General features: G+C 69.5%; 199 protein-coding genes, 3 tRNA genes and 3 pseudogenes (1 of these 205 running past the window's edge). 125 read left to right on the forward strand and 80 right to left on the reverse strand.

The window, feature by feature from the left end; translation table 11 throughout:
- From ACYVHG_RS12040 to rpmH, 5 genes are all read right to left on the reverse strand, one after another.
- Positions 1-184 carry the 5' portion of a Jag family protein gene (locus ACYVHG_RS12040; protein WP_461167703.1) on the reverse strand. 356 nt of this gene lie to the left of the window's left edge, so 184 of the gene's 540 nt are visible here — the first part of the coding sequence; the start codon lies at positions 182-184; the stop codon falls past the left edge of the window.
- Positions 185-225: 41 nt separating this feature from the next.
- Complete coding sequence (gene yidC, locus ACYVHG_RS12045; protein WP_461167892.1) at positions 226-1365, reverse strand: membrane protein insertase YidC; 1140 nt, start codon at positions 1363-1365, stop codon at positions 226-228.
- A gap of 149 nt (positions 1366-1514) precedes the next feature.
- The gene (gene yidD / locus ACYVHG_RS12050; protein WP_461167704.1) at positions 1515-1754 is read right to left on the reverse strand and encodes a membrane protein insertion efficiency factor YidD; all 240 of its coding nucleotides are present in this window, start codon (positions 1752-1754) and stop codon (positions 1515-1517) included.
- Complete coding sequence (gene rnpA, locus ACYVHG_RS12055) at positions 1751-2155, reverse strand: ribonuclease P protein component (RefSeq protein ID WP_461167705.1); 405 nt, start codon at positions 2153-2155, stop codon at positions 1751-1753. Before rnpA ends, yidD begins: the two co-directional genes overlap by 4 nt.
- An 83-nt stretch (positions 2156-2238) precedes the next feature.
- Positions 2239-2382, reverse strand: a complete 144-nt coding sequence (gene rpmH, locus ACYVHG_RS12060) for a 50S ribosomal protein L34 (protein ID WP_126195658.1) — start codon at positions 2380-2382, stop codon at positions 2239-2241.
- A gap of 624 nt (positions 2383-3006) precedes the next feature.
- On the opposite strand from rpmH, the gene dnaA reads away from it, so the two are divergent.
- On the forward strand, positions 3007-4530 hold the full coding sequence (gene dnaA / locus ACYVHG_RS12065) for a chromosomal replication initiator protein DnaA (protein WP_461167706.1): 1524 nt from the start codon (positions 3007-3009) through the stop codon (positions 4528-4530).
- Positions 4531-4538: 8 nt separating this feature from the next.
- Here dnaA and ACYVHG_RS12070 read toward each other — a convergent pair whose 3' ends face one another.
- The gene (locus tag ACYVHG_RS12070; RefSeq protein WP_461167707.1) at positions 4539-5390 is read right to left on the reverse strand and encodes a hypothetical protein; all 852 of its coding nucleotides are present in this window, start codon (positions 5388-5390) and stop codon (positions 4539-4541) included.
- 445 nt (positions 5391-5835) lie between these two features.
- Between ACYVHG_RS12070 and dnaN the strand changes: the two genes are divergently transcribed.
- From dnaN to recF, 3 genes and pseudogenes are all read left to right on the forward strand, one after another.
- Positions 5836-6999, forward strand: coding sequence for a DNA polymerase III subunit beta (gene dnaN, locus ACYVHG_RS12075; protein WP_461167708.1), 1164 nt, complete (start codon positions 5836-5838; stop codon positions 6997-6999).
- Between the two features lie 27 nt (positions 7000-7026).
- Positions 7027-7920, forward strand: a pseudogene (gene gnd, locus ACYVHG_RS12080) (phosphogluconate dehydrogenase (NAD(+)-dependent, decarboxylating)); the annotation flags it as partial.
- 3 nt (positions 7921-7923) lie between these two features.
- The gene (recF, locus tag ACYVHG_RS12085) at positions 7924-9150 is read left to right on the forward strand and encodes a DNA replication/repair protein RecF (protein ID WP_461167709.1); all 1227 of its coding nucleotides are present in this window, start codon (positions 7924-7926) and stop codon (positions 9148-9150) included.
- On the opposite strand, the gene ACYVHG_RS12090 is transcribed toward recF, so the two are convergent.
- Positions 9073-9525 (reverse strand): hypothetical protein, encoded by a 453-nt coding sequence (locus ACYVHG_RS12090; RefSeq protein ID WP_461167710.1) that lies wholly within the window; start codon positions 9523-9525, stop codon positions 9073-9075. The two genes, recF and ACYVHG_RS12090, sit on opposite strands and share 78 nt — an antisense overlap.
- A gap of 59 nt (positions 9526-9584) precedes the next feature.
- On the opposite strand from ACYVHG_RS12090, the gene ACYVHG_RS12095 reads away from it, so the two are divergent.
- The 8 genes from ACYVHG_RS12095 (at position 9585) to ACYVHG_RS12130 (ending at position 17481) form a co-directional block, all read left to right on the forward strand.
- On the forward strand, positions 9585-10442 hold the full coding sequence (locus tag ACYVHG_RS12095) for a hypothetical protein (RefSeq protein WP_461167711.1): 858 nt from the start codon (positions 9585-9587) through the stop codon (positions 10440-10442).
- Positions 10443-10452: 10 nt separating this feature from the next.
- A complete protein-coding gene (locus ACYVHG_RS12100) occupies positions 10453-11001 on the forward strand; it encodes a DUF721 family protein (protein WP_461167712.1) in 549 nt (182 codons plus the stop codon).
- Between the two features lie 274 nt (positions 11002-11275).
- A complete protein-coding gene (gene gyrB, locus ACYVHG_RS12105) occupies positions 11276-13342 on the forward strand; it encodes a DNA topoisomerase (ATP-hydrolyzing) subunit B (RefSeq protein ID WP_461167893.1) in 2067 nt (688 codons plus the stop codon).
- A gap of 54 nt (positions 13343-13396) precedes the next feature.
- Positions 13397-15898, forward strand: a complete 2502-nt coding sequence (gene gyrA / locus ACYVHG_RS12110; protein WP_461167713.1) for a DNA gyrase subunit A — start codon at positions 13397-13399, stop codon at positions 15896-15898.
- Between the two features lie 25 nt (positions 15899-15923).
- Positions 15924-16697, forward strand: coding sequence for a DUF3566 domain-containing protein (locus ACYVHG_RS12115; protein ID WP_461167714.1), 774 nt, complete (start codon positions 15924-15926; stop codon positions 16695-16697).
- Between the two features lie 53 nt (positions 16698-16750).
- Positions 16751-16827 (forward strand) — tRNA-Ile (locus ACYVHG_RS12120).
- A gap of 10 nt (positions 16828-16837) precedes the next feature.
- Positions 16838-16910 (forward strand) — tRNA-Ala (locus ACYVHG_RS12125).
- A gap of 349 nt (positions 16911-17259) precedes the next feature.
- The gene (locus tag ACYVHG_RS12130; protein WP_461167715.1) at positions 17260-17481 is read left to right on the forward strand and encodes a hypothetical protein; all 222 of its coding nucleotides are present in this window, start codon (positions 17260-17262) and stop codon (positions 17479-17481) included.
- 285 nt (positions 17482-17766) lie between these two features.
- Here ACYVHG_RS12130 and ACYVHG_RS12135 read toward each other — a convergent pair whose 3' ends face one another.
- Positions 17767-18090 (reverse strand): hypothetical protein, encoded by a 324-nt coding sequence (locus ACYVHG_RS12135; RefSeq protein ID WP_461167716.1) that lies wholly within the window; start codon positions 18088-18090, stop codon positions 17767-17769.
- A gap of 107 nt (positions 18091-18197) precedes the next feature.
- On the opposite strand from ACYVHG_RS12135, the gene ACYVHG_RS12140 reads away from it, so the two are divergent.
- The 5 genes from ACYVHG_RS12140 to ACYVHG_RS12160 all read left to right on the forward strand — a co-directional run bounded on the left by ACYVHG_RS12140 (position 18198) and on the right by ACYVHG_RS12160 (position 22484).
- Positions 18198-18776: an NADPH-dependent FMN reductase gene (locus ACYVHG_RS12140; protein ID WP_461167717.1), complete on the forward strand. Its 579-nt coding sequence runs from the start codon at positions 18198-18200 to the stop codon at positions 18774-18776.
- Between the two features lie 89 nt (positions 18777-18865).
- Entirely contained in the window at positions 18866-19744 is an 879-nt protein-coding gene (locus ACYVHG_RS12145) for an ABC transporter substrate-binding protein (protein ID WP_461167718.1), read from the forward strand.
- Positions 19745-19920: 176 nt separating this feature from the next.
- Entirely contained in the window at positions 19921-21282 is a 1362-nt protein-coding gene (locus tag ACYVHG_RS12150) for a hemolysin family protein (protein WP_461167719.1), read from the forward strand.
- Positions 21275-22267 (forward strand): CNNM domain-containing protein, encoded by a 993-nt coding sequence (locus ACYVHG_RS12155; protein WP_461167720.1) that lies wholly within the window; start codon positions 21275-21277, stop codon positions 22265-22267. Before ACYVHG_RS12150 ends, ACYVHG_RS12155 begins: the two co-directional genes overlap by 8 nt.
- A 43-nt stretch (positions 22268-22310) precedes the next feature.
- Positions 22311-22484: a hypothetical protein gene (locus ACYVHG_RS12160; protein WP_461167721.1), complete on the forward strand. Its 174-nt coding sequence runs from the start codon at positions 22311-22313 to the stop codon at positions 22482-22484.
- Here the strand turns inward: ACYVHG_RS12160 and ACYVHG_RS12165 are convergent, their stop codons facing one another.
- Complete coding sequence (locus ACYVHG_RS12165; protein WP_461167722.1) at positions 22485-22979, reverse strand: hypothetical protein; 495 nt, start codon at positions 22977-22979, stop codon at positions 22485-22487.
- Positions 22980-23074: 95 nt separating this feature from the next.
- On the opposite strand from ACYVHG_RS12165, the gene ACYVHG_RS12170 reads away from it, so the two are divergent.
- Together ACYVHG_RS12170 and ACYVHG_RS12175 are read left to right on the forward strand one after the other, a co-directional pair.
- Positions 23075-23605: a peptidylprolyl isomerase gene (locus tag ACYVHG_RS12170; RefSeq protein ID WP_461167723.1), complete on the forward strand. Its 531-nt coding sequence runs from the start codon at positions 23075-23077 to the stop codon at positions 23603-23605.
- Positions 23606-23925: 320 nt separating this feature from the next.
- Positions 23926-24408: a C40 family peptidase gene (locus ACYVHG_RS12175; RefSeq protein ID WP_461167724.1), complete on the forward strand. Its 483-nt coding sequence runs from the start codon at positions 23926-23928 to the stop codon at positions 24406-24408.
- 26 nt (positions 24409-24434) lie between these two features.
- On the opposite strand, the gene ACYVHG_RS12180 is transcribed toward ACYVHG_RS12175, so the two are convergent.
- Together ACYVHG_RS12180 and crgA are read right to left on the reverse strand one after the other, a co-directional pair.
- Positions 24435-24842, reverse strand: coding sequence for a PH domain-containing protein (locus ACYVHG_RS12180; protein ID WP_461167725.1), 408 nt, complete (start codon positions 24840-24842; stop codon positions 24435-24437).
- 54 nt (positions 24843-24896) lie between these two features.
- Positions 24897-25190, reverse strand: a complete 294-nt coding sequence (gene crgA / locus ACYVHG_RS12185) for a cell division protein CrgA (protein WP_461167726.1) — start codon at positions 25188-25190, stop codon at positions 24897-24899.
- Between the two features lie 81 nt (positions 25191-25271).
- On the opposite strand from crgA, the gene ACYVHG_RS12190 reads away from it, so the two are divergent.
- Positions 25272-25913 (forward strand): aminodeoxychorismate/anthranilate synthase component II, encoded by a 642-nt coding sequence (locus ACYVHG_RS12190; RefSeq protein ID WP_461167727.1) that lies wholly within the window; start codon positions 25272-25274, stop codon positions 25911-25913.
- 20 nt (positions 25914-25933) lie between these two features.
- Here the strand turns inward: ACYVHG_RS12190 and pknB are convergent, their stop codons facing one another.
- From pknB to ACYVHG_RS12225, 7 genes are all read right to left on the reverse strand, one after another.
- Positions 25934-27928 (reverse strand): Stk1 family PASTA domain-containing Ser/Thr kinase, encoded by a 1995-nt coding sequence (gene pknB, locus ACYVHG_RS12195; RefSeq protein WP_461167728.1) that lies wholly within the window; start codon positions 27926-27928, stop codon positions 25934-25936.
- On the reverse strand, positions 27925-29388 hold the full coding sequence (locus ACYVHG_RS12200; protein WP_461167729.1) for a serine/threonine-protein kinase: 1464 nt from the start codon (positions 29386-29388) through the stop codon (positions 27925-27927). The genes pknB and ACYVHG_RS12200 overlap by 4 nt, the downstream gene beginning before the upstream one ends.
- Positions 29388-30902 (reverse strand): peptidoglycan D,D-transpeptidase FtsI family protein, encoded by a 1515-nt coding sequence (locus ACYVHG_RS12205; RefSeq protein WP_461167730.1) that lies wholly within the window; start codon positions 30900-30902, stop codon positions 29388-29390. The genes ACYVHG_RS12200 and ACYVHG_RS12205 overlap by 1 nt, the downstream gene beginning before the upstream one ends.
- On the reverse strand, positions 30899-32320 hold the full coding sequence (locus ACYVHG_RS12210; protein ID WP_461167731.1) for an FtsW/RodA/SpoVE family cell cycle protein: 1422 nt from the start codon (positions 32318-32320) through the stop codon (positions 30899-30901). Before ACYVHG_RS12210 ends, ACYVHG_RS12205 begins: the two co-directional genes overlap by 4 nt.
- Positions 32317-33765, reverse strand: a complete 1449-nt coding sequence (locus ACYVHG_RS12215) for a PP2C family protein-serine/threonine phosphatase (RefSeq protein ID WP_461167732.1) — start codon at positions 33763-33765, stop codon at positions 32317-32319. The genes ACYVHG_RS12210 and ACYVHG_RS12215 overlap by 4 nt, the downstream gene beginning before the upstream one ends.
- Positions 33762-34226 (reverse strand): FHA domain-containing protein FhaB/FipA, encoded by a 465-nt coding sequence (locus ACYVHG_RS12220; RefSeq protein WP_461167733.1) that lies wholly within the window; start codon positions 34224-34226, stop codon positions 33762-33764. The genes ACYVHG_RS12215 and ACYVHG_RS12220 overlap by 4 nt, the downstream gene beginning before the upstream one ends.
- A 93-nt stretch (positions 34227-34319) precedes the next feature.
- On the reverse strand, positions 34320-35597 hold the full coding sequence (locus ACYVHG_RS12225; RefSeq protein ID WP_461167734.1) for a DUF3662 and FHA domain-containing protein: 1278 nt from the start codon (positions 35595-35597) through the stop codon (positions 34320-34322).
- A 210-nt stretch (positions 35598-35807) separates the two neighbouring features.
- On the opposite strand from ACYVHG_RS12225, the gene ACYVHG_RS12230 reads away from it, so the two are divergent.
- Both ACYVHG_RS12230 and ACYVHG_RS12235 read left to right on the forward strand, forming a co-directional pair.
- Positions 35808-35890, forward strand: a tRNA-Leu gene (locus ACYVHG_RS12230).
- Between the two features lie 350 nt (positions 35891-36240).
- On the forward strand, positions 36241-37422 hold the full coding sequence (locus ACYVHG_RS12235; RefSeq protein WP_461167735.1) for an MFS transporter: 1182 nt from the start codon (positions 36241-36243) through the stop codon (positions 37420-37422).
- A 46-nt stretch (positions 37423-37468) separates the two neighbouring features.
- On the opposite strand, the gene ACYVHG_RS12240 is transcribed toward ACYVHG_RS12235, so the two are convergent.
- Entirely contained in the window at positions 37469-37666 is a 198-nt protein-coding gene (locus tag ACYVHG_RS12240) for a CsbD family protein (RefSeq protein WP_461167894.1), read from the reverse strand.
- A gap of 5 nt (positions 37667-37671) precedes the next feature.
- Positions 37672-37989 carry a GlsB/YeaQ/YmgE family stress response membrane protein gene (locus ACYVHG_RS12245; RefSeq protein WP_461167736.1) on the reverse strand — a complete coding sequence of 106 codons (318 nt, stop codon included), beginning with the start codon at positions 37987-37989 and terminating at the stop codon, positions 37672-37674.
- A 204-nt stretch (positions 37990-38193) separates the two neighbouring features.
- Here ACYVHG_RS12245 and ACYVHG_RS12250 point away from each other — a divergent pair, with 204 nt between their 5' ends.
- A complete protein-coding gene (locus ACYVHG_RS12250) occupies positions 38194-38829 on the forward strand; it encodes a response regulator transcription factor (RefSeq protein WP_461167737.1) in 636 nt (211 codons plus the stop codon).
- 8 nt (positions 38830-38837) lie between these two features.
- Here the strand turns inward: ACYVHG_RS12250 and ACYVHG_RS12255 are convergent, their stop codons facing one another.
- The 3 genes from ACYVHG_RS12255 to ACYVHG_RS12265 are packed head-to-tail and all read right to left on the reverse strand — an operon-like array spanning position 38838 to position 42735.
- Entirely contained in the window at positions 38838-40439 is a 1602-nt protein-coding gene (locus ACYVHG_RS12255) for a hypothetical protein (protein ID WP_461167738.1), read from the reverse strand.
- A complete protein-coding gene (locus ACYVHG_RS12260; protein ID WP_461167739.1) occupies positions 40436-41851 on the reverse strand; it encodes an O-antigen ligase family protein in 1416 nt (471 codons plus the stop codon). Before ACYVHG_RS12260 ends, ACYVHG_RS12255 begins: the two co-directional genes overlap by 4 nt.
- Positions 41848-42735 carry a hypothetical protein gene (locus tag ACYVHG_RS12265; RefSeq protein WP_461167740.1) on the reverse strand — a complete coding sequence of 296 codons (888 nt, stop codon included), beginning with the start codon at positions 42733-42735 and terminating at the stop codon, positions 41848-41850. The genes ACYVHG_RS12260 and ACYVHG_RS12265 overlap by 4 nt, the downstream gene beginning before the upstream one ends.
- Before the next feature lie 210 nt (positions 42736-42945).
- Here ACYVHG_RS12265 and ACYVHG_RS12270 point away from each other — a divergent pair, with 210 nt between their 5' ends.
- Positions 42946-43485: a GNAT family N-acetyltransferase gene (locus tag ACYVHG_RS12270; protein ID WP_461167741.1), complete on the forward strand. Its 540-nt coding sequence runs from the start codon at positions 42946-42948 to the stop codon at positions 43483-43485.
- Positions 43482-44279: a WecB/TagA/CpsF family glycosyltransferase gene (locus ACYVHG_RS12275; RefSeq protein WP_461167742.1), complete on the forward strand. Its 798-nt coding sequence runs from the start codon at positions 43482-43484 to the stop codon at positions 44277-44279. The genes ACYVHG_RS12270 and ACYVHG_RS12275 overlap by 4 nt, the downstream gene beginning before the upstream one ends.
- Here ACYVHG_RS12275 and ACYVHG_RS12280 read toward each other — a convergent pair.
- The gene (locus ACYVHG_RS12280; RefSeq protein WP_461167743.1) at positions 44239-45285 is read right to left on the reverse strand and encodes a glycosyltransferase; all 1047 of its coding nucleotides are present in this window, start codon (positions 45283-45285) and stop codon (positions 44239-44241) included. The genes ACYVHG_RS12275 and ACYVHG_RS12280 overlap by 41 nt on opposite strands.
- A 62-nt stretch (positions 45286-45347) precedes the next feature.
- On the opposite strand from ACYVHG_RS12280, the gene ACYVHG_RS12285 reads away from it, so the two are divergent.
- The 3 genes from ACYVHG_RS12285 to ACYVHG_RS12295 are packed head-to-tail and all read left to right on the forward strand — an operon-like array spanning position 45348 to position 49839.
- Positions 45348-46838, forward strand: coding sequence for a flippase (locus tag ACYVHG_RS12285; protein ID WP_461167744.1), 1491 nt, complete (start codon positions 45348-45350; stop codon positions 46836-46838).
- On the forward strand, positions 46835-48826 hold the full coding sequence (locus ACYVHG_RS12290; protein ID WP_461167745.1) for a glycosyltransferase: 1992 nt from the start codon (positions 46835-46837) through the stop codon (positions 48824-48826). Before ACYVHG_RS12285 ends, ACYVHG_RS12290 begins: the two co-directional genes overlap by 4 nt.
- Before the next feature lie 8 nt (positions 48827-48834).
- Complete coding sequence (locus tag ACYVHG_RS12295; RefSeq protein ID WP_461167895.1) at positions 48835-49839, forward strand: glycosyltransferase; 1005 nt, start codon at positions 48835-48837, stop codon at positions 49837-49839.
- Between the two features lie 62 nt (positions 49840-49901).
- Here ACYVHG_RS12295 and ACYVHG_RS12300 read toward each other — a convergent pair whose 3' ends face one another.
- Entirely contained in the window at positions 49902-50966 is a 1065-nt protein-coding gene (locus ACYVHG_RS12300) for a glycosyltransferase family 4 protein (protein ID WP_461167746.1), read from the reverse strand.
- A 45-nt stretch (positions 50967-51011) separates the two neighbouring features.
- On the opposite strand from ACYVHG_RS12300, the gene ACYVHG_RS12305 reads away from it, so the two are divergent.
- Positions 51012-51536 (forward strand): hypothetical protein, encoded by a 525-nt coding sequence (locus ACYVHG_RS12305; protein WP_461167747.1) that lies wholly within the window; start codon positions 51012-51014, stop codon positions 51534-51536.
- 10 nt (positions 51537-51546) lie between these two features.
- Here the strand turns inward: ACYVHG_RS12305 and ACYVHG_RS12310 are convergent, their stop codons facing one another.
- Positions 51547-52890, reverse strand: a complete 1344-nt coding sequence (locus tag ACYVHG_RS12310; protein WP_461167896.1) for a glutamate-1-semialdehyde 2,1-aminomutase — start codon at positions 52888-52890, stop codon at positions 51547-51549.
- Complete coding sequence (locus tag ACYVHG_RS12315) at positions 52887-53996, reverse strand: class I SAM-dependent methyltransferase (RefSeq protein WP_461167748.1); 1110 nt, start codon at positions 53994-53996, stop codon at positions 52887-52889. Before ACYVHG_RS12315 ends, ACYVHG_RS12310 begins: the two co-directional genes overlap by 4 nt.
- A 14-nt stretch (positions 53997-54010) precedes the next feature.
- Between ACYVHG_RS12315 and ACYVHG_RS12320 the strand changes: the two genes are divergently transcribed.
- The gene (locus tag ACYVHG_RS12320) at positions 54011-54565 is read left to right on the forward strand and encodes a dTDP-4-dehydrorhamnose 3,5-epimerase family protein (RefSeq protein WP_461167749.1); all 555 of its coding nucleotides are present in this window, start codon (positions 54011-54013) and stop codon (positions 54563-54565) included.
- Positions 54566-54573: 8 nt separating this feature from the next.
- On the opposite strand, the gene ACYVHG_RS12325 is transcribed toward ACYVHG_RS12320, so the two are convergent.
- The 4 genes from ACYVHG_RS12325 to ACYVHG_RS12340 are packed head-to-tail and all read right to left on the reverse strand — an operon-like array spanning position 54574 to position 58284.
- Complete coding sequence (locus ACYVHG_RS12325; protein WP_461167750.1) at positions 54574-55590, reverse strand: NAD-dependent epimerase/dehydratase family protein; 1017 nt, start codon at positions 55588-55590, stop codon at positions 54574-54576.
- On the reverse strand, positions 55587-56240 hold the full coding sequence (locus tag ACYVHG_RS12330; protein WP_461167751.1) for a PIG-L deacetylase family protein: 654 nt from the start codon (positions 56238-56240) through the stop codon (positions 55587-55589). The genes ACYVHG_RS12325 and ACYVHG_RS12330 overlap by 4 nt, the downstream gene beginning before the upstream one ends.
- Entirely contained in the window at positions 56240-57019 is a 780-nt protein-coding gene (locus ACYVHG_RS12335) for a glycosyltransferase family protein (RefSeq protein ID WP_461167752.1), read from the reverse strand. The genes ACYVHG_RS12330 and ACYVHG_RS12335 overlap by 1 nt, the downstream gene beginning before the upstream one ends.
- A 17-nt stretch (positions 57020-57036) precedes the next feature.
- Positions 57037-58284, reverse strand: a complete 1248-nt coding sequence (locus ACYVHG_RS12340; RefSeq protein ID WP_461167753.1) for a methyltransferase domain-containing protein — start codon at positions 58282-58284, stop codon at positions 57037-57039.
- A gap of 305 nt (positions 58285-58589) precedes the next feature.
- On the opposite strand from ACYVHG_RS12340, the gene ACYVHG_RS12345 reads away from it, so the two are divergent.
- Genes ACYVHG_RS12345 through ACYVHG_RS12355 form a run of 3 tightly spaced genes read left to right on the forward strand, consistent with a single transcriptional unit; the run spans position 58590 to position 61010 of the window.
- Positions 58590-60212, forward strand: coding sequence for a sugar transferase (locus ACYVHG_RS12345; protein WP_461167754.1), 1623 nt, complete (start codon positions 58590-58592; stop codon positions 60210-60212).
- Between the two features lie 25 nt (positions 60213-60237).
- Positions 60238-60654: a hypothetical protein gene (locus ACYVHG_RS12350; protein WP_461167755.1), complete on the forward strand. Its 417-nt coding sequence runs from the start codon at positions 60238-60240 to the stop codon at positions 60652-60654.
- The gene (locus ACYVHG_RS12355) at positions 60651-61010 is read left to right on the forward strand and encodes a hypothetical protein (RefSeq protein WP_461167756.1); all 360 of its coding nucleotides are present in this window, start codon (positions 60651-60653) and stop codon (positions 61008-61010) included. Before ACYVHG_RS12350 ends, ACYVHG_RS12355 begins: the two co-directional genes overlap by 4 nt.
- Positions 61011-61043: 33 nt before the next feature.
- Here the strand turns inward: ACYVHG_RS12355 and ACYVHG_RS12360 are convergent, their stop codons facing one another.
- Together ACYVHG_RS12360 and ACYVHG_RS12365 are read right to left on the reverse strand one after the other, a co-directional pair.
- Positions 61044-61646, reverse strand: coding sequence for a YdcF family protein (locus tag ACYVHG_RS12360; RefSeq protein WP_461167757.1), 603 nt, complete (start codon positions 61644-61646; stop codon positions 61044-61046).
- Between the two features lie 78 nt (positions 61647-61724).
- Positions 61725-61868 carry a hypothetical protein gene (locus tag ACYVHG_RS12365; protein WP_461167758.1) on the reverse strand — a complete coding sequence of 48 codons (144 nt, stop codon included), beginning with the start codon at positions 61866-61868 and terminating at the stop codon, positions 61725-61727.
- A 173-nt stretch (positions 61869-62041) separates the two neighbouring features.
- Here ACYVHG_RS12365 and ACYVHG_RS12370 point away from each other — a divergent pair, with 173 nt between their 5' ends.
- From ACYVHG_RS12370 to ACYVHG_RS12385, 4 genes are all read left to right on the forward strand, one after another.
- Positions 62042-63373 carry a lipase family protein gene (locus ACYVHG_RS12370; RefSeq protein ID WP_461167759.1) on the forward strand — a complete coding sequence of 444 codons (1332 nt, stop codon included), beginning with the start codon at positions 62042-62044 and terminating at the stop codon, positions 63371-63373.
- 73 nt (positions 63374-63446) lie between these two features.
- Entirely contained in the window at positions 63447-63902 is a 456-nt protein-coding gene (locus ACYVHG_RS12375; RefSeq protein WP_461167760.1) for a hypothetical protein, read from the forward strand.
- A 46-nt stretch (positions 63903-63948) separates the two neighbouring features.
- Positions 63949-64668, forward strand: a complete 720-nt coding sequence (locus tag ACYVHG_RS12380; RefSeq protein ID WP_461167761.1) for a hypothetical protein — start codon at positions 63949-63951, stop codon at positions 64666-64668.
- 5 nt (positions 64669-64673) lie between these two features.
- Entirely contained in the window at positions 64674-66512 is a 1839-nt protein-coding gene (locus ACYVHG_RS12385; RefSeq protein ID WP_461167762.1) for a cytochrome c oxidase assembly protein, read from the forward strand.
- Positions 66513-66551: 39 nt separating this feature from the next.
- Here the strand turns inward: ACYVHG_RS12385 and ACYVHG_RS12390 are convergent, their stop codons facing one another.
- The 3 genes from ACYVHG_RS12390 to ACYVHG_RS12400 form a co-directional block, all read right to left on the reverse strand.
- Entirely contained in the window at positions 66552-68834 is a 2283-nt protein-coding gene (locus tag ACYVHG_RS12390; RefSeq protein ID WP_461167763.1) for a heavy metal translocating P-type ATPase, read from the reverse strand.
- Between the two features lie 316 nt (positions 68835-69150).
- The gene (locus ACYVHG_RS12395; protein WP_461167764.1) at positions 69151-70230 is read right to left on the reverse strand and encodes an alpha/beta hydrolase; all 1080 of its coding nucleotides are present in this window, start codon (positions 70228-70230) and stop codon (positions 69151-69153) included.
- Between the two features lie 84 nt (positions 70231-70314).
- Positions 70315-70707 carry a DUF5313 domain-containing protein gene (locus tag ACYVHG_RS12400; RefSeq protein WP_461167765.1) on the reverse strand — a complete coding sequence of 131 codons (393 nt, stop codon included), beginning with the start codon at positions 70705-70707 and terminating at the stop codon, positions 70315-70317.
- A 116-nt stretch (positions 70708-70823) separates the two neighbouring features.
- On the opposite strand from ACYVHG_RS12400, the gene ACYVHG_RS12405 reads away from it, so the two are divergent.
- The 4 genes from ACYVHG_RS12405 to ACYVHG_RS12420 are packed head-to-tail and all read left to right on the forward strand — an operon-like array spanning position 70824 to position 73951.
- Positions 70824-71435, forward strand: coding sequence for a TetR/AcrR family transcriptional regulator (locus ACYVHG_RS12405; protein WP_461167766.1), 612 nt, complete (start codon positions 70824-70826; stop codon positions 71433-71435).
- On the forward strand, positions 71432-71944 hold the full coding sequence (locus ACYVHG_RS12410; protein ID WP_461167767.1) for a GNAT family N-acetyltransferase: 513 nt from the start codon (positions 71432-71434) through the stop codon (positions 71942-71944). The genes ACYVHG_RS12405 and ACYVHG_RS12410 overlap by 4 nt, the downstream gene beginning before the upstream one ends.
- On the forward strand, positions 71944-72585 hold the full coding sequence (gene bluB / locus ACYVHG_RS12415) for a 5,6-dimethylbenzimidazole synthase (protein ID WP_461167768.1): 642 nt from the start codon (positions 71944-71946) through the stop codon (positions 72583-72585). The genes ACYVHG_RS12410 and bluB overlap by 1 nt, the downstream gene beginning before the upstream one ends.
- Before the next feature lie 37 nt (positions 72586-72622).
- Positions 72623-73951 (forward strand): L,D-transpeptidase, encoded by a 1329-nt coding sequence (locus ACYVHG_RS12420; RefSeq protein WP_461167897.1) that lies wholly within the window; start codon positions 72623-72625, stop codon positions 73949-73951.
- Here the strand turns inward: ACYVHG_RS12420 and ACYVHG_RS12425 are convergent.
- Both ACYVHG_RS12425 and ACYVHG_RS12430 read right to left on the reverse strand, forming a co-directional pair.
- On the reverse strand, positions 73911-74567 hold the full coding sequence (locus ACYVHG_RS12425) for a DUF998 domain-containing protein (RefSeq protein ID WP_461167769.1): 657 nt from the start codon (positions 74565-74567) through the stop codon (positions 73911-73913). The genes ACYVHG_RS12420 and ACYVHG_RS12425 overlap by 41 nt on opposite strands.
- 10 nt (positions 74568-74577) lie before the next feature.
- Positions 74578-75462, reverse strand: a complete 885-nt coding sequence (locus ACYVHG_RS12430) for a cytochrome c oxidase assembly protein (protein ID WP_461167898.1) — start codon at positions 75460-75462, stop codon at positions 74578-74580.
- 201 nt (positions 75463-75663) lie between these two features.
- Here ACYVHG_RS12430 and ACYVHG_RS12435 point away from each other — a divergent pair, with 201 nt between their 5' ends.
- Positions 75664-76461: a glutamate racemase gene (locus tag ACYVHG_RS12435; protein WP_461167770.1), complete on the forward strand. Its 798-nt coding sequence runs from the start codon at positions 75664-75666 to the stop codon at positions 76459-76461.
- A 160-nt stretch (positions 76462-76621) separates the two neighbouring features.
- On the opposite strand, the gene ACYVHG_RS12440 is transcribed toward ACYVHG_RS12435, so the two are convergent.
- From ACYVHG_RS12440 to ACYVHG_RS12450, 3 genes are read right to left on the reverse strand one after another with little or no spacing between them, the layout of a single operon-like run.
- Positions 76622-77134 carry a hypothetical protein gene (locus ACYVHG_RS12440; RefSeq protein ID WP_461167771.1) on the reverse strand — a complete coding sequence of 171 codons (513 nt, stop codon included), beginning with the start codon at positions 77132-77134 and terminating at the stop codon, positions 76622-76624.
- Between the two features lie 55 nt (positions 77135-77189).
- Entirely contained in the window at positions 77190-78770 is a 1581-nt protein-coding gene (locus tag ACYVHG_RS12445; RefSeq protein WP_461167772.1) for an ABC transporter permease, read from the reverse strand.
- Positions 78767-79654 (reverse strand): ABC transporter ATP-binding protein, encoded by an 888-nt coding sequence (locus tag ACYVHG_RS12450; RefSeq protein ID WP_461167773.1) that lies wholly within the window; start codon positions 79652-79654, stop codon positions 78767-78769. The genes ACYVHG_RS12445 and ACYVHG_RS12450 overlap by 4 nt, the downstream gene beginning before the upstream one ends.
- A gap of 64 nt (positions 79655-79718) precedes the next feature.
- On the opposite strand from ACYVHG_RS12450, the gene ACYVHG_RS12455 reads away from it, so the two are divergent.
- From ACYVHG_RS12455 to ACYVHG_RS12465, 3 genes are read left to right on the forward strand one after another with little or no spacing between them, the layout of a single operon-like run.
- A complete protein-coding gene (locus ACYVHG_RS12455) occupies positions 79719-80180 on the forward strand; it encodes a GbsR/MarR family transcriptional regulator (RefSeq protein WP_461167774.1) in 462 nt (153 codons plus the stop codon).
- 1 nt (position 80181) lies between these two features.
- On the forward strand, positions 80182-80820 hold the full coding sequence (locus ACYVHG_RS12460) for a tetratricopeptide repeat protein (protein WP_461167775.1): 639 nt from the start codon (positions 80182-80184) through the stop codon (positions 80818-80820).
- 2 nt (positions 80821-80822) lie between these two features.
- Positions 80823-81698, forward strand: coding sequence for an aldo/keto reductase family oxidoreductase (locus ACYVHG_RS12465; RefSeq protein WP_461167776.1), 876 nt, complete (start codon positions 80823-80825; stop codon positions 81696-81698).
- 17 nt (positions 81699-81715) lie between these two features.
- On the opposite strand, the gene ACYVHG_RS12470 is transcribed toward ACYVHG_RS12465, so the two are convergent.
- The gene (locus ACYVHG_RS12470) at positions 81716-82498 is read right to left on the reverse strand and encodes an ABC transporter permease (RefSeq protein ID WP_461167777.1); all 783 of its coding nucleotides are present in this window, start codon (positions 82496-82498) and stop codon (positions 81716-81718) included.
- Positions 82499-82723: 225 nt separating this feature from the next.
- On the opposite strand from ACYVHG_RS12470, the gene gltB reads away from it, so the two are divergent.
- The 3 genes from gltB (at position 82724) to dctA (ending at position 90313) form a co-directional block, all read left to right on the forward strand.
- Positions 82724-87331: a glutamate synthase large subunit gene (gene gltB, locus ACYVHG_RS12475; protein WP_461167778.1), complete on the forward strand. Its 4608-nt coding sequence runs from the start codon at positions 82724-82726 to the stop codon at positions 87329-87331.
- The gene (locus ACYVHG_RS12480; protein WP_461167779.1) at positions 87324-88790 is read left to right on the forward strand and encodes a glutamate synthase subunit beta; all 1467 of its coding nucleotides are present in this window, start codon (positions 87324-87326) and stop codon (positions 88788-88790) included. The genes gltB and ACYVHG_RS12480 overlap by 8 nt, the downstream gene beginning before the upstream one ends.
- A 113-nt stretch (positions 88791-88903) precedes the next feature.
- Complete coding sequence (dctA, locus tag ACYVHG_RS12485) at positions 88904-90313, forward strand: C4-dicarboxylate transporter DctA (protein ID WP_461167780.1); 1410 nt, start codon at positions 88904-88906, stop codon at positions 90311-90313.
- A gap of 64 nt (positions 90314-90377) precedes the next feature.
- Here the strand turns inward: dctA and ACYVHG_RS12490 are convergent, their stop codons facing one another.
- The gene (locus tag ACYVHG_RS12490) at positions 90378-90911 is read right to left on the reverse strand and encodes a DUF937 domain-containing protein (protein ID WP_461167781.1); all 534 of its coding nucleotides are present in this window, start codon (positions 90909-90911) and stop codon (positions 90378-90380) included.
- A 197-nt stretch (positions 90912-91108) separates the two neighbouring features.
- Between ACYVHG_RS12490 and ACYVHG_RS12495 the strand changes: the two genes are divergently transcribed.
- Positions 91109-91252: a hypothetical protein gene (locus tag ACYVHG_RS12495; RefSeq protein ID WP_461167782.1), complete on the forward strand. Its 144-nt coding sequence runs from the start codon at positions 91109-91111 to the stop codon at positions 91250-91252.
- On the opposite strand, the gene ACYVHG_RS12500 is transcribed toward ACYVHG_RS12495, so the two are convergent.
- Positions 91249-92091 (reverse strand): alpha/beta fold hydrolase, encoded by an 843-nt coding sequence (locus tag ACYVHG_RS12500; protein WP_461167783.1) that lies wholly within the window; start codon positions 92089-92091, stop codon positions 91249-91251. The two genes, ACYVHG_RS12495 and ACYVHG_RS12500, sit on opposite strands and share 4 nt — an antisense overlap.
- 58 nt (positions 92092-92149) lie before the next feature.
- Between ACYVHG_RS12500 and ACYVHG_RS12505 the strand changes: the two genes are divergently transcribed.
- Positions 92150-92368 (forward strand): RNA-binding S4 domain-containing protein, encoded by a 219-nt coding sequence (locus tag ACYVHG_RS12505; RefSeq protein WP_461167784.1) that lies wholly within the window; start codon positions 92150-92152, stop codon positions 92366-92368.
- Positions 92369-92371: 3 nt separating this feature from the next.
- Here ACYVHG_RS12505 and rraA read toward each other — a convergent pair whose 3' ends face one another.
- Positions 92372-92863 carry a ribonuclease E activity regulator RraA gene (gene rraA, locus ACYVHG_RS12510; protein WP_461167785.1) on the reverse strand — a complete coding sequence of 164 codons (492 nt, stop codon included), beginning with the start codon at positions 92861-92863 and terminating at the stop codon, positions 92372-92374.
- Between the two features lie 60 nt (positions 92864-92923).
- Here rraA and ACYVHG_RS12515 point away from each other — a divergent pair, with 60 nt between their 5' ends.
- The gene (locus tag ACYVHG_RS12515) at positions 92924-94474 is read left to right on the forward strand and encodes a succinic semialdehyde dehydrogenase (RefSeq protein ID WP_461167786.1); all 1551 of its coding nucleotides are present in this window, start codon (positions 92924-92926) and stop codon (positions 94472-94474) included.
- Here the strand turns inward: ACYVHG_RS12515 and ACYVHG_RS12520 are convergent.
- Positions 94471-95412 (reverse strand): SGNH/GDSL hydrolase family protein, encoded by a 942-nt coding sequence (locus tag ACYVHG_RS12520; RefSeq protein WP_461167787.1) that lies wholly within the window; start codon positions 95410-95412, stop codon positions 94471-94473. The two genes, ACYVHG_RS12515 and ACYVHG_RS12520, sit on opposite strands and share 4 nt — an antisense overlap.
- Positions 95413-95503: 91 nt before the next feature.
- Between ACYVHG_RS12520 and ACYVHG_RS12525 the strand changes: the two genes are divergently transcribed.
- Both ACYVHG_RS12525 and ACYVHG_RS12530 read left to right on the forward strand, forming a co-directional pair.
- Positions 95504-95995: a hypothetical protein gene (locus ACYVHG_RS12525; protein ID WP_461167899.1), complete on the forward strand. Its 492-nt coding sequence runs from the start codon at positions 95504-95506 to the stop codon at positions 95993-95995.
- An 86-nt stretch (positions 95996-96081) separates the two neighbouring features.
- A complete protein-coding gene (locus tag ACYVHG_RS12530) occupies positions 96082-96681 on the forward strand; it encodes a M15 family metallopeptidase (RefSeq protein WP_461167788.1) in 600 nt (199 codons plus the stop codon).
- Between the two features lie 13 nt (positions 96682-96694).
- On the opposite strand, the gene ACYVHG_RS12535 is transcribed toward ACYVHG_RS12530, so the two are convergent.
- Positions 96695-97390, reverse strand: coding sequence for a DUF6474 family protein (locus ACYVHG_RS12535; RefSeq protein WP_461167789.1), 696 nt, complete (start codon positions 97388-97390; stop codon positions 96695-96697).
- Positions 97391-97479: 89 nt separating this feature from the next.
- Here ACYVHG_RS12535 and ACYVHG_RS12540 point away from each other — a divergent pair, with 89 nt between their 5' ends.
- On the forward strand, positions 97480-99033 hold the full coding sequence (locus tag ACYVHG_RS12540; RefSeq protein ID WP_461167900.1) for a TM0106 family RecB-like putative nuclease: 1554 nt from the start codon (positions 97480-97482) through the stop codon (positions 99031-99033).
- A gap of 4 nt (positions 99034-99037) precedes the next feature.
- Here ACYVHG_RS12540 and ACYVHG_RS12545 read toward each other — a convergent pair whose 3' ends face one another.
- Entirely contained in the window at positions 99038-99976 is a 939-nt protein-coding gene (locus ACYVHG_RS12545) for a hypothetical protein (RefSeq protein ID WP_461167790.1), read from the reverse strand.
- Positions 99977-100284: 308 nt separating this feature from the next.
- Between ACYVHG_RS12545 and ACYVHG_RS12550 the strand changes: the two genes are divergently transcribed.
- Genes ACYVHG_RS12550 through ACYVHG_RS12560 form a run of 3 tightly spaced genes read left to right on the forward strand, consistent with a single transcriptional unit; the run spans position 100285 to position 102431 of the window.
- Entirely contained in the window at positions 100285-100764 is a 480-nt protein-coding gene (locus ACYVHG_RS12550; protein WP_461167791.1) for an XRE family transcriptional regulator, read from the forward strand.
- A 51-nt stretch (positions 100765-100815) separates the two neighbouring features.
- Positions 100816-101328 (forward strand): hypothetical protein, encoded by a 513-nt coding sequence (locus ACYVHG_RS12555; RefSeq protein WP_461167792.1) that lies wholly within the window; start codon positions 100816-100818, stop codon positions 101326-101328.
- The gene (locus tag ACYVHG_RS12560; RefSeq protein ID WP_461167793.1) at positions 101319-102431 is read left to right on the forward strand and encodes an MAB_1171c family putative transporter; all 1113 of its coding nucleotides are present in this window, start codon (positions 101319-101321) and stop codon (positions 102429-102431) included. Before ACYVHG_RS12555 ends, ACYVHG_RS12560 begins: the two co-directional genes overlap by 10 nt.
- On the opposite strand, the gene ACYVHG_RS12565 is transcribed toward ACYVHG_RS12560, so the two are convergent.
- From ACYVHG_RS12565 to ACYVHG_RS12585, 5 genes are all read right to left on the reverse strand, one after another.
- On the reverse strand, positions 102428-103186 hold the full coding sequence (locus ACYVHG_RS12565) for an SDR family oxidoreductase (protein WP_461167794.1): 759 nt from the start codon (positions 103184-103186) through the stop codon (positions 102428-102430). The genes ACYVHG_RS12560 and ACYVHG_RS12565 overlap by 4 nt on opposite strands.
- Before the next feature lie 59 nt (positions 103187-103245).
- Positions 103246-103983, reverse strand: coding sequence for a TMEM165/GDT1 family protein (locus ACYVHG_RS12570; protein WP_461167795.1), 738 nt, complete (start codon positions 103981-103983; stop codon positions 103246-103248).
- 296 nt (positions 103984-104279) lie between these two features.
- Positions 104280-104882, reverse strand: coding sequence for a class I SAM-dependent methyltransferase (locus tag ACYVHG_RS12575; protein ID WP_461167796.1), 603 nt, complete (start codon positions 104880-104882; stop codon positions 104280-104282).
- 85 nt (positions 104883-104967) lie between these two features.
- Positions 104968-105570 (reverse strand): superoxide dismutase, encoded by a 603-nt coding sequence (locus ACYVHG_RS12580; protein WP_461167797.1) that lies wholly within the window; start codon positions 105568-105570, stop codon positions 104968-104970.
- A gap of 137 nt (positions 105571-105707) precedes the next feature.
- The gene (locus tag ACYVHG_RS12585) at positions 105708-105860 is read right to left on the reverse strand and encodes a hypothetical protein (protein ID WP_461167798.1); all 153 of its coding nucleotides are present in this window, start codon (positions 105858-105860) and stop codon (positions 105708-105710) included.
- Between the two features lie 239 nt (positions 105861-106099).
- Between ACYVHG_RS12585 and ACYVHG_RS12590 the strand changes: the two genes are divergently transcribed.
- The 7 genes from ACYVHG_RS12590 (at position 106100) to ACYVHG_RS12620 (ending at position 110909) form a co-directional block, all read left to right on the forward strand.
- On the forward strand, positions 106100-106495 hold the full coding sequence (locus ACYVHG_RS12590) for a hypothetical protein (RefSeq protein WP_461167799.1): 396 nt from the start codon (positions 106100-106102) through the stop codon (positions 106493-106495).
- A gap of 15 nt (positions 106496-106510) precedes the next feature.
- Positions 106511-106927, forward strand: coding sequence for a DUF2752 domain-containing protein (locus ACYVHG_RS12595; protein ID WP_461167800.1), 417 nt, complete (start codon positions 106511-106513; stop codon positions 106925-106927).
- A 47-nt stretch (positions 106928-106974) separates the two neighbouring features.
- The gene (locus ACYVHG_RS12600) at positions 106975-107883 is read left to right on the forward strand and encodes a S49 family peptidase (protein ID WP_461167801.1); all 909 of its coding nucleotides are present in this window, start codon (positions 106975-106977) and stop codon (positions 107881-107883) included.
- Positions 107884-108016: 133 nt separating this feature from the next.
- Positions 108017-108367 (forward strand): rhodanese-like domain-containing protein, encoded by a 351-nt coding sequence (locus tag ACYVHG_RS12605; protein ID WP_461167802.1) that lies wholly within the window; start codon positions 108017-108019, stop codon positions 108365-108367.
- Positions 108367-109197: a DUF4328 domain-containing protein gene (locus ACYVHG_RS12610; RefSeq protein WP_461167803.1), complete on the forward strand. Its 831-nt coding sequence runs from the start codon at positions 108367-108369 to the stop codon at positions 109195-109197. Before ACYVHG_RS12605 ends, ACYVHG_RS12610 begins: the two co-directional genes overlap by 1 nt.
- Positions 109182-109940, forward strand: coding sequence for a glycerophosphodiester phosphodiesterase (locus tag ACYVHG_RS12615; RefSeq protein ID WP_461167804.1), 759 nt, complete (start codon positions 109182-109184; stop codon positions 109938-109940). The genes ACYVHG_RS12610 and ACYVHG_RS12615 overlap by 16 nt, the downstream gene beginning before the upstream one ends.
- A 51-nt stretch (positions 109941-109991) precedes the next feature.
- A complete protein-coding gene (locus ACYVHG_RS12620) occupies positions 109992-110909 on the forward strand; it encodes a DUF5926 family protein (RefSeq protein ID WP_461167805.1) in 918 nt (305 codons plus the stop codon).
- A 37-nt stretch (positions 110910-110946) separates the two neighbouring features.
- Here ACYVHG_RS12620 and ACYVHG_RS12625 read toward each other — a convergent pair whose 3' ends face one another.
- From ACYVHG_RS12625 to ACYVHG_RS12635, 3 genes are all read right to left on the reverse strand, one after another.
- A complete protein-coding gene (locus ACYVHG_RS12625) occupies positions 110947-111606 on the reverse strand; it encodes a TetR/AcrR family transcriptional regulator (RefSeq protein ID WP_461167806.1) in 660 nt (219 codons plus the stop codon).
- 9 nt (positions 111607-111615) lie between these two features.
- Positions 111616-113082: an LCP family protein gene (locus ACYVHG_RS12630; RefSeq protein WP_461167807.1), complete on the reverse strand. Its 1467-nt coding sequence runs from the start codon at positions 113080-113082 to the stop codon at positions 111616-111618.
- Positions 113083-113195: 113 nt separating this feature from the next.
- Complete coding sequence (locus ACYVHG_RS12635) at positions 113196-113975, reverse strand: CPBP family intramembrane glutamic endopeptidase (protein ID WP_461167808.1); 780 nt, start codon at positions 113973-113975, stop codon at positions 113196-113198.
- A gap of 49 nt (positions 113976-114024) precedes the next feature.
- Between ACYVHG_RS12635 and ACYVHG_RS12640 the strand changes: the two genes are divergently transcribed.
- On the forward strand, positions 114025-115506 hold the full coding sequence (locus tag ACYVHG_RS12640; protein ID WP_461167809.1) for an NCS2 family permease: 1482 nt from the start codon (positions 114025-114027) through the stop codon (positions 115504-115506).
- Here ACYVHG_RS12640 and ACYVHG_RS12645 read toward each other — a convergent pair whose 3' ends face one another.
- Together ACYVHG_RS12645 and ACYVHG_RS12650 are read right to left on the reverse strand one after the other, a co-directional pair.
- Positions 115507-116199 (reverse strand): hypothetical protein, encoded by a 693-nt coding sequence (locus ACYVHG_RS12645; protein WP_461167810.1) that lies wholly within the window; start codon positions 116197-116199, stop codon positions 115507-115509.
- A 41-nt stretch (positions 116200-116240) separates the two neighbouring features.
- Entirely contained in the window at positions 116241-116975 is a 735-nt protein-coding gene (locus ACYVHG_RS12650) for a DUF2470 domain-containing protein (protein ID WP_461167811.1), read from the reverse strand.
- Positions 116976-117062: 87 nt separating this feature from the next.
- Between ACYVHG_RS12650 and ACYVHG_RS12655 the strand changes: the two genes are divergently transcribed.
- The 3 genes from ACYVHG_RS12655 (at position 117063) to ACYVHG_RS12665 (ending at position 119105) form a co-directional block, all read left to right on the forward strand.
- The gene (locus ACYVHG_RS12655) at positions 117063-117458 is read left to right on the forward strand and encodes a hypothetical protein (RefSeq protein WP_461167812.1); all 396 of its coding nucleotides are present in this window, start codon (positions 117063-117065) and stop codon (positions 117456-117458) included.
- A 91-nt stretch (positions 117459-117549) separates the two neighbouring features.
- Positions 117550-118482 (forward strand): prephenate dehydratase, encoded by a 933-nt coding sequence (gene pheA / locus ACYVHG_RS12660; RefSeq protein ID WP_461167813.1) that lies wholly within the window; start codon positions 117550-117552, stop codon positions 118480-118482.
- Entirely contained in the window at positions 118479-119105 is a 627-nt protein-coding gene (locus ACYVHG_RS12665; RefSeq protein ID WP_461167814.1) for a histidine phosphatase family protein, read from the forward strand. Before pheA ends, ACYVHG_RS12665 begins: the two co-directional genes overlap by 4 nt.
- Positions 119106-119161: 56 nt before the next feature.
- Here the strand turns inward: ACYVHG_RS12665 and deoD are convergent, their stop codons facing one another.
- Genes deoD through ACYVHG_RS12680 form a run of 3 tightly spaced genes read right to left on the reverse strand, consistent with a single transcriptional unit; the run spans position 119162 to position 121254 of the window.
- Positions 119162-119869, reverse strand: a complete 708-nt coding sequence (deoD, locus tag ACYVHG_RS12670) for a purine-nucleoside phosphorylase (RefSeq protein WP_461167815.1) — start codon at positions 119867-119869, stop codon at positions 119162-119164.
- 11 nt (positions 119870-119880) lie between these two features.
- Entirely contained in the window at positions 119881-120225 is a 345-nt protein-coding gene (locus ACYVHG_RS12675; RefSeq protein WP_461167816.1) for a metallopeptidase family protein, read from the reverse strand.
- A 3-nt stretch (positions 120226-120228) separates the two neighbouring features.
- The gene (locus ACYVHG_RS12680) at positions 120229-121254 is read right to left on the reverse strand and encodes a septum formation family protein (RefSeq protein ID WP_461167817.1); all 1026 of its coding nucleotides are present in this window, start codon (positions 121252-121254) and stop codon (positions 120229-120231) included.
- A 73-nt stretch (positions 121255-121327) separates the two neighbouring features.
- Here ACYVHG_RS12680 and serS point away from each other — a divergent pair, with 73 nt between their 5' ends.
- Positions 121328-122581 carry a serine--tRNA ligase gene (gene serS, locus ACYVHG_RS12685; protein ID WP_461167818.1) on the forward strand — a complete coding sequence of 418 codons (1254 nt, stop codon included), beginning with the start codon at positions 121328-121330 and terminating at the stop codon, positions 122579-122581.
- Positions 122582-122650: 69 nt separating this feature from the next.
- Here serS and ACYVHG_RS12690 read toward each other — a convergent pair whose 3' ends face one another.
- Together ACYVHG_RS12690 and ACYVHG_RS12695 are read right to left on the reverse strand one after the other, a co-directional pair.
- Entirely contained in the window at positions 122651-123718 is a 1068-nt protein-coding gene (locus ACYVHG_RS12690) for a roadblock/LC7 domain-containing protein (RefSeq protein WP_461167819.1), read from the reverse strand.
- Positions 123715-125304, reverse strand: coding sequence for a Rieske 2Fe-2S domain-containing protein (locus ACYVHG_RS12695; protein WP_461167820.1), 1590 nt, complete (start codon positions 125302-125304; stop codon positions 123715-123717). Before ACYVHG_RS12695 ends, ACYVHG_RS12690 begins: the two co-directional genes overlap by 4 nt.
- Before the next feature lie 102 nt (positions 125305-125406).
- Here ACYVHG_RS12695 and ACYVHG_RS12700 point away from each other — a divergent pair, with 102 nt between their 5' ends.
- The 17 genes from ACYVHG_RS12700 to ACYVHG_RS12780 all read left to right on the forward strand — a co-directional run bounded on the left by ACYVHG_RS12700 (position 125407) and on the right by ACYVHG_RS12780 (position 151972).
- Positions 125407-126171 carry a lysophospholipid acyltransferase family protein gene (locus tag ACYVHG_RS12700; RefSeq protein ID WP_461167821.1) on the forward strand — a complete coding sequence of 255 codons (765 nt, stop codon included), beginning with the start codon at positions 125407-125409 and terminating at the stop codon, positions 126169-126171.
- A complete protein-coding gene (locus ACYVHG_RS12705) occupies positions 126164-127036 on the forward strand; it encodes an HAD family hydrolase (protein WP_461167822.1) in 873 nt (290 codons plus the stop codon). The genes ACYVHG_RS12700 and ACYVHG_RS12705 overlap by 8 nt, the downstream gene beginning before the upstream one ends.
- Before the next feature lie 178 nt (positions 127037-127214).
- Positions 127215-129437 (forward strand): SpoIID/LytB domain-containing protein, encoded by a 2223-nt coding sequence (locus ACYVHG_RS12710; RefSeq protein ID WP_461167823.1) that lies wholly within the window; start codon positions 127215-127217, stop codon positions 129435-129437.
- 59 nt (positions 129438-129496) lie between these two features.
- The gene (gene glf / locus ACYVHG_RS12715; protein WP_461167824.1) at positions 129497-130696 is read left to right on the forward strand and encodes a UDP-galactopyranose mutase; all 1200 of its coding nucleotides are present in this window, start codon (positions 129497-129499) and stop codon (positions 130694-130696) included.
- Positions 130697-132625, forward strand: coding sequence for a glycosyltransferase (locus tag ACYVHG_RS12720; protein ID WP_461167825.1), 1929 nt, complete (start codon positions 130697-130699; stop codon positions 132623-132625). It begins immediately after the preceding gene.
- 41 nt (positions 132626-132666) lie between these two features.
- A complete protein-coding gene (locus ACYVHG_RS12725) occupies positions 132667-133221 on the forward strand; it encodes a phosphatase PAP2 family protein (RefSeq protein ID WP_461167901.1) in 555 nt (184 codons plus the stop codon).
- On the forward strand, positions 133221-134141 hold the full coding sequence (locus ACYVHG_RS12730; RefSeq protein WP_461167826.1) for a decaprenyl-phosphate phosphoribosyltransferase: 921 nt from the start codon (positions 133221-133223) through the stop codon (positions 134139-134141). Before ACYVHG_RS12725 ends, ACYVHG_RS12730 begins: the two co-directional genes overlap by 1 nt.
- Positions 134119-136125, forward strand: coding sequence for a flagellar motor control protein ZomB (zomB, locus tag ACYVHG_RS12735; protein ID WP_461167827.1), 2007 nt, complete (start codon positions 134119-134121; stop codon positions 136123-136125). The genes ACYVHG_RS12730 and zomB overlap by 23 nt, the downstream gene beginning before the upstream one ends.
- Positions 136126-136176: 51 nt before the next feature.
- Positions 136177-137805, forward strand: a complete 1629-nt coding sequence (locus ACYVHG_RS12740) for an alpha/beta hydrolase-fold protein (protein ID WP_461167828.1) — start codon at positions 136177-136179, stop codon at positions 137803-137805.
- 76 nt (positions 137806-137881) lie between these two features.
- Complete coding sequence (locus tag ACYVHG_RS12745) at positions 137882-138352, forward strand: DUF732 domain-containing protein (protein WP_461167829.1); 471 nt, start codon at positions 137882-137884, stop codon at positions 138350-138352.
- Positions 138353-138355: 3 nt separating this feature from the next.
- Positions 138356-139360 carry a cutinase family protein gene (locus ACYVHG_RS12750; protein WP_461167830.1) on the forward strand — a complete coding sequence of 335 codons (1005 nt, stop codon included), beginning with the start codon at positions 138356-138358 and terminating at the stop codon, positions 139358-139360.
- A 19-nt stretch (positions 139361-139379) separates the two neighbouring features.
- A complete protein-coding gene (locus ACYVHG_RS12755) occupies positions 139380-140324 on the forward strand; it encodes a cutinase family protein (RefSeq protein WP_461167831.1) in 945 nt (314 codons plus the stop codon).
- Between the two features lie 206 nt (positions 140325-140530).
- Positions 140531-141511 carry a TIGR03621 family F420-dependent LLM class oxidoreductase gene (locus tag ACYVHG_RS12760; RefSeq protein WP_461167832.1) on the forward strand — a complete coding sequence of 327 codons (981 nt, stop codon included), beginning with the start codon at positions 140531-140533 and terminating at the stop codon, positions 141509-141511.
- A gap of 208 nt (positions 141512-141719) precedes the next feature.
- Positions 141720-143627, forward strand: a complete 1908-nt coding sequence (gene fadD32, locus ACYVHG_RS12765) for a long-chain-fatty-acid--AMP ligase FadD32 (RefSeq protein ID WP_461167833.1) — start codon at positions 141720-141722, stop codon at positions 143625-143627.
- 83 nt (positions 143628-143710) lie between these two features.
- On the forward strand, positions 143711-149017 hold the full coding sequence (gene pks13 / locus ACYVHG_RS12770) for a polyketide synthase Pks13 (protein WP_461167834.1): 5307 nt from the start codon (positions 143711-143713) through the stop codon (positions 149015-149017).
- Between the two features lie 17 nt (positions 149018-149034).
- Positions 149035-150609 (forward strand): acyl-CoA carboxylase subunit beta, encoded by a 1575-nt coding sequence (locus ACYVHG_RS12775; protein WP_461167835.1) that lies wholly within the window; start codon positions 149035-149037, stop codon positions 150607-150609.
- Between the two features lie 13 nt (positions 150610-150622).
- Complete coding sequence (locus tag ACYVHG_RS12780) at positions 150623-151972, forward strand: FAD-binding oxidoreductase (RefSeq protein ID WP_461167836.1); 1350 nt, start codon at positions 150623-150625, stop codon at positions 151970-151972.
- Between the two features lie 148 nt (positions 151973-152120).
- On the opposite strand, the gene ACYVHG_RS12785 is transcribed toward ACYVHG_RS12780, so the two are convergent.
- Positions 152121-152648: a GAF domain-containing protein gene (locus ACYVHG_RS12785; protein WP_461167837.1), complete on the reverse strand. Its 528-nt coding sequence runs from the start codon at positions 152646-152648 to the stop codon at positions 152121-152123.
- A 368-nt stretch (positions 152649-153016) separates the two neighbouring features.
- On the opposite strand from ACYVHG_RS12785, the gene ACYVHG_RS12790 reads away from it, so the two are divergent.
- From ACYVHG_RS12790 to ACYVHG_RS12800, 3 genes are all read left to right on the forward strand, one after another.
- Positions 153017-153997, forward strand: a complete 981-nt coding sequence (locus ACYVHG_RS12790; RefSeq protein ID WP_461167838.1) for an alpha/beta hydrolase — start codon at positions 153017-153019, stop codon at positions 153995-153997.
- 295 nt (positions 153998-154292) lie between these two features.
- Complete coding sequence (locus ACYVHG_RS12795; protein ID WP_461167839.1) at positions 154293-155255, forward strand: alpha/beta hydrolase; 963 nt, start codon at positions 154293-154295, stop codon at positions 155253-155255.
- Between the two features lie 121 nt (positions 155256-155376).
- A complete protein-coding gene (locus ACYVHG_RS12800; RefSeq protein ID WP_461167840.1) occupies positions 155377-156306 on the forward strand; it encodes an HpcH/HpaI aldolase/citrate lyase family protein in 930 nt (309 codons plus the stop codon).
- Positions 156307-156355: 49 nt separating this feature from the next.
- On the opposite strand, the gene ACYVHG_RS12805 is transcribed toward ACYVHG_RS12800, so the two are convergent.
- Positions 156356-156724 carry a VOC family protein gene (locus tag ACYVHG_RS12805; RefSeq protein ID WP_461167841.1) on the reverse strand — a complete coding sequence of 123 codons (369 nt, stop codon included), beginning with the start codon at positions 156722-156724 and terminating at the stop codon, positions 156356-156358.
- A gap of 73 nt (positions 156725-156797) precedes the next feature.
- Positions 156798-158480: a phosphoenolpyruvate--protein phosphotransferase gene (locus tag ACYVHG_RS12810; RefSeq protein ID WP_461167842.1), complete on the reverse strand. Its 1683-nt coding sequence runs from the start codon at positions 158478-158480 to the stop codon at positions 156798-156800.
- A 114-nt stretch (positions 158481-158594) separates the two neighbouring features.
- Here ACYVHG_RS12810 and ACYVHG_RS12815 point away from each other — a divergent pair, with 114 nt between their 5' ends.
- The 4 genes from ACYVHG_RS12815 to ACYVHG_RS12830 all read left to right on the forward strand — a co-directional run bounded on the left by ACYVHG_RS12815 (position 158595) and on the right by ACYVHG_RS12830 (position 162793).
- Positions 158595-159365, forward strand: coding sequence for a DeoR/GlpR family DNA-binding transcription regulator (locus tag ACYVHG_RS12815; RefSeq protein WP_461167843.1), 771 nt, complete (start codon positions 158595-158597; stop codon positions 159363-159365).
- The gene (locus ACYVHG_RS12820; RefSeq protein ID WP_461167844.1) at positions 159362-160312 is read left to right on the forward strand and encodes a 1-phosphofructokinase family hexose kinase; all 951 of its coding nucleotides are present in this window, start codon (positions 159362-159364) and stop codon (positions 160310-160312) included. Before ACYVHG_RS12815 ends, ACYVHG_RS12820 begins: the two co-directional genes overlap by 4 nt.
- Before the next feature lie 50 nt (positions 160313-160362).
- Positions 160363-162459, forward strand: a complete 2097-nt coding sequence (locus ACYVHG_RS12825) for a PTS fructose transporter subunit IIABC (RefSeq protein ID WP_461167845.1) — start codon at positions 160363-160365, stop codon at positions 162457-162459.
- A gap of 76 nt (positions 162460-162535) precedes the next feature.
- The gene (locus ACYVHG_RS12830) at positions 162536-162793 is read left to right on the forward strand and encodes an HPr family phosphocarrier protein (protein WP_461167846.1); all 258 of its coding nucleotides are present in this window, start codon (positions 162536-162538) and stop codon (positions 162791-162793) included.
- An 18-nt stretch (positions 162794-162811) separates the two neighbouring features.
- On the opposite strand, the gene ACYVHG_RS12835 is transcribed toward ACYVHG_RS12830, so the two are convergent.
- Positions 162812-163426: a hypothetical protein gene (locus tag ACYVHG_RS12835; protein WP_461167847.1), complete on the reverse strand. Its 615-nt coding sequence runs from the start codon at positions 163424-163426 to the stop codon at positions 162812-162814.
- A 108-nt stretch (positions 163427-163534) separates the two neighbouring features.
- Here ACYVHG_RS12835 and ACYVHG_RS12840 point away from each other — a divergent pair, with 108 nt between their 5' ends.
- The 3 genes from ACYVHG_RS12840 to pntB all read left to right on the forward strand — a co-directional run bounded on the left by ACYVHG_RS12840 (position 163535) and on the right by pntB (position 167799).
- Complete coding sequence (locus ACYVHG_RS12840; protein WP_461167848.1) at positions 163535-164455, forward strand: D-isomer specific 2-hydroxyacid dehydrogenase family protein; 921 nt, start codon at positions 163535-163537, stop codon at positions 164453-164455.
- 346 nt (positions 164456-164801) lie between these two features.
- On the forward strand, positions 164802-166340 hold the full coding sequence (locus tag ACYVHG_RS12845) for a Re/Si-specific NAD(P)(+) transhydrogenase subunit alpha (protein ID WP_461167849.1): 1539 nt from the start codon (positions 164802-164804) through the stop codon (positions 166338-166340).
- 7 nt (positions 166341-166347) lie between these two features.
- Positions 166348-167799: a Re/Si-specific NAD(P)(+) transhydrogenase subunit beta gene (pntB, locus tag ACYVHG_RS12850; protein ID WP_461167850.1), complete on the forward strand. Its 1452-nt coding sequence runs from the start codon at positions 166348-166350 to the stop codon at positions 167797-167799.
- A gap of 63 nt (positions 167800-167862) precedes the next feature.
- Here the strand turns inward: pntB and ACYVHG_RS12855 are convergent, their stop codons facing one another.
- Both ACYVHG_RS12855 and ACYVHG_RS12860 read right to left on the reverse strand, forming a co-directional pair.
- Positions 167863-168513, reverse strand: coding sequence for an NAD(P)H-binding protein (locus ACYVHG_RS12855; protein ID WP_461167851.1), 651 nt, complete (start codon positions 168511-168513; stop codon positions 167863-167865).
- A gap of 46 nt (positions 168514-168559) precedes the next feature.
- Entirely contained in the window at positions 168560-169171 is a 612-nt protein-coding gene (locus ACYVHG_RS12860) for a LysE/ArgO family amino acid transporter (RefSeq protein WP_461167852.1), read from the reverse strand.
- A gap of 71 nt (positions 169172-169242) precedes the next feature.
- On the opposite strand from ACYVHG_RS12860, the gene ACYVHG_RS12865 reads away from it, so the two are divergent.
- Both ACYVHG_RS12865 and ACYVHG_RS12870 read left to right on the forward strand, forming a co-directional pair.
- Positions 169243-170118 (forward strand): LysR family transcriptional regulator ArgP, encoded by an 876-nt coding sequence (locus ACYVHG_RS12865; RefSeq protein ID WP_461167853.1) that lies wholly within the window; start codon positions 169243-169245, stop codon positions 170116-170118.
- A gap of 67 nt (positions 170119-170185) precedes the next feature.
- Entirely contained in the window at positions 170186-171667 is a 1482-nt protein-coding gene (locus tag ACYVHG_RS12870; RefSeq protein WP_461167854.1) for a diacylglycerol kinase family protein, read from the forward strand.
- A gap of 27 nt (positions 171668-171694) precedes the next feature.
- Here the strand turns inward: ACYVHG_RS12870 and ACYVHG_RS12875 are convergent, their stop codons facing one another.
- From ACYVHG_RS12875 to ACYVHG_RS12895, 5 genes are all read right to left on the reverse strand, one after another.
- On the reverse strand, positions 171695-172489 hold the full coding sequence (locus tag ACYVHG_RS12875) for a chymotrypsin family serine protease (protein ID WP_461167855.1): 795 nt from the start codon (positions 172487-172489) through the stop codon (positions 171695-171697).
- A gap of 67 nt (positions 172490-172556) precedes the next feature.
- Positions 172557-173420, reverse strand: a complete 864-nt coding sequence (locus ACYVHG_RS12880) for a P1 family peptidase (protein ID WP_461167856.1) — start codon at positions 173418-173420, stop codon at positions 172557-172559.
- A 22-nt stretch (positions 173421-173442) separates the two neighbouring features.
- Positions 173443-173829 carry a DUF5313 family protein gene (locus tag ACYVHG_RS12885; RefSeq protein WP_461167857.1) on the reverse strand — a complete coding sequence of 129 codons (387 nt, stop codon included), beginning with the start codon at positions 173827-173829 and terminating at the stop codon, positions 173443-173445.
- Entirely contained in the window at positions 173826-174284 is a 459-nt protein-coding gene (locus ACYVHG_RS12890) for a MarR family winged helix-turn-helix transcriptional regulator (protein ID WP_461167858.1), read from the reverse strand. The genes ACYVHG_RS12885 and ACYVHG_RS12890 overlap by 4 nt, the downstream gene beginning before the upstream one ends.
- Positions 174285-174332: 48 nt before the next feature.
- On the reverse strand, positions 174333-176711 hold the full coding sequence (locus tag ACYVHG_RS12895; protein ID WP_461167859.1) for an ATP-dependent DNA ligase: 2379 nt from the start codon (positions 176709-176711) through the stop codon (positions 174333-174335).
- Positions 176712-176829: 118 nt separating this feature from the next.
- Between ACYVHG_RS12895 and ku the strand changes: the two genes are divergently transcribed.
- Positions 176830-177642, forward strand: coding sequence for a non-homologous end joining protein Ku (gene ku, locus ACYVHG_RS12900; RefSeq protein ID WP_461167860.1), 813 nt, complete (start codon positions 176830-176832; stop codon positions 177640-177642).
- An 8-nt stretch (positions 177643-177650) separates the two neighbouring features.
- Here ku and ACYVHG_RS12905 read toward each other — a convergent pair.
- Positions 177651-178952: pseudogene (locus ACYVHG_RS12905) on the reverse strand (peptide synthetase); the annotation flags it as partial.
- 53 nt (positions 178953-179005) lie between these two features.
- Between ACYVHG_RS12905 and ACYVHG_RS12910 the strand changes: the two are divergent.
- The 3 genes from ACYVHG_RS12910 (at position 179006) to ACYVHG_RS12920 (ending at position 181558) form a co-directional block, all read left to right on the forward strand.
- On the forward strand, positions 179006-179791 hold the full coding sequence (locus ACYVHG_RS12910; protein ID WP_461167861.1) for an alpha/beta fold hydrolase: 786 nt from the start codon (positions 179006-179008) through the stop codon (positions 179789-179791).
- 128 nt (positions 179792-179919) lie between these two features.
- A complete protein-coding gene (locus ACYVHG_RS12915; RefSeq protein ID WP_461167862.1) occupies positions 179920-181230 on the forward strand; it encodes an MFS transporter in 1311 nt (436 codons plus the stop codon).
- A 10-nt stretch (positions 181231-181240) separates the two neighbouring features.
- Entirely contained in the window at positions 181241-181558 is a 318-nt protein-coding gene (locus tag ACYVHG_RS12920; protein WP_461167863.1) for a helix-turn-helix domain-containing protein, read from the forward strand.
- A gap of 49 nt (positions 181559-181607) precedes the next feature.
- Here the strand turns inward: ACYVHG_RS12920 and ACYVHG_RS12925 are convergent, their stop codons facing one another.
- Complete coding sequence (locus ACYVHG_RS12925; RefSeq protein ID WP_461167864.1) at positions 181608-182708, reverse strand: adenylate/guanylate cyclase domain-containing protein; 1101 nt, start codon at positions 182706-182708, stop codon at positions 181608-181610.
- A gap of 29 nt (positions 182709-182737) precedes the next feature.
- Here ACYVHG_RS12925 and ACYVHG_RS12930 point away from each other — a divergent pair, with 29 nt between their 5' ends.
- Genes ACYVHG_RS12930 through ACYVHG_RS12940 form a run of 3 tightly spaced genes read left to right on the forward strand, consistent with a single transcriptional unit; the run spans position 182738 to position 185770 of the window.
- Positions 182738-184117, forward strand: coding sequence for an L-serine ammonia-lyase (locus tag ACYVHG_RS12930; RefSeq protein ID WP_461167865.1), 1380 nt, complete (start codon positions 182738-182740; stop codon positions 184115-184117).
- A gap of 34 nt (positions 184118-184151) precedes the next feature.
- A complete protein-coding gene (locus ACYVHG_RS12935) occupies positions 184152-184556 on the forward strand; it encodes an NUDIX hydrolase (protein WP_461167866.1) in 405 nt (134 codons plus the stop codon).
- Positions 184553-185770 carry a winged helix-turn-helix domain-containing protein gene (locus ACYVHG_RS12940; protein WP_461167867.1) on the forward strand — a complete coding sequence of 406 codons (1218 nt, stop codon included), beginning with the start codon at positions 184553-184555 and terminating at the stop codon, positions 185768-185770. The genes ACYVHG_RS12935 and ACYVHG_RS12940 overlap by 4 nt, the downstream gene beginning before the upstream one ends.
- Here the strand turns inward: ACYVHG_RS12940 and ACYVHG_RS12945 are convergent.
- The 3 genes and pseudogenes from ACYVHG_RS12945 to ACYVHG_RS12955 form a co-directional block, all read right to left on the reverse strand.
- The gene (locus ACYVHG_RS12945) at positions 185698-186498 is read right to left on the reverse strand and encodes a Fic family protein (protein ID WP_461167868.1); all 801 of its coding nucleotides are present in this window, start codon (positions 186496-186498) and stop codon (positions 185698-185700) included. The genes ACYVHG_RS12940 and ACYVHG_RS12945 overlap by 73 nt on opposite strands.
- Before the next feature lie 56 nt (positions 186499-186554).
- Positions 186555-187481 (reverse strand): ATP-binding cassette domain-containing protein, encoded by a 927-nt coding sequence (locus ACYVHG_RS12950; RefSeq protein ID WP_461167902.1) that lies wholly within the window; start codon positions 187479-187481, stop codon positions 186555-186557.
- A 159-nt stretch (positions 187482-187640) separates the two neighbouring features.
- Positions 187641-188333: pseudogene (locus ACYVHG_RS12955) on the reverse strand (ATP-binding cassette domain-containing protein); the annotation flags it as partial.
- A gap of 218 nt (positions 188334-188551) precedes the next feature.
- On the opposite strand from ACYVHG_RS12955, the gene ACYVHG_RS12960 reads away from it, so the two are divergent.
- The 18 genes from ACYVHG_RS12960 to ACYVHG_RS13045 all read left to right on the forward strand — a co-directional run bounded on the left by ACYVHG_RS12960 (position 188552) and on the right by ACYVHG_RS13045 (position 214332).
- A complete protein-coding gene (locus tag ACYVHG_RS12960) occupies positions 188552-189844 on the forward strand; it encodes an ROK family transcriptional regulator (protein WP_461167869.1) in 1293 nt (430 codons plus the stop codon).
- Between the two features lie 424 nt (positions 189845-190268).
- Positions 190269-190526, forward strand: a complete 258-nt coding sequence (locus ACYVHG_RS12965) for a hypothetical protein (RefSeq protein ID WP_461167870.1) — start codon at positions 190269-190271, stop codon at positions 190524-190526.
- A 52-nt stretch (positions 190527-190578) separates the two neighbouring features.
- Positions 190579-192957, forward strand: coding sequence for a hypothetical protein (locus ACYVHG_RS12970; protein ID WP_461167871.1), 2379 nt, complete (start codon positions 190579-190581; stop codon positions 192955-192957).
- Complete coding sequence (locus tag ACYVHG_RS12975) at positions 192954-194885, forward strand: AAA family ATPase (protein WP_461167872.1); 1932 nt, start codon at positions 192954-192956, stop codon at positions 194883-194885. The genes ACYVHG_RS12970 and ACYVHG_RS12975 overlap by 4 nt, the downstream gene beginning before the upstream one ends.
- Positions 194878-196476, forward strand: coding sequence for a type VII secretion protein EccB (eccB, locus tag ACYVHG_RS12980; RefSeq protein ID WP_461167873.1), 1599 nt, complete (start codon positions 194878-194880; stop codon positions 196474-196476). Before ACYVHG_RS12975 ends, eccB begins: the two co-directional genes overlap by 8 nt.
- Positions 196473-200693 carry a type VII secretion protein EccCa gene (gene eccCa, locus ACYVHG_RS12985; protein WP_461167874.1) on the forward strand — a complete coding sequence of 1407 codons (4221 nt, stop codon included), beginning with the start codon at positions 196473-196475 and terminating at the stop codon, positions 200691-200693. Before eccB ends, eccCa begins: the two co-directional genes overlap by 4 nt.
- A 112-nt stretch (positions 200694-200805) precedes the next feature.
- The gene (locus ACYVHG_RS12990; protein ID WP_461167875.1) at positions 200806-201078 is read left to right on the forward strand and encodes a PE family protein; all 273 of its coding nucleotides are present in this window, start codon (positions 200806-200808) and stop codon (positions 201076-201078) included.
- A 15-nt stretch (positions 201079-201093) separates the two neighbouring features.
- Positions 201094-202467 carry a PPE family protein gene (locus tag ACYVHG_RS12995; RefSeq protein ID WP_461167876.1) on the forward strand — a complete coding sequence of 458 codons (1374 nt, stop codon included), beginning with the start codon at positions 201094-201096 and terminating at the stop codon, positions 202465-202467.
- Positions 202468-202517: 50 nt separating this feature from the next.
- Positions 202518-202823: a hypothetical protein gene (locus tag ACYVHG_RS13000; RefSeq protein ID WP_461167877.1), complete on the forward strand. Its 306-nt coding sequence runs from the start codon at positions 202518-202520 to the stop codon at positions 202821-202823.
- Positions 202824-202853: 30 nt separating this feature from the next.
- Entirely contained in the window at positions 202854-203156 is a 303-nt protein-coding gene (locus ACYVHG_RS13005; RefSeq protein ID WP_461167878.1) for a hypothetical protein, read from the forward strand.
- 6 nt (positions 203157-203162) lie between these two features.
- A complete protein-coding gene (locus tag ACYVHG_RS13010; protein WP_461167879.1) occupies positions 203163-204026 on the forward strand; it encodes an ESX secretion-associated protein EspG in 864 nt (287 codons plus the stop codon).
- A 108-nt stretch (positions 204027-204134) separates the two neighbouring features.
- Positions 204135-205883 (forward strand): P-loop NTPase family protein, encoded by a 1749-nt coding sequence (locus tag ACYVHG_RS13015; protein ID WP_461167880.1) that lies wholly within the window; start codon positions 204135-204137, stop codon positions 205881-205883.
- Positions 205884-205889: 6 nt separating this feature from the next.
- Positions 205890-207461, forward strand: coding sequence for a type VII secretion integral membrane protein EccD (gene eccD, locus ACYVHG_RS13020; RefSeq protein ID WP_461167881.1), 1572 nt, complete (start codon positions 205890-205892; stop codon positions 207459-207461).
- Between the two features lie 38 nt (positions 207462-207499).
- Entirely contained in the window at positions 207500-208903 is a 1404-nt protein-coding gene (gene mycP / locus ACYVHG_RS13025; RefSeq protein ID WP_461167882.1) for a type VII secretion-associated serine protease mycosin, read from the forward strand.
- Positions 208900-210918 (forward strand): type VII secretion protein EccE, encoded by a 2019-nt coding sequence (gene eccE / locus ACYVHG_RS13030; protein ID WP_461167883.1) that lies wholly within the window; start codon positions 208900-208902, stop codon positions 210916-210918. The genes mycP and eccE overlap by 4 nt, the downstream gene beginning before the upstream one ends.
- A 64-nt stretch (positions 210919-210982) precedes the next feature.
- Positions 210983-213010: a protein kinase domain-containing protein gene (locus ACYVHG_RS13035; protein WP_461167884.1), complete on the forward strand. Its 2028-nt coding sequence runs from the start codon at positions 210983-210985 to the stop codon at positions 213008-213010.
- Between the two features lie 22 nt (positions 213011-213032).
- Positions 213033-213668, forward strand: a complete 636-nt coding sequence (locus ACYVHG_RS13040; RefSeq protein ID WP_461167885.1) for a DUF6319 family protein — start codon at positions 213033-213035, stop codon at positions 213666-213668.
- A 7-nt stretch (positions 213669-213675) separates the two neighbouring features.
- Positions 213676-214332, forward strand: a complete 657-nt coding sequence (locus ACYVHG_RS13045; RefSeq protein ID WP_461167886.1) for a nitroreductase family protein — start codon at positions 213676-213678, stop codon at positions 214330-214332.
- Positions 214333-214496: 164 nt separating this feature from the next.
- Here the strand turns inward: ACYVHG_RS13045 and ACYVHG_RS13050 are convergent, their stop codons facing one another.
- Positions 214497-215672 (reverse strand): TetR/AcrR family transcriptional regulator, encoded by a 1176-nt coding sequence (locus ACYVHG_RS13050; protein ID WP_461167887.1) that lies wholly within the window; start codon positions 215670-215672, stop codon positions 214497-214499.
- 156 nt (positions 215673-215828) lie between these two features.
- On the opposite strand from ACYVHG_RS13050, the gene ACYVHG_RS13055 reads away from it, so the two are divergent.
- On the forward strand, positions 215829-217040 hold the full coding sequence (locus ACYVHG_RS13055) for an acetyl-CoA C-acetyltransferase (protein ID WP_461167888.1): 1212 nt from the start codon (positions 215829-215831) through the stop codon (positions 217038-217040).
- 32 nt (positions 217041-217072) lie between these two features.
- A partial coding sequence (locus ACYVHG_RS13060; protein WP_461167889.1) for an enoyl-CoA hydratase/isomerase family protein occupies positions 217073-217963 on the forward strand: 891 nt, incomplete at its 3' end.

Here is a 217963-nt window from a genome sequence, read left to right on the forward strand (position 1 = left end):
CACGGCCACCGTCGACGTCGAGGTCGATGTCGCCGTCGAAGTCGAGGATGTCGAGCAGCTGCTCGAGGTAGTCGGCGGCGATCTCGCCTTCTTCGACCAGGTCCTCGTCCTCGTCCACCGGCGCCTCGGCAACGGCCTCGGCGGTGATGGTCTGCTCCTCCTCGACGGTCACGTCGTCAGGCATGGGTACTCCTTGGGTCATTCGTGGGGGGTTCGTGGGGGCGATCAGCGCTTGCGCTTGCGCCGCTGCTGGTTGCCCTGCTGCTGCTTGCGCTGCTGCTGACGGGGATTCTGCGTCGGGTGCGGCTTCTTCGCCGGCGCCGGCTTCGCACCGGCAGCGGGCTTGGCGCCGGGGGAGGGCTTCGACGGGGCCTCGGCATCGGAGTCCGCGTCCTCGCCAGGAGTCTCGGTACCGGTCACGTCCGCAGCCACCTGGGCGGCGCCGGACGCAGGCTTGCGTTTGGGCTTGGCACCGGGCTTCGGGGCGTTCTCGGCACGCTTCTCCTGCGCCAACCGCTTCTTCTCCTCGTCCTCCTTGTCCAGACGACCGAAGACGATGTGCTGCTGGAAGTACGTCCAGATGTTCTGCGTGACCCAGTAGATGAGAATCGCCACCGGCAGGAAGAAGCCACCCACCAGCACACCGATCGGGAAGACCCAGAGCATCAGCCGGTTCATGATGGCCGTCTGCGGGTTCTCCAGCGAAGCCACCGGCTGCCGGGAGATGGAAGCACGCGCGTTGAAGTGCGTAGCCAGCGCGGCGACGATCATCAGCGGCAGGGACAGCGCGATGATCCACCACTTCTCGAAGTTCGGCTCGATGTATCCCAGATCCGGTCCGACCGGCATGAACGCCTGGAACTGCGCGACCGGCTCCTGCACGTAGGACGAGAGCGGGACACCGAACAGGCGGGCGTCCAGGAAGCTCTGGACGTCCTGCGCGGAGAAGAAGTAGTTCGCGGTGTGCCGGGTCTGGTACGCGTTGAGGTCCGGTGACCCGAAGAACTGGGTGGTGCCGCCGCTCATCCGGTTGAACGAGCGCAGCACGTGGAACAGGCCGATGAACACGGGCACCTGCAGCAGTGCCGGCAGGCAGCCGAGCAGCGGGTTGAAGCCGTGCTCCTTCTGTAGCTTCTGCATCTCCAGGGCCAGCTTCTGCCGGTCCTTGCCGTACTTCTTCCGCAGCGCCTGCATCTGCGGTTGGAACTCCTGCATCTGCCTGGTCGTCTTGATCTGCCGGACGAAGGGCTTGTACAGGATGGCGCGCAGCGTCAGCACCAGGAAGATGACCGACAGGGCCCACGTGATGCCGCTATCGGCACCGAGGCCGGGGACGACGGAGAACACCTTGTGCCAGACCCACATGATTCCCGATACCGGGTAGTACACGTAGTCCAGCGATACTGGATTGAAAGCCACGGCTTCTAGCTCCTAGCTGTTTCTTGCGGAAGGTTCTCGGGCGCGGTGCTCCGCGCGATGGCACGAGGGGCGCCGGGGCGCCGGGGCGCCAGCGGCTATTCCGGGACGGGGTCCCACCCGCCGCGATGCCACGGCCCACATTTCAGCAGCCGAATGGTACTGAGGTACACACCTTTGACGGCCCCGTGCGCGGTGAGGGCCTCCACCGCGTATTCGCTGCACGTGGGAGTGAAACGACAGGTGGGCGGACGCATCGGGGAGATCCAGGTCCGGTACAGCTGTACCAGTGAGATCAGCGCCCGACGGGGCGCCGACCGGAGCTCCGGCGCGCTCACAGCGCACCCAGTTTCGTCAGGCCCTTGCGCAGTTGCCCGGCCAGCTCGGCGGCATCGTCATCGGCCGCCGGACGCAATGCACGGATCACCACCAGTGAGCCGTCATCGAGTCCGTCGACGACGGTACCCGCCGCTGCCCGCAGCCGGCGCGCCACCGCATGCCGGGTGACCGCGTTACCCACGGCCTTGGAGACCACCAGGCCCACACGCGGCGGCGCGGTGAGCAGTTCTTCGCCGGACACGACGATGCCCGGTTCCCCCCCGCGAGAGGGAACCGGGCTCGTCGCACCGCGTGCGTTCGCCACGTGCACCACGATGGATCGGCGACCGATGCGGCGCCCACCCTTGACGGCCGCCGCGAAATCACGCGACGAACTCATCCGATGGCGGGCGGGTAGCACTGCGATGGTCTGCCTTCTCTATCGCCTCTGCACGAGCGCCACCGCATCCCGGGGGACACGGTGGCGCTACGCGATGAAAGAAATCAGGCCGTCAGCTTCGCGCGGCCCTTGTTGCGACGCGCGGAGACGATGGCACGCCCGGCACGGGTACGCATACGAAGACGGAAGCCGTGAACCCGCGCGCGGCGACGGTTGTTCGGCTGGAACGTCCGCTTGCCCTTGGCCACGGTGACACTCCTTGTTCAGTAGGCGGCTCGTGCCGCCTGGTGTTGGACGGAAAATCTTCGGCGGCACATGAAGGTCGACTTGAGGTCGAACTCGCCCGACGAATCGGTGTGCGCACAGACCGGTCCAGCCTACTTACCGGCGTTGACAAGGTCAAACCGGACTCGGCCCGAACCGGTGGCGCAGCTCACATTCCAGATTCGCGACACGCCGAATGTCCGCGACATCCCACGGTGTCCTGGGCGTATGTGCTTCCTGTTGAGGACTGACTCCCTCTCTGTTAACTTTGCCGAATGCGATTGCTGAGCACGGACACGGCATCCCGTGAAGTCGGAGCACCGCAGCTTCGGGCCGCACCTGGCCGAGCCGGATGTGCAGCAGGTGCAGCGCCGTAGCAGCGAAGCGGCCAGCACCTACGTGCCATCCAGCTGAATCGATTCACGGTCGTCTTTCGCGACCGGATACACCTGTACTCACGGCACTCCACACCTGTGGATGAATCTGTGGAGTACAGTGCTGTCGCAGTTCGGACGGGGTTCCGATGTGCACAGAACGATGTTGGACGTATGTGAACGAGACTGCCGGAGGCACGGGGCGAACAGCCGCGAACCGGCGCGGAGGGCCTGATGATCGTTGATCCGCTGATCGAAACGTGGACGGCCGTCGTCGACGAACTCTGCGGAGACAACACCGAGCGGACCCTCACCAAACAGGAGAAGGCGTGGCTGCGTCTGGTGCAGCCACTGACCCTCACCGAGGGTTTCGCACTCGTCGCCGTGCCCTCCCAGCTGATGAAGGACGCCATCGAGCGGAGCCTGCGCGAGCCGATCGTGGCGGCGCTGTCCGAACGACTGGAGCAGCCGATCGAACTCGGCGTGCGCATCTCACCCGATGCCGCGCCGCCGGCGCCGGTGGTATCCGCGGCCCTGGAGACCACCGCGGCGGTGGACGCCGCAGCCGGACCGGAGACCCCGTCGGGACCGGCGACCGCGGATCTCACCGTTCCGATGACCCAGATCGGTGCCGGGATGACCGGGGCACCGTCGCCGACGGTGCAGTTGCCGCCGCCGATGACCGGACCGCACAGCGGTACCCACGTCGCCGCGCCGGACGGCACCGGGGGCGCGAGCCTGAACCAGAAGTACACCTTCGAGACCTTCGTGATCGGAGCCTCCAACCGGTTCGCTCACGCGGCCGCCTTCGCCGTGGCCGAGGCGCCGGCACGCGCCTACAACCCCTTGTTCATCTGGGGTGAGTCCGGACTCGGGAAGACCCATTTGCTGCACGCCGCAGGGCATTACGCGCGCCGGCTGTTTCCCGGGATGCGGGTGAAGTACGTCTCCACCGAGGAGTTCACCAACGACTTCATCAATTCGCTCAAGGACGACCGCCAGGTGCAGTTCAAGCAGCGGTACCGCGATGTGGACATCCTGCTCGTCGACGACATCCAGTTCCTGGAGGGCAAGCTCGGCATCCAGGAGGAGTTCTTCCACACCTTCAACACGCTGCACAACGCGAACAAGCAGATCGTGGTCTCCTCGGATCGCCCGCCCAAGCAGCTGGCCACCCTGGAGGACCGGCTGCGCACCCGCTTCGAATGGGGGCTGATCACCGATGTGCAGCCGCCCGAACTGGAGATCCGGATGGCGATCCTGCTCAAGAAGGCGCAGATGGAGCGGATCCACGTGCCGCCGGACGTGTTGGAGCTGATCGCGACCCGCATCGACCGCAACATCCGTGAACTCGAAGGCGCCCTGATCCGGGTGACCGCGTTCGCCTCGCTCACCCAGACCGATGTGACCTACGAACTCGCCGAGATGGTGTTGCGGGACCTGGTCCCGGACACCACCACCATCGAGATCAGCTCCAGCACCATCCTGTCGGTGGTGGCGGAGTACTTCGAGATCTCGGTCGCCGATCTCAAGAGCACCGAGCGTGCCCGCGCGGTCACGCACGCCCGGCAGATCGCCATGTACCTCTGTCGAGAGCTCACCGAGCTGTCGTTGCCGAAGATCGGCCAGATCTTCGACCGCGACCACACCACGGTGATGTACGCCGAGCGGAAGATCCGCAAGGAGATGCCCGAACGGCGCCGCGTCTACGACCAGGTGCAGGAGCTCACCACTCGGATCAAGCGGCGCAGCCAGTAGTCTCCGGCTCAGCGTCCGGCGCTGCAGATCAACGGGCCACCGCCGCTGGTCTTCTCCTGCGAGACACTGGCCCCCTCACGGGTGATCTTGCAGCTCACCTCTCCGGTGTAGCCGATCACCGTCACCGATACCAGGACCGCATCGGTGGTGAACTGCTTCGACCACGGAAGTGGTTGTGAGCCGAACAGACTCGCATCCGGTATGCCCACCGTGATCAGCTGCGCCGAGCCGGCGCCGGTGACCTCCACCGTCCACTTCTTGGCGTTGGGCCCGGTGGGCGAACCGCCGAAGATCGGCGGGATGGAGATCGACGACGGGATCCCCGTCGGCAGAGCGATCGCCGGACGAGAGGTGCTCGGTGCCGTCGTGGTGGTGGTGGTGGGAGTCGTGGCCGTCGCGCTCTCGCTCCGGTTCGACGAGCCGCTGGTGGCCACCGCGACCACGATCGCGGCCAGTACGAGCACGAACGCCACAGCGGCCACAGCGATCCACAGCGCCTTCTTGGTGCCACCGGAGCCGTCACCGCCGGAACCACCGCCATGGGACCCGTACGGGCCGCCGGGACCTGGTGGCGGCCCCTGCGGCGGCTGGCCGGGGTAGCCGCCGGCGCCCTGCTCGTAGCCACCCTGCTCGTACCCGTCCTGTCCGTACGCACCGGGGCCGTAGCCGAGTCGGTAGCCGCCCTCGGAGGACTGCGCGGACGGGTCCGCGGAGCCGGGCCGGTACTCCGGATCCGACTCGGGCGCGGTGCCCATGTCCTGACGTTCGTAAGCGCGGGTCGGTCTGGGCTGTCCCGGCGAGGCCGGGTAGTTCTGGCCGCCGGGGTGCTCGCCCGGGCGCTGCGGATCCGGATATCCCATGGTCACACCGTACGCGTTCGGCTATCGGGAGCGGGTTGCGATTCGGCTACCAGTTCCACCCCCAGCCTGTGGATGAACGTCCGAAATCCCAGGACTGACCTGGGGAGAGTTCCTCCACAGGTTTCCACAGGCAACGTTCCTCACCAATTACACGGATGTGCTTCCACATTCCGTGCGGCATTTCGTCAACACCCCGACACGCGGCGGATGCTGCGGCGACGCCCGTAATTCACAACATCCACAGGGCTTATGACGATGACATATTTCTTCTCTGGAGATCTCTTCTGAAAACAGGGATCCGGCCCGTCCAGGGCGCTGCGCACCCCCGGACGGAAAGGGCGGGGAGGCCGCGACGGCGCACGGAGTGCTCCTATAGCATCGGTAGTCTTACGGGCGTGATCGCCACGCCGTACCCGAACGCCCCTCACCGAAAGGCTCCGTCGGCATGAAGTTTCGCGTCCCACACGAGGAGTTCGCCGAATCCGTCGCGTGGGTGGCCCGCAGCCTGCCGTCGCGCCCTCCGGTCCCGGTGCTCGGTGGTGTGCTGCTGACTGCGGGTGACGACGGGCTGACCGTTTCCGGATTCGACTACGAGGTCTCGGCCCGGGTTCGGGTGGCGGCGGAGGTGGCCGACGAGGGTCAGGCACTGGTGTCCGGGCGACTGCTCGCGGACATCACCAAGGCGCTGCCGAACAAGCCGGTGGATGTGGAACTCGACGTGACCCGGGTAGCCATCACCTGCGGTAGCGCCAAGTTCTCGCTGCCGACGATGCCCGTCGAGGACTACCCGCAGCTGCCGGAACTGCCGCAGCAGACCGGTGCGATCGAACGCAATACGTTCGCCGAGGCCATCTCGCAGGTCGCGATCGCCGCGGGCAAGGACGACACCCTGCCGATGCTCACCGGCATCCGGGTGGAGATCGAGGGCCAGAAGGTGGTACTCGCTGCCACCGATCGATTCCGGCTCGCGGTGCGCGAGTTCGAGTGGCAGCCGGCGGCCGCCGATGTGAAGGCGGCGGTGCTGGTACCGGCGAAGACGCTGTCCGAGGCGGCGAAGACGTTCGCGGTGGACCCGGAGGTGGGTATCGCGCTCGGGGCCGGCTCGGCGGTGGGCGCCGACGGCCTGCTGGGTGTGGTCGGCGCCGATCGCCGCACCACCACCCGCTTGCTGGACGCCGATTTCCCGAAGTTCCGGCAGCTGCTGCCGGCCACCCACACCGCGATCGCCACCATGGAGATCGCACCGCTGCTGGAGGCGATCAAACGTGTTGCGCTGGTCGCGGACCGTGGCGCGCAGGTACGGATGGAGTTCGGCGACGGCACGCTGCGGCTGTCGGCCGGTGGTGACGACGCGGGGAAGGCCGAGGAGGAACTGCCCGCGGACTTCCAGGGCGAGCCGCTGACCATCGCGTTCAACCCGGGCTACCTGGTGGACGGTCTGGCGGCCGTGCACACCGATTCGGTGACCTTCGGATTCACCACGCCGAGTCGGCCTGCGGTGCTGCGTCCCGCGGTGGACAATGGGTACCAGCCGGACGACTCGGGCGCGTTCCCCGCGCCGCAGAGCCCGTACACGTACCTGCTGATGCCGGTACGCCTGCCCGGCTGATCGAATCGCTTCTACACGACGGAAGGTGCTGCCGGTATGCAGTTGGGTCTGATCGGTCTGGGCAAGATGGGCGCGAACATGCGTCAGCGCCTGCGCAACGGCGGCCACGAGGTGGTGGGTTACGACCCCCGGCCCGAGGTGACCGATGTGCCCTCGCTGGAGGCTCTGGTGCCGGCGCTGGAGGCGCCTCGTGTGGTGTGGGTGATGGTTCCCGCCGGTGAGCCCACCCGGGACACCGTGCGTAAGCTCGCCGACCTGCTCGAACCGGGCGATCTGGTGATCGACGGCGGCAACTCGCGTTACACCGACGATCGGGTCAATGCCGAGATCCTGGCCGAGAAGCAGATCGGTTACCTGGACTGCGGCGTCTCCGGTGGTGTCTGGGGCCTGGAGAACGGTTACGGACTGATGGTGGGCGGCTCGGCCGAGCACGTCGAGCGGGCCATGCCGATCTTCGACGCGCTGCGCCCGGAGGGCGAGCGTGAGGACGGCTTCGCGCACAGCGGTCCGGTCGGCGCCGGCCACTACGCCAAGATGATCCACAACGGTATCGAGTACGGCCTGATGCAGGCGTACGGCGAGGGATACGACCTGCTCGAGGCCGAGCCGCTGATCGAGAACGTCGCGGGCACCCTGCGGGCCTGGAGCAAGGGCACCGTCGTTCGTTCATGGCTGCTGGACCTGTTGGTCAAGGCTCTGGAGGAGGATCCGGGCCTGACCGAGATCACCGGATACACCGAGGATTCCGGTGAAGGCCGGTGGACCGTGGAGGAGGCGATCCGGCACTCGGTGCCCGCCCCGGTGATCGCGGCGGCGCTGTTCGCGCGGTTCCAGTCCCGCCGGGAGGATTCCGACACGATGAAGGCGGTCTCGGCGTTGCGCAACCAGTTCGGCGGCCACTCCGTACGCCGGGCCGATTAATTCTTGTACATCCGCCGCCTGAGCCTGCACGACTTCCGCTCGTGGGACGAGGTCACCGTCGATCTCGAACCCGGAGTGAGTGTTTTCGTGGGGCGCAACGGATTCGGTAAGACCAACCTGGTCGAGGCGATGAACTACCTGGCCACTCTGGGTTCTCATCGGGTGGCCACGGATCAGCCGCTGATCCGGGTGGGGTGCGAGCGGGCCGCGGTGTCGGCGACGGTGCACAACGCCGGCCGGGAGTTGACCGCGGAGATCGACATCGTGTCCGGGCGGGCCAACAAGGCCCGGATCAACACCTCCCCGTGCCGCCGTCCCCGTGATCTGCTGGGCATCCTGCAGTCGGTTCTGTTCGCACCGGAGGACCTGGCGCTGGTGCGCGGTGAACCGGGCGGGCGGCGGCGGTTCCTCGACGATCTGGCGATACTGCGCACGCCGCGGATCGCCGCGGAGAAGGCGGACTACGAACGAGTCCTCAAGCAGCGCAACGCTCTACTGAAGACCGCATACTCGGCGGCACGTCGCGGTGGATCCGATGCCGAGGCGATGCTTTCCACACTGGACGTATGGGACGAACAGCTCGCTCGATTCGGTGCGGAGCTGCTCGCCGCCCGGTTGGAGGTGACAGCGGCCCTCGCTCCGCACCTGACCGAGGCCTACGCGGCGCTCGCACCGCACTCCCGTTCCGCTGAAATCGGCTATAGCAGTTCGTTGTTCGACGGCGGTGCTGCAATCGCGGCGCAGGCTTCGGTCGGCGAACTGGAGCAGCGCCTGCGGGAGGCACTGCTGGCCGCGCGGCCCCGGGAGATCGACCGAGGGCTGTCGCTGGTCGGTCCGCACCGGGACGATCTGGATCTGCGACTCGGTAACGAGCCCGCCAAGGGATTCGCCTCGCACGGTGAATCCTGGACGTACGCACTGGCGCTACGCCTGGGCTCGGTGGAACTGCTGCGCGCCTCCGGTGCGGAACCGGTGCTCCTGCTCGACGACGTCTTCGCCGAGCTCGACGCCAAGCGGCGCACCGCCCTGGCGGAGGTCGCCGCGGGTACGGAGCAGGTGATCGTCACCGCAGCGGTCCCCGAGGACCTCCCGCCGCAACTGCGGGCAACGATCTTCGAGGTCACCGTCGAAGGCCCTGCGGATGCGCGGATCTCACGACTGACGGCGCAGCAGGATCGCACCGATCACGCCGAAGATCCACGCGAGGACGAATCCGCCGGCCAGTCCTAGCGGGATCACCGGTTGTCCGTACTCCCGCAGCACGACCGGCGCCAGTACCGGTAGCGCTGCCGCGCCGGCGGTCACCTGCGCCCAGCGCCGGGCCGATACCGCTGAGCGGCGGACCAGTGCGATGTTCACCCACCAGCAGAGCAGGCCGACCGCGCCGATCAGGTACAGGTAGCCGTACAACGGCGCGGTCTCGCCGTACTTGCCGACCGGGCGGTACAGCTGGTCGAGGTGTTCTTCCAGGCCGCCGAGCGCGAGCTGATCGAGTACGACGTAGCCTGTCGCGGCCGCGTTTGCGAAGACTCCGAGGCTGTAGGCGGTGAGTGCGGCCGTTCGGGTGGATGACGGGACCGGGCGGAGCTCGGTGCGCTGGGACATGATCCTTCTCCTTCTTGGTACTCGGCGTACCAACTTGGTACACGAAGTACCATAAAGCCGTGAAGAGCAGTTCGGAACCCCGAGTACCAAAATCGGGGACAACCCCGACCCGTCGGCCGCGCCTGGCGCTGGACGAGACCCGCCGGCGGGTCCTCGGCCGTGCCGTGGACCGAGTCCTGACCGAGGGCATCGGCACCGGACTCGAGCATGTGCGACTCGAGGACGCGGTGCGGGACGCGGACGTCTCCCGCACCGCGGCGTACCGCTGCTGGCCGCAGCGTGAGGAGTTCCTCGCCGATGTGCTCGCCGAACTCGCCGAGCACGCATTGCCCATCGCTTCGACCCGCGGAGCACGCGCCACCACGGTGGTGCGCGCCGCCGTCGGGACCGACGCCGCTGCGCTGCGCACCGTGGACGGGCGCCGCAGCGCGCTGTTGCGTGCGGTGCGGGCGAGCGCGGACGACGATCTGCAAGCCGACCTGGACGAGTACCGCAGGTGGCGGCTCTACCTGACGCTCGCGATGGCCGTGCCGTCACTGCCCGAGGGGCCGCAGCGGCAGCGCGTCGTGGACGCCGTCGCACACGCCGAAGAACAGGTGATCCGGCGCCTCGACGGCAACTACCGACGACTACTGGACCTGTTCGGCTTCACCTCCACGATCGGGTACCGGGAGCTGGCCCGGATCGGACTGTCAGTGATGCGCGGCTATGTGATCGGCGGTCACGCCGGCTCCCGCGAGGCCTCGCCCGGGGAGGCCTTCGCACTGCTGGTCGACGGTGCCGCAGCACCGTCGGACACAGCGACCTGGAGCGAGCAGCGGTGCCGGCGGATGCTGGCCGAACTCGCCGCGGACGACGTTTTCGAGGCGGCGCCCGGCGGCCCGGCGGGCCCGGGAGTCGTCAGTGGCGGCGAGTAACGTTGCGGACATGACCGGATCCGAGGACGACGCCGGTGCGAGCCCGCGCGGTTCCGATATAGCGCGCCGCGCACTGGAGGAGGCGCGAGCGGCGGCCAAGGCCGCCGGGAAATCCGTCGGCCAGGGGAACTCCGCGCCGATGACCGGCGGTGTGCGCCGGCTGCGCCGCGGATCGAAGAAGTGGAGCGGACCGTCTCCGGACAGCCGTGATCCACAGCCCTTCGGTGCACTGGTCAGCGGTATCGCCAAAGCCCGCGGCTGGGACCGCAAGGTCGGCGAGGGCACCGTTCTCGGATGCTGGGAGTCCGTGGTCGGCGCGGATGTCGCCGCGCACGCCAAGGCCGTGAGCCTGCGGGAGAAGGTGCTGTACGTCAGTGCCGAGTCCACCGCGTGGGCCACGCAACTGCGGCTGATGCAGTCCCAACTGCTGGCCAAGATCAACGCGGCCGTCGGTCAGGGCGTGGTCACCTCGTTGAACATCACCGGGCCCAGCGCACCGAGTTGGCGCAAGGGTGCTCTCCACGTTCCGGGCAGGGGACCCCGCGACACCTACGGATAGTGACCGCAGAGGGGCAAAACGACAGGTTTCACCGCCCAGAACGGCCGTGCACGGTTCGAGATGCTGTTCGGACTGAACGGACCGAGAACTATTCGATCGCGTCTGCGAGGCGATCAGGGCGTGGCAAACGCTTTCATCGTCGTGGCGAGGAGTAGACTGGCGGGGCAAGAGCGACTCGCCCGGCGGGTCGCTGCCCGATCACCATCGAGGTGGCCTCGGCCGGTGGAGACTCACCGCCACTCACCCGGTGGTTTCGACGAAGGAGCGCCAACACATCGTGGCGGCTGACAACAACGCTGGGAAGTCCGGTTCGGGCTCGTACGGCGCAGATTCCATCAAGCAGCTCGAGGGCCTCGAGGCGGTGCGCAAGCGCCCCGGCATGTACATCGGCAGCACCGGCCCGCGCGGTCTGCACCACATGATCCAAGAGGTCGTCGACAACTCCGTCGATGAGGCCATGGCCGGTTACGCGACCCGGGTGGACGTGCGGCTCATGGAGGACGGCGGCGTCGAGGTGATCGACGACGGCCGCGGCATTCCGGTCGCCATGCACTCCAAGGGCATCCCGACCGTGCAGCTGGTGCTGACCTCCCTGCACGCCGGCGGCAAGTTCGACTCCGACGCCTACGCCGTCTCCGGCGGCCTGCACGGTGTCGGTGTCTCGGTGGTCAACGCGCTCTCCAGCAAGGTCGAGGTCGAGATCGACGTCGACGGCTTCCACTGGCAGCAGAACTTCCACTGGGACGACAAGAAGCGCGACGTCGTGGCCGGTGAGCTGCGCAAGGGCGAGGCGACCGATCGCACCGGCACCACGGTGCGGTTCTGGGCCGACCCGAAGGTCTTCACCGAGACCACCTTCTACGACTTCGACACCGTCTCCCGGCGCCTGCAGGAGATGGCCTTCCTGAACAAGGGCCTGACCATCACGCTCAGCGATGAGCGCGCGGTCGCGGCCGTGGTGCCCGACGAGGACATCACCGAGGAGGCCACGTCCGCCCGCGAGGAGGATGTGATGGCGCAGGAGGAGGACACTCCGAAGAAGCGCGAGCGGATCTTCCACTACCCCGACGGCCTGGCCGATTACGTCAAGCACATCAACGCGCGGACCGCGAAATCCCCGATCCACAGCTCGATCATCGCCTTCGAGGGCAAGGAGAAGGGCCACGAGGTCGAGATCGCGATGCAGTGGAACACCGGTTACTCGGAGTCGGTGCACACCTTCGCGAACACCATCAACACGCACGAGGGCGGTACCCACGAGGAGGGTTTCCGCACCGCGCTGACCTCGGTGGTCAAGGCCTACGCCAAGGACAAGAAGCTGGTCAAGGAGAAGGACGGCGATCTCACCGGTGACGACATCCGCGAGGGTCTCGCCGCAGTGATCTCGGTGAAGGTCTCCGAACCGCAGTTCGAGGGCCAGACCAAGACCAAGCTGGGCAACACCGAGGTGCGCGGCTTCGTGCAGAAGGTCTGCCGCGAGCAGCTGCAGTTCTGGTTCGATTCCAACCCGGCCGACGCCAAGACCATCGTGCAGAAGGCCTCCGCCTCCGCCCAGGCCCGGATGGCCGCGCGGAAGGCGCGAGAGTTGGTGCGCCGCAAGAGCGCCACCGACATCGGAGGCCTGCCCGGTAAGCTCGCCGACTGCCGCAGCAACGACCCGGCCCTGTGCGAGGTGTACATCGTGGAGGGTGACTCGGCCGGCGGCTCGGCCAAGAGCGGCCGCGACTCGATGTACCAGGCGATCCTGCCGATCCGCGGCAAGATCATCAACGTCGAAAAGGCCCGGATCGACAAGGTGCTCAAGAACACCGAGGTCCAGTCGATCATCACCGCCTTCGGTACCGGCATCCACGACGAGTTCGACCTGGCCAAACTGCGCTACAACAAGATCGTGCTGATGGCCGACGCCGATGTCGACGGCCAGCACATCTCCACCCTACTGCTGACCCTGCTGTTCCGGTTCATGCGCCCGCTGGTGGAGCACGGCCACGTCTACCTGGCGCAGCCGCCGCTGTACAAGCTCAAGTGGCAGAAGGGCGCCGAGCCCGAGTTCGCCTACAGCGATCTCGAGCGCGACGTGCTGCTCGCCGACGGCCTCAAGGCCGGCAAGAAGATCAACAAGGACGACGGTATCCAGCGCTACAAGGGCCTCGGCGAGATGAACGCCAAGGAGCTGTGGGAGACCACCATGGACCCCTCGGTGCGCGTGCTCAAGCAGGTGACCCTGGACGACGCCGCCGCAGCCGACGAGTTGTTCTCGATCCTGATGGGTGAGGACGTGGTGGCTCGCCGCTCGTTCATCGCGCGCAACGCCAAGGACGTGCGGTTCCTCGACGTGTGACCGCCTCCCGAGAAGGAAGGTCACCGTCGAACCGCTTGAAGCTGAAGGACTTCCATGACTGACACCACCCCGCCCACCGAGACCGGTGGCAACGACCGGATCGAACCGGTCGATATCCAGCAGGAGATGCAGCGCAGCTACATCGACTACGCCATGAGCGTGATCGTGGGCCGCGCACTGCCGGAGGTGCGCGACGGCCTCAAGCCGGTGCAGCGCCGTATCCTGTTCGCCTCGTACGACAACGGCTACCGCCCGGACCGCAGCTACGTGAAGTCGGCCAAGCCCGTCGCCGACACCATGGGCAACTACCACCCGCACGGCGACTCGGCGATCTACGACGCCCTGGTGCGCCTGGCCCAGCCGTGGTCCATGCGGTACCCGCTGATCGACGGCCAGGGCAACTTCGGCTCGCCGGGTAACGACCCCGCCGCCGCCATGCGCTACACAGAGGCGCGGCTCACGCCGCTCGCGATGGAGATGCTGCGCGACATCGACGAGGAGACAGTCGATTTCGTACCCAACTACGACGGCAAGTCGATGGAGCCCACGGTGCTCCCGGCGCGGGTGCCGAACCTGCTGATGAACGGCTCCGGCGGTATCGCCGTCGGCATGGCCACCAACATCCCGCCGCACAACCTGCGTGAGCTCGCGGACGCGATCTTCTGGTGCCTGGACAACTTCGAGGCCGACTCCGAGGCCACCCTCGAAGCCTGCATGGAACGGATCAAGGGCCCCGACTTCCCGACCTACGGCCTGATCGTGGGCAGCCAGGGGATCAAGGACGCCTACTCCACCGGCCGAGGCTCGATCCGTATGCGCGGCGTGGTCGAGGTGGAGGAGGATTCCAAGGGCGCAACGGAACTCGTCATCACCGAACTGCCCTACCAGGTGAACCCGGACAACCTCGTACTGTCCATCGCCGAGCAGGTGCGGGACGGGAAGATCGCCGGCATCAGCAAGATCGAGGACCAGTCCTCCGATCGCGTGGGTATGCGAATCGTGGTGCGGCTCAAGCGCGATGCCGTGGCCAAGGTGGTGCTCAACAACCTGTACAAGCACAGCCAGCTGCAGACCAGCTTCGGCGCGAACATGCTGTCCATCGTCGACGGGGTGCCGCGCACCCTGCGCCTGGACCAGATGATCCGTCACTACGTGACCCATCAGCTCGATGTGATCGTGCGGCGCACCCAGTTCCGGCTGCGCAAGGCCGAGGAACGCGCCCACATCCTGCGCGGTCTGGTCAAGGCTCTCGACGCCCTCGACGAGGTGATCGCCCTGATCCGGCGGTCCGCCACGACCGAGATCGCCCGGGCCGGCCTGATCGAGCTGCTCGACGTCGACGAGCTGCAGGCCAACGCCATCCTCGACATGCAGCTGCGTCGCCTCGCGGCACTGGAGCGGCAGAAGATCATCGACCAGTTGGCCGAGATCGAGCTGGAGATCGCCGACCTCAAGGACATCCTCGACAAGCCGGAGCGCCAGCGCGCCATCGTCCGCGAGGAGCTCAGCGAGATCGTGGAGAAGTTCGGTGACGAGCGGCGCACCAAGATCATCGCCGCCGACGGCGACGTCACCGACGAGGACCTCATCGCCCGCGAGGACGTGGTGGTCACCATCACCGAGACCGGCTACGCCAAGCGCACCAAGACCGACCTGTACCGCAGCCAGAAGCGCGGCGGCAAGGGCGTCAAGGGAGCCGATCTCAAGCAGGACGACATCGTGGCGCACTTCTTCGTGTGCTCGACCCACGACTGGATCCTGTTCTTCACCACCAAGGGCCGGGTGTACCGGGCCAAGGCCTACGAGCTGCCCGAGGCCAGCCGTACCGCTCGCGGGCAGCACGTGGCGAACCTGCTGGCCTTCCAGCCGGAGGAGCGGATCGCCCAGGTCATCCAGATCAAGGCCTACGACGATGCGCCCTACCTGGTGCTGGCCACCAAGAAGGGCCTGGTGAAGAAGTCCAAACTGGAGGACTTCGACTCCAACCGCAGTGGCGGCATCGTCGCGATCAACCTGCGCGACGAGGACGAGCTGGTGGGCGCCGTGCTCGCCTCCGAATCCGATGATCTGCTGATGGTGAGCAAGAAGGCCCAGTCGATCCGGTTCCACGCCACCAACGACGCACTGCGGCCGATGGGGCGTGCGACCTCGGGCGTGCAGGGCATGCGCTTCAACGACGACGATCAGTTGCTCGCGCTGAACGTGGTCCAGGAGGACACCTACCTGCTGGTGGCCACCTCGGGCGGTTACGCCAAGCGCACCGCGATCGCCGACTACACCCCGCAGGGACGTGGCGGCAAGGGGGTGCTGACCATCCAGTTCGACCCCAAGCGGGGCGAACTGGTCGGCGCGCTGATCGTGGACGACGAGACCGAGTTGTACGCGATCACCTCCGGGGGAGGCGTGATCCGCACCGCCGCGCGCCAGGTCCGCAAGGCGGGCCGGCAGACCAAGGGTGTCCGGCTGATGAACCTGGCCGAAGGCACTACGCTTCTGGCCATTGCACGAAATGCCGATGAGAGCGACGAGCCCGAGCAGACGGAGGGCGACGCATGAGTCGCCGTGACGTGAAGGAGCGCATGTGACTACCCCTGGAACCGGATCCGGCGGTACGCCGGAGACCGGGCCGGACACCGCACGCCAGCCCGTCCGGATTCCACGACGCGATACCGACGTGGGCCGCGCCATCGACGCGCCGACCGAGGGCGTCGAGCGCACCGAGCTGCCCAAGGATCTGCCGGATCTCGACAAGATCCACCAGGTGACGCCCGCGGCGGCTCCCACCACGCAGATCCCGGCCCAGCAGGCCGCCGCGTCGACGGGGACCGAATCCGGCCAGCATGCTCAGGCGACTGCGGCTGCTTCGGCCGCCCCGGCCGCCGCAGCGGCTCCCGCTGCCGGCGGTGCGGGGAAGGACGAGCCGGCACCGTCAAACCTGCACACCGTGGGCGGCGGTACCCCCACCCGGGCGGCGGGTGTGAAGACGGCGCCCTCGGGCGGCCCGGTCCGGGCCGGGATGCAACTGCGCAGCATCGATCCGTGGACCACGTTCAAGCTGGCCGGTGTGGTCTCGGTGGTGCTGTTCTTCGTGTGGATGATCGCCGTCGGCGCGCTGTACATCGTGCTCAACGGTATGGGTGTGTGGGCCAAGATCAACGACAGCTTCCAGACGCTGGTCAACGAGCAGGCCGGTGCGACGCTGCTCAGCGCGGGTGACGTGTTCACCTACGCCGGCATCGTCGGACTGGCGAACGTGATCCTGCTGACCGCGCTCGCCACCGTTGGCGCGTTCATCTACAACCTCTGTGCCGACCTGGTGGGCGGCATCGAGGTGACTCTGTCGGATAGGGACTGACCAGCAATTTTGTAGAATCCGAGGTGCGCTGGTAATCTTTCACCTCGGTTCACGGGCCTATAGCTCAGGCGGTTAGAGCGCTTCGCTGATAACGAAGAGGTCGGAGGTTCAAGTCCTCCTAGGCCCACCATCCCGATCCCGGGGCCTTAGCTCAGTTGGTAGAGCGCCGCCTTTGCAAGGCGGATGTCAGGAGTTCGAATCTCCTAGGCTCCACAGATAGAACAGCAGGTCAGAGCCGGTACTCGATCACTCGGGTACCGGCTCCTTCCGTTACGTGCCCACCCAGTGCTTAGCGAAACCGCTGAATGAACCCTTCAATCATCCGCCGCAGAGACGCCGCCATGTCGCCAGTGTCCGTGTCCGACGGGTACAGGTGGCCGTAGCGGTCCAGCGTCAGGCTCGCATGCTTGTGCACGAGCCTGTTCTGCACACGCGTGTGCTGTTCGCCCCGTTTGCGATAGCCAGCGATCTGAGCCCGGAACAGCCTGAATACTCTCGGTGGGAAGATGGCCGGAGCTTCCGCTTCCGATTGTGGATCGTGGACCGCTGATACGGTTCGTTCATGCCGGACGAAATTCCAGATGACGGTCAGGTCTACATCACGACGGATGCCCAGCAACTGATCAAGGCGATTAGGAGCGCAGCGGCCCTGATCTTCGGCGGCATGATCGTGCTTGGTCTGATGATCTGGCAGCCGTGGGCGTCGCCGATAATCGAAGATGTACAGAGGGGCGGGATCGCGTACACGTGTGTCACGTACAAGACCACGGCTGATTGCGAGTAGTCCGCTCTACGCGGCGGTGACAAGCTCGCGCGCGGACGCCTTGATCCGCAGCACGCCCGACTTGGAAATCCGCACCTGTTGTCGGCGATAGCGCGGGAAGCGGTGCCACGGTCCAGGCGCGCCAGGACCGCAGTGACCCGATCGCGGCTCACAGGCTCGGGGGATTGCACGGACCACAACGGGGGTGGACCGCTGAACTTCGGGAGCGGGGCCTACGTCCTAGTCACCTGGTCCGGGGGAGGGGCCGCCGTCATGTGGTCCTGGGAACGGGCTGGTTCACGACCGTCAGGCGGTGTTGCGCCGGGTGTCGCCAGGGGCGGAGGAGTGGTGGGCCACCGTCGACGGAAGATCCGGGCGTAGGCCGAAGGGCGGGGGAGGCCCGGCCTGATGGGCTGCGTCGACGAACCGGTCGAGATCATCCGGGGAGATCCCGTGCAGTAGCACCCCGAGCAGGCTGAGCAGATTCCCCACCACCAGATCCGGTTCCGAACTGGTCTGCAGTAGGCGCCACGCGCTCTGCTGGCGGCCCTCGCGGACCGCTCCGAACAGGCCGATGGCTTCGAGCCACGCCCCCTCGCTGCCGGTCTGGTGGTCGTTCTGCGATGGCATGCGTGGTCCTTCCGGGTGGACAACGGGTCGTTACCGAGTATAAGTTCGGGAGGCCGAAAAGAAAATAGAGTTAAGCCGAATCCATCCGGAACCGCGAAGGAGAGAGCGTGTCGAAGCAGGTCAGCGTGATCATCGGAAGTCTGCGACGGGAGTCCATCGCCCGCAAGATCGCCCTCAACGTGCTCCCGCTGTTCCCCGCCGGCTATCAGGTCGAGATCGTCGAGATCGGCGATCTACCGCTCTACGACTTCGACTACGACGACCCGTCGGTCACCGACAAGCCGACCCCTGCCGCGTACACCGAGTTCCGTAACCGGATCAAGAACTCCGACGGCGTCCTGTTCATCACCGCCGAGAACAACCGCACCATTCCCGCGTGCCTGAAGAACGCCATCGACATCGGATCCAAGCCGAACGCGGATGTTGCCTGGAAGAACCGCCCGGCCGGCCTGATCAGTCACTCCGTCGGCCGGATGGGCGGCTACTCGTCGCAGAAGAACCTGCGGCTCGCGCTGTCCTACTTCGACATGCCCACGCCCGGGCAGCCCGAGGTCTTCCTGGGACAGTCACCGTCGTTGCTCGATGAGCACGGGGCCATCGCGAACGCGGCCACGGTCGAGTTCCTACAGGACTACGTGACCCGTCTCGCGGCACTGATCGACACCCGCGAGCCGGTCAGAAATTAGGGCAGGCTAAATTCGGATGGTTGCCCGAGACCCGTCTGGAAGGCCACCACCCGATGCCCCGAACGTTTCGCTCCGTCCTCGCCATAGCCGTGACCGCGATCTCCGTGCTGGCAGCAGGGTGCGCGAGCCCGGGCGGTCAGGGGAAGGCAGCCGGTGAGACCCGTCAGGTGGCCCACGCCCGCGGCACCGCCCAGGTCCCCGTCGAACCGCGGCGGATCGTGGCACTCGAACCGTTGGAGATCGACACCCTGGTGGCCCTCGGCATCACCCCGGTCGGTGCCGCCGTCGCCGCCAACGTCACCGAACTCCCGAAGTACCTCGGAGTCACCGGTGTGACCACGGTGGGCACCGTGGTCGATCCGTCGATCGAGGCGATCGCCGCACTCAAGCCGGACCTGATCCTCGGCACCCAGGCGCGGCACGCCCGGATCTTCGACCGACTCGATGCCATCGCTCCGACCGTCTTCATCAAGACACAGGCCGATCCGTGGCAGCAGAACGTCGCCCTGATCAGCGATGCGCTCAACCGTCGGGCCGCCACCGATGCGCTGCTGGCCAGGTACAACGAGCGGTGCGCGCAGATCAAGACCGCGGCCGCAGTCGACGGTAAGACCGCACAGGTCATCCGGCCCCGCGGCGACGGACAGTTCAGTCTCTACGGTCCGGACTCGTTCGCCGGCAGCGCCCTGCGCTGCGTCGGACTGACCATCCCCGAGCAGGCCTGGAAGGACGGCCTGATGGCCGACCTCTCCCTGGAGAACCTGAGCGCGGCGAAAGCGGACTTCGTCCTCGTACCCACCCTCAAGCCCGGCGACCCCGCCTCGGTGCCGGCGTCGATCCGCGACAACCGGGCGAGCTTCCCCAGGGTCGACGCCGTCGACACCGCCTATTGGATCTCCGGAGTCGGTCCCAAGGGCGGCGGTCTGGTGCTCGACGACCTCGAACGGATCCTCCGCGCACCCCGGTGACGGGCGGGGTCACCTGCGGTGATGCCGGATCCGCCGGTTTGACCTAACCTTTACGCAGGTACGGATCCACCCCGCACCGTCCCACCGGAGCAGAGAGACTCGATGAGACGCGCCTCGCGCAAACGCCGAAGACCCGCCCCCGCGCACGCTGAGCACCGCCGGAGGTGGGCGAACCGGTGATCACCGTCCTGACCGTCCTCGCGGGCATCGCCGTGGTCCTGCTGATCACCGCGGTCACCGGCTACTTCGTCGCGCAGGAATTCGCCTACATGGCCGTGGACCGCTCCCGGCTCAAGGCCCGCGCCGCCGACGGTGACGAAGCCGCCGCCCGCGCCCTGAAAGTCACTCAGCGCACCTCGTTCATGCTCTCCGGTGCCCAGCTCGGCATCACCGTGACCGGCCTGCTCGTCGGCTACGTGGCCGAACCCCTCATCGGCCAGGGGATCGGGACCCTGCTCGGCGGCACCGGAGTACCGGCCGCGGCCGGTATCGCCGTCGGCGCCGTGATCGCCGTCGGCTTCTCGACCATCGTGCAGATGGTCTTCGGCGAACTGTTCCCCAAGAACCTCGCCATCGCCCGCCCCGAACCCGTGGCCCGGGCGCTCGCCCTGTCGACCACCGTCTACCTCGGTGTCTTCGGCTGGCTGATCAAGTTCTTCGACCAATCGTCGAACCTGCTGCTGCGGGCGGTACGGATCGAACCGGTGCACGATGTGGAGCATTCGGCCACACCCCGCGACCTCGAACACATCGTGGCCGCCTCCCGCGACGCCGGTGAACTGCCCCGGGAACTGTCCACTCTGCTCGACCGCATCCTGGACTTCCCCACCCACACAGCCGAGCACGCCATGATCCCCCGCTCGCGGGTCGACGTGGTCCCGGCCGGCGAACCCGCCGCGCAGGTACTCGAACGCATGGCGCGGGGCCACACCCGCTACCCGGTGATCGGCGCCACCCCGGACGACCTGATCGGCGTGATCACGCTGCACGACCTGCTCGGCGACACCTGCGGTGACGCCCGCTCGCGCTGCCGGCCAGCGGTGATCGTGCCCGGGTCCATGCCGCTGCCCGCAGTGGTGGCCGCGCTCGCCGAGGGCCGTCAGGAGATGGCGCTGGTGATCGACGAGTACGGCGGATTCGACGGCGTGGTCACCGTCGAGGACATCGCCGAGGAACTCGTCGGCGAGATCGACGACGAGCACGACGGTGCCGGCGCCGAGCCCATCACCGCCGACGGTGACGGCTGGCTCGCGCGCGGTGAGCTGCACATCGACGAGGTGGAACGGCTACTGGAGATCGACCTCGAACCCGGCGACTACGAGACCCTGGGCGGTGCCGTCACCGCCCACCTCGAAGCCCTGCCCGAGCCCGGCGACGTGGCGCAGCTGCTGATCGCCTCCGACCCCGCCGTGTTCGGCGCCTCGCCCCGCCGCCATCTCCGGGTGCAGGTGCGCACCGTCGAACGACGAGTGCCGGCGTCCGTCCGCCTGAGCATCGTCGAATCCGATCCGGAACAGGAAGGGGGAGCAGATGAGTAGCCCGTGGGTGATCGTGGCGATCACGGCGCTGCTGATCGCTGCCAGCGCCTTCTTCGTCGCGGTCGAGTTCTCGCTGATCGCGGCCCGCCGGCACCGGCTCGAGGACGCGGCCGCAGCCAGCGCCTCCGCCCGGGCGGCACTGCGCAGCTCGTCGGAGCTGTCGGTGCTCCTGGCCGGTTCCCAGCTCGGCATCACCGTGTGCACGCTGGCCCTCGGCGCGATCACCAAACCCGCCGTCGACGGCTGGCTGAAGGCTCCGCTGGCCGCCACCGGTATGCCCGGCTGGCTCGCCGAGGTGGGCTCGTTCGTCCTGGCCCTGCTGATCGTGACCTTCCTCCACCTGGTGGTGGGAGAGATGGCGCCGAAGTCCTGGGCGATCGCGCACCCGGAACGATCGGCCATCCTGCTGGCGCTGCCGATGCGCGTGTTCATGGTGCTCACCCGGCCCCTGCTGATCGTGCTCAACGACGCAGCCAACCGGTGCCTGAGGTGGGCCGGCGTGACTCCGGTGAACGAGGTCGAGACCGGCCAGGACCCGGCGGCGCTGCGGGAACTGGTGGAGCACTCGGCCACCGTCGGTGCCCTGGACGAGCAGTACTCCGAGCACCTCAGTAGCGCACTGGAACTGGAGGCACTGACCGTCGGTGACATCGCGCCCTGGGGCGTGCCACCGTCGATGGTCGACGGGGACGCGACCTGCCGGCAGGTCCGCGAGGTCGCGGACCGGACCGGTCACCTGCGGCTGCTGGTCGCGGCCGGCGGTGATCTCGGCGTGGTGCACGTGCGGGACTGTCTCACCGCCGGTGCGTGCACCACCGCCGCGTCGCTCATGCGTCCGGTGCTGATCCTCGGTGCCGACGAACCTGCGTACACCGCACTGGCGACCATGCGAGAGTCCCGCACGCACCTGGCCGTCGTCGAACGCGACGGTGACCGCGCCGTGGTGACCCTCTCGGACGTGGTCGGCCGGTTGATCCCGGTGTGAGTGGCTCCCGCACAAGGGCGCAGCGGCGGCCTACCCTAGGGGTATGAACCGCCGCTGCGCGCTGTGCTGGGCCGCCGCCCTGCTCACCCTGATGATCTCGGCGACCGCGCACTACCGGGGCGGCTGGGCGGGTGTGGACGGGCTCTTCCTGGTGATCGCTCTGGCCTGCTCGCTGCTCGCGATCCAGGCGCACCAGCCGGTGGGCTGGCGGGGCTGACTACTCGCCCTTCTTCCGGGGATCGTCGTCGACGGCGTGGGCGGCCGGGTCGACCACCTCGATCTCGATCTCGTCGGCGGTGAGCGGTGCGCTGTCGCCGGTCGCGCCGCTGGCCGGACGCACCCGCGGCGGCTCCGGAGCGACCGGGGGCGCGGACGGGGTGCGCAGCAGCTTGAAGGCCACGCCGCCGATCGCCAGCACCACCGCCAGGATCACCCCGATCAGCACGGGCTTGCGCCACGCCGGGCGGGAGGGGGCATCGTCGGACAGCGTGATCGCACGGTCCGGGTCGACCTCGGCCGGGGAGATCCAGGACCGGATCAGGCGCTCCAGTGTGCACAGTGTGCGGCCGGCCAGCGCCAGGCCGATGCCGGAGAGTCCGCGGGCGATGTTGATCGGTCCGGTGACGCTCTGATTCAGACCGGAGACGATGCGCTGGGAATCGGTCGGGCGGATACCGGGTGCTGCGTCGTCGTCAAGGGTGGGCGTGGCCATCGGGCGGTTCCTTTCGGCGGACGGGCGATCATGGCGCACCGCCGGTTCCGCGATCTCCTCCGGTTCGGGGCTGGGGAGAATGGCAGAATGGCGGTGTGACCAACTCCAACGCTACCGCCCACGCGACTCTGCACACCTCCGAAGGCGACATCCGCATCGCGCTGTTCGGCAATCACGCTCCGGTGACCGTGGCGAACTTCGTCGGACTCGCCCAGGGGACCAAGGACTACACCACGACCAATGCCTCCGGTGGTACCTCCGGTCCCTTCTACGACGGATCGATCTTCCACCGCGTCATCGACGGGTTCATGATCCAGGGTGGTGATCCGACCGGCACCGGTACCGGCGGCCCCGGCTACGACTTCGTCGACGAGTTCCACCCGGAACTCAAGTTCGACCACCCGTACCTGCTGGCCATGGCGAACATCGGCCGCCCGGCGACCAACGGCTCGCAGTTCTTCATCACCGTCGGCAAGACGCCGCACCTGAACAACCGCCACACGATCTTCGGTGAGGTCGAGGGCGAGGAGAGCAAGAAGGTCGTCGACGCGATCGGCAGTGCGCAGACCGATCGCGCGGACCGTCCGGTCAAGCAGGTGACGATCAACTCGATCACGATCGACTAGATCCGCATACGCCGTAGGCGCCCGGCCGGGTTCGATCCGGCCGGGCGTTCCGCGTTCCCGCGCGGGATCCACCGCCGTACAGGTCACGGAAACACATCGACCGATTCGCAGAACTGCAGTCAATTGCGCCCAGTATTCACGATCGTGGCGAAATGTGTGTGAGGCAGCTCGCAATCAGCGCAGGTCGGTGAGCACCTTCACCGCTGACCAGGCAGTTTCAAGTGGACACCGGCTGTTCAGCTTCCGTAACCTTTCCGTGATCTTGTGGAGATGAAGGCGTGACCAGCACGCCGCTCCACGGAGTCGGGAGTAGAACGAAAGTGTCCAGCGACAGTACGAAGACCATCAAGCACACCGTGCGCGCCGCCCTCGGGGTGACGCTCGCAGTGACCGGACTCGTCGCAGCGCCGGCAGTGGCGCAAGCAGCTCCCGCCCCGCAGGCCCCCGTCGGCGCCCAGCAGGCCGGCCCCGACCGCTCGGCCGTCGCGAAGGCCGCGCTCACCCGCCTCGGCATGCCCTACTCGTACGGCGCCAGCGGCCCCGGCTCCTTCGACTGCTCCGGCCTGGTGTCCTGGGCCATGAATCAGTCCGGCATCAGCGTCCCGCGCTCCAGCTACGCACTGATGAACGCCGGTACCCCGGTCTCGCGGGCCGATCTGCGCCCCGGCGACGTGGTGATCACCAACGGTGGCGGTCACGCCGCCGTGTACGTGGGCAACGGCCAGGTCGTCGAAGCCGTGATGTCCGGTGTCCCGGTGCGCGTCGGCTCGATCCGCGGCTTCGTCACCGCCCGCCGCTTCTAAGGAGCGATCGGTCTGCGCCCGCGGGATCAGCCCCGTGGGCGCAGACCCTCGAGCTGCTGGGCGACCAGCGTGGGGGCCTCACCCAGTTCCCAGCGGCCGAGGAACAGCAGATCGTCGCCGCGGCTGAGTTCGAGCAGGACCGATTCACGGCCCCAGTGCCGGGTGGACGTGCGTTTGATCTCCAGCCCGTCCCAGGGGAGCACCTTCCGGCCGAACAGGCCACGGTAGGTGACCCCGGCGTCGTCGGCAGCCAGGCGCGGCCGCAGGATCAGCACAGAGGCGCCCAGGTACGCCAGCAGGACCGTGCCCGCGCCGACCAGCAGGATCCCGATCGGATCCTTGATCGCTCCGAACCATGCGGTGGCCGCGCCGAGCGCGAGCGCGGCAGCGATCAGAACGATGCCCACCCCACGCGGGGCACTCCAGTTATCCACAGGTTCATCCACAGCTGGGGATTAATGACATCGGTGTGTTTTCGCTGGTGATGGCTACTTCCACCACATCGTCATCAACAGGCCGACGATCATCAGGCCGAAACCGATCGCGAAATTCCAGGCGTCCAGGTTCGCCATCCACTCCAGCGGCTTACCCGGACCACCGAGGCCCTGCGGATCGGCGCCGACGTAGTACACGAGCAGCCAGGCCAGGCCGGCCAGCATGAATCCCAGGAACATGACCACGAACCAACGCCCGGACGGGGCAGCGACCTTGACCGGCGTGCGCGAATCCGTCGACGCGTTGATCGTGTAATCGGTCTTCTTACGGACCTTCGACTTCGGCATGGCTTCCTTCTACCGGGGTGCGTTTCACCAGCAAGGTTATCGGATGTACCTTCGCGGTCCCACCCCGCTACGCTTGTTCGCGTGCGAATCCTCGTCGTCGACAACTATGACAGCTTCGTCTTCAACCTGGTCCAGTACCTGGGCCAGCTCGGAGTGGAGGCCGACGTCTGGCGCAACGACGATGCCCGGCTGGATGATCCGGCCGCCGCTGCCGCCGGATACGACGGTGTGCTCCTGAGCCCCGGCCCCGGTACGCCGCAGCGCGCGGGCCGGACCATGGCCATGGTCGAGGCGGCCCGTGCGGCCGGCTCACCGCTGCTCGGCGTGTGCCTGGGGCACCAGGCCATCGGCGCCGTCTTCGGCGCCACCGTCGACCGTGCGCCCGAGCTGCTGCACGGGAAGACGTCCCTGGTGCACCACACCGGCCGCGGCGTCCTCGCCGGCCTGCCCGACCCGTTCACCGCGACCCGCTACCACTCGCTGACGGTCCTGGAACCGACCATCCCGGACGAGCTGGAGATCACCGGCCGCACCGAGTCCGGGGTGGTGATGGGCTTCGCGCACCGCGAACTGCCCATCCACGGGGTGCAGTTCCACCCGGAGTCGGTGCTCACCGAGGGCGGGCACCGGATGCTGGCGAACTGGCTGGCCGTCTGCGGGCTCGAGGTGCCGCAGGCCCTGGTCGCCGAGCTGGAGGCCGAGGTCGCCGCAGCGCTCGGCTGACCATCGCAGAGGGGTCTGCGCTACGGCTGACGGACGTGCAGTACCACCGTGGTCGAGGAATCGACCTGCGCCCCGGCCTTCGGTTCGGTGTTCCACACCTTGTTCCGGTCCCACGGCAGCCCGGCCGGGGCGTCGGTCACGGTGCGGACGTTGTCCGGGGCGAAGCCGGCCGCGATCATCGCCGCACGGGCGGCGTTGACGTCCTGGTTGATCACGTTCGGCATGGTCAGCGGCTTCGCCTTGGCCACCTGCAGGGTCACCTTGCTGCCCTTGGTCAGGGTCTGCCCGCCGGACGGGTTCTGCCGGATGACGGTGCCCGGCGTCGCCGAGTCCTCGACCTGCTGGACCACCACCTGGAAGCCCAGGCCCTCGAGGTTGGCCGTCGCCTGCGCGACCTGCGTATCGGTCACGTCCGGCACGCGCACCTGCTCCGGACCGGAACTGACGGTGAGCACGATCGGATTGTTCTGCTGGGTGTTGGTGCCGATGCCGGGGTTCGTCGAGATCACGTTCCCGGCGGCCACCGTCGCCGACGGTTCGCGCTTGGAATCCTTCGACACCGCGAAGCCGGCCTTGGCCAGAACATCGCGGGCCTCGGTCTCGGTCCGCCCGGCGACGTCGGGCACCGGCGCGATCTTCGGGCCGGACGAGACCTGCATGATCACCGTCGAACCCTGCTCGACGGTGGCGTTCGGACCGGGGACGGTGGAGATGACCCGCTCCGCCGGCACGTTGTTGTCCGGAACCCGCTGTACCTGCACGTTGAACCCGAGCTTCTGCAGGGCCACCTGCGCCTCGGCCGCGGGCTCACCGATCTGTGAGGTCACCGTCGCGGTCTTGACGCCCTCGCTCTTGCCGCTGCTCAGCAGGTACCAGGTGGTACCGCCGACCAGGACCAGGGCGATCGCCGCCACCGAGAGCAGCATGATCAGCCTGGAGCGCCCCCCGGACTTGGCGGGTGTGGAGTGACGGCGCCGCACCGGCGCCGGCGTGCTCTTGGGCACGGCCTCGGTCTTCGGCTCGTCCGCGCCGGCGGTGCCCGCGGCCGCCCCGAGCGCTGCAGTAGCCGCCGGAGCGGCGGTCTTCGCGGGCTCCCGGCGGCGGGGCTTCGACGGTGCCGTCAGCAGCGCATCGCGCTCCGCGTCGGAGAGCACCATCGGCGCCTCCGGCTTGCGGCCGGCGAGCACCCGGATCAGGTCCTGTCGCATCTCCCCGGCGGTCTGATAGCGGTTCGCCGGGTTCTTCGACAGCGCCTTGAGGGTGATCGAGTCCAGTTCCGGAGGAACCGTGTCGAGGATCGACGACGGGGTCGGCGGATCCTCTCGAACGTGCTGGTAGGCCACCGATACCGGGGTGTCACCGGTGAACGGGGGCTGGCCGGTGAGCAGTTCGAAGAGCACGCAGCCGGCCGCGTAGACATCGGAGCGGGCGTCCACGGAATCACCGCGGGCCTGCTCGGGGGAGAGGTACTGCGCGGTACCGATCACGGCGGCCGTCTGCGTCATACCCGCCGACGGATCGCTCATCGCCCGGGCGATGCCGAAGTCCATCACCTTGATCTCGCCGGAATGGGTGAGCATCACGTTGGCCGGCTTCATATCGCGGTGCACGATGCCGTTGCGGTGGCTGAAGTCGAGGGCCGCGCACACGTCTGCCATCCAGGTCATCGCCGCCTGCGGGGCGATCGTCCCGTCGCGGCGCAGCACGTCCCGCAGGGTCTCGCCGTCGACGTACTCCATCACGATGTACGGCAACGGCCCGGCCGGGGTCTGCGCCTCACCGGTGTCGTAGACCTGCACGATCGTCGGATGGTTCAGCGAGGCGGCGTTCTGCGCCTCCCGGCGGAAACGCTCGTAGAAGCTCGGATCACGGGCGAGGTCGGCACGCAGGATCTTGATCGCGACGTCCCGTGACAGGCGTGTGTCCCGAGCCAGGTGCACCTCGGACATGCCACCGAACCCGAGCGTCTCGCCCAGGTCGTAGCGGTCGTTGATGCGACGCGGCGGGGTCGTCATCGAGCCTGGCCCCCGTCCATGACCGCCCCGGGGATGGGCAGCCCGAAGATGCCGCGCGGCGGCGGGGTGGTCGTCGGCTCACCACCGGTGATGGTGGAATCGGCCGTCGTGGTGGTCGGCGGCGGTGTGGTGGTCGGGGGTGGTGTGGTGGTCGGCGGACGCGTGGTGGTCGGCGGCGGCGGAGGCGGCGACGGAGTGGTGGTGCTCTGGGTTGCCGTCGACGTCTCGGTGACGGTGCGCGTGGGTTGCGTGGCCGGCGGCAGGTTGCGCGCCGAGGTCGCGGCCCCGGTCGGCGGCGGCGCCACGGTGGTCAACGCCGAACTGGACGGCGACACCGGCGTCTCGGTCCCGGAGTCACGGAACAGCAGGTAGCCGCCGACGATGCCCGCGGCCAGCAGCAGGAGCAGTACCGAGACACCGAGGATCGTCTTCTGCGCCCGGGTCCAGCCGCCCTTGTCGGCGTACCCGGTGCTCGCAGCCGCACGTGGGACCGGGTTCGAGTGCCGGACCACCGGCTGCGGGCCGGGACGCGCCGGCGGCGGCACGATCGCGGTGGCGGCGGTCTCCGGTCCGCGCGCAGCGGCCTGGCCGCCGCCGGTGTAACCGCGCGGCATGGGCGGGCGCTGGCCGGCCTTCACCGCGGCGACCGCGTCGGCGAACTCGCCGCCGTTGGCGTAGCGCTGGCGAGGGTCCTTACCGAGGGTCAGCGTGATCAGCTCGCGCACCGCCGCGGGCAGGTCCGTGGGCAGCGGATCGGGCTGGTCCCGGATGTGCTTCATGGCGACGGTGATGGCACCGTCGCCGGTGAACGGACGCTTGCCGGCCAGGCACTCGTAGCCGACCACGCCGAGCGAGTAGACGTCGGAGGACGCGGTCGCGTCCTCACCGGAGGCCTGCTCGGGCGAGATGTACTGGGCGGTGCCCATCACCATGCCGGTCTTGGTGACCGGCGCGGCGTCGACCGCCTTGGCGATGCCGAAGTCGGTGATCTTCACCTGGCCGGTGGGTGTGATCAGGATGTTGCCGGGCTTGACGTCGCGGTGCACCAGGCCGGCGCTGTGCGCGACCTGCAGTGCGCGGCCGGTCTGCTCCAGCAGGTCGAGGGCCTGGGCCTGGCTGAGGTGGCCCAGCCGCGAGAGCACGGCGTTCAGCGGCTCACCGTTGACCAGCTCCATCACCAGGTAGGCCAGCGGTGCGCCACCGGACTGGTCCTCGGTCTCGCCGTAGTCGTAGACGCCGGCGATACCGGGATGGTTCAGCGCTGCGGTGGTGCGCGCCTCGTTGCGGAAGCGGGCCAGGAACTCCTTGTCGTCGGAGAACTCGGCCTTGAGCACCTTGATGGCCACACGGCGGTCGAGGCGCGTGTCCATCGCCTCCCACACCTGGCCCATTCCGCCGGTCGCGATGAGCCGGAGGAGTTCGTACCGGTCGGCGATTACGGAGCCGGTCTGCAGACTCATCAGTTCCCCTGCCCATTCACCGCGGCGTTGATCACCGCACGTCCGATCGGCGCAGCGAGCGACCCGCCGGTCGCCGCCTCGCCCTGGTTTCCACCGTTCTCAATGATGACCGCCACTGCTACCTTCGGATCGTTGACCGGCCCGTACGCGATGTACCAGGCGTGCGGGGCCTCACCGCCGCGCTGGCCCTGGGAGTGTTCGGCGGTGCCCGTCTTGGAGGCGATGCCGACCGGGCCGCCCGCACCCTTGGTGCTGCGTTCGGAGGCCACCATCAGATCACGCATCTGTACTGCGACGGCGGGCGAGATGGCCTGCCCGACGCGCTTGGGCGAGGTGACGCCGAAGGTCGACAGGTCGGGAGCCTGGTAGCTGTTCACCAGGTAGGGCTGCATGCGGGTTCCGCCGTTCGCCAGGGTCGCCGCGATGACGGCGTTCTGCAGCGGCGTCAGCGCGACGTTGAGCTGACCGATCGCCGACTGCCCGACCTCCGCCGGGTAGCGCAGGTCGCCGGTCACCGACTGGGCCACCCGCAGCGGGATGGGGTCGGGCGTCGAGTTCACGCCGAAGTTGTTCGCCATCTGCTTGATCGCCTCTCCTCCGTCCTGCAGTTTCGTCGTGGCCAGATCCACGAAAGCGGTGTTACACGAGTGTTGGAACGCCTGCAACAGGCTGACGGTACCGCCAGATGCGCTCGGACAGGTGGTGCCCGCGTAGTTCTGCAGTGTCGTGCCGCCGCCGCCGGGCAGTGTGATCTGCTTGTCGGCGGTGAGCCGGGTGTTCAGGTCGACGCCCTTGTTCTGGGACAGCGCGGCCGCGGTGGTGATCACCTTGAAGGTCGAACCCGGGGGGTAGGTCCAACCGGTCGCCCGGTTGTCCATCGGCTTGTTCGGGTCGTTGGTCAGCTTCTCCCACGCCGCGCGAACCACCTTCGGATCGTGCGAGGACAGCGGGCTCGGATCGTAACCGGGCGTGGAGACCATCGCCAGGATCTTGCCGGTCTGCGGCTCGATGGCGACCGCGGCGCCGTGGCACGGTCCGGCGGTACCGCACGCCGAACTGAGTTTGTCGTAGGCCACCCGCTGCAGCGTGGGGTTGATGGTGGTGACCACGGTGCCACCGCGCGGATCGCGGCCGGAGAACATGTCGATCACCCGCCGGCCGAAGAGCCGGTCGTCGGAGCCGCCGAGGATCGACTCCTCGGCGTGTTCGAGCCCGCCGGAGCTGTAGATCATCGAGTAGTAGCCGGTGAGCGGTGAGTACGCGGCGGCCATGTCCTTGGGATAGGTACGCAGGTACTTGTACCGGTCGTCGGTGGAGATGGACTGTGCCATCACCTGCCCGCCGGCCAGGATCGAGCCGCGCTGGCGCGAGTACTCGTCGAGCAGCACCCGTTCGTTGCGCGGGTCGGCGCGCAGCTCGTCGGCCTGGAAGACCTGGACGTAGGTCGACCGGGCGAGCAGCGCGATGAGCAGCACCACCACGACGGTGCTGACGCGTCGGAGCGGGCCGTTCATATCTTCTTCACGATCTCGGTCGGGCGGTCCGGGACCGGTGCGCCGGGCTTGCGGGTCACCTTGGGTTCGCGCGCGGCGTTGGAGATGCGCAACAGGATCGCGATCAGGGCGTAGTTGGTGAGCAGCGACGATCCGCCGTAGCTGACGAAGGGCGTGGTCAGGCCGGTGAGCGGGATCAGTTTGGTGACACCGCCCACGACCACGAACAGCTGGATGGCCATCGTCGAGGCCAGACCCGCCGCCAGCAGCTTGCCGAAGCTGTCGCGCACCGTCAGGCCGGCGCGGAAACCGCGGAAGATCAGGATCAGGAACAGCATCAGGACCGCGGCGAGTCCGATCAGTCCCAGCTCCTCACCGATCGCGGCGATGATGAAGTCGGTGGAGGCGAAGGGAACCATGGTGGGCCGTCCCGATCCCATGCCGGTGCCGGCGAGACCGCCCGTGGCCAGGGAGAACAGTGCCTGCGCGGGCTGATTGCCGACACCGTAGAAGTCGGCGAACGGGTCCTTCCACACGGCCACGCGGACCTGCAGGTGCGGGAACAGCTGGTAGGCGATCACGGCGCCGATCAGCGCCAGGCTCAGGCCCACCACGATCCAGCCGACGCGCTCGGTGGCGATGTAGACCATGGCCAGCACGGTGAAGAAGATCAGCAGCGGGGTACCGAGGTCGTTGGCGTAGCCCAGCACGGCGAGCGCGACCACCCAGACCAGCAGCAACGGTGCCAGGTCGCGGGCACGGGGCAGGTCCACGCCGAGGACCCGCTTACCTGCCGAGGTGAACAGGTCACGCTTGGACACCAGGAAGGCCGCGGTGAAGATGATCAGCAGGATCTTGCTGGCCTCGCTCGGCTGGATGTTGAACAGCGGGGTCTTGATCCAGTTCTTGGAGCCGTTGATCTCCGACAGGCTCGACGGCAGTACCGCCGGCAGGGCCAGGAACACCAGACCCGCGAGCCCGATCGTGTACGCGTACTTCGACAGCGTGCGGTGATCGCGCAGCAGTGCCAGCACGCCGATCAGCACGGCGACCCCGATCAGGGTCCACAGGATCTGCTGATTGGCCTCCTGGGTATCGACGATCCGGCCGTTCTCGCCCTTCTGATTCCCCAGGTCCAGGCGGTGGATCAGGACCAGCCCGAGCCCGTTGAGCAGGGCCACGACCGGCAGGATCAGGGGGTCGGCGTACGGGGCGAAGCGCCGCACCGCGACGTGCGCGGCCGCGTACAGCACGATGAACGCCGCGGTGTACTTGAGCAGGTCCAGGGTGAGCCGCTGCTCCTGCGCCCACTCGACGATGGCCAGGGAGGTGCCGGTGACGACGGTGGCGGCGCCGAGCAAGGCCAGCTCGTAGGTCCTCGATCGCCGGTTCGGGTCAAGCGCGATACCCGAACCGGGAGTGATCACGGCCGACGTCACGAGGCGCCCCCACGGCAGGGACGTTCGGGCGTGGAGGTCTGGGTGACCACCTTGGTGACCGGGGCGGGCGGCGGCGCGACGCTCTCACCGGGCGGCGGGACCGGCGGCGCGGTGGTCACCGGGCCGGGTGCCGGTGCCGGGGCGGGTTCCGGAGTCGGTTCGACGACGGTGCTGATCTGGCACCGTTCGATCAGGTTGTCCTTGTCGGTCAGGGCCCGGGCCTGTTCGCGCGCATCGTCGAGCGATCCGGCGTAGGGCAGACCGTCGAGGTTGGCCTTGCCGCGCGGGGTCAGGTCCTTGACGGTGAGCGGGGTGCAGCCCTGTGAGCTGGGCACGCCGTCGGCGGGAGTGTCGGTGATGCACACGACCTCCTGCTTGGAGTTCAGCGCGCGGCCGAAGATGGAGACCTTCACGCCGTGCGATATCGCGATCGTGCCCTCGTCGGTCGGCCCGACGAAGTAGTTGGAGTTGACCACCGAGCGGGTGGCCAGTAGGCCGACGGCGCCGCCGATCAGCAGCACCAGCAGCGCCCCCACGGCGATCCATTTGCTGCGGGGCCTGCGCTCGGGCTCGTCGTCGGTGTCGGTGGAGACCACCCTGCGGGGAGCCTTGCGCGGGGGCCGCAGCGCGGCGGCGCGGCTGGCGGCGGTGTTGCCGGGCGGGATGTAGTCCTCGTCGTCGTCGTTGACCGCGCCGCCCACGATCGGGCGGCTCTGGCCGAAGCTGGTGTCCTCGACCCGGGCCACCACGACGGTGACGTTGTCCGGACCGCCGGACCGCAGCGCCAGTTCGATCAGGCGGTCCGCGGAGGCGTCGACGTCCTCGACGGCCATGCGCAGGGTCTCGCCGATGGTCTCGTCGGTGACCACGTCGGACAGGCCGTCCGAGCAGAGCATGTAGATGTCGCCGACCTTGGCCTCGCGCAGGGTCAGCGTGGGCTCGACCTCGTGGCCGGTGAGCGCCTTCATGATCAATGAGCGCTGCGGATGCGAATGGGCCTGCTCGGCGGTGATGCGGCCCTCGTCGACCAGGGTCTGGACGAAGGTGTCGTCCTTGGTGATGCGGGTGATCTGCCCGTCGCGCAGCAGGTACCCGCGGGAGTCGCCGACGTGGATCAGGCCCAGCTTGGACCCGGCGAACAGGATCGCTGTCAGGGTGGTGCCCATGCCGTCCAGTTCGGGGTCGTCGGCCACCTGATCTGCGATGGTCTCGTTGCCGGCGACCATGGCCTCCTCGAGGGTGCCGAGCAGGTCGCCGCCGGGCTCGTCGTCGTCGAGTGGGGCCAGCGCGGTGATCATCAGCTGCGAGGCGACTTCACCGGCGGCGTGACCACCCATGCCGTCGGCCAGGGCCAGCAGGCGGGCGCCGGCGTAGACGGAGTCCTCGTTGTTGCTGCGGACCAGCCCGCGGTCCGAGCGCGCCGCGTATCGGAGAATCAGGCTCACGGTCGCAACTCGATCACTGTCTTGCCCACGCGCACCGGGGTGCCGACCGGGACTCGGGTGGGCGTGGTGACCTTGTTCCGGGCCAGGTAGGTGCCGTTGGTCGAGCCGAGGTCCTCGACGTACCAGTCGTCACCGTCGCGCGCCAGACGCGCGTGCCTGGTGGAGGCGTAATCGTCGTTGAGCACCAGGGTGGAGTCGTCGGCGCGGCCGATCAGTACGGGTTGCTGCCCGAGCGTGATGCGGGTGTTGGCCAGCGGTCCGTGGGTGACCACGAGGTACTTGGCCACCTTGGAGGGCCGGGAGAACAGGCCGCGACGGGGCGCCTTGGCCTCCTTCTGGCGCGGGCGCAGGCCCGAGGCGAGACGGGCGTCCGAGCGCAGCGCGCTGATCACCATCCACACGCACAACCAGAGCAGCATGAGGAAGCCCGCCCGGGTCAGTTGCAACACGAGTCCCTGCACGGTGCCTCCCTCCTGGTCCGTCGACGCACACTCGGCCGGCGTCCGTGACCGGACGCGTCTTGCGGGTCTGCTCTCGCCAGCCCGAAGTGAAATCTACTGGAAGCGCACCACGATATCTGAATGGCCGACCCGGATGCGGTCACCGTCGGCGAGCTCCCAGTTGGAAACCGGCACGTCGTTGACCGAGGTCCCGTTGGTGGAGCCGAGGTCGTTGAGCACGGCGGCGTAGCCGTCCCAGTGGATCTCGACGTGCCGGCGCGAGACGCCGGTGTCGGGGAGGCGGAACTGTGCGTCCTGGCCGCGACCGATCACATTGGTGCCGTCGCGGAGAGCGAAGGTGCGGTTGGAGCCGTCCTCCAGGTAGAGCGTCACCGACTGCGGCTGGCCGTACCCGCCCTGCTGGCCGTAGCCCTGGTCATAGCCCTGCTGACCGTAGTTCTGGTCGTAGCCGGGCTGTCCGGGCTGCTGGTAGCCCTGGTCGTAGCCGCCCTGGCCGGGCTGCTGGTAGCCCTGCTGGTAGTTCTGGTCCTGGTAGCCCTGGTCGTATGCGGGCTGCTGGTACCCCTGGTCGTAGCTCGGCTGTCCGGGCTGCTGGTAGCCCTGGTCGTACCCGCCCTGGCCGCCCTGGCCGGGCTGCTGGTAGCCCTGCTGGTAGTTCTGGTCCTGGTAGCCCTGGTCGTATGCGGGCTGCTGGTACCCCTGGTCGTAGGACGGCTGTCCGGGCTGCTGGTAGCCCTGGTCGTAGCCGCCCTGCTGACCCGACTGCTGCTGGTAGTTGGGGTCGTAGGTGGGGGGCTGGTAGTTCTGGCCGTAGCCGCCCTGCTGGCCGTAGTTCTGGTCGTAGCCCTGTTGCTGCTGCTGACCGTAGCCCTGCTGCTGGTAGCCGCCCTGTTCGTACTGGCCGCCGTGTCGTCCCTGGTTGTATCCGGGGTTGTTGCTCATCGAATCGGCTCCTGATTCTGCAGGTGGTCGCTGGGGTACTAGGTTCTGGGGAACTGCGTCCGGATCCACGGTGCCGCGGGCCCGGAACTGGCCGGTGTGCAGACCAGGTGACTGTTCGAAGTGAATGACCACGTCACCATAAGTCTGCCAGCCGTTGTCGTGGATGTATTCATCGAGGTGCTTCGAGAAGGCTCGTATAGCCAGCTCACGATCAGCCTCGAATGTCTCCCTGTCGGTCGGCGAGACTGCGATGACGTACTTGTTCGGGACGAGGTAGGCACCGTCGCCGAGAGCCTGTAGTTGGTCCTCGGCCTCCCGTTGAAGCGCGGCCTCGACTTCCTGGGGAACGACCTTGCCGCCGAAGACCCGAGCGAAGCCGTCGCCTACCGCTCCTTCGAGCTTGCGCTCGAACCGCTGCAGGATTCCCATGGAACGACTTCCTCCTTCCTCAGCGTGTCGCAGTGCAGGTCCTGACCAATGATGATAGCCGCGATCACGACATGACGGGGTGAGCGTAACCCCATCCGTCCCAACAGCCCCTTTGGTAGCACGCTCGACGGTGCCGGGCAAGAGTGATCTGCACGCTGACGTCCGATTTCGTCGGATCCGTCGTCTTGTGTTAATCTTCTCCGGTCGCTCGGGCGAGTGGCGGAATGGCAGACGCGCTGGCTTCAGGTGCCAGTGTCCTTCGGGACGTGGGGGTTCAAGTCCCCCTTCGCCCACCGCACGGAGTCCACAAGGACTCCATAACCCCGGGTCGTGAATCCACGGCCCGGGGTTTTTCGTTCGTTTCGGAATGCGGGCATTCGTACTCCCGCGGTGGCAACTCGTCGGTCGGGCGGTCGCGATATTCGTCGTGAACCAGTTCGCTGTCTGGGAGGCTGCGGCTTCCCGGGGTTGAGGGCAGGCCTTTCGGGTCCATACCGGACTCGGTGAGAACGGTCGCCGGGCGGGCACTGTTGCGTGAATCCCGGCTCAGTGATGTGGTGGTGATGCGCCGTGTACGGCGCACTCGTTCCTGTTCCGTCCGGGGATGGGGTTCCTGTTCCCGGCAGGGCGGCCATGAGGCCGCATGTTCCGAGTCTGTGTTCCCGAACGTCCCAGGTTCCCCGTAGCAGCATTGTGGGCGGTGTTCTTCCTCAACGGCGCCGTCTTATCGAGCTGGGCGCCACGCATCCCGGAAGTCGCGTACCGTTTGGACCCCTCTGACGTCGAGCTGGGCGCTGCACTGTTCGGCGTCGCCGCCGGATCGGTCCCAGCGCTGCTCGTAGCCGGGCACTGGCTCCGCACAGACGACAGCACAACGATGTGCTTGGCCTCGGCTTCGGCTTTCGCGTCCGCGCTGGTATTGGTCGGATCCGCGACCACCGCGTTGCAGCTGGGGCTGGTCCTGGCGCTGTTGGGGACGGCTGCGGGCGTTCTGGACGTCTCGATGAACACTGCCGCCATCGCCTTCCAGAATCAGCGGAGATCGGGGCCCGTCATCTCACGCCTGCACGGCGGATACAGCCTGGGTGTGCTCGCCGGAGCAGCCGGAGGGGCTGCGGCGACGATCGCCGGCATCCCCGTCCAGACGCACTTCCTCGCAGTATCGGGAGTCCTCCTCGTTCTGCTCTTCGTCGCAGGTGGGCACCTGCCGCGCATTCCGGCACAGGCACGACGAAGGGCCGCGCCGAGAACGCCGATGGGTCGGGTGATCACCTTCGCCGTCGCAGCGCTCGCGATCGCCGGTCTGCTATTGGAAGGACTGCTGACGGACTGGGCCGCGCTGGTGGTCTCACGTGATCTCGGTGCAGGCACAACGGTGGGCTCGACGGTGGTGGTCGCCTTCAGCCTGGCGATGTTCGTCTCTCGCTCGGTGGGCGACTGGATCGTTCCGCGCCTCGGACGTCTGCGATACCTGGTCGTCGTCGCCATCGGCTCGGCGGTGGGTACGTCCGTCGGAGTGCTCATTCCCGGGTGGGTCGCCGGGTACGTCGGGATCGTCATCGCGGGTCTCGTTCTCGGCCCGGTCTTCCCACTTGCGATCAGCGTCGCGACCGAGCGTGCGACAGGGCCTGCCTCAGCGACCGCGGCGGTGAGCGCGATCGGCTACACGGCCAACCTGGCCGGCCCGCCACTGATCGGATCGGTCTCCGTGGTGATCGGGTTGCCGACGACGATCTCGCTGTTCGGGATCGGCTGCGCAGCAGCGATCGCGGGAGCGGGGATCTCGCTGCGATTGCGCGAGACCGCCCGTTCCCGCGACCGGTGAAGCCGTCTTGTGACCGGCGGCGCGCCACCGGGTTCGCGGCGCCGGGTCAGTCGCCGGTGATCTTGCCGACCACCTCGTTGGCCTTGTCCTTGACGTCCTCGACCTTCTGCTTCACGCCGGAACTGGCCTGATCGGCCTTGCCCTCGTTCTTGAGGCCGTCATCGCCGGTGGCGGACCCTGCGGTCTCCTTGGCGCGGCCCTTGAGCTCCTCGGCCTTGTTCGTGAACTTGTCGCCGATTCCCATGTCGATCATTCCCTTCGGGTTGTGTGTTCGGAGATGGTCTGCGGTTCGCTGCGCGGCCACGGGCCGCCGGCGATACGGGTGACGATGAAAAGCAGAGTGCAAGCGCCGGCGAGACACGTCAGGAAGCTGAACACCCAACGGCCGCTGGTGGTCTCGACACCGAACAGGTGCAGTACGAAGCCGCCGAGAACTCCACCGACCACACCCACGAAGATGTTGAGCACGAGACCCTGCTGCGCATCGGTGTTCGTCAGATTCGACGCGAGCCAACCGGCGATCGCACCGAAGACGATCCACCCGATAATGCTGAGCGACAAGGTCATTCCACACGCCTTTCTCCAGTCAGGCACTCACACAGCGAATTCCAGTCCTCGCTGCGTCAGCGTCTCCCGCTCTGGGCTTCGGTATGCGGCAGGCTGTGAGTAGTGATTCATCGACGCCGAACCTCTGCTTACCCAAGTGGTACACCACCCCGACCGGGTTGTATTCACCCCTAGGGGTGAAGCGGCCGTCGGTACGATGACCTGGTGAGACCAATCCGAGTGGCAGTCGTCGATGACTACGAAGTGGTGGTTCTCGGGGTGGCGGGAATGTTGCGCGCCTACACCGATCAGATCGAGGTCGTCGAAATGGTGGTGAACACCGCAGTGAACGAATCAGTCGACATCGCGCTCTACGATTCGTACGCCAACCCGCAGAGTGATACCGCCGAGGTGCGCCGGCTCTCTCGCAACCCGTCGATCTCGAAAGTCGTTGTCTATTCCTGGGATCTGAACCCCAGTCAGATCGACTCGGTTCTCGACAACGGAGCCAGCGGGTACATCGCCAAGGGTCTCCCCGCGTCCGAGTTGGTGGGTGCCATCGAATCGATCCACCGAGGCGAGCAGGCGGTGCACGTGGGCGTGCGACGGCGCCGTGTGATGGCCGGTGATTGGCCCGGACGCGAGGAGGGCCTGACCCAACGCGAATCCGAGGTGCTCGCACTGATCACCCAGGGGATGAGCAACATCGAAGTCGCCGAGCACGCCGGATTGTCGATCAACTCCGTCAAGACCTACATCAGGTCCTGCTACCGCAGGATCGGCGTGACCACTCGACCGCAGGCCATCCTGTGGGGAGTCGATCACGGCTTCCTCCCGGACCGGGGCCGGATCAGGGACTGACCAGCGGCTCAGCGCACCTCGAACCAGGCCGCGGAGTAGCCCCCGTCGGTACCGCGACCCTGCATCGCGAGTTCCATCGGTCCCATGTCCATCGGATTGACGGCATCGGGCTTGTGCTCGTCCCAGCCGACGATCACCCGCAGCATGTACCGGCCCGGCCGCAACGCCGGCAGCCGCACGGTCTCCGTCGCCAGTGCGGCGGCCGGGGCGACGCCGATGTCGGAGTACGGCAGCGTGGAGAACAGGTCGCGCAGCGGGGGAGCCCCGTCGACCTGCGCCACACGGTCCCCGGATTCGGTGACCACCTCGTACCGCACCTTCCACTGATCGTAGGTGGGTGCCGAACCCTGGTTCGCCCAATGCACCTCGGCCCGCAGGCCCGCTCCATCGTCGATGACGGCGGCACCGGTCACCGAGTACCGATAACCGGAGTAGGTGGTGGCCCGGCGCCACAGTTCGTACTGTTCGTCGGTCATCACCTCGGGCCGGCTCTGTGCCGGGAAGCCGGTGCTGGAGACCATCGATACGTGGGAGTTCACCACGTCGAGCAGGCCGCGCCGGTAGTAGTCGAGTTCCGTTCCCCCGCTCAGCAACTGCGGGGGCCACTCGGTGATGACGGGCGCGGTGCGATAGCGGTCGGCGAGCAGCGCGATCAGCGGATCCCCCGCCTGCACGTACTGCGACCACTCGTTCTCCGCCCAAGCGGGCATCACCGGTAGTGCCCCCAGCGCATCCGATCGGACCCCGACCGGCCGGCGCAATCCGGGCAGCTCGGGACTGTCCCGCAGGAGCATGCCCGCGATCGCGGGGTTGCCCATGGTGGAGACGATCCGGGTGGACCGGAAGGCACGCAGCGTGGCATCGACCAGTGACTGCGCCGAGGCGCGGGTGATGTACTGGTCGCGGTACTGGCTGAAGTACCCGAGCTCCGCGATACTGCGCTCCGGGGACGGACCGGGCATCTGCAGGGTGTCCCGCGCGAAAGCCACGTGGTTCTCGCTGAAGTCTCCGTACCCCGACATCTCGAACACCCCGAGACGTTCGTCCCGGTCGTACCGTTGCCCGAGTGCGGCGATCAGGCCGATGAACTCGGTCAGGTAGACGGGGTTGTTCCAGTCCGGGAGCACGTAGGTCACCCCGTCGACCACCCGGGTGACGGTGGCGCCCGCGACGGTGCGCAACCAGTCCGGCACCGCGATCACCGTCTGACCGGAACGAACCGGTTCGCAACAGGACTCGAATGCGGTCACCCGCAGGCCGAACTGCCGGCCTTGGGCGCCGGCTGCGGCGATCAAGGAGTCGAGCGCGGAGAAGTCGTACCGCTCGCTCGCGGGTGCGTCCGCGGCGACGGTCCGCGGATCCTTGGGCTGCAGCGCACGCCAGGGAAGCCGCACTCCGGTGAATCTGGTTCCCGGCCACGCCGGACGTCCCTTGTTCGGCTCGCTGGCCTGCGGGAACAGGCCGAACCCGAGGTTGTCGTACTGCCCGCGCATCGGATTGACCAGATCGGGCACCTCATAGCCGACGGTGCGCGGCTGCGGTACGAGAGTCCCGCCGCATCCGGCGGCGGCGAGCAGCACGATCACCAGGAGCGCGCCGAATCGCCTCATCGGACACCACCCGCAGCAGCGCCGTCCGCGGCACCGTCGTCCCGCCCGAGCCGATGCGCCACCGCCGCCGAGGCCACCAGCAGCCAGGTGAGGTACCAGATCTGAATGAACCCGGAGGTGTCCAGGATGAGTGAGATCACGATCACCGCCGCGACCGCGCCGGAGATCCCGCTGCCGAGTTCGGCCGTCGACGGGTCCTTCGCGGCCGAAGACCGCACCGCCAGTACGAAGGCGACCACCAACACCACGACGAACGTGACCAGTCCGATCGCACCGGACTCCATCAACCGCGAGAGGTACTGATTGTCGAGTACCGGCTGTTTGAGCGCCGGATAGGCGCCCACGCCCTGTCCGAGCCACGGTTGCTTCCAGAACTGGGAACTCGCGTACTCCAGACCGATCCGGCGGGACTCGATCGACGAGTCCGTTCTCGCGCCGAGGAAGGTCTGCACCATCGCATCGATCAGTTGCACTTTCAGAACCACACCCAGGCCGAGCACCACCCCCACGATCGTCACGATCGCAGCGATCCGCTGAATCGGCCAGCGCCAGCACATCACCAGCACCGCCGCGGCCGTACCGATCACCGCGGAGCGCGAGATCGTCAGCATCGCTCCGAGTCCGAGGACCGTCAGGCACCCGGCCCACAGCCACACCACGGGGCTGCGGCGGCGAGCGGCTTCCAGCATCAGTGCCAGAGCGAGCGGGATGAGAACCGTGAGCACCGCGCTGAGTTCGAGCGGATGACCGGCACTGCCCTGCGGTCGCGAGATGCCCTCGCGCAGGAGGTTCTTCACGAGCAGGTAGTCACTGGTGTTGAGTCCGGGCAGCCGGAACCGGGCCGCCAGATCGACGCCGGTTCCCACCATGACCACGGCGAACGTGGCCGACAGCGCGCCGCCCAGCACCAGTCCGCTGAGCATCGTGCGCAGTCCGTTCGCGGAGCGGACCACGGTGAGGATGAACAGCACCAGGCCCAGCAGGGTCAGGTCCACGATCACGTACCGGTCCGCCGGACCCTGCGCCACCGCGGGCATACCGCGCTGCATCGCTGCCGCGAAGGACAGCACTGAGGCGGTCACGTAGGAGAGCACCGCGATCACGACGGCGCGGTCGGGCACGAGCCGGGTGTGTCCGGTGAGGATCGTCGCCAGCCAGAGGAACGCGGCGCAGGCGAACAACGTCTGAGACAGGCTCAGCCCGTACGTGCCGGGCAGGGTGAAGGTCTGCCGCATCGACAGCAGGAAGAACCCGGTACCGCCGAGGAGGGCCGCGGCAGGACCGCCGAGCGGTTCCGCCCGCCCGGGCAGATCGAATGCCGTCACCCGCGTCCACAGGCCGGTCGACGGTGCGGGCCTCGACGATGCCGCTGAGGCGCTGCTACGCGCAGCCCCGGTGCCCGGGATCGTCATCGCCGGATGCCGGCGGCGCCTTCTGCGGCGTTCTCGGCGTCCGGATCCGGGAGCGGGATCTCCGAATCCTCCGGGACCTCCTCGACGTGTTCGCGCCACCTGGTCAGCGCCCGCTGCGCGGCCCGGCCCGGAGGCTTGGGTCCCGGTTCGACACGGCTCGGCAGTCGGCGTGCAAGACCCGCCAACGGTCCGCTCGGCTCCTCGTCATCGAGCATCGGGCCGGCCGCGCCGGAGGAGCCGGATCGCTCGGCACCCTCGGTCCGGCGGCGGCGGGATTCCAGGACGGCGGTGACCACCAGGCACAGCAGCAGGGCGAGCAGGGCGGCGCCCATCGCCAGGCCCACGGCCGCCCGCAGTGGATTGCCCCCGACCTCGGTACCGGGGCTGGGTTCGGTGGGCACCCGCAGATCGGCCATCGTGCCGTCGACGACGCCGGCGTCCTGCTGCATCGATCGCAGCTGCGCCCGCATGTGATCGATCAACGCGATAGCGCCGGCCTTGGACTTCCACTGATCGGGACCGGAGACCACGAACGTGATCTGAGAGGACAGCTGCGCGACACTGCCCTCGCCGGCCATCGAGGTGATCACGTACTCGGCCGAGGCGCCGGTCTTCGCCACGGCTTCGCGGGCTTGATCGGACTGCGCGCCGGTGGCCAGGATGTTCGCGATCTGCGCTGTGCCCTGCGAGAGGTTGACGAACGGATTCAGGCCCGCGTCGGTGTTGCCGGCACCCGGCGGAATCACCACGACGGCACCGGCGGTCTCGAAGGTGCTGGTCGTCGAGCGGTACCCCTGCACCGCGCCGAGCAGCGCGCAGACCAGCACGATGACGATGATCACCGGCTTGCGGAGAGCCCACCGGAAGAACTCCAGAACATTCATCCGCTTCGTCTCCATTCGCTGCGGCGGCCCGCGTGTGCACCGGCAAGGGCAACACATCACTGTGTGGCATTGCAATAACGAGAATCCAGGGATTGACCATACTATGAACTTGTGAGAACTGATATCGCACGTCCCAGACGCCGTGAAAGCACGCTCCTGGCCGAGCCGCGTATGGTCGGCGGCACCTGGTTCAGCGTGCGCACACCGGTGATGAGTGACTACTCCACCTGGCGCGATGCGCGCCTGGACAACCGTGAGCACCTGGCGCCCGCTTTCGGCTCGTCCGAGCGGGACTGGGCGGCGCAGAGCTCTCCGCAGGCCTGGGTCGAATGGCTCGGCGCGATGCGCGATGGCGCACGCGCGGGTACGGCGCTGCCGTCCGTCGTGGTGGAGCAGCGCGAGGGGGCGGAGCGGGTGGTGGGGTCGATGGGGATCTGTGCGGTGGACCCGGTCACCCGCTCCGGGGAGTTCTTCGCCTGGTGCATCGCGGAGGACCCGTCCGTGGTGCCGTGGGCGGCGTCGAACCTGGTTCTGCGGGCCTTCACCGGTCCGCTGGAACTGGAGCGCGTGGTGGGACCGGTCGCGATGGTCAACCCCGCTCCCGGTCGCGCGCTGCACCGCATGGGCTGGACCCGCCGGGCCGGACGACGCGCGCTGCGCGTCTACGACGGTGCCCCCGCGGATCACGACCTGTGGGTGCTGGAGAACGATCCCGCGGTGCGGGACGCCCTGGCGGCGGTGGCGCGATGAGTAAGCGCACAGCATTGCTCCTGGAGAGCGGGCCGGTGGTCCGGGTGTCACCGTCGGAGGTGATCGGCCGGATCCGGCTGCGGATCGACGAAGGCGGCGACCGGCCGCTGGGCGTGTGCTCGATCAACGTCGACCACCTGCACCACTTCCGAGCCGGACGCAGCCGGCTCGGTACCGATGTCGAGTGGTTGTCGGTGGCCGACGGTGCTCCGGTCGCCCGCCGCGGTGCCGTGCTGGCCCGCGCCGCCTGGCCCCGGGTGACCGGCGCCGATCTGCTCCCCGTGCTGGTTCTCGCCGCAGCGGAACACGGCTGGCGGATCGGCTTCGTCGGCGGCACCGCCGAGATGCACGAGCAGCTGGTCGCGGTGTTGGGAGAGCTGAGCCCGGACCTCGTCATCGCCGGCTTCTGGGCCCCGGACCGTTCCGAGATCGAGGATCCGGCGGCCCGCGCCGCCCTGCTCGAGGAGATCCGTGCCGCGGCGCCGACGGTGCTCGTCGTGGGTCTGGGCAAGCCCCGTCAGGAGCAGTGGATCGACCAACTCGGGCCCGCGACCGGCGCCGAGGTCCTGTTGCCCTTCGGGGCGGCGGCCGACTTCCTGGCGGGCACCGTCGAGCGCGCTCCGGAGAGCTGGCGGCGTGCCGGTGCCGAATGGCTCTTCCGGTTGATCGCCGAGCCGCGCCGGCTGGCCCGTCGCTATCTGGTGCAGGGCCCTCCCGCCCTGCTGCGGCTGCGGCAGGCCACGCTCGCCGAGGTCACATGGCCCGAAGCACCGCTGCCAAGTGAGCGGCCATGAGTTCGGAGGTGAACCGGGACCGCGCTGCCGCCGCTGCCCGGCGTCCCATCTCCACCCGCATGTCCTGGTCGACGAGCAGCGACTCGATCGCGGTGGCCAGGGCATCGACATCACCGGGTGGCACCAGCAGGCCGGTCACGCCGTGCTGAACGTAGTCACTGACGCCGGGATTGTCGGTCACCACCACCGGGCGGCCGCTGGCCATCGCCTCGAGAACCACCGTGAGGCCGGAGCCGGTCACCGTCGGGCGCAGTGCGATCGCCACCACCGCGGCCCGTGCGTACAGTTCCCGGATGCGTCCGTTGAGTCGTTCGGTGTGCACGGTGACCAGGCCGGCAGGCGCCTCGAAGGGCAGGCTGGAGGCCAACTCCAGGCAGGTGCCGGGGATTCGCCGGGCGACCGCCGATACCGCACGCACCAGGGTCGCGTGATCGCGGTAGCGGTCTTCGCCGGCGCTCATCACGGTCAGCGGAGTCTCCGGCAGTGGCTGCTCCGGGTAGAAGTCGGTGTCGATACCGAGGGGGACGAAATGCAGCCGGTGCGCGGCGACGCCCCACTCCTTCGCCATCAGCGGCAGCACCGCCGAGCACTGCGACCACACCGCCGCGGCGCGGGGCAGCGCCCGCCGGGCCAGCAGCTCGTGCAGCCGGCCGGCTGCGCGACGGGTGGTCAGCCAGCCGATCCCGGCCGCGACGGGGGCACGATCCCGCAGCATCGCCGGCACCCCGGTGCGCTCGTCGTACGCCAGCACCGCGTCGGCGACGGAGCGCGCGCCGAGCGTCTCGATCAGCTCGTAGCCGCCGGTCCGGTGCCGGACCGATCGGGCCACGCGTGCCGTCAGGCGCGATCGGTCACACGCCGCCGGTGCGGCGAATCGCAGGTCGATGCCGTGATCGGCGAGACGATGGAGACCGTACGGTGACCGATCAGGAACCTCGCCGGCGCGGTGCCGCACCGCCCAATCCGCAGGGCACAATCCCCCCGCGAGCGGAACCTCCACCCGCATCGGATCCTCCTCACCCGGTTGCGACCGACCCTGTTGCGATCGGCTCTGATGATGAACCTACATTGCGTGGACGTGCCTCCGCCCGCCGGATCGCGCACGCCTTCAGCATGCAGATGGTCGCTCGGGTCCTGGGACTGGTGGCGTCGATCGGAACCGTCGCTCTGACCATCCGGTACCTGGGTCCGCAGCAGTACGGCCTCCTGACCGCCGCGATCATGTTCGTCGGTCTGTGGACGAGTCTCACCGAACTGGGAATCGGCTCGGTGATCGTGCGGCGGGTCACCAGCGGCTCCGCCGAACTCTCCCGGCTGGTCCGGGTGAACGGCGGTCTCTCCCTGGCGTACTGCCTGCCGCTCGGCGCGCTCACGGTGTTCACCGGCTGGCTGCTGCATCGCAGTGAGCCGGTGCTGGTCATGATGATCGCGATCATCAGCGCCGGCCTGGTTCTCACCACGCTGAGCAGCTGCTTCCAGCCGGTGTTCGTGACCGACGTGCGTTTCGCCGCGGTCGCCGCGTCGGACCTGTTGGGCCGGATCGTCTCCTTCGCCGGCACCGTCGCCCTGGTGCACATCGGCGCGCAGGTGTACTGGTTCGCCGCGGTTCAGGTGATCCCTCCGCTGCTGGTGCTGCTGATCCAGGGCGCGGTGGCGCGGCGCGTGGTGGGCCTGCGTCCGATCTTCTCCGCCCGCGAGAGTTGGGACCTGGTGCGCGAGAGCCTGCCGCAGACCGGTGTGCTGATCATCGCCGCCCTGTACTGGCGTTCCGACGGTGTGCTGCTCTCGGTGCTCAGCACACCGGAACAGACCGGTGCCTACGGACTGGCGTACACCGTGGCCTTCAACGTCACGGTGATCTCCACCGTCTTCCTGTCGTCGACCCTGTCGACCATGACGAACCTGTACGCCTCCGCGCCGGCCGTATTCGCCCGGTTCACCGAGCGCAGCATGCAGGCGATGATCTTCGTGGGCGCACCGATGGCCGCGGTGGGAATGCTCCTCGGCCCGGGTCTGGTGGAACTGCTGGGTTCGACGGAGTTCGTCGCCTCCGGAGGAACCACGCTCGGCCTGCTGTTCGTGGCGGTCGCCATCCGCCTCATCACCGGCACGCTGAGCCAGGCCCTGTTCGCCGCGCACGACCAGGTCTTCCTGCTGCGCCTGAACATCGTCAGCCTGCTGGTGAACATCGCCCTGAACCTGGCACTGATCCCGATGTTCGGGGCCGAGGGCGCGGCCGCGGCCCTGGTCGCCAGTGAACTCCTCGGTTTCACCGTCGCCACGTGGCGGCTCACCGCCCGCACGCCGTACCGCACCCCGTGGGGATTCGCCCTGCGGCTGATGCCCTCGGTGGCGGCCGCGGTAGCGCTGTGCGCGCTCGGCGAGAACCTACCGGTGCTGGTGGTGGGCGTCGCAGCGGCCGTCGCGTACGTGCTGGTCAACCAGCTGCTGGGGCCGGTCCGGGCGCGCGATGCCCGGAGGCTACTGCGCCCGAGCGTCTCCCCGACGGTGTCCGCGGACGCGGTCGGAACCACGAACCCCGGACGGAGCGACCGATGATCATCGACCGCGAACAACTCGACGGTGGCCCGCGCACCGCGCCCCCGCCGGCCGAACCGACTCACCGGGACATCGCCGTACTGGTCGTGGCGTACCGGAACCCGGACGACCTGCGCCGGTGCCTGGCTTCGGTGCGCGAGCACCTACCGGCCGCTCCGATCCTGGTGTGGGACAACTCCGGTCCCGACTACCCGGGCATCGACGCCGTCCGGGCAGGTTTCCCCTCCGCCCGCTGGCACGGCAACGGGAAGAACCTCGGCTTCGCCGCCGGAGTCAACCGGCTCGCCGAACAGGTGCCCGATCACGATCTGCTGCTGCTCAATCCAGACGCCGTGCTCCTCGGCGGACTGGAATCCACGCGCGGCGCACTGCGCCGCCCGGGGGTCGCCGCGGCGGCACCGCCGGTCCACGACCGGCAGGACGGGACCGGTGACCGCCGGCCCTGGGACGTGGCGCACCGGCACCGCGGTGTGGTGCGTGCCCTGATCTCGCACGCCGGGTACGCCGAAAAGCTGCGCGGCACACCCTTCTCGGATCTCTACGCCGCCGCACCCGGAGAGGTCGGCGGCTACCTCACCGGCGCGTGCCTGGCGATCAGCCGTGACGCCTGGGAGGCTCTGGGACCCTTCGACGAGGAGTTCTTCCTCTACGGTGAGGAGACCGACTGGCAGGCCCGGGCCCGGAGCAGCGGCTGGACGCTGCGACTAACCGACGATGCGGGCGTGGAGCATTCCGGGCACGGCACCGTCCGCGACGATGCCGTCGCCTGGCAACGGTCGGCGGACCTGCTGCGCGCGAACGTCGCCCTGAACATCGAGCACGACGGAGGTCCGCGCGCTGCTGGCGCCTTCCTCCTGGGGAACTCGCTGCTGGACCGGCTGCAGCGCAGCAAGCGCCGGGACCGGAGCGCCCGGAGGTCCCGAGCGGTCACCGATGCCGAGAACCGCCCGCCGAACGTGGTGATCACCGTGAACCGGCTGGTCTTCGGTGGCGCCGAACGCCACCACCTGGTCCTCGCCGGTGAACTGCACCGCCGCGGCCACGACGTAACCGTGGTCTGTCTGCAACGCTTCGGCCCGCTGATCGCCGAGACACCGCCCGGGGTGCGCGTGGTGCGTCAACCCTGGTGGGGGCCGCTGCTCGACCTCCCGCCCGGTCCGACGGTGCTGATCAGCGGCGACACCAATACCGAGACCGGCTTCGCGAGTCTGTGGCGGTGCGCCGGACGCCGTCGCAGTTGGCTGGTGGCCGCGCACATACCGCCGCAGGTCGACGGCCCGACCTACTCCGCGCCGCTGGCCGCCGCCATGCGCCGTGCGGACGGTTTCGTCGCGCTCTCTCCGGCACACCGGGACCAGGTGCATGCGCACCACGCGACCGCGGCCGCCACGTTCACCGCGCCGAACGGGGTCGCGCGGGCCGGCCGGCCGATCGGTGCGCCGCGGCCACCGGTGGGCACACCACCGCGGCTGGTGATGCTGTCCCGGATCGTCGAACACAAGAACCCGCACCTGCTGGTTCAGGCCCTCGCCGGGCTCACCGAACTGGACTGGGAACTCGACATCTTCGGCGACGGCCCGGACCGGCAGCGGCTCGAAGCGCTCACCCCGCCCGAGCTCGCCGGGCGGGTGCGCTGGCGGGGCTGGTCGCCCGGGCCGGATCAGGCCCTCGCGCAGGCGGATCTGCTGTGCGTGCCCAGCGGATCCGAGGCATTCCCGATGGTGATCCTGGAGGCGATGGCGCGACGGATCCCGGTGATCGCGTCGGCGGTGTGCGCGGTCCCGGACATGCTCGACGACGGCCGCGCCGGCACTCTGGTCACCGACATCACCGTCGACGGCTGGCGGGAGGCGCTGCGGCGGATGCTCAGCCACACGCAGCGGTGGAACGAGCTCGGCGAACGCGGTTTCGAGCGGATGAGCCGCCAGTACACGGTCGAAGCGATGGCCGATGCCTACCAGGTGGCGTTCGAGGCGGTGCGCCGATGACCGGCCGGGTGCTGTGGCTCTCCCCGTGGATGCGCCCGCTCGCCCGGGTGCACTGCGAGCAGTTGCTCGGCGCGGGCTGGCAGGTCCGGCTGATCACCTCGGACCAGCACCCCGAGTCCGACGCCGCGCGCCCCTACGAGCGGGTCCTGCGGCCCGCCCCGAAGACCCTCGCCACCTGGCCGGAGTTCGCCGGAGAACTGCGCCGGGTGCGAGCCTTCCGGCCCGATGTGGTGGTCACCGAGCTGGTGCGGGATCCGCGGTGGACGGCCTTCGCTGGAAGGGTTCCCCGGGTGGACCTGGTGCATGACGACCGCCCGCACGGCGCGGAGGAGGAATTGCCCGGCTGGGAGCGCGCACTGTTCGGTCGGTGGCGGGCATCGTCGACGGTGACGGCCGGCTTCAGTGAGTACGTGGCGCGCGCAGTCGGCGCCGATGCGGTGATACCGCTGACCAGTGACCTCGACGAGGCCCTGGTTCCCGCGCCGGTACCGGCCGTGGGCCGCCGGAACTTCGTGGCGGTGGGCCGGCTCAGCGACTACAAGAACCTCGACGTCACCCTGCGCGCCTGGCGGCGCCACATCGAGGGACCGGGCTGGCGCGGCGACGAACTGGTGCTGATCGGTGACGGCCCGGACCGCGCCCTCGGTGACGCCGTGCAGTGGCGCCGCGGACCGTACTCGTATGCGGACGTGCTCCCGGTGCTGGCGGCGGCGAAGGGCTCGGTGGCCCACTACCGGCGTGCCTCGCAGAGCGGTGTGCAGGTGCTGTCCATGCAGCTCGCGGTGGTGCCGATCGTCTCACCGGAGGGGGCGCTGCCGCAGTTCCAGCCGCCGGGGGAGTCGGCGATCGGCGTCGACGACGTCGCGGGCCTGGCGGCCGCGTTCGATCGGCTCGCCGACCCCGAGCTGGCGGCGCGGCGCGGTGCGGCCGCCCGCGAGCACTACCTCGACCGTCATGCGGCGCCGGTCGCCGGTGCCGCATTGGACCTTGTCCTGTCCGCTGCTCTTTCGTAGAACCCGCCCGCCGGCCCGGCGCGCTGAGCGGCCCGCCGCCCGGTCTGCGGCGCGCTGAGCGCTCACCGCGCGGCGGTGCGCCAGATCTCGCCGAGCCGGGCGTACCAATCGGCGATGTCGAAATCCGCGGCGCGCAGCCGGGCACCGTCGGACAACCGGGCCCGCAACTGCGGCTCGGTGATGATCCGAGCCAGGGCAGCGGTGAGCGCGGGAACGTCACCCGGAGGCACCAGCAGCCCGTCGGCACCGTCGGTGATCGCCTCCGGAATCCCCCCGACCGGGCTGGTGAGCGGCACCAGTCCCGCGGCCATCGCCTCCAACAGGGCCATGGGCAGGCCCTCCTCGTAGCTGGGCAGCGCGAACACCGTGGCGGTGGAGAGGAGTTCGTCGCGCTCGGCCGGGGTGAGCCAGTCGCGGACGGTGACCGCGCCACCGAGAGCGCTCGCCGCGGCCCTGACCCGCTCGACCTCGCCGTCGCCGGCGAGCGTCAGATGCATGCGTGCGCGCAGTGCGGGATCGAGTGCGGCCACGGCGTCGATCAGGTCGTAGCTGCCCTTGCGCCGGCCCAACCTGCCCAGGGCCACCACGTCGATCCGGCCCCCGGTGGGCAGGGCCGGGAGAGCGGGCGGGACCGGGTTGTAGAGCACCTCGATCCGGTCCGGCGCGAGCCGCAGGGCCTGCGCGTACTCGGCGGCGAGCCGGGAGCCGAGCACCAGCCACCGGTCCGCGGGCAGTGCCCACCGCACCACCGGCCGGGCGGCCCGCGGCAGGGAGGCGACCCACCCGGCGAAGTCGTAGCTGTGGCCGTGCACCACCGCGGGCACGCCGCGCAGCCGCGCCGTCCACAGGATCGGGGACTTGCGAACCACACTGCCGCCGTGCGAGAGGTGCACGTGCACCACGTCCACCTCGCGGCGAGCGAGCGCACACATCCCACGGAGCATCCCGCGCAGACCGGTGGTCAGCCGCGTCCACGGTGCGGCATCGACGTAGGTGGTGAGCAGCCGGATCCGGACCGACGGACCGGGATGTGCCGCCATGTGGCCGATCACCGTTGCCATCCCGCCGCGACTGGTGCGGCCCGGTGGTGCCGGACCGACCACAAGCACCCGCGTCTTTGCAGTCACACATATAGACTATCCCCTGTGAGCGTTCGGCCGAGCAGTACCCTGATGCCCCTCGTACTGGCAGCCGCACACATCCGGGTGCGGCGCGTGCGGCGGGAACTGCGCCGACGGCTGCGGCCCGCCACGCACGCGATCGACCCCACTCTGCGGATCGAGGCCGACGGCACCCGCCTGACGGTCCTCGGCCCGGACGCGGCGATCACGGTCGCGACCATGCTCGGTCTGGACCGGGGCGCATCGCGCCGCGACCTGCACGACGGCGCCCTCACCGCTTTCGCGATCGACCAGACCCACGGGCGGGGTGCCGTCGCACTGTGCCGGGTGGACCGCGGAACCGCCACCGCGGAACTGCACCTGACCGGAGATCTGGACCGCCGCGCGGCGTCACCGCTGCACGCCGCGGCGCTGCGACTCGCGCACGCCCAGCCCGACCTGCGCCGCATCGCGATCACCGTCCCCGATGAACACGAACTCGGCGGCGCGCTGGTGGCGGCCGGACTGACCGACGAGGGCTGGGCCCCGCCGGTCCGCGGTGGCGGACCGGCCCGGATGGTCACGCACCTGTGCTGACGGCCCCGCGTCAGCCCGGCAGCCGACGCGGTGCCGCGGTACGGCGCAGCGCAGGCGCCACCGGACGGCCGCGCAGCAGACCGTCGACGGTGCCCGCATCCAGCGCTGCGCGATACACCGTGAGCGCCTGCGCCACCGCCTCGATCGTGTGATCGACATCGGCGTCGGTGTGCGCGGCGGAGATCACGAAGGACTGCCCGAGCACGCCGCGCCGGAGCAGTTCCTGCAGGAACAGGGTGCGGTAGGCCTGCGACGGTGCGCCCTGCGCATCACGAGTGGTGAACACCAGGCAGGACGGGCGTCCGACGGCCTGCACCGCGGGCGCGACCCCGGCGGCCGCAGCGGCCCGATTCACCCCGTCCGCCAGGCGCCTCCCGGCCCGCTCCATCGCCGCGACCGGATCACCCTCGCGGTAGGCCCGAGCCACGGCACGGAACGCGGTGAGCGAGACCGATTCCGGACCGTGGGTGGTGGACAGCAGGAACACCCGGTCCTGGTCGGTGGCCAGCCCGCCGCGTTCGAGGAATTCACGCTTTCCCGCCAGCGCGGAGATCGGGAATCCGTTGCCCATCGCCTTACCCCAGCAGGACAGGTCCGGGGTGACCCCGTAGACCGCCTGAGCACCGTGCGGTGACCAGCGGAAACCGGTGATCATCTCATCGAAGATCAGGAGCGCACCGTGCTCGTCGCACAGCGCCCGGACCTGCTCCAGGAACCCCGGCTCGGGCTCCGCCAGAGCCGTCGCCGCCTCCAGGAAGACCGCGGCGATCCGGCCCGGGTGCTGCATCAGGCGCTCCCGCAGCGAGTCGGCGTCGTTGAAGCCGAACCGCACCGTCAGCCCACGGGTCGCGGCATCGATCCCGGCGTTCATCGCGGTGGCGCCGATGAACCAGTCGTCCACCGAGAAGAAGGGCTGATCGCACACCGCCACCATGTCGCGGCCGGTCACCGCGCGGGCCAACCGCAACGCCGCGGTGGTGACATCGGAGCCGTTCTTACCGAACTTCACCATCTCCGCCGTCGGCACCAACTCCAGGAAGTCCTCCGCGGCGGCCAGTTCGGTCACCGTCGGGCGACTGAAACTCAGGCCCTGATCGAGGCATTCGCGGACCGCTTCGATCACCGGGGGATGGGCGTGACCCAGAGTGACGGCACGCAGGCCCATCCCGTACTCGACGTACTCGTTGCCGTCGGCGTCCCAGACCCGTGCGCCGCGGCCGTGGGTGAGCACCGGCGCCATCGACTCCGGGTACTGATCGCAGCCGCGGGCGTAGGTGTGAGCGCCACCGGGAACCAGCCGGTGCAGCTGCTGTTGCAGCGCGTTCGATCGCTGGAAGTGCGGTTCACCGTTTATAGTTCACGCTCCGTCACCAGGCGGCCGCGGAGCGCGGGCAGCGCCTCGGTCACCTCGTCGGCCAGATCGGGCAGGGTCAGGAAGACGGGACCGGAGCCCCCGGCGATCGACTGCGGCGCCACGATCGGGATGTCGGTGCCGGGCATCCGGCGTCGCTGCTTCGCCGGCGAGGCGTCCGCCACCGCGGCGATCAGGTCGCGGTTCAATCCGGCCAGCGCGAACAGTGCCACTGCCCGCGAGGCCGCCCCGTAGGCATGGGCGGGTCCGCCCCGGCGGCGTACCCGTTCGGCCCATCGTCGCAGCGCACCGGCCTGCTCGTACGGTGCCTGCGCCAGCGGCAGCAGGCCCGCGGGTTCGGTGAGCCGGCGCGCCGCCTCGTTCCGCAGGATCGCCTCGACGGTGCCGTCCGAGTCATCGTCGCCGGCGGGCGGATCAGCGATGTGCCGAGCGGCCACCAGTACCGTCCCGCCGTACAGATCGAACTCGAAGGCACGCACCGGCGTCATCCCCGCGGCGGCCAGCAGCGGCACCAGTGCGGTGAGCGTGTAGTAGCCGAAGTGACCGTGCCGCAGCGCTGTCCACTGCCGCTGCTGCACGATCGAGCCCAGGCTCTGGTACTGCAGCAGCAGGATGCCGCCGGGCGCCGTGGCCGCGGCGCGGGCCGCGAACGCGGCCTGCTGATCCGGCTCGTGCATGATCCCGAAGCTGTCCAGGACCAGATCCGCAGGCGTGGTGGCATCGGCCACGGTGAAACCGCGCTGGGCCAGCAGCGGCAGCCAGGTGCCGCCGTGCGGGCTGGCGAACTCGCGCACCGTCGAACCGGTGAGCAGGCCCGCCGCCCGCACCCGGGCCACCGCGTCAGCGGCCTGCTCGCGCAGCGCCCGCGGCTCCACCCCCCGCGGCTCATCGGTGACGGTGTCGTCGTCGGCGAGTTGCGCGAGCCCGCATCCGGCACACAGGTCCATGGCCAGTGGAAAGCCCGATTCCTCGCCGCTCACCTCCGACGCGGCGGGTGGGAAGCAGTCCGCCGCCGGCATCGCCCCGAGATCGAGCACTCGGTGCAGGTCCGCGGATCCACAGCCGCGGCACGTCCGCCCGCCGTTCATGGCACAGTGCTCTCATGCGGATACAGGAGACCGACCTCGCGGACGTTGTGCTCATGGTGCCCACCGCGCGCCTCGACGATCGCGGCCTGTTCACCCGGACGTTCGACGCCGTGGTCTTCGATGATTACCTCGGAGAGTCCGGCGCCGCAGCACGTTTCGTGCAGGATTCGCAGTCCCGCTCGGTGCGCGCGGTGATCCGCGGAATGCACGGCCGCTCCGGCCGGGGTGAGGCGAAACTGGTGCGATGCGCCCGCGGTGCAGTGCACGACGTACTGGTCGACGCCCGGCCCGCCTCGCCCACGTTCGGTCGCTCGCAGGCCTTCCGGCTCGACGACGAGAGCTTCCACACGCTGTACGTGCCGCCCGGGTTCCTGCACGGATTCCAGGCACTGACCGATGTGGCCGACGTCTGCTACCGGATCGACCGTCCGCACGATCCGGCCGAGGATCTCGCGGTGCACCACCGCGATCCGGAGCTCGCCCTGCGCTGGCCGCTGCAGGCGTCGATCGTGTCCGCGCGTGACGAAGCCGCCGGCAGTTGGGCGCAGTTGCGCGAGCGGCTCGGCTGAGACCGGCATCAGGTGCGCCGCATCGAGGCGTCGATGGACCCGTCCCGCTGCAACTGCTCGAGCCGGGCCAAGCGGGTGAAGTCCCGGGTGAAGGCGTGATCGGTGAGCCCGAGCCCGGTGTAAGCGCGGTGCAGCTCCACCGCACCGTCGGGCACCGTCCACTGCGCTTCGAAGCCGAGTTCATCACGGGCACGGGAGAAGTCGACCCGGTAGGAGCGTGGATCGGCGCCGGCCTCGCCGGTGATGCGCACCGTCGAACCTGGCACCACGTCCACCACGGACTGCGCGATCTGCGCCACCGTCACGTTGTTGCGCTCAGTGCCGATGTTGTACGCCCGCGCGGAGACCGTCTCCTTCGGAGCGGTCAGGCACGCCGCGAAGGCGCCGGCGATGTCCTGAGCGTGCACCAGTGGGCGCCACGGCGTCCCGTCGGAGAGCACCAGCACCTGGCCGGTGAGCACGGCGTGCCCCATCAGGTTGTTGAGCACGATGTCCGCGCGCAACCGCGGAGAGAAGCCGAAGGCGGTGGCGTTGCGCAGGAAGACCGGGGTGAAGTCGGCATCCGCCAGCGCGGCGGCGTCGTCCTCGACCCGGACCTTGCTGATCGCGTACGGAGTGATCGGGTTGAGCGGGGCGTCCTCACCGACCAGGTTTTCGCCCGCGGCGCCGTACACCGAGCAGGTGGAGGCGTAGAGGAACCGGGACACCCCCGCCCGCTTGGCCAGTCGCGCCAGGCGGCTCGACGCGTGGTGGTTGATGTCGTAGGTGATCTGCGGTGCCAGCGAGCCCAGCGGATCGTTCGACAGTGCCGCCAGATGGATCACGGCGTCGAAGCCGTGCAACTGATCGACGGTGACATCGCGCAGGTCGACCTGCAGGGTCGGCGGGTCGGTCACCGGCGGTCCGAGCACCCGGTCGGCGAACAGACCCGAGTCCAGGCCCGTCACCTCGTGGCCCGCGGCCCGCAGGACCGGCGCCATCACCGTTCCGAGGTATCCCTGACTGCCGGTGAGCAGCACCTTCATCGTTGATCCCCCAGTCGCACGATCGCCTTCTCCAGCACGAAACCCTCGGCGTAGGTGGCGCGGCACTGGATGCCGCGCAGCCGGGCCAGTCCGAGGAAGGATTCGTCGTCGAACCAGTCCCGGCCCACCTGTGACGGGTAGTGCTCGCCCAGCAGCCGCGCCTTCGCCATCGCGGCGTACGCCGAGAGCGGGTTGAAGACCGTCGGACGCGGAGTGTCGGTCTCCCACTTGAGGATCTCGTAACCGAGGATCAGGTGGTCGCGGAACTCCGTCGGCACCAGCTCCGCGAGTTGACGGTGGTCCTGGTGCGCATCCCCGCGGTGCGGGGCGAACACCAGATCCGGTGCGCAACTGCGACGGAACTGTGCCAGCTGGTCCTTCGCCCGCTCCCAGTGACCCGGTGCCCGGCCGTCCGGCAGGTCGTACACGGTCACGTGCAACTGTGCTTCCGGAGTGAAGGCCGCGAGCGCGGCCCGCTCCTCCTGCTCCCGCTCAGTGCCGCCGCCGCTGCCCACGAAGGCCCGCACCCGCAGTCCGCGGTTGGCCTGCGACAATTGCAGCAGCGTCCCGCCCATGCCGATGGCGATGTCGTCGCAGTGCGCTCCCAGGACGGCGATCTCGGACAGGGGCCCGGTCTCGAGCGGATGCATCAGGCGGACTCCTTCCACAGCATCCACGGTCGATCACCACGGGCGTAGCCCGCGTCGAGCTCGGCCCGCTCCTTGAAGGTGTCCGCCGGCTTCCAGAAACCGCGGTGCTGGAAGCCGAGGAGCTTCTCCTCCTTGGCCAGTGCGGTGCACGCGTCCGCGACCAGATCGCCGCCCGGGGGCAGGTGGTCGAAGACCTCCTGGGTGAGCACGAAGTAGCCACCGTTCTCCCAGATCGGGAACTCGGAGACCGGGGTGATCGCGGTGACCCGGGAGGCACCGTCGATATCCACGCAGTGGAACGAGGACTGCGGCGGGACCAGCAGCATCGACGCCGCGGACCCGCTCTCACGGACCTGGTCGACGATCGTGTTCATCGGGGCGTCGCTGAGCACGTCGGCGTAGTTCGCGAGGAAGTAGTCGTCGCCGCCGAGGTGGGGGCGCACCCGGCGCAGCCGCTCACCGATCGCCGACTCCAATCCCGTGTCGACGAAGGTGATGGACCAGTCGCTCATGTCCGCCGAGAGCAGTTCCACGTCACCACCACGGATCACGAAGTCGTTGGACTCGGTCTCGCGGTAACTGAGGAAGTAGTTCTTGATGTGTTGCGCCCCGTAGCCCAGGCACAGGATGAAGTCGGTATGACCGAAGTGCGCGTAGTAGCGCATGACGTGCCAGATCAGCGGTCGCGGCCCGACCAGCTGCATCGGCTTGGGAACCACGTCGTCGGCGCTGTCGCGCATACGCATGCCGTACCCACCGCAGAACAGGACCACCTTCATGTGTTGCAGACCCTTCTTCAGACTTCCGTGACCGCGGGCGGTCGCTGTGCGCAGTGCACCTGCGGCATCGGATAGATCACGTCGGTTCCCTGCTCGATCAGCGGGAGCAGTTGTTCGGTGATCTCGGTTTCGAGGTTCCACGGCAGTACCACCACGACGTCCGGCCGGTCGGCTTCCAGGCGCTCGGGCTCGTGGATCGGGATGCGACTGCCGGGGGTGAATCGGCCGTGCTTGTACGGATTCCGGTCGACGGTGTATTCGAGCAGGTCGGGACGGATACCGCAATAGTTGAGCAGGGTGTTGCCCTTGCCGGGGGCGCCGTATCCGACGACCCGCTTCCCGGCGGCCCGGTACTCCAGGAGCAGCCGCAGCAGATCGTGGCGGGCCCGCTCGGCCATCGCCTGCAGCCCGGTGTAGCCGCTGAGCTCGTGCAGACCGGCCGCACGTTCGGCGTGCAGTACCTCGTCCACCCGCTGCGACGGCTCACCGGTCACCGCGTCCGGCCGCGCCCAGACCCGGATCGAGCCACCGTGCGTGCTCAGCCGCTCCACGTCGACCACCGTCAGGCCGGCGGTGGCGAGCGCCCGCTGGGCGGTGAGCACGGTGTAGTACTGGAAGTGCTCGTGGTAGACCGTGTCGAACTGGCCCTCGGCGATCAGCGGCAGCGCGTGGTGCACCTCGATGCTCAGCCAGCCCTCGTCCGCGAGCAGGGTACGTAGACCGCGGGTGAATCCGAGCAGGTCCGGGATGTGCGCGTAGACGTTGTTGGCCACCACCAGATCGGCCGCGCCGTGCTCGTCGCGGATCTCCGCGGCGGTCTCCGGGCCGAGAAAGGCGGTCACCGTCGGTACGCCGCGTTCGCGGGCCGCGGCACCCACGTTGGCCGACGGCTCGACGCCGAGGCACCGGACGCCCGCCGCGACCGCGTGCTGGAGCAGGTAGCCGTCGTTGCTGGCCACCTCGACCACCAGGCTCTGCGGCCCCAGGTTCAGCCGGGCGATGGACTCCTCGACGAACCGCCGGGCGTGCTCGACCCAACTGATCGAGAACGACGAGTAGTAGGCGTACTCGGAGAAGGTCTCGTCCGGGAGGATCAGGGCCGGGATCTGCAGCAGCAGGCACTCCTCGCAGACGCGCAGATGCAGAGGGAACGTCGGCTCCGGCAGGTCCAGTTCGGCTGCTGTGAGGAAGCTCTCACACGGTGGTGTGGCGCCCAGGTCGACGACACTCCGCAGCCGCGAAGAACCGCAAAGACGGCACGTCATGATGGATTCCATAACTTTTGAGAATTCCTTGACTCTCGGAGCATAGCGCTCTCGGCTTTCGGGTTGCAAAGACCTAGAAACGTTGCGATCGCAACATCCTGGCGCTAGCGTAACGCACGACAGCCACACGGGAGGCGGGCCTCCCCGGAACCCGATAACGGTGTTCACAAGGGGTGATCGCGGCGAGACCCGGGGGTGACGACGCCCCGGGCGGAGTGCCGGCAGTCCGTCATATCACGGAATGGCCGAGACACCTGTGCCTGCCGGGAATTCGGGATTGCAATATCAGATCGCTGAGGGGGATCATGTCGACCGACATGTGGACCGGTGCGCGGGTCGAACCGGCGCACGCCACCATTGATGTACCCCTGGACGCGGTCGACCTCGACGCCTACCCGGATCTCGCCGTCTCCCCGGATCCCGGGTTCGCAGCCCGAGCCGGATCGGGCCCACGGCTCGCCCTCACGGACCTCCCGCCGCTGTCGCTCGCCCCGCCGGACCGGACCGTTTCGCGCGAGCGCGCGACCAGCCACCGCGAGCGGCTGACCAGATGGCTGATCGCCACAGACGCCGCGATCGCGGTCGCCACGGCCACCGCCGGAATCCTCGTCGCCCTGAGGAACGGCGCGAACCCGGTGCCGCTGATCCCCCTGGTGTTCGCGGTGCACCTGCTGTGGCTGCACCGGCTGACCCGCTCTCGACCGCTCGCCGCGCCACTGATGCATCCGGGATCGGCAGAGCTGCGCCGGGCCTGCGGCACGGTGCGGGACGTCTTCGGCCCGGTTCTGGTGATCGAGGTCTTCCTCCCCGGCCTGCTGCCCACGGAGCTCGCGGTGATCTGCGCGCCTGTCGCCCTCACCGCGATCGTGGTCAGCCGGGTGTGCCTGCGGTACCGGCTGCGGGTCGCCGGGGCCTCCGTCGCCGCGGCTCCGACGCTGGTGGTCGGCGGATACGCCGCCGCGGTCGCCACCGTCCGGGATCTGCTGCGGGCCGAGTACGCCGGCGCTCGCCCGGTGGCGGTGTGCCTGCCCGCCCCGGACGCCGCGGTGGTCGACGCGATCGAGGTCGACGGGATCCGCCTGCCGGTGGTCGGTACCGACCGCACCGTCGCCGAATCCGCCCGTGAGGCGGATGCCGGACTGGTGGTGCTCTCCGCCACCGATTCCCTGGGCCCGGACGATGTCCGGGAACTGATGTGGGCGCTCGCCGGACAGGAGATCGAGCTGGTGGTCACCGCCGGTGCCACCGATATCGCTCCATCGCGGGTGGCCTACCGGAATCTCGCCCGCACTCCGATGCTGAGCCTGGCCGCCCCGCGACCGGACCGCTCCTTCGGCGTCGGTAAGCGCACCCTCGACCTCGCCGTCGCCGGGCTGGGCGTGGCACTCGCCGCACCGGTCATGGCCGCGATCGCGATCGCGATCAAGCTGGACAGCCGTGGCCCGGTCTTCTACCGCGCGGCCCGGGTGGGTCTCGGCGGCGAATCCTTCCAGATGATCAAGTTCCGCAGCATGTACGTCGACGCCGACGCCCGCCGCGATCACCTCGCAGGCGCGAACATGGGGGCGGGGCCGCTGTTCAAGGTCAAGGACGATCCCCGGGTCACCCGGGTGGGCCGATTCATCCGGCGCTACAGCCTCGACGAACTACCCCAGTTCTTCAACGTGATCCGCGGTGAGATGGCCGTGGTGGGCCCCCGCCCGGCGCTGGCCCACGAAGTCCAGCAGCACCCACCGGTGATGCGCCGCCGAATGCTGGTCAAGCCCGGGGTCACCGGCGCCTGGCAGGTCAGCGGGCGCTCCGATCTGACCTGGGAGGAGTCCATCCGGCTCGACGTCGGTTACGTGGAGAACTGGTCCCTGGCTGCGGATATCGGCATCATCGCGAGGACCGTCCGGACGGTCCTCACCTCCGACGGCGCCTACTGAGTCCACGAGCCGTATGGTCGATTCCGTGCCGGATCCGACGCCCGAGATCACCGCTTCCGACGGTGGACGGTTACCCACCGACCGCGGAACCCTCGCGTGCGTGGCGCTCGGCGGCGCCCTGGCCGCGGTGATCGCCAACCGGATGACCTCGGCACCGGCCTGGCGCAGCCTGGACGCCGACTCCCGGCTGATCGGCCTGGCCGGCGTCGCCGTGCTGGTCGGCGTGTTGTTCGGGTTCCACGACCGGCTCGGACCGAGGTGGATGGGGTTACTGGTCTTCGGCTTCCTGGGCGGATTCGCCTCAGTCGGGGTGTACTCACTGGTCGGCATGCTGGGTATGCCGCCGGAGGCAGGGGTGCGTTTCCTGCTGTGCGCGCCGCCGGTCGCGGCAGCCGGGATCGCGGCCGGACTGTGGCCGGTCCGGCGTTGGCGGCGCCGGTGATCGCCCTGGTGGCGCTGGGCGGGGCGTGCGGAGCGGTCTTCGGCTACCGCCTGATCGCCGCCGGCGGCAGGGGGACGGCGCTGCTGATCACCACGCTGGTGGTGTCGCTTCTGCTCGGCGGGGTGGCGCGGATGGTGCGGATACTGGGCGATCTCGGGGTGGCCGCCCTGCCGATCGCCGTGCTCGGCCCGGCGGTCACCTTCGTCGGTCTGGGCTGGTGGGTGCTGCGAGCGCCGCGCCGGGCACTGCCGCGGGCACTGGTGATGGTCAGCGGAGGTGTGGTCGCCGCGATGCTCGGCTATCTGTCGATCGATCTACTCGGATTGGCGTACATCAAGTTCCCCCGCATCGGCTGAGCGCCCGCGCACCGGGCCGGTGCGTGCGGCTCGTCAGCCGCAGGGGCCCTGCAGCACGGCCTTGAGTGTTCCGGTGAACTGGTACAGGTAGATCAGCGTCCAATCGGCGGGCCCGTACTCGTACTTACGGGGTACCGCCTGCATCACCGTCTGGCCCGAGAAGCAGTTCGAGTAGATGTAGCGGGCCCGGGTCAGGTGGTAGCTCCAGCTGATCACGATCACCGAGCGCCAGCCGAACCTCTCGGACAGCCGCTCGGTGATCATCGCCTCCCCGCGGGTGGTGCTCGGTTCGGGAGTCTCGCAGCGCACCGTGACGCCGTTCTGCGTCCGGTCGCACAGGCCGGACATGACGTGATCGCGTGAACCGTACGGATTGGACAGCACGACGGTGCTCGCGTACCCGGCCTCCGCCAGCGTGATCCCGTACTGCTCGCGCCCGTCGTGCTCGCCGCCGAGAACGATGATCGCGTCCACCTTGCGCAGCGGATCGCTCTGCGTTCCACCGAACAGCAGATAGCCGCCGCCTCCGACGCAGGCCAGGGCCACCACGGCGACGATTACCGCCGACCACAGCAGCCGACGCGGCCAGTGCCGCCCACCCTGTGGGCGGGTGACCGGAGCCGGTGTGACGTTCACTCCTCGATCCTGCCCGGTGCCCCGGTCCTGCGCCCGCCGGGCTCGGTCCGCTGTCCGCTCTGCACCGTTCGGTTGCTCCTACAGCAACAGGAGTGCTTCTCGGGTGACCGAGACCGCGCGACCGTCGTCGAGTTCGACGGAGACCACCTCACCGGTGTCGCGGAGCACCGTCCCGAAGGCGAGCGCCTCATCGCGCAACTGGACGCGGTCGCCAGGGGTCAAGGCGGTTCACCTCACATCTCTCGGGAGAGGTGAACATTAGCGACCCGAACGGCCGTGCGGGGGTGGTTTCGCCGGACTCGTCCCGGATCCAGGACGCACACCTGACACAAGTCCTACGGATTTGTCCCAAAAGCGTGTATGGTCGCTCCGACCGTTCGATCAGGAGGAATCCCATGACGGCCGTGCAGACCGGCACCGGGCCCGGGCTCGGAAACCAGGTGCGCACTTCACGCGCCGAACAGTGGCCCACCCCCGACACCCCCGACCACGTGGGGCGCGATCCGTTCTTCGACGCACCGTCGGGCTTCGAGACCGCACCCGAGGGCACTCTGCTGCGCTACCGGGACGTGCGGATCGGTTTCCTCGGCCGGGTCCGGCAGAAGGTGCGCGCTACCCAGCTGCTGTACCGCACCGTGAACATGCACGGCGAGCCCGAGGTCACCGCGACCACCGTGTTCAGCCCGCTGCGCGGCGCGAAGGCCGGAGCGCCCCTGGTCTCCTACCAATGCGCCATCGATTCGCTGCACCCGAAGACCTTCCCCTCGTACGTGCTGCAGCACGGGGTCAAGACCGAGGACGCCTCGTTCCCGCAGATCGAGTACCTGTTCATCGCGGCCGCGGTGGCCCGCGGGTGGACCGTCTCGGTGCCCGACCACGGTGGCCAGACCGGCCGCTGGGGCATCCCGCGCGAACCCGGCTACATGGTGCTCGACGGTCTCCGGGCGGCGCTGCAGCACCAGCCGCTGGGGCTCGACGAGACCACCCCGATCGGGCTGTGGGGCTACTCCGGTGGCGGCCTGGCCACCTCCTGGGCCGCGGAGACCGCACCGTCGTACGCGCCCGAGCTCAACCTGATCGCCGGTGCCGTCGGCGCACCCGTCTCGGACCCGGGCAATGTCTTCGTGTTCCTGAACAACACGCTGTTCACCGGCCTGCCGACGCTGGTGATCGCGGCGCTGGCCCGCGAATACCCGACGCTGCGCGAGGTCCTCGCCGAGCACGTCAACGACACCGGCCGGAAGGTCTTCTACCAGGACGCGCTGGACTGGTCGCCGGAGCGGGCGATCCGCAAGATGGCGCACAAGGACTTCGGTTACTACTGCGAGGGGCTCAGCTTCGAGGAGGTCGCGAAGCTGCCGAAGCTGCTGGACATCTTCGACGACATCCGCCCGGGTCAGTCCGCACCGACGGTGCCGATGCTGATGGTCCAGTCCACCAAGGACCAGATCTCCCCGGAGTCCGACGCCGTGGCCCACGTGCAGCGCTACGTCGCCGGTGGTGCCCACGTGCAGTATCTCACCGACGACTGGAGCGACCACTTCTCCATGCACTTCCTGTCGTCCCCGCTGCTGCTGGGCTGGCTCGCCGACCGCTTCGACGGTAAGCCGCTCGCCCCGGCCGGGCACCGGCACCGCCGGTCGATCATGGCCTCGCCGCGGCAGATCGCCCTCACCGTGCGGATGATCGGCACGCTGGCCCGGATCGCGGTGGGCCGGCGCGTCTGATCGGCGCGCACTCATGCGCAGCCGGCAATACGTGGTTTCTGGTTCCCGTGTCTTCCCAGGTAGCATGATCGGCGTGAAACACGAGCACGGGGGCAGCGCCGGATCGTCGCGCAGCATCCGGATCTGGGGCTGGGTGGGTGCGGCCGTCGCGCTCGCCACCTCACTGGTGCACGTGCCCCTTCTCGGCGACAAGAGCTGGGTGGTCTCGATCGTCGTCGCGGCGATGCTCATCGGGTGCGCGCACTGCTCGGTCTGTCTGTTCCGCAATCCGACGGTGAGCGCCTGGGTGCGGACCGCGGCGATGGGTGCGATCATGATCGCGTTGCACCCGGTGCTGATGTCGCTGATGGGCCGCGGCTCGTCGGGCATGGACCACTCGATGCCGGGGATGGACATGGGCGGATCCCACGCGATGGGTGGGATGCAACCCTGGATGACCTTGATGATCGTGTTCGCCGCCGCGGAGATCGTGGTGGCGGTACTAGCCCTGGGAATGATCGCGGTGCGCGGCCGGACCCCGGCACGGTAGCGACGGCGCTGTAATGCCGAGGACCTGAGAACGGATAGAGGATTCGATGAACGTGAACACTGACCCCAAGCGCGCCGGCTTTCGCCGCGCAGCCTCTCTGACCGCGGCGACCGCTCTCGCGCTCGGCATGACCGGCGGCATCGCCGCCGCCGAGCCGGACGCCTCCGCCAAGCCCTCCACTCCGGTGAAGGAGCTGCTGCTCAACTCCAGCGACTTCCCCGACGGTTACATCATCGTGCCGGCACCCGAGCAGCGTCTCGCTCAGGAGATCGGCGCCGACCCGCTGACCCTGGTCAACTCGGCCACCGTCACCCCGCCGGAGTGCAAGAACATCCTGGCCTCCGCCAAGAACGAGGGTGACTCGAACACCGTCGCCGGTCTGCACGACAAGGACCGCAAGACGCTCAGCGAGTCGCTCGTGGCCAAGAGCCTCGACGTGGACACCGTCAAGGTCGGACTGCTCAAGCTGTGCTCGGACGTGAGCATCGTCACCAACGATCCGCGGGGCGGCACCATCAAGGCCCGCGCGATCACCAAGGAGGTCTCCTCCGGTGACCAGCGCGCCACCTTCGAGATCGCGATCGACGGCACCCGCACCAAGGGCACCGAGTCGTTCCCGATCCACCAGAAGGTGCTCTTCGGAGTGGCTTCGCTGCGGGGGTACACCGTGGGCGTGCAGGGCACCAAGCTCGGTGGCGACCCCGATCGCGGTGAGTTCGACTCGTTCTTCTCCAAGTCGGTGAAGAAGATCAAGGACGCGAATTAACTTTGGTGACAACGGCGCGGGAGCCCGAGGCTGACTCGGTTCCCGAGCAGCGGCCGACCGCGCCGGTCAGGGGCGGTGTCGCCGCGCTGGTGATCGGCTGCGCCCTCGCTCTGGCGATGGTGCTCTACCTGCTGATCAGCGAGGGGGAGCTGCGTTACCTGATCAACGGTGACAGCTACCCCGGCGCGCTGACGGCCTACGGCGCGGGCGTCGGCCGGCTGATCGGCACCGTCGCGGCGGCCTTGACCTTCGGCTCGCTCTGGTACGCGGTCTTCCGCACCAAGACCCTCGACACCGCCGAGTTGGGACTGCGCGGCTACCTGACCCAGCTCCACGCCCGCCGGTACGCCGCGGTGTGGGCGCTGGTCTCCGGACCGATGGTGCTGCTGGCCGCCTCGGAGAGCGCCGGCCAGGAACTCATCGCCACCTACCGGGTGGGCGGACTGCCCGCGCTGGTCTCCGCGTCGGAGACGGCCAAGGGCTGGATCATCTCCCTGTTCTGCGCGATCGGCGTGTACCTGGCGCTGCGGGCGGCACTGAGCTGGATGGCGCACCTGTGGATCCTGATCCCCGCGGCCCTCGGACTGCTCGCCGTGGTGGTCACGGCCAACGAGGCACAGGGCCCGGACCACGACTACACCAATGCGGCAGTGATGTCGGTGGCCCTGTTCGGCGCGATCTGGCTGGGCGGCCTGTGGACCGCCGTGCGGTTGCCGCAACGGCCCGAACGACGCTGGATCGGCCCGGTCCTCGGGGCCTCGGTACTGGCCAACGGCATCGTCATCGCCCTGGTCATGGCGCCGGGCTCGGACCTGTGGGTCACCTGGTACGGCTGGCTGCTGCTGGCGACGGCGGCGCTGATCGCCGCCGCCGCGCTCGCGCACTGGCTGCGTGCCCTGCCGGTCGCGGTCGGGATGCTGATGGCCTCGGTCGGCACGATGATCGCCGCCTCGGAGATGACCCCGCCACCGTTCCTGCGTAAGCAGTTCACCGTCGGCGAGGTCTTCCTCGGCTACGAACTGCCGGACCCTCCCAGCTTCGTGCGGCTGCTCACGCTCTGGCGGATCGACCTGAACCTGCTGCCGGCGGCGGTGGTGCTCGCCGTCGGCTACCTGCTGCTGGTCCGGCGGGCCGGCGGCTGGCCCCGCTACCGCACCGCCCTGTTCCTGGCGGGATGCCTGTTCCTGGTGATCCTCTCCAGCTCGGGGCTGAAGACCTACGCGAACGCCATGTTCAGCGTGCACATGGTGGTGCACATGCTGATGACCTCCCTGGTCCCGGTGTTCCTGCTGCTCGGCGCCCCGATCACGCTGCTGCGCGAGACCCTCACCGGCGCCCCCGCCCGATGGCTGTCGACGGTGCTGGACTCGCGCTCGTTCGCGGTGCTGATGCGGCCCTCGCTGCAGCTGCTGATCTTCGCCGTGGTGCTCTACGGTCTGTACTTCACCCCGCTGTTCAACGCCATCGGCCGCTATCACTGGGGTCACACCGCCATCTACGTGGTGCTGCTGGTGACCGGCTTCATGTTCTACTGGCGGGTCTTCCAGATCGACCCGGTACCCGGCGAGCTGCCGTTCATCGGCCGGATCGGGATGTTGCTGGCGATGATGCCGATCTCCATGATCTTCGCACTGATCGTGATGACCATGAACGGTCTCGTCGGCTCCCGGGTGTATCTGTACCTGGACTTCCCGTGGATGACGGATCTGCACCGCGACCAGTTCATCGGCGGTGTGGTGGCCTGGGCCACCGACGAGGCCGCGATCGCGCTGGTCACCCTGGGACTGGTGCTGCACTGGGCCTGGCGCAACCGGGACCGCGACACCGAGCCCGAATTGCTCTGACGGCTCCGGCGGCTGCGGGGGCTCCGCCGGCACGCGGGTTCAGTGGGAGCCGTACCGGCGCAGCCGCAGGCTGTTCCACACCACGAAGAACGAGCTGAAACTCATCGCCGCGGCCCCCACCAGCGGGTTCAGCAGGCCGGCCACGGCGATCGGCACCGCGGCCACGTTGTAACCGAAGGCCCACACCAGGTTCGTCTTGATCGTCGAGAGGGTGGCGCGGGCCAGTCCCAGCGCGTCCGGGACGGCCGAGAGCTCCTCGCGCATGAGCACCACGTCGGCGGCACCGCGTGCCACATCGGTGCCGGTGCCCATCGCCAGACCCAGATCCGCTGCGGCCAGTGCCGGACCGTCGTTGACGCCGTCACCGACCATCGCCACCCGCCGGCCCGCGGCCTGCAGCGCGCGCACCGCGTCGACCTTCCCGTCCGGGAGCACATCGGCGCGCACGTCCTCGATCCCCACCGCGGCGGCGACCTTCCCCGCGGCGGCGGCGTTGTCGCCGGTCAGCAGGACCGTGCGGATACCGTTGCGATGCAGCCGGGCGATCGCCTCGGCCGCATCGGGCTTGATCGTGTCGGAGACCTCGAAGACCGCGGCGATGGCCCCGTCGACCTCCACCACGGCCACGGTGCGCCCGGCCTCCCCGGCCGCGCGGACCTCGCCTTCCAGGGCGCCCGGCGGAACGAACCGGGGGCTTCCCACCCGAACCTCGGCGCCGTCGACGACGCCGGTCGCGCCGAGTCCGGGCACCGCCCGGAAGTCGTCCACCGCGGCCACCTCGATCGTCTCGTCGCCGGCCCGCGCGAGTACCGCCCGTGCCACCGCATGCTCCGACGCCGCCTCCACCGCGCCGGCCAGGCGCAGCACCGTCGGCTCGTCGAAACCGGGCGCCACCGTCACCGAGGTCACCTGCAACCGCCCGGTGGTGACGGTGCCGGTCTTGTCGAAGACGACGGTGTCGATGGATTCGGTGGCTTCGAGTGCTTGATGCCCGCGCACGTAGACCCCCAACTGTGCGCCGCGGCCCGAGGCAACCATGAACGCCACCGGCGTGGCCAGGCCCAATGCACACGGGCAGGCGATCACCAGCACTGCGATCGCGGCCTTGACCGCGTTGTCGACCGAACCGCCCAGCAGCATCCACCCAGCGAAGGTCGCCGCGGCGATGGCGAACACGCACGGCACGAAGACCGCCGAGACCCGGTCCGCGAGACGCTGCATCCGCGCCTTCGTGGCCTGTGCGTCCTCGACCAGCCGGAGCATCGCAGCGAACGTGGTGTCCTCGCCGACCGCGGTGGCCCGGACTGTGAGCCGCCCGTCCTGGCAGACGGTGCCGCCCACGACCCGATCGCCGGGACCGGCCGGCACCGGTCGGGACTCGCCGGTCATCGTCGAGTTGTCGACGAAGGCACTGCCGGATTCGACGATGCCGTCGGTGGCGACGGTCTCGCCGGGCCGGACCACGAACAGTTGTTCCTCGCGCAGTTCGCCGATCGGTATCCGCAGTTCGGAGCCGTCGCGCACCAGGACCGTCACCTCGCGGGCGCCGCGGGTCGCGAGCTCACGGAGCGAGGCCGCCGCCTTCGCCCGCGCGGACGCCTCGAAGTAGCGCCCGGCGAGCACGAACACCGTCACTCCCATCGCGACCTCGAGGTAGATCGGGTCGGACGAGAGGATCGCGTTCCAGAAGCCGTGCGGGTCCGGACGTTTCCGGCCGGGGGTGAGCACCGTGACCACCGACCACGCGGTGGAGGCCACGATGCCGACCGAGACCAGCGTGTCCATGGTCGCCGAGCCGTGCCGCGCCCCGAGCAGGGCCCGCTTGTGCAGCGGCCACGCGCCCCAGGTGACCACCGGCAGGCTCAGCGCCAGCAGTACCCACTGCCAGCCTGGGAACCGGGTGGACGGGATGGTGGCGAGCACGATGGAGAAGTCGGCGGCCGGTACGAACAGCACCAGCGAGACGATCAGCCGGCGCAGGACGTCGCGCCGCTCACGCTCCTCGGCCAGTACCACCCGGGCCGGGTTCGGTGATTTCGGGGCGGCGGTGTACCCGGCGGCCTCGACGGTGCCGGTGAGCTGCTCGACGCTCACCTCGGAGGCGTGTTCGACGGTGGCCGTGCGGGTGGCCAGGTTGACCACCGCGCGGACCCCGTCGAGCTTGTTCAGTTTCCGTTCGACCCGGCCCACGCAGGCCGCGCAGGTCATCCCGCCCACTTCGAGGAACGTGCGCTGGGCGGCGTCCGGCTGCGCAGGAGAGGCCGCAGGCGGGGCCTGGTCGGCGGCCTGGTCAGCCTGGTCAGCCTGGTCGAGGTCCGTCACCCTTCCAGTATCCACCCGACGCGCCGGGACCCGAAAACCGCGAAGACGAGGAACCCGCACTACGAAGCAGCGAGAAGGGGTGAGAAGGGGTGAGAAGGGGTGAGAAAGGGGAGTGTGAACCCCTGGAGAAGGAAAAGCCTTGATACCGGCTCCCGGAATGGGGGGAGGAGGGGGAGCCGGTATCAAGGCTCAATCGCGCGGCCGCCGACGTGGGGGGAGACGTCGTGTGGCGGCCGCGGGACCAACGATACGTGGTATACGCGTACGCCCGCTACATTTCTCGTGATGCGACCACCGGGAACTTCCGACGGTGCGCTCAGCTCTGTCGTGCGAGCTCATCGCGCAGCACGTCAAGCGCGGTATCGACCTCCGAACGGGCGTCCGCACTGACCCCGACCATGTTGATGAAGCCGTGCAGCGAACCCGGCGCCAGCTGCGTGGAGACCTGCACTCCGGCCTCCCGCAACCGGCGCGCGTAGGCGATGCCCTCGTCGCGCAGCGGATCGAAACCGGCGGCCACCACGTGGGTGCGGCAGATCCCCTCGAGCCGGTCCGCGTGCAGCACGTCGAACCGCGGATCGGTGTCCTGTCCGGGCTGCGGGGTGTACTGCTCGCGGAACCAGTCGATGTCGAGCCGGGTGAGGAAGTAGCCGGCACCGAAGGTGGTGCGGCTGAGGTTCTCCGGATCGGCGCCGGTCACCGGATAGAACAGGATCGCCAGGGCAGGCTGCGGCCCGTCCCGCAGGGACAGCTCACGAGCGGCCACTGCAGCGAGGTTGCCACCGGCACTGTCGCCGGCGACGGCGATCCGCTGCGGATCGGCGCCGAGCTGCTCGGCGTGCGCGAGGGCCCACGCGGTGGCGGCCACCGCATCCTCAGCGGCGGCCGGGAAGATCGCCTCCGAGGCCAGTCGGTAGTCCACCGACAGCACGCGGACCCGGGCCCGGTCGGCGATGTACCGGCACGGGGCGTCGTGCGAGTCGAGGTCACCGAGTACGAAGCCGCCGCCGTGGAAGTACACCACCAGCGCCGAACCGGCTTCCAGACCCGCGGGGGTGTACAGCCGCGCCCGCAGCGGTCCTTCGGCGCCGTCGATCGTCACCGAGCGGGTGGCCACCGTGGGCGCCGGGTTCCCGCCCACCACGGCGCTGAGTCGGCGCATCGACGCCCGGGAGTGAGTGAGGTCGCGGACCGTGACACCGGCCACGCCCTGCATCTTGAGCAGCAGCAGAGTCAGCTGGGAGTCGGGGTCGAGCCGGTGGCCGTCGATGGTCTGCGCCGAACCCAGTTTCTGCTTGACCCGCGGGGGCAAACCGTAGAGCGCCTTCGCGGCCACGGAGACCAGCGCGGTGGGCACCATCAGGGACAGGCGATGAGCGAGGGAGGTGGGCTGCACGGCTACTGATAGTAGAACCCGTATTACATATCAGTGAGGAGCGGGGCGCGCCGCGAGTCCCGTGCGCGCGCTCGTCACGCGGACTCAGCGATCCCGGGGGCCGTGCTTGGCGATGTACTCGGCGTGCAGATCGGCCTCCCGTTCGCGGGCGATCTGGTCCACCAGGTCCGGGTCTAGGCCGTGATGCCGCAGCCGGGCGCGCCGGTAGATCTTGTTGAGCGCGATCGAGAAGTACACGAACGGGATGAAGATCGGCACCGTCATATTGGCCCGGACCAGGATCGAGGTGTCCACGAACCAGAACGGCAGCAGCATCAGGAGACACGGGATCGCGAACCGGACGACGGTGCGCAGCCCGGCCCGCGGGCCGGCCAGATCCTGGGCGACCCACTCGTTCATCGACGGCGGCAGGACCCTCCGGCCGTACGAGTACAGCACGTACTCCCAGGGCCCGGGTCTGCTTCGTCCGTCAGTCATGGGTCAATCATCGCACCGCACGGCTGCGGCCCGGAAGCCGGTGGGCGCGGGGTTTCCCGGGCCACATCGGACTCATCACCCGGTCCGGTCCGGCGTAAAGCCTAGAATCGGACGATGTGAGTCCCGGCAGAAACGATCAGACCGCGCAGAGCATCCTGTCTGCGGCGGTGGCGAGCATCGGCAGCGTCGGCATCTCGCGTACCACGATGGAGCAGGTCGCGAATCTGGCCGGTATCGGGGTGGCCACGGTGTACCGGCGGTTCAACCGCAAGGACAACCTGATCCAGCAGGCGATCCGGTACGAGGCCGAGCAGTTGCTCACCGCGGTGAGCCAGCAGGTCGCCGGCCTGGCCACGGTGGAGCAGGCACTCACCGAGGGCTTCGTGGCGTTCCTGCGAGAGGCGCACCGCCGGCCGCTGATCCGCGGCATCGGTGACGGCAACGTGGTGGTGGGCCTGCCCATGATCGCGCAGGGCGGGGCGATGGTGATCGAGATCGGCCGGGAGTTCGCGGCGAACATCATCGCCGGTTTCCAGCAGAGCGGTGACCTGCCCGAGTTCGACCCGAAGCCGATCGCAGAGATCTTCGCCAGGCTCGGCCACTCGGTGCTGCTCGCACCCGATGGCCTGATCAGCTTCGACGATCCGTACACCGCGGGCCGGGTGGTCCGCGAGTGCCTGATGCCCGCGATCGAGGCCCGTACCGCGGCGGTCGAGGGTCCGGCGTGATCCGGGCGGCGGCACCGTCGGACGTGCCGGAGATCCTGGTGATGATCGCCGAGCTCGCCGCCTACGAGAAGGAGCCCGAGTCCGCCGTCGCCACCGCTGAGCAGCTGCACACCGCACTGTTCGGCCCGGACCAGGCGGTCTTCGCGCGGATCGCCGTCGAATCCGGCGCCGACGGCGGGGAGCGGATCGTGGGGATGGCGGTGTACTTCCTGACCTTCTCCACCTGGACCGGCACCCACGGGATCTGGCTGGAGGACCTGTACGTGCGTCCCGCCTCGCGGAGTGCGGGCCACGGTAAGGCCCTGTTGGCCGAGCTCGCCGCCCTGTGCCGGGAGCACGGCTACGAGCGGCTGGAGTGGACGGTGCTCGATTGGAACGCGCCGGCCATCGGTTTCTACCGCTCCCTGGACGCGGTCCCGATGGACGAGTGGACCACTCAGCGGCTCACCGGGCCCGCGCTGGCCGCATTGGCGGCACGGGCCGGGCGCTCCGGCACCGGTGGTGCGTGATGGACGTCTTCGAGGCGATCCTGCGGCGCCGCGACGTGCGCAACGAGTTCTCCGGTGAGGTGATCGACGAGGCCCGCCTCGAACGCCTGCTGCGGGCCGCACACAGCGCGCCCAGTGTCGGGAACACGCAGCCGTGGGACTTCGTCGTCGTCCAGGACCGGAGGAACCTCGCCCGGTTCGCCGAGCACGTTGCGCAGTGCCGGGAGGACTTCGCGAACTCGCTGCCGCAGGACCGGCGGGAGACGTTCAATCCGATCGTGGTGGAGGGGATCGAGAGCTCCCGCACGGGTGTGGTGGTCACCTACGATCCCACCCGCGGCGGCGGGCACGTCCTCGGCCGGCACACCATCGACGAGACCGGGCACCTGTCGGTGGCGCTGGCGATCCAGAACCTGTGGCTGGCGGCCACGGCGGAGGGCGTGGGCGTGGGCTGGGTCTCCTTCTACCAGGAGGCCTTCCTGCGGGAACTGGTCGGCGTGCCCGACCGTGATCATATTGTTGCCTGGCTATGTGTGGGCCCGGTGACGCACCTGCAGACCGTGCCCGACCTGGAACGATTCGGATGGCGGGATCGGCGGCCGCTGTCCGAGGCGGTGCACCGCGAGCGTTTTGCCGACTTCGGTGTCAGTGAGGATCGTTAGACTGCGGACCAAGCAGCGAGGGGATCCATCAGTGAGCATGTTCAACGGGCGCGTCGGTCGGCGCGCGGTTCTGATCGGTGCCGCCGCAGCGGTGCCGGTCGCGGTCGCCGGTTGCACGATCGGAGACACCGCAGGCAAGGGAGGCGCCGGGGGCCAGGGCGGCCCGCAGAGCCCGCCGGCGGATCCGGCCGAGGTCACCATCACCCCGGCCGACGCCGCCGTGAACGTGAGCCCCATTGCGCCGGTATCGGTTTCGATCGCCAGGGCCACACTCGGCTCGGTCACTCTCACCGACGCCAACGGAGTGCAGATCGAGGGCACCATGGCCACAGACATGCTCTCCTGGAAGCCGGCGAAGCCGCTGGCCTACAACGGCACCTACACCGTGCTCGTCACGTACGAGACCCTCGGGCAGCAGCGCGAGAAGCGCAGCACCTTCTCCACCGTCGCGGTCAACGACACCAACAAGACGCTGCCCTACTTCGAGAACACCGGCGGGCAGGCCCTCAACGACGGCGCCGTGTACGGCGTCGGGCAGGTCGCGGTGGTGCACTTCGACGAGCCGATCAAGGACCGCGCCATGGCGCAGCGGCTACTCACGGTGACCACCACCCCGCACGTCAACGGTGCCTGGATGTGGACCACCGACAAGACCGTCGCCTGGCGGCCGCGTGAGTACTACGCGCCCGGCACCAAGGTGAGCATCGCGGTCGACGTCTTCGGCAAGGAGGTCAGTCCCGGGCTGTGGGGTGAGAAGGACGTCTCCATCTCGTTCACCATCGGGGAGTCGCACGTCTCGATCGCCGACGACGCCACCAAGCAGGTGCAGGTCTTCGTCGGCGGGCAGATGGTCCGGTCGATGCCCACCTCCATGGGGCAGGGCGGTACCGAGGTGGTCAACGGGAAGACGCTGCACTTCTTCACCCAGCGCGGTGTCTACACCGTGCTGGACAAGGCGAACCCGGTGGTCATGGACTCGTCCACGTACGGACTGCCGATCAACTCGCGGCTGGGCTACAAGCAGACCATCGGCTGGGCCACCCGGATCAGCAACGACGGCATCTACCTGCACGCACTCGACAACATCGCGGCGCAGGGTGTGCGCAACGAGTCGCACGGCTGCCTGAACCTGAGCCCGGCGAACGCGGAGTGGTTCTTCGGGCTCTCCCAGCAGGGCGATGTGGTCGAGGTGCGCAACACCGGCGGCCCGCCGCTGGAGCAGTGGCAGAACGGTGACTGGTCGGTGCCGTGGGCCACGTGGGTCGCGGGCGGCGCGCTGCCCGAAGGTGAGGCGCCCGCTGCCCCGTCCTCGACGGCGGCTCCGACTACCGCCCCACCGACGACTCCGCAGCCCCCCGGCAACTAGTCGCGGCGGCACTGAGCACCAGCCACGCGGTCAGGGTGATGATCTGCAGGCGTTGGGCCAGGCCCAGGTACAGCACCGGTGCCGGCATGGCCGCCAGGGTCCACACCGTCGTCACCAGGAATCCGGCGCCCACGGCGAGCCGGGCACGGGCACCGTCGAAGCCGGTGCGCCGGCGCCACAGCCACCAGGCCAGCACCGCGACCACCCCGCCGAAACCGGCGATGCCGGACGAGACCGCATGGCCCATGTGGGTCAGGGGCACCTGGTAGGCGGCTTCCCGGGCGGCGCACGCGGCATCGGCGGTGGGGGTGCACGAGAGCGGCATCAACGCATCGCAGATCGTGGCGGTGCCGAGCACGATCACGCCGATGAGCCCCAGTCGGGGCCACAGAGCGGTGGGTCGGGCGGCGCGCCAGGCCAGCGCGGCCGCGATGACGAAGCAGGTCCCGGCCAGGATGTCGGTGCTGCGGAAGAGCTGCGCGTAGGGCTGCCCGGCGGCGCCGACCTCACTGACGTACGAGTGCAGCGGGCTCAGCGTGGAGCCGAGCAGCGGCGCGATGATCCACGCCGAGTAGAACGCCGCTCCCAGGAGCAGGACCAGCCGGGCGCGATGCATGCCGCCCAGGTTACCGGCGCCGCAGATCGGCCAGGTAGGCGTTGTAGGCGGCGCGTTCGTCCTCCTCGCGGCGGTCCGCCCCGGCGCGCTGGGTGTCACGGTGTTCGGCGCGGCGCCAGCGCAGCGCGAAGATACACACCGTGACCATGGCGATCGGCTCGCCGTAGGACCACGCCAGCGCGCCGGCGATGGACTGATCGCGGAGCGGGTCGATTCCCCACGCCGCCGGCGGATCGGCGAACATCGCGACCATCGGGGTGGTGGCCATCATCAGGATCACTCCGATGAAGACGTGCAACGGCATCTCGATGAAGATGTCGAAGAAGCGCATCAGCCACGAGTCCCGGCCGGGCAGCGGTCCCACCGACATGATCGGGATCGCGAACAGCAGGCCCGAGCCGAGGAAGAACAGTTGCAGCGCGGTGTGGCCGATCCAGGTGCCGCCGACCGCGTCCACCACACCGAGCAGGTAGACCCCGTAGTAGCTGGCCAGGAACAGCGGAATGGTGAACGCCGAGTGCAGCAGGATGCGTGAGGCCCGGCTGCGCAGCAGGCCCAGTGCCGCACCGAGCACGATCCGTCCGATCCCGTGGTGCGGGGTCGCGCGCAGCAGTAGTACCCCGGGAGCGCCGCCGACCAGCAGTGGCGGCACCAGGATGGACAGGGTCAACTGCTGGAACATGAAGGCGCTGAACAGGTGCCAGGAGTAGGTCTCGATCCGCAGACCGGTGACCGCGGCCAGTACCAGGCATCCCAGCAGGAAGGAGGCGATCCGGGCGGCGGGCCACTGCCGGCCCGCGCGGCGCACGGTGCGCACTCCGGCGAGGTAGAACAGCGCCGCCGCGCCGGCGAGAACCGGGAGCAGGGGGATCGCGGGCAGATCCCAGGCGAGCATGCCCAGGATCGTCGGAGCCTCCACCGGCGGCGCTGGAACAATCACATGCGCATATTACTATGTGATGTCTGGGGTGGACGAACCGGACTTTGCGACACGACTACCGAAAAGGCCTCCGGGGCGACGGTGACTGCGCCCCGGTGCGAGCGACGGCGACGTCACCGTCTTCCGGGCCCGGCTGGCCCGGTAATCTGGTCGACCATGCGGGTGGCGGTGATCGACTCCGGTTTCGGAATGGTCAACTACGCCGATGCGCTCTCCCGGGTCCGGCCGGATGTGGAGCTCGTGCTCGCCCGCGATCCCGACCACATGCCCTACGGGCTGCTCGCCCCGGAGCAGATCTCCGACTGCGTGGTGGCGATGGCCGGTGCTGCCGCGCGGTACGGGGTGGATGCGATCATCGTGGCCTGCAACACCGGCTCGATGTACGCCCTCGAGGCCGCCCGGGCCCGGTTCGAGCCCGGCATCCCGGTGATCGGGGTGGTTCCCGCGATCCGTCCGGCGGGCCTGACCGGCCGCCCGTTCGCGGTCTGGGCCACCGCGGCGGCGACGGTGAGCGAGTACCAGAGTTCGCTGATCGACGCCTTCTCCGATCCCGCGCTGGCGCACCGCATCCCCTGCTACGGGCTGGCGGAGGCGATCGACTCCGGCGATCCGGGCAGGGTCGGCGAGGCGATCGCCGCCGCGACCGCCGCGACGCCGCCGGAGATCGAATCGGTGGTCCTCGGGTGCACCCACTACGGACTGGTCACCGAGCACATCGTGCGGGCCTTGCGCGCGCGCACCGGCCGGGAGGTGGCCGTCTTCGATTCGCCGGAGCCGGTGGCCAGGCAGACGTTGCGCCGCCTCGGGGTCTCGCCGGGAGGACCCGCGGAACTCGGTGACGTGGTAGCCGTACTCGAATCCGGGAGGCCCGGCCGGCTGCCGGAGGCTCTGGCCGCGTACCCCGCCGGACGCCTGCTGCTCGACCGTTGCGACCCGGTCGAGAAAAAGGGATGACGACGGGCCCGCGATCAGATATATGCATGAGCGCAATCCTGCTGTTATCCTGAGAGTGCACTGACCGCAGCTGACTCGCTCGCTGCGGTCAGTAGTCATTTCCGGGGCGGTTCGAGGCAGTTCCGGCGATCACGGGGGATCCTGGCCTCCTGGCCGCAGGTCACTCGTCGATGTGGTCGATCGTGGCCAGGCCCGGATCCACCAGCAGGGCCGGGAACAGCTCTCCGGGAACCACGAGGAACTGCTCGTAGCGCAGGAGCAGCAGCACCATCGCCCCGAAGCGCTGCACCGAGACGACGTTCTCACGCAGCACGACCACGGTGGTCACCGGGTTGTCGACCCGGATCCGGGTCCGATCGCTGCCGGCGGCCCACCGGGCACCGTCGAAGATCAGTCTCCGGTTCCCGCGGTGCACCCCGATCAGGCACAGTAGGAGCATCTCCAGTGTCAGCAGGGCGAAGAAGCCGCCGCCGATGGCGAGTCCGAGGATCCAGCCGCTGCCGCCGATGATGCAGACGACGGCGGCGATCACGCCGACCGCGCCGCCGACCGCCAGGGGCCGTAGCCAGTAGCTTCGCCGGCGCAGATTGGCCAGCGTGATCGCGCGGGCATCAGCGGAGCGCGCGATCCACTCGGCGGTGATCGGCGGGATCGAATTCGGGTCGTCCGTCACGGATGCAGTCTCGCACGGTGACGATCCGTCATGGCGTGGTGACCGGAGTGCGCGATCAGGTGGCGAGGTCCCGGCGGGACTGCGCCACTGCCGTGACGATCAGCCCGCCGGCAGCGATCAGCACCAGGGCGATCGTGCCGCCGGTCAGTACGTCGGCCCCAGGGGTGGTGGCGACGTGGTCGAACGGCGAAACGCGGGAGAGCCACTCGGGCAGTTTGAGTACGTCGGCCACCATCATCAGCACGCAGCCGGCCAGCACCACCCAGCCCACCGAGGCCCATCGCGCGGAGCAGGCCCCGGCGAGCGCGGCGACGGCGGTGACCACCCACACCGCCGGCAGCGCCGCCATCGCCGGTGCGATCAGGTCCCGGGGTGCGGTGAGCGAGGCCCCCAGCCCCAGCGCGAAGGTGGCGACGGTAGTGCCCACCACCGCGGCGATCAGGTGCGAGACGTACCAGCGCAGTCGCGGCACCGGGGTCGCCAGCAGATATTCGGCGCGGCCGGAGACCTCCTCGGAGCAGGTGGTGTTGGCCATCGAGATCCCGAGGGCTGCGGTAGCCATCGCCATCACCGAGAATTCGGCCCCGAAGAACACGTCCAGCAGGTCCGAGCCGGACCCGCCGAGCCGTTCCAGCATCTCCCGGGTGCCCGGGTTGCCGGCGAGCGAGTCCACGGCGCTGCCCATTCCGCCGAAAGCCGTCCCCACGGCGAGGAATCCAACGCTCCATCCGATCAATTGGCCGCGGTGCAGCCGCCAGGTCAGGGCTTCGACGGTGCCCAGCAGTGCACTCGCGTGAGGGCGGCCCCGGCCCACCCGGATCAGCCCGGCGTCCAGGTCCCGCTGCGCGGCCAGGCGCAGCGCGGCGGCGGTGAGCACTGCGGTGAGGCCCACCAGCAGCAGGGCCGGCCAGAGCCGGTCGTCTGCGTAGGGTCGCAGTTGCTGGGCCCAGCCCAGCGGGGAGAGCCAGGACGCGGCACCGGGCTCGGGGGGCGCGCCGCCCGTGGGATCGAGCGCGGCCACGTCCCCCAGGGCGCGTAGCAGGTAGGCGGCGCCCAGCCCGACGGCGAACAGCCCGCGGGCCGCGCGTGCTCCCTCGGTGAGCTGAGCGCAGAGCAGCGCGAAGGCTGCGAAGACGATGCCGGTGAGCGACCACAGCAGTCCGAAGGTGAGGCTGCCCCGGGTATCGGCACCCATCCCGATCAGCGTCGACGCGCTGAGCACTCCGATCGCCAGGCTCAGGGCCACCGATTCGATGAGCGCGGCGATCGGGGCAGCAGTGCGGCTGATCGCGGCGGCGCCGAGCATTTCCCGGCGGCCGGACTCCTCATCGGCGCGGGTGTGCCGGATCACCAGCAACCCGGTCAGCAGTCCCAGGCCGGCGGCCATCATCACCACCATCTTGATCATGCCGACGGCGCCGACGGTGGCCGAGTACACCGGTCCGAACATCGCCACCAGCGACGGGTTCTCGCTGGCTGCGCGGGCCGCGGCGGACAGCGCGGCCGGATCGGGGTAGGTGGTCTCGGCGGTCGAATACGCCGAGGCGGCCATCGCCACGAACAGCAACAGCCACACCGCCAGCTGGATCCGGTCGCGCCGGAGCACCAGCCGAAGGGTGGGCAGCAGGCCGGTCATCGCGCGCTCCCCGCACTCTGGTAGTGACGCAGGAACAGCTCCTCCAGCGTCGGTGGGCGGCTGACCAGCGATGTCGGACGGCCGGCGGCGAGTTCACCGAGTACCCGCGGCAGATCGGCGGCATCGACGCTGAATGCCATCCGGTCACCGTCGGTCTGCAGATCGTGTACGCCGTCGAGCCGGACCGGATCGGTCAGGACCGCCTCCACGCGGGTGCGGGACAGGTGCCGCAATGCGGCGAGCGAACCGGTCTCGACGGTCGCGCCGTCCTTGATGATGGTCACCGTGTCGGCGACCCGGTCCACCTCGGAGAGGATGTGGCTGGAGAGCAGGACGGTGGTGCCGCCGGCCTTGGCCTCGGCGAGGCAGTCGGTGAACACCTCCTCCATCAGCGGGTCCAGACCGGAGGTGGGCTCGTCGAGGATCATCAACTCGGCGCGCGCGGCGAAGGCGGTCACCAGGGCCACCTTCTGCCGGTTCCCCTTGCTGTACGTACGGGCCTTTTTCGACGGATCGAGCGCGAAGCGATCGATCAGTTCGTCCCGGCGAGCCTGATCGAGGCCGCCGCGCAACCGGCCCATGAGGTCGATGATCTCTCCTCCGGAGAGGTTGGGCCACAGGGTCACATCGCCGGGGACGTAGGCGAGCCGGCGGTGCAGTTCGGGTGCTTGGCGCCAGGGGTCACCGCCGAGCAGTTCGACGGTGCCGGATGTCTTCTTGAGCAATCCGAGCAGAACGCGGATGGTTGTGGACTTGCCGGCCCCGTTGGGACCGAGGAAGGCGTGCACCTCCCCCGGGGCGACGTGCAGGTCGAGTCCGGTGAGGGCGTGGGCGTGACCGAAGGACTTGGTGAGTCCTTCGGCGCGGATGACTGAGGTGGCCATGTCCTCGACGCTAGACCTGTTTCAGAACTTTGTGAAGTGTCAGAATTGAAGATAGTCTCGCGGCATGGACGCGCCGAACTTCGTGGAGAACATGGCGGCGTCGCTCGCCGATGCCGGGATGCAGCGGATGGCGGCCCGGGTCTTCGCAGCGGTGCTCGCCTCACCGGACGGTGCGCTGACCCCCTCGGAGATCGCGCGTCGGCTCGCGGTGTCCGCCGGAGCGGTGTCCGGGGCGGTGTCGTACCTGGAGCAGGCGGGGATGGTCCGCCGCTCGCACGTGCCGGGCGCCCGGCACACCGTGATCGGGCTCGGTGACGACGTCTGGTACGAAGCCCTGACCTCCCGTAATGCGATCCTGCAGCGGTGGCTCGCGGTCGCCGACGAGGGCCTGGAAGAGTTGCCCGAGGACGGTGCCGCCGCCGAGCGGGTCCGGGTGATGCGCGACTTCTTCGAGTTCATGCTCGGGGAACTACCCGTGATGCTCGAACGCTGGCGCGAGGAGCGCGAGCGCAGGCACGGTTACTGACGTGTCCGCCGATTGGTTCCGCAGTAGCCGGTGGTCCGAGCGGATCGAAGCCGATTTCGAACAGCGTCTGCGCCGGGCGCGGGCGTACAACCGGCCGAGTTATCTGCGCATCCAGGGCGTGCACCTCTCGCGTGCCGGATTGCTCGAACCCGCGCGAGCGCTGTGGATGCGGGTGGTCGGAATGGGCAGTGGGCCGCAATCGCACGGGGAATGGGGGAGTGCGGTGGAAGCGCTCGCTGATTCGTACCGGATCGATGACCCCGCCGTCGCCGAGCGGTGGTATCGGCTGCTCCTGACCGAGATCCCGTCCCTGAACGGCACGTCGGGCTGCGCTGAACTCTCGCTCGCCGAGGTCCTCGCGGCGCAGGGCCGGCCCGATGAGGCGCTCGAAGCGGTGTACGCCTGGCGCACCCGAGCCACCTCCCCGTGGCCCGCGCAATTGTTCCGCTCCTGTGTGGTCTCAGCCGATATCGCACTGGCACAAGGTGATAGGAGAACGGCTCGAGACGAGGCGCGGCGTGCTCTGCGCGTGGCCCGGCTCTCGCCCTCGACCGGTCATCCCGCGATTTCAGTGGTGCGAACCGATGCCGCAACGCTGCGCCGGCTCCGCCGGATCGGCCGGCGGTGGTGGATACTGTGACCATGACAGCACCGACCCCGCCCGGGGGTACGTTCGACCTCGGCGGCGACCTCACCGTCACCCGCTTCGGCTACGGCGCCATGCAACTGGCCGGTCCGCACGTCTTCGGGCCGCCGGCCGACCGGGCGGCGGCGGTCGAGGTGCTGCGTCAGGTGATCGATCTGGGTATCACCCACATCGACACCAGTGACTACTACGGACCGTTCATCACCAACGAGATCATCCGCGAGGCGCTGCACCCGTACCCGCAGGACCTGCACATCGTGACCAAGGTCGGCGCCCGCCGGGATGCCACCGGAGGCTGGCCGCCCGCGCTCGAGCCGGACGATCTGCGCCGCGCCGTCGACGAGAACCTGGAGCGGCTCGGCCTGGACGTTCTGGATGTGGTGAATCTCCGTGTCGGTGACTTCGACACGCCGACAGCGGGTTCCATCGAGGAGCCGTTCACCGTGCTGGCCGGGCTGCAGCAACAGGGGCTGATCCGTCACCTCGGACTGAGCACCGTCGACGCCGAGCAGGTCGCGCAGGCGCAGTCCATCGCGCCGGTGGCGTGCGTGCAGAACTTCTACAACATCGCCCACCGGGTGGACGACGATCTGGTGGACTCGCTGGCCGAGCAGGGCATCGCCTATGTGCCGTACTTCCCGCTCGGGGGCTTCACCCCGTTGCAGTCCTCGGCGCTGGACGCGGTCGCCGCTCGCCTGGGCTCGACCCCGATGTCCGTGGCGCTGGCCTGGCTGCTGCAGCGCTCGCCGAACATCCTGCTGATCCCGGGCACCTCGTCGACCGAGCACCTGCACGAGAACATCACGGGCGCAGCGCTGGAACTGCCCGCCGACGCCGTCTCCGAGCTCGACGCCATCGGCGTGGCCGGGTAGGCACCGGCCGACGCCGGTCAGTGACCGGGTGCGCCGCTCCGGTATTCGCCCCGCGCCACCAGAGCGGTCACCGCGACCACCGCCAACGGCGTCACCGCGAGGATCGCCACCAGCACGTACAACTGCATGGCGGCAGCGGCCAACGGTGACGCGCCGCCGAGCACCATCCCTGCGAATGCTCCCGGAATCGATACCAGCCCAACGGTTCTCGCTTGATCCAAAGCGGGTGTCAGGGCCGCCGCAGCGGCCGTACGGCAGATCTCCAGCCGCACGAACGCCGGATCGAGGCCCAGCGCCAGGCCCGCCTCGACCTCACCCCGGCGGTCTCTCAGTTCCTCCTGTGCCCGCCGCCCACCCAGGCCGGCGGCGGCCATCGCCGCCCCGATGCCGCTACCGGCCACGGGGATCACCGCGATGCCCTGCGGTGGGAGGACTCCCACGGCGATCAGCGCCCCGGACAGCAGCACCGACGGAACCGCGACCACCGCCGTGGTGAGCGCCACCTCGCGCGCCCGCGGCCGGCGCTGCACGATCCGGCGCGCGGCGGTCCAGCCCGCGGCGGCGCTCATCAGCGCGACGAAGCCCGCGGTGAACCAGGCACTGCGCACGATCAGGCTCAGCGCGGCGCCGAGCACGGCCAGCTGGACGCCTGCGCGCACCGTGGCACCCAGCACGGCCCGGGCGGTTCCGGTGCGCCCGAGCCAGGACACCGCGGCACCGGTGAGGGCGAGCACCACCAGCACCGCCGCCAGGGCCGGACCGACCGTGAGCAGCCCGCTCTCACCTGTACCCGCGTTCATCGCTGGGAAGGTATCGCACATGCCGGGACCGCCTGCCTGTGTCCGAGCAACGGCGCAGGTCAAAGGCGGTAAGGATGCCCTTTCATTTGGTGATCCGTGGTGAGGAAACTACAGTTTTCCTACGCAGCCAACGATGCCTGTAGGTGCGCCGTGCTTTCGGACGGCAGTCCACCGCCCTCCATGTTCCCGTTCCGCCGTGAGGCGCTGCGCTAAGGCAGGTTTTCGATGAGCCGATTCGTCCCCCCGGGACCCCAGGGGCTGTACCACCCCGCGAACGAGCACGACGCCTGTGGCGTCGCCTTCGTGGTGGACATGCACGGGCGCAAGTCCCGCGACATCGTCGACAAGGCCATCACCGCGCTGGTCAACCTCGAACACCGTGGTGCGGCGGGCGCGGAGCCGAACACCGGCGACGGCGCGGGCATTCTGATCCAGGTCCCGGACCGCTTCTTCCGTGAGGTCGTCGACTTCGAACTGCCACACCAGGGTGCGTACGCCACCGGCATCGCCTTCCTCCCGCAGGCGGCCGCCGAGGCGACCCGCGCCGCTGAGGGCGTCGAGCGGATCGTCGCAGAGGAGGGCCTGGAGGTCCTCGGCTGGCGCGAGCAGCCCACCGACGACGGTTCGCTGGGCGCTCTGGCCCGCGACGCCATGCCCACCATGCGGCAGATCTTCATCACCGGGAAGGACTCCGACGGTGCGCCGCTGTCCGGCCTGGACCTCGAGCGCCGGTGCTTCGTGATCCGTAAGCGGGTCGAGCGCGAACTGGGTACCGACGGCGCCGGCGCCGGCTCGCAGGGGCAGGAGTCGGTGTACTTCCCGTCGCTGTCCGGCCAGACCTTCGTCTACAAGGGCATGCTGACCACCCCGCAGTTGCGCGGCTTCTTCGTGGACCTGCAGGACGATCGAGTGGAATCGGCTCTGGGGCTTGTGCACTCGCGTTTCTCCACGAACACCTTCCCGAGCTGGCCGCTCGCGCATCCGTACCGCCGGGTGGCGCACAACGGTGAGATCAACACCGTCGGCGGCAACGAGAACTGGATGCGTGCCCGCGAGTCCCTGATCGATCCGACCGTCTTCGGTCCGGGTGCGCAGGACAAGATCTTCCCGATCTGCACCGAGGGCGGCTCGGACACCGCCCGCTTCGATGAGGTGCTGGAGATGCTGCACCTCGGTGGCCGCAGCCTGCCGCACGCGGTGCTGATGATGATCCCCGAGGCGTGGGAGCGGCACCAGGACATGGACCCGGCACGCCGGGCGTTCTACGAGTACCACTCCTCGCTGATGGAGCCCTGGGACGGCCCGGCCTCGGTGTGCTTCACCGACGGCACCCTGATCGGCGCGGTGCTCGACCGCAACGGCCTGCGCCCCTCGCGGATCTGGGTCACCAAGGACGGCCTGGTGGTCCTCGGCTCCGAGGTCGGCGTGCTCGACATCGACCACAGCGAGGTGGTCTACAAGACCCGCCTGCAGCCCGGCCGGATGTTCCTGGTGGACACCGCGCAGGGCCGGATCGTCTCGGACGAGGAGATCAAGGACGAGCTGGCCGCGGCCGAGCCGTACCAGCAGTGGCTCGACGAGGGCCTGCTGCGCCTGTCCGAGCTGCCGGACCGGCCGCACCCGGTGATGCCGCACGATCGGGTCACCCAGCGCCAGCAGTTGTTCGGGTACACCACCGAGGAGCTGAATCTGCTGCTCACCCCGATGGCGAAGACCGGTGCCGAGGCCATCGGCTCGATGGGCACCGATACCCCGGTCGCCGTGCTCTCACTGCGCCCGCGGCTGCTGTTCGACTACTTCCAGCAGCTCTTCGCGCAGGTCACCAACCCGCCGCTGGACGCCATCCGCGAGGAGATCGTCACCAGCCTGGGCGGCACCATCGGCGGCGAGGGCGATCTGCTCAACCCGCTGCCGGGCAGCTGCCGGCAGATCCACCTGGACCAGCCGATCCTCAACAACGACGAGCTGATCAAGCTGGTCAAGGTCAACGACGACGGCACCCTGCCGGAGTTCCGCTCGGTGGTCATCCCGGGTCTGTACCCGGTCGCCGAGGGCGGTCAGGGCCTGCGCGAGGCGCTGGACACCGTCCGCACCCAGGTCTCCGAGGCCATCGCCGGCGGTGCGCGGCTGATCATCCTCTCCGACCGCAATTCGGACCGGCTGATGGCTCCGATCCCGTCGCTGCTGCTGACCGCCGCCGTGCACCACCACCTGGTGCGCGAGCGCAGCCGCACCCGGGTGGGCCTGATCGTCGAGGCCGGTGACGCCCGCGAGGTGCACCACATGGCCGCGCTGATCGGTTTCGGCGCCGCCGCGGTGAATCCGTACATGGCCTTCGCCACCATCGAGGACATGCACACCCGCGGTGAGCTCAACGGCACCCCGCTGGAGAAGCTCAACGCGAACTACGTCAAGGCGGCCGGCAAGGGCGTGCTCAAGGTGATGTCCAAGATGGGCATCTCGACCCTGGCCTCCTACACCGGTGCCCAGCTGTTCCAGGTGATCGGCCTGTCGCAGGAGATCGTCGACGAGTTCTTCACCGGCCTGCAGAGCCAGCTCGACGGCATCGGCCTGGACGAGATCGCCGTCGACGTCGCCGCTCGCCACAAGCGCGCCATGAACGACCGTCCCGAGGAGCTCGCACACCGCGAGCTCGAGGTGGGCGGCGAGTACCAGTGGCGTCGTGAGGGCGAGTACCACCTGTTCAACCCGGACACCGTGTTCAAGTTGCAGCACGCCACCCGGACCGGGCAGTACAAGGTGTTCAAGGAGTACACCCGGCTGGTCGACGACCAGAGCGAGCGCCTGGCCTCGCTGCGCGGCCTGTTCCGGTTCCAGTCCGACCGGCCCTCGATCCCGCTCGACGAGGTGGAGCCCGCCAGCGAGATCGTCAAGCGCTTCTCGACCGGCGCGATGAGCTACGGCTCGATCTCGGCGGAGGCGCACGAGACCCTGGCGATCGCCATGAACCGGCTCGGTGGCCGCTCGAACTCCGGTGAGGGCGGCGAGGATCCGGCCCGGTTCACCCCGGACGAGAACGGCGATCTGCGGCGGAGCGCGATCAAGCAGGTGGCCTCAGGCCGGTTCGGTGTCACCTCGCACTACCTGAGCAACTGCACCGACATCCAGATCAAGATGGCCCAGGGCGCCAAGCCCGGCGAGGGCGGCCAGCTGCCGCCGCACAAGGTGTACCCGTGGGTCGCCGAGGTTCGCGGCAGCACGCCCGGTGTCGGCCTGATCTCGCCGCCGCCGCACCATGACATCTACTCGATCGAGGATCTCGCCCAGCTGATCCACGACCTCAAGAACGCGAACCCGCAGGCGCGGATTCACGTGAAACTGGTCTCCGAGCTCGGTGTGGGCACCGTCGCCGCGGGCGTCTCCAAGGCGCACGCCGACGTGGTGCTCATCTCCGGCCACGACGGCGGCACCGGTGCCACGCCGCTGACCTCGGTCAAGCACGCGGGCGCTCCCTGGGAGATCGGCCTGGCCGAGACCCAGCAGACACTGCTGCTCAACGGTCTGCGCGACCGGATCGTGGTGCAGGTCGACGGCCAGCTCAAGACCGGCCGTGACGTGGTCGTGGCCGCACTGCTCGGCGGTGAGGAGTTCGGTTTCGCCACCGCACCGCTGGTGGTGTCCGGCTGCATCATGATGCGCGTGTGCCACCTGGACACCTGCCCGGTCGGTGTGGCCACGCAGAACCCGGTGCTGCGGCGCCGGTTCACCGGCAAGCCCGAGTTCGTGGAGAACTTCTTCCTGTTCATCGCGGAGGAGGTGCGCGAGCTGCTCGCCGAGCTCGGTTTCCGCACCCTGCAGGAGGCGGTCGGCCAGTCGCAGGTGCTCAACACCGAAGCGGCGCAGGAGCACTGGGGCGGCGCCAAGGCCGGCCGACTGGATCTGTCTCCGATCCTGGCGCAGGTCGACTCGCCGTTCATGAAGCAGGACCCGTTCTGCAGCCAGCCGCAGGAGCACGGCCTGGAGAAGGCCCTGGACCAGCAGCTGATCTCGCAGGCCCGAGTGGCCGTCGACACCGGCGCGCCGGTGAAGATCGAGACTCCGATCTCGAACGTCAACCGCACCGTCGGCACCATGCTCGGTCACGAGGTGACCAAGGCGCACGGTGCAGAGGGGCTGCCCGAGGACACCATCGACATCACCTTCACCGGCAGCGCCGGTAACAGCTTCGGCGCGTTCGTGCCCAAGGGCATCACGCTGCGCCTGGAGGGTGACGCCAACGACTTCGTGGGCAAGGGCCTGTCCGGCGGCAAGATCGTGGTCCGCCCGGCGCGCAACGCCCCGGAGGGTTTCGTGGCCGAGGACAACATCATCGCCGGCAACGTGATCCTGTTCGGTGCCACCGCCGGTGAGGTGTACCTGCGCGGTAAGGCCGGTGAACGCTTCGCCGTCCGGAACTCGGGTGCGCTGGCCGTGGTCGAGGGCGTGGGCGATCACGGGTGCGAGTACATGACCGGTGGTCACGTGGTGGTGCTCGGTGAGACCGGCCGCAACTTCGGCGCCGGCATGTCCGGTGGTGTGGCCTACGTCTACAACGCCGGCGGTCAGTTCGAGCGCGACCTCAACACCGAACTGGTGGAGCTGGAATCGCTCGGCGAAGCCGATATCGAGTTCGTCCGTGAGGCGGTGCTCAAGCACTACGAGTACACCGATTCCGCCGTCGCGGAACGGATCCTGGCCAACTGGGGCCGGGAGCGCCAGCTCTTCGCCAAGGTGATGCCGCGCGACTACAAGCGCGTGCTCTCCGCCATCAAGCGTGCCGAACTGGACGGCCGCGACATCGACGACGCAGTGATGGAGGCCGCTCGTGGCTGATCCCCAGGGCTTTCTGAAGAACAACTCGCGTGAGTTGCCGGTGCGCCGGCCGGTCCCGCTCCGGCTGCTGGACTGGAACGAGGTGTACAAGCCGTTCGACGGCGCGACCCTGCGCAAGCAGGCGTCGCGGTGCATGGACTGCGGTATCCCGTTCTGCCACAACGGCTGCCCGCTGGGCAACCTGATCCCGGAGTGGAACGACCTGGTCTACAAGGACCGGTGGCACAACGGCATCGAGCGGCTGCACGCGACCAACAACTTCCCGGAGTTCACCGGGCGGCTGTGCCCCGCGCCGTGCGAGGCCTCCTGCGTGCTCGGCATCAACCAGGATCCGGTCACCATCAAGCAGGTCGAGGTCGAGCTGATCGACAAGGCCTTCGACGAGGGCTGGGTCTCGCCGCAGCACCCGACCAAGCTGACCGGTAAGAAGATCGCCGTCGTGGGCTCGGGTCCGGCCGGCCTGGCAGCGGCGCAGCAGCTCACCCGCGGTGGTCACACCGTGACCGTCTTCGAGCGGGCGGACCGGATCGGCGGCCTGCTCCGCTACGGCATCCCCGAGTTCAAGATGGAGAAGCGGCACATCGATCGCCGTCTGGCCCAGATGAACGCCGAGGGCACCGTCTTCAAGACCGGTGTCAACGTGGGTGTGGACATCACCGTCGAGCAGCTGCGGGAGGATTTCGACGCTGTGGTCCTGGCCAACGGTGCCACTGTCTGGCGTGACCTGCCGATCCCCGGCCGCGAGCTGGACGGCATCCACCAGGCGATGGAGTTCCTGCCGTGGGCCAACCGCGCCGCCGTCGGCGACGACGTGGTCGACGAGGACGGCCTGCCGCCGATCCACGCTCGCGACAAGAAGGTCGTCATCATCGGTGGCGGTGACACCGGCGCGGACTGCCTGGGCACCTCGCTGCGCCAGGGCGCCGAGATCGTGCACCAGTTCGAGATCATGCCGGAACCGCCGCGCGAGCGCGCCGAATCCACCCCGTGGCCGACCTACCCGCTGATGTACCGGATCAGCTCGGCCCACGAGGAAGGCGGCGAGCGGAAGTTCTCGGTCAGCACCGAGGAGTTCATCGGTGAGGACGGCAGGGTCACCGGGCTCAAGGCCTACGAGGTCGAGTTCACCGAGGGCCGGTTCGAGAAGGTCGAGGGCACCGACTTCACCCTGGAGGCGGATCTGGTGCTGCTGGCCATGGGCTTCCTCGGCCCGCAGCGCGACGACCTGCTCGACAAGCTCGGTGTGGAGTACAGCGACCGCGGCAACGTCGCCCGCGACGCGGACTTCCAGTCGACCGTGCCCGGCGTCTTCGTCGCCGGTGACGCCGGCCGCGGACAGTCGCTGATCGTGTGGGCGATCGCGGAGGGCCGCAGTGCCGCCGCCGCCGTGGACCGCTTCCTCATGGGGGAGACCGCGCTGCCCGCGCCGATCGTCCCCACCACCGCACCGCAGCGGTAGAGACACCCCAAGACCCGGAGCCCGGAGCCGTTACGGCTCCGGGGTCCGACTCGGTTACAGGCGATTAACACCGCACTGACCGCGGCGCAATCGCCGGGTACCAGACTTCGCGCATGACGACGCACCCGCAGCCGGCGGACCCGACGCCGGGTACCGACCCGGCGCCGCCGGCGACCAAGAAGCGCTGGTACACCTCGCTGTTCCCGCAACTGCTCATCGCCATCGTGGCGGGCATCGCGGTCGGCTGGATCTGGCCCGGCCTCGGCGCCGACCTTAAGCCGCTCGCCGACGGTTTCATCAAGCTGATCAAGATGCTGATCGCGCCCATCATCTTCTGCACCGTGGTGCTGGGGATCGCGCACGTCGGTGATCTCAAATCGGTGGGCCGGATCGGGATCAAGGCACTGATCTACTTCGAAGCGGTAACCACCTTCGCCCTGCTGTTCGGAATCGTGGTGGGCAACCTGGTCAAGCCCGGGAGCGGTTTCACGGTGAACCCGCAGACCCTCGCCACCGGCGTCGACGCGGTGGCCAAGAAGACGAGCAACGGTGAGCTGCCGGACACCATCGCCTTCATCCTCGGCGTCATTCCGTCGTCGATCTTCTCCGCCTTCGCCGAGAACGCCCTGCTCCAGGTGCTGTTCTTCGCGGTGCTGTTCGGGCTCGCGCTGGCGAAGTTCGGCGAGCACGGGCCGCCGGTGATCTACGAGTTCGTCGACCACATCAGCAGCATCTTCTTCACCATCATCGGCTGGATCATGCGCCTGGCACCGATCGGTGCCTTCGGGGCGATGGCCTACATCATCGGTCAGTACGGGATCGGTTCCCTGGGCAGCTACGCGAAGCTGATCGCCGCCTGTTACGGCGCTGCGGTGCTGTTCATCCTGGTCCTCGCGGTGATCGTGCGGGTCTTCGCGGGGGTCAACCTGTGGAAATTCGTCCGGTACATCAAGGACGAGCTGTTCCTCGCGCTCGGTACCGCCTCCACCGAGGTGGTGCTGCCACGGATCATGACGAAACTGACCAATGCCGGTTGCTCACGCAGCACCACCGGTCTGGTTGTGCCCACCGGGTACTCGTTCAACCTCGACGGGGCCACCCTGTACCTGTCGATCTGCGTGCTGTTCCTGGCCCAGGCGCTCGGTGTGGACCTCAGCGCCGGCGAGCAGATCACCGCGATCCTGGTGCTCATGCTCACCTCGAAGGGGATGGCCGGGGTACCGGGATCGTCGTTCCTGGCGCTGTCGGCGACCATCGCCGCAGTGGGCCACGGCGCGATCCCGGTGGCGGCGGTCGCCCTGCTGCTCGGCGCCGACCGGATCATGGACTCGATGCGGGTCTCGGTGAACCTACTGGGCAACTGCGTCGCGACCTTCGTGGTCGCCAACTGGGAGGGGCAGCTCGACACCGACCGGATGCGCAGAGTGCTCGACGGTGAGACGGTTCCGGAACCGGCCGACGAACCGGCGGAGCAGCAGCCTGCGCAGCACGAGCAGGCGCGTCCGCAGGTCCCGGCGCACTAGCGCCCCGTCGAACCACGACGGCCGGCCCCCGTGCGGGAACCGGCCGTCGACGGTCAACGGGTGGTCACTTGCCCTTGAGCAGTCCGCCCAGGATGCCGCCGAGGACGTTGCCCGCAGCCCCCGAACCACCGGCTGCGGTCCCGCCGCCGAGCATATTGCCCAGGATGCTGCCCAGCAGGTCACCGCCCTGCGGTGCCGGTGCCGGCTGCTCCGGGGCCTGCTGGGGAGCCTGCTGCGGAGCGGCGCCACCGGACATCTTCTTGAGCACGAAGGAGATCACGATCGGTGCGAGGATCGGCAGCAGCTGCTTGACCAGATCCCCGGACACGCCCGAGGACAGCGGAGCCGCGGTGGCGGCGGCCACCTCGTCGGTCTTGTCGCCGAACAGGCCGCTGACGATCTGCTGCCCGTCACCGGAGTCGGCGTCGGCGAGCGCGGCGGGCTGCTCGGAGGTGGAGGCGTTCTGTGCCTGCAGGCCGGCCAGCAGCGTCGGAACCGTCTGGTTCACGGCCTCCGAGGCGACCTCGTTACTGACACCGAGCCGGTTGGCGATGTCGTCGATCGGAATGGTCTTGAGCAGTTCATCGAGATCGGACACGTGTTCTCCTTGGCGCTGGATCGAGAGCGGGAAGGGGGAGTGAGAGGGCCGAACACCTGACACAGTAGCGGCCCCCGGCCGGACCGAGCGTGACGTGTGCCACGGTTGGACCGCAGTGGTGGACGATGCCCGAACCAGCCAATACAGTATCTGTAACCAATCGTTGTTTGCGTCTAGATCGCCGCTCGGAGTGACCCGTGAAGCTGTACCGCCGCCCCGCCACCGTTCTCGGCTCCCGCACGATCAACCGCCTCCGCAACCGCCGCGTCGCGCGCCTGTTCGCCGAGGACGGCGAGCGTCTCGCCACCGCCGCTGACCTGCGCGTACTGCGCCTGAGCTAGTCCCGCGCAGCATCCAGGATCAGGGCCGCGCACTGGGCCGGCTGATCCACCATCACCTGATGCCCGCTGGGCGTGATCACCGCGAACCAGGCCCCCAGGAGATCCGCCAGGCCGCGTTGTTCGCGCAGCCAGGACAGGGCCGTCGGCGTGGGGCGCCCCGGATGGCCGGCGGCCACCGTCACCGGCACGCCGCTCGGCATCGGCGCCCGCTCCCGCAGTTCGGCGAGCCGGCGAGCCAGTTCCGAGTACCGTCCGTTCTCCAACACCGCCGCCCGCAGGAACTGCGGTGAGGACAGGATCTCCGCGTACTCGTGCGCGTCACCGCCGCCGATCATCCGGTGCAGCACCGGCCCCAAGCGCTGCACCCCGAGCGCGGTCGCGGCATCGGCGGTCCGTTCGAGCAGTCCGTCCCGTAGTCGCGCCGGCAGCAGCCGCCTCGGCGAATCCTCCACACTGCCGTCGAGCAGCACCAGCGCTGCCGTGCGCTGCGGGTACTCCCGGGCGAAGGCCTCGACGTAGAAGCTCGCCATGGAATGCCCCACCATCACCGCCCGGCGCAGATCCAGCGCGTCCAGTAACTCGGCCAGGCGGGTCACCTCGGTGGCGAGAGTGGGCAGAGCGCCGGCGGGCAGTGGCTCGGAGCGTCCGTAGCCGGGCCGGTCCACCCGGATCACGGTGCGGCGCACCGTCAGTAGCGCGGTGAGCGGGTCCCAGTCGAACCAGTTCCCGGCCAGCCCCGCCGAGAGCACCACCGGCGGTCCGTCGACCGGCCCACGGGCCTCGTCGATCACCACGTGGGTGCCGGTGCCCGCCAGATCCAGGACGTTGCCGCTCGCCATGGCAGTGACGGTAGCCCGGGCCGGGCGCGGGCGCCCGGATGTGCGGCATGATGGTCGGGTGAGCGATCCGATCGACGTGGCCATCTCCGACGAGGCGATCCGCTTGGGGCAGTTCCTCAAGCTGGCGGGCCTGATCGACTCCGGCGCCGAGGCCAAGGCGGTGATCGCCGACGGCGAGGTCCTGGTCAACGGTGAGGTGGATCTGCGGCGCGGCCGGCAGCTCGCCGTCGGCGACGTGGTGGCTGTCCTGGGGCGCTCGGCCCGTGTGGCGCGCTGAGCGCTACTGCACGACGATGCCGTCGTCGTCGCTGGTCAGCACCTCTCCGGGGACGAAGGTGACCCCGCCGAAGGTCAGCGGCACATCGCGCTCACCGGCACCGGTCTTGGTGGACTTGCGCGGGTTGGTGCCGAGGGCCTTCACGCCGATGTCGAGGGTGCCGATCACTGCTGCGTCACGCACCGCACCGTAGGCGACGATCCCGGCCCAGCCGTTGGACCGGCCCAGCTCGGCGATGATGTCGCCGACCAGCGCGGTGTGCAGCGACGGGGTACCGGACTCGTCGGAGCCGTCGATCACCAGCACGCGACCCTCACCGGGCTCGCCCAGCACCGACTTGAGCAGGGCGTTGTCCTGGAAGCACTTGACCGTGACGATCCGCCCGGCGAAGGCGCGGCGGCCGCCGAACTGACGGAACTGGGTGTCGCAGCTGCGGACGTCCTCACCGATCACATCGACGAGGTCTGCGGTGGGAGTGAACTGAACGTCGGTCATGGGCGACAGGGTATCGCGAACTCTATTGAGTCGCCGTCAACAAGTGGGTAATCTGGTGCCATGCCAGTACCCACTCAGGCCACGTTCGACCGTTTGCGCGCCCTCGCCGCGATCGACGACCCGCAGCAGCGTCAGTCCCGCGACGTGCTCGAGGCGTTCAGCGGTGAGAAGATCACGACGATCCCGGTGGGCACCGCCGACGACGTCACCGTCGCCTTCACCCGGGCCCGCCGCGCCCAGCGGCAGTGGGCCGCGCGCAGCCCGAAGGACCGGGCCGCGGTACTGCTCAAGTTCGCCGATCTGGTGAACGCGCATCGCGACGAGCTGATGGACATGGCACAGTTCGAGACCGGCAAGGCCCGCCAGTACGCCCAGGAGGAGACTCTGGACGTGGCGATGACCGCCCGCTGGTACGGCCGCAATGCACCGAGGATCCTCTCCGAGCAGAGCGCCCAGGGGATGCTCCCGGTGTTCACCAGCACCCGGGTGCGGTACCAGCCCAAGGGCGTGGTCGGCGTGATCGCCCCGTGGAACTACCCGCTGACGCTCGCCGTCTCGGACGGAATCGCCGCGCTCGCAGCCGGTAACGCCGTGGTGCTCAAGCCCGATTCGCAGACCCCGTTCTGCGCCCTGGCCGCGGTCGAACTGCTGTACCGGGCGGGCCTGCCCCGCGACCTGTTCGCCGTGGTCCCAGGCCCCGGTGGCGTGGTCGGCACCGCCATCGTCGAGGCCGCCGACTACCTCATGTTCACCGGTTCCTCGGCGACCGGAGCGACCCTCGCCGAGCAGTGCGGTCGCCGCCTGATCGGCTTCTCCGCCGAACTCGGCGGCAAGAACCCGATGATCGTCACCAAGGACGCCGACATCGCGCACACCGCCGAGGGAGCCGCCCGCGCCGCGTTCTCCAACTCCGGCCAGCTGTGCATCTCCATCGAGCGGATCTACGTCGAGCGGGAGATCGCGGACGAATTCGCCCGCGCCTTCGCCGAGCGGACCGCGAACCTGCCGCTGGGACCGGGTTACGACTTCACCAACGAGATGGGCTCGCTCGCCTCGAAGGCGCAGATCGAGACCGTCACCGAGCACGTCGACGACGCCGTCGCCAAGGGCGCCACCGTGCTCGCCGGCGGTAAGCCCCGACCGGACCTCGGCCCGTTCTTCTACGAGCCGACGGTGCTCTCCGGTGTCCCGGAGGAGGCCGTGTGCTTCAAGACCGAGACCTTCGGCCCGCTGGTCTCGATCTACCCGGTGGACTCGATCGACGAGGCCGTGGAGAAGGCCAACGACACCGAGTACGGGCTCAACGCGAGCGTCTTCGCCGGCACCACCAAGCAGGCCCAGCAGATCGCGGAGCGGATCAACGCCGGCACCGTCAACATCAACGAGGGCTACGCCGCGGCCTGGGGCTCGACCGCGGCACCGATGGGCGGCATGGGCATCTCCGGTGTCGGCCGCCGGCACGGCGCCGAGGGACTGCTCAAGTACTGCGAGTCCAAGACCATCGCGCACCAGCGGATCGTCGGGATCGGCGGGGTGAAGTTCGTGCCCCGCACGCTGTTCCTGAGCATCGTGCCGCGGGCGGTGAAGGCGCTCAAGTTCATCGGACGCTAGGGACGGAAACCGCTGTCCCGCAGGTGGGCGATGATCGTCGCGGCGACAGCCCGGCCCTCCTCCGGGAACGGGTGCAGTTCGGCGGCCCTCGGGTCCTTGTCGACACCGTTGATCCACGGCTGTGAACTGCATAGACCGCGTCCCGCCGAAGCCGGTTCCATGTCGATGAACTCGGCGCGCTCGGCCACCGCGGCCTGCCGCATCGCCCGGTTCAGTCGCTGGGTGAGCACGCTGCGTATCCAGCGCACGCTCTCGGCCCGGTACGGCGCGATCGGCCCGCAACTGCGGTCACCGTCGAACATCACCGGATAGCCGACCAGCAGGATCCGTGCCCGCGGTGAGCGCTCCCGCACCGCGCGGACGATCCGTTGGTTGTCGGCGGTGATCCGGCTCAGCAGGGCGGTGACGGCATCGTCGGACAGTGCGGCCGGACGGGTCCGCTGATCGGCGGTGCAGCGCACGGTCCGCGCGCCCGGTGCGCCGGCGCAGGCCTGGAGGATCCCGGAGTAGAGATCGCCGTCGTTGCCGCCCAGGGAGACCGTCACCAGGGAGGTCGACGCCGTGATCCCCTCCAGCTGCGGAGGTGCGGCGTAGAAACCGGTCTTCGCGGACCCCGCCCGCTGACCGACGAAGGCGTCCGCGGTCTTCGCGCCACCGCAGGTGTTGTCCCGCAGCCGAGCACGATCGAGTCCCAGAGCTCCGGCGACCAGTTTCGGGTAGTTGCCGGTGGACCGTCCACAGGAACGCTCCTGCTGGGTGCCTCCCACCGTGGCAGCGGCGGGCAGAGAGGAGTACGAATCACCGAGGGCCACGTAGGCCGGGCTCACCAGATCCGCACCCGACGGGCCCCCTGCGACGGTGCCGCCGGCCAGTACGGCGGCCGAGGCAGCGGCGACTGCACCGGCACGGACGAGGACGGATCGGCTGCGCGAGGTCATGCCGGTCACTGTATTGCGTCCCGGCGGCCCGGGGGCGGCGCCGAAGGGAAACGGCTTGCACGACCGACCGCGCCGCCGGACGCTGGACGGTATGGACGTCACCTTCGTCAAGCGCCGCAACGGCTACGACGTGCGGATCAGCCGGGACAGCGGTCCGCGACTCGAGCCCCGCGGTGGCCCGGGCGGCAAACCCCTCATCCCGCACGACGCGGCGCACCTGATCGTGGAGGCCGAAGCCGGAATCCGCGGCGGCGTGTTCGGCCGGATCGCCGACGCCAACGGACTGGACGGACTGTTCTGGCCGGCGGATCCCGCCGAGCGGCGCCGGGCCGCCCGCCGGAAGCGCCGGCCCACGGCGGCGCAATCGGCGGACATGGCACGTTCGGAGGCACTCGCCTCGCTCACCGCGGCACTGTGGGAGGTGCAACGGGGGCACCGTCCGGCCGATCCGGCGTGGCCCGGACCGCTGCAGAATCCCGCGGTACCAGCGGAACTGCGGGACCGGATCTTCGCCCGCTACGACGACTTCGCCGAGCGCTGGCGGGCGCTGCCGGACGGAGGCGAGTTGACCCTGCACTGGTGACTCCGCGCCGCGGCCGGGGCACGATTGCGACCTGACCGCGGACCGCCGGCGACGGTACCGGGACGGGCTGCGCCCACGCTGAGCGCATGACCGACCGACTCACCGAATTCGTTGCGACACTGATGACTCTGGCAGCGCTGGTGGTGCTCGCCGGGTGCTCCGACGGCCCGTTCGGGCGCGGCGGCACCGGCGAGGGCGAGACCGCCGAGACCGGCGAGGCCGCAGGGGCACCGCTGGGCGCGGGGGTGAGTGTGGGGGTGGCTGACGGCGTGATCGACGATCCGTTGCCGGTGGACGCCGCCGTCCCCGCGGTGACCCGCCTCGATCCGCGGCTGCGCGCGGCGGTCCGCGCCGCGGCGCGGGAGGCCGGCGGTCACGGCATCACCGTGCGGATCACCTCCGGCTGGCGGTCCCAGCGCTACCAGAGCCGGCTCTACGAGCAGGCGGTGCGCCGCGAGGGCTCCGAGGCCCGCGCCCGGCGACTGGTCGCGTCGCCGGCATCGTCGGAGCACGTGAGCGGAGACGCGGTGGACATCGGCCCCACCGCCGCCGCCTACTGGATGTCCCGGCACGGCGAACGCTTCGGTCTGTGCCGGATCTACCGGAACGAGGTCTGGCACTACGAGCTCAAGACCGGCACCCGGTGTCCGGTCCTGGTGGCCGATGCCGCCGCCCGGCGCCGCTGAGCCGAGCCCGAGACTAGGAGCTGATGCCCAAGCGGTTGAGCAGATCGGCGTCGATACCGTCGAGTTCCCGGGCGATCGCCTGGTGGGCCGGGCGCCGTCGCGCCGGAGGCATCGATTCCGAGGCGGTGATCGCGGTGTCCAGATCGTCCAGACGCTGGGCGACGGTGCCGGTGAACGACTTCGTCTCGGCGTCCGGATGGGTGGCGGTGAGCTGTTCGAGTGATCGGCGAGAGGCCGCGACCCGGGCCGAGAGACCGCCTCCGTAGCCGGCGAACGCCGCCACATCGTTGACCGGGACGCCGAGGCGAGAGGCCTTCGCCGCGTCGAGCTGGTTGCGGCCGGCCTGGGCGGCGCGGTACGCCAGCGGCACCACGACGGGAGCCAGCAGCCGCGCGGTGGAGATGTAGCGCTTGATCCGGGCCTCGGAGAGGAGCTTGCCCTCGACCGCGGCGCGGGCGTTGGTCTCGGCGATCTTGATGTTCGCCTGATCGGCCTTGCTCTGCATCCGCGAGAGCACCTTGGTCCGCTGCAGATCGGTCTTGAGGGCCTTGCGCTCGCTCTTGGAGGCCGACTTGACCACGCGCTTGGCGTCGCGGTCCGCGTTCTTCGCGGCGAGCTTCGCCTCCAGGCGCGCCTTGGACTTGAGCGCCTTGGCCTGAGCGCGGCGCTCCGCGCGCGGGGACTTCTTCTTCTTGCCGAACAAACCCATCAGTGCACGTCCTCGTAGGTCAGTACTGCCGTCCGGTACAGCATTGCACAGCGCGCCTGAATCGGTTGTCGGTGCCGCCCGCCATACTGCTGACAGTGGACATCGATCAGGGCACCGGGACGACCGCGGTGAGCGCGCGCTCGCTCACCGGTTGTCGGCATCGGCTGGCGCTGGAGGCGGCGGCCCCGCGCACCGAACCCGATCCGGGAGTGGCCCTGCGGGTGGAGGCCGCCGAGGTGTTCCGCGCCTCCGTCCGTGAGCGCCTGCCCGGGCTGACGATCATCGAACCCGGAGAGGGTGCCGTGGGGAGCACCCGCAGCGCCATGGCCGGCGGAGCGGAGCGGATCTGGGGCGCGGTGCTGCCCACCGCGGGTGGCCGCCGCGGGCACAGTGAACTGCTCCTGCGGTGCGGCGACGGCTACATCCCGGTGATCGTGGTCAACCACAAGACCTGCGATCCGGGGTCCGGCGCCCGCACCTCACCGCTGCAGAGTTGGGAGCCGCGCGAGGACGAGACCGTCCGGACGCGCCCGCACCGGGGCGACCAGATGCGCCTGGCGCACCTGACCCGCATGCTGCAGGACGCCGGATACGCCTCGTCGTCGCTGCTCGGCGGGAGTATCGGGGTGGACGGTGCGCGGATCGTCGTACACGAGGTGACACCTTTGCTCCCCGCCTACGACGAGCGTTTGGCCGACCGCCGCGCGGTGCTGGCCGGCACCGCCTCGACCGAACCCGTCCGGGTGGCCGAATGCCGGCGCTGTCCCTGGTGGCCGCAGTGCGCGCAGGCGCTGACCGCATCGCGGGACGTGAGCCTGGTGGCGGACGGCCGCTCCGCGCCGGGCCTGCGGGAAGCGGGCATCGTCACCGTCGACCAGCTCGCCGAGTTCCGGGGCGCCCAGCCGGAGGACGTGCCGGTTCCGATCGCCGACCTGCGGGCGATGGCCCGCGCCTGGCGGGAGGGACAGGTGCTGGTGCGCCGCCGCCCGCAGGTCCGGGTGCGGCGGGCGGACGTCGAGGTGGACGTCGATATGGAGAGCTACCAGGAGTACGGCGCGTACCTGTGGGGCACCTGGCTGCGGCGCGACGGGGTGGACCTGGGCTACCGCCCGTTCGTCACCTGGGATCCGGTTCCCACCCGCGACGAGGCGCGTTCGTTCGCCGAGTTCTGGGCCTTCCTGATGGACTGCCGGGCGCAGGCCCACGCGGCGGGACGCACCTTCGCCGCGTACTGCTACTCGCAGAACGCGGAGAACAAGTGGTTACTCGCCTCGGCGGACCGGTTCGCCGGTGAGCCGGGGGTACCGCGACGCGGCGCCGTGGAGGAGTTCATCGCCTCCCCGGAATGGGTGGACATGTTCGACGCCGTCGGCGAGGCCTTCCTGTCCCTGGAGGGGCGGGGCCTGAAGAAGGTGGCGCCGGTGGCCGGATTCCAGTGGCGCGACTCCGAGGCCGGTGGCGAGGCGTCGATGCTCTGGTACCGGGTGGGTGTGGGGATCGACGCCGGCTGGGACGAGGCCGACCGCGCAGCGCAGCGGCGCCGGATCCTGGAGTACAACGAGGACGACGTGAAGGCCACCGCCGCGCTCCGCGCGTTCATGTCCAGCGAGAAGGTGCTCGACCTACCGGTCGTCGGCGCCTGACCGATCAGGCCTGGGCCTGGCGGATGTGGGCGCGACGCACGGCGTCGGCGAAGCTGCCGCTGCCGAGCAGTGCGATGCCACCGAGGATCGCGATCAGCGCGGGCGAGAGCTGGCGTGCGGTCTCCGCGGCCACCGGAGCCACTCGCTGGGCGGACAGGTAGGCGGCGGTGAGCACGGTGGTGTTACCGGACTCGGCATCGGCGCCGTCACCGGAGCCTGTGTTCTGCGCGGCGGAACCGCTGCCGGGCGGCGGTGCCGGCGGGGCGGGCGGTGCCGGCGGGGGCGCGGCCGGGGCAGGAGCCGGGGGACCGGCGGCGACGACCGGCGGAACCAGGACGGGCAGCGCGACCACCGGTGCGGCCGGCGCCGCTGGTGCCGGTGCGGAGCCCGACGGTGCGCCGTTGCCCGCCCGGCCGGGCACGGAGTTGTCGCCGGTGGGGCCGACCCGCTCGGGGAGCGGGCTGCCTTCGCGGACACCGGTGCCGCTGTCGATCTTCGCTCCACCCGAGCCGGTGCCGGGGGACTGGATCTTCGCACCACCGGAACCGGTGCCGGGCGATTCGATCTTGGCGCCGCCCGAGCCGGTACCGCTGCCGCCGCTGATGGGGGCGCCACCGCTGCCGGTGCCGGTGCCGGAACTGATCGGGGCGCCGCCGCTACCGGTCGAGCCGGTGCCGCCCCCGGTCGAACCGCCGGTGCTGCCGCCCCCGGTGCCCCCGGTGCCCGTTCCCGAACCGGTACCTGGACCGCTGGTGCTCCCGCCGGGGCGGGACGGGCCGGCCCATCCGCCGGTGATCAGCCCGACCACCCGGTCAACCAGACCGGGACTGCGAGTGTTGCCGTTACCGGATTCCTGCCCGGCGCCCGAGGAGCCGTCGGAGCCGCTCGGGGACCGAGATCCGGTGTCCGGAGTGGAGGACGATGAACTCGAGACATCGTGCACGCCCGAATCCTCCGGGTTTGCCCAGGCTGGTGCGATCGCAACGACACCGATGGTAGCGGTAACCATAACCGCAGCTCGGAACCGGTATTTGAGGGGCATCGGAGTAGGCACGGCACCCCTTTCCACGGTCAGGCGCGTATGTGGGTAAGAATACAGTACGAGCACACTCGGCTGATAATCGATCCCGAAGTGGTCGTGCCAGTTGGTAAAGTACGCTATAGTGTGATCAGGTTTGGCGGTCTCGCAATGATCTTTACCGCGAGGCCGAGAGCATGACGCGGTGCCGCTGATAGAGAGGGATGGCACAAGTGGACGCAGGAAGTAATTTCGACGGCGAGGCCCTGGTCGGTCAGGGGCTTTTCGCGAGTCGTCTAGAAGAGCTGTTCCGTACGGTGCCGGGCCCCAACGGCCGCGCCTTCACCGCCAAGGCCATCGCGCAGCGCTCGACCGCGCTGGGTTTCCGGCTGGGCGAGTCGTACTTGAGTCAGCTCCGTTCGGGTAAGGCCAAGTCGCCCTCGTTCCGCACCGTGGAGGGGATCTCGGCGGCGTTCGGAGTCGACGTGCACTACTTCCTCGAGGACGAGGCGGCGCAGCGCACCCGTGACCAGATCCATCTGATGCGGCTGCAGGCCGACACCAAGGTGCAGATGGCGGCCTTCCGCCTGGCCGGGCTCTCGCCCGACTCGGTGAACATGGTCAACGAACTCATCAAGGTACTGCGGGTACAGCAGGGCCTGCCTGCTGACCCGCCTGAGATTCCCGTAGACTCGCGCGGAGTCGAGGGGTAATTCCCGTACGCGGTTGACGTCGCGCGCCCCTCCTGTTCGAGAAGGAGGGGCGTGCGCTCCGTCAAGGCACTTCGCCGCCTCTGCGAAGGCGAAGTACGAAGTCTCGACCTCGACCTGCCGTTCGATGCCGTGCAATTGTGCGAGAAGTACGGCAAGCGCCGCGGCCGGGACATCCTGGTGATCAGTCAGCCGCTTCCCGTGGGTATGCCCAACGGGTTGTGGCTGGTCGGCGAGGACGCCGATTACTTCTTCTATCAGGCGAACACCTCGCGACTACACCGCGATCAGATCATCATCCACGAGTTCGGGCATCTCATCGCCGGGCACCAGCACGCGGGCCCGACGGCCGCGGCGGCCGGTGCCGCGGATCCGTCCTCCCCGGAAGCGGCGGCAGCCCTGCACCGCACCTGCTACGACGACGAGCACGAATGGGAGGCCGAGATGATCGGCTCGATCATCCTGGGCTGGGCCTCGGAAGCCGGTGCTCTCGCCGGCCGCACCGCCAAACACGACAGCCTGCGTGGAATCCAGCGGGTCCTGGGAGGCCACTCGCGGTGGCTGTGAAGATCGTCAACCTGCTGGGCATCGCCTTCTTCACGATCGTTCTGTGCTGGCGGATCGACCGCCTCTACCGCGCCAAGGCCGGCATCCAGGCGATCGCCGTCACCGTCGCCATCGCCGCGCTGACGATGGCCGTGCTGCTGCTCGGCTCCCCCCTGTCCACCGGGATCGACGGCGCGCTCTGGCGCGGTGCCTCCCGCCTGGCCGGAAACGCCTCGCTGGCACTCGGAGTCGCGGCACTGGCCGTCACGTTCTTCTACGGTCCCACCGAATCGGCGCGCCAGCGACGCGCCGGCATGGAGGCGATTCCGCTGCTGGCGGCCGTGATCGGGCTGTCGGTGGCGATGTCGGTGATGCCGGCGTCCATGCGCGACGCGACCCTGGACACCTTTAGCGTCCAGGAGCTGGGTTTCGCGGTGTTCTTCGGGATCGCCGGTGGTTACCTCATGTACGGCCTCGCCGACTGCGTGCTCTCGCTGACCCGCCTGATGCCCTTCGCCGACGGATACCTGGTGACCTCGCTGCGGCTGATGGCCGCCGGTCTCGGCCTGACCGCGATCGGCTCCATGACCCAGGTGGCGTTCGTGCTCACCAACATGGTGCAGGTGGTGTCCTGGCCGTCCCTATTGACCCTGTCGCGGATCTGTACCGCGATCGGCGTGGTGCTGTTCGTGATCGGCTTGAGCTACCCGGGCGTGCGCGGGTTCTTCGTGCAACTGGGTTACCGCAAGCGGCACCGGCGCGATTTCAAGCGGCTCGAACCGCTGTGGGATCTGCTGACCACCGCCGTGCCCGAGGTGGTGCTCGACGCCCGCTCGGCCGGACGCGATCCGCACCTGCGGTTCCAGCGGCGCGTCGTGGAGATCCGGGACGTGCTGGTGCAGTTGAGCCCGTACCTGCCCGACGACTTCGGCGACGGCATCCCCGAGGAGAACGTGCACAACCTCCTGGTCGCCATCGACCTGCGGAACGAGGCCGGTGGTGCTCCGGCACCGTCGGCGATGGTCCTGCCGCCCAAGGGCACCTCCATCGACGACGACGCCGCCCCGCTGATCGTCCTCGCGGACGCGGTCAGGGCGACGCCGGCCGAGGAACTGCAGATCTAACGCGGAGCCATCCGCAGCGCACCGTCCATCCGGATGGTCTCGCCGTTGATGTAGTCGTGCTCGGCCAGGAAGTAGGCGAGCTGTGCGTACTCGGCCGGCTCGCCGAGACGCTGCGGGAACGGGATACCGGCTTCGAGGGTCTTCTTGAACTCCTCGGTGACCCCGGCGAGCATCGGGGTGTTGATGGTGCCGGGGGCGATGGTGTTGACCCGGATCCCGGACTGCGCCAGATCACGTGCCGCGGTGATGGTCATCGCGTGCACGCCGCCCTTGGACGCGGTGTACGCGATCTGCCCGATCTGGCCCTCGAAGGCCGCCACCGATGCGGTGTTGACGATCAGGCCGCGCGAGCCCTGCTCGTCGACGGCGTCCTGCTTGCTCATCTGCTCGGCCGCCAGGCGCATCACGTTGAACGTGCCCACCAGGTTGATGTTGATCACCGTCTGGAACAGGTCCAGCGGGTGCACGCCCTTCTTGGACAGGATGCGGCCGGCCCAGCCAACCCCTGCGCAGTTCACCGCGACCCGCAGCGGGCCGGCCTCGACCGCCTGGGCGATCGCGGCGAGGACCTCGTCCTCCTCGGTCACATCGGTGGCGATCAGGTGCACGTTCTCGGCCGGCTCGGCCTTGTCGATGGACGGCTGCAGGTCCAGGCCGAAGACGGTGGCGCCGGCCTCGGCGAAGCGCCGGGCGGTAGCGGCACCGAGGCCCGATGCGCCGCCGGTGACGATGACGGAGGAGCCGGTGACATCCATGGCTGATTCCCTTCTGTGATGTGTGCACGCGCCGCGGACCGCGGGCGACCCACCTCACATTAGTGAATCGTCGTTCTTCCCGGAGCGGGGGTGTGCGAACGGAACGGATCGGCGTCACCGTGCGAGCGTGCGCCGGCCGTTCGGTGCGCCCGCCGGACCACGATCAGCCCCGCCGAGACGGTCAGTGCCACGGCGATGCCGGCCACCGCGCGCCCGAGCGCATCCAGCTCGGCCCAGGCATCGGCCAGCAGCCAGGCGCCGAATCCGAAGAACAGGACGGTCGCGCCGATGGCGACCGCGCGCTCGGGCAGCCGGGAGCCGAGCAGCGCGCCGACCACGATCGCCAGTGCGTCCGCGGCGACCATGCCCGCGGTGGAGCCGACCCACACCCCGAACCAATCGTGCTGTGTGGTCAGGGTGATGGTGGCGAGCATGGTCTTGTCGCCCAGCTCGGCGAGGAAGAAGGCGGACGTCACGGCCAGGAAGACCGACCGGGTGACCCGGTCGGCGGTGGTGGACTCGTCCTCGGAGAGCGTATCGCCGCGCCAGGTCCAGAAGCCGAAGACCAGCATCGATATTCCGGCGATCGCGGTGATCAGTTCGGTGGGGATGGCCGAGCCGAGGGCGAAACCGATACCGACCGAGGCGATGTGCACCAGGGCCGTCGAGACGGTGATACCCGCCAGGACGATCCACCACTTGAACCGGGCGGCGAAGGTCATCGCCATCAGTTGGGACTTGTCGCCGAGCTCGGCGACGAAGACCACGGCGAAACTGACCAGCAACGCGTTGAGCACGGTGCATACCTCCCGGAAAAGACCTGTGCCACACGGATCCGACCATCGGACCGCGGAAGTGGCACAAAGGTCTCGCCCACCACTGAGGTTCGCGGGGCCGGGCTCTCGCCAGTATGTCGACCGCGCGATTGAGGGCTACTCCCCTTCGTGCGAACTCCACGGTAGTCACGTGGATCCGAAATCGCAAGCCCTACACTAGTTTTGGCAGCCGATGTGGATTCTTCACGCTGCCTCGGAGGAGGTTTCGGTCGCCCTGAGTGAGTGCCGGTGGCGAACCGGATCACCGTCCGGACCGATCATCGTCGCCGGGCCAGGAGGTGGGCCATGTCGAATCGATAGTCGTTGTCGCGGTAGATGATCCGCCACCCCTCGGCGAAGCCGGCGTCGTCCAGAGCGGCGGCGAAACCGTCCGGATGCCAGCGCCATGCCGGCGCCACCGCGTGGTCGAACGGCGTGGGGTCGCCGCGGTCCCCGGTCTGGAAGGCGACCAGGACCGGTGTACCGGGCGCGCAGCGATCGGCCCACCGGTGCAGGGTCTCGCGAACCCGCTCCGGCGGCAGGTGGATCAGGCTGAACCGGGCCACGACGGCTGCGATCTCGATCCCGGGCAGTTCGGTGAGCAGGGCGTCACCGTCGGCGAAGTGCAGTCGCGGGTACATCCTGCGGGCGTGCCGGAGCATCCCCGGACTCGGATCGACGCCGATCACGTCCAGGCCTCGGGCGGTCAGATCGGCGCTGACGTGGCCGAGCCCGCAGCCGACGTCGACGGTGCGGCCGCACCGGAGCACGGCCTCCTCGGCGAAGGCGGCGGCCGCGTGCCGTTCCATCGGGAACTGGTAGGGCTCGCCGAAGGCCTCCGCGTAGCGGTCGGCCATGGCGTCGTAACCGGGCTGCTTCACGGTTCGTCCGACCTCGATTCGTGTGCGGGACGACGAAACCCCGCCGGCGCCGGGCGCTGGACGGGGTTTCGTCGGTGACGCGGACTCAGGCGGTGGCCGCGGCGTACCGAGCGGCGACGTCGTCCCAGTTCACGACGTTCCACCAGGCCTTGACGTAGTCGGCCTTGACGTTCTTGTACTGCAGGTAGAAGGCGTGCTCCCACATGTCCAGCATGAGCAGCGGTGTCAGGTTGACCGAGATGTTGCCCTGCTGATCGGTGAGCTGCTCGATCACCAGGCGCTGCCCGAGGTGGTCGTAGGCCAGGATGGACCAGCCCGAACCCTGCAGGGTGTTCGCGACGGCGTTGAAATGCGCCTGGAACTTGTCGAAGTCGCCGAAGAACTCGTCGATCGCGGCGGCCAGCTCGCCGACCGGCTTGTCGCCACCGTCCGGCGACATGTTCTTCCAGAAGATCGAGTGGTTGGTGTGGCCACCGAGGTGGAAGGCGAGGTTCTTCGACAGCAGCGGCGCCTTGGTGGCGATCGAACCGTCCTCGCGGGCCTCCGCGAGCTGCGCCAGCGCGGCGTTCGCGCCCGCCACGTAGGCGGCGTGGTGCTTGTCGTGGTGCAACTGCATGATCTCGCCCGAGATGTGGGGCTCCAGAGCGCTGTAGTCGTAGTCGAGGTCGGGCAGTGTGTAGACGGCCACGTGTGATCCCTTCGTTACGGGGGCGGACGGCCCCCTGGCTGATCCTTCGATGCCACTCCAGCTTTTCTTATCTGGAATGGTTCCGCAATAAGGAGGAACGAATGCGCCTGAAGCCCGGTTGAGGTTCGGGGCCGGGATCAGGACAGGGTGATGATCAGCGCGAGCGCGGCCACCAGCGCCACGATCGTGACCAGGGTGCGGGTGAGCGACCGCGAGAAGTAGACGGTGCAGTAATTCCGCGCGGCGCCGGTCGGCGTGGCCGCTGCGGCATGGGTCTGCTTGACCGTCATCGCGTTCCTCCCGGGGCGCTGTGAAACATGTCACGCGCTGTGACATCGACCACCATAGCGGACCGGGCGTGTCCGGGAAAATCGAGTGACCGGCCCGGGACCGCCGGAGTGTGACGAATCCGGTGACGGAGACCTTCGGCCCGCTCCACCAGGGACGAAAGTCGCCACAGTGATAGATATGGGTCATGTCTCTATCGCAGAGGCTTGGAATCGATCCGCGATCGCTGGATCATGGATTCATGACCGGATACAGCACGAGGGGACGCACCCTGTCCCCGCTCGCTGGTCGGGCCCGCCGCGTACGAACCCTCACCGGCCGGCGCCAGACCCGCCTCGACGTCGTCGTCTCCACGGCACTGCTCGTGATCTCCCTGACCGCGACCATCGCGAACTTCGCGCTGACCATCGCCGCAATGCCTTCGTTCCGCCAGTGCGCGGCGATGGCCTGCAGCTTCGTCGGCCTCGACGTCCTCGCGATCACCGCCATCATCTCGCTGCTCCTGGGCACCACCTTCGGCGCCCACGCCGTACTCAACCTGCTCAACCGCCGCACCGCCTGGGTCCATGCGCTGCTGGACGCGGTGGTCTCGCTGGCCTGCCTGTTCGGCGGCCTGGCGTGGATCACGACCGCCTGACGCTAGCCTGGACCCATGACCGCGACGACCACCGCACGCTGGAGTGCGCGCGCCGTCGCGGCACCGCTGGCCGTCGCCGCCGGGGCCGGTGCAGTGGCCCTGGCGCTGCACCTGCGCGATCCGCACCAGCAGTACAGCTGGGGGGTGTGTCCGCTGTTCGCGGTCACCGGCCTGTACTGCCCCGGGTGCGGTGGCCTGCGGGCGGTCAACGACCTCACCAACGGGGCCTTCGGCGCCGCCGCCGCGTCCAACCTGCTCGTCTATCCTGCGGGTGCGCTGCTGCTCTGGCTCTGGCTGGGCTGGCTCGGCCGCCGGGTCGGTTTCCAGGTCCCGGCGCTGCCCACCAACAAGTACCTGTGGCTCGCCGCGATGGTGCTGATCTCGGTATGGACCGTGGCGCGGAACCTCCCGGGATCACCACTGGCCCCCTGACCAGCATTGACTCGGATCCGTCGGAGGCTGCTACTACCGTCGGGGCCATGAGCGCACTCGTCACCGATCTGCAGGACGCGGCCAAGGCCGCCTCACACCGCGTCCGCGCCGTCATGGGAAGGACCGCAGGCGTGGTCCCCGTCGTCCGCCTGGAGGGTCCGATCGCCGCCCCCGCCCTCACCGGGGGCGTCTCCCGCGGAGTACTGAACCTGGCCGGTCTCGAATCCGTGCTGCGCCGCGCCTTCGAGACCGAGGACGCCGTCGCCGTGGCACTGACGGTCAACAGCCCCGGCGGTTCCCCCGCCCAGTCCGAGCTGATCGCCTCCCGGATCCGGCAGCTCGCCGCCGAGCACGAGCTGCCGGTCCTGGCCTTCTGCGAGGACGTCGCCGCCTCCGGCGGTTACTGGCTGGCCTGCGCCGCGGACGAGATCCATGTGAGCACCACCTCGATGGTCGGCTCGATCGGCGTGATCTCGGCGGGCTTCGGCGCGAAGGAACTGATCGGCAAGATCGGCCTGGAGCGGCGGGTCTTCACCGCAGGAGAGGCCAAACACCGCCTGGACATGTTCGAGGACATCGCCGAGGCGGACGTGCAATGGCTCGAATCGTTGCAGGGCGAGATCCACGCCGCCTTCCGGGACTGGGTCACCGAGCGGCGCGGGTCGCGCCTGGTGGACGACCCCGCAGTGTTCTCCGGTGAGGTGTGGATCGGTCGCCGCGCGGTGGAACTGGGGCTGGCGGACGGTGTCGGCACGCTGCGCGCCGTGATCGCGCAGCGCTACCCGGACGCCGAGATCGAGGCCATGCACCTGCCCAAGCCCCTGCTGGCGCGGGTGCTGGGCGGCGGTGTCACCGCCGGCGTCGCAGGACTGGCGGCCGGCGTCACCTCCGGAGTGTTCGACGGTGCACTCGGCGCGCTGAACCGCCGGGGCCTGTGGGCCGATCACGGCCTCTGACCGAAAGGGTCCACAGGCCGCTCGATTCGCGCTGATGAAGCACTGTGTTCAAAAGCCTCAAGTTGTGGATGAGCCTGTGGAAACTGTGGATGAAGCCTCGGCCCCGGCCGCGGTACGTGGAAGACTGGCGAACATGACCGAACACCCCGGCGAAGGTCCGATCCCCGTCGACGCGCTGCCGAGCGAGCTCGGTCCGGCCGACTCGCTCACCCTGCTTGACGTGCGCGAATCCGACGAATGGGAGCTCGGTCACGCGCCCGGAGCGGTGCACATCCCGCTCGCCGAACTGCCCATCAGGTTCGGTGAGCTCGACCTCGACAGCGAGATCTACGTGATCTGCCGCGGCGGTGGCCGCTCGGACCGGGCTGTGCGCTATCTGGAGACCGTGGGGATAGACGCCGTCGTGGTGGACGGCGGAATGATCGCCTGGGCGTGCGCCCAGCGTCCCGTCGTCCGCCCGGACGGCAGCCGGGGAGAGGTCTGATGCACCCGCCCACGCGCAGCCGGGTGCAACCGCCCCGTGTGCGCTGGCTCGCCCGTCGCCCCCCGGAGACCCTGCCGGTGCCGCGGCCACCGTCGCCCGGCCCGCTGCCCACCCCGCGCTACCGGAACATCCCGCGCTGGGGACTGCGGCAGGACTTCACCCCGGTGCGGCCCCGCCCGGAGAGCGCCGCCGAGAGCGCCGCCGTGGTCACACCGTTCGCGCTGCGCCTGACCATCGTCGGGGTCTTCCTCGCAGCGGGCGCCGAGTTCGCCGCCTACCTCCTGCTCGTGGTCAACCGCTCCGGGCCGGTCCCGGCCTGGCTGGCCTGGCCCGCGACGGTGGCCGTCTTCGCGCTCGGCTGGCTCGCGGTGATCCTGGTGACCGGCCTTTTCGTGGTGCTCACCCTGTGGTTGCAGGCCGTGCGGGAGCGGACCTACGCCGTGCTCGGCACCACCGAGCCGCGGCCGCGCTGGCAGGTCTGGCTCTACTGCCTGGTGCCGGTGGTCAACCTGGTGACCGCCCCGGTCCTGCTGGTGGAACTGGTCAACGCGCAGGACCGCGCCGCACCGCAGCGGGCCGATGGTCGCGTGCTGTTCATCCGCCGGTGGTGGGCGGCGTGGGTGCTCCTGACTATCGTCACCCTGGGGTGCGTGGCGTACTCCCGAGCGGCCGGCGGCCTGCAACACGGCGCCGATTCGATGGTCTACACGACGCTGACGTACCTGCTCGCAGGGGCGTTCCTGGTGGTGACCGCACGAGGAGTGCGGCTGATCGAACGCGGGCCGCGCGCGGCGGAGCGGGAGGAACAGGTGCGATGGTTGGCGGTGTAGCGGGGATCGTGGCGCATCGGGGCGCCAGCGGAGAGTTCCCGGAACACACCATGAGCGCCTTCGAGGCGGCCGTCGCCGAGGGCGCCGACGCCATCGAATGCGATGTGCGGCTCACCAAGGACCAGCACCTGGTCTGCGTGCACGACCGCACCGTCGAACGGACCTCCGACGGCACCGGCGCCGTCTCCGAACTCCGACTCGTCGACCTCAAGGCGATGGACTTCGGCTCCTGGAAGCGGCCCGGCCACGCCGAACCGGTGGTCACCCTGGACGAACTGATCGACCTGGCCCGCAGCGCCGATCGCAGGCTGTTCGTCGAGACCAAGCACCCGGTGCGCTTCGGCGGCATGGTCGAGCAGAAACTGCTCGCCACCCTGCAACGGCACGGGCTGTCCCGGCCCGAGGACCCGGCCGACGCCCCGGTCGTCGTCATCTCCTTCTCCGGCTCGGCGATCTGGCGGGTCCGCCGCAACGCTCCCGGCGTTCCCGCGGTGCTGCTCGGCGAGGCCTCCCGGTTGCTCGGCGGTGGCGCCGCCACGGCGGTGCGGGCGCAGGGCATCGGACCGTCGGTGGAATCGTTGCGCGAGCGTCCCGACACCGTCGCCAAGGCCCGGTCCGCCGGCCGCTTCACCTACTGCTGGACAGTCGATTCCGAGGCCGACGTCGCACTGTGCAACGGCCTCGGAGTGGAGTGGATCGCCACCAATCACCCGGCGCGTACCCGGTCCTGGTTGCAGGGCTGAGCCGGGGAGCGGCCGCGCTGGCGGTCGCGGCGCTCGCGTACCCTGCGGTGCATGGGTAGACGCGAACGCAATGCCACTCCCCGTGAGGGATCGAACCGTGCCGAGAAGCTGGCCGCGCAGCGAGCCCGCTCCGAGGCGAACGCCGCATCGACCAGCCGCCCGTTCCAGGGCCTGGCCGCCGAATGCGACATCGTGGCCCTGCGCCAGTTCGTTCCCAGTGCCACCGCGCCGCTGAAGGTGACCGGCGCCAACCGCGAGATCCGCCTGGCGACGGTGCTCCCCGGTGCACCCTTCGCACTGGTCCGGGAGGAGGCCGACGGGGTCGTCGGTTACGCCGCACTGCAGGCCGCGAGCCGCCCCGCGGATCCCGGCGCGGCACTGGCCGGCGCCGCCCGGTTCGCCGCCGACGCCGAGACCGGCGAGGTGCTCGCCGAACCCGGCGAGGGTGCACTGCTGGAGGTGCTCGACGCGGACGCTCCACTGGAGATCACCGTGCACAAGGACTTCGACTGGTGGCTGACCGCCGATGTGGATGCGCAGACCAAGCAGTTGGTCGAGCACGCGAACTCGCTGATCACCCCGGCTGCGCGGCTCGACCTCACCTCCGCCGCCTCCGCCGGCGAGGCTGCATCCCTGGGGGCGCCCTGGTGGGCCGATACCGGTTCCAAGGCACACCTGCGGTGGGTGCACCCGGCGCCGGAGGACGACCTGATGGCCGCGCTGGCCCGGGTGCACGCCGCGGGCGGGCTCACCGTCGGCGAGGGATCCCGGTTCGCCGGCTCGTTCCGCGCCGATGGCCTCCTGGTCCCCGTCTTCGACCTGGACCGGGAATCGCACCCGGACGAGTGGGTGCCCGGCACCGTCGAACTGGCCGAGTGCCTGGCGGAGGCCCTGGCCGACGATTCCGAGCTCACCGGCGCGCAGCGGCGCTCCCGCGACGGCCTGCGCGGGCGGCAGGTCTCGCTGTAGCGCCACCGGTCCGCTCGGCCCTGCTCAGCCGCTCCGGTCAGCCGTGGAAGCGCTCGCCCAGAGCGCCCCGCAGGTAGGCGACGATCGTGTCGCGGATGTCGTAGCTGCTCACGCCCTCGGCCACCGAGCCGAGGGCGCGGGCCACCCGCGGATAGTCGCTGATGTACGGCGGCGCCTCACGCTGGTACCAGGCGCTGGACGCCGGGCGGCTGTCGCGCACCGCGAGGTTCGTGCGCACCGTGACCTCGCCGATCACGATCCGCCACAACCCCAGCAGCAGTTGCAGTGACTCCGCCTCGTCGATCCCGATCTCATCGGTGGTCACCAGGAAGGCGTCGAAGGACCACGCCGAGTAGGTGTCGAGGATCTCGTCCGCGGCGAGCACGTCGATCACCCACGGATGCTTGCTCAGGTGCGTGATCACGATCAACGGCAACTGCACCAACCGCTGGTGCGGATCCTGCTCCAACTCCGGGACGGGTGTGTTCCACGATTGGTGCTCGAGGACGGCCCCGAGGAGATCGTTCTTCGAGTCGAAGTAGTGGTAGATCCCCATCGCGCTGATGTCAAGCCTCGCGGCCAGAGAGCGCATCGAGAACTTCAGTGGCCCCTCGTTGGTGAGGATGTCGGCGGCCGCGGCCACCACCTGCTCACGATTCACCTTCGGGGGGCGGCCGATCCGGCCGCGTTCAGTCATCAGACCACCTTATCCGTTGGCCGGCGGTTCGCTGAGGAGCCGATCCGGGATCGGCTTGTCCGCGGCGAGTAGTCGGAAGAACTCCGTGGTGTTGTTCCCCCAGGCCAGCGAGTCGCCGTCACTGGTGTAGGCGCTGCCGCCGGTGGGCGTGGTGGTGGTGACGGTGCCCCCGCGCAGGGCCCAGGCCAGCCGCGCCAGATCCCACAGGTGGGTGTCCTGATCGACGGTGAGCGCCCCGGCTACCGCGTTCGCCATGCCCCACATCGCGAACGGGTTGATCAGCGTGGTCGGCGAGGTGGACTCCTTGAACAGCGCCGACATGAACTCCCGCTGATGCACCACGCGGTCCAGATCGGCGTTCGGGGTGGCCCGGGTACGCACGTAACCGAGGGCCTGCGCACCGTCGAGCTCCTGGCAGCCGGCCTTGAGCCGGATACCGGCCTTGGGGTCGTTGATCGGGTACTTCGGGCACATCTCGATGCCGCCCAGTGCGTCGACCATGTTCGCGAAACCCCCGAACCCGATCTCCGCGTAATTGTCGATCCGCAGTCCGGCCGCCTTCTCGAAGGTCTGGACCAGCAGCCGTGCGCCGCCCGCGTCGCCGCCCCCGGAGGTGCTGCCGAGGAAGTACGCGGCGTTGATCTTGTGTCCGCCCTGGCCCGGGACCTGCACGAACAGGTCACGCGGTATGGAGACCAGAGTCGCCTTCCCCGAGCGCGGGATGTGCACCAACATGATGGTGTCGGTGCGGGCACCACCGAGATCGCCGCCGGTGGCGAGGGCTTTCTGCTGCGCCGGGGTCAGGCCCTCACGGGCATCGGTACCCACCAGCAGCCAGTTGGTGCCGGGGGTGTCGGACACGCGGCCGGAGTAGGCGGCCAGCGCGTCGATCCGGGTGAGCTTGGTGTCGAAGTAGACGGCGCCGGCCACCGTCCCGACCAGCAGCGCGATCAGCAGCATCCCGATCCAGCGGGCCGGATGGAGCTTGCGCTTGCGGCGGATGCGCGGCTGCGGTGCGCGGCCCGGACGCCCGAACAGCCCGTTGCGTGCACTGTCGCGGGGCGGGCGCGGTGGCGGAGGTACCCGGCCGCCCCGGCTGCCCCCGGCTCGGGAACCCGCTCGGCGGGACGGGGGGAGCGGTTCGGGCTGTTGCCGGGGCGCCCAGTCCGGGTGGGCCGGCGCCTGTCGCTGCTCGGGGCGCTCCACCCGGGTGGCACGGGGTTGCGGGGGGATCGCGTGGCCGGGCTGCGCGCCCGCCCGGCCGGCCGGCGGCCGGCCCGCAACGCCCGACGTGCCGGGCAGGGGGCGGTGCTGCTGCCCGGGCATGGGCCGGCGGTCGGGGGCACCGGACGGGCGTTGGCGCGGGATGCCCTGCGGGTGCCGGGGCGCGCGGGCGCGCGGGTCCCCCTCAGGGACCTGCGACCAGGCGAGGTTCGGCTGCTGCCGCTCCGGGCCCCGCGGTCGTTCGTCGTTCACGTCGTCCGACTGTACGGGGGAGCTGCACGAATGTCGGTCTCTCCGGCGTGGGGGTCGTAGTGACCTGGGCAGATGCGAGGTGAGCGCCGCTGAGACCGACGTTCGTGCGGCGATCAGGTCAACAAGCCCAGGTGCGGGCGGAGCAGGGCGTAGCCGACGAAGGCGACAACATCGAGCAGGAAATGGGCGATCACCAGCGGCCACAGCCGCCGCCAGCGCTGGTACGCGGCGCCGAAGATCACGCCCATCACCACGTTCCCCAGGCCCGCACCGAACCCCTGATACAGGTGATAGCTACCTCTGAGCAGCGAGGATGCCGCGACAGCGGGCGCCGCAGATACGCCGAGCTGCCGCAGCCTGGTGATCAGGAAGCCGACCACCACGACCTCCTCCGCCACCGCGTTACCCGCGGCCAACAGCACGTAGGTCACGATCCGCCACCACTGCACCTCGCCGGACGTGGGCACCACGCTCGCCGAGACCCCCAGTGCCCGCCCGGCGGCGTACAGCGCGAGCCCCGGGATCCCGATCAACGCCGCCAGCGCGGTCCCCAGCCACAGATTCCGCAGCACCTGTGCCCGGGGGAGCCGGTACGCGAGACCGAGATCGGCGAGACCGATGCCGGACCGGGCCAACAGGTACAGCGCGAGCGCGGCCCAGCCGAACAACTGCACCGCGCCGAGTACCTGCAAGAGGAAATCGATCACCGCGTTCGGGCTTCGAACCGGGTTCAGTGTGACGGTCTGCGAGCCCACTCCGGAGCCGAGTTGATAGCCGACCAGACGGACCATCGAATACAGCCCCGACCAGGCGAAAGTCACCATCAGGACGATCGCGGTCTCCGCCTTGAGCAGGCGGCGGTCCTGCGGTGGCGAGGATTCTGGGGCGCTCACCGGGACACCCTATAGGGAGCGTTGTACGATCGCGCGGTCCTGCCGTGACATGAAGGGGAACGCCGTGTCCACTGCCACCGAACCCCGACTGGGGCCGATCGACCGCTTCTTCCACATCTCCGAGCGTGGCTCGACGGTGTCCCGCGAGCTCCGCGGTGGCCTCGTCACCTTCTTCACGATGGCCTACATCGTGGTGCTCAACCCGATCATCATCGGCGGCGTCGTCGGCAACAACAAGAACGTCGACGTACTCGGCAACGTGCTCCCCACCGCGCAGGTCGCCGCGGTGACCGCACTGGCCGCGGGCATCATGTGCATCGTCTTCGGCGCCATCGTCAACTACCCCTTCGGTATCGCCGCCGGACTGGGCGTCAACAGCCTGCTCGCGGTGAGCATCGCCCCGCAGGTCACCTGGCCCGAGGCGATGGGCCTGGTGGTGATCGACGGCATCATCATCGTGATCCTCGGTGTCACCGGTTTCCGCACCGCCGTCTTCCGCGCCATCCCGGCCGAGCTCAAGGCGGCGATCGCGGCCGGGATCGGCTGCTTCATCGCGTTCATCGGGCTGGTCGACGCAGGTTTCGTCCGCCGCATCCCGGACGCCGCCGGTACGACGGTGCCCGTGGCACTGGGCATCGGCAATTCGGTGGCCGCCTGGCCGACAGCGGTGTTCGTCTTCGGTGTGCTGCTGATCGGTGTGCTGGTGGTCCGCAAGGTGCCGGGCGCGATCCTGGTGGGCATCGTGGTGACCACGGTGCTGGCGCTGGTGGTGCAGAAGGTCGCGGGCCTGGGACCGTCGTTCAAGGATCCGCACGGCTGGAGCCTGAACATCCCCGAGCTACCGGCCAGCCTGGGTGGCCTGCCGGACCTGTCGCTGGTCGGCGAGGTGGACGTCTTCGGCGCCTTCACCCGGATCGGTGTGCTCGCCGCGTCCGTGCTGGTCTTCGCGCTGGTGCTGTCGAACTTCTTCGACGCCATGGGCACCATCACCGGCCTGACCAAGGAGGCTGACCTGATGCGCCCGGACGGCACCGTCCCCAACATCGGAAAGGCGCTCGCGGTCGAGGGTGCGGGCGCGATCGTCGGCGGCGGTGCCTCGGCATCGTCGAACACCGTCTTCGTGGAGTCGGCGTCGGGCATCGCCGAGGGCGCCCGCACGGGTCTGGCGAACATCGTCACCGGTGTGCTCTTCCTGGCGGCCATGTTCTTCACCCCGCTCTACGAGGTGGTGCCCTCCGAGGCGGCCGCGCCGGCGCTGGTGATCGTGGGCGCGATGATGATCGGCCAGCTCCGCGACATCGAGTGGACCCGTTTCGACATCGCCCTGCCGGTGTTCCTGACCGTGGTGTCGATGCCGTTCACCTACTCGATCGCCAACGGCATCGGCATCGGCTTCATCACCTGGGTGGTGATGGCCGTGGCGCGCGGCAAGGCGAAGTCGGTGCACCCGCTGCTGTGGATCGTGGCCGCGCTGTTCCTGATGTACTTCGCGAAGACCCCGATCGAGACGCTGTTCGGGATCGCCAAGTAGTCACTCGGCGCTGCGTCGGGCGGCCTTCTCCGCCCGAGCGGCCTCCTTGGCCTCGAGCTTGGCCTGCTTCGCTGCGGCCTTCTCGTTCGCCTTCTGCAGCTTCCGTGCTGCCCGCCTGCGGCGGAGCACCGCGGCCAGGATGGGCAGAACCACGGCGATGAGCAGGCCGATCACGGCGCCGACGCCGGACGCGCCGCGGAACATGGGGCCGGCGACGTCGAGGATCCGCTGACCCGCGTGGGAGGCGTTGCCGGTGCCCAGCACGATGGTCAGGGTGAGCAGGTTCGGGACCGCGGCGATCACCGCCAGCACTGCGGCGAGCACGGCCAGGATCGGGCGGCTGCGCACCCGGCGGCCGGCGAAGACCAGCAGGAGCAGGGGGACCGCGGTGCACACGAAGCCGATCGCGAGCCCCAGTCCGGTGCCGGTGAGCATGCTGCCGTCGATGATCCGGCCGAGCCGCTCGGCCCACCAGCGCGGGATGATCGCCGCCAGGATGAAGTAGACGCCGACTAGCAGCGCGAGCACCACGACCGCGCCGATGATCCGTCGGAGCCAGAGTTTGGCCGCATCACCGGCGCGCTCGGCCATGCCGGGGCGTGGCGGTTCGGAGCCGGAGTGATCGGGCGGCACCGGCAGCCCGGAATCGTCGGGGGTGGGACCGGGGCGGGAGCTGTCGTCAGTGGCGCTCATCTCGCCAATCTAACCGTTCCGGTGCGTAAGTACCGGGTGGATCAGCCGGCGCGCAGGCCGTTGAGGAACGGGCAGCCCAGCAGGATGCGGATACCGCGTTGCAACGCGGCCATATCGGATGCGGGCTGTGCGAAGTTCAGGCGCACGTCCACATCGGAGAGTTCGTGGTGCTCGGCGCGCAACCGGATGCCGAACCGGTCGATGCCCAGCAGCCGGATCCGATGGTTGCGCAGCCGGCCGGGCAGGCGGCGGGCCAGCTGTCCGACCATCTCCGGGTGACCGGCCTCGACGTGTCCGAGCCATGCCGACTCGTACTCGGCGAACGGGTCGGGCTCGGCCGCGGCCAGCTCGTCACCGGTCACCGAGGCGGCACCGGCCGCATCGGCGAGCACCGCGGTCTCGATCGGCATGGTCAGCAGTCGTGAGCCGTGGCCCACGTCGAGGAGCGCCTCCAGCGGGTTCTCCACGGCGATCCGAGCCGCCAGGGCCGCGCCGTCGGCCACCTCGGAGAGCCGGCCGGACAGCCACACCAGCGACCGGGTCCGCTCCCGCAGCGGCAGCGGGGAGATGTCGTTGATCTCGACCATGGCGCGGGCTCCTTCGAGCCACGGCGCGTCGTCGGAGACGGCGACGATGAGCCGGTCGCTGAGCACGTGGTGCAGGGCCACGGTGATCGGCTCGTATCCGTCGGCGACCAGAACCGCGGCATGGGGTACCGCCGCGATGCTGCGGACTCGCTCTGCCGGGGTCGGCTCGGCGATGGTGGGGGCACTCATGGCGACTCCTCTCGCTCGGAATGTTCTAAGAAGGTAACCCTAACCTAATGCTGTGAGCAACTGTGGGCAAGGGTTATGGTCACCGTAATGGCGATCGAACTGGAATTGCTCGCACCCCCGCGCGAGCCGATGTCCCTGGTCGACGGGCTGGCCGTGGCGGCACCGTCGGGCCGTAAGAGCTGCACCTACCGGCCCGGCGAGCTCACCGCGCTCTCCGAGTTCCTGGTGCACGGTGTGCACGAAACCGGACCCGGCTTCGAAATCGCCGTGAGCAGCGCCGACGAGGCGATCGCCGTGCTCTGTGCGACCGTCGCCGCGCTCACCGGCGAAGACATCGAGTCCGCCGCCGCGCACCCGGACGAGCAGCGCCTGACGACCCTCAATCCGATGGCGCAGGACGCCGTCCGCGAGCGCCTGCGGCATCTGGTGACCGCGGACCCGCAGGCCGTCACCGAACGGCTGCATGCGCTCGGACTGCGCTGAACCTGCTCAGGAGGCCTGCTCGACGGAGGCCGCGTGCCACGTTGCGGCTCGAGCCCGGCGGCCCGCCCGGCGCCTCCGATAGAGTTGGACCGTGACGCGGATCGCCTACTTCGGACCCGAGGGGACCTTCACCGAAATGGCGCTGCTGCAGTGCCAGGAGCTCGCTGAGCGCGGTGAGATGTCGGTCCCCGGTATCGCGCTCACCGGGGCCGAGCGGATCAGTGCGCCCAGCCAGATCGCCGCGCTCGAGCTCGTCGCCGACGGCGCGGCGGACCTCGCCTGTGTGCCCATCGAATCCTCGGTGGAGGGCCCGGTCACGCCCACCCTGGACACTCTCACCTTCGGCACCCCGCTACAGATCTTCGCCGAGACCGACCTCGCCGTCGCCTTCTCGATCGCCTCCCGGATGCCGCTGGAGCGGGCCCGCACCGTGGGTGCGTACCCGATCGCCACCGCGCAGGTGCGGAAGTGGCTGGCCGCCAACATGCCGCAGGCGCAGGTGGTACCCGCGGCGTCGAACTCGGCCGCCGCCGCCGATGTCGCCGCCGGACGGGTGGATGCGGGGGTGACCACCGCGCTCGCCGCCCGGATGCACGGCGTCGACGAGGCCGCCACCGGGGTCGCCGACGTGGCCGACGCCCGCACCCGGTTCGTGCTCTGCGGACGCCCCGGAACGCCGCCTCCGCGCACCGGCTCCGACTGCACCTCGGTGATCATCGACGTGCCCAGCCGCCCCGGCTCGCTGGCCCTGGCGATGGCCGAGTTCGCGCTGCGCGGCGTGGACCTGACCCGCATCGAGTCCCGGCCCAAGCGAACGGTATTCGGTAGCTACGTGTTCCACTTCGACGCCGTCGGGCACATCGACGATCCGGCGGTCGGGGAGGCGCTGCGCGCCCTGCACCGCGTCTGCGAGGACGTCCGCTACCTCGGCTCCTGGCCCCGTCCGGGCGGGCCCGGAACACCCCCGGCCGACCCCGGGGACGCACAGCAGTGGTTCGAGGACGTTCGGGAGGGACGACGATGACCGGCCTGTTGCACCTGGTCCGGCACGGCCAGACCACCGCCAACGTCGCGAAGATCCTCGACACGCTGCCGCCCGGAGCGCCGCTCACCCCGGACGGCTCGGAACAGGCCCGTCGGTTCGCCGCCGAACGCCCGGGGCCGGCACCGGCGGTGCTGCTGTCCTCGGTCGCGCGCCGCGCGCAGCAGACCGCCGGACTGATCGGCACCGGCTGGCAGATGCCGGTCACCGTGGTCGACGGGGTGCACGAGATCCAGGCGGGCGACCTCGAGGGACGCAGCGACGAGGACGCGATCAAGGCCTTCCAGCAGGTGGTCCGGAGCTGGCACTTCGGTGACCTTTCAGCGGCATTGCCCGGCGGCGAATCCGCCTCCGACCTGTTCGAACGCTACCTGCCCACGGTCGAGCAGGTGCGCCGCGACCACCTCGCCGACGGCGACGCCTACCTGGTCAGCCACGGTGCCGCGATCCGGCTGGTGGCCGCGCGGCTGGCCGGCGTGGACAGCGGATACGCGCACCGGCACCACCTGCCCAACACCGGGGAGATCGTGCTGCGTCCCACCGGCACCGGGTGGGAGCTGGTGAGCTGGGCCGACGCACCGTCGCACCTGGACCCGATGGGTTAAGGGGGGGTTAAAGGAGTTACGGCGGCTGAGGCGGTTCGCCCTGCCAGCAGTACCGGTCAGCTGAAAGCGGCCTCGATCGCGATCTGCGCGGCGTTGGAGAAACCGCTCTCCCGCTCCTGCGGGGAGATCGCCTCCCCGCGGAACAGGTGATCGGTCACCGTGAGCACCGTCAGCGCCTGACCGCCCTCGGCCGCGGCCACACCGTACAGGCCCGCGGTCTCCATATCGACGCACAGCGTGCCGTGATCGCGCAGCTCGGAGTGCAGCCCCTCGCGCGCGAGATAGAAGTGATCCGACGAGAACACCGTTCCCACCTGCACCGGGATACCCCGGCGCTCCGCCGCGCCGACGGCGGCCCGCAGCAACGGGAACGACGCCGCGGGTGCCAGCCGCACACCGGGCACCCGCGGCTCGTTGATCGCCGAATCGGTGTGCGCGGCGGTCACCACGATCACGTCGCCGAGCCGGGTGTCGTCCTGGTACGCGCCGGAGGTCCCCACCCGGACGATCCGCTGCACCCCGTACTCGCGGAAGAGCTCGGTGGCGTAGATCGTCATGGTGGGCATACCCATGCCCGAACCCATTACCGAGATCGGCCGTCCGCCGACGGTGCCGGTGTACGCCTCCATCCCGCGCACCTCGTTGACCAGACGGGCATCGTCGAACAGTGTTTCGGCGATGCGGCGGGCCCGGCGCGGGTCGCCGGGCATCAGGACGACGGGGGCGAAATCGCCCGGTTCGGCGGTGTTGTGCGGAGTCGGCATGACGGTTCCTTTCAGGCCCAGCCCAGTTCGTGGAGTTTGTGATCGTCGATGCCGAAGTGGTGGCCGATCTCGTGCAGTACCGTCACCCGGATCTCCCGGCGCAACTGCTCCTCGGTCTCGCACACGTCCATCAGCGCCTCACGGTAGATGGTGATGGTGTCCGGCAGGGTGCCCACGTAGTTCCAGTCCCGCTCGGTCAGCGAGATGCCCTCGTACAGGCCGAGCAGCGTCGGCTCGTCCTCGTTGCGGTCGCGCACCAGCACCACCACGTTGTCCATCGCCCGCGCCAACTCGGGCGGGACGTCGTCGAGGGCGTCGGAGACCCACTCGGAGAAGGCGCGGCGCGAGACGTGCACCGGCTACCTCGGACCCGACGGCGGCGCCGCGCCCGGGAAGGTGGGCATCACCGGCTTCTTCCCGTCGATCAGCAGATCCGGCGATCTCGCCGAACCCGTCACCGGGGTGTACGTGCGACCGTCCTTCGACGAGGCCACGAAGCAGATCGCCGACCGCGAGCCCGCGGTCCACGAGGGCTGCGCGAGCGTGTTCCACTGCAACTGCAGACCGGATTTCCGCAACCCGTCCTGCGCGCCGAACCAGGCCGTGGTCCGCGACGGACAGATCCGTTGCAGGTACTCCTCCTGTTGCTGCTGGGTGGGCCAGGAGGCTTCCGGGAAGGGCTGGCGCATGTCGATCACCGCCGTCACCTCGAAGGCGTGCGGCACGCTGCATTCGACCGGCCCGGTGGCCTGACCGCGGTCGCCGAGGCCGATGCAGGTGCCCGGCGGCCAGGACACCGACTGGTCCTGGTTCGCCGCCTTGCCGACGGTGTCGAGCGCGGTACCGCCACCGTCGACCACTTGGATGCCGCAGCGCATGGTCCGGTCACCCGATTCCCAGGCCTTCTGGCCGGCGGTCAGCAGACCCATCTGGAAGCGGCCCTTCGGGTCGAGCCGCTTCTCCAGGTACTTGTCGACCACCGGAGGGCACAGTTGGTCGCGCTGCGCGGCGAGTGCGGTCTCGGTGGGATACCCGGCCTCGGCCGGGAGGTTGCGCGCAGGAGCGCCGGCGACCTCGAACTTGTGCGGCTGCGCGCAGTCGACCGGGGTCATCGTCGTGGGATCCTTGTCCCAGTTCAGACAGGTGCCGGCAGAGGTGCGCGCGAGCGTGCTCCCGGCCGAGGCCAGGCGCGGTGCCTTCTCCTCGTTCTTCGGCTCGAAGGCGCCGGTCGCGAACAGGGCGGCGCCGATCGCGACCGCACCGACGATCACAGCGGCGAGTACCGCGCGCACCGCCCACGCCGCGGCACCGCGGCGCGGTGCGGGCTCGGCCGGTTCGTCGGCGGGGTCGAAACGGGTGGCCTGGGTGTCATCTTCCTCGGACATCACCGTCCATCATGCCTGCCCGGCGGCGGACCGCGGTTTGGGATGGGCGAGCAGTGCCGAATAGGCTGGTCGCGTGATCGACGTCAAGCTGCTTCGCGAGAACCCTGACCGTGTGCGCGCCTCGCAGCGCGCCCGTGGAGAGGACCCGGCGCTGGTCGACGCGCTGCTGTCCGCGGACGCGGATCGTCGTGCCGCGGTCCTGGCCGCCGACACCCTGCGGGCCGAGCACAAGGCATCGTCGAAACTGATCGGCAAGGCCTCCCCCGAGGAGCGCCCCGCGCTGGTCGCCGCCGCCGGTGAACTGGCCGGACGGGTCAAGGAGGCCGAGGCGGCGCAGACCCGTGCCGACGAGGTCTTCGACGAGGTGGCCCGGAAGATCGGCAACGTCATCATCGACGGTGTCCCGCCCGGCGGCGAGGACGACTTCGTGGTGCTCGAGCACGTCGGCGAGATCCCGGAGATCGACGATCCCAAGGACCACCTGGAACTGGCCGAGGGGCTGGGACTGCTGGACATGGAGCGCGGCGCGAAGGTCTCCGGCTCGCGGTTCTACTTCATGACCGGGTACGGCGCGTTGTTCCAGATGGCGCTGCTGCAGCTGGCCGTGCAGAAGGCCGTGGCGAACGGGTTCACGCTGATGGTGCCGCCGGTGCTGGTCAAGCCCGAGGTGATGGCCGGAACCGGCTTCCTGGGTGCGCACGCGGACGAGATCTACCGGCTCGAAGCCGACGACCTGTACCTGGTGGGCACTTCCGAGGTGCCGCTGGCCGGGTACCACATGGACGAGATCGTGGACCTCTCGGACGGCCCGCTGCGCTACGCCGCGCAGTCCAGCTGTTTCCGGCGCGAGGCCGGCTCGTACGGCAAGGACACCCGCGGCATCATCCGGGTGCACCAGTTCGACAAGATCGAGATGTTCGTCTACTGCAAGCCCGAGGACGCCGAGACCGAGCATCAGCGGCTGCTGAACTGGGAGAAGGAGATGCTGGCCGCGGTCGAGGTGCCCTACCGGGTGATCGACGTGGCGGCGGGCGACCTCGGCTCGTCGGCCGCGCGAAAGTTCGACAGTGAGGCCTGGGTGCCCTCGCAGGGCCGCTACCGCGAGCTCACCTCGACCTCCAACTGCACCACCTTCCAGGCGCGCCGGCTGGGAATCCGCTACCGCGACGAGGACGGCCGCCCGCAGATCGCCGCCACCCTCAACGGCACCCTGGCGACCACTCGCTGGCTGGTCGCGATCTGGGAGAACCACCAGCAGCCCGACGGCTCGATCCGGGTGCCCGCGGCGCTGCAGCCGTTCATCGGGACCGACGTTCTTCGTCCGTGAAAACCACGGATTTCTGGCCTATGAAGCCGAATCCGGCTTCATAGGCCAGAAATCTGCACGTTTCGCAGACTAGAGCTCGATCGCCTCGGCCAGCTTGGTCAGCCGGAACCGCGCCATCGCCAGATTCGCGCGCGAGCGGTCGAGCACCAGGTACAGGAACAGGTCGTCGGTGCCCTGCCGGATCGGCCGTACGATCTGGTACTGAGTGCCCAGCGTGATCAGGATGTCCTCGATGTGATCGTCCAGATCCAGGTCGCCGAGGGTACGTCCCATGGCCTGGACCAGCGCGGAGTTGCCCGCGGCGGCCACTTCGAGGTTGAAGCCGGCCGGATCTCCCGCGGTCGCCAGTGCCATGCCGCTGCCGGAGTCGACCAGTGCCACCCCCAATGCGCCGTCGATGTTCATCGCTTCGCTCAGGGACTCGTTGAAGTCGGCCATACCGGGCTCCTCGGGTAGATGCGGAGTGTGAAGGAGGGACTCGTCGACGTAACTCTCGTCGATCGTGGTGTAGGGGAACGGGTCGATCGCCAGCGGCTCGGGCAGCGAATGGGTCACCTCGACCACGTCCACCACCTCGACGTCGATGTAGGACTCGTCGGGTTCGTCCAGCGTGGGCGCCTGTGGGTCGCCGGTGCCGGCCTCGCGGCGCTCGAACTTCGGCGGCTCGAACGTGGGCGGCTCGAAGGTCGGCTCGAACTTCGGCGGGGCGAACGGATCGGAGTCCTCGAAAGTCGACGGTCCGGTCGTCGCGCTGTACCCGTAGCCGCCGGTGACCCCGACCGGATCGGAGGCGAAGGTGTCCGGTTCCGGCGCGATCCCGTTGAAGGTCTCCGAGGTGAGCGGGTCGGTCAGCGGGTCGGGCTTGCCGCGGGCGGCCTTGGCGGCCACCTGTTCCTCGGGTGGCGGGATCCGGCGCGGGGGAGTGGGCCCCTGACTCGGCCGGGCCTGGCCCGGCGCCTGCGGGCCGGGCTGGTCCTGCGGGCCCGGCCGGCTCTGCTGTCCCTGCTGCTGGACAGGTTGCGCCGGCTGGTTCTGCTGGCCGGGCTGCGCCGGACGAGGCCCCATACCGGTCTCGTGCACCCCGTAGTAGTCCTCGACCCGCTGCCGGTTGCTGGGCGGGCGAGTGGGCCGGTTCACGTCAGCCGCCGGGCACGGAGCTCATGCCCGCTCGAGGTCAAACACCGCCCCGACTCGAGGTCCCACTGCCAGCCGTGCAGGTTGCAGGTGAGCTTCTCGCCCTCGACCACACCGAACTTCGACAGATCCGCCTTCAGGTGCGGGCAGCGCCGCTGCACCTCCCAGCCGTCCAGGTCGATCGACGCGGAGTCGTCGTGCGCCTCGGAGAACCAGCCGTCGGCGTAGGCGATCCGCTCATCGGTCAAACACTTGAAGAAGGTGTAGAGGAATTCGTTGTAGCCGCCGATCCGCCAGGTGGTGAACCGGGTGGACAGGAAGATCGTGTTCACCCAGTCCGGCTCGTCGTCGCGCAGCACCGTGCGGACCAGCTCGGCGGCGATCCGGAAGCCGTAGCGGTACTTGCCCTCACCGTCGAGCGGCGGCCGCACGATCCGGTTCGGGAAGTCCAGGACCACCGTCTCGACGGTGCCGTCCGCGGCCAGCATCTCCAGCCCCACCGGGTAGCCGATACCGTCGCTGATCAGCGCCGACGCCTGCATGATCGGCTCGAACTTGGCCTTGAGTGCGGGCAGCAGCGGCACCCCGTCGTCCTTGGCCCAGGAGGCCTTCTCCGCCGCCAGCACGCCGGCCTGGCGCTCGGCGAAGGCGTCGAGGTAGGCGGTCTTGTCGTCGAAGATCTTCGCGACCTCGGCGTCGGAGACCGGGTGGGTCACCGAGAGCTTCTCGGACCCGCGGAACTCCCCGACGGTGCCGGGGATCATCAGTATCCCGCCGTCGTTGCCGTTGCGGCGCATCTCCTCGAGGAAGGTGATCTGGTCCGGGAAGATGTTCGACGGGTCGCCGCCGATCGTCTCCCGGTCGACCCGGCCCTCGTCGTTGAGGAACCGCAACTCGGGATCGAGGAAGGCGGGCGGGCCGGCCGAGGGCACCACCCACGGCGCACCGACCTGGTCGACGTAGCTGCGGGCCCGGTCCATGCCGCGCTGGCGCTTCTGCTCGGCGAACCGGCGCTTACTGCCCTTGGGCATGTCGTAGACCATCGGGTACCAGATGGCGCCGGAGTACTGCAGCAGATGCACATCGACCCCGCCGAACTCGTCGAGCACGTCGAGGTCCACCGGTCGGGCGTCGTTCATGTTGAAGACCACGGTCTCGCCGTCCGAGACCACCAGGCCGGAGTCGCCGATCGGGCCGTCCGCGGGGGCGCGCAGCGCGATGATCATGACGTCCAGATCGCCCTTGGGGCCGGAGACGGTGTGCTTGACCGAGTCCTGGGTCTCGAAGAACTTGGTGAAACCCAGCGCTTCGAGCTCGCGCCGCAGATCCGGCACCGGGTAGTCCGGCAGCAGAACGGTGGCCTCCTTGTTGATGTTCTCGGCCAGGTTCTTCTCGTCGAAGTGATCGCGGTGCAGGTGGGAGACGTAGAGGTAGTCCACGTCGCCGAGCGCCTTCCAGTCCAGACCGGTGTTGTCCGGGAACGGGAACCACGAGCCGAAGTAGGCCGGATTGACCCACGGATCGCACAGGATGGTGCCTGCGGCGGTGGAGATGTGGAAACCCGCGTGCCCGACGCTGGTGACCTGCACGGTGGACCCTTTCGCCTACTGCTACTTACCCGCTACAGAGTAATAGCGGCGATCGTGTGCGGCTTCGGCGCCTTACCCGCCGCCCGCGGTTACCCTTACGGAGTGGAACCCGTCTACGGAACGATTCTCGAAGTAGCCCGCGGCATGTGGGCGCTTCAAGGCATCCGGTTCACCGAAGTGGACTTCCAGAAGTTCCCGCGTGCGGGCGGCGCGGTGGTGGCGATCAACCACACCGGGTATCTGGATTTCACCTTCGGCGGTAAACCCGCCTACAGCGCCGGCCGCCGGAAGATCCGGTACATGGCCAAGCAGGAGGTCTTCGACAACTCGAAGTCCGGGCCGATCATGCGCGCCCTGCACCACATCCCCGTCGACCGTGAGGCCGGTGCCGACGCCTACGCCGCCGCGGTGCGCGCGCTCAAGGCCGGGGAACTGGTGGGTGTGTACCCCGAGGCCACGCACAGTCGCAGCTTCGAGCTCAAGGGATTCAAGTCCGGAGCCGCCCGGATGGCGATCGAGGCCGGTGTGCCGATCGTTCCCGTGGTGGTCTGGGGCGCGCAGCAGCTGTGGACCAAGGGCCTGCCCAAGCAACTGGGCCGCAACAAGTTCCGGATCCTGGTGGGGGTGTGCGATCCGCTGGAGCCGGAGGGACCCGCGGATCAGCTCACCGCGCGCCTGAAGAGCGAGATGCAGGCCATGTTGCTGCAACTGCAGGACCTCTACGGGCCGCACCCGCAGGGCGAGCCTTGGGTGCCGCGCCGGCTCGGGGGCAGTGCGCCCACGCTGGAGGAGGCCGATGCGATGGACGCCGCCGATCTCGACGAGCGCCGCCGCCGCCGGGAGGATCGTCAGGGCGACGGTGCCTGATACCCCGACGCCCCCGGCCGGCCCGCGGGTACCGGAGCGCCACGAGCTCGGCGACGCTCCGATCCTGGTCGCCAGTGATGTCGATGGAACCCTGGTCGACGATTTCGAGCGGCTCACCCTGCGCACCCACGTGGCGGTGAACGCGGTGCTCGCCGCGGGCGGGCACTTCGTGCTGGCCACCGGGCGGCCGCCGCGCGCGGTGGACCCGATCGCCGCGCAGCTGGACTTCGCGCCGCTCGCGGTGTGCGCCAACGGTGCGGTGCTCTACGACACCGCGACCTCGCAGGTGGTGTCGGCGTCGCTGATGTCGCCGGAGCTGCTCGGGCGGGTGGCCGAACTGGTGTACCGGTACCTACCCGGTGCGGGATTCGCCGCCGAGCGGGTCGCCCACGGTGAGCACGACGCCGCCACGCCCCGGTTCGCGGCGTCCACCGGCTACCAGCACGCCTGGCTCGAACCGGACACCGAGACCGCCTCCGATGCCGAGGTGCTGGCCCATCCGGCGGTGAAGCTGCTGGTCCGCGAGCCGGGAATGACCTCGGACGAGATGCACGCCCGGGTCGCGCCGCACCTGCACGGCATCGCCGACGTCACCTACGCAACCAACAACGGGCTGATCGAGTTCCACGTGCCGGGGATCACCAAGGCCACCGGCATTCAGGCTGCGATCGACCACCTGGGCCTGTCCGGCGAGCTGCGCACCGCGGCGTTCGGCGATATGCCCAACGATTCGGAGATGCTGCGCTGGGCCAGCATGGGCGTCGCCATGGGGAACGCGCACCCGGTGGCCCGTGCCGCCGCGAACACGGTGACCGCCAGCAATCTCGACGACGGTGTGGCCCGGGTTCTCGAACACTGGTTCTGAGCGGCCCTTGCGCGGCAGGGGTGGGCACCGTCGGGCTCCGACGGTGCGGGCCGGAAGTGGCGTTTGTGACGAATGAGACTGAAGTTGCTTACGTGACGAGTGTTGCGAATGGTGTTAGTCTCGACCTGACGTTGAGCCTTATCGCGTGGGCTCACCTGTGTCGAGCTAAGGAGAAACCATGCCCGTGTGGATCGACGGCGGTCCCCGTCGCCGCCGCGTACGGCGTACCGTTGCCGTCGCGATGCTCCCGGCCCTGGCCGTCGGCGGCGTGACGGCGCTTCTCACCAGCACGAACATCGCCTCAGAGCTGCAACTCGTGGCCGCCAACGAGGTCACCTTCACCGGTCAGGGCAACGGCCACGGCCGGGGTCTGGGTCAGTGGGGCGCCTTCGGTTACGCCAAGTCCGGCTGGAAGGCCGAGCAGATCGTGGGCCACTACTACGGCGGCGCGAAGCTCTCCAAGGTCGACACCAACCTGCCGGTGCGGGTGCAGCTCACCACGCAGAAGTCGCTGAACGTCCTGGCTCCGGCCGGTGCGAAGATCGGCGATCAGCAGGTCGCCCCCGGTCAGGCGGTACGGATCGACGGCGGCAAGGCCGCGATCACGGCCGGCTGCGGTGGCCCCGAGGTCAAGACCGTTCCGGTGTCCGACGGCACCGTCAACCCGCTCAACGCGGCACCGAACCGCCCGACCGGTGAACTGCTGAAGTTCTGCGGCACCAACGCCGCCTACCGGGGCGCGGTCGCCACCAAGGACGGCAAGGTCTTCAACATCGCCAACATCGAGGACTACACCCGCGGTGTGGTCCCGGTGGAGAGCAATGTCGACTGGGCCGATCAGGGCGGCTACGAGGCGCTGCGCGCACAGGCGATCGCGGCCCGCTCCTATGCGCTGGCCGAATCGGTCAAGCGTGGCGACGTCTACAACGACACCCAGGACTCCCAGGTCTACGGTGGCGCCGGCAAGGAGGATCCGCGCACCGACAAGGCGGTCAGCAGCACCGCCGGCCTGGTGATGGCCAAGAACGGGTACACCGTTGCCACCGAGTTCTCCAGCTCCACCGGTGGGTGGACCGCCGGCGGCGACTTCCCCGCCGTCAAGGACGACGGTGACGTGGTCTCGCCGTACAAGAACTGGTCGCAGAAGGTCCCGGCGCGGGAGATCTCCAAGGAGTTCGGCGTCGGCGAGCTGAAGTCGGTGCGAGTGGTCAAGACGCAGTCCGCGCAGGCCAAGCGGGTGCAGTCGGTGGAGATCGTCGGCGCCGGCCGCACCGTCACCGTCTCCGGTGAGGACGTTCGCAAGAAACTGGGCCTGCGCTCGGACTGGTTCACCGTGGCCGGTCAGGCCCCGGCCTCCGGCGCGCCGGCCGCACCGTCGGCTCCCGGTGCGCCGGCCGCACCGTCGGCCCCCGGCGGGCCGGGAGCACCGAGTGACCCGGTGCCCGGGCGCGCGGTGGATCGGCAGATCGTGGCAGCGCCGGTGGACCCGTTCAACCCGGTGCCCACGGCTCCGAACGCCTCGCAGATCGCGCCGCAGGGCGCGAGCACCGCGACCGCCTCGCCCGGTGCGTCCGCAGCTCCGGCAGCTCCGGCAGCGCCGGCGGCACCCGCAGCTCCGGCAGCCGCGGCAGTCCCAGGCGCCCCCGCAGCTCCGGCGATCCCGACGGTGCCCGGCGCGGCCCCGGCCGCTCCGGCCGGATCGGCTCCCGGCGCGGCGGCACCGGCGGTGCCCGCTGCCCCCGGCGCCCCGGCGGCACCGACCGCTCCGGCGGCTCCGGCGATCCCCGGTATCCCCGCTCCACCGGCCGCGACCCCGGCTGCGCCGGGCGTCTCCGGTAAGGAAGCGGTGGAGGCCGCCTACGCCGCGGCCGGTGGCGAGGGCGGCACTCTGGGCCGGGCGGTGGCCAATCCGGTCACCTTCCCGGACGGCTCGATGTTCCAGTCGTACCAGAACGGGACCATCTACTTCTCCAAGGCCAGCGGCGCACAGGTGGTGCCCTCCGGCGTCGCCGCACCGGCCACCCTGCTCAACTGGGTCACCGCGTTCGCCGCGGGCGGGGCTCCGAGCCTGCCGGCGCTGCCGCTGCTGAACCTGATCCCCGGCTGGGGAGACCTGCTGGGGATCAACCCGAATCCGGGCGCGGCGCCGGCGGGCGTGCCCGCGGTGCCGGTCACCCCGGGCGCCGAGACTGCACCGGCAGCACCGGCAGCACCGCAGTCCGGCGCCCCGAGTGTCCCGGGTGCCCCGAGCGCCCCGAGCGCACCGGGGACGCCGTCCGCAGCCGGCGCCCCCTCGGCCGGCAGCGCCCCGTCGGCCGGCAGCGCACCGGCCGCACCGTCCGCGCCCGCGGCGGGTTCGACCCCGCTGCCGGTGCCGACGGTGCCCGGCGCTCCGGCTTGATCACACCCGGTGAGGCGGGTGGCGCCGCGCGGCGCCACCTGCCGGTACCCTGAACGTCCGTGGCGACCTCCTCTCCTCAGACCTATGACCTCATCGTGGTGGGCTCCGGATTCTTCGGCCTGACCATCGCCGAGCGCACCGCCGCCGAACTGGGCAAGCGGGTGCTCGTGATCGAGCGCAGGCCGCACCTGGGCGGCAACGCCTACTCCGAGGCCGAACCCGAGACCGGGATCGAGGTGCACAAGTACGGAGCGCACCTGTTCCACACCTCCAACCAGCGCGTCTGGGATTACGTGAACCGATTCACCGCGTTCACCGGCTACCAGCACCGGGTCTTCGCCATGCACGACGGCCAGGCCTACCAGTTCCCGCTCGGGCTGGGGCTGGTCAGCCAGTTCTTCGGCCGGTACTTCACCCCCGACGAGGCCCGTGCCCTGATCGCCGAGCAGGCCTCCGAGTTCGACTCCAAGCAGGCGCAGAACTTCGAGGAGAAGGCGATCAGCCTGGTCGGCCGCCCGCTCTACGAGGCGTTCATCAAGCACTACACCGCCAAGCAGTGGGAGACCGATCCCAAGAACCTGCCCGCCGGCAACATCACCCGCCTGCCGGTCCGCTACAACTTCGACAACCGCTACTTCAACGACACCTACGAGGGCCTGCCCGTCGACGGGTACACCGCGTGGCTGGAGAACATGGCGGCGTCCGATCTGATCGACGTGCAACTGGACACCGACTGGTTCGACGTGAGGGACGAACTGCGCGCCGCGTCCCCCGACGCGCCCGTGGTGTACACCGGTCCGCTGGACCGCTACTTCGACTACTCCGCGGGCCGCCTCGGCTGGCGCACCCTCGACTTCGAGACCGAGGTGCTGCCCACCGGCGACTTCCAGGGCACCCCGGTGATGAACTACAACGACGCGGACGTCCGCTACACCCGCATCCACGAGTTCCGCCACTTCCACCCCGAACGCGATTACCCCACCGACAAGACCGTGATCATGCGCGAGTTCGGCCGCTTCGCCAACGACGACGACGAGCCCTACTACCCGATCAACACCCCCGCCGACCGGGAGATGCTCGCCGCGTACCGCGACCTGGCCAAGACCGAGGCCGCTGAGGCCAAGGTCCTCTTCGGCGGGCGTCTGGGCACCTACCAGTACCTCGACATGCACATGGCGATCGCCAGCGCGCTGTCGATGTTCGACAACATCGTGGCGCCGCATCTGACAACCGGTGCCGCGCTCACCGAGGAGGCCTGAGTGACCACGGAAGCCGGCGCGAACCGCGCCCAGACCCTGCTCCAGCGCGTCATCCTGCCGCGGCCGGGTGAGCCGCTCGACGTCCGCTCGCTGTACCTCGAGGAGGCACAGACCAACTCGCGCCGCTCGCACGCTCCCACTCGCACCTCGCTCAACGTCGCCGGTGAGTCCGAGGTCAGCTTCGCGACCTACTTCAACGCCTTCCCGGCCTCGTACTGGCGCCGCTGGACCGTGCTCACCGAGGTGGTGCTGCGGATCGAGCTCAAGGGCACCGCCCGCGTCGACCTCTACCGCTCCAAGGTGGACGGTTCCCGCATCGCGCTCGGCGGGCGCCTGGTGGAGACCGACGCCACCGGCTACGGCATCGCCGAATTCGCCACCGACCTCGGACCGTTCGAGGACGGCGGCTGGATCTGGTTCGACGTGACCGCCGACGCCGACACCGAGATCATCTCGGCCGGCTGGTACGCCACGGTCGGCGAGGAGGGACTGCCGGACAAGCGGGTCACCGTCGGCATCCCCACCTTCAACCGCCCCGACGATGCCGTCGCCGCGGTCCGCGCACTCACCGGAGACCCCCTGGTCGACGAGGTGATCGACGCCGTCCTGATGCCCGATCAGGGAAACAAGCGGGTCGTCGACCACCCGGACTTCGAGGCCGCCATCGCGCCGCTGGGCGATCGCTACCACCGGTTCGAGCAGGGCAATCTCGGCGGGTCCGGCGGCTACGGCCGGATCATGTACGAGGCGCTGCGCCTGACCGACAGCCCGTACGTGCTGTACATGGACGACGACATCGCCATCGAGCCCGACTCGATCCTGCGCGCGCTGCAGTTCGCCCGGTTCGCCAAGAGCCCGATGCTGGTCGGCGGGCAGATGCTCAACCTGCAGGACCGCAGCCACCTGCACTGCATGGGCGAGGTCATCGACCGCAACTCCTTCATGTGGACCGCGGCGCCGAACGTCGAGTACGACCACGACTTCGCGGAGTACCCGCTCAGCGACCGGGACCACAGCAAGAACCTGCACCGCCGGATCGACGTCGACGGCAACGGCTGGTGGATGTGCCTGATCCCGCGCGTGGCGGCCGAGGAGATCGGCCTGCCGCTGCCCCTGTTCATCAAGTGGGACGACTGGGACTACGGCCTGCGCGCCGCCGAACACGGCTACCCCACTGCGACGGTGCCCGGTATCGCGATCTGGCACATGGCCTGGTCCGACAAGGACGACGCGATCGACTGGCAGGCCTACTTCCACCTGCGCAACCGGCTGGTGGTGGCCGCGCTGCACCACGAGGGCAGCACCCGCGGCATCATGACCAGCTCGATCAAGGCGCTGATGAAGCACCTGCTGTGCCTGGAGTACTCCACCGTCGCGATCCAGATCGAGGCGATGCGCGACTTCCTGCGCGGCCCGGAAGCGCTCTACGACCTGCTGCCGACGGCACTGCCCAAGGTCGCGCAGATGCGCAAGGAGTTCCCGGACGCCGTCGTCCTGCCCAGTGCGACCGAACTTCCGCGCACCACCGGGGCGGCCACCGCGTACGGGTCCAAGATCCCGCTCAACCCGCTCACCAAGGTCTCGACGCTGGCCAAGGCGGTGCGCAACAACCTGCGCCCGGCCGACCCGCGCAACCACGAGGTACCGCAGGCCAACTACCCGCCGCTGGAGGCCCGCTGGTTCAGCCTGGGCCGGGTGGACGGGGTCACCGTCACCACCGCCGACGGACGGGGCGTGGTCTACCGCCAGCGCGACCGGGACAAGATGTTCGCGCTGATGCGCGAGAGCCTGGCCGTGCACCGTGAGGTGGACCGCCGTTTCGAGGAGATGCGCCAGCGCTACCGTTCCGCGTACGCGGATCTGACCAGCCGTGAGGCCTGGTCGAAGATCTTCGAACCGGAAGCGGGCCCGAGCGAGGAGAGCAAGTGAGCCACGACAGTGTCCCGGAGCCGGCGCTCAGCCCGGAGGAGATGATCCTGGTGGGTGTGCAGGCCCAGCTCGCCGGGCGTCCCGGTGTGCTGCCCGCGGCGCGCGGCCTCAGTCACTTCGGTGAGCACTCCCTCGGCTGGATGGGGCTGGCCGCGCTGGGTGCGGTGCTGCATCCGTCCCGGCGGCGGCAGTACCTGACCGCCGGTGCCGGCGCCTTCGCCGCGCACGCCGCGTCCGTGGTGATCAAGCGGATCGTCCGGCGCAAGCGCCCCGACCACCCGTACATCAGCGTCGGGGTGAGCACTCCGAGCAAGCTCAGTTTCCCCTCCTCGCACGCCACCTCGTCGACCGCGGGTGCGATCCTGCTCGGCCGCGCGTCCGGCGTTCCGCACGGCGAACTGCTGGCCCCCGCGCTGGTGGTGCCGCCGATGGTCACCTCACGGATGGTGCTCGGCGTGCACTACCCGACGGATGTGGCCGCGGGGGCCGCGATCGGTGCGGCGAGCGCACTGGCCGCGATCGAGGGTGAGAGACTGTGGACGCGCCGCGCGGCGCGCAGCGTCGAGACGAAGAACGAGAAGGGGTCGGACCACTGATGAGCGAGGAGCCGATCGAGCACGGCGAGCCGAAAGCGCCGTCGAACCTCGCCACCGGACTGATCAAGGCCATCCGCCCCCGGCAGTGGGTCAAGAACGTCCTGGTGGTGGTGGCCCCGCTGGCGGCCGGCCGCGAGCAGCTCGAACACGTCGAGTTCGCCGGGGTCGGTATCGCGTTCATCGCCTTCTGCCTGGCCGCGTCGTCGATCTACCTGATCAACGACGCCCTGGACGTCGAGGCCGACCGCGCGCATCCCACCAAACGGTTCCGCCCGATCGCCGCCGGTGTGGTCCCGGTGAACCTCGCCTACGTGCTCTCGGTGATCTTCGGCGCCGGTGCGATCGCCGTGTCCCTGCTGGCGAACTGGCAGCTCGCGGTGGTGATCGCGGTGTACATCGTGATCCAGCTGGGCTACTGCTTCGGCCTCAAGCACCAGGCCGTGATCGACATCTGCATCGTCAGTTCCGGCTTCCTGCTGCGCGCGGTCGCCGGTGGCATGGCCGCCGAACTGCCCAAGGGCCTGTCCCAGTGGTTCCTGCTGGTGATGGCATTCGGTTCGCTGTTCATGGCCGCCGGTAAGCGCTACGCCGAGCTGCAGCTCGCGGAGCGGACCGGCGCGAAGATCCGCAAGTCGCTGGAGTACTACACCACCACCTACCTGCGCTTCGTGTGGACGCTCGCGGCGACCTCGGTGGTGCTCTGCTACGGACTGTGGGCCTTCGACAAGACCGCGCACCCGAACAACATCTGGTATTCGCTGTCGATGGTGCCGTTCACCGTCGCCATCCTGCGCTACGCCGTCGACGTCGACGGTGGCGAGGCGGGGGAACCCGAGGAGATCGCCCTGGGTGACCGCGTGCTTCAGGTTCTCGCGATCGCGTGGATTGGAACAGTCGTTGCCGCGGTCTACTTCGCCTGAAACAACCACCCCGGTATCGCCGGGGAGCAGCACCGGCGGGTCCGGCCTGCCCCGGGTGACCCTGTGGCTGGGCATGGCCGTGACCGCGGCCCTGTTCGCCTACGGAGCCTGGCAGCGTCGCTGGATCGCCGACGACGGGCTGATCGTGCTGCGCACGGTCCGGAACCTGCTCGCGGGCAACGGACCGGTCTTCAACATCGGGGAGCGGGTGGAGGTGAACACCTCCGCCGCGTGGACCTACCTGATCTGGTTCTTCTCCTGGATCAGCGATGTGCAGACCGAGTACGTGGTGCTCACCGTCGCACTGGTGCTCTCGGTCGCGGCGCTACCGCTGGCCATGGCCGGAACCGCTCGGCTCTACCAGGGCGGACCGGGCTGGCGCCGGTTGCGCGGGTCGCGGCTGATGCTGCTGCCCGCCGGTGGCCTGGTGTACCTGGCGCTGCCGCCGGCCCGGGACTTCGCGACCTCCGGTCTGGAGGTGTCGCTGACCATCTTCTGGGTGGCGCTGCTGTGGTGGCTCGCGATCGCCTGGTCGCAGGCCGAGCGGGAACCGCTCGGCAGGGGCGAGACGATCCGCACCTGGGCGCTCACCGTGGCCACTGCCTTCGTCGCCGGACTGTCCTGGCTGGTGCGCCCGGAGATGGCTCTGGTCGGTGCGCTGGTGCTGCTGGTGATGTTCGTGGCCCCGATCGGGCTGTTTCGGCGGCTCGCCGTGGTGCTCGCGGCCGGCCTGCTGCCGGTGGGTTACCAGATCTTCCGGATGGGCTACTACGGCCTGCCGGTGCCCAACACCGCGGTCGCCAAGGACGCCAGCGGTTCGAAGTGGGATCAGGGCCTGACCTATCTGATGAACCTGGTCGAGCCCTATTCGCTGTGGCTGCCGGTGCTGGCGCTGCTGATCGTCGCCCCACTGATCGTGCTGCCCACGCTCGGTGCCCGCGCCCCGCTGACCGGACGCTTCCGGTTGCCCCGCGGCGGTGCCCGCGGCCTGCGGGATCAGCTGCAGCGTCCGGCGGTGATCGTGACCGTGATGTTCCTCGGCGGAGTCGCCGAGGCCGTGTACTGGGTGCGCCAGGGCGGCGATTTCATGTCCGGCCGGGTGCTGCTCGCGCCGCTGTTCCTGCTGCTGCTCCCGGTGATGGTGATCCCGCTGCGGCTTCCGTCGCGGCGCCCCGAGGATTCGACGGTGCGCGGCCTGGCCCGGCTCGCCGGCGGGACCGCGGGCGCGGTGATCGCCGCGGTGCTGTGGGTGCTGGTGATCGGCTGGGCGCTGCACGCCTCCACCTTCCGCGGCCAGCCCGACGGGACCGCGATCGGAAAGTCGGGCATCGTCGACGAGCGGGCGTTCTACTCGCTGCAGACCGGGCACGCGCATCCGCTGACCGCCGACGACTATCTGGACTATCCGCGTATGCAGGCGTTGCGTGACATCCTGCGCGCCACCCCGCGCGGCGGGGTGTACCTGCCCTCGTTCGACTACGACTGGTGGTTCATCGATCCGCTGCCGTACCCGTTGCCGGACGATGTCGAGCAGCGGCAGACGGTGTTCTTCACCAACCTGGGCATGACCGGGATGAACCTGCCGCTGGACGTGCGGGTGTGGGACCAGATCGGCCTGGCCTGGCCGATGGCCTCGCACACCAGCCGGCTGCAGGACGGCCGGATCGGGCACGACAAGGAGATGTTCCCGGACTGGGCGGTCGCGGAGGCGAAGGCGTACCCGAAGCGTCCGGCGCTGCCGCCGTTCATCGATCCGGACTGGGTGAACCAGTCCCGCGCGGCGCTGGCCTGCCCGCAGATCCAGCAGTTGCAGCAGTCGTACACTGCTCCGCTGACGCGGGAACTGTTCAAGCGGAACATCAAGCTCTCGCTGGCGAACATGGGCCTGCGGATCGACCGGGTGCCGGAGTACACGCTGCGCATGTGCCGTCTGGACGTGCCGCCGCCGCTCACCCCCGAGCAGAAGACGATGCCGGCGAACTGACCGTCCGTGTGGCTGCCGGACCGTGAATCACAGACGTGTAACACTGTTCCCATGTCATCGATGGGCCGCTTCGGAACACTGCTCGTCGCCACGGTACTGGCGGCCGGCGGCGCCGTGGCACCGTCGGCGCTGAACCCCGCCCCGGCGCACGCCGACCCGGCCGCCCAGAAGTCCCGGATCACCGGCGCGCAGTGGCAGGGCGACCACCGGGTGGACCTGTCGGTCTACTCGGCCGCGATGAACGACACCGTCAAGGTCCAGTTGCTGCTGGCCCGGGACTGGCACGTCGATCCGAAGGCCAGGTTCGCAACCCTGTACCTGCTCGACGGGATGCGTGCCCGCGACGATCAGAACGGCTGGCTGTTGGAGACCAACGCCGCCGACTTCTACCGTGACAAGAACGTCACCGTCGTGCTGCCGGTCGGCGGGCAGTCCAGCTGGTACACCGATTGGCGACGCCCGGACAACGGCCGGAACTACAAGTGGGAGAGCTTCCTGGCCAAGGAGCTCCCGCCGCTGCTGGCGCAGGGTTGGCGCGCCACCGACGCCCGTGCCGCCGCCGGTGTCTCGATGGGCGGCACCGCCGCGTTCACCCTCGCCGCCCGCAACAAGGGACTGTTCCGGTTCGCCGGCTCCTACTCCGGCATCCTGTCCACCAGCAGCGCGGGCACCCCCGAGTCGATCGGGATCGCGATGCGTGACGCCGGGAACTTCAACGCCGACGCCATGTACGGTCCGCCCACCGACCCGGCCTGGGCGCAGCACGATCCGCTCAAGCTGGCCGAGAAGCTGCGCGGCACCAGCCTCTACTTCAGTTCCGGTAACGGTTCCAGCGCCGCCGGCAAGCCCAACGACGTGCAGGCGATGGCGCTGGAGGTGCTCTCCCGCTCGTCGAACCAGGCCTTCGCGATCGAACTCAACCGGCTCGGAATCCCGGCGAACGCCGTGTACCGCCCCTCCGGCGATCACAGCTGGCCGTACTGGCAGTTCGAGAACGGCGAGGCCTGGCCGCAGGTGCAGGCGGCGCTCGGCGTCCCCGGTCCCAAGCCGTGCCAGAGCGGCGGCGCGATCGGTGCGCTCGCTCCGACGGTGCGCACCCTCGGCTCGTGCATCACCGGCGAGTACCCGGTGCCCGGCGGCCGGGCGCAGGACTTCCGCGGTGGCCAGGTCTACTGGTCCGCCGATACCGGCGCCCAGGTGGTCGCCGGTGCGATCGGCGGCGCCTACCTCGAAGCCGGCGGACCGGGCGGCGCACTCGGCCACCCCACCTCCGGGGAGCGGTCCCTGCCCGGCGACAAGGGGCGTTTCCAGCAGTTCCAGCGCGGCACCGTGTACTGGTCACCGCAGACCGGCGCACACGCGGCGGTCGGCGCGATCGGCGCCAAGTACGCGGCGCTCGGCTACGAGCGGTCCCCGCTCGGCCTGCCGGTCTCCGATGAGATCGCGGTCAAGGGCGGCGCCTTCCAGCGCTTCCAGGGCGGCCACCTCTACTGGACCCCGAAGACCCCGGCCACCCTGGTGAGCAACGGTCCGATCGCCGCGGAGTGGGCCAAGCAGGGCTACGAGGGCGGACGTCTGGGCTTCCCCGTCGCCGACCCGGCACCCATCCCCGGCGGATTCGAGCAGCGGTTCGAGCGGGGAGCGATCACCCTGGTCAACGGAGTGACGGCGGTCCGCTGAGGCCGGTGCGAACGTGGCGCCGCGCACAGCCGGTAGCCTGGCAGCGTCGTCATGCGCGTACTTCAAGGAGATGGATATGGCTGGACTTCGTGGGGCATTCTCGGCAGCTGTGATCACGGGCGGGGTGCTGCTCGGAGCGGTGGCCTGCGGCGGTAGTTCGACGGTGACCGCCCCCACCACTCCGGTCGGCGGCGGCTCCGACAGCGGCGCCGCCAGCAGCGGCCCCACCTCGCTGCCCGCGACCGCTCCCGGCTCCTCGGCCACCGCACCGTCGGGCTACCCCGGCAGCAGCGCCGTCACCGCTCCCGGCAAGACCGGCAAGGACCAGGACTTCATCGGCAAGGTCCGTGGCCTGGGTATCAAGGCGCCCGACGACGTGCTGATCAACGCCGCGCAGTTCGCCTGCGAGTACGACAAGTCCGGCCGCGACGCCAAGAACCTCGAACCCTTCGTGGTGGGCATCCTCGGCCCGTACGACGGCGACAACGCCAAGGGCAATGCCGGCAAGTTCATCGCCGAGGCGCGGTCCTCGTACTGCAAGGCGTAATCGATGACGCAGCAACAGCCCGGAGCGCCGCGGCGCCGGTTCTCACCGCTGATGATCGTGGTCGGCGTGATCGTGGTGATCGCGCTGGTGCTGCTGGCCATCCTGGTGGGCACCTGGCTGCGCCCCGGGCCGTCGCTGCCGCCGGCCGCCACGGACAGCTCCGCGCCGAGCACCTCGCGTGTGGTGGACCGGCCCTCCTCGCAGCCGGCCGACTGCCCGGACGTGCAGGTGATCTCGGTGCCGGGCACCCTGGAATCGTCCTCCAAGGACGATCCGTACCGGCCCACGGCGAACCCGGCGTCGCTCATGCTCAAGATCACCGGTCCGCTGCAGCAGGCCGTCGGGAAGGCCCGCGCCGACATCTGGACCACCCCGTACGTGGCGCAACTGTCGAACCCCGTCGCCATTCCGCCGGACGGGCAGGCCTCCTACGAGAACTCGCGCACCGAGGGGTACGACAGGTCGATCGCGCAGATCAAGAAGGTCTACGCCAGGTGCAAGCTGACCGGCTTCGTGCTGATGGGCTTCTCCCAGGGAGCGGTGATCGCGGGCGACATCGCCGGCGAGATCGGGGCCGGTAAGGGAGTGATCCCGGCGGAGAACGTGCTGGGTGTGGGCCTGATCTCGGACCCGCGTCGCGAGCCGGGCGACGCCCGGACCGTGGGGCCGAACCCGCCCGGAGTGGGCGTCGAGGTCGCGTACGGCGGGTTCAGCTTCGGCAGCCTGGCGCTGCGCGGTAAGCGTGAGGGCGGGTTCGGCGCGGTCAAGGACCGCACCGTCTCCCTGTGCGGGACGAAGGATCCGATCTGCAACCAGCCCAAGGACATCTTCCAGGCCGGACAGGTGGCCACCACCCTGCCCGAGCTGCAGAAGGTGCTCACCGGGAACTCGCACGCGCTGTACGCGACCACCGCGGACTGGTCGGCCGATGGTCGTACCGCGGTGCAGTGGATGCAGGGCTGGGCGCGGGGTGTGACCGACAGGGCGCCTAAGCCTCCGCACAGCTAGTGCTGGTATCCACATAGGAATGGCGGGAACGAAGAGAAGTCGCGCGCTGGGCCTGTTCGGCATCGCGGTCGCGGTCGCGGCACTGATCGCGATCGTGGTGGTGGTCATGCTCATCATCTCGACCCTCCGCAAGCCGGAGGTCACTCCACCGGGGCCGCCCACCGGCACCCAGGCGGCGGACTGTCCCGATGTCGAGGTGCTGTCCTTCCCCGGCACCTGGGAATCCTCGGCCGCCGACGATCCGATGCGGCCGACCGCGAACCCGCGATCGCTGATGCTCTCGGTGAGCAATCCGCTGCAGAAGCGGTACCCGCGGACCCGCGCCGAGGTGTGGACCCTGAACTACACCGCGCAGTTCCACAACCCGATCGCGGTCCCGCCGGACGGACAGATGACCTACCAGGCGTCCCGGCAGCAGGGGACCGACCGGGCGGTGGCGCAGATCACCAAGGTCTCGCAGCGCTGCCCGCGCACCGCGTTCGTCTTCGTCGGATTCTCCCAGGGTGCGACGATCGCCGGCAACATCGCCGCCTCGATCGGCGCCGGCCGGGGTCCGATCGCCGCGGAGCGGCTGCTCGGGGTCGGTCTGATCTCGGACAGCCGGCGGGTACAGGGCGAGGGTCGCGCGATCGGCCCCGACCCCGCTGGTGAGGGTGTCGAGGTGACCTTCTCGGGGTTCAGCTTCTCGGGGGTCGATCTGCAGGGTAAGCGCGATGGTGGTTTCGGCTCGGTGAACGACCGCGTGGTCACCATCTGCGGCTCGAACGATCCGATCTGCAACCAGCCCCGCGGCGGACTGCTCGGCCTGGCCACCGGCCTGCCGCAGGTGGTCTCCACGATCACCCAGAACTCGCACGCCGCGTACGGCACCACTGCGAACTGGTCCCTGGACGGCAAGACCGCCCCGCAGTGGCTCACCGGCTGGGCCGTCGGGGTGATCGACAAGGCCCCCAAGACCAAGTGATCGTGTGCTGTCGACCCCCGCTGAGGGGGGTCGACAGCACACGATTCCGCGCTCTCGGGAGAGCATCGCGAAGCAGGGACGGCTGTCCCGGGTGGTGGGAGGTCAGCGGGCGCCGGATCCGCAGCGTGACCGAGGCACGGCTGGGCAGCGGTTAGGCTGTGCGCAACGTCCACCACCGCACCACGCCCGACCAGGAGTACCCACACGTGACCACTGAGCCCCGCAAGTTCCGATTCGCCGCGGGCGGTGCCGGCAACGCCGACGAGGGCGGTGCGCGCAAGTTCGTGAAGCTGGCGCAGGAGGCCGAGGAACTGGGCTTCGACACCTTCGCGATCCCGGACCGGCTCGATGCGCAGGTCGGCCCGCTGGCCGCGCTGGGTGCGCTCGCGGTCACCACCGACAAGATCCGGCTGGCCACCTCCATGCTGGCGATGCCCTTCCGGCACCCGGCGATCCTGGCCAAGGAGCTCACCACCATCGACGTGCTCTCGAAGGGCCGTCTGGAGATCGGTCTGGGGCTGGGCGCGTTCAAGGACGACTTCGACCAGGCCGGCATCGAGTTCGAATCGCCCGCCCGGCGTATCCGGCGCCTCGACGAGGGCCTGACGGTGCTCGACGCGCTGCTGCGCGGCCAGGAGGCCGAGTTCGAGGGTGAGGTCTTCAAGGTCAGCGAGCTCAAGGGCTATCCGCGTCCGCGTCAGGGGCCGCGCCCGCCGATCGCGATCGGCGCCGGTGGCCCGCGGATGCTGCAGCTGGCGGCACGCCGCGCCGACGTCGTGTCGATCAACCCGACGAGCAATCCCGAGGGCAAGCTCAAGATGTCGACGATGTCGATGGATGCGGTGAAGAAGAAGGTCGAGATCGTCAAGGCCGCCGCGGGCGATCGGTTCGCCGATATCGAGCTGTCCTGGTCCATCGCGACCATCGTGGTCACCGATGACCGTGAGCAGGTGGCGGAGTTCGCGCTCAAGGCGATCGAGCGGGGACTGTCCGCGAACATCGAGGTCGACAAGGAGGTCACCATCGAGGATGTGCTCGGCTCGCCCTATCTGGCGATCGGCACCTTCGACGAGATCGCCGACCAGGTGCGGGCCACCCGCGCCGCCACCGGAATGTCGTACGTCGGCGTGGTGCCGACTCAGATGGAGGCCTTCGCCCCCGTTCTGGAACAGCTCAAGGGCGAGTGACCGACGGTTTTCGCCCTGCCCGTCGGCGCGCGGTACGATAGTCGGGTTTGCGGATTTTCCCGGCGTGTTGCTGCTTCAAACAGGTGAAACACGTTACGGAGATCAAGCACTATGAGGTGGCGCACAGGCCCGCAACGGGGCGTGGCCGTCACGCGATGAACCACTGAATGATCGGTGCCGCCCGGGCGCCGGTCGCGAGGAGCGATGCATGAACAACGAGTTTGACCAGTTTCTGGATGAGGACGGCAACATCTTCTTCCGGCCCGGAACGACCCTGGTCGAAATCGTGGAGCGCAATGCCCGTGAGCGCGCCGACACTCTCGCCTACCGCTTCATCGATTACAGCCGGGAGCGCGACGGCGTCGTGCACGAGCTGACCTGGTCGCAGTTCGGCGCTCGGCTGCGCGCCATCGGCGCCCGCCTGCAGCACATCACCAAGCGTGAGGACCGGGTCGCGATCCTCGCCCCGCAGGGCCTGGACTACGTGACGGCCTTCTTCGGCGCCCTGTACGCGGGCAACATCGCCGTCCCGCTGTTCAGCCCGGACGAGCCGGGCCACACCGATCGCCTGCGCATCGTCCTCGACGACTGCAAGCCGACGGCGATCCTCACCAGCTCGGGCTCCGCCGAGGCCTGCCGCAACTTCTTCCGGCATCTGCCGGCCAAGGAGCGTCCGCGGATCATCGCCGTCGACGCCATCCCGGACTCGGTCGGCTCGACCCTCAAGCCCTTCCCGATCTACCGTGACACCATCGCGTACCTGCAGTACACCTCCGGCTCCACCCGGAACCCGGCGGGCGTGCAGATCACCTACGAGGCGGTCGGCACGAACGTGATCCAGATGATCCACGCGCTCGACCTCAACGAGAACTCCCGGGGTGTCACCTGGCTGCCGATGTTCCACGACATGGGCCTGCTCACGGTGATCCTCCCCGCGCTCGGCGGCAAGTTCATCACCATCATGAGCCCGTCGGCGTTCGTGCGCCGGCCGGGCCGCTGGATCAACGAGCTCGCGGCCATGGAGGACGGCGCCGAGACCTTCGCCGCGGCCCCGAACTTCGCCTACGAGCACGCCGCAGCCCGTGGCCTGCCCAAGGACGGCCAGAGCCTGGACCTGTCCAATGTCAAGGGCCTGATCAACGGCTCCGAGCCGGTCACCGTCTCGTCGATGCAGAAGTTCAACGAGGCCTTCGCCCCGTACGGCCTCTCGCCGAAGGCGATCAAGCCCTGCTTCGGTATGGCCGAGGCCACCCTGTTCGTCAGCTCGACGCCGGTCGAGAACGAGGCACGCGTGGTCTACGTCGATCGTGACCAGCTGGCCGCCGGCACGTTCGTGGTCTCCACCGAGGGCGCTGAGGGCGCGGTCCCGCAGGTCTCCTGCGGCAACGTCGCGCTGAGCCAGTGGGCCTGCATCGTCGACCCGCAGACCGGTAAAGAGGTGCCCGACGATTCGGTCGGTGAGATCTGGCTGCACGGCCAGAACATCGGCTCGGGCTACTGGCTGCGCGACGAGGAGTCCCGCGAGACCTTCCAGAACTACCTGAGCCCGCTGCCGCTCGGCAGCCACAGCGAGGGCGTGAAGAACCTGGACAAGGCCAAGTGGATGCGCACCGGCGACTTCGGTGTCTACCACGACGGCGAGCTGTACATCACCGGCCGGGTCAAGGACCTGGTCATCGTGGACGGCCGCAACCACTACCCGCAGGACATCGAGTTCACCGCGCAGGAATCCAACAAGTACGTCCGTACCGGGTACGTCGCGGCCTTCTCGGTGCCCGCGAACGAGCTCCCGCAGGCCGTGTTCGACGGTGGCCACTCGGGCCTGAACTTCGATCCGAACGACCAGTCCGAGCAGCTGGTGATCGTCGCCGAGCTCGCCGCCGGTGGCGCCAAGCAGGACCAGCAGGCGATCGCCGACGACCTCCGCTCGGCGGTGGGAGCCGCGCACGGTGTGCTGGCCCGTGACATCCTGCTGGTGCCCGGCGGCTCGCTGCCCCGCACCAGCTCGGGCAAGATCGCCCGGCGCGCCGGCCGCGCCGCCTACATCGACGGCACGTTGCGGGGCGGGTACACCCAGACCGCGTTCCCCGACGCCGAGGCGAACAACGTCCAGTAGCGCCCGGCGGGCGTTGCCCACAACTTCATCACACGCGACCGCGCAATCCGAGGTCTCGACGCGAAGGGTGAGATAGACACATCATGGCCGAGAACGAGTACACCCCCCATGAAGGCCCGACCGGCAAGGCCCGTGAGGATCTGAGCCTGGAGGAACTGCGCGCGTGGATGCGGCAGTGGATCGCTGACGCCACCAAGCAGCCGCTGGAGAACATCACCGACGACAAGTCGCTCGACGAGTTCGGTCTCGGCTCGCGCGACGCGGTCTCGATGGCCAGCGACATCGAGGACTTCACCGGGGTGCAGCTGACGGCCACCGTCGCCTTCCAGCATCCGACGATCGCCCTGCTCAGCCAGCGCATCATCGACGGTGACCCGGTGGTCTCCGATGACGAGCTCGCCGCCGAGACCGCCCAGTACGACCGCGGTGAGGAGTTCGAGGCCGCCCGTGGCGTGCACGACGTCGCGGTGATCGGCCTGGCCACCCGTTTCCCGAAGGCCGGTGAGACCCCGGAGTCCACCTGGGAGTTCCTGATCGGGGGCGGTGACGCCACCACCGATCTGCCCGAGGACCGGTGGCTGGAGTTCAAGCAGGATCCGCGCCTGAAGAAGGTGCTCGACGAGGCCAACACCTTCGGCGGCTACCTCGACGACGTCGCCTCCTTCGACGCCGAGTTCTTCCAGATGACGCCGCGTGAGGTCGAGATGGTCGATCCGCAGCAGCGGCTCGCCCTGGAACTGACCTGGGAGGCGCTGGAGCAGGCCAACATCCCGGCCAGCTCGGTCAAGGGCACCCGCACGGGTGTCTGGATGGGCAGCTCGGCCAACGACTACCAGATGCTGGCCGTCGCCGACCCGACCAAGGCCAATCCGTACGCGCTGACGGGGACCTCGACCTCCATCGTCGCCAATCGGGTGTCCTACTTCTACGACTTCCACGGGCCGTCGGTGACCGTCGACACCGCGTGTTCGTCGTCGCTGGTCGCGATCCATCAGGCGGTGCGCAGCCTGCGTGACGGCGAGACCGACATGGCCGTCGCGGGCGGCGTGAACATGCTCATCGTCCCGGCGGCGACGCTCGGTTTCGACAGCATCGGCGCGCAGGCCGCGGACGGTAAGATCAAGGCGTTCAGTTCCGACGCCAACGGCATGATCCGCGCCGAGGGCGGCGGTGTGGTGCTGCTCAAGCGCCTGGCCGACGCCGAGCGCGACGGTGACGAGATCCTCGGCGTGATCGCCGGTTCGGCGGTGACGTCCGACGGCAAGTCCAACGGCATCTTCGCGCCGAACCCCGAGGCGCAGGTGATGAACCTGCGCGATGCCTACATCGACGCCGGCATCGACCCGCGCACCGTCGACTACCTGGAGGCGCACGGCACCGGAACGATCCTCGGTGACCCGCTGGAGGCGGACGCGATCGGCCGGGTCCTGGGCCGTGGCCGCGAGGCCGACAAGCCGCTGCTGCTGGGCTCGGCGAAGACCAACTTCGGGCATATGGAGGCCGCGGCGGGTATCGCCGGTGTGGCCAAGGTGCTGCTCGGTATGCGCAACGGCAGGATTCCGGCGTCGCTGCACTTCGCCGGCCCCAACCCGTACATCCAGTTCGAGGCGAACCGGCTGCTGATGGCGGCCCGCAACACCGAGTGGCCCCGGTACTCGGGCCACCGTCTCGCGGGTGTCACCGGCAACGGCTTCGGCGGCACCAACGCGCACGTGGTGATCCGCGAGTACGTCGCCCCGGAGGTCTTGGACGGTTCCGTGGGGGAGGCGGACGCCGCAGGGGCGAACTCGGCCCCGGACCAGGTGCCCGCGTTCTACGCCGCCACCGTCGACGGTGCGGCCGTACCGCTGGTGCTCACCGCCTACGTCCCGTCGCGCCGCCGGGCCGCCGCCGCGGAGCTGGTGCAGTGGCTCGAATCGGAGGAGGCGAAGCAGTACACGCTCGCCGAGATCGGCCGGACCCTCGCGCACCGCAACCACGGCCGGGTCCGCTCGGTGGTGCTGGCCAAGGATCTCGACGAGGCGATCAAGGGCTTCCGCGCGATCGCGGACGGTAAGAACGCGCCGAACGTGATCTCGGCGAATCAGCCCGATTCCACCGGTCCGGCGTTCATCTTCTCCGGCTTCGGCAGCCACCACCGGAAGATGGCCAAGCAGCTGTACCTGGAGAACCCGGTCTTCAAGCACTACTTCGACCAGGTCAACGAGCTGATCATCGACGAGGCCGGCGACGACTACGCCGAGATGATCCTCGACGACGGCCAGACCTTCCACATCGAGACCGGCCAGGTGGGCATCTTCGCGATCCAGGTGGCGCTGGCGGGCCTGTTCCGCCATCACGGTATCGAGCCGGGTGTGGTGCTGCCGCACTCGATGGGTGAGGCGACCGCCGCGTGGCTCACCGGCGGCCTGTCGCTGGAGGACGCCGTCCGGGTGATCTGCAACCGCTCGCGCCTGATGGGCGAGGGCGAGGCGATGCTGCCCGAGGAGATGGAGCGCTTCATGGCGCTCGTCGAGTACAGCGCCGCGGACATCGACACCGTGCTCGGTGCGTACGAGGGCCTGGAGATCTGCGTCTACGCGGCGCCCACGCACACCGTGATCGGCGGTCCGGGCAAGGTGATCGACAAGATCGTCGAGGAGACCGAGGCGAAGGGTCTGCTGGCCCGTAAGCTGGTCACCCGCGGTGCCTCGCACACCTCGCAGATGGATCCGCTGCTCGGTGAGCTGCAGGCCGAGTTGATGGGCATCGAGCCGCACCCGCTCACGTACCCGATGTACTCCACCGTGAACAAGGAGGAGTTCTATCGTGCGGGGCACGCGCCGGTGCACGACGTGGACTACTGGATCAAGGGTCTGCGGCACAGCGTCTGGTTCACCCAGGCGGTGGAGAAGGCCGTGGAGGCCGGTTACCGCACCTTCATCGAGTTCTCGCCGAACCCGGTGACGCTGATCTCGGTGGCCGCGGTGACCTTCGGCTCCGGCATCCAGGACGCTGCGCTGGTGCAGACGCTCAAGCGCAAGGAGAACGAGCCGGGCACCATCATGACGGCGCTGGCCACCGTCTTCGCCCGCGGTCATCACGTGGACGTGGCGTCGCTGTTCGGTCCGGGCCGGTACGCACCGGTGCCGCGCACCCGGTTCCAGCGCAAGCCGATCTGGATCCGGACCAAGCTGCCCGACGGTGGCTCGGGCGTGGTCCCGGGCGGCCACGTCGCGCTGCCGGACGGCAGGCACGTCTGGCAGCTCGACGCCGGCGCGCTCACGCTGGGCGATCAGACGCAGGTCTCGCTGGTCGACCTCGCGCAGCACGCGGCGGTCCAGGTGCTCGACGGTGCCGCGGTGACGGCGGCGGTGGAGCACGGTGAACCGGCCGACGGGCTGACCCTGACCACCACGCTGACCCCGCACCCGGGTGGCGCGTCGATCCAGGTCCACGAGAACCTCGGGTCGGGTGTTGCCGGCGCCGGGAGCGCAGCGAGCGGGCCGAGTGTTGCCGGTGCCGGGAGCGCAGCGAGCGGGCCGAGTGTTGCCGGCGCCGGGAGCGCGGGTTTCCGGTTGCTGCTCGATGCCGTGGTGGTCGGCGGTGACGCCGCCGGTTCGGCCGCGGCGCCCAGTATCACCAAGGTCGCGCCGGCGCCGGGAGAGCAGCGCGCGGGTCGTGTGTCGCCGGCGGTCGCCGCCGCAGGGGCCGCTGACGATGCGCTCGACGCCGAGCCGGAGATCACCGTCTCGGAGGAGACCGAAGCGCCCGCCCCGGAGGGTAGTTCCGAGCGGTGGAGCCCGGAATCCGGTGAGAGCGTGGAGAACCGGCTCGGCCTGATCATCGCCGAGACCATGGGGTTCGAGATTGAGGACCTGCCCAAGGAGATCCCGCTGATCGATCTGGGCATGGACTCGCTGCTGGCGATGCGGATCAAGAACCGCGCCGAGTACGAGTTCGACATCCCGCCGATCCAGATCCAGGCGGTCCGTGACGCCTCCTTCAACGACGTGGTGCAGTTCGTCGAGTACGCGGTCGCGCACCGCGACCAGGTCGACGCGCTGGCCGAGCACCAGTCCGGTACCGGTGAGCTCGCGGACGCCGGGCAGCTGGCCGAGATGATGAAGGCCGCCAAGGCGGAAGCCGCCGAGAAGGCCGCCAAGGGAGCTGAGCAGACCACCTCGGACACCGGCGGGGACACCGGGGAGGAAACCGCTGCTGCGGTCCCGGCCGACGGACCGGCCGCGCCGGCAGCACCGTCGGACGAGGCCACCGCGGCGACGCCCGACCTGCTCGACGGTGCCGCCGTCGCGGAGGCGATCGGCGACGGGGTACCGCCGCGCGACGCCGCCGAGCGCCTGACCTTCGCGACCTACGCGATCGTGGTGGGACGCTCGCCCGGCGGTGTCTTTAACGAGCTGGAGGTGCTCTCCGAGGAGGTCGCCGAGAAGCTCACCGCACGGCTGTCCGAGCGGGCCGGCGGCGAGATCGACATCGAGGACGTGATCGACTCCAAGAACATCGAGGAGATGGCCACGTACGTCGGCGCGGTGATGAACGAGGCCACCCCGGTGGACGGTTTCGTGCGCTCCCTGCGCAAGCCGGAGGGCTCCGATCGCCGCCCGCTGTTCCTGTTCCACCCGGCCGGCGGTAACACCACCGCCTACGAGGCGCTGCTGCGCAAGCTCCCCGCGGACCTGCCGGTCTACGGTTTCGAGCGGGTCGAGGGCGAGATCGAGGACCGGGTCCGCGACTACCTGCCCAAGCTCAAGGAAATCCAGCCGGAGGGTCCGTACCGGCTCGCCGGGTGGAGCCTGGGCGGAGCATTCGCCTACGGTCTGGCGCGGGCGCTCGAGGACGAGGGTCACGTGGTCGAGTACGTGGGCCTGTTGGACGTGGTGGCGCCGAAGGTGCCGCTCACCGATGAGCCCGCCGAGAAGCGTGCACGCCTGCAGCGGTGGGAGACGTTCGCCCGCAAGAACTACGACATCGGAAACGAGATCGAGCTCCCGATGGATCGTCTCGAGGCGGCCGACGACGAGGGCCAGTTCAAGATCATCATGGAGCTGGTGCAGTTGTCCGACAAGAAGATCCCGACGTCGATGATCGAGCATCAGCGCACGTCCTTCGTCGACAACCGGATGCTGATCAAGGTCAACCCCGCCGATTACGGCCGGTTCGGGGGCACCGTCACCCTCTACCGCGCCGACCGGATGCACGACGGTGCCGTGGAGCTGGAGCCGAACTTCGCCGATATCGCGCCCGACGGTGGCTGGGCGCCGGTGGTCGAGGACCTGCGGATCGTCAAGATCGGTGGCGATCACCTGCAGATCATCGATGAGCCCTACGTGGGCCGGATCGCGACGCACATGTCGGACCAGCTCGACGCCTTCGACGGCGCTCGGTGATTGACGGACAGGATAGGTTGAAAGCTGTGACGGAAGTTTCGGAGTCGGTCGACCTCAGCACCACCGCCGGCAAGCTCGACGATCTGTACCGGCGCCTCGAGGCCGCCAAGGATCCCGGGAGTGAGCGCGCCCGTGCCCGCCGCGACGCCAAGGGCCTGCCCAGCGCCCGGATGCGGATGCGGATGCTCTTCGACGAGGGTTCCTTCGTGGAGCTGGACCAATTGGCGAAGTCCCCGGGCGACGACCGGATTAAGGACGGTGTGGTCATCGGTTACGGCACCGTCAACGGCCGGAAGGTCGCGGCGTTCAGCCACGATCAGACGGTCGGGGCGGGCACCGTCGGAGAGATGTTCGGCCGCAAGATGGTCAAGCTCTACGACTTCGCCGCCACCGCCGGCCTGCCGGTGGTCGGCATCAACGACTCCGGCGGCGCCCGGATCCAGGACGCCGCCACCTCGATCGCCTGGTACGCGGAGCTGGGCCGGCACCAGGACGGGCTGTGCGGCATGGTCCCGCAGATCTCGATGATCCTGGGCACCTGCGTCGGCGGCGCGGTGTACGCGCCGGCGAACACCGACGTGCTGGTCGGTGTGCAGGACAACACCTACATGTTCGTCACCGGCCCCGAGGTGATCCGCCCGACCACCGGTGAGACCACCTCCGCGGAGGATCTCGGCGGCGCGGTCAAGCAGGCCACCTGGGGCAACCTGCACCACATCGCGGTCGACGAGAAGGCCGCCTTCGACTGGGTCAAGCGGTACCTGTCGTTCATGCCGGACTCGGTGCATCAGCGTGCGCCGCTGGTCAACCCGGGTCTGGAGCCCGAGATCACTCCGTCCGATCTGGAACTCGAGTCGATCATCCCGGACGCCGACAACGCCGGCTACGACATCCACGAGGTCATCCTTCGCGTCTTCGACGACGGTGACTTCCTGGAGTACGCCGAGCTGTGGGCGCCGAACATCGTGTGCGGTTTCGCCCGGGTGGATGGTCAGTCGGTGGGTGTGGTGGCGAATCAGCCGATGCACATGGCCGGCACTTTGGACACCCAGGCCTCGGAGAAGGCCGCGCGGTTCGTGCGCCTGTGCAACTCGTTCAACATCCCGCTGGTCTTCCTGGTGGACGTGCCCGGCATTCTGCCCGGCGTCGAGGAGGAGAAGATCGGCACCATCCGCCGGTCCGGCAAGTTCATCTTCAGCTACGTCGAGGCGGCCGTCCCGAAGGTCACCATCATCCTGCGCAAGTCCTACGGCGGTGCGTGGGCGGTGATGGGGTCCAAGCAGCTCGGGGCCGATTTCGTGTTCGCCTGGCCCACGGCGCGACTGGCCGTGATGGGCGCCGAGGGCGCCGCCGCGATCATCAAGCGGCGTGAGATCGAGGAGGCCGGCGAGAACGGTCCCGCGATCCGGCAGGCCTTCATCGACTTCTACAACCAGTTCATGGCGACGCCGTGGCTGGCCGCCGAGCGCGGCTACATCGACGGGGTGATCGAGCCCAAGGACACCCGCCTGCTGATCCGCAAGTGCCTGAGCCAGTTGCAGGACAAGGAACTCCAGCGCACCCCGCGGCGCACCTACCTCATGCCGATGTAGGACGGTGCCCGCGATGCCCGATATGCAGACCTTTCCGCGGATCACCGGTGCGGTACTGACCGATCCGGAGATCACCGCGGGCTACTCGGTGGATCGTTGTTCGCCGGTGCGCGGTGCGCAGCCGCTGGCGGTGGTGCTGGCGGCCACCACCGAGGACGTGGCCGCGGTGGCGTCCTGGTGCTACGCCAACGACGTCGTGATGGTGCCGCGCGGCGCCGGTACCGGTCTGGCGGGCGGCGCGAGCGCGCTGACCGGGTGTGTGATCATCTCGCTGGAGAAGATGAACGCGGTACTCGAGATCAGCGCGGCCGATCAGTACGCCCGCGCCGAGGCCGGGGTGCTCAACGCCGATCTGGACGAGGCGGTCCGGGAGCACGGCCTGATGTATCCGCCGGATCCGTCGTCGTACGAGATCTGCACGATCGGCGGCAACGTGGCCACCAACGCCGGTGGTCTGCGGTGCGTGAAGTACGGGGTGACCCGGGAGTATCTGCTCGGCCTGACGGTGGTGCTGCCGGACGGCCGGATCATCAGGACCGGGCGGCGCACCGTCAAGGGCGTCACCGGGTACGACCTGACCCAGTTGCTGTGCGGCAGTGAGGGCACGCTCGGCATCGTCACCGAGGTCACCGTCAAACTCCGCCCCGTTCCGCCGGTGCCGCCGACCACGGTGGCCTCGTCGTTCCCGGACGTGGTCAGCGCCGCGACCGCGGTGGCGGCGGTGGTCGGTACGGGTGTGGTGCCGGCGATGATGGAGCTGATGGACCGTCGGACGCTCGAATGCGTCAACGACATGCGGCCCTTCGGCCTGGAGGACGAGACCACGGCCATGCTGATCGGCCAGGGCTCGACGCCGGAGGACGCCGCGGTGATCGCCCGCGAGTTCGAGGCGGCGGGTGCGCACTACGTGGTGGTCTCGGACGATCCGGCCGAGGCGGACGAGTTGCTCGCGGTGCGCCGCGCGGCCTTCCACGCCTACGAGTACGCGGGGAACATGTTCTCCGAGGACGTGGGTGTGCCGCGTTCACAGCTGCCCGCGATGTTCGCCCGGTTGGAGGAGATCTCGGCGAAGTACGGCGTCGACATCCCCACCTGCGCCCATGCGGGTGACGGCAACCTTCACCCGACGCTGATCTACCCGCGCGATCAGCTGGAGGTTCCGCAGGCGATCTGGGACGCCGCAGACGAGGTCTTCCAAGCCGCGCTCGACCTCGGCGGCACGCTCACCGGTGAGCACGGAGTCGGGGTGCTCAAGGCGCGGTGGGTCGGCGACGAACTCTCCGAGGACGTGCTCGGCCTGCACCGCGCCATCAAAGCCGCCTGGGATCCGAAGAATCTCCTCAACCCCGGCCGCGCCTTCTGACCCCCGCCCCCGCCCCGTCCTCGCCCTCGCTGCGCTCGGGGGCGTCCCTAGCGGGGCGTCGCTCTCCCTAGGTCCGTGGACAGGGGGAATGCCCGTGGCGCTAGGGGCGCAGCGTCCCGCTAGGGAGGGTCGACGGTGCTGTGGCCGGCTACCTGGGCCGCGACACGCCGACGTCGCGGGCGCTGACCGAATTGCTCAGCGATTCGACGTAGACGTTTGCGATCTCCTCCAGCCCGTGCTGATCGACCTCGGAGAATCGGGCCGGCCGTTCGCTGTCCAGGTCGAAGACGCCGATCAGTTCGTCATCGCGGACCAGGGGGACGACCAGCTCGGAGTTGGTGGCGCCGTCGCAGGCGATGTGATCGGCGACGCTGTGCACGTCGTCGACGCGCTGCGTGTGGCGGGTTCGGGCGGCGGTGCCGCACACCCCTCGGTGCAGCGGGATCCGGATGCACGCCGGCAGCCCCTGGAACGGGCCCACCACCAGCTCGGCACCGTCGAAGAAGTAGAAACCCACCCAGTTCAGGTCCGGGACCGTCGCCGCGACCAGCGCGGACAGGTTGGCGGCGTTGGCGACCCGGTCGCTCTCACCGCTGAGCAGCGCGCGGGCGATGACGGCGAGCTCCGCGTACCGCTCGGCGGGGGAGTCCGGGAGGTCCGGCAGGGAGAACGACACGCCAAGAATCTACGCGCCCCGGATCGCCGGACGACACCCTGGTGGGCGGCGTGATTCTGGGGGAATCCTGAGAATGTGATGGAGTTCATGTGGCTCCGCTCAGCCGCGAAAAGTGCCCCACGTACTGCGCTTACCTGTGGATATGCATGATATTCGGGCGGCCGGGTGGTGGTACCACCCCTCGGTGTGTCTAAGAGTTTGTCAGGAAATGAGATCTGGCATACAGTGCCCGACAGAACTGCTCCGCTTGATGAGGGGTGCTACAGGAAATCTGTGGTATCGGACGGAACCGGGAATCCCCGGGCTCCGATCGGGCGGGGAGAGTTGCCCGACTGGGGTGGCTATGACTACAAGGGAGAGAGTCTCGAATGCGTATGCGTAACGGCTGGGCCAAGAAGGCCACCGCTGCCGCGATCACCGTGGCTGCCATTCCGGCCCTCGCCGGCATCGCCGGCACGGGCGCCGCGAACGCGTGGGGTCCGGGCAGCGAGAAGAACCCGCCCAAGGGCTTCAAGCAGGCGTTCGTCAACGGCGCCGGCATGCCGAACGTGAAGGTTCGTAGCTGGGCCTCGACCACCACCGACCCCAAGTCGGCCCCCACCGTCGTCTTTCTCGACGGCCTGCGTGCCACCTGGGACGTCTCGGGCTGGGAGCGCGACGCGAACGTGGCCTTCCTCTCGCAGAAGGGCATCAACGTCGTGATGCCGGTGGGCGGCACCTCGAGCTGGTTCACCGACTGGCAGGCGCCGTCGTCGACCAACCGTCAGCCCTACCGCTACACCTGGGCGTCGTTCCTCAAGACCAGCCTCCCGCAGTACATCCGCAGCCTCGGTTTCAGCGACAACGTCTCGCTGGTCGGCCTGTCGATGTCGGGTAGCGCGGCCATCATCAACACCCTGGAGTCGAACGGCTACTACAAGCGTGCCGCTTCGCTCTCGGGCCTGAACAACATCTCGGCGCCCGGTATCCCGATCGCCGTCGGCATCGCCTCGCTCGACTCGAGCGGCTACAACGCCGGCCTCGACATGTGGGGTGGCCCGTTCGACTCCCGCTGGGCCAAGAACGACCCGACGGTGCAGGTCAACCGCCTCAAGAACATCCCGCTGTGGATCTCGGCCGGTAACGGCGTGTTCGGCAAGTACACCCCGAACCCGGGACCCGCCGACGTCATCCAGGGCGTGCCGCTGGAGTGGCTCGCGCTCTCGCAGGCCCGCTCCTTCGAGGGTGCCGCCAAGCGTGCCGGCCTGACCAAGACGCACTTCGATTTCCCGCCGGCCGGCACCCACACCTGGGGCTACTGGCAGGACCAGGTGTGGCAGATGCAGCGCACCGGCTGGTTCTCGAAGTAGTACTTCAGAATCTGAGCAGATCACAGACAGGAGGTCCCGTTCGGACGAACGGGGCCTCCTGCCGTATTGTGATGAGGACGACTTTTCTCAGGAAAGTGGGAAAGTCTGTAACGCTTCACCCTGTGAGTTCGATGAGACACAGGGAAAAGGTCACCCATGTGACTCGTGTGAAAACAGTGACATGTGTGACAAGTGATGTTAGAGTGACAACTGCGATGTGGTCTGGTCTTCCGCGACCGGCCAACAGGTCCATCTGCGAATGCGCCGAAGACGCGTGAAAGAGGAGAGGTCAGCAATGCGAGCAGCCTGGGGTAAGCGAGCGGGTGCGGCGGTCTTGACCGCTGCCATGGTGCCCGCACTCGCCGGTATGGGCGCCGGTGTCGCCGGCGCATGGGGTCCGGGTTCGGCGAAGAACCCGCCCAAGGGCTTCAAGTCGGAGCGCGTCAACGGCGCCGGCATGCCCGATGTCCTGGTCCGTTCGTGGGCCTCGACCACGACCGATCCGGCCAAGGCGCCGACGGTGGTCCTCCTCGACGGCCTGCGCGCGACGCAGGACGTCTCCGGCTGGGAGCGCGACTCGAACGTCGCCTTCCTGTCCGAGAAGGGCGTCAACGTGGTGATGCCGGTCGGCGGCACCGCGAGCTTCTACACCAACTGGAACAACGTCTCGCGCCACGGCAACGGCACCTACAAGGCCACCTGGGGCAACTTCCTGGCCTCCAGCCTGCCGAACTACATCAAGTCGCGCGGCTTCTCCAGCAACATCTCGCTGGTCGGCATCTCGATGGGCGGCGGCGCCGCTCTGATCACCGCTGCGAACAACCCGGGCGTGTACAAGCGCGCCGCGGCCCTGTCCGGCTTCCTGAACACCTCGGCCCCCGGCATGCCGGTCGCCGTGGGTGTCGCGATGCTCGACGCCGGTGGCTACAACGTGCTCGACATGTGGGGCGGCCCGTTCGACGCCGCATGGGCGAAGAACGACCCGACCGTTCAGGCCGCGCGCCTGAAGGGCACCCCGGTGTGGATCACCGCGTCGACCGGTGAGCCCGGCCGCTACACCCCGAACCCGACCCCGGCCGACATCGTCCAGGGCGTGCCGCTGGAGATCCTGGCCAAGTCACAGTCGCAGGCCTTCAAGGCCGCTGCCGACAAGGCCGGCGTGAGTGGCCACTACGACTTCTCGTCGGTGGGCACCCACACCTGGGGCTACTGGAGCGATCAGGTCTGGAAGATGCAGCGCTCGGGCTGGTTCAACTGATCCAGCGCTGAGTCGCCGAACGTGAGGAAGGCCCCGGGCATATGCCCGGGGCCTTTCCCGTATCGGTCCGCCGTATCGGTACTGTTGCGTCGAATTCACACCGAACCCGAGGTTGTAGACGATGGCCGCGCTGCCCCCCGTTCCCGAGACCGACGAGCCCGTCGGCTTTCGTATCGATCCCGTGCTCGCCCGTAGCTGGCTGCTGGTCAACGCCGCGCAGCCGGAGCGGTTCGACGCCGCCGCCCGCTCACGCGCCGACATCGTGGTGCTCGATATCGAGGACGCCGTGGCCCCGAAGGACAAGCTGGCCGCCCGGCAGAACGTGGTGGACTGGCTCGGCCGTGAGGTCGACGGCCGGCCCAACGACGGCTGGGTCCGCGTCAACGGCTTCGGTACCCAGTGGTGGGCCGATGACCTCGAGGCGCTCCGTGGCGCCAAGCACCTGGGCGGGGTGATGCTGGCGATGGTCGAGTCGATGGACCACATCACCGAGACCGCCAAGCGGCTACCGGACACCTTGATCGTGGCGCTGGTCGAGACCGCCCGCGGCCTGGAACGGATCAGCGAGATCGCCTCCGCCAAGGGCACCTTCCGGCTGGCCTTCGGCATCGGCGACTTCCGGCGCGACACCGGCTTCGGTGGCGAGCCGTCGACCCTCGCCTATGCGCGTTCCCGGTTCACCATCGCCGCGAAGGCGGCGCACCTGCCCAGCGCCATCGACGGGCCCACGGTCGGTTCGAAGGGGCTGCTGCTCAGCGAGGCCACCGCGGTGTCCTCGGAGTTCGGCATGACCGGCAAGATCTGCCTCACCCCGGACCAGTGCCACCCGGTCAACGAGGGGCTGAGTCCCTCGCCGGAGGACATCCGCTGGGCGCGGGAGTTCTTCGTCGAGTTCGAGCGCGACGGTGGCGAGATCCGTAACGGGTCGGACCTGCCGCGTATCGCTCGCGCCACCAAGATCCTCGACCTCGCCCGCGCATACGGACTCGAGGAGCCCGAGGCGCTCGAGGGCGAGCACGCCCCGGCACCGTCGGACACCTTCCACTACTAGTCGCACGCGCCCGGACCAGGCCGGGCCCCGGCCTCGCGGCGGCGGTTGGTTACTGCGCGCCGTGGAACACCGCTTCGACGTTGTTGCCGTCCGGGTCCCGGACGAAGGCGCCGTAGTACCCGGGGTGGTACTCCGGCCACAGCCGCGGGGCGTGCAGCGACTGCGCCCCCAGCTCCAGTGCCGCGGCGTGGAAGGCATCGACGGTGGCCGTGTCCGGCGCCGCGAAGGCGATGTGCGCCTCCCGGTTGGAGGCGCCGTCTGCGGCACCGGAGATCCAGAAGACGGGCTGTTCGGTGCCGTACCCCACGGCCACATCGAAGTCCATCAGCCGGCGGGAGCCGAGCACCGCCAGGACTGAGTCGTAGAAGCGCTTCGAGGCGTCCAGGTCAGCGCAGTTGATCCCGAAATGGTCGATCATGGTGGCTCCTCGCTCCGGCGGATACCCGGTGCACCCGCACACGCTCGGTCTACCACCGGCCACTGACACGTTCTCAGCGCAGCGCGGCCAGGGCCGACTCCCGGGCCGCCGCCGGATCCGCAGTGGCCACCGCGGCCTCGGCCGCGCGGCGGCACTGCTCCGCCGAGGCACCCGACAACCGGGCGCCGACCGCTGCGGCCGCACCCGCCGCGCACGACAGCGACGTCACGCCCAGGCCCACCAACACACAGGCGAGGAGCGGATCGGCGGCGGCCTCACCGCACACGCCGACCGGTTTACCGGCCGCGCTCCCGGCAGCGGCCGTCATCGCGATCAGCCGCAGTACTGCCGGCTGCCAGGGGTCGGTGAGCGCGGCCAGTTCGGAACGCATCCGGTCGGCGGCCATCGCGTACTGGGTCAGATCGTTGGTGCCGATCGAGACGAAATCGACCTCGGCCAGCACCGCTTCGGCGCACAGTGCCACCGCCGGGACCTCGACCATCACCCCGGGGGTCAGGCCGCGCGCCCGGCACTTGGCCGCGAACTCACGCGCTTCCGCCGCGGTCGAGACCATCGGCGCCATGACCCACGGCTGCGGGTCGACCGACGCCGCGGCCATCGCGATCGCATCGAGCTGGCGCTCCAGGAGCCCCGGGTCACCGTCGGCGATGCGATTGCCCCGTACTCCCAGCGCCGGATTCTCCTCCTCACCGTGGTCGATGAACTTGAGCGGTTTGTCCGAACCGGCGTCCAGCGTTCGGATCACCACGTGCTGCCCGGCGAAGGCTTCGATCACCTCGCGGTACTGCGCCGCCTGCTCCTGAACGGAGGGCTCGTCGGCCCGGTCGAGGAAGGCGAGCTCGGTACGGAACAGTCCCACGCCCTCCACCGGCCGCTGCGCCGCCGTGCGCGCTCCGGGGCCGTCCTGAACGTTGGCGAGGATCTCGACGGCGCGGCCATCGGCGGTGCGACCTGGGCCGCGCCACCGGGCGATTTCGTCCGCCTCCCGCCGGTACGCCTGGACCCGAGCCAGCGCCTCGTCCGGATCCGGGGCGACGGTGACGGTGCCCGCGGTCCCGTCGATCAGGACCGGGGTGCCGGCGTCGACGGTGCCTGCCTCGGCGAGGCCCACGATGCACGCGATGCCCAGCTGCCGGGCGATGATCGCGGTGTGGCTGGTGGGGCCGCCCAGCCGCGTCCCGATGCCCAGGATCATCGCCGGGTCGAGGCCGGCGGTGTCCGCCGGGGCGAGGTCGTCGGCCAGCAGAATCGTCGGCTCGGACGGGGCCGGCACTCCGGGTTCCGGCGTTCCGGTGAGCTCGGCGATCACCCGGTCCCGCACATCGCGCAGGTCGGTCACCCGCTCGGCCATCAGGCCGCCGATGGTGAGGAACATCTGCGCGAACTGTTCGGTGGCAGCGGCCACCGCGTTCGCGGCCGGAGTCCCGGAGCGGATCAGCTTGTCGGTGGCGGCGAGCCAGGCCTTGTCGGTGGCGAGCGCGGCGGTGGTGGTCAGTACCTCCGCGGCGGGGCCGGTGGTCGCGGCGGCGCGCTCGCGCAGCCGGTCCGCGACGGTGCTCGCTGCGACCGCGAAGCGCTCGGCCTGCCCCTCCCGCTCGGCCTCGGGCAGGTCGGCCGCGGCCGACGGGATCTCCGGCCGGGCACCCGGCCACATCACCGCTGCGTACGCGACCCCCGGCACCACGGGGGTACCGGTGAGGACGGGGCCTGTTGCGGTCGACTGCTGCGAACTCATGTGACTCACATTACGAATTCTGCTTGACTTGTCAACACAATCGGGCGTAAAAACAGACAAAACAAAGTTTCGTCACAGTGATCCACGGTTCGAGAGGGCACGGTTCGGAGAGGTATGTACGCGGAGGAACGGCAGCGCGCGATCAGTGATCTGGTCGGCGAGCGCGGGCGAGCATCGGTCGCCGAGCTCGCCGCCCGGTTCGACGTGACCGCGGAAACCGTCCGCCGCGATCTGGACGTCCTGGCCAGGCGAGGGGGAGTGCGTCGGGTGCACGGCGGCGCGGTGGCGGCGAGTGTGCTCGCCGGAGCCGAGCCCGGGGTACCCGAGCGTGAGGTCACCAATGCCGAGGCGAAACGAGCGATCGGGCTCGCGGCTCGCCGTTTCCTACCGCCGGCGGGTGGCTCGGTGCTCTTCGACGCGGGCACCACCACCGTCGCCGCCGCGGGGGAGGTTCCGGCGGATCTGCCGCTCACCGCGATCACCAACTCGGTCCCGGTGGCCGCGGCGCTCGCGCCCCGGGACAGCGTCGAACTGCGACTGCTCGGCGGCCGGGTGCGCGGTCTCACCCGGGCCGCTGTCGGTGCCGGCACCGTCGCCGAGATCAGTTCCCTGCACGTCGACGTGGCATTCCTCGGTACCAACGGTGTGAGCGTTGCGCGCGGGCTGTCCACTCCCGACGCCGACGAGGCCGCGGTCAAGACCGCGCTCGCCGGCGCCGCCGATTTCGTGGTCCTCCTGGCCGATTCCGCCAAGTTCGAGCGGGAGAGCCTGGTGGCGTTCGCCGGCCTCGGCGTGATCGACGTGATGATCACCGACGCACCACCACCGGTCGATCTCGCCGCTGCCCTGGCTGAGCACGGCGTCGACGTGGAGATCGCCCGATGATCGTCACCGTCACCGCCAATCCCAGCTTGGACCGCCTGGTCGCACTCGGTGAGCCCCTGCGGCTCGGCGCCGTGCAGCGGGCGCAGCGTGCCGCCGCCGATCCGGGTGGTAAGGGCGTCAACGTCTCGCGTGTCGTGCACACCTCCGGTGCGGCCACGGTCGCGGTGCTCCCGGCGGATCACGGTGATCCGCTCCTGATCGCCCTCGACCAGATCGGTGTGCCCTCGGTGGCGGTGCCGGTGGGGCAGGAGATCCGCAACAACATCACCGTCACCGAGCCGGACGGCACCACCACCAAGCTCAACGCGCCAGGTGCGCAGCTCACCCCGGAAACGGTGCGGTCCTTCGAGGACGCGATCGTCACCGCCGCGGAGGGCGCCTCGTGGCTCGCCCTGTGCGGCTCCCTCCCTCCTGGTCTGCCCAACGACTGGTACGCCCGGCTGGTGGCCCGGATCGGCAACGGCCCGCGGATCGCCGTCGACACCTCGGGCGCCGCGCTCGCCGCCTCCGCGGTCCGCGGAGTCCACCTGCTCAAGCCGAACGCAGAGGAGCTCGCGGTGCTGGTGGGCGGCGGTGAACGGGCCGGGGCGGAGTTCGAATCCCGTGCCGCCGCCGGTGATCCGGGGCCGGTGCGGATCGCCGCGGAGAAGCTGCACCGGGAGACCGGTGCGGAGGTGCTGGCCACCCTCGGGCGGGCGGGTGCGGTGCTGGTGACCGCGGACGGCGCGTGGTGGGCCGGCCCGCCGCCGATCGTGGTGCGCAGCACCGTCGGCGCCGGCGACAGCTCCCTCGCCGGCTACCTCATCGCGCACGATCGCGGGGCCACACCCCCGCAACGACTGACCCTGGCGGTGGCCTACGGCGCCGCAGCTGCAGCACTGCCGGGCACGCAGGCGCCCCGACCGGAGGAACTCGACGTCGCGGCCGTACGGATCACGGCCTGTTAGCGCAGCTTCCGCCCTCTCTCACGAAGACAGCAGAACCGGAGAACAACCCCATGACCGAATCGATCATCACTCCCGAGTTGGTCGCCCTCGACGTCTCGGCGGGCGCCGATAAGGCCGATGTCATCGGCTACCTCGCCGGCCGGATCGCGGAGGCGGGCCGGTGCGAGTCGGTGGGTGACCTGGTGGCGGCCGCGCTCGCCCGCGAAGCGCAGTCCGCGACCGGACTACCCGGCGGCATCGCGATCCCGCACTGCCGCGCGAGCACCGTGACCACCGCGAGCCTCGGCTTCGCCCGTCTGCGTCCGAAGGTCGACTTCGGCGCACCGGACGCCCCGGCGGATCTCGTCTTCCTCATCGCGGCACCGGAATCCGCCGGATCGCAGCACATGAAGCTACTCAGCTCGCTCGCGCGCGCCCTGGTCCGGCCCGAGTTCACCGCCGCCCTGCGCGCCGCCTCCACCGCCGACGACGTGGTCGCCCTGGTCGACGAGGTGATCGCGCCCCCGCCCGCCACCATCGCGTCCCCGCCCGCCACCCCGGCGGCGGCGGAAACCACCACCCCGGCGGCGGCGACGGGGAAGCCGGCACCGCCCGGGAAGCCGACTCTGGTCGCAGTCACCTCCTGCCCCACCGGCATCGCGCACACCTACATGGCGGCCGATGCGCTCCAGGCGGCAGCCGATCGTGCAGGCGTCGAGCTCACCGTGGAGACGCAGGGCTCGTCCGGATCCACCCCGCTTTCCGCCGCAACGATCGATGCGGCGTCCACCGTGATCTTCGCGACCGACGTCGGCGTGCGCGGGCGTGAGCGGTTCGCCGGCAAGGCGGTGGTCACCTCCGGCGTCAAACGCGCGATCAGCGAACCCGACGAGATGATCGACGAAGCGCTCGCCGCCGCCTCGAATCCGCACGCCGCGAAGGTCACCGGCGAACGCGCCGCCGCCGAATCCGCCGCGGCGCGGCACGGGCTGGGTGGCCGCCTCAAGCAGGCCCTGCTCACCGGTGTGAGCTACATGATCCCGTTCGTCGCCGCGGGCGGACTGCTGATCGCGCTCGGCTTCCTGATCTCCGGTGGATACCGGATCGGTCTGAGCACCCTCTCCGAGGGCATGTCCGACGGTGCCTACATCGCTCTGCACAACTCACTGTGGAACCTTCCCGACGGTGGTCTCCTCCAGTACCTCGGCGCGGTGAGCTTCGCGACCGGGCAGGCCGCGATGAGCCTGATGGTCGCGGTGCTGGCCGGGTACATCGCCTACGCCATCGCCGACCGCCCCGGACTCGCACCGGGATTCGTGGCGGGTGTTCTGGCGGTCACCGTCGAAGCCGGGTTCATCGGCGGTGTGATCGGCGGGCTGCTGGCGGGTGTCGTGGCGCTGTGGCTCGCGCGGATCCCGCTGCCGCAGTGGGCCCGTGGCTTGCAACCGGTGGTGGTGATCCCGTTGCTCGGCACGCTGATCACCGGCGCAGCGATGTACATGGTGCTGGCCGGGCCGCTGCGCTGGGTCAACGAATCGATGACCGACGCCCTGAACGGCATGAGCGGCAGCAGCAAGGTCGCGCTGGGCGCCGTCCTGGGCCTGATGATGTGCTTCGACCTCGGCGGACCGGTGAACAAGGCCGCCTACGCCTTCGGTGTTGCGGGCATCGGCCTCAGTACCGCGGGTGTGCCGCAGTGGGAGATCATGGCCGCGGTGATGGCGGCGGGAATGGTGCCCCCACTGGCGCTCGCACTGGCCACCTTCGTCCGCCCTTCGCTGTTCACCGAACCGGAACGGGAGAACGGCAAGGCCGCTGTCCCGCTGGGCCTGTGCTTCATCTCCGAAGGCGCCATTCCGTTCGCCGCCGCGGACCCGCTGCGGGTGATCCCGTCGATGATGCTCGGCGGCGCCGTCACCGGCGGGCTGTCCATGGCGTTGAGTGCGCAACTGCGCGCCCCGCACGGCGGAGTCTTCGTCATGTTCGCGACCAACGGCACCTGGCCGAAGTTCCTGATGGCGCTGGTCGCCGGGGTCGCGGTCGCCGCCGCAGCGGTGCTCGCCGCCAAGTCGCTGACCGGCCGCGCAACGGCCGCCGCAGCAAGGGCCGCGGACATCGGAACCGACCCGAGCGCCGATACCGTTCGGTCCGGGGCGGTCGCCGGGTGATACTTGTCCGGAGCATCGCAGGAGCCGCGGGCCGATCGGCCCTCACGGCGATGGACCACACCCCACGAGGAGAGACATGCCCAGCACCACAGTGACCGTCGGATCGACCGTCGGACTGCACGCCCGGCCCGCCGCCGTGATCGCCAACGCGGTCAACGAATCGGGCCATGAGGTCACGCTGTCGGTGGCCGGCGGGGATCCGGTGGACGCCGGTTCGGCCCTGATGATCATGACCCTGGGTGCAGAGCAGGGGGTCGAGGTCACCGTCGAATCCGCGGACCAGGCCACCGTCGACGCCATCGCCGCGCTGGTCGCCCAGAACCTCGACGCCTGAGCGGTAGCGCCTCGCCGGTCAGGTGACCGGGGAGATGCAGTAACTCACCCGCTGCGGTGCGGCGTAGTTCAGGGCAGCGGATCCACGGCAGCTCAGTGGCGCCCCGGCGGCCCGCTCGGTCACCCGGATCACGTTCGGCTGCGCTGTTCCCAGTGCGGTGGGGCACGCGACCGGACGGATGTCGGTGGTCGCTGCCTTGTCCGGCTTGACCTGGTAGCAGCTGCCCAGGGTCATCCGGGGGACCAGGCACAGCGTGGCACCGCCGGATTCCAGGCGCGCGTAGTTCGGCAGGCTGCACGCGGTCTTGGCGGGCGGCTTCTCGGCCACCGCGAAACTGAAACCCTCACCGCAGGTGGCGCGGGTGGCCTCGCTGCCGGCCACGGTCACGCAGTCGCCCACTTCCACCGCGCTCACCGCCGCGACCTGCGGCTCGGCCGGTTTCACTCCGAGAACCAGGGCCGCCGCCCCCACGATGAGTACGGCGATCACGCCGGAGTACACCACCGAGCTCAGGATCTTCCATGTCGCCGTGGGCCGCACCCCGTCCAGCCGGCGTCCGACCGGCGTCGCATCGAAGCGACGACGGAGCGCCGCGAGGCGGGGCTGAGCGTGGTCGATGAAGGGTGTGGACATAGTCTCAAGCTTAACTTGAGCCTCAGTGATTAACACAAGTCTCAGTTTTCACAGGAGTGTCGGTTCGACCGGCAGCGCTGAACCCGTCCGCTCACTACGCTCGGTGGCATGTCACTCGACGACGCGCCGATCATCGCCGTGGGCCCGAAGCCCGATCCAGATTTCGACGCCGCGATCACCGCGGGCGGGGGCGTTCCCGGACCACTCGCCCAGGCGTCCGCGCTGGTCTGGACCGATCCGAACAGTGCCCTTCCGCAGTTGCCGGCGGGCGTGCGCTGGGTGCAATTGCCCTTGGCCGGGGTGGAGGACTTCATCGGCACCGATGCCCTCGCCGCGAACAAGCGGGTCGTCTTCACCTCCGCGGCCGGGGCCTACGCCGGTACCGTCGCCGAGCAGGCGATCGCCCTGCTGCTGGCGGGCGTGCGCGGACTGTGGCACCGCGAAACCGAGTGGGACCTGCCCGGCGCAGCCGCGCGTACCCATCGTCTCGCCGGTTCGACGGTGGCCGTGGTCGGCGCGGGCGGTATCGGGCGCGAGCTGATCCCGGTGTTGCGCGCACTCGGTGTGAAGGTGGTCGCGGTCAATCGGTCCGGCGCCGAGGTCTCCGACGCGGTGGTCGTCCCCGCCGACCGGATCGACGAGATCTGGCCCGAGGTCGACCACGTGATCGTCGCGGCACCGTCGACCCCGCAGACCCGGGCGCTGATCGACGCAGAGGTTCTCGCGCAGCTCAAGCCGCACTCCTGGGTGATCAACATCGCGCGCGGCGCCCTGATCGATACCGACGCCCTGGTCGATGCCCTGCGTCGTGGAACGATCGCCGGCGCGGGACTCGATGTGACCGATCCGGAGCCGCTCCCTCCGGGCCACCCGCTGTGGTCGATCCCGTCCGCGATCATCACGCCGCACGTGGCGAACCCGCCGCAGCACCTGCGGCCGGCGCTGCTGGAGCGGGTCGAGGTGAACGTGCGCCGCTTCGCCAACGGGATGGAGCCGCTCGCGGTGATCGACCCGGCCCGGGGGTACTGACACCGCCTTCGCGCGCCCGGTCAGGAGGCTGCTTCACCAGGTTTCACCAGCGAAGAGGCGCCGCCAACTGGGCTTCGGGCCGGTGAGTTGGGGTGTGTTATGGTCAGCCCACTGTTCTGAGCATCAGGCGGCTCACGTAGCTCTTCCGATGCCTGGCGAACCCAGGTGACCCGCGGAAATCCGCCCCCGTTCACACCGCGACGGGGGCGATGAACGCGTGGAGTCGTCCCTGTGCCGGAACTCCGGTCCGCAGCCGCGCGGGCCGGTAGGGACGACAAGGAACGAACATGAACGTCGGTGTACCGACAGTGACCCGTGCCGCGCGCCGGCAGTGGGGGTGCTGCGCATGATCATCGGAGCTTTGAAAGAGGCGCGCCCGGGTGAGACCCGTGTCGCCGCGACTCCGGCCACGGTGGCCCAGCTGATCAAGCTCGGCTACCAGGTCGTCGTGGACTCGGGTGCCGGCCAGGCCTCCTCGTTCGCCGACGATGCCTACATCGAGGCGGGAGCCTCCATCGGCGATGCCCGTGCCGCGGACGTCGTACTGGGCGTCAACGCCCCGTCGGCGGCGCAGCTCGACGGGATGCGCCCGGGGACCACGGTTGCCGCGCTGCTGGCACCCGCACAGAACCCCGAGCTGCTCGAGGACCTGCGCCGCCGGGAGCTGACTGCGCTGGCCATGGAGTCGGTGCCGCGCATCTCACGCGCGCAGTCGATGGACGTGCTCTCCTCGATGGCGAACATCGCCGGCTACCGCGCGGTGGTCGAAGCCGCGCACGTCTTCGGCCGGTTCTTCACCGGACAGGTGACCGCCGCGGGCAAGGTGCCGCCGGCCAAGGTGCTGGTGGTGGGTGCCGGTGTCGCGGGTCTGGCCGCGATCGGCGCGGCCGGATCGCTCGGTGCCATCGTGCGCGCCACCGATCCGCGCCCCGAGGTGGCCGATCAGGTGGCTTCCCTGGGTGGCGAGTACCTCTCCGTCGCGGACCAGTCCGCCGAGGCCGCCGAGGTCTCCAAGACCGGCTACGCCAAGGAGATGGACGACGACTACAAGGCCCGCGAGGCGCAGCTCTACGCCGAGCAGTGCAAGGACGTCGACATCATCATCACCACGGCACTGATCCCCGGGCGCCCCGCGCCGCGGATCATCACCGAGGAGATGGTCGCCTCCATGAAGCCGGGCAGCGTCATCGTGGATATGGCCGCCCAGAACGGCGGCAACGTCGGCGGCACGGTGAAGGACGAGGCGGTCGTGACGCCGAACGGTGTCACCATCATCGGCTACACCGACCTGGCCGGGCGTCTGCCCGCGCAGGCCTCGCAGCTGTACGGAACCAACCTGGTCAACCTGCTCAAGCTGGTGACGCCGGAGAAGGACGGCCGGCTCGTCCTCGATTTCGAGGACCCGGTCCAGCGTTCGATCACCGTGACCCGCGCGGGTGAGCTGCTGTTCCCGCCGCCACCGGTACAGGTCTCGGCGGCGCCGAAGGCCGCCGCGGCGGCCACCGAGGTCGAGGAGAAGCCCGTCAAGGAGCCGATGTCGGCCTCCAAGAAGGTCTCGCTCACCCTGGTGGGTGTCCTGCTGTTCGGCCTGCTGATCAGTTTCTCGCCGAACCCGCTGCCGCAGCACTTCACCGTGCTCATGCTGGCGATCGTGATCGGCTACTACGTGATCGGCAACGTCGCGCACGCGCTGCACACCCCGCTGATGTCGGTGACCAACGCGATCTCCGGCGTCGTCGTGGTGGGCGCGCTGCTGCAGTTGGCGTCGACCAGCGTCACCGTGCTGGTGCTGTCGACGATCGCGATCCTGGTCGCCTCGATCAACGTCTTCGGTGGTTTCGCGGTCACTCGCCGCATGCTCGCCATGTTCAGCAAGGGAGCGTGACGCACTCATGGGAATCACTGCAATCGCCACTGCGGCGTACATCATCGCCTCACTGCTGTTCATCCTCTCGCTGGCGGGCCTGTCCAAGCACGAGTCCTCCAAGAGCGGCCTGACGTACGGCATCGCCGGCATGGCGCTCGCCCTGCTCGCGACCATCGCGCTCGCGGTCCAGCACGTCTTCGACCTCGAAGGCCTGGAGATGCCGTGGCTTCCGGTCGCGTTGATGGCCGGTGCCATCGCGATCGGTGCCGTGATCGGCCTGTGGCGGGCACGCATCGTCGAGATGACCGGCATGCCCGAGCTGATCGCGTTGCTGCACTCGTTCGTCGGCCTCGCAGCCGTGCTGATCGGCTGGAACGGCGCCATCGGCGGCCCGCACCTGTCGGAGGTCGCGCCCGACGACCGCGGCGCGATGATCGGCATCCACGCGGCCGAGGTCGCGATCGGCATCTTCATCGGTGCGGTCACCCTCACCGGTTCGATCGTCGCGAACCTCAAGCTGTCGGCCAAGATGAAGTCCGCGCCGCTCATGCTGCCGGGGAAGAACTTCATCAACGTCGGCTCGCTGGTCGTGTTCGCGGTGCTGACCGCCGTCTACGTGGCCCGTGAGGTCAAGGACGACACCACCGGCTTCGTGCTGCTCGGTGTGATCACCGCGCTGGCACTGTTCCTGGGCTGGCACCTGGTGGCCTCGATCGGCGGCGGCGACATGCCCGTCGTCATCTCGATGCTCAACAGTTACTCCGGTTGGGCCGCGGCCGCGTCGGGCTTCCTGCTCGGCAACGATCTGCTGATCGTGACCGGTGCGCTGGTCGGTTCCTCCGGTGCGTACCTGTCCTACATCATGTGCAAGGCGATGAACCGTTCGTTCATCTCCGTCATCGCCGGTGGCTTCGGCATCGAGGCCGGTCCGGCGGACGACAAGGACTACGGCGAGCACCGCGAGGTCAACGCCGAACAGGTCGCCGAGCTGCTGACCGGTGCCAAGTCCGTCGTCATCACCCCCGGCTACGGCATGGCCGTCGCGCAGGCCCAGTACGGCGTCGCGGAGCTCACCCGCAAGCTGCGGGACAAGGGTGTGGACGTGCGGTTCGGCATCCACCCCGTCGCCGGCCGTCTTCCCGGGCACATGAACGTGCTGCTCGCCGAGGCCAAGGTGCCCTACGACGTGGTGCTGGAGATGGACGAGATCAACGACGATTTCGCCGACACCGACGTGGTGCTGGTGATCGGCGCCAACGACACCGTCAACCCGGCGGCGTCCGAGGACCCGGGCAGCCCGATCGCCGGTATGCCGGTGCTCACGGTCTGGGAGGCCGAGAACGTCATCGTGTTCAAGCGGTCCATGGCCGCGGGCTACGCCGGCGTGCAGAACCCGCTGTTCTTCCGCGACAACTCGGCGATGCTCTTCGGCGACGCCAAGGACCGCGTGCAGGACATCCTCTCCGCGATCAACTGACCCACGGATCTCGGGCCCGGCCTCGTCGAATTCGACGGTGCCGGGCCCGATGCGTGTGCGCGGTCAGGTCCAGGCCTGCTCGATGTCGACGGTGCCGTCGGTGAACGGCAGGTCCCTCCCGACGGTGTCCGGGCGGTCCAGCACCGAGGCGGCCACCAGTGCCACGTTCGCCCGCGAGGTGCCGGGATTGTCGGCGGCCCGCACGGCTCGCGGATCCACCCGGCCGGTGGGCTCGTCGAGGGTGAGCCGGCCCGGCATCAGCACCGACCACTGCAGGTCCGAGGCGCGCAACGCGACGTCGGCGGCGGCCTTGGCCTCCGCGTACGGGAAGAACGGGTCGGTCTCGGGAACGCCGTGGTCGGGCGCGGAGCCGAGGTAGGAGATCATCACGTAGCGCGTGACGCCCGCGGTCTCGGCGGCCTGGATGGACCGGATCGCCGCATCCCGGTCCACCGCGTAGGTGCGGTCGGGATCGCCGCCGCCGGCGCCGGCCGAGAAGACCACCGCATCCGAACCCTTCAGGATCTCGGCCAGATCCTCACGGGTCGCCCGTTCCAGGTCCAGGAGTACCGGATGCGCGCCGGTCGCGGCGACCTCCGCCTGATGTCCGGGGTCGCGGATCAACGCGTTCACCGCGTCGCCGCGGGAGCTGAGGATCCGGGCCAGCACCAGGGCGACCTTCCCGTGTCCACCGATGATCGTGACAACTGCCATGCCTACCAACGTACGCGTCCCGCAGGGGCCGGACGATGCTCCGCGTTCAGCCGCCGAGCGGCATCGTCGCCAGGCGCAAGGCCAGGGCCAGCAGCAGCATTGAAATGCCGATGTTGATCGCCCGCCACACTCCGGGTCGGCCGAGCGCCCCGGCGAGGCGCCTGGCACCGAATCCGAGCAGGCAGAACCAGGCGACGCTGGCGATCACGGCGCCGAGTGCGAACCACCACCGGTCGTCGGCGTACCGGGTCGACGCCGAGCCCAAGAGCAGCACGGTGTCCAGGTAGACGTGGGGATTGAGCCAGGTCAGCGCCAGTATCCCGGCGACGATCGCGAACACCGAGTCGGCGCCGTCACCGCCGGCGACCAGCCCGGTGCGGACCCGCGCCGACCACAGTGACCGCAATCCGTATCCGGCCAGCACCGCCACACCGATCCACTTCACGATCTCCAGCAGCACCGGCCGTCCGGACACCGCCGCACCCAGGCCGGCGACCCCGGCGACGATCAACAGCACGTCGGAGACGATGCACACCGCGACCACGGGTATCAGCCCGCGGCCCCGCACACCCACCTGCAGCAGGTACGCGTTCTGCGCACCGATCGCGACGATCAGCGAGAGCCCGAGGCCGATGCCGTTGAGGAGCGCGGTGGTCATGGCGGTAAAGCTAGGCGCTGCGCCGCCATAAGAGCCAATGCGCACAGGTGATCACTCATTAGAATCACTTCATGCTGGACGCGCATCGCCTACAGACTCTCGTCGCCGTTGTGGAGGAAGGCGGCTTCGGCGCGGCCGCGGCCCGCCTGCGGATCACCCAATCGGCGGTCAGCCAGCGGATTCGGGCCCTGGAGCAGGAGGTCGGTCACGTGCTCGTCACCCGGGAGGGGCAGTGCCGCCCCACCGGGCAGGGGGAGGTGCTGCTCGGTCTGGCCCGCGGTGTGGCCTCGCTGGAGGCCGACGCGCTCGGCCGGCTGTCCGACGGTGCCCGGCCCGCGGCCGTTCTCGACGTCGGCGTCAACGCCGACTCCCTGGCCACCTGGTTCCGCGATGTGGTCGATGCGGTCGCTGCCGAGTCCGACGGTCCACTGCTGCGGCTGGTGGTCGACGACGAGCACCACACCGCCGATCTGTTGCGCGCAGGCACCGTGCTGGGCGCGATCACCACCGATCCGGAGCCGGTGCAGGGTTGTCATGTGGAGTACCTCGGACTGATGCGGTACCTGCCGGTGTGCACCCCCGGATTCGCCGAACGCTGGTGCATCGCGGGCCGCTGGCAGTGGAAGCAGATGCCGGTGGTGCAGTTCGACCTGCGCAAGGATCACCTGCAGAACCGGGTACTGCGCCGCCGCGGCGTGCGGACCGCGCCGCCGCAGCACCGGATCCCCTCGTCGGAGGGGTTCGCGCACGCGGTGCGCGCCGGACTCGGCTGGGGCAGTCTCCCGCAGGCCCAACTGGGCGAGAGCCTGCACACCGGTGAGTTGGTGCGCCTGTCCGACGACGTGGTGGACGTGAAGCTGTACTGGCAGTCGTGGCGGCTGCACACCGGCGCCACCGACAGGCTGACCGATGCGATCCACGCCGCGGCCGCGATCCACCTGGGCTGAACACCTCGGAACCGGCTTCTCTGCTTCATCGCACTCGCCCGGGCCGAGGCGCGGGTAGTTTCGAGCCATGCCGGAATCCGTGCCGCATCCCCTTCGCACGCTCCACGAGGGTCTGAGCGACCTCGATCGCCGCCTGTTCGACGCGGTCGCGGACTCGCCGAGTCCCCTGCTGGACCTGACGATGCGGCCGTTGTCGTCGTTCGCCGATCACTCGAAGCTGTGGATGGTGATCGCCGCGGGCATGAGCACCGGGGGCCTGTCCTGGCGGCGCGGTGCGGTCCGCGGGCTGGCCACGCTCGCCGTCACGAGTGTGATCGTCAACCAGGGGCTCAAGCGGGTCTACCCCCGCTCGCGCCCGCTGTTCGACGGTGTCCCGCAGCGTCGCGCCCGCCGCCAGCCCACCTCCACCTCCTTCCCGTCCGGCCACTCCGCTGCCGGCGCGGCTTTCGCCATCGGTGTCGGCATGGAGAACCGGACCGCCGGGTACGCGCTCGCGGGACTGGCCGGTGCGGTGGGCCTGTCCCGGGTGGCGACCGGTGCGCACTACCCCGGAGACGTCCTGGCCGGGTTCGCGGTGGGTGCCGGTGTCGCGGTGGCCGGTGCCAGGCTGGTTCCGCCGGTCGACGACAGCCGCACCATGATCCCGCCGCCCCGTACCGAACGGCTCACCACCGATCCCGACGGTGACGGTCTGGTGGTGGTGCTCAATCCCGCCTCCGGAGACGGCACCGGCACCCGGGTAGCCGAGGAGATCCGCCGCGATCTGCCGCGCGCCGAGATCGTCGAGCTGACAGAGGACTCCGATGTCGAGAAGGTGATCGCCGAGGTGGCCGGGCGGGCCCGGTACCTGGGTGTCGCCGGTGGCGACGGCACCGTGGCCACGGCGGCCGCACAGGCCGTGGCCACCGGCACACCGCTGGCGGTCTTCCCGGCCGGGACGTTCAACCACTTCGCCAAGGACATCGGTGCGGAAACCGTGTCCGCCGTGGTGGATTCGTTCCGCAGTGGGCGGGTGGCGCACGTGGACGTGGTGCGGCTCAACGGCGAGAAGCTGCTGCTCAACACCGCCAGCATCGGGGCCTACCCCGACTTCGTCCGCACCCGCACCCGGTACCAGCGCCGCCGGATCGGCCGGGTCACCGCAACTTTCCGGGCGATGCGGAAGACGCTGCGGCACAGTGCGCCGGTGCGGGTCCGGATCGAAGGCAGGGCGGCGCAGGTCTCGTTCTTCTTCCTCGGCAACTCGATGTACGGTGCTCCCGGTTTCGTTCCCGGGCGGCGGTTCCGGCTCGACGACGGCCGGCTCGACGTGCGTTACCTCGAGGACGGTCACAGCAATGCGACGGTGCGGCTACTGCTGTCCTGGATCAGCGGCCGCATCCGGAACTCGAAGATCTACCGGGAACTCCAGGCCCCGGTGGTCACCATCGAATCCGATGAGCCGTTCCGGGTGGCGCACGACGGTGAGGTGGGCGAGACCTACACCCGGGCGGTGTTCACGATCGGCTACCGCGAGCTGCGGGTCTTCGGTACCAGCGTCACCGGCTGAACCCGGCTGGGAAAGCTCGGAGCCGACTCAGCGGGTACCCAGTAGAGTCATCGCGTTCACCTCGACGTCGGCGGCGATCAGCGTGCCGGTACCGCGCCCGGTGCCGGTGCCGTCCTCCCGGGTGGTCACGGTGTTGATCACCCCGACGGCGGTGTAGCTCCCGTCCGGCCAGCGGGCGTACACCGGACCGCCGGAATCGCCTTCCACCGCCGGGATTCCCGCCCAGGTGACCCGGTGGTCGCCGACGTCGACCAGTACCCCGCAGTGCCGTCCGGTCCGGGCCCCGACCACGCAGATCTCCGGCTGCCCGGCCCGCAACTGATCGCCGGTGCTGTAGCCGGTGACCGCGCCGACGGACCGGGCCACCGGTGCCACGGCATCATCTGCGACCTGAATGATCGCGATGTCCTGCCCGAGTGTGCGGCGGGTGGATTTGATGAACTCGCCGAACGGCACACTGGCACCGTCGGGCCGGAGGTAGCGCGCCACCGGTCGCTGCGCCGGGCGTACCGCCTTCGCGGCCTCCGCACAGTGTCCGGCGGTGAACGCCACGAGCTGCCCCTGCGGATAGCGGGCGAAGAAGGCGAGAGTGCAGACACTGGAGTACACCCCCAGCGGATCGGCGAAGGTCGTGATCCCCGCGCCGGTGGTGGGCCGGCCGGCCGTCGCCGGTGCGCGTTCGGGTGCGGCGATCGAGTACGGGGCCACACTGGGCGTGCTCACCGGTTGTACGCGGGTCTGCGTCTGCGCCGGCTCCTCACCGCCGGGCCCGGACCGGCCGAGCGCCGAACAACCACCCGCGAACAGGGCTGCCAACAGCACGGACGCTGCGATTCGCGTCCGGACCGTGCGGAGCCCGCCGATGATCACGGCTCTTAACAGTAGGCGTTCAGGCCCGGCTGCGGACGGCCTCGGTCACGGCTGTGACGGCCAGGGCGCGGACCAGATCGACCGCGGCCTCGACCGGTCCGGTGGCGGCGGAGATGAACGCGTCTCCGTCGAAGCGGGTGTGCGGCGGGTCGATCGCCCGGGCCAGCCCGTCGTGCGCGCCCTGCGCCAGGATCAGGCATTCGACTTTGGTCAGCCGGGCATTGGTGATGACGACGCCGATGGTGGTGTTCTGCCGCTCGCCACCGGGGGCGAAGGGCTGGTAGTCGCCGAACGCGGCGGCGTCGGCGGTGCCGGTGGCGATGTCGCCGAAGGCGTTCACCGCGCACAGTGCCCCCACGATCAGCTCACCCGCGTGCACCTCTGCGTAGCCCAGACCGGCCTCGCGCATGCCCTCGATCCCGCGGGACTTGCCGACGGTGGCCCCGGTACCCGCGCCGATCAGTCCGTTCACTGCGGTATCGGTCTCCGCCGCGTCGGCGGCGGTGTAGCCGTCGTCGGCGGTGGGACGCACCGTGGGATCGCCCACCATCAGGTCGAACAGGCCCAGAGTGGGCACGATCGGCACCGGCCCGGCCACCGTCTCCACTCCGCGGCCCTCCTCCTCGAGGCGGCGCATCACGCCGTCCGCGCAGGCCAAGCCGAAGGCCGAACCTCCGGTGAGTACCGCCGCGTGGATCTCCTGCACCGATCGCTGCGGGTCCAGTAGGTCGAACTCACGGGACGCCGGTGCTCCGCCGCGCACCTCCCCGGAGCCGACGGTGCCGTCCGGGAACGTGACGACGGTGCAGCCCGTACGTGCCACCGGATCGGTGACGTGACCGACGCGGACGCCGGGGACGGTGACGGTATCGCTGACGGGCATGGTCCTCAGGGTACGTCGGCGGTCAGGATCGGGTCGGGCCGTAGGCCGACTCGTAGGCCACACGGGTCGCGGCGCGCCGCTCGGCGACACCGGGGTGTTCGAGGGCGGGGTCGAGCCCGTTCCGTTCCAGCCGGCGGGAGCGGTTCGGACGCATGTAGGCGGCGTTGTAGAAGACCGCGAGCAGCACCCCGAGCAGCACGGTGGCCCCGCGCACCCACAGCGGCCCGGGCAACAGCATCAGCAGTGCGTACACCGGCAGGACGGCGATCTGCCCGCGAAGCAGGTGGCGGATCATCCAACTGCGGCGGGTCAGGTTGTGGCGCACCCACTCCCGGTTCCGGTCGGGGAGCTTGCCGGTGTACACCCAGGCGATGTAATGCAGCGGATCGGGACGGCGGATCGCGCTCACGGGGCCTCCTTCAGCGCGCCCGCGGCGACCGCTTTGGCGTTGACCGCGGTCAGTACCCGGTGAAGTTCCTCGAGCTCGTCGAGGCTGGTCCCGAGCTTGTCGATGACGGTCTCCGGCACCTGCACCGCCTGCGCGCGCAGGTCGCGGCCGGCGTCGGTGAGATCGACCTCGATCCGTCGTTCGTCGTCGGCGGCGCGGCTGCGGGTGATCAGTCCCTGGGATTCGAGACGTTTGAGCAGTGGGCTCAGGGTGGGCGAATCGAGTTGCAGTGCTTCACCGATCTCCTTGACCGAGCGCGGCGCCGCTCCCCACAGGGCCAGCATCACCAGGTACTGCGGATGGGTGAGGCCCATCGGGGCGAGGATCGGGCGGTACACCGAGAGCACCGCGCGGTTGGCGACGGCCAGCGCGAAGCACACCTGGCGTTCCAGGTCGAGCGGATCCGATTCGGTCATACCGCACAGGCTACAAGATGAGTAGCGCAATAATCAATAGTGCACGAACTAATCCGCGTCGTCCCACGGCGCCTCGTCCGCGGACGGCAGATCTCCCGGCAACAGGTCCCTCCTGAAGCCCCGCCAGCTCGGCTGACGCAGGCGGCCTCCCCGTCGCAGCGACGCGTACCGCACGTCCCCGACCACCTTCGGCAGCACCCACACGGCATCGCGGGCATCCGGATCGTCGATCGGCTCGGTGAACGGTGAGCGGCGCATCCGCAGCGGCTCCAGCTCCTCCTGCAGTGCTGCCAGTTCACGATCGGTGAACCCCGAGCCGACCGAGCCCAGATACACCAGCCCCGTCTCGGTGGGCAGTCCCACCAGCACCGAGCCGATCCGGTGCGCCCGCGCTCCCTTCCCGGGCTTCCACCCGCCGATCGCCACCTGCAGGTCACGCCAGTTCTTGTGCTTGATCCAGGCGCGCACCCGCTGGCCGGGCAGGTACGGCGAGTCCCGCCGCTTGGCCACGATCCCCTCCCAGCCGCGTTCGGTGCTCAGTGCCGCCGCGGCAGCGCCGGTGGTGACCGGAAGAATCGGCGGGACGCTCACCGCGGCATCGGATTCGAGCAACGGTGCCAGGCCCTCGAGCAGCTCACGCCGCACCCGCCAGGGCCGGTGCAGCAGATCGACACCGCTGAGCGCCAGCACGTCGAACAGCAGCAGCTGCACCGCGCCCACCCGGGTCTCGCCGCTGGACATCAGGTGGAACGACGAGACCCCGGCCTCGTCGAGGACCACCGCCTCACCGTCGAGAACGGCATCCATGCCGTCGAGATCCTGTGCCAGGGATGCGAACTCGGGGAAATCTCCGGTCACCGTTCGCCCGGACCGGGTGCGCAGTGCGACGGTGCCGTCGCGCACCGTCGCGATGATCCGGTATCCGTCCCACTTGACCTCGAAGGCCCAGTCCTCGCCGGAGAGCCGGTCGATGCCGGACTCGGTGGGCAGCATCGGATCCGGGGCCGCCCCGTGTGCCGGTGGAGCTGTAGCCGACTTGTCCTTGGTCAGGTGCGCCAGCCAGTTCTTGCCGCCGGTGCGGATCAGCGCATAGCGCTTGCCCTGCAACCGATTCCCGTGCAGGGTCACGATCACCTCGTCCGGGCGCCACTTCTCCAGGTGGTAGGTGCCGTGATCGAAGATGCTCACCTCGCCACCGCCGTACTCGCCCCGGGGGATGCTGCCCTCGAACGAGGCGTAGTCCATCGGGTGGTCCTCGGTGCGCACGGCCAGGTGGTTCACCTCCGGGTCGTCGGGGAGGTTCTTCGGCACCGCCCAGGAGACCAGTACGCCGTCGTATTCGAGCCGGAAGTCGTAGTGCAGGCGTCGTGCGTGATGCTCCTGGATCACGAAGATCGGATCACCCTGCGAGGGTTGCCCGCCGAACGGTTCCGGGGTCCGGCGCGCGTCCCGCTTGGCCCGGTACTCCTCGAGGTTCACGGGGGCGGCGTCCGGCCGCTCAGGTGCTCCCCCCGCGGCGGCGGTGTCGGCACCTGCGGAGCGCGCCGCTCCCGTCAACTCGGCGAGCAGGTCACCGTCGGCGCGGGCCCGGGCGAGCACCTCGCCGAACTCGAGCTGGCGCAGGCCCGGACGGCGCAGTTCGTCCCAGGTGCGCGGGGCGGCGACCCACGGCCGGGACAGTCCGCGGAGCGAGTACGGGCTGATCGTGGTCTTGGATCCGCTGTTCTGCGACCAGTCCACGAAGATCCGCCCGCCGCGGCGGTCCTTGGACATCGACGCGGTCACCAGATCGGGTGACTCGGCCTCCAACTGCGCGGCGATGGCGTGCGCCACTTTCCGCGCACCCGGGGAGGAGACGCCTCCGGGCAGCGTGGCGTACACGTGCAGGCCCTTGGACCCGCTGGTCACCGGGTAGCCCTCCATGCCCATTCCGGCCAGCAGCTCAAGGATTCGCAGGGCCAGCTCGGCGCAGTCGTCGAGGGTCACCTGCGGTCCCGGGTCCAGGTCGAGCACCAGCCGGTCCGGTGGACCGGGCTGCCCGTCCGGTAGGAAGACCCACTGCGGAACGTGCAGTTCCAATGCGGCCTGCTGGCCCAGCCACACCATGCCGGCGGTGTCGTCGATCAGCGGATACAGGGACTCGCCGTCGGAGTGTTGCTGTGCCCCGCGGCGGATCCAGGCCGGCGCGTGTTCGGGCAGGCGTTTCTCGAAGAACGCGGTCCGGTCAACCCCGTTCGGCCAGCGCTTGCGGGTCAGCGGACGCTCGTGCAGGTGCGGCAGTACGTATTCGGCGATGCCCTGGTAGTAGTCGATCACCTCGGCCTTGGTGGTGCCGGTCTCGGGGTAGAGCACCTTGTCGAGGTTGGTCAGCTGCACCACGACGCCGCCCACCTCGCGGTTCTCCCGGATCTGCGCCACGTGGGCCATTATCGACGCCCGGCGCCGCTCTCGCCGCCGCTCGCGGCAGATCCGCGCCGGGCGGACCGGACGGCTGCGCTGCGCGCCGGGCCTCGCAATCTCCGCGCTACCGGGTCACAATGGTCACATGCGCGCGATATGGACGGGTGAACTGTCATTCGGGCTGGTCAACGTACCCGTCAAGGTGTACTCCGCGATCGAGAGCCACGATGCGAAGTCGCACCAGGTCGATTCCAAGGACGGTGTCCGTATCCGCTACAAGCGCGTGCGTGAGGGCACCGACGACGAGGTGGAGTTCGCGAACATCGCCAACGCCTACGAATCCGACGACGGCGAGACGGTGGTGCTGTCCAAGGATGACGTCAAATCCATGCCGGTGGAGAAGCACCGGGAGATCGCGGTGACGGAGTTCGTGCCGCGCGAGGACGTCGACCCGATCATGTTCGACAAGCCCTACTTCCTGGAGCCCTCGTCGAAATCGCCCAAGGCCTACGTGCTGCTGCGTCAGGCACTGCAGGAGACCGACCGGCTGGCGATCTGCACCTTCACACTGCGCAACCGCACCCGGCTGTGCGCGCTGCGGGTGGTTGGCAACGTGATGGTGCTGCAGACGCTGCTGTGGCCCGACGAGGTGCGCACGCCGGAGTTCCCGGCCCTGACCGAGGACGTGAAGATCCGCCCCCAGGAACTCGCGATGGCCGCGTCCCTGATCGACTCGATGGCCACCGATTTCGACCCCGACCAGTACGAGGACGACTACCAGGTGCAGCTGCGCCAGCTCATCGAGGCCAAGGCCACCGGCGGCGAGGCGTTCCCGGAGGTTCCGGAGGAGGAGACCGAGGACGACGAGGTCGCCGATCTGCTCGCCGCGCTGAAGGCGTCGGTGAAGAACCGCGAGTCCCAGGGCGGCAGACCCACCCGCAAACGCGCTGCGAGCTGACCGGCTTACCCGGCCGCGCTCCGCGCACGGGACTGCAGTTCCCGGACCACCCCGTCCAGCCAGCCGCCGACGCTCTCGCGTGCCTCCATCGTGTCCGGGTAGCGGCAACGCAGGTGCAGGCCGGCCTCATCGAGGATGAACCAGAGCATCACCCCGTCGGTGTGGACGCTCGCGCCCACGTACTGCGCGTCCAACCGGGTTGCGTCGATCCGCACCGGGAGCCGGCGCAGATCCAGCCACGAGATCGCGAACATGCCCGGCGCCTCGGGCATTCCACCCCACTCCGCGAGCACGTCCTGCAGCGGCCACGACCCCAGTCGCACCGCCTCCTTCACCGCGGCGGCCGCTACGGCCGGCTCGTCCGCGGGACAGTCGATCACCGAATTGGTGATGAACCAGCCCGCCGAATCGTGCCAGGTCCCGTCGTAGCGGCTGTGTACCGGGAAGACCGCTCGCAGCGGGGTTCCGGCGAGCTCGAGGGTCACCCGGGTCATCGCGGCGATGGTCGCCGAGAGGGTGGAGATGCCCTGCTCGCGCGCCGCGGCGCCGAAGGCCTCCACCTCGCCGGTACCGAGGACATCACGCAGTTCCACCCGCTCCACGCGCGGCGACGGTGCCCCCAGCGGCAGCGGGAAGGTGGGCATCACCCCGCCGCTGGCGGTGAGGATCTCCGACCAGCGCCGCCGCACCTCCAGCGGGGATCGCTCCCGCTCGGCGAGCGCCCGAGTGTGCTCGACGAACGGCGGAACCGCGGTCAGGACCGGGGTCTCGCCGGCGGTGACCTGATCGAGCGCGGCCAGCAGGTCCCGGGCGAACACCAGCATCGACCACATGTCGGTGTGCGAGTGATCGGCGGCCACCACCACCGTGGGCTCGGCCGCGGTCTCCAGCACGCACAGCCGGTGCGCCGGGCGGCGCAGCGGGGAGCAGGCATCGTCGAGTACCTCCCGCAGGGCGTCGTTGACGGCCTGCCCGGGCCCGATCTGATGCTGCACCCACTGTCCGGCGGTGACCTCGATCCGGTGCAGGCGGGGTGCATCGCCGGGGCCCGCACCCGGGGAGAAGGCGGTCCGCAGGGTGCCGTGCCGGGCGATCACCGCCAGCCATGCGGCGGCCAGCGCCTCGCGGGGTACCGGATCCGGTAGCCGGAACGACAGCGCCATCCACGAGCCGGGCCGATCCCCCCAGCTCACGTGCCGCGCCTGGTCGAACGAGACCGGTAGTTCCTCGCCCAACTCGGAGGCGGTCACGTCGTAGCCGTAGAGCCGGCCGAAGGGCAGTCGCAGGTGTGCGATGTTGGTCAGCCGCATGGGCGGTACCCTAGCCCTCTCCCATCCCCACCGCCCGACGAGAGAAGTAGTCGATGACCAGCTTCGACGTTCCCGGGGCCGAGCTCGCGATCCAGTTCAGCGACGAGGCCGGACGGCCCGTGGTGCAACTGCACGGATTGACGTCCAGCCGGGCCCGTGACCGGATCCTCGACCTCGACCTGGGGCGGGGCCTGTCCGGTACCCGGCTGCTGCGCTACGACGCCCGCGGCCACGGACGGTCCACCGGCAGGCAGGTACCCGGCGACTACCGCTGGCAGAACCTCGCCGATGATCTGCTGCGGCTGCTCGATCATTGGTTCCCCGGCGAGCAGGTGCACGGTGTGGGGCCGTCGATGGGTACGGGCACGCTGCTGCACGCGGCGGTGCTCGACCCGGGCAGGTTCAGTGGGCTGACGCTGATGGTGCCGCCGACGGCGTGGGCCACCCGTCCGGCGAAGGCGCAGGAGTACCTGGCCGCCGCCGACCTGATCGAGCAGCAGGGGATCGGTGCGTTCCTGGCAGCCGGGGAGGAGCTGGTGGCGCCGCCGGCGACCGCCCCGCACCCGCGGACGACGCCGGACGTGACCGAGGCGCTGCTGCCGTCGCTGTTCCGCGGTGCGGCCGCGAGCGACCTTCCGGATCCGGGAGCGATCGCCGGGATCGACGTGCCGGTCAGCCTGCTCGCCTGGGTCGACGATCCCGGGCATCCGGTCTCGACGGCGCAGGAACTGACCAGGTTGTTGCCGCGGGCGACGCTGTCGATCGCGCGGACCCCGCAGGACGTGCAGTTATGGCCGTCGGTGCTGTGCGACGACGTCGACGGGCGATCACCGGCCTGACCTCCCCAGTCGGTCGGTGACCACGACGGCGAGCAACCCTGCAGGTCAACGAGCGAAAACCAGTTGCTTTCCGTGCGCCGACTGGGCACCGTCTAAGGGTGTCCGACGGTGCCTGTACGCGACGGAGCATGCCCCGCATGCTCCGGCCACTGCTACGACGAAACTACCGGCTACTGTTCATCACCCTGCTCTGCGCGTTGATCGCCGACGGCATGTGGATGATCGCCATGGTCTGGCAGGTGATCCGCATGGGCGGATCACCGACCTCGGTCTCGGTGGTCTCAGGTGGTGCCGCGGTGGGCCTGCTGGTCTCCACCCTCGCCGGCGGTGTGGTCGCCGATCGGTTCCCGCAGCAACGCATCCTGTTCGTTCTGGAGGTGTGCAACGCCAGCGTCATCGGGGGTATCGGGATCCTGGTGTGGCTGGACGCGGTGACGGTGCCGATGATGCTGTCGGCCACCGTGGCGCTCGGCCTGGTCTCCGGCTTCTACTTCCCCGCGTACTCGGCGCTGGTGCCGCGTCTGGTCCCGCCGGGCGAACTGCTCGCGGTCAACGGTTACGAATCGGCGGTGCGTCCGGCCGCCGCGATGGCCGCCGGGCCGGCGATCGCCGGCGCGCTGATCGGACTGCACTCGCCGGGCCTAGCGCTGGTCGCCGCAGCCGTGTTACCGCTGACCGGGGCGGTCGTGGTGACCTGCATCCGCCTCGACCCCACTGTCGCGGGTGACGATGACGGTGACGGAACCGAATCCGAACCGGGGCATCCGCTGCGCGAGCTGTGGGAGGGCGTGCGGTACGTGCGGCGTACCCCGTGGCTGCTCGCGACTCTGCTGTTCGCCAGCCTGCTGGTGCTGGTGGTCTCCGGTCCGATCGACGTGCTGCTGCCGTTCGCGATCAAGGACGCCGCGCAGGGCGGAGCGTCGGAGCATTCGATGATCCTCGCCGCGTACGGGATCGGCGGTGTGGTCGGAGCGCTGGTCATGGCCTCGCAGACGCTCCCGCGTCGCTACCTGACGGTGATGATGTGCCTGTGGGGCATGGGTGCGGTGCCGCTGATCGTGTTCGGGCTGGCGACGAACGTGATGGTGATGGCGGTGGCCGGCTTCGTGCTGGGCGTGGTCTTCGAGGCGCCGATGGTGATCTGGGGGACGCTGCTGCAACGACGGGTGCCGCGCGCACTGCTCGGCCGGGTGTCCAGCCTGGACTTCTTCGTCTCGCTGGTGTTCATGCCGCTCTCGCTGGCCCTGGCGGGACCGGTGAGCAGCATGATCGGCCTGAGCGCGACGTTCGTGATCGCGGGCCTGCTCCCGCTACCGCTGGCGGCGATCGCGGTGATGTGGGCACGGATGGGCCGCGATGAGCTGGCGCACCCGCTCACCGACGACGCGCCGGTTACGCCCACCGTGAACGCTCCGCCACCCGAGCGCACCGTCGGATAGGCTCGACCGCATGACGAGTGGGGTGGCGGGCTTCGACACGCACGAGCCGGTGGAGGCCGCGCGTCCCCCGCTCCTGCGCGAGGTCTTCGGCCGGGTGCTCCGGCAGGAACGCACTCGGCAGGGCCGCACCCTGGCCGAGGTCGCTCATGAAGCGGGGGTCTCCACCCAGTACCTGTCCGAGGTGGAACGCGGCCGTAAGGAGGCCTCGTCCGAGGTGCTCGGCAGTGTCTGCGACGCTCTGGGCGGGTCGCTGATCGAGTTCGTCGGCGGGGTGCACCGGGAACTGCTCGGCACCCGCACCCGCCCGGTAGCGCTCGCTGCCGCCTGAGCCGCTCGCCGCCCGATGCGCGCCGCCTGATTGCGCGCCCTGCCGCCCGTCAGTGCTGGTGCGCGGCCCCGGGCTCGGCGAGCTCCGGCTCGGAGTAGTCCGGGTCGGGGAAGTCGGGGAGGCCCGTCTCCCCGTCGTGACCGATGTCGTCGGTGTCCGGATGCGTGTCGGAGGCCCAGCGCAGCAGGTGCGGGTGCACGGCCCGGAATCCGCGGGCCCGGTAGCTGCGCAGGCTGCGGGTCATCAGATCGGGGGCGTCGGTGATCGCATCGGCGAAGGTGGCGTCCACCAGTACCGTCCCCGGCCGGGTGGCGCTGGTCAACCGGGCAGCCAGGTTCACGACGCTGCCGAACAGGTCCCCGTAGCGCTGCAGCAGTTCGCCGTAGGCGATACCCACCCGCAGTTGCGGGAAGCCGATGTCCAGCGCTTCGAGCTCGGGATAGTCGTGTGGTTCCTGCAGAGTCAGGGCGATCCGTCCCGCCGTCGCCGGATCCGCCGCCGCGAACATGACCTCATCGCCGACGCTCTTGATGATCCACCCGCCGCCGCCGTAGATCACCGATCGCATCCGGGCCTCGAAGGTCGAGACCAGCGTGTTCAGTTCCTCCACCGCCAGACCGCGGCTCAGGCGCGTGTATCCGACCATATCGGCGAAGCCCACCGCCATGTGCGCGGTGAGCGCATCGGCGCCGTTGAGCATCATCAGCCGCTGGGTGGCGGTGGAGAGGTGCCGTCGCCAGATACGCGTCTGCAGGCGCTCCATCCGGTCGATCATCGTGGCGGTGCTGGCCGCCACGTCGTGTTCGGTGCCGCTCTCCTCGGAGAGGTCGATGAATTCACGCACCATCGGCGCCTGCCATTCGGCGAGCCGGTACATCGCCTGCCCCAGGGATTGCGCGCCCGGCAGTACCGCCTCCGGTTCGACGGCCCCGCTGGAGAACAGGGCCGCGAGGTCGCGGACGATCGTCACGTCCTCCTCGCTGAACGCCTTCTGGTCGTCGTCGCGCAGGTCCGCGAAGCCGGCGGATGTCCACCACACCCGCAGTTCCTCGACGTCGACTCCGCCCCGCTCGGCGAGTTCGCGGAAGGTGTACGCGCGGTCACCCGGAAGGAGCAGAGCGTCGAGATCGAGTTCTTCAGCGTCGCCCATACAACCAGTATGGCGCCTACCCTGGACGGGTGACCATCAGCGTGTTCGAGCTGTTCTCGGTGGGCATCGGCCCTTCGAGTTCGCACACAGTCGGGCCCATGCGCGCCGGAGCGGATTTCGTCGACGAAGTCGCGGCCACCGGACGCGGGGAAGTCCGTGCGGTGCAGGTGGATCTGTACGGATCACTGGCGGCCACGGGGCGCGGTCACGGTACCTTCACCGCGGTACTGCTGGGGCTGGAGGGCGAACGCCCGGAGTCCGTGGACCCGGACTACGTCGCCAAACGCGGAGCCGAGATCGAAGTGACCCGAAAAGTCCGATTCGGTGGCGCCTTCGAGGTTCCGCTGTGCACCGAGCTGATCGTGGTACACCCGCTGACGGTGCTGCCCAGGCACACCAACGGCATCCGGTTCCGGGCCGAGTTCGCCGACGGTGCCCCGCACGAAGCGGTGTACTACTCCGTCGGCGGCGGTTTCGTCGAACGCGAATCGGGTCCGGCCACCGTCAACGCGCTGGCCGGCACCGCCGGAGTGCCGCACGATTTCGATACCGCCGCAGGGTTGCTCGAGTTGTGTGATCGCACCGCGTTGACGGTGCCGCAACTGATGCTGCAGAACGAGATCGCGTTGCACGGCGGACCGACCGATCAGGCCGAGCGTGCGGTCCGGGAAGGGCTGGTGCACATCTGGTCGGTGATGTCCGCGTGCATCGAGCGGGGCCTGCACGCCGAGGGCATGCTCCCCGGCGGGTTGGGTGTTCCGCGGCGCGCTCCCGGCCTGTACCGCAAGCTGGTCGATTCCGGCGATGCGGACGCCATGGACTGGCTCAACGTGGCGGCGATGGCGGTCAACGAGGAGAACGCCTGCGGCGGCCGGATCGTCACGGCGCCGACGAACGGCGCCGCGGGGATCGTGCCGGCGGTGTTGTACTACGCCTTGCAGTTCCATCCGCGACTGGCCGAGGAACGGGACCGCACGGTGTGCGATTACCTGCTGACGGCCGCCGCGATCGCCGTGCTCTACAAGAAGCGCGCGTCGATCTCCGGTGCGGAGGTCGGCTGCCAGGGCGAGGTGGGGTCGGCGTGTTCGATGGCCGCGGGGGCGCTGGCGCAGATCCTCGGTGCCACGCCGGCCCAGGTGGAGAACGCGGCCGAGATCGGGATCGAGCACAATCTGGGACTGACCTGCGATCCGATCGGTGGGCTGGTGCAGATCCCGTGCATCGAACGCAATGCGATCGCCTCGGTGAAGGCGGTCAACGCCGCCCGTATCGCCCTGCACGGCGACGGCACGCACCGGGTCTCGCTGGATCAGGCGATCGAGACCATGCGCCAGACCGGCGCCGACATGCTCTCGAAGTACAAGGAGACCTCCCTCGGCGGTCTCGCCGTGAACGTGCCCGAGTGCTGAGGAATCTGTCGGTGGTCGTCGCTAGGGTGGCGGCATGGACGTGCTGACGGTGGCGGCGGTGTGTTTCCGGGACGAGGCCGGGCGAGTGCTCACGGTGCGCAAACGCGGCACCGATGCCTTCATGCTGCCCGGTGGCAAGCTGGAACCGGGGGAGGCCGCGATCGACTGCGCGGTCCGCGAGATCGATGAGGAGTTGGGCGTCGCGCTCACCACAGCAGACCTCACCCACCTGGTGTCCTGGCGCGGTCCGGCCGCGAACGAGGCGAACACCGATATCGAGTCCACCGTGTTCGCCACCGCGCTGCGGGTCGAGCCGCAGGCCGCGGCGGAGATCGCCGAGGCACGTTGGTTGGACCCCTCGGACCACGGCGACGTGACGATCGCTCCGATGTTGGAGCAGTACCTCTTCCCGCGGCTGGCGGGCACGCCGGGCCGATGAGGGTCAGCCAGCCGCAGGCGCGGCGGATCGCCCTCGCCGCCCAGGGCTTCGAGCCGGGCTTCGCGGGATCGTCCACTCCGACGATGCGGCAGGTGCAGAAGGCGATCGACCGGCTCAGGCTCATCCAGATCGACAGTGTCAACGTGGTCGCGCGCAGCCAGTACCTGCCGGTCTTCGCCCGCCTCGGCGCCTACGACACCGAGCTGCTCGACCGCGCCCGGGACAAGGCCCCGCGCCGGCTGGTCGAGGCGTGGGCCCACGAGGCCTCGCTGGTCCCGCCCGAGACCTGGCCGCTGCTGCGGCACCGCCGAGTCGCGGACCGGGTGACGTACCGGTTCGCGAGCTATGACGCGCGGCATCCCGGCCAACTGGATCGGTTGCGCGGCGCGCTCGCCGAGCTACCGCCGCTCACCGCCCGCGCACTGGAGGCGCACCTCGAGCACGAGCAGGTGGTGGAGAAGACGCACTGGGGTTGGAACTGGTCCTCGGTGAAGGAGGGCCTGGAGGTGCTCTTCCATGCCGGCGAGGTCACCAGCGCCGGCCGCACCGGCCAGTTCGAGCGGCTGTACGCCCCCACGCCGGCAGTGCTCGGGGAGCTCGCGCAGCGGGAGGTCTCGGACGAGGAGGCCTTCGTCGAGCTGCTGCGGCAGTCCGCGAAGGCGCACGGCATCGCAACCCTGCGTTGCCTGCGTGACTACTTCCGGCTGTCCACGGCCCAGGCTGCACCCGCCGTCGAGCAGTTGGTCGAGACCGGCGAACTGCTGCCGGTTCAGGCCGATTGGTGGCCCGGCACCGTCTACCTGCACGCGGATGCCAAGCGGCCGCGGGCGATGGCGGCACGAGCCCTGCTCTCCCCGTTCGACCCCGTCGTGTGGCAGCGCGAGCGGGCCGAGGCCCTGTTCGACTTCCACTACCGCATCGAGATCTACACACCCAAGGAGAAGCGGGTGCACGGCTATTACGTGCTGCCCTTCCTGTTCGGGGATCGGATCGTCGCGCGCTGCGATGTCAAGGCCGATCGCGCGGCGGGCGAGTTGCTCGTGCACTCGACCACCTGGGAGCCGGACGGTCGTGACGCCGCATCGGAGGCGGCACTGGAGCAGACCGTCGCCGAGATGGCCGGCTGGCTGGGGCTGGACCGTTACCGGCTACCCGCCGCGGGCACGGTGATCGCGTCGAACACGCGGAACAGTGCGTGCGCGTCGGGGCGGTAATGCCCGTGATCCGGGGCGGACCGACGGGACGCGCCATCCCAGTGCTTCTTCGAGACCGCTGCGAAGTCGAGCCGGAATCCGTGTCGTGTGGCGGCGAGCTGGAGCAGGGTCTTCGACGACCGGCCGTTTCCCTCGCGGAACGGGTGGGCGCAGTTCAGGTAGGCGTAGGCCTCGGCGAGATGGTGCGCGTAGCCGCGCGGGCTCAGGTGGTCGACGGGCCGGCGCAGGATCGCCGAGGCGTCGCCCAGATACCGTTCGATCGTGGCGGCGCGGAAGCTCTGATGCCGCAGGTCCATGTCGTACCGGCGGAAGACCCCGGACCACGGATAGACGTCACCGAACAGGGTGCGGTGGATCGCGATCAGATGCACGCCGTCGAAGGTCGCAGGCACGTCGATCAGCCCCGTCTCGATGCCGAACTGCCGAGCCGTACCGATCTCGAACTCCAACTGCTGCAGCGGTGTCGCATCTCGGATGCCGAAGCGGTTCCGCAGGATCCGAGTCCCCGGGTACAGGGTGTCGGAGAACCGTTGCGGCACGTCGATGCAATCCGGTGGGCCGGTCTCAGCGGCGGCCTGCGCACGTTCGACGGCTCGGGCGACGTACTCGTCGAGTGGGTCCGAGCCGGTGGCCAGGGCGAGCAGCCGCTCGACGTCCAGCGACGTCGGCGCCCAGCCCTCGAGTGCGCTGTTGGCGATCGCCCCGCGCACCACCGTCGCCCGTTCCATCCGCGCAGCCTATCGAGTAGCCGCGGGTGGTGAAGGCCGCCACCGCGGCGAGGCGGTCAGCGGGTGATCTCGACTTCGCGGGTCAGGCCCAGCTGGTCGAGGAAGGCGCGGTCGTGCGAGACGACCACCAGCGCCCCGCCCCAGGACTGCAGTGCCTGCACCAGCAGCTCCGTCGACGGGACGTCGAGGTTGTTGGTCGGCTCGTCCAGCGCCAACAGTGACGGCGCCGGGTCCGAGAGCAGGGCGATGGCCAGCGCGAGCCGCAGCCGCTCGCCGCCGCTGAGAGTGTTCACGGTCCGCTCCGCCTGCCGGCCGCGGAACAGCATCCGCGCGAGCGCGGCGTGGGCCTGCTGGGCGTCCAGGTCGGGATGGGCTCCGCGCACCGCGTCGAGCAGTGACCCCGCCTCAGCGGACCCGAAGCGCACGTCCTGCGGGACGTCGCCGATCACCGTCGGTGGCTGTGCGGCCCGGGCGGCGGCGATGGCGCGGCGCAGCACCGTCGTCTTGCCCGCCCCGTTGGGACCGACGAGCGCGATCCGCTCCGGCCCCACGACCTGCAGCGGTCCGTCGTCGAGCTGCACGCGATGCAGGCCGGGTCCCGGCTCGGGCAGGGTGATCCGCACCGACCGGTCGTCGCGGAGCCCCTGCTCGGCGGCGTCGAGGACCTCCCGCGCCGAATCGATCCGGTCATCGTGCAGGCCGCGGTACTTACCCGCGGCCACCTCCGCTGAGTTCTTCAGCATGCCCGCAACGATCTTCGGAACCCGTTTCTGCGACTGTGCCTTCGCGGCGGTCCGTGCTCGACGATCGAGCTTGATCTGCGCCTGCACCAGATCGCGGCGCTGTGCCCGGAGATCGATCTTCGCCGAGGTCACCGCCTGCTCCGCGGCGGCCTGCTCGGCGTCGAGCACTTCGCGGTAGTGCGAGTACGGACCGCCGAACACGCGAACCGCCCCGCGATAGAGCTCCACGGTCGAATCCATGCGTTCGAGCAGAGTCAGGTCGTGGCTGACCACCACCGCTGTGCCGCTGAATCCCTCCAACGCCTCGGTGAGCAGTCCGCGGGCGCGCTCGTCGAGGTTGTTGGTGGGCTCGTCGAGGAGCAGGGTGTCCGGCTGCAGGAGCAGCCGGCCCGCGATCGCGAGCAGGGTGGCTTCACCGCCGGACAGGGTGCCGACGGTGCGGTCCAGGCCGCCCAGACGCAGACCCAGGCCGTCGAGCACTGCGCTCGCGCGTTCCTCGACGTCCCACTGGTCGCCGAGTGCGTCGAAATCGGCGGGATCGGTGGAACCGGCCTCGATGCGGCGCAGCGCCCCGACCTGCGTGTCGATGCCCAGTGCGTGGGCGAGGGTGTCGGTGGGGCGGGCCTGCGGATGCTGCGGCACGTAGCCGACCACACCCGTTCCGCTCACCGATCCCGACGTCGGGGTGAGCCGGCCGGCGAGGATGCGCAACAGTGTGCTCTTCCCGGCGCCGTTGGCACCGACCAGGGCGGCTCGTCCGGCGGGGATGGTCGAGGTCAGGCCGTCGAAGACGGCGGTGGCGTCCGGCCAGGCGAACGAGAGCCCGGAAAGGGTGAGGGAGGTGGCCATGAAAGCTCCTGAGGTCCGCAGAGGTCCGAGTCGCGCGGCACGGCGGGCCGTGCGGCAGCGGGGAGAGGCGCGGGGAGAGGGGAGAGCTGGGAGGGGACGTCTCAGGAGAGCATGGCGCCAGTTTAGCCGGGGTGCGGCGCTGCCCGCACCTGGGTTTTTTCGCAGCCGTGCTGTGATGTGGATCGCATTGCGGGGGAGTTCGCTTGTGCGGGCGACGGTCGCCGGTGCTACTTTGTGGAGCATGTCCGGGAGTCTTGAGGCCCATCTGCGCGTCGGTTATGAGACCGTCGCGCTGGGCTGCCGTCTCCCCATGGTTCGCGTGCACTGTCGAATGTGCTGCTGCTGAGCGTTAACGCTCGCACTGCCCGGGCTCGTCCCACGCCCTGCTCGACAACTCCATTCTCTCGCCTGCGCCCGGTGTACACCGGATGCCGCGGCGTACGCACCCCCTTCGAGGAACCATGACCGTCGTTGATCTTCCCGCTGTCACCACGCCCACCCGGCCCGCCCGCGTCACCCGACCGCACAACCCGCTGCTGCGTCCCTCCGATGTCGAGCGTCCGGTTCGGGCCGCGCACCCGCCGCGTGTCTTCGCCCCGCAGTTGCGGGTCTCGGACAAGCCCGCTGCCGCCGTGCTGCGGGTGATCCGCCGCGGTGGGCTGGTGTTGCGGGATGAGATCGTCCGTGCGACGGAGCTGTCCGCCGCTACGGTCAACCGCCAGGTGACGGCGCTGATCGCCGCCGGGCTCGTGCGTGAGCGGGCCGATCGTGCCGCCAGTGGCGCCGTCGGCCGGCCCCGGCTACCGCTCGAGGTGGATCCGAACGGTCCGCTGGCGCTGGGGATCCACATCGGTTTCCGAGTGAGCACGGTGACCATGCACGACATCGCCGGCAGGGTGGTCGGCGCCATCCAGATCCCCACCCCGGAGAGTGGTGAACCGGGGGAGGTGCTGTCCGTGGTAGCCACCAGCGCCCGACGGTTCCTCGCACGCTGGGAGGGCCGGACGGTGCTCGGTGCCGGAATCGCGATCGGCGGCAGGGTCGACGATCGTGGTGTGGTCGCCGATCATCCGCGGCTGGGGTGGAAGAACGTCGCTCTGGGCGAACGACTCTCGGGCGCGATCGGGCTGCCGGTGACGGTGGCCCCGCACGTGGAGGCGATGGCGGCCGCCGAACTGCACCTGTCGCAGGAGTACGAATCCCAGGTCTCCACGCTCTACTTCTACGGTCGGGAGACCGTGGGTGTGGCGCTGGCGCTGCACGGTGCGGTGCACTCGCCGCGCTCCGGACCGCACACCATCGGACACCTTCCCACTCGCAACGTGGAGCTGCTCGATCCGAACCGGACCGGCCGGCTGGAGGACGCGGTGACCGATACCGCTGTAGTGGATGCCGCACGCCTGCAGAAGCTTCCGGTGCGCAACATCACGGATCTGCACAAGCTGGCCGACGACGGTAACCAGACCGCCCGGGCGATCGTGGCCGAGCGCGGACGGGTACTCGGGGAGGCCGCTGCACTGGTGGCCGACATCTTCAACCCGGACCGGCTGATCCTGGGAGGCCAGGCCTTCACCGACCACACCGCGATCCTTCCGCATGTCTCCGCGGCGCTCAAGGCCACGTCCGCCGAGCCGGGCCGGGCGGTGCGGGTGACCGGTGCCGGAGGCCGCGTGCAGCAGCAGGCCGCCGGTGCGGCCGCGCTCGACGGGGTGTACACCGATCCACTGGGTGCGGTTTCCCGGATCACGGGCTGAGCATTCGGAACGACGTTACGAAACTGAATCGTGCGCGCGAACGAGTGTGGCGCCGAATGTTCGAGCTGATCAACTCCGGCTTCTGAATCGCGTGGGTCCGGTGATAGCGCCGATGTCCTGGAATGTCTGATTCACGTGGTCTGACCAGCGATGGGACATGTTCCGATATCGCTGGGGGTGTGGTTCGTGGTGCACGCGCGGGTAGAGGTTGTTCGACCGCAAAGTCACGGTGAGTACGGTCGCGGGATTCCAGTGACCGACAACCTCTGTTGCGGATAGCTCGTCGGTGGCCTGACCTGCGAGTCTCCCGGATCTGTGCGGCCTCGCGCGCGCGAGTGCAGTTGCAACACAGGTGGTACATTCTTTTGCGACAACGAACTCGGTGGGTACGAGTACCGACTGCGGAGGCGGGACGGGAGGGTGCATGAGTGACGAGCGGGACGGCGATGCAGACCTCGGTCGGAGTGCCGGCGCTCGTGCGATCGATGCGCGAGCCGCCATCGCGACGGCCCAGCTGCGCTCGACGGTGACGTCGATCGGCTCAGCTCTGGGTTTCAGCAGCGCGCACGGCGAGCGGATAGTCGACTCCGTCGACGAGCTGGTCGCAGAGGTCGTTCCCGAACTCGAAGCCGCCGAGGCCCTGCACCCCGGTCCTTGCGGTACCGAAGGGTTCCCGTCGTGAAGTGTGGTTCGCAGCGGCGCCGTGGCCGCGCCCGGGATGAATGAGGTGTCGCGTGATCGACAGACCTGATACCCCGCACGCGGATGCCCTCCTGGAGGGCATCTGGGAGGACGAGGTGACCCCGGACGATCTGGCCTCACGCGCACTGTCGGCTGCGCAGGCGTCGTCCTACGCATTCCGGGTGGCCAGCGAAGGGTCAACGGCCACCGCACAATTGGGAGAGGTCGATGTCGCCGACTTCCTCGAGTCGGAGACCGGCAAGTGGGCGCAGAGCTTCATCGGCATCGTGCGGGTCGGGGAGTCCCTGGTGCACGTCGCACACGCACTCGGAGACCTCGCTCGCAGCCTGCAGCAGGTGAACCTGGAGCAGTCCCAGATCGTGTACCAGGTGGAGGCCGATATCGAGGCCGCCCGCCGGCAGTCGGCGCTCGCCGGAGACGATCCGGCCGAGCGGATCGCCGAGCTGATCGAGACCGCCCGGGCACGGGCGGCCGAGGTCGCGGCGAAGATGCCGACTCCGACGCGGGCGAATGCGCAGGACAAGACGCCTGCGGGCCTGGTCAGTGGATTCATGGCCTTCGGCCGGGTGCCGGGCAGCACTGCGGCACAACTGAACGGACGAGTGGCCCGCACCGGACATGCACGCAAGGGCTATCGCGGAGCCGAGTACAAGTGCGGCCAGCGTGAGCGGGACGTCGCCGATGCATCCCGATCCGTGCAGGATCCGGTAACCCGTGATGTGCCCGGCGACGCCCCTGAGACGGTATCCGCTGATGCCCCCGACACCGTTTCCGAGGCTGCCCCCGACGCCGCGACCGCCGCGCGGGAGGTCTTCGCAGATTCCGCCGGGGACACCCCCGGAGGGGCCGGCTTCCTCTCCCTCGGGCGCACCCCGAACCTCAATGGCCGCAACGGGACCGGCTCCGTCGAGCAACTCGGCCGGGAGAGCGACGGGCCCGACGACGCGGTGATCCCCGTGGTGCCGCAGCCGGTGGTCGCCCCGGCGGTGCCGCAGGACGTGCACTGCGGCGACGGTGCCTCGGCCCTGGCCGAACCACAGGACCCGGCCCAGGACCGCGACGAGCTTCCAGCGGAACCGGCGCCGAGCAGCGGCCCGGTGCCCGTGGTGCCGCGCACCCAGTTCCTGCCGATACCCACCACCCCGGCCGAGCTGGCAGCGGCCGGGGTTCAGGAGACCGAGGTGGACGAGGTGGCCGAGATCCCGTCAGCGCCGGCTGCGGACGACGAGCCCGAGCCCGCTGCGCCGGAGCCCCCGGCGGTGAGTGTCCCGGTGCCGGCGCCGCCGCCGGATACGGCATCCGATGCGGAGGCGGCCCCGGCGCCACCGGTGGCGCCCGCACCGCCGCTCACGCCGGCGAGTCGGAAGGGCCCGGCCACCGTCAGGTTCGCGGACCTGCTGAAGGCCTCGGCGAACGGTCAGGGCTCCGCCGCCGCAGCTCCGGCAGCTGCCCCCGCACCTGCCCCCGCTGCCGAGCAGAAGGCACCGTCGAGCCCTGTCCTCGCGACCGGACCGGTGATCCTCGGTCGCACGAAGCCATTGTCTCCGTCCGGCCGGTTGAGCCCCGAGGGCCACCAGGTGCACGACGTGGTGGCGTCCATCCTCGGGTCGCTGGTCAATGGTCCGAACGGTCCCGAAACCGGATTCCACTGGGCTGCAGGACTACTGGTGGGTGAATCCGAGACGGTGATGGCCGTCAGTACCTCCGACGCCGGCTGGTTGCCTCCCGATGCGGTGATCCCCGCCGGGGTCCGCGTGCTGTGGAACATGCCCACCGGATACCAGTGGGCGTCGATCGACGATCCGGTGCGGCAGCTGCTCGAATACGCCGCGCTCGGCGACTTCCGGACCGCTGCCGTGGCCACCACCCACCCCGGGCAGGCGTACCGCAGCGCGGTGGGAGCCACCGAGTTCGTCGGAGTGAGCAGGCCCGGCGCCGTCCTCCCGGGCGGGCGCAGCCGCTTCGAGGCCACCGTCTCCGCCGCTCGGAGCCAGCACATCCGGTCGCTCGACCGGGTTCAGGCCGACCGCCAGGCCCGAGCGCTGATCCGGGACCTGGAGAAGCAGGTGATCGCGGAGGATCACGTGATCGGGTTGGAGGCCGCGCGCCTGGACGCGCGCCGCTTCCTGGAGTCGAACGGCGCCGTACCACCGGCGGTGCTCGAACAGCTGCACAGCGATGCCCGTGCGCTCTCGGACGTCCTCCGACTCGACCGCACTCCTGCCGCACCGGAAGACCTCAGCCGGCCTGCGCCGCAGGCGCAACGGCTGCGGGACCGCATGCTCGAACGGGCGATCGTGGTGGCCACCCTGGCTGCTGCGGACCACGACATCGAGTCCGCGGTGTACGCGTGGACCTTCGCCCGGTTCCTGGCCGGCCGAAGCAGCACCTCGTCGGTCCAGGGCGCATGAGCCCATCGAATCCGACCGCCCAGCGCTACTTCTCACTCGGTCTCCGGTCGCTGTCCGCGCGTGGTGAGACCAGTGAACCGGCCCAGGCCTTCCGCCTGGCCGTCGAGGCAGACCCCACGATGTGCGACGCCTGGATCGGTCTGATGGCCGTCGACCGGCCCCGTCTGCGTGATCCGGATACCGCCCGGGGACTGCTGAACTCGGCCCGGAACTTCGGAGCCGAACTCCGGCGCAACGGCATGGTCGTCGATCCCGCCGAGGGCGCCCTCGGGTTGAAGATCCCGGTGGAGATGGGCGTCGTGGAACTGGGAATGCCGGTGACCGACGTGCGGTACGCGCGGGCGGGCGCCGCGGTGATCCTGGCCCAGGCCGGCCATCTCGCCGAGGCCGCGGAGGAGATCACCCGGCTGCAGCGCGAGGTGAGCCCGGATGCTCCCGCTCAGCGCAACTACCTGCGGTACCTGTGGATCTGCCTGCTGGGACTGGCGCACCGATGGCCCGAGGTGCTCTCCACCGTGGCCGACAGCCGGGAACCGATGTGGGTCGCCCCGGAGTCCGACGGTGCCGTCCGCTTCTGGCAACTCGGTGTGACCGCACTGACCGCGCGGGCGCTGGTCGGTACCGGTGACGCACATCAGGCGCTGTCCGCGGCCAAGAGCGCTCTGGCCTCCGAGGAGTTCAAGCTCGTGCAGGCCAGCCTGATCGTCACCCAGGCGTACGCGCTGCGCGCGACCGGTGAGGAGGAGGCCGCTGCCAAGCTGCTGCGCGATGCCCGGGCCTGGATCTCCGCCCGAGCCGACCTCGACCACGCCGCCGCCGGCGGCGCGCTGGAAGTGGTCACCGCGGAGTCGATGAACACCCGCACCGATCCGTGGGACCCGGCCTCCGGCACCACCGCCCGGGAGATCGAGCAGGCCTCCCTCGATCGCCAGCGCGATGCGGTCCTCGCCGACGCCTGGCGCGAACTCGATGCGCTGGTCGGAAGTCCCGACGTGAAGTCGCAGATCCGGCGTCTCGCCTCCAAGGTGGAGATGGACCGCGAACGCCGGTTGCTCAGTGAGGAACTCGGCGAGGAGTACAGCGAGGAGGAGATGCGCCTGTCGGCGATCATCACCGGACCTCCCGGCACCGGCAAGACCACCGGAGTGCGGATCCTCGCCAAGCTCTATTACGGACTCGGCGTGATCGCTCGGCCCGAGGTGTACGAACACCAGCCCAGCGACATGATGACCGGTTACGTGGGGCAGGCCGGGATCCGTACCAACAAGCTGGTCGACGAGTCGCGCGGTGGGCTGTTCTTCCTGGACGAGGCCTACGGCCTGGTCGCCGGAGACGGCGAGGATCAGGCGTCGCGCTTCGGCCGGGAGGCACTCGAAGCGATGCTCGCCCGGATCGAGAACGAGGGCGATAAGCCGCTGCGCGACAAGGTGGTCGTTGTCCTGGCCGGCTACGACGACGATATGAACCGTCTGCTACAAGTCAACCCTGGTCTGCCGCTGCGCTTCCCGACCCGAATCTCGTTCACCTCGTTCACCTCGGACGAACTGGTGGAGATCGCGGAGTCGGTCGCCGCGAAGAACCGGGAGATGCTCGGTGAGGGTGTGCGCGCCTTCCTCGCGGAGAGCAACCGCCGGCTCTCCGAGGTCAGTGCACTCGACCTCAAGGGACGCCTGTGCTCGGGCATCGACCTGATGTCCAATGCACGTTTCATGCGCACCGTCATCTCCTCCGCCCGGGGCTTCCGCGACTTCCGGGTCAGTGCGATCGACAGATCCGGACTGTCCGCGGACCAGCGTCGGGTACTGCTGCGGACCCTCGAACTGGGCGACGTTCGCCTGGCCTACGACGAGACCCTGAGGGTGTCTCCCAACTTCCCCTGGCCGGACTGGAATCTGCTGGGCGACGATCAGGAACGGGTCAATGGCTGAGCACACCCCAGACCCGAAGAACCCGCAGTCGGGACTCCAGGAAAGAGTGCGCGGATTCCGGCTGACCACCAAGTACCAGAAGTCGGGCGAGGCCTATCTGCAGCGCCGCAACGAGGAAGCGCTGGTCCGCCGGGACACGCGCTGGATCGACGATGTGAAGAAGTACCAGGGATCACCGCTGTACATCGCACTCGCGGCCGGACTGGTGGGTGTCATCGGCGCCATCGTGGCGGCGGTGATCTTTCCCGCGGGAAAGATCAAGGACGGCTCGATCATCCAGGATTCGCAGACGGGTGCGTTGTACGTGAAGGTGGGCGATGCCCTGAGCCCGGTCCCCAACGTGGTCTCCGCACAGTTGATCATCGGCTCCCCGGCCAAACCCGTGCAGGCGAAGTCCTCCGAGATCGAACGGCTGCCCCGCGGTCCGATGGTCGGTATTCCCTACGCCCCCACTGCGATCCGCAACTCAGATAGCCGTGCATCGGCCTGGGCGGTGTGTGACAGTACCGCGACCGGAGCGGCCGCGCCGCTCGATCCGGCGACCGGGCTGCCCACCACCGCCCGCTCGGCGGTGAAGGTCACCGTCATCGGTGGAGACCTGGCTGCGAACGCGGATTCCGACCTCCAAGGATCACAGGCGCGGATCGTCTCCTTCGACAAACAGACCTGGCTGGTCTACCAGGACCGCGGGGTGGTGGCACGGGCCCGGCTGGACATGCGCAACTCCGCCGTCCGGGAGGCTCTCGGGATCCGGATCGACGAGGCGGTGATCCCCATGTCGGCCGGGTTGTTCAACACCCTCGCCGCTCGTGAGCCGATCGACGTCCCGCAGATCGCCGACCTCGGCAGACCGGTGCGGTTCGGGAACACCGAAAAGCTGCTCACCGGCACCACGCTGCGAGTGCCCACCGTCGACGGTGGCTGGACCTACTACGTGGCCGCCGCGGACGGAGTCCAGCAGATCGGGCCGACCGCTGCGGCGATCCTGCAGACCGCGTCACCGGTACGCAGTGGTGTGGTCGAGGTCGAGGCGGCGAAGGTCAACCAGTGGCCCAAGGTGGGCGGGCGGATCGCGGTCGACCACTTCCCGCAGGGCGGCGTGAGCATCGTCGATGCGGCCAAGGACCCGGTCACCTGCTACGCATGGTCCCGCGAGGGCGACGACCCGACCGCCACCCAGCGCGTCACGGTGGGCCGCACCCTGCCGCTGTCCCCGCAGCAGGCGGCCTCACGGATCCCGCTGATCAGCGCCGACGGTTCGCAGGGCACCGTCGCCGATGACGTCTACATGCCACCGAACAGCGGACGGTACGTGTACGCCACCGGTTCCGCCGCGGACTCGCGTGAGCGGGGCGGCGAGTTCTGGATGGCCGACACCGGCATCCGGTACGGCATCGACGATCAGGGGTCCAACGATCAGGGGGCCTCGGCGAAGGCGCTGGGCCTGCGCGCCGCGGTCCCCGCCCCGTGGACCGTGATCAGCCTGTTCGCGCCCGGGCCGACGCTCTCGCAGGCGAGCGCGTCGATCAAGCACGACGGCGGCGCGCAGGACCCCGTCGTTGCGAGGTTCGACGCGAAAGGCGAGAAGTGAGTAGGCAGGTCTTCGAGCCCCCGCTGCATCCGAAGAAGGAGCCGCGGGTCATCAAACAGGAGGTGGAGGTCCGCGCGCCGGACGCCATCGACGAGGTGGACCCGCCCGGCAAATGGCGGACCGTGATGATGCCGGTGGTCATGGTGGTCGCCGTACTCGGCATGTTGTTCATGATGATCCGGATGAACCGCGGCTTCAACCCGGTGATGCTGCTCATGCCCATGATGTTGCTGTTCGGCATGTTCGCGTACATGGGCGGCGGCCCCGGCGGCAGTGGCAACAAGTCGAAAGCTCAACTGCTGCATGACCGCAAGCAGGCGAGCCGGGCGATCGGATCCGCCCGGGAGAAGGCGCTCTCCCGGGGCGGCAACTATCACGCCGCCCTCTCGTACGCCTATCCCGATCCATCGGTCGTGGCCTCGATCATCGGCACCGAGCGGATGTGGGAGGTCAACGGCGGTGACCAGGAACGCAAGTCGCGTTTCACCGCCGCCCGGTACGGCCGGGGCCGGATCGTCCCGAAGGCGAAGGTGCTCACCCCGGAAGCGCCGGACGGCGAGTTCCTCGACCCGGTGCAATGGACCGAGACGGTGAAGTTCCTGCACACCCACTCCACCATCGCCGATATGCCGGTGGCGTTCACCCTGCGCAATTTCCCGGTACTCGGCATCGGGGGAGACCGGGAGAACGCGGCCGCAATGGTCCGGGCGATGCTCAGCCACCTGGCCATCACCCACGGTCCGGACCGGCTCCGCATGGTGGTGGTGGCCGACACCCCCGACGGCGGCAGTTGGGAGTACTTGAAATGGCTACCGCACGCGCAGCATCCGACGCTGGTGGACGCCCTCGGTTCGCGGCGCATGATCTACGGCAACTGGACCGAGTTCCTCGACGATCTCACCGGTGACGAGCAGGCCCCGGTCGTCGACAGTGAACGGGTGGTGGACTACGCCCGTCCGTTCACCACCGAGTCGGAGGTGACCGGGCGCACCCGGCACACCGTGGTCATCGTCGATTCCACCGAGCGGGCGCGGATGACCGATCAGGCGATCGCCTCGCTCGCGGACGTCACCTGGATCCTGATCTCCCCGCCCGACGGTGTGATCGAATCCTTCCCGCACGCCGTGTCGCTGAACGTCGACGGCGCGGGCATCGTCACCCGGTGGGATTCCGACCTACCGCTGGAGGCGCCCAAGGAGATCGCCCGCGCCGACCACCTGGACCTGATCGACGCGCACACCATCGCCCGCAGGCTGGCCCGGTGGGAGCTGGAGACCACTGCTTCACTGCTGTCCAAGGAACGCAAGGACACCGGCCGGGACTGGGCGAACCTGGTGCAGGTGGACGACCCCGGGGCCATCGACGTGGTCGACTTCTGGCAGCGGATCAAACGATTCGACGATCCCCGCCGGCTCAACTTCCCGATCGGTTTCGCCCCCGACGGGACCCGGATCTTCCTCAACATGCGCGAGGCCAGCCAGGGAGGCACCGGCCCACACGGAGAGATGATCGGCACCTCCGGCTCCGGGAAGTCGGAGTTCCTGCGCTGCCTCGTGCTCGACGCCTGCCTGTTCCACTCCCCGTCGATGCTGAATCTGCTGCTGGTGGACTTCAAGGGCGGTGCGACCTACCAGGGCATGGAGGACATCCCGCACGTCGCGGCGGTGGTCACCAACCTGGAGAAGTCCGAGCGCATGGTGGACCGCATGATGGAGGTCATCACCGGCGAGCTCAAGCGGCGGCAACAGCTCTTCGACAGCGCCGCAGCGCGATACCCGTCGTTCAACATCATCGGACTGACCGAGTACGAGAAGGCCCGCGAGTCCGGGCACTGCCCGGAACTGGAACCGATGCCCGCCCTGCTGGTGCTGATCGACGAGTACACCGAGCTGCTCGAGGCCAAGCCGGAGTTCGTGAACATCTTCAGCCAGATCGGCCGAGTCGGTCGTTCCGTGGGGGTGCATCTGCTGCTCGCGTCGCAGAACGCGGAGATGGCCCGCTCCCGCGGTCTCGAATCGAACATCCACTACCACATAGCACTTCGCACCGGCACCGCCGGAGACTCACGCGCGGTGATCGGCGTCCCGGACGCGAAGAACCTGCCCGGTAAACCGGGCAACGGCCTGATCAAGACACTCCACGAGGACGATCTGATCCGGTTCTACGCCGGGTTCACCGGTAAGCCGTACTTCCCGCCGGACGCCGAGCCGGAACCCGTTGCGCGCGAATCCGCGCCGGCCGGTATCAACGACCTCTCCTCCCGCGTTTTCACCGCCCGCCGGGTGGACCCGCCCGATGCGGGGGCGGAGATCGTCGAGGTCGAGGAGGTGGTGCGCACCGAGGAGGAACTGCTCGCTGCACCCACCGTGTTCACCGTGGTCAAGGAACTGCTCACCAAGGCACCTGCCCGCCCGGCCTACCGGCCCTGGTTGCCGGAGCTGACCTCGACCACCCTGGACGCGGTGGCACCGTCGTTGCGCGCCGACCAGTGGGTTCCGCCCAGGGCGAGCACCCCGGCCACGCTCAAGCTGCCGTTCGGTGTGTTCGACGATCCGGCCCGGCACCAGCAACCGGTGTGGGAGCTGGACCTGTCCGGAGGCCAGGGCAATGTGCTGATCTACGGCGGCCCGCAGAAGGGTAAGACCACCGCGGCGATGACTCTGGTGACCTCCCTGGCGCTCACCCACTCACCGGAGCAGGTGCAGTTCTTCGTGGTGGACTACACCGGTGGCGGCTGGATGCGCCTGGAGGAACTGCCGCACGTCTCCCGGATCGCGGTGCGCGCCGAGGACGATGCGATCAACCGGATCGTCTCGCAGATGACAGATCTGATCGATCATCGGGTTCGGCTGTTCCGCAAGTACCGGGTGAATTCGATGCCTGAGTACCGGCGGATGAAGAGCGATCCGGGGTCTGCGCTGAACGCCGAGGACGCCTTCGGCGACGTCTTCATCGTGATCGACGGTTTCGACGCCGCGGTGACCGACGGCGGTGTCTTCGAGGACCGGGTGGCGACGCTCGAGGCACTGGCGTCGGGCGCTCTCAACTTCGGTGTCCACTTCGTGATCACCACCGCCCGCAACACCGTGCTGCGCGGCCTGGCCAGTCACATGCACACCATCGTCGAGGGACGCGTCTCCACGGCCAGCTACGACATGTCCGTGGTCAACTCGCAGCGCAACAAGACCGTTCCGGACAAGGCTGGGCACGTGATCACCACCGACCGCGACCTGCTGGCACTGGTCGCGCTGCCCCGCGCCGACGGTGACAGCTCCCCGCAGACGCTCAGTTCGGGCATCGCCGAACTCGTGCGGCGTATCCGCCGGGCCAACACCTCCGGTGCGGCGGCGCCGAAGCTGCTGGCCCTGCCCGAGGTGATCGATCAGGCCGAGCTGTTGTCGGTGCTGCCGCCGGAGGTGGGGGAGCGGGAACGGGTGCGACTGCCGTTCGGCCGGCGGGAGAGCGACGGGGCTCCGGCCGTCGCCGACTTCGGCCGCGAGGCGCACATGTACGTGGTCGGTGAGAGCGGCTCCGGCCGGTCCGCGTTCGTGCACACCCTGATCGAGTCGATCAGCCGCCGATACCCGACCATCGACGACGGTGCCATCGCCCTGCTCGATCCCAAGCGGGTGCACCGCGGCGCGTTCGCTCCGAACCCGAAGAACCTCGGCGTGCACGGCTCCGACCTGCACGACTTCCTGCGCCGTTGGCAGGACAAACTGATCGAGTGGATGGGTGAGGGCCAGACCGACCCGATGGCCGTCACCTACCGCCGGGTCCCGGACACCGCGGACAGCGATGCGCTCGCGCGCCGCGACTGGTGGACCGGCCCGGAGATCTTCCTCATCATCGACGACTACGACGCGGTCGTCGCCCGCGGGGACCGCACGAATCCGATCACCCAGACCGTCAAGCTGATGAACGACGGGGTGATCCGCGGCTTCCACGTGATCGTGGTCCTCAACGACGCCGAACTGCTCTACAAGGCCAGCTCCGACCCGCTGATCCAGTACCTCGACACGCACAGCTCGATGGCGCTGGTGCTCTCGGCCGACAAGTTCAACGTCAACATCGGCGGCGAACGGGGACAGCGCTTCGGGATCCCGGGACGCGCCCGGTTCCACCCGGGTCGGGGAGCGCCCTCGGACGCCGTGCAGATCGCCTGGAACGGGGTCCGGCGCGGCGACGGCGACACCGGCGAGGACCTGTGGGGATGACCGATTCCGGGCCGTGTCCGTAGTTTGCTCTTGGGATTGACGAACCCGATCGGTTCTGCTTTAGTTGCAACTTGAAAACCGGACGAAGGGACGGCAGGTGGGCCTGAACGTGGTGCCTATTCAGCTCTTGGCGGGGACGAACGAGGTCATGGCCAACGTCGCGACCACGTCCGGCCTGATCGGCGGTGCTTCCGGCGCCATCGGCGCCACCGTCCCCGCGGGCGCCGACGAGGTCTCGATGCTCGCCTCGGCGGGCTCGGCGGCACACGCCGCGAACTTCCTGGCGACGTCCGTGGTGGACCACGCCGAGGTCGCGCAGTACGGGGTGAGCCTCTCCGCGGTGGCGGCCACCTACATCTCGGCCGACAACGCCGTCCAGTTCTGATGCGAGTGTGACCGCATGACCTTCATCGCGCTTCCGCCAGAGGTCAACGTCGGTCGCCTGATGACGGGCGCGGGTCCCGCACCGGCCACCGCCGCCGCAGCCGCCTGGGCGTCGGTCGCCGCATCGGTCAGTGCCCGTTCCGCCTTCCTCACCGCTCTGCTTCCTCGGCTCGCCGCATCCTGGCAGGCGCCGGAGACCTCCCTGATGACCCGCAACGTCGCGATGTACCTGGCCCACAACGAGGGTGTGCGGGTGCAGTCGCTACTGGCGTCCACCCGGCACACCAAGCAGGCCGCCGACTACTCCGCAGCGCTCGCCGGTATGGCGCAGTTGCCCGAGATCGCCCAGAACCACGTCACAAACGCGGTCCTGCACGCCACCAACTTCCTCGGGGTGAACACCGCCGCGATCGCCGCGAACGAGGCGGAGTACGCCGCGATGTGGGCGCAGAACGCCTCCATGATGACGGTCTACCTGGCGAACTCCGTCGCCAACATGACCTTCGAGCCGTTCGTTCCGCCCAAGCCGATGGCCACCGCCGCGGCCGTGCCGATTCCAGCCGCGGCTGCCGGGGCCGCTTCCGTCGGTGACGCCGTGGTCACGAAGATGACCCTCGCCGCGCAGGGAGCGTATGCGGTCGCCAGCAACCTGGCGATGCGCACTGCGTCCGGGGTTCTGGCCGGCACGAAACTCGCCCAGACCGTCGTGGTGAACACCCAGCGCGTGGAACAGGCCGTCTCCAACGCGCAGTCCGTGCAGTCGAAGACCCCGGACTCACCCGGCGCGGCCCGGCCGATGGCCGGACAGGAGCTCGGCCGGGTACTCGCGCAGGCGACGACGGCGGTCCCGCTGGCCGCGGGTGCCGCCGCCGGAGCGGTCCAGGGCGCTCAGACCGTGGGCCAGGTACCGGTGCAGGCCGCACAACCGGTGGTGCAGGCCGTCGGCGGCGGGATCGTCTCCCAGCCGCTCACCCAGCTCATGTCCACCATCGGCTCCGAGAACCGGACCGCCGCGGTCGGGTACTTCGGGACCCGTCCCGGATCCCAGACGCTGGAACGGATCTCGCGCGGAGAACCGATCGCGCGCACCGCCAGCGGTATCCGGGCCGCAGGGGCCGGGGCGGTGCCGCAGTACGCGGCACCGTCGAACTGGCAGACCGATGGGCTGATGGTGGCGGCGCCGCCCCCGCCCGTGCCGCGGGTTCCGGTGGAGCCGCTGCGCCCGATCCAGCCGGTGGCGAGCACTGCACCGGTGGCGCGATCGCAGGGCAAGCAGCGCGAGCGTGCGGTGGTGCCGGACACCTCCGCGGTGATGCCCATCTACCGCGATTCCGAGCCGGACGTGGAATCGGTGTCGGTGGACGCCCCCTCGGGAGGCGACCAGCCCTGATCGGGCCCCGCCCCGATCCCAGACCCAAACCGATCGAACTGGAGGAAGACATGCCACCGCAGATCTACGACATGAACACCGTGACCCACGCCGCGGGCACCGCGAAGACGCACGACGTCGCGGCCACCACGCTGGCGAACATCAAGTTCGTGCGCACCACCGCCGAGGCCTACCGCGCCGCGAACGCCGGCGACACCACCAACAAGGCCAGCGCCCACATGGAGGAGCTGATCGCGGTGTGCAACGCCGAGCAGCAGAAGCTCGAGGCCGTGGCCGAGGCGCTCGGGCGCAACGGCGGCCTGATCGTCAGCACGGACGGCGACGCCGGTGGCCTGTTCACCGGCTACGTGGTCTGACCGGAACATCGTCACCGAAGGAGCAATGACATGACTTCTCCACTGATCAGGGTCGACTACGCCAGCTACGACCTGACCTCCGCCAGCCTGGGCAAGGCCGCCGCGGTCGCGGACGCCAACATCGCCGAGCTCACCGCGAACAACACCGCGAACCTCAACGCCGGCAACTGGGTCGGCGTGGATCAGGAGAGCTACCAGCACGTGCACGAGATCTGCCTCAAGGCCAACGAGAACCTGGCCATGGCGATCCGCAAGACCGGGGTGAACCTGCAGACCGCCGCAGCCATCCACCAGGCCGGGCAGACGCAGGCCGCGGGCCTGTACGGGGTCTAGATTCGCATGCTGCGCGAGGAGGCTCCGGCCAAGCTGGCGGCGTTCGAGGTGTCCATGGACGAGCTGCTGCTGCTGATGCGGCTGGCCGATGTCACCGAGATCGCACCGGTGGTGCTCGCGGTGCACCCGAACGTGTACCGCCCCGACGACCAATTCGTCGTGGACTGCGCCGTCTTCCCGGGGCTCGTCGCCGCCGGCCTGGTGCAGGGCGACGGGACCGTCGATCCGCAGGTCGCGCAGTGGCTGCGGGCGTTGCAGGCACCGGCCGCGGAGCTCGCGGTCCGGGTCTTCGACGGTGATCAGGTGCTCCGGGGGGCCGTGGTGCGGCGCGGGGACCATGTGGTGGTCGCCTTCCGCAATGACGATCACCTGACGGTTCAGGGTTTCGTCACCGATCGTGATGGTCTCGAGGCCACTGTGATCGAACCGTTGTGGCGGATTCTGGGAGGCTGCGCGCCCGCCGAGTTCGACTCGCTCACCGTGGACTCGGCCGAGCTCGCGGAACTGGTGGCGGCCTTCCGCCCGGAGCTGACGGGTCCGCGCAGTGAACGGGGCATCCGTGCCCGGTTGCGCTCGCACGAGCTCTCCCCGGAGTCGGTGGACGTCCTCGTCGAAGCCGCGCGCTACACCGGACGACGTACTGAGATCGTCTACCACCGTGTCGATTCCGGAGGAGTCCGGAATCAGGCGCAGTGGGCGGTCGGGGTGATGGACACCTCCGTGGGCCGGGTCCTGTCGACCTCCAAACGGGGTTCGGACGCGGTGATCGAGGTGACGCTCAGTCCGGGAACCCGGCGGCGCTTCTCCGAGGGGATGACCGAACTGATCGACCGCGGCGGCTGCTCGGGCTGGTTCGACGAGGTGCGATGACCCGCTTCATCCGCAATTGTGCGGGAGCGACCGGATGACAACGTCGTCGTACCGGTGTATTAATCTGCAAAGTGTTACCGAAATGATCGGTGAGTTAAGGGGCAGTCCATGAGCGACGCAGCGACGAACATCCAGGTGCCGTTCGTGCCGCAGGCCGCACCGGAGGGCGACGATTCGGCGGTGCTGCCCACCCCGGAGGCCGCTGCGCCGGTGATCCGCCCGGATCGTCCCGCCGCCCCGACTGCCGGCCCCGCCGGGCCCCGGACCGGTGACTGGGACGAGCCCGATCTCCCGGACGCGGACGAGGCCGACGACCAGCCCACTCCCACCGCCGGCGGTGGACCCGCCGCACCGTCGGCGCCCGCCGGACCGGTGATACTGCTCGGCGACGAACGCCCCACCATGGAGCACCCGGCGGTGGTGGACGAGCGCGCCGAGGCCCGCGAGGTCGAGCGTCCGGCGCCGCAACCCGCACCGGAGAACCAGGCCTCCACCCCGGACGGGCCCGCCGCTGCCGAGCCGGGCCCCGTCGAGCAGGGCCCCGCCGAGCCGGAGCCGGCCACCCCGGCGGTCGCGCCGGTCCCCGAGCCCGAGCGGGCGCCCGGCGCGCCGTCGCCAGTGCCGGTTCCGCAGCAGCCCCAGCAGTGGCACGGTGGGCCGAACGGCTTCGCGCCCCACCCGGGCGTGCAGCAGCCCACCTTCGGGCCCGGCCCGCAGAACGGGCAGTTCCCGGGCCAGCACGTGCCCGGGCAGCTGCACCGCCCGCCGATGCCGCAGCCGTTCGGCCACAACGGAGTCCCGCAGCAGGGGATTCCCGCCGCCGCGCAGCACATGCAGGCGCCGATGCGCCCGATGGGCGAACAGCCGTCGCCGATGTCGGCACCGATGTCCACCGCGTCGTCGTCGTTCAACCAGCAGATCCGGTTCTCCGACTCGGCGGTGCGGGTCAAGGGCTGGCGCGCCTGGCTCAAGTGGATCGGGCTCGACGTGGGGCCCAGCGCCGGTGAGCAGGAACACGCCGAACTGGTGCACCGGATCCGGGTGCCCAAGCACCGCTTCCATGTGACCAGCGTGTTCGCCGATAACGCGGGCGGCACCCTACTGGTGGGGGTGCTCGGTCAGATCCTCGAACGCACCCGCGCCGACAACGTGGTCGCCCTCGACCTCGATCCGGACGGCGGCGACCTCGACCAGGTGACCGCATGGCATCAGGGCGGCTCGACCGCCCGCACCCTGATCCAGCAGAGTGATCTGTCCGACCGCAACCAGGTGGACAAGCACCTGGCCGTCACCGCGACGAACATGCACGTGCTACCCACCCCGTGGCGGTTCAACGGTCGTGACTTCGCCGACTACGACGACGTGCTGGACCTGTACTCGATCTTCCGCCCGCACTACAGCCTGGCGCTGGTCGATGCCGGGGGCGGCCTGCAGACCCAGACCGGCACCGGCGTGCTGGAGATCTCCTCGGCGCTGATCCTGCCCGCCTCCGCGACCACCCGCGGTGTGCGGAAGGTGGCCGCCACCATCGACTGGCTGCGTCATCACGGCTGGCACGGCCTGCTCGCGAACACCATCGTGGTGATCAACCACACCAAGAAGCGCAGCAGCGTCTCGGTGGACCAGTTCGACGAACTGTTCCGCGCCGGCCAGAAGCTGCGGGTGCACGAGATCCCGTACGACCCGCATCTCGATTCCGACCAGCCGATCGACCTCGACCTGATGCGCAAGCGCACGATCCGGGCGTTCGAGAACCTCGCCGCGGACCTCGCGGACGGCTTCAACTCCGGCTACGAGCCGCCGGCCGCCCAGAAGCTGGCCGAGCTCCAGCAGGCGCGGACGAACGAAGGACGCTGACGCGCGATGGTCTTCCCGATCGCATCGCAGGCTTCCGCCGGCCCGGAGCAGAGTGTCGCCGGACGGTCCGCCGTCCCCGAACAGGTGCGCGTGCTGGTCGAAGTGGGAGAGAACTCCGTCGAGCGGAGCCTGCTGGCCCGCCGCCGGTTGTCGGTGGTGATGGACTCGGTGATCCCCGGGCTGGAGCAGATCTTCCCGGACCACGACTTCTCCACAACCGGCGCCTGGACCTTCGCCCGCGAAGGCGGAACACCGCTGGCCCGGGACAAATCGCTCGCCGATTCCGGTGTGCTCGACGGTGACCGGCTGATCCTCGCCGAGACCTTCTCCACCCAGACCTTCCGGCCGCTCATCGAGAGCACCGCCGATGCGATCCAGGAGTTCTGCCGACAGCGGTTCCACCGCTTCGAGACCTCCACCGCTCGCGCGCTCGGGTTGATCGCCCTGGTCGCCGCGGCCACGGTGTTCGCGGTCCTGGTGCTGATCGCCTGGCATGCGCAATCGAGCGCGCTGTGGTGGTTCCCGGTAGCCGCGATCGCCTCCGCGGCGGTGGCCATCGCTGCGGTCTCGGCGGACCGCCAATACCGGTCGCGGCAGGTCGCCTACGCATTGCAGGTGGCGGCGGCACCGGTGCTGTTCACCGCCGGGTTCGTCCTCATCCCCCCGGACGGAGGCGCCGACGGTGCCTTCACCGCCGCCAACGTCCTCACCGGGGCGATGTTCGCGCTGATCGCGATGGTGGTGCTGGGCCGGGCCAGTGGGCTCGGTGCCGCTGTCCTCGCCGGGCTGAGCCTGGTGGCGGCCGCGGCGGTGGCGGCGTCCGCGCTGCTGGCGTACACACCGCTGGAGCGGCCCGCGATCCCCGCGATCGGAGTGATCGCGGCGTTGCTGCTGGCCAACTGGGCCCAGGGCTGGGCGCTGCTGTTGGCGCGGGTCCGACCGGACCCGCTGCCCCCTCCCGGGGAGGACATCGACCGCGCGGAACTCGACGCGGCCTACCACGTGGACACCTTCGACGACGAGAGCACCACCGAGCTGGCCCGGTCCGAGGAGGACACCGGTCTCGAACGCAAGGCCCGTACCGCCGCCAAGCTGCTCACCGGCTTCTACGTGGCGATCGCCGGGATCCTCACGGTCTCGGCGCTGACCATGCCGGTGCCCGGCAACCGTTACTTCTGGGGCGCCGTGGTGCTCGCGGCCCTGGTCTCGGTGATCTGCGTACTCCGCGGCCGCACCCTCGACGATCGGGTGCACGCGTGCGTCTTCTTCGTGGCCGGGTTCGTCGTTGCCGCGGGCCTGGCGGTGGAACTGTTACTTGCCGTGGACACCGCTCCGGCGCGGCTGGTGGTGATCGTGGTGGGTGCCGCGGCCCTGGTCGCGTTCGGCGCCGGTGCCCTGCTGCTCGCGGACCGTGTGAGCGCCGATCCGGACGCCCGCACCCGACCGCTGTCGGCTCGGATGCTGGGCCGTATCGAGACCGGTGAGAAGGTGGCCATCTTCGCCGTGGTGATGCTCGCCCTGTGGTCCACCAGGCTGTTCGCGTTCATGCGTGAACTCGATCTGTCGTTCCTCAGGTAGTGGCGGGTAGTGGATCCGTGCACCTGATCGTCAGGGCTGTGGCAGCAGCGGCCGTCTCCGTCACCGTCGTCACCACCGGCGCGTTCTCCCCGGCCACCGCCCGTGCGGTGGTGCCGCCGATCGCCGATATCGGTGCGGCACCGTCGGGCAACGACGGCCCGGAACGACCGCTGCGCAGCAACAACCCGCGCTGCGTGGACCCGGGAGTGCTTCCGGCATCGAATCTGGCGGCGCCGCCCGCACCGTCGAACACCTTGCGGATCGAGGAGGCGCACCGATTCTCCACCGGCGCCGGTGTCACGGTGGCGGTACTGAGCACCGGGGTGCGCCCGCAGGCGCGGCTACGCGGCCTCGACGGTGCCGGCGACAACATGGTGGCCTCCGACAACGGACTGGTGGACTGCGATTCCACCGGCACCCTGGTCGCCGGGATCATCGGCGCACAGCCCGCGGCCGGCGACCGGTTCGTCGGTGTCGCGCCGGACGTGCGGATCATGTCGGTCCGGGTGAACTCGGCGGGATTCTCGTTGCAGAACACCCCGGCCGACGATTCCGATCCGAACCTGGGCCGCGCCGCCGTCGATGCCCGGAGCATCGCCCGCGCGGTGGTTCGCGCCGCCAACCGCGGCGCCAAGGTGATCGTGATTCCCGCCCCAGTGTGCATGGCCGTCGATAGCCAGTTCCGGCAGCGGGAGATCGGTGGCGCCCTGGCCTACGCCCTGTACGCCAAGGACGCGCTGGTGGTGGCCGGCGCCGGCGCCACGGACCGGCAGGGCGGCACCGTCGGAGCCACCGAGTGCAAGGCCAATCCCGATCCGGACCCGGCCCGGCCGGACGACCCCCGTGGCTGGCGGCAGGTGACCACCATCGCCACCCCCAACTGGTTCGACGGGCAGGTGCTCTCGGTGGGCGCCACTACCGCCGAGGGCACCCCGCTACCGGGTTCCCTGAACGCGCCGTGGAACGACGTGGCCGCACCCGGCTCCGGGCTGGTCTCGCTCAGTTCCCGTGGTGGCGACGGGGTGGTCAACGGCATCCCGGCGGAGAAGACGCTGGTGCCCTTCGCCGGTCCCGAGTTCGCCGCCGCCTACGTGGCCGGAACCGCGGCACTGGTGCGCGCGCGGTACCCGCAGCTCAAAGCGAAGGACGTCGCGGCGCGGATCGTCGCCACCGCACACGGTCCGGCCCGGGGTGCAGACAACAAGGTCGGACGGGGCCTGATCGATCCGGTGGCAGCGCTCACCGCGAAGGTCCCGGAACTCGACGCCGACATCGATCCGCAGTCGGTGGACCGGCTACTCGTCCCGCCGCCGCCGCCGGCGCCGGACACCCGGCCGCGGCGACTCGCCGCGATCGTCGCCGGCACCGGTGTGATCGCGCTGATCGTGCTGGGCGGTGCGATCGCGGTGATCCGACCCGGCCGGACCGGGAGGACCCGATGACCGGCGAGAGACCGGCGCCGGTCACCCACCCGGAGATCGCCCGCTTGCGCCGCCGCGTCGGCGTCTCAATCACCTTGCGCCGCGCCCTGGTGTGCGCCGTGCTCGCGACGCTGTTCGTGGCACTGGCCCAGGGGCGGATGCCGCTGTGGGCGGTGATCACGATCGTGGTGCTCGCGGTGCTGATCGCCTTCGTCAGTGCCCGCGGGTCGGTGCTCAGCGAGTGGATCGGCGCGCGGTACCGCTACCTGCGGCGCCGGCGGCGGCCCGGTGGGCCGATCCCCGGCCGGGTGATCGACGTGGACGGGTGCGGGGTGCGCCAGGGCGACGGCTTCGAACTGGTCTCGGCGATCGAACTCACCGCCGACCCGTCGGAGACCCGCCTGCGTGACGGGCGGGCCCACGCCGCCGACACCGTCCCGCTGGACCTGCTGGCGTCGATGATGACGCAGTACGGCCTGGACGTGGACATCGACGTGGTCTCGTCCGGCCGGCGCGTGCCTCCCGGTCCGGCGTACCGCGCGTCCTATGCGCAGGGCGTGCGCTTCTACTCCGCGATGGCGCAGCGTTCGACCTGGCTGATCCTGCGGGTGGACACCCGCAGGAACCTCGACGGGATCGTGCGGCGGGGACCCTCCCGCACAGCCGGCCCGAAGGCGCTGATGGCCGCGACGCGGCGGCTCGAACAGCGGTTGCAGGAACGGATGATCCGCGCCCGGGCCCTGCCCGCGACCGAGCTCGGCACCCTGGTGCCGCTGATGACCTACGGTGTTGATCCGCTGGCGGGTACCGAGCGCTGGCGGTTCCTCGAACACGAATCCGGTGTCTCGACCACCTATCTGATCGACCCCGACCGCACCAGTACCGAGCGGCTGGACCGCTGGTGGGGTCTCGACAGCGAGACGACGGCGGTGGTGCTGCGGCTGCGGAAGGCGAGCGCGCAGGCCCCGGTGCGGATCAGCGGTGTGGTCCGCTACGACACCACCGTCCCGATCATCGACGACCTCGACGACGCGCTTCTGCTGGTTCCCGGGCGGCAGGCCGAACTGGCCAGGGCCACCCTGCCCGGCGGCGGTTCCAGCGTGACGGATCTGCCCGAGGCATCGCTCACCGACGTGGCGGATGTGCAGATCCCGGTGGGGCCGGCCGGGCCGGTATGGGGGATCTCAGGATCGGATGCCGTGGCCCTGCCGTTGTTCGACGGTTCGCCGGTGCCGGATACCCTGCGCATCGAGTTCGCCACCGAATTGATCCCTCTGCAGTTGGTGTTGCTGCGGTCGGTGGGCGCCGGCGCCTCGGTGCTGGTGCACACCGATCGCCCGCAGCAGTGGGCGACGCTCGTGGCGACCCTGGCCGATCCGTCCCGCTTCCGCATCGCCGACGGCGCTCCCGGCCGTTCGGCCGACATCACCGTCTTCGACGGTGTCCGCGCCGAATCGGTGCCCGAGCGGACGCTGCTGACCCTGCACCCGCCCGGGGCGGTCGCGGGATTCAACGCGGACGTCCTGGTGTCGCAGATCGGCGCATCGAAGGTGCTGATCCGGATCGGGGAGCGGCCACCGTTCGAGGTGGTGCTGAACCCGACCGACGAGGAACTGCGCTACTGCGACCTCGCGACCGGGCCGGCGCCCGCCGCGGTCCGGACGATGCAGGTGCCCCGGATCCCGCGACAGGTACCACCGGCCGAGCCCGCCCGGCCGGTGCGCGCTGCGGCCGCTGCACCGCCGATCAGCCCCGTGCAGCAGATCCACCCGGTGCAGCCGACCCGTCCCGTGCCCCCGCCGTCCGATCCCGGTGCGCCGCGGGCGCCGCGACCGGCCAGGCCACTGCCGCCGAGTCCGTACGAACGCGGCAGCGGTGTACCGCGGAAACTGGGCGGGGACCGCTGGGTGCGACCCGCGCCGGACCGTGACGCAGACGGCCGGCAGCGCCGGCCGATGCGTCCCGCGAGCGCCCCGCGGTGGGGTCGCAGCGGAGAGCACCCACAACCGGACGAGCCTCCCACCGGCTCACACTGAGTGGCGCTGAGCCTTCATCGCGGTACGTTTTCTACGCTGTACCGCAGGGAACGGAGGTGTCTACGTGGTCGCCGAACCAGGTGAATCGATCGCGGGGTACGTGATCGAGTCGGTGCTCGGTACCGGTGGCATGGGCACGGTGTACCGGGTGCGGCACCGCACGCTGCCCCGGTCCGTCGCACTGAAGGTGCTGCAATCGCAGATGTCCTCCGATCCGTCGGTGCGCGCCCGATTCGACCGCGAGGCCGACATGATCGCCGCGCTCAAACACCCGCACATCGTGGACGTCTACGACCGCGGCGAGACCGACGGTCACCTGTGGATCGCCATGGAACTGGTCGAGGGCGGCAACCTCGCCGAGACGGTCCGGCGTGAAGGTCCGTTCACCCTCGATCGCACCGTCGCCGCCGTGGAGCAGGTCGCCGATGCCCTGGACTACGCCCATCAGCGCGGCATTCTGCACCGGGATGTGAAGCCCGCGAACTTCCTCGTCGACCCCGGTCGGCGAGGTGAGCAGGTCAAGCTCGCCGATTTCGGGATCGGTGCGGCGCAGACGGAGGTCGGCCAGCACACCCAGACCGGCACCGTGGTGGGGACCCTGGCCTACACCGCTCCGGAGGCACTGCTGGGCGACCCGGTCGATCACCGCGCCGATGTCTACTCACTGGCCTGTGCCACCGTGGTGCTGCTCAGCGGTGCACCGCCGTTCACCAGCACCGTCTCCGGACAGTTGATCCTCGCGCACATCAGCCAGAATCCGCCCAGCATCCGGCTCAAGCGGCCCGATCTCTCGCCCGAGGTCGACTTCGTGCTCGCGCGCGGTCTCGCGAAGAACCCGGCGGACCGGTACGCCACCGCCGGCGAGTTCGCCGACGCCCTCGCGGCCGCGTCCCGGCGGGCACCGGGTGCGTCCGGTCCCGCGACGCTGCCGCCGCTGCCGCCGCAGGGGCCGTACCCCGTGCCGATGCGGTCCAACCCGTCGAATCCGGCGACGGTGCCGGGCGGGCCGTTCCAGCCGGACGGCCGGTTCCAGCCGGGTGCGCAGGTCCAGCCGGGCACGCGGTTCCAGTCCGGCGCGCAGAGCCCGCAGGCGGCGATCGCGGCCGTACCGCGCCGCAGGCGCACCGCTGCGCTGATCGGTGGGGCGGTCGCGCTGGTCCTGGTGCTGGCGACGGTGCTCGGTGTGGTCCTGCTCGGTGGTGACGACAGCGGCGACGCTCCCGCGCTCGACGCCTGGAGCCCCAGGACGATCACCGACGCCAACGGTGAGACCAGGATCGACGACCGCCCGTCGCGGATCGTCGCTCTCGGCCCGGGCGATGCGGAGATCGTCTCCGCGCTCGGTTTCGACGTGGTCGCCGGAGCGAACGGCCCCAAGTCCGAACTGCCCTCCTGGGTGCCGGCGCTGAAGAACGTGACCTCGGCGGGGACCGCCGTCCGGCCGGACCGCTCGGCCGTCGAAGCGGCCAAGCCGGACTTGATCATTGACACCGACCCGGCTGCGGCACAGGCGGTCAAGGATCTCAAATCCGTGGCCGGCGGGCGGGCGATCACCGCACCCGGCTCCGCCAAAACCGGCTGGACCTGGCAGGACCAGCTCTCGTACATCGCGCAGGCGCTCGGCGCGAAGGACCGCGCCACTGCGGTCCGGGAGAAGTACGAGTCCAGGATCACGGCCCTGCGCTCGGCGAACCCGGCGTTCAGCGGCAAGAAGATCGACGTGGTGCACTTCGACGGGACGAGTACCTCGGTCGCGGGTGATTCGGCGGGTGCGTTCCAGCTCCTCGGCCAGCTGGGATTCTCCATGCAGGCGCCGGGAAGCACCCCGGGATCGGCGTGGTCCATCGTCGGGTCCTCCGACCTGTACAAGGTGGTGAACTCCCGGGAGGTCGACAAGGTGCTGGTGGCGCGGACCGATCCGGCCGCGGGCAACGGCGGCTACGACGGACTGCCGTCGTCGCTGACCTACGGTGCGCCGGTGATCATCGTGGACCGCAACAGCGGGGTGGACGCGTTGCTGTACGGTGGGCCGCTCGCGATCGACACCGTTGAGAGTCAGGTTCTCCCGGCGCTCGTGAAGGGGATCAAATGACCGGACCGGAAGGCGCTCACTGATGGCCGAACAGACGCTGACCGCCGATGACCTGCAGCGCTACCGTGAGGCGCTGGAGGCGGGGAAGAAGCCCCTGGTCTACTTGATCGAGGCGGTCCCCGGCCTGGGACTGGCCGCGGGTGCGTCGGCGCGGATCGTCGAGATCTCCGGGACGACGGTGACCGTCAAACCCGCCGGGATCGACGACCGGTTGCCGTACGAGGCGGGGGAACTGCGGGCCACCAAACAGGCGAAGCCCCTCGCGCGGCGCAAGCCCGCTGCCGCACCGGCGAAGGCCTCCGGTGCGGCGCAGGCGAAGGCACCGGGGAAAGCACCGGGGAAGCGGGCCGGGACGGCTCGGTCCGTGTCGATCACGGTGCATGTCGGCGCCGACAACACCGCTTCACTGAAGGTGAGCAGGAACGCCCAGAAACCCGCGGGGGCACAGGAGCTTCCGCTTGCAGCGGTGCACAAGGCGCTGGCCGGACTGGCCGACGAGGATGCGAAGTCGGCGGTCGGCGAGGTGCTGTCCGCTGCGCGCGAGGCCGCGGCCGACCGGGTCGCGGCGCTGCAGGCCGAGCTCGCGGCGGCGAAGAAGTCACTGGCCGTCCTCGATCGCGCGAAGCGGGGGAACACGACGGCCGGTCGGGCTCGTTGAACCGGGTATGAGTGAGCAGCCGCAGCACCTCGATCTGACCGCCGATCAACTGCTGACCACCACCCGATCGGTCCGCAAGCGCCTGGACCTCGAACGTCCGGTGCCGACGGCGGTGATCACCGACGCGCTGCGGGTGGCGCTCCAGGCACCGTCGGGCAGCAACGCGCAGCGCTGGCACTGGATCGTGGTGACCGATCCGGAGCAGAAGCGGGCCATCGCCGAGTACTACCGCAGGTCCTACCACGCCTACGCGCAGGCCACGTCGGCGGCGCAGGCGGCGGAGCCGCCGGAGGACCCGGCCACCGCGGAGCGGGTCGCCTCCAGCGCGACCCACCTCGCCGAGGTGCTCGACCGGGTCCCGGCGCTGGTGATCGGTGCCATCGAGGTGCCCGGCGGCGCTCTGCCCGACGGCAACCAAGCCGGCCTGTGGGGTTCGCTGTTGCCCGCCGCGTGGAGCCTCGCACTGGCTCTGCGTGAACGGGGCCTCGGGTCGGCGTGGACCACCCTGCACCTGCGGTACGAGCGTGAGGTGGCGCAGATCCTCGGCCTGCCGGAGGACATCCGTCAGGGCGTTCTGCTGCCCGTCGCCTACACCAGGGGCACCGACTTCAAAGCCGCACCGCGCCGTCCACTCGACGACGTGCTGCACATCGACCGCTGGTGACCGGATCGTTCCGCCTCCGGGACGATCCGCTGCGCTATCAGCAGGCGGTGCGCCTGGAACACGCCGAGTTGTTGATCGACCGGGGGGGCGACGGTCGAATCAGCCGCTGGAGCAGTCGGATTCGCCGATGCCCGGATGCTCCGGAGGCTCCGTCGTGACCGCGATCAGATGTCCAGTGCGGCGTCCATCAGGAAGACCAGCTCGTCGTAGAAGCGCGGCCGGCGGCGCAGGCGCCGGGTACGGCCGAAGTCGTTGGCGATGGTCATCGCGGCGCCCACGGCGATCCGGGAGGCCGCGGCGTCCAGGCCGCGGCCCTGCGCCAGCAGCGCCACCCACCTGGCCACGTACGCCTTCTGTGCGGCCAGCGCGGCCTCGCCGCCGGACTCGATCACCACCTCGCGGCCCACGGTGAAAGCCACCGCGAGATCGGTGCTGGACACCAGGTTCGAGGCGTACGAGCGCACCTGCGCCCGGAGTTCGGCGATCGGATCACCGTCGGCGGTCGCGGCGGCGCCGGCCACACCCACTTCCAGTGCGGCCCGCGCGCGCCCGGCGATACCCACAAGGATGGACGCCTTGGACGGGAAATGCCCGTACACGCTGGGGCCGGAGATCCCCACGGCGGCACCGATATCGTCCATTCCGACGGTGCTGTAACCGCGGGAGAAGAACAACTCCGATGCGGCGTCGAGGATCTCGTCGCTGCGTACCACCGGTAGGCGGCGAGGGCCGGGGGCCGGCAGTGCCGGGGCCTTCGACGGCACCGCCCGGAGCACCCGCGCGGTGACCAGTTCCAGCTCGCCCCGGTATCGGCGGGTCCCGATCCGTCCGCGGCTCGGCGGTACCGATCCGCCCACCGCCAGTGCCGCCCAGGCCAGAACTCGGGCGTCGTCGTCGGCGAGGTAGGGGTGGTCGCGGCGCAGTACCTGGGTCCACGACCCGAGGACCGCCTCACTGGCCGCGATCATCTCCTGCGCCTGCGCGGCGGTCAGGTGCCGCCGGTTCCACCGCCACAGCGCCAGCGGTCCCGGATCCGAGACCGCCATCGCGATCACCGCGGAGGCCAGATCGCTGAAAGTCGCATCCGCGCCGGCGAGCACCTGATCGGTGATCCGGGCCATCTCGTCCACCGCCGAACGCATGGCGGCGGCGAGGATCGACTCCTTGTCCGGGAAGTACCGGTACACGCTCGGACCGCTGATCCCGGCGGCGCGAGCGATATCGGCCACCGAGACGTTCCCGTAGCCGCGCTCGAGGAAAAGGCCGGTCGCGACGTCGACCAGCTGACGACGTCGTGCTTCGGGGCGCAGGCGGGTACCCGGCGTGCGGATGGCGCTCATGGTTAACGTAACGATAGCCGATGAATCACGTTCCACGAGGGGATCTACGTGCAAATCTTTCCAACTAAGCTATGGGCGGTTAGCCTGTAACGGTGACAGCTTCACGCCTTCGACGTGGGGCTCGGAACACCTTCTTCGAAAGGACGGGAAGACCAAGTGTCTGACGCATTCATCTACGAGGCGATCCGCACGCCGCGTGGCAAGCTCAAGGGCGGCTCGCTGACCGCCATCAAGCCCACCGACCTGGTGGTCGGCCTGATCGACGAGATCCGCGACCGCAATCCCGAGCTCGATCCCGCGTCGATCGACGACATCGTGCTCGGTGTGGTCTCGCCGGTCGGCGAGCAGGGCTCCGACATCGCCCGTACCGCTTCGATCGTGGCCGGTCTGCCGGACACCGTCGCGGGCGTGCAGATCAACCGGTTCTGCGCCTCCGGCCTGGAGGCCACCAACATGGCCGGCCAGAAGGTCAGCTCCGGCCTCGGTGACGACCTGGTGCTCGCCGGCGGTGTGGAGTCGATGTCGCGGGTGCCCATGGGCTCGGACTTCGGCGCACTGTTCTACGACCCGCAGTACAGCTACGACAACTACATCGCGCCGCAGGGCATCGGTGCCGATCTGATCGCCACCATCGAGGGCTTCACCCGCGACGATGTGGACGAGTACTCCGCGCAGTCGCAGGACCTCGCCGCGAAGGCCTGGGACGAGGGACGCTTCGCCAAGTCGGTCGTGCCGGTCAAGGATCAGAACGGCCTGGTCGTCCTCGACAACGACGAGCACCGCCGCCCCGGCACCACGGCCGCCGACCTCGGCAAGCTGCGCCCGGCGTTCACCGTGATCGGTGAGATGGGCGGCTTCGACGCCGTCGCACTGCAGCGCTACAACACCGTGGAGAAGATCAACCACGTGCACACCGGCGGCAACAGCTCCGGCATCGTCGACGGTGCGGCGCTGGTCCTGGTGGGCAACGAGGCCGGTGGCAAGAAGGCGGGCCTGACCCCGCGCGGCCGGATCGTGGCCACCGCGTCCACCGGTGCCGATCCGACGATCATGCTCACCGGACCCACCCCGGCCACCGAGAAGGTGCTGGCCAAGGCCGGACTGACCCCCGCGGACATCGACGTCTGGGAGCTCAACGAGGCCTTCGCGTCGGTGGTGCTGAAGTGGATGAAGGATTTCAAGCTCGACCGTGAGCAGGTCAACGTCAACGGCGGTGCGATCGCGCTCGGTCACCCGCTGGGTGCGACCGGCGCCATGCTGGTGGGCACCGTGCTCGACGAGCTCGAGCGCACCGGTGGCCGCTACGGCCTGATCACGCTGTGCATCGCCGGCGGTATGGGCTCGGCCACCATCATCGAGCGCATCTGACGCCCGCCGGAACTACAGGAGACGCAAAAAACATGTCTGACAACATGATCCGCTGGGAGAAGGACGCCGACGGCATCGTCGTACTGACGATGGACGATCCCACCAGCTCCGCAAACACCATGAACGACCTGTACGGCCGTTCCATGACCGAGACCCTCGACCGGCTCGAGGCCGAGGTCGAGGACATCACCGGCGTGGTGCTCACCTCCGCGAAGAAGACCTTCTTCGCCGGTGGCAACCTGACCGAGATCCGCAAGGCCACCAAGGCCGATGCACAGCAGGTCTTCGACAACGTCCAGGCGATCAAGAAGGACCTCCGCCGCCTGGAGAAGCTGCCCAAGCCCGTCGTCGCCGCGATCAACGGTGCCGCACTCGGTGGTGGCCTGGAGATCGCGCTGGCCGCGAACCACCGCATCGCCGCCGACGTCAAGGGCAGCAAGATCGGTCTGCCCGAGGTCTCGCTCGGTCTGCTGCCCGGAGGCGGCGGCGTGACCCGCACCGTGCGCATGCTCGGTCTGCAGGGCGCGCTGATGGGTGTGCTGCTGCAGGGGCAGCAGATGGCCCCGGCCAAGGCGCAGAAGACCGGCCTGGTCAACGAGCTGGTGGGCACCGTCGACGAGCTGGTCCCGGCCGCGAAGGCGTGGATCAAGGCCAACCCGGACCAGGCCGTGCAGCCCTGGGACGTCAAGGGGTTCGAGATCCCCGGCGGTTCGCCGATCGACAAGACGCTGGCCGCCAATGCGCCGGCCTTCCCGGCGAACCTGCGCAAGCAGCTCAAGGGCGCACCGATGCCCGCACCGGAGGCCATCATGGCCACCGCGTTCGAGGGCACCTACGTCGATTTCGACACCGCCCTGGAGATCGAGTCCCGGTACTTCACCAAGCTGGCCACCGGTCAGGTGTCGAAGAACATGATCAAGGCG

The organism is Tsukamurella serpentis, from assembly GCF_054780975.1.

Coding starts and splice junctions, on each gene's coding strand:
- ACYVHG_RS12855 (WP_461167851.1), bottom strand. CDS start 168,513: ATGGCAGTTGTCACGATCATCGGTGGACACGGGAAGGTCGCCCTGGTG.
- ACYVHG_RS12805 (WP_461167841.1), bottom strand. CDS start 156,724: ATGATCGACCATTTCGGGATCAACTGCGCTGACCTGGACGCCTCGAAG.
- gltB (WP_461167778.1), top strand. CDS start 82,724: ATGAGCCGATTCGTCCCCCCGGGACCCCAGGGGCTGTACCACCCCGCG.
- eccB (WP_461167873.1), top strand. CDS start 194,878: ATGGCTGAGCACACCCCAGACCCGAAGAACCCGCAGTCGGGACTCCAG.
- dnaN (WP_461167708.1), top strand. CDS start 5,836: ATGAAGTTTCGCGTCCCACACGAGGAGTTCGCCGAATCCGTCGCGTGG.
- ACYVHG_RS12640 (WP_461167809.1), top strand. CDS start 114,025: ATGAAGGGGAACGCCGTGTCCACTGCCACCGAACCCCGACTGGGGCCG.
- ACYVHG_RS12320 (WP_461167749.1), top strand. CDS start 54,011: ATGCGGATACAGGAGACCGACCTCGCGGACGTTGTGCTCATGGTGCCC.
- ACYVHG_RS12465 (WP_461167776.1), top strand. CDS start 80,823: ATGACAGCACCGACCCCGCCCGGGGGTACGTTCGACCTCGGCGGCGAC.
- gyrA (WP_461167713.1), top strand. CDS start 13,397: ATGACTGACACCACCCCGCCCACCGAGACCGGTGGCAACGACCGGATC.
- bluB (WP_461167768.1), top strand. CDS start 71,944: ATGGACGTCTTCGAGGCGATCCTGCGGCGCCGCGACGTGCGCAACGAG.
- ACYVHG_RS12915 (WP_461167862.1), top strand. CDS start 179,920: ATGCCCCGCATGCTCCGGCCACTGCTACGACGAAACTACCGGCTACTG.
- ACYVHG_RS13040 (WP_461167885.1), top strand. CDS start 213,033: ATGGCCGAACAGACGCTGACCGCCGATGACCTGCAGCGCTACCGTGAG.
- ACYVHG_RS12950 (WP_461167902.1), bottom strand. CDS start 187,481: ATGGATTCGACCGTGGAGCTCTATCGCGGGGCGGTTCGCGTGTTCGGC.
- pknB (WP_461167728.1), bottom strand. CDS start 27,928: ATGACGACCCCGCCGCGTCGCATCAACGACCGCTACGACCTGGGCGAG.
- ACYVHG_RS12790 (WP_461167838.1), top strand. CDS start 153,017: ATGCGTATGCGTAACGGCTGGGCCAAGAAGGCCACCGCTGCCGCGATC.
- ACYVHG_RS12135 (WP_461167716.1), bottom strand. CDS start 18,090: ATGCCATCGCAGAACGACCACCAGACCGGCAGCGAGGGGGCGTGGCTC.
- ACYVHG_RS12865 (WP_461167853.1), top strand. CDS start 169,243: ATGCTGGACGCGCATCGCCTACAGACTCTCGTCGCCGTTGTGGAGGAA.
- pntB (WP_461167850.1), top strand. CDS start 166,348: ATGGGAATCACTGCAATCGCCACTGCGGCGTACATCATCGCCTCACTG.
- ACYVHG_RS12400 (WP_461167765.1), bottom strand. CDS start 70,707: ATGACTGACGGACGAAGCAGACCCGGGCCCTGGGAGTACGTGCTGTAC.
- ACYVHG_RS12340 (WP_461167753.1), bottom strand. CDS start 58,284: ATGACGTGCCGTCTTTGCGGTTCTTCGCGGCTGCGGAGTGTCGTCGAC.
- ACYVHG_RS12665 (WP_461167814.1), top strand. CDS start 118,479: ATGACCGGCCTGTTGCACCTGGTCCGGCACGGCCAGACCACCGCCAAC.
- ACYVHG_RS12730 (WP_461167826.1), top strand. CDS start 133,221: ATGAGCGAGGAGCCGATCGAGCACGGCGAGCCGAAAGCGCCGTCGAAC.
- ACYVHG_RS12535 (WP_461167789.1), bottom strand. CDS start 97,390: ATGGGTTTGTTCGGCAAGAAGAAGAAGTCCCCGCGCGCGGAGCGCCGC.
- deoD (WP_461167815.1), bottom strand. CDS start 119,869: ATGCCGACTCCGCACAACACCGCCGAACCGGGCGATTTCGCCCCCGTC.
- ACYVHG_RS12335 (WP_461167752.1), bottom strand. CDS start 57,019: ATGAAGGTGGTCCTGTTCTGCGGTGGGTACGGCATGCGTATGCGCGAC.
- ACYVHG_RS12825 (WP_461167845.1), top strand. CDS start 160,363: ATGACCGAATCGATCATCACTCCCGAGTTGGTCGCCCTCGACGTCTCG.
- ACYVHG_RS12500 (WP_461167783.1), bottom strand. CDS start 92,091: ATGGCGAGCGGCAACGTCCTGGATCTGGCGGGCACCGGCACCCACGTG.
- ACYVHG_RS12455 (WP_461167774.1), top strand. CDS start 79,719: ATGGACGCGCCGAACTTCGTGGAGAACATGGCGGCGTCGCTCGCCGAT.
- ACYVHG_RS12430 (WP_461167898.1), bottom strand. CDS start 75,462: ATGCTCGCCTGGGATCTGCCCGCGATCCCCCTGCTCCCGGTTCTCGCC.
- ACYVHG_RS12515 (WP_461167786.1), top strand. CDS start 92,924: ATGCCAGTACCCACTCAGGCCACGTTCGACCGTTTGCGCGCCCTCGCC.
- ACYVHG_RS12755 (WP_461167831.1), top strand. CDS start 139,380: ATGGCGGGAACGAAGAGAAGTCGCGCGCTGGGCCTGTTCGGCATCGCG.
- ACYVHG_RS13050 (WP_461167887.1), bottom strand. CDS start 215,672: ATGAGCGCCATCCGCACGCCGGGTACCCGCCTGCGCCCCGAAGCACGA.
- ACYVHG_RS12470 (WP_461167777.1), bottom strand. CDS start 82,498: ATGAACGCGGGTACAGGTGAGAGCGGGCTGCTCACGGTCGGTCCGGCC.
- ACYVHG_RS13015 (WP_461167880.1), top strand. CDS start 204,135: ATGAGCGACGCAGCGACGAACATCCAGGTGCCGTTCGTGCCGCAGGCC.
- ACYVHG_RS12945 (WP_461167868.1), bottom strand. CDS start 186,498: ATGGAACGGGCGACGGTGGTGCGCGGGGCGATCGCCAACAGCGCACTC.
- ACYVHG_RS12240 (WP_461167894.1), bottom strand. CDS start 37,666: ATGGGAATCGGCGACAAGTTCACGAACAAGGCCGAGGAGCTCAAGGGC.
- ACYVHG_RS12740 (WP_461167828.1), top strand. CDS start 136,177: ATGTCATCGATGGGCCGCTTCGGAACACTGCTCGTCGCCACGGTACTG.
- ACYVHG_RS12625 (WP_461167806.1), bottom strand. CDS start 111,606: ATGACTGAACGCGGCCGGATCGGCCGCCCCCCGAAGGTGAATCGTGAG.
- ACYVHG_RS12750 (WP_461167830.1), top strand. CDS start 138,356: ATGACGCAGCAACAGCCCGGAGCGCCGCGGCGCCGGTTCTCACCGCTG.
- ACYVHG_RS12815 (WP_461167843.1), top strand. CDS start 158,595: ATGTACGCGGAGGAACGGCAGCGCGCGATCAGTGATCTGGTCGGCGAG.
- ACYVHG_RS12620 (WP_461167805.1), top strand. CDS start 109,992: ATGGGTAGACGCGAACGCAATGCCACTCCCCGTGAGGGATCGAACCGT.
- ACYVHG_RS12265 (WP_461167740.1), bottom strand. CDS start 42,735: ATGAATGTTCTGGAGTTCTTCCGGTGGGCTCTCCGCAAGCCGGTGATC.
- ACYVHG_RS12655 (WP_461167812.1), top strand. CDS start 117,063: ATGGCGATCGAACTGGAATTGCTCGCACCCCCGCGCGAGCCGATGTCC.
- ACYVHG_RS12795 (WP_461167839.1), top strand. CDS start 154,293: ATGCGAGCAGCCTGGGGTAAGCGAGCGGGTGCGGCGGTCTTGACCGCT.
- ACYVHG_RS12225 (WP_461167734.1), bottom strand. CDS start 35,597: ATGGGAATCCTGCAGCGGTTCGAGCGCAAGCTCGAAGGAGCGGTAGGC.
- ACYVHG_RS12525 (WP_461167899.1), top strand. CDS start 95,504: ATGGACGTCACCTTCGTCAAGCGCCGCAACGGCTACGACGTGCGGATC.
- ACYVHG_RS12650 (WP_461167811.1), bottom strand. CDS start 116,975: ATGAGTGCCCCCACCATCGCCGAGCCGACCCCGGCAGAGCGAGTCCGC.
- ACYVHG_RS12680 (WP_461167817.1), bottom strand. CDS start 121,254: ATGTCCGAGGAAGATGACACCCAGGCCACCCGTTTCGACCCCGCCGAC.
- ACYVHG_RS13000 (WP_461167877.1), top strand. CDS start 202,518: ATGCCACCGCAGATCTACGACATGAACACCGTGACCCACGCCGCGGGC.
- ACYVHG_RS12960 (WP_461167869.1), top strand. CDS start 188,552: ATGACCGTCGTTGATCTTCCCGCTGTCACCACGCCCACCCGGCCCGCC.
- ACYVHG_RS12965 (WP_461167870.1), top strand. CDS start 190,269: ATGAGTGACGAGCGGGACGGCGATGCAGACCTCGGTCGGAGTGCCGGC.
- ACYVHG_RS12880 (WP_461167856.1), bottom strand. CDS start 173,420: ATGCCCGTCAGCGATACCGTCACCGTCCCCGGCGTCCGCGTCGGTCAC.
- eccE (WP_461167883.1), top strand. CDS start 208,900: ATGACCGGCGAGAGACCGGCGCCGGTCACCCACCCGGAGATCGCCCGC.
- ACYVHG_RS12870 (WP_461167854.1), top strand. CDS start 170,186: ATGCCGGAATCCGTGCCGCATCCCCTTCGCACGCTCCACGAGGGTCTG.
- ACYVHG_RS12090 (WP_461167710.1), bottom strand. CDS start 9,525: ATGTCCCAGCGCACCGAGCTCCGCCCGGTCCCGTCATCCACCCGAACG.
- yidC (WP_461167892.1), bottom strand. CDS start 1,365: ATGTGGGTCTGGCACAAGGTGTTCTCCGTCGTCCCCGGCCTCGGTGCC.
- rraA (WP_461167785.1), bottom strand. CDS start 92,863: ATGACCGACGTTCAGTTCACTCCCACCGCAGACCTCGTCGATGTGATC.
- ku (WP_461167860.1), top strand. CDS start 176,830: ATGCGCGCGATATGGACGGGTGAACTGTCATTCGGGCTGGTCAACGTA.
- ACYVHG_RS13005 (WP_461167878.1), top strand. CDS start 202,854: ATGACTTCTCCACTGATCAGGGTCGACTACGCCAGCTACGACCTGACC.
- ACYVHG_RS12425 (WP_461167769.1), bottom strand. CDS start 74,567: ATGCATCGCGCCCGGCTGGTCCTGCTCCTGGGAGCGGCGTTCTACTCG.
- ACYVHG_RS12845 (WP_461167849.1), top strand. CDS start 164,802: ATGATCATCGGAGCTTTGAAAGAGGCGCGCCCGGGTGAGACCCGTGTC.
- ACYVHG_RS12590 (WP_461167799.1), top strand. CDS start 106,100: ATGACCGGATACAGCACGAGGGGACGCACCCTGTCCCCGCTCGCTGGT.
- ACYVHG_RS12585 (WP_461167798.1), bottom strand. CDS start 105,860: ATGACGGTCAAGCAGACCCATGCCGCAGCGGCCACGCCGACCGGCGCC.
- ACYVHG_RS12130 (WP_461167715.1), top strand. CDS start 17,260: ATGCCGGACGAAATTCCAGATGACGGTCAGGTCTACATCACGACGGAT.
- ACYVHG_RS12925 (WP_461167864.1), bottom strand. CDS start 182,708: ATGGGCGACGCTGAAGAACTCGATCTCGACGCTCTGCTCCTTCCGGGT.
- ACYVHG_RS12835 (WP_461167847.1), bottom strand. CDS start 163,426: ATGTCCACACCCTTCATCGACCACGCTCAGCCCCGCCTCGCGGCGCTC.
- ACYVHG_RS12600 (WP_461167801.1), top strand. CDS start 106,975: ATGAGCGCACTCGTCACCGATCTGCAGGACGCGGCCAAGGCCGCCTCA.
- pks13 (WP_461167834.1), top strand. CDS start 143,711: ATGGCCGAGAACGAGTACACCCCCCATGAAGGCCCGACCGGCAAGGCC.
- ACYVHG_RS12520 (WP_461167787.1), bottom strand. CDS start 95,412: ATGACCTCGCGCAGCCGATCCGTCCTCGTCCGTGCCGGTGCAGTCGCC.
- crgA (WP_461167726.1), bottom strand. CDS start 25,190: ATGCCGAAGTCGAAGGTCCGTAAGAAGACCGATTACACGATCAACGCG.
- ACYVHG_RS12745 (WP_461167829.1), top strand. CDS start 137,882: ATGGCTGGACTTCGTGGGGCATTCTCGGCAGCTGTGATCACGGGCGGG.
- ACYVHG_RS12565 (WP_461167794.1), bottom strand. CDS start 103,186: ATGGATGTCACCGGCTCCTCCGTCATCGTCACCGGCGGCGCATCGGGC.
- ACYVHG_RS12910 (WP_461167861.1), top strand. CDS start 179,006: ATGACCAGCTTCGACGTTCCCGGGGCCGAGCTCGCGATCCAGTTCAGC.
- ACYVHG_RS12935 (WP_461167866.1), top strand. CDS start 184,152: ATGGACGTGCTGACGGTGGCGGCGGTGTGTTTCCGGGACGAGGCCGGG.
- ACYVHG_RS12325 (WP_461167750.1), bottom strand. CDS start 55,590: ATGAAGGTGCTGCTCACCGGCAGTCAGGGATACCTCGGAACGGTGATG.
- ACYVHG_RS13010 (WP_461167879.1), top strand. CDS start 203,163: ATGCTGCGCGAGGAGGCTCCGGCCAAGCTGGCGGCGTTCGAGGTGTCC.
- ACYVHG_RS12940 (WP_461167867.1), top strand. CDS start 184,553: ATGAGGGTCAGCCAGCCGCAGGCGCGGCGGATCGCCCTCGCCGCCCAG.
- ACYVHG_RS12280 (WP_461167743.1), bottom strand. CDS start 45,285: ATGCGGGTGGAGGTTCCGCTCGCGGGGGGATTGTGCCCTGCGGATTGG.
- ACYVHG_RS12920 (WP_461167863.1), top strand. CDS start 181,241: ATGACGAGTGGGGTGGCGGGCTTCGACACGCACGAGCCGGTGGAGGCC.
- ACYVHG_RS12420 (WP_461167897.1), top strand. CDS start 72,623: ATGTTCAACGGGCGCGTCGGTCGGCGCGCGGTTCTGATCGGTGCCGCC.
- ACYVHG_RS12235 (WP_461167735.1), top strand. CDS start 36,241: ATGTTCCGAGTCTGTGTTCCCGAACGTCCCAGGTTCCCCGTAGCAGCA.
- ACYVHG_RS12995 (WP_461167876.1), top strand. CDS start 201,094: ATGACCTTCATCGCGCTTCCGCCAGAGGTCAACGTCGGTCGCCTGATG.
- ACYVHG_RS12205 (WP_461167730.1), bottom strand. CDS start 30,902: ATGAACGGCCCGCTCCGACGCGTCAGCACCGTCGTGGTGGTGCTGCTC.
- ACYVHG_RS12315 (WP_461167748.1), bottom strand. CDS start 53,996: ATGAACGGCGGGCGGACGTGCCGCGGCTGTGGATCCGCGGACCTGCAC.
- ACYVHG_RS12245 (WP_461167736.1), bottom strand. CDS start 37,989: ATGACCTTGTCGCTCAGCATTATCGGGTGGATCGTCTTCGGTGCGATC.
- ACYVHG_RS12710 (WP_461167823.1), top strand. CDS start 127,215: ATGCCCGTGTGGATCGACGGCGGTCCCCGTCGCCGCCGCGTACGGCGT.
- ACYVHG_RS12275 (WP_461167742.1), top strand. CDS start 43,482: ATGAGTAAGCGCACAGCATTGCTCCTGGAGAGCGGGCCGGTGGTCCGG.
- ACYVHG_RS12895 (WP_461167859.1), bottom strand. CDS start 176,711: ATGGCCCACGTGGCGCAGATCCGGGAGAACCGCGAGGTGGGCGGCGTC.
- ACYVHG_RS12160 (WP_461167721.1), top strand. CDS start 22,311: ATGAACCGCCGCTGCGCGCTGTGCTGGGCCGCCGCCCTGCTCACCCTG.
- ACYVHG_RS12155 (WP_461167720.1), top strand. CDS start 21,275: ATGAGTAGCCCGTGGGTGATCGTGGCGATCACGGCGCTGCTGATCGCT.
- ACYVHG_RS12615 (WP_461167804.1), top strand. CDS start 109,182: ATGGTTGGCGGTGTAGCGGGGATCGTGGCGCATCGGGGCGCCAGCGGA.
- ACYVHG_RS12345 (WP_461167754.1), top strand. CDS start 58,590: ATGTCGACCGACATGTGGACCGGTGCGCGGGTCGAACCGGCGCACGCC.
- ACYVHG_RS12810 (WP_461167842.1), bottom strand. CDS start 158,480: ATGAGTTCGCAGCAGTCGACCGCAACAGGCCCCGTCCTCACCGGTACC.
- ACYVHG_RS12830 (WP_461167846.1), top strand. CDS start 162,536: ATGCCCAGCACCACAGTGACCGTCGGATCGACCGTCGGACTGCACGCC.
- ACYVHG_RS12270 (WP_461167741.1), top strand. CDS start 42,946: ATGAGTGACTACTCCACCTGGCGCGATGCGCGCCTGGACAACCGTGAG.
- ACYVHG_RS12645 (WP_461167810.1), bottom strand. CDS start 116,199: ATGAGCGCCACTGACGACAGCTCCCGCCCCGGTCCCACCCCCGACGAT.
- ACYVHG_RS12305 (WP_461167747.1), top strand. CDS start 51,012: ATGCCCCTCGTACTGGCAGCCGCACACATCCGGGTGCGGCGCGTGCGG.
- ACYVHG_RS12890 (WP_461167858.1), bottom strand. CDS start 174,284: ATGACCGAATCGGATCCGCTCGACCTGGAACGCCAGGTGTGCTTCGCG.
- ACYVHG_RS12165 (WP_461167722.1), bottom strand. CDS start 22,979: ATGGCCACGCCCACCCTTGACGACGACGCAGCACCCGGTATCCGCCCG.
- dnaA (WP_461167706.1), top strand. CDS start 3,007: ATGATCGTTGATCCGCTGATCGAAACGTGGACGGCCGTCGTCGACGAA.
- ACYVHG_RS12330 (WP_461167751.1), bottom strand. CDS start 56,240: ATGCATCCGCTCGAGACCGGGCCCCTGTCCGAGATCGCCGTCCTGGGA.
- ACYVHG_RS12200 (WP_461167729.1), bottom strand. CDS start 29,388: ATGAGTCTGCAGACCGGCTCCGTAATCGCCGACCGGTACGAACTCCTC.
- ACYVHG_RS12840 (WP_461167848.1), top strand. CDS start 163,535: ATGTCACTCGACGACGCGCCGATCATCGCCGTGGGCCCGAAGCCCGAT.
- ACYVHG_RS12605 (WP_461167802.1), top strand. CDS start 108,017: ATGACCGAACACCCCGGCGAAGGTCCGATCCCCGTCGACGCGCTGCCG.
- ACYVHG_RS12530 (WP_461167788.1), top strand. CDS start 96,082: ATGACCGACCGACTCACCGAATTCGTTGCGACACTGATGACTCTGGCA.
- ACYVHG_RS12380 (WP_461167761.1), top strand. CDS start 63,949: ATGAACGTGAACACTGACCCCAAGCGCGCCGGCTTTCGCCGCGCAGCC.
- ACYVHG_RS12595 (WP_461167800.1), top strand. CDS start 106,511: ATGACCGCGACGACCACCGCACGCTGGAGTGCGCGCGCCGTCGCGGCA.
- ACYVHG_RS12370 (WP_461167759.1), top strand. CDS start 62,042: ATGACGGCCGTGCAGACCGGCACCGGGCCCGGGCTCGGAAACCAGGTG.
- ACYVHG_RS12800 (WP_461167840.1), top strand. CDS start 155,377: ATGGCCGCGCTGCCCCCCGTTCCCGAGACCGACGAGCCCGTCGGCTTT.
- ACYVHG_RS12725 (WP_461167901.1), top strand. CDS start 132,667: ATGATCCTGGTGGGTGTGCAGGCCCAGCTCGCCGGGCGTCCCGGTGTG.
- eccD (WP_461167881.1), top strand. CDS start 205,890: ATGGTCTTCCCGATCGCATCGCAGGCTTCCGCCGGCCCGGAGCAGAGT.
- ACYVHG_RS12445 (WP_461167772.1), bottom strand. CDS start 78,770: ATGACCGGCCTGCTGCCCACCCTTCGGCTGGTGCTCCGGCGCGACCGG.
- ACYVHG_RS12820 (WP_461167844.1), top strand. CDS start 159,362: ATGATCGTCACCGTCACCGCCAATCCCAGCTTGGACCGCCTGGTCGCA.
- dctA (WP_461167780.1), top strand. CDS start 88,904: ATGACGACGCACCCGCAGCCGGCGGACCCGACGCCGGGTACCGACCCG.
- ACYVHG_RS12450 (WP_461167773.1), bottom strand. CDS start 79,654: ATGGCCACCTCAGTCATCCGCGCCGAAGGACTCACCAAGTCCTTCGGT.
- ACYVHG_RS13045 (WP_461167886.1), top strand. CDS start 213,676: ATGAGTGAGCAGCCGCAGCACCTCGATCTGACCGCCGATCAACTGCTG.
- ACYVHG_RS12255 (WP_461167738.1), bottom strand. CDS start 40,439: ATGAGGCGATTCGGCGCGCTCCTGGTGATCGTGCTGCTCGCCGCCGCC.
- ACYVHG_RS12860 (WP_461167852.1), bottom strand. CDS start 169,171: ATGACCACCGCGCTCCTCAACGGCATCGGCCTCGGGCTCTCGCTGATC.
- fadD32 (WP_461167833.1), top strand. CDS start 141,720: ATGAACAACGAGTTTGACCAGTTTCTGGATGAGGACGGCAACATCTTC.
- ACYVHG_RS12610 (WP_461167803.1), top strand. CDS start 108,367: ATGCACCCGCCCACGCGCAGCCGGGTGCAACCGCCCCGTGTGCGCTGG.
- ACYVHG_RS12975 (WP_461167872.1), top strand. CDS start 192,954: ATGAGCCCATCGAATCCGACCGCCCAGCGCTACTTCTCACTCGGTCTC.
- ACYVHG_RS12070 (WP_461167707.1), bottom strand. CDS start 5,390: ATGGGATATCCGGATCCGCAGCGCCCGGGCGAGCACCCCGGCGGCCAG.
- ACYVHG_RS12435 (WP_461167770.1), top strand. CDS start 75,664: ATGCGGGTGGCGGTGATCGACTCCGGTTTCGGAATGGTCAACTACGCC.
- ACYVHG_RS12100 (WP_461167712.1), top strand. CDS start 10,453: ATGACCGGATCCGAGGACGACGCCGGTGCGAGCCCGCGCGGTTCCGAT.
- ACYVHG_RS12290 (WP_461167745.1), top strand. CDS start 46,835: ATGATCATCGACCGCGAACAACTCGACGGTGGCCCGCGCACCGCGCCC.
- ACYVHG_RS12260 (WP_461167739.1), bottom strand. CDS start 41,851: ATGACGATCCCGGGCACCGGGGCTGCGCGTAGCAGCGCCTCAGCGGCA.
- ACYVHG_RS12780 (WP_461167836.1), top strand. CDS start 150,623: ATGCCCGATATGCAGACCTTTCCGCGGATCACCGGTGCGGTACTGACC.